This window comes from Faecalicatena sp. Marseille-Q4148, from assembly GCA_018228665.1.
Taxonomy (GTDB): domain Bacteria; phylum Bacillota; class Clostridia; order Lachnospirales; family Lachnospiraceae; genus UBA9414.
In genome coordinates this window covers 3,042,971-3,222,640 of the sequence record CP073692.1, presented here as the reverse complement: position 1 = coordinate 3,222,640, position 179,670 = coordinate 3,042,971, and the positions used below count along the sequence as shown (strand labels likewise).

General features: G+C 42.6%; 160 protein-coding genes, 3 tRNA genes, 3 rRNA genes, 1 other RNA gene, 1 pseudogene and 1 riboswitch (1 of these 169 running past the window's edge). Of the genes and pseudogenes, 12 read left to right on the top strand and 156 right to left on the bottom strand.

From position 1 onward, the window contains the following. Positions 1-93 precede the first annotated feature (93 nt). From KFE17_15580 to KFE17_15415, 34 genes are all read right to left on the bottom strand, one after another. On the bottom strand, positions 94-2,259 hold the full coding sequence (locus KFE17_15580) for a DUF87 domain-containing protein (protein QUO32187.1): 2,166 nt from the start codon (positions 2,257-2,259) through the stop codon (positions 94-96). Next, a complete protein-coding gene (locus KFE17_15575) occupies positions 2,213-2,599 on the bottom strand; it encodes a PrgI family protein (protein ID QUO32186.1) in 387 nt (128 codons plus the stop codon). Before KFE17_15575 ends, KFE17_15580 begins: the two co-directional genes overlap by 47 nt. A 44-nt stretch (positions 2,600-2,643) precedes the next feature. Then, positions 2,644-3,297, bottom strand: a complete 654-nt coding sequence (locus tag KFE17_15570) for a hypothetical protein (GenBank protein ID QUO32185.1) — start codon at positions 3,295-3,297, stop codon at positions 2,644-2,646. A gap of 9 nt (positions 3,298-3,306) precedes the next feature. Continuing rightward, positions 3,307-3,759 (bottom strand): SpoVG family protein, encoded by a 453-nt coding sequence (locus tag KFE17_15565; GenBank protein QUO32184.1) that lies wholly within the window; start codon positions 3,757-3,759, stop codon positions 3,307-3,309. A 12-nt stretch (positions 3,760-3,771) separates the two neighbouring features. Further along, positions 3,772-4,311, bottom strand: coding sequence for a hypothetical protein (locus KFE17_15560; protein QUO32183.1), 540 nt, complete (start codon positions 4,309-4,311; stop codon positions 3,772-3,774). A 41-nt stretch (positions 4,312-4,352) separates the two neighbouring features. Then, positions 4,353-5,219: a hypothetical protein gene (locus KFE17_15555; protein ID QUO32182.1), complete on the bottom strand. Its 867-nt coding sequence runs from the start codon at positions 5,217-5,219 to the stop codon at positions 4,353-4,355. A gap of 41 nt (positions 5,220-5,260) precedes the next feature. Then, entirely contained in the window at positions 5,261-5,476 is a 216-nt protein-coding gene (locus KFE17_15550) for a Maff2 family protein (protein ID QUO33749.1), read from the bottom strand. A gap of 89 nt (positions 5,477-5,565) precedes the next feature. Continuing rightward, positions 5,566-7,389, bottom strand: coding sequence for a type IV secretory system conjugative DNA transfer family protein (locus KFE17_15545; protein QUO32181.1), 1,824 nt, complete (start codon positions 7,387-7,389; stop codon positions 5,566-5,568). Beyond that, positions 7,386-7,856, bottom strand: a complete 471-nt coding sequence (locus tag KFE17_15540) for a PcfB family protein (protein ID QUO32180.1) — start codon at positions 7,854-7,856, stop codon at positions 7,386-7,388. The genes KFE17_15545 and KFE17_15540 overlap by 4 nt, the downstream gene beginning before the upstream one ends. 91 nt (positions 7,857-7,947) lie before the next feature. Next, positions 7,948-8,997 carry a hypothetical protein gene (locus tag KFE17_15535; protein QUO32179.1) on the bottom strand — a complete coding sequence of 350 codons (1,050 nt, stop codon included), beginning with the start codon at positions 8,995-8,997 and terminating at the stop codon, positions 7,948-7,950. A gap of 14 nt (positions 8,998-9,011) precedes the next feature. Continuing rightward, the gene (locus tag KFE17_15530; protein QUO32178.1) at positions 9,012-9,725 is read right to left on the bottom strand and encodes an antirestriction protein ArdA; all 714 of its coding nucleotides are present in this window, start codon (positions 9,723-9,725) and stop codon (positions 9,012-9,014) included. Positions 9,726-9,729: 4 nt separating this feature from the next. Then, entirely contained in the window at positions 9,730-10,815 is a 1,086-nt protein-coding gene (locus tag KFE17_15525) for a DNA cytosine methyltransferase (GenBank protein ID QUO32177.1), read from the bottom strand. Next, positions 10,802-11,158 carry a hypothetical protein gene (locus KFE17_15520; GenBank protein ID QUO32176.1) on the bottom strand — a complete coding sequence of 119 codons (357 nt, stop codon included), beginning with the start codon at positions 11,156-11,158 and terminating at the stop codon, positions 10,802-10,804. Before KFE17_15520 ends, KFE17_15525 begins: the two co-directional genes overlap by 14 nt. A gap of 309 nt (positions 11,159-11,467) precedes the next feature. After that, complete coding sequence (locus tag KFE17_15515; GenBank protein QUO32175.1) at positions 11,468-12,847, bottom strand: ParB/RepB/Spo0J family partition protein; 1,380 nt, start codon at positions 12,845-12,847, stop codon at positions 11,468-11,470. A 227-nt stretch (positions 12,848-13,074) separates the two neighbouring features. Further along, positions 13,075-13,329 carry a hypothetical protein gene (locus KFE17_15510; protein QUO32174.1) on the bottom strand — a complete coding sequence of 85 codons (255 nt, stop codon included), beginning with the start codon at positions 13,327-13,329 and terminating at the stop codon, positions 13,075-13,077. 72 nt (positions 13,330-13,401) lie between these two features. Beyond that, on the bottom strand, positions 13,402-15,390 hold the full coding sequence (locus KFE17_15505; GenBank protein ID QUO32173.1) for an MATE family efflux transporter: 1,989 nt from the start codon (positions 15,388-15,390) through the stop codon (positions 13,402-13,404). Between the two features lie 44 nt (positions 15,391-15,434). Continuing rightward, positions 15,435-15,531, bottom strand: a riboswitch (purine riboswitch). A 61-nt stretch (positions 15,532-15,592) separates the two neighbouring features. Further along, positions 15,593-16,489 carry a HAMP domain-containing histidine kinase gene (locus tag KFE17_15500; protein ID QUO32172.1) on the bottom strand — a complete coding sequence of 299 codons (897 nt, stop codon included), beginning with the start codon at positions 16,487-16,489 and terminating at the stop codon, positions 15,593-15,595. 10 nt (positions 16,490-16,499) lie between these two features. Then, positions 16,500-17,324: an ABC transporter permease subunit gene (locus KFE17_15495; protein ID QUO32171.1), complete on the bottom strand. Its 825-nt coding sequence runs from the start codon at positions 17,322-17,324 to the stop codon at positions 16,500-16,502. Further along, positions 17,317-18,231, bottom strand: coding sequence for an ABC transporter ATP-binding protein (locus KFE17_15490; protein QUO32170.1), 915 nt, complete (start codon positions 18,229-18,231; stop codon positions 17,317-17,319). The genes KFE17_15495 and KFE17_15490 overlap by 8 nt, the downstream gene beginning before the upstream one ends. Positions 18,232-18,322: 91 nt before the next feature. Further along, entirely contained in the window at positions 18,323-18,988 is a 666-nt protein-coding gene (locus KFE17_15485) for a response regulator transcription factor (protein ID QUO32169.1), read from the bottom strand. A gap of 77 nt (positions 18,989-19,065) precedes the next feature. Then, positions 19,066-19,512, bottom strand: a complete 447-nt coding sequence (locus tag KFE17_15480) for a GNAT family N-acetyltransferase (GenBank protein QUO32168.1) — start codon at positions 19,510-19,512, stop codon at positions 19,066-19,068. A gap of 47 nt (positions 19,513-19,559) precedes the next feature. After that, positions 19,560-20,531: a phosphotransferase gene (locus tag KFE17_15475; GenBank protein ID QUO32167.1), complete on the bottom strand. Its 972-nt coding sequence runs from the start codon at positions 20,529-20,531 to the stop codon at positions 19,560-19,562. Between the two features lie 57 nt (positions 20,532-20,588). Beyond that, positions 20,589-21,104 carry a helix-turn-helix transcriptional regulator gene (locus KFE17_15470; GenBank protein ID QUO32166.1) on the bottom strand — a complete coding sequence of 172 codons (516 nt, stop codon included), beginning with the start codon at positions 21,102-21,104 and terminating at the stop codon, positions 20,589-20,591. Positions 21,105-21,298: 194 nt separating this feature from the next. Further along, entirely contained in the window at positions 21,299-21,625 is a 327-nt protein-coding gene (locus KFE17_15465) for a hypothetical protein (protein ID QUO32165.1), read from the bottom strand. A gap of 144 nt (positions 21,626-21,769) precedes the next feature. Further along, entirely contained in the window at positions 21,770-22,261 is a 492-nt protein-coding gene (locus KFE17_15460; protein QUO32164.1) for an HIT family protein, read from the bottom strand. Positions 22,262-22,316: 55 nt separating this feature from the next. Next, positions 22,317-22,925 (bottom strand): hypothetical protein, encoded by a 609-nt coding sequence (locus KFE17_15455; GenBank protein ID QUO32163.1) that lies wholly within the window; start codon positions 22,923-22,925, stop codon positions 22,317-22,319. A 91-nt stretch (positions 22,926-23,016) separates the two neighbouring features. Further along, positions 23,017-23,484: a DNA topology modulation protein FlaR gene (locus KFE17_15450; protein QUO32162.1), complete on the bottom strand. Its 468-nt coding sequence runs from the start codon at positions 23,482-23,484 to the stop codon at positions 23,017-23,019. A gap of 41 nt (positions 23,485-23,525) precedes the next feature. Continuing rightward, positions 23,526-24,263 (bottom strand): transcriptional regulator, encoded by a 738-nt coding sequence (locus KFE17_15445; protein QUO32161.1) that lies wholly within the window; start codon positions 24,261-24,263, stop codon positions 23,526-23,528. Between the two features lie 82 nt (positions 24,264-24,345). Next, on the bottom strand, positions 24,346-25,959 hold the full coding sequence (locus tag KFE17_15440) for a recombinase family protein (protein ID QUO32160.1): 1,614 nt from the start codon (positions 25,957-25,959) through the stop codon (positions 24,346-24,348). A gap of 111 nt (positions 25,960-26,070) precedes the next feature. Further along, positions 26,071-26,277 (bottom strand): tRNA wybutosine-synthesizing protein 3-like protein, encoded by a 207-nt coding sequence (locus tag KFE17_15435; GenBank protein QUO32159.1) that lies wholly within the window; start codon positions 26,275-26,277, stop codon positions 26,071-26,073. Positions 26,278-27,064: 787 nt separating this feature from the next. After that, positions 27,065-28,279 carry an XRE family transcriptional regulator gene (locus KFE17_15430; GenBank protein QUO32158.1) on the bottom strand — a complete coding sequence of 405 codons (1,215 nt, stop codon included), beginning with the start codon at positions 28,277-28,279 and terminating at the stop codon, positions 27,065-27,067. A 180-nt stretch (positions 28,280-28,459) separates the two neighbouring features. Beyond that, a complete protein-coding gene (locus KFE17_15425) occupies positions 28,460-28,879 on the bottom strand; it encodes a hypothetical protein (protein QUO32157.1) in 420 nt (139 codons plus the stop codon). Between the two features lie 42 nt (positions 28,880-28,921). Next, on the bottom strand, positions 28,922-29,119 hold the full coding sequence (locus tag KFE17_15420) for a hypothetical protein (GenBank protein QUO32156.1): 198 nt from the start codon (positions 29,117-29,119) through the stop codon (positions 28,922-28,924). Positions 29,120-29,397: 278 nt separating this feature from the next. Next, positions 29,398-29,835 (bottom strand): hypothetical protein, encoded by a 438-nt coding sequence (locus KFE17_15415; GenBank protein ID QUO33748.1) that lies wholly within the window; start codon positions 29,833-29,835, stop codon positions 29,398-29,400. A 626-nt stretch (positions 29,836-30,461) separates the two neighbouring features. Here KFE17_15415 and KFE17_15410 point away from each other — a divergent pair. Further along, on the top strand, positions 30,462-32,174 hold the full coding sequence (locus KFE17_15410; GenBank protein QUO32155.1) for an IS1634 family transposase: 1,713 nt from the start codon (positions 30,462-30,464) through the stop codon (positions 32,172-32,174). Positions 32,175-32,641: 467 nt separating this feature from the next. Here KFE17_15410 and KFE17_15405 read toward each other — a convergent pair whose 3' ends face one another. The 10 genes from KFE17_15405 to KFE17_15360 form a co-directional block, all read right to left on the bottom strand. Then, the gene (locus KFE17_15405) at positions 32,642-32,950 is read right to left on the bottom strand and encodes a hypothetical protein (protein ID QUO32154.1); all 309 of its coding nucleotides are present in this window, start codon (positions 32,948-32,950) and stop codon (positions 32,642-32,644) included. Between the two features lie 25 nt (positions 32,951-32,975). After that, the gene (locus KFE17_15400) at positions 32,976-33,227 is read right to left on the bottom strand and encodes a kinase to dihydroxyacetone kinase (GenBank protein QUO32153.1); all 252 of its coding nucleotides are present in this window, start codon (positions 33,225-33,227) and stop codon (positions 32,976-32,978) included. Between the two features lie 330 nt (positions 33,228-33,557). Beyond that, the gene (locus KFE17_15395) at positions 33,558-33,704 is read right to left on the bottom strand and encodes a helix-turn-helix domain-containing protein (protein QUO32152.1); all 147 of its coding nucleotides are present in this window, start codon (positions 33,702-33,704) and stop codon (positions 33,558-33,560) included. A gap of 176 nt (positions 33,705-33,880) precedes the next feature. Then, positions 33,881-34,405, bottom strand: a complete 525-nt coding sequence (locus KFE17_15390) for a hypothetical protein (protein ID QUO32151.1) — start codon at positions 34,403-34,405, stop codon at positions 33,881-33,883. Positions 34,406-34,585: 180 nt separating this feature from the next. Further along, positions 34,586-34,656, bottom strand: a tRNA-Trp gene (locus KFE17_15385). Positions 34,657-34,668: 12 nt separating this feature from the next. Continuing rightward, positions 34,669-34,742 (bottom strand) — tRNA-Asp (locus tag KFE17_15380). A 71-nt stretch (positions 34,743-34,813) separates the two neighbouring features. Further along, positions 34,814-37,699: ribosomal RNA gene (locus KFE17_15375) — 23S ribosomal RNA — on the bottom strand. Positions 37,700-37,901: 202 nt separating this feature from the next. Beyond that, positions 37,902-37,974: transfer RNA gene (locus KFE17_15370), tRNA-Ala, on the bottom strand. Between the two features lie 22 nt (positions 37,975-37,996). Beyond that, positions 37,997-38,114: ribosomal RNA gene (rrf, locus tag KFE17_15365) — 5S ribosomal RNA — on the bottom strand. A 58-nt stretch (positions 38,115-38,172) separates the two neighbouring features. Beyond that, positions 38,173-39,703, bottom strand: a 16S ribosomal RNA gene (locus KFE17_15360). Together the 16S, 23S and 5S rRNA genes with 3 tRNA genes alongside form the textbook arrangement of a ribosomal RNA operon. Positions 39,704-40,596: 893 nt before the next feature. Between KFE17_15360 and trpS the strand changes: the two genes are divergently transcribed. After that, positions 40,597-41,694 carry a tryptophan--tRNA ligase gene (trpS, locus tag KFE17_15355; protein QUO32150.1) on the top strand — a complete coding sequence of 366 codons (1,098 nt, stop codon included), beginning with the start codon at positions 40,597-40,599 and terminating at the stop codon, positions 41,692-41,694. An 87-nt stretch (positions 41,695-41,781) separates the two neighbouring features. On the opposite strand, the gene KFE17_15350 is transcribed toward trpS, so the two are convergent. The 46 genes from KFE17_15350 to dapF form a co-directional block, all read right to left on the bottom strand. Next, positions 41,782-43,755 carry an ABC transporter ATP-binding protein gene (locus KFE17_15350; GenBank protein ID QUO32149.1) on the bottom strand — a complete coding sequence of 658 codons (1,974 nt, stop codon included), beginning with the start codon at positions 43,753-43,755 and terminating at the stop codon, positions 41,782-41,784. Continuing rightward, positions 43,752-45,506, bottom strand: a complete 1,755-nt coding sequence (locus tag KFE17_15345) for an ABC transporter ATP-binding protein (protein ID QUO32148.1) — start codon at positions 45,504-45,506, stop codon at positions 43,752-43,754. The genes KFE17_15350 and KFE17_15345 overlap by 4 nt, the downstream gene beginning before the upstream one ends. Positions 45,507-45,715: 209 nt before the next feature. Further along, on the bottom strand, positions 45,716-46,516 hold the full coding sequence (locus KFE17_15340; GenBank protein QUO32147.1) for a C39 family peptidase: 801 nt from the start codon (positions 46,514-46,516) through the stop codon (positions 45,716-45,718). A gap of 53 nt (positions 46,517-46,569) precedes the next feature. Continuing rightward, positions 46,570-47,343 carry a hypothetical protein gene (locus KFE17_15335; GenBank protein QUO32146.1) on the bottom strand — a complete coding sequence of 258 codons (774 nt, stop codon included), beginning with the start codon at positions 47,341-47,343 and terminating at the stop codon, positions 46,570-46,572. A 15-nt stretch (positions 47,344-47,358) separates the two neighbouring features. Further along, positions 47,359-48,786, bottom strand: a complete 1,428-nt coding sequence (locus KFE17_15330) for a HAMP domain-containing histidine kinase (GenBank protein ID QUO32145.1) — start codon at positions 48,784-48,786, stop codon at positions 47,359-47,361. After that, the gene (locus tag KFE17_15325; GenBank protein ID QUO32144.1) at positions 48,783-49,442 is read right to left on the bottom strand and encodes a response regulator transcription factor; all 660 of its coding nucleotides are present in this window, start codon (positions 49,440-49,442) and stop codon (positions 48,783-48,785) included. Before KFE17_15325 ends, KFE17_15330 begins: the two co-directional genes overlap by 4 nt. 103 nt (positions 49,443-49,545) lie before the next feature. Further along, positions 49,546-50,904 carry a DNA repair protein RadA gene (gene radA, locus KFE17_15320; protein ID QUO32143.1) on the bottom strand — a complete coding sequence of 453 codons (1,359 nt, stop codon included), beginning with the start codon at positions 50,902-50,904 and terminating at the stop codon, positions 49,546-49,548. Positions 50,905-50,974: 70 nt separating this feature from the next. Continuing rightward, positions 50,975-51,388, bottom strand: a complete 414-nt coding sequence (locus KFE17_15315) for an endosialidase (protein ID QUO32142.1) — start codon at positions 51,386-51,388, stop codon at positions 50,975-50,977. A gap of 88 nt (positions 51,389-51,476) precedes the next feature. Then, the gene (locus tag KFE17_15310; GenBank protein ID QUO32141.1) at positions 51,477-53,912 is read right to left on the bottom strand and encodes an ATP-dependent Clp protease ATP-binding subunit; all 2,436 of its coding nucleotides are present in this window, start codon (positions 53,910-53,912) and stop codon (positions 51,477-51,479) included. 15 nt (positions 53,913-53,927) lie between these two features. Then, positions 53,928-54,296 carry a GntR family transcriptional regulator gene (locus tag KFE17_15305; GenBank protein ID QUO32140.1) on the bottom strand — a complete coding sequence of 123 codons (369 nt, stop codon included), beginning with the start codon at positions 54,294-54,296 and terminating at the stop codon, positions 53,928-53,930. Between the two features lie 167 nt (positions 54,297-54,463). Beyond that, complete coding sequence (gene purD, locus KFE17_15300; GenBank protein QUO32139.1) at positions 54,464-55,738, bottom strand: phosphoribosylamine--glycine ligase; 1,275 nt, start codon at positions 55,736-55,738, stop codon at positions 54,464-54,466. A 72-nt stretch (positions 55,739-55,810) separates the two neighbouring features. Continuing rightward, positions 55,811-56,434: a phosphoribosylglycinamide formyltransferase gene (locus KFE17_15295; GenBank protein QUO32138.1), complete on the bottom strand. Its 624-nt coding sequence runs from the start codon at positions 56,432-56,434 to the stop codon at positions 55,811-55,813. Further along, positions 56,428-57,453, bottom strand: a complete 1,026-nt coding sequence (locus KFE17_15290; GenBank protein QUO33747.1) for a phosphoribosylformylglycinamidine cyclo-ligase — start codon at positions 57,451-57,453, stop codon at positions 56,428-56,430. Before KFE17_15290 ends, KFE17_15295 begins: the two co-directional genes overlap by 7 nt. 19 nt (positions 57,454-57,472) lie before the next feature. Then, on the bottom strand, positions 57,473-57,973 hold the full coding sequence (purE, locus tag KFE17_15285) for a 5-(carboxyamino)imidazole ribonucleotide mutase (GenBank protein QUO32137.1): 501 nt from the start codon (positions 57,971-57,973) through the stop codon (positions 57,473-57,475). Between the two features lie 176 nt (positions 57,974-58,149). After that, positions 58,150-60,237 carry an aminopeptidase gene (locus KFE17_15280; protein ID QUO32136.1) on the bottom strand — a complete coding sequence of 696 codons (2,088 nt, stop codon included), beginning with the start codon at positions 60,235-60,237 and terminating at the stop codon, positions 58,150-58,152. After that, positions 60,238-60,597, bottom strand: coding sequence for a hypothetical protein (locus tag KFE17_15275; protein ID QUO32135.1), 360 nt, complete (start codon positions 60,595-60,597; stop codon positions 60,238-60,240). Then, positions 60,572-61,024, bottom strand: a complete 453-nt coding sequence (locus KFE17_15270; GenBank protein ID QUO33746.1) for a VanZ family protein — start codon at positions 61,022-61,024, stop codon at positions 60,572-60,574. Before KFE17_15270 ends, KFE17_15275 begins: the two co-directional genes overlap by 26 nt. A gap of 63 nt (positions 61,025-61,087) precedes the next feature. Continuing rightward, positions 61,088-61,252 (bottom strand): hypothetical protein, encoded by a 165-nt coding sequence (locus KFE17_15265; protein ID QUO32134.1) that lies wholly within the window; start codon positions 61,250-61,252, stop codon positions 61,088-61,090. After that, positions 61,252-61,932 carry an orotate phosphoribosyltransferase gene (gene pyrE, locus KFE17_15260; protein QUO32133.1) on the bottom strand — a complete coding sequence of 227 codons (681 nt, stop codon included), beginning with the start codon at positions 61,930-61,932 and terminating at the stop codon, positions 61,252-61,254. The genes KFE17_15265 and pyrE overlap by 1 nt, the downstream gene beginning before the upstream one ends. A 684-nt stretch (positions 61,933-62,616) precedes the next feature. Then, positions 62,617-63,072, bottom strand: coding sequence for a zf-HC2 domain-containing protein (locus tag KFE17_15255; protein ID QUO32132.1), 456 nt, complete (start codon positions 63,070-63,072; stop codon positions 62,617-62,619). After that, positions 63,065-63,541 (bottom strand): sigma-70 family RNA polymerase sigma factor, encoded by a 477-nt coding sequence (locus KFE17_15250; GenBank protein QUO32131.1) that lies wholly within the window; start codon positions 63,539-63,541, stop codon positions 63,065-63,067. Before KFE17_15250 ends, KFE17_15255 begins: the two co-directional genes overlap by 8 nt. 186 nt (positions 63,542-63,727) lie before the next feature. Beyond that, positions 63,728-64,357, bottom strand: coding sequence for a uridine kinase (locus KFE17_15245; protein ID QUO32130.1), 630 nt, complete (start codon positions 64,355-64,357; stop codon positions 63,728-63,730). Positions 64,358-64,390: 33 nt separating this feature from the next. Beyond that, complete coding sequence (locus KFE17_15240) at positions 64,391-64,963, bottom strand: ECF transporter S component (GenBank protein QUO32129.1); 573 nt, start codon at positions 64,961-64,963, stop codon at positions 64,391-64,393. A 129-nt stretch (positions 64,964-65,092) separates the two neighbouring features. Further along, the gene (locus KFE17_15235) at positions 65,093-66,916 is read right to left on the bottom strand and encodes an ABC transporter ATP-binding protein (protein QUO32128.1); all 1,824 of its coding nucleotides are present in this window, start codon (positions 66,914-66,916) and stop codon (positions 65,093-65,095) included. A gap of 2 nt (positions 66,917-66,918) precedes the next feature. Next, positions 66,919-68,535 (bottom strand): ABC transporter ATP-binding protein, encoded by a 1,617-nt coding sequence (locus tag KFE17_15230; protein ID QUO32127.1) that lies wholly within the window; start codon positions 68,533-68,535, stop codon positions 66,919-66,921. Positions 68,536-69,328: 793 nt separating this feature from the next. Next, complete coding sequence (locus KFE17_15225; GenBank protein QUO32126.1) at positions 69,329-71,140, bottom strand: helix-turn-helix transcriptional regulator; 1,812 nt, start codon at positions 71,138-71,140, stop codon at positions 69,329-69,331. Positions 71,141-71,145: 5 nt separating this feature from the next. Further along, positions 71,146-72,048 (bottom strand): dihydroorotate dehydrogenase, encoded by a 903-nt coding sequence (locus KFE17_15220; GenBank protein ID QUO32125.1) that lies wholly within the window; start codon positions 72,046-72,048, stop codon positions 71,146-71,148. After that, on the bottom strand, positions 72,048-72,830 hold the full coding sequence (locus tag KFE17_15215) for a dihydroorotate dehydrogenase electron transfer subunit (GenBank protein ID QUO32124.1): 783 nt from the start codon (positions 72,828-72,830) through the stop codon (positions 72,048-72,050). Before KFE17_15215 ends, KFE17_15220 begins: the two co-directional genes overlap by 1 nt. Before the next feature lie 89 nt (positions 72,831-72,919). Continuing rightward, positions 72,920-73,846, bottom strand: a complete 927-nt coding sequence (gene pyrF, locus KFE17_15210) for an orotidine-5'-phosphate decarboxylase (protein QUO32123.1) — start codon at positions 73,844-73,846, stop codon at positions 72,920-72,922. A 40-nt stretch (positions 73,847-73,886) separates the two neighbouring features. Further along, entirely contained in the window at positions 73,887-75,164 is a 1,278-nt protein-coding gene (locus KFE17_15205; GenBank protein QUO32122.1) for a dihydroorotase, read from the bottom strand. A gap of 175 nt (positions 75,165-75,339) precedes the next feature. After that, the gene (locus KFE17_15200; GenBank protein ID QUO32121.1) at positions 75,340-76,557 is read right to left on the bottom strand and encodes a S41 family peptidase; all 1,218 of its coding nucleotides are present in this window, start codon (positions 76,555-76,557) and stop codon (positions 75,340-75,342) included. A gap of 10 nt (positions 76,558-76,567) precedes the next feature. Then, a complete protein-coding gene (locus KFE17_15195) occupies positions 76,568-77,740 on the bottom strand; it encodes a peptidoglycan DD-metalloendopeptidase family protein (GenBank protein ID QUO32120.1) in 1,173 nt (390 codons plus the stop codon). Between the two features lie 14 nt (positions 77,741-77,754). Continuing rightward, on the bottom strand, positions 77,755-78,663 hold the full coding sequence (gene ftsX, locus KFE17_15190; GenBank protein ID QUO32119.1) for a permease-like cell division protein FtsX: 909 nt from the start codon (positions 78,661-78,663) through the stop codon (positions 77,755-77,757). Next, positions 78,653-79,339: a cell division ATP-binding protein FtsE gene (gene ftsE / locus KFE17_15185; protein ID QUO32118.1), complete on the bottom strand. Its 687-nt coding sequence runs from the start codon at positions 79,337-79,339 to the stop codon at positions 78,653-78,655. Before ftsE ends, ftsX begins: the two co-directional genes overlap by 11 nt. Positions 79,340-79,355: 16 nt before the next feature. Continuing rightward, the gene (locus KFE17_15180; protein QUO32117.1) at positions 79,356-80,444 is read right to left on the bottom strand and encodes a helix-turn-helix domain-containing protein; all 1,089 of its coding nucleotides are present in this window, start codon (positions 80,442-80,444) and stop codon (positions 79,356-79,358) included. 233 nt (positions 80,445-80,677) lie between these two features. Next, on the bottom strand, positions 80,678-81,358 hold the full coding sequence (locus tag KFE17_15175) for a WecB/TagA/CpsF family glycosyltransferase (GenBank protein QUO32116.1): 681 nt from the start codon (positions 81,356-81,358) through the stop codon (positions 80,678-80,680). Positions 81,359-81,434: 76 nt separating this feature from the next. Beyond that, complete coding sequence (locus tag KFE17_15170; GenBank protein QUO32115.1) at positions 81,435-81,620, bottom strand: small, acid-soluble spore protein, alpha/beta type; 186 nt, start codon at positions 81,618-81,620, stop codon at positions 81,435-81,437. Between the two features lie 107 nt (positions 81,621-81,727). After that, the gene (locus tag KFE17_15165; GenBank protein QUO32114.1) at positions 81,728-81,913 is read right to left on the bottom strand and encodes a PspC domain-containing protein; all 186 of its coding nucleotides are present in this window, start codon (positions 81,911-81,913) and stop codon (positions 81,728-81,730) included. Between the two features lie 51 nt (positions 81,914-81,964). Continuing rightward, positions 81,965-82,852 carry a DUF4097 family beta strand repeat protein gene (locus KFE17_15160; GenBank protein ID QUO32113.1) on the bottom strand — a complete coding sequence of 296 codons (888 nt, stop codon included), beginning with the start codon at positions 82,850-82,852 and terminating at the stop codon, positions 81,965-81,967. A gap of 3 nt (positions 82,853-82,855) precedes the next feature. Beyond that, positions 82,856-83,554: a DUF1700 domain-containing protein gene (locus KFE17_15155; GenBank protein ID QUO32112.1), complete on the bottom strand. Its 699-nt coding sequence runs from the start codon at positions 83,552-83,554 to the stop codon at positions 82,856-82,858. Further along, on the bottom strand, positions 83,551-83,874 hold the full coding sequence (locus KFE17_15150) for a PadR family transcriptional regulator (GenBank protein ID QUO32111.1): 324 nt from the start codon (positions 83,872-83,874) through the stop codon (positions 83,551-83,553). The genes KFE17_15155 and KFE17_15150 overlap by 4 nt, the downstream gene beginning before the upstream one ends. Positions 83,875-84,060: 186 nt before the next feature. Then, complete coding sequence (locus KFE17_15145; GenBank protein QUO32110.1) at positions 84,061-84,324, bottom strand: DUF1294 domain-containing protein; 264 nt, start codon at positions 84,322-84,324, stop codon at positions 84,061-84,063. Between the two features lie 3 nt (positions 84,325-84,327). Beyond that, positions 84,328-87,981, bottom strand: coding sequence for a helicase-exonuclease AddAB subunit AddA (gene addA, locus KFE17_15140; GenBank protein ID QUO32109.1), 3,654 nt, complete (start codon positions 87,979-87,981; stop codon positions 84,328-84,330). A 3-nt stretch (positions 87,982-87,984) separates the two neighbouring features. Next, positions 87,985-91,353, bottom strand: coding sequence for a helicase-exonuclease AddAB subunit AddB (addB, locus tag KFE17_15135; GenBank protein QUO32108.1), 3,369 nt, complete (start codon positions 91,351-91,353; stop codon positions 87,985-87,987). Between the two features lie 13 nt (positions 91,354-91,366). After that, entirely contained in the window at positions 91,367-92,026 is a 660-nt protein-coding gene (locus KFE17_15130; GenBank protein ID QUO33745.1) for a DUF1275 domain-containing protein, read from the bottom strand. A 182-nt stretch (positions 92,027-92,208) separates the two neighbouring features. Further along, complete coding sequence (dapF, locus tag KFE17_15125; GenBank protein QUO32107.1) at positions 92,209-93,066, bottom strand: diaminopimelate epimerase; 858 nt, start codon at positions 93,064-93,066, stop codon at positions 92,209-92,211. Positions 93,067-93,231: 165 nt separating this feature from the next. Here dapF and KFE17_15120 point away from each other — a divergent pair, with 165 nt between their 5' ends. Beyond that, complete coding sequence (locus tag KFE17_15120) at positions 93,232-94,068, top strand: helix-turn-helix domain-containing protein (GenBank protein QUO32106.1); 837 nt, start codon at positions 93,232-93,234, stop codon at positions 94,066-94,068. Position 94,069: 1 nt separating this feature from the next. Here the strand turns inward: KFE17_15120 and KFE17_15115 are convergent, their stop codons facing one another. The 11 genes from KFE17_15115 to KFE17_15065 all read right to left on the bottom strand — a co-directional run bounded on the left by KFE17_15115 (position 94,070) and on the right by KFE17_15065 (position 104,147). After that, complete coding sequence (locus KFE17_15115) at positions 94,070-94,642, bottom strand: methyltransferase domain-containing protein (GenBank protein QUO32105.1); 573 nt, start codon at positions 94,640-94,642, stop codon at positions 94,070-94,072. Further along, positions 94,639-95,871 (bottom strand): GTPase HflX, encoded by a 1,233-nt coding sequence (gene hflX, locus KFE17_15110; protein ID QUO33744.1) that lies wholly within the window; start codon positions 95,869-95,871, stop codon positions 94,639-94,641. The genes KFE17_15115 and hflX overlap by 4 nt, the downstream gene beginning before the upstream one ends. A gap of 31 nt (positions 95,872-95,902) precedes the next feature. Next, on the bottom strand, positions 95,903-96,445 hold the full coding sequence (locus KFE17_15105) for a tetratricopeptide repeat protein (protein ID QUO32104.1): 543 nt from the start codon (positions 96,443-96,445) through the stop codon (positions 95,903-95,905). Positions 96,446-96,502: 57 nt separating this feature from the next. After that, a complete protein-coding gene (locus KFE17_15100; GenBank protein QUO32103.1) occupies positions 96,503-97,177 on the bottom strand; it encodes a uracil-DNA glycosylase in 675 nt (224 codons plus the stop codon). 43 nt (positions 97,178-97,220) lie between these two features. Beyond that, a complete protein-coding gene (locus tag KFE17_15095) occupies positions 97,221-98,690 on the bottom strand; it encodes a HAMP domain-containing protein (GenBank protein QUO32102.1) in 1,470 nt (489 codons plus the stop codon). A 3-nt stretch (positions 98,691-98,693) separates the two neighbouring features. Continuing rightward, positions 98,694-99,368, bottom strand: coding sequence for a response regulator transcription factor (locus tag KFE17_15090; protein ID QUO32101.1), 675 nt, complete (start codon positions 99,366-99,368; stop codon positions 98,694-98,696). 469 nt (positions 99,369-99,837) lie between these two features. Next, positions 99,838-100,190: a transfer-messenger RNA gene (gene ssrA, locus KFE17_15085) on the bottom strand. A gap of 61 nt (positions 100,191-100,251) precedes the next feature. Continuing rightward, on the bottom strand, positions 100,252-100,722 hold the full coding sequence (smpB, locus tag KFE17_15080; GenBank protein ID QUO32100.1) for an SsrA-binding protein SmpB: 471 nt from the start codon (positions 100,720-100,722) through the stop codon (positions 100,252-100,254). After that, on the bottom strand, positions 100,685-102,847 hold the full coding sequence (gene rnr / locus KFE17_15075) for a ribonuclease R (GenBank protein ID QUO32099.1): 2,163 nt from the start codon (positions 102,845-102,847) through the stop codon (positions 100,685-100,687). The genes smpB and rnr overlap by 38 nt, the downstream gene beginning before the upstream one ends. A 137-nt stretch (positions 102,848-102,984) precedes the next feature. After that, entirely contained in the window at positions 102,985-103,227 is a 243-nt protein-coding gene (gene secG / locus KFE17_15070; protein QUO32098.1) for a preprotein translocase subunit SecG, read from the bottom strand. Positions 103,228-103,298: 71 nt separating this feature from the next. Beyond that, on the bottom strand, positions 103,299-104,147 hold the full coding sequence (locus KFE17_15065) for a YitT family protein (protein QUO32097.1): 849 nt from the start codon (positions 104,145-104,147) through the stop codon (positions 103,299-103,301). 227 nt (positions 104,148-104,374) lie between these two features. Here KFE17_15065 and KFE17_15060 point away from each other — a divergent pair, with 227 nt between their 5' ends. Then, positions 104,375-105,739 (top strand): MATE family efflux transporter, encoded by a 1,365-nt coding sequence (locus KFE17_15060; protein QUO32096.1) that lies wholly within the window; start codon positions 104,375-104,377, stop codon positions 105,737-105,739. Between the two features lie 87 nt (positions 105,740-105,826). After that, entirely contained in the window at positions 105,827-107,137 is a 1,311-nt protein-coding gene (gene eno / locus KFE17_15055; protein ID QUO32095.1) for a phosphopyruvate hydratase, read from the top strand. A gap of 79 nt (positions 107,138-107,216) precedes the next feature. Here eno and KFE17_15050 read toward each other — a convergent pair whose 3' ends face one another. From KFE17_15050 to KFE17_15020, 7 genes are all read right to left on the bottom strand, one after another. Next, positions 107,217-108,563: a phosphoglucosamine mutase gene (locus KFE17_15050; protein ID QUO32094.1), complete on the bottom strand. Its 1,347-nt coding sequence runs from the start codon at positions 108,561-108,563 to the stop codon at positions 107,217-107,219. A 116-nt stretch (positions 108,564-108,679) separates the two neighbouring features. Continuing rightward, a complete protein-coding gene (locus tag KFE17_15045) occupies positions 108,680-110,089 on the bottom strand; it encodes an FAD-dependent oxidoreductase (GenBank protein ID QUO32093.1) in 1,410 nt (469 codons plus the stop codon). A gap of 131 nt (positions 110,090-110,220) precedes the next feature. Next, complete coding sequence (locus KFE17_15040; GenBank protein QUO32092.1) at positions 110,221-110,640, bottom strand: hypothetical protein; 420 nt, start codon at positions 110,638-110,640, stop codon at positions 110,221-110,223. Positions 110,641-110,841: 201 nt separating this feature from the next. Next, positions 110,842-112,020, bottom strand: a complete 1,179-nt coding sequence (locus KFE17_15035; GenBank protein QUO32091.1) for a phosphoribosylaminoimidazolecarboxamide formyltransferase — start codon at positions 112,018-112,020, stop codon at positions 110,842-110,844. 32 nt (positions 112,021-112,052) lie between these two features. Beyond that, a complete protein-coding gene (locus KFE17_15030; protein QUO32090.1) occupies positions 112,053-112,766 on the bottom strand; it encodes an IMP cyclohydrolase in 714 nt (237 codons plus the stop codon). 282 nt (positions 112,767-113,048) lie between these two features. Next, positions 113,049-115,574: an FAD-dependent oxidoreductase gene (locus KFE17_15025; GenBank protein ID QUO32089.1), complete on the bottom strand. Its 2,526-nt coding sequence runs from the start codon at positions 115,572-115,574 to the stop codon at positions 113,049-113,051. A gap of 76 nt (positions 115,575-115,650) precedes the next feature. Beyond that, positions 115,651-116,289: an endonuclease III gene (locus tag KFE17_15020; GenBank protein ID QUO32088.1), complete on the bottom strand. Its 639-nt coding sequence runs from the start codon at positions 116,287-116,289 to the stop codon at positions 115,651-115,653. A gap of 188 nt (positions 116,290-116,477) precedes the next feature. Here KFE17_15020 and KFE17_15015 point away from each other — a divergent pair, with 188 nt between their 5' ends. Then, positions 116,478-117,278: a M55 family metallopeptidase gene (locus KFE17_15015; GenBank protein QUO32087.1), complete on the top strand. Its 801-nt coding sequence runs from the start codon at positions 116,478-116,480 to the stop codon at positions 117,276-117,278. A 188-nt stretch (positions 117,279-117,466) separates the two neighbouring features. Next, positions 117,467-120,691 carry a carbamoyl-phosphate synthase large subunit gene (gene carB / locus KFE17_15010; protein ID QUO32086.1) on the top strand — a complete coding sequence of 1,075 codons (3,225 nt, stop codon included), beginning with the start codon at positions 117,467-117,469 and terminating at the stop codon, positions 120,689-120,691. A 55-nt stretch (positions 120,692-120,746) separates the two neighbouring features. Here carB and KFE17_15005 read toward each other — a convergent pair whose 3' ends face one another. The 28 genes from KFE17_15005 to yedF all read right to left on the bottom strand — a co-directional run bounded on the left by KFE17_15005 (position 120,747) and on the right by yedF (position 152,422). Continuing rightward, positions 120,747-121,850 carry an alkaline phosphatase family protein gene (locus KFE17_15005; GenBank protein QUO32085.1) on the bottom strand — a complete coding sequence of 368 codons (1,104 nt, stop codon included), beginning with the start codon at positions 121,848-121,850 and terminating at the stop codon, positions 120,747-120,749. Positions 121,851-122,038: 188 nt separating this feature from the next. Further along, positions 122,039-124,237, bottom strand: a complete 2,199-nt coding sequence (gene feoB, locus KFE17_15000; protein ID QUO32084.1) for a ferrous iron transport protein B — start codon at positions 124,235-124,237, stop codon at positions 122,039-122,041. Between the two features lie 98 nt (positions 124,238-124,335). After that, a complete protein-coding gene (locus tag KFE17_14995) occupies positions 124,336-124,557 on the bottom strand; it encodes a ferrous iron transport protein A (protein QUO32083.1) in 222 nt (73 codons plus the stop codon). Between the two features lie 14 nt (positions 124,558-124,571). After that, positions 124,572-124,793: a ferrous iron transport protein A gene (locus KFE17_14990; protein QUO32082.1), complete on the bottom strand. Its 222-nt coding sequence runs from the start codon at positions 124,791-124,793 to the stop codon at positions 124,572-124,574. A 328-nt stretch (positions 124,794-125,121) separates the two neighbouring features. Further along, on the bottom strand, positions 125,122-125,502 hold the full coding sequence (locus KFE17_14985; protein QUO32081.1) for a desulfoferrodoxin: 381 nt from the start codon (positions 125,500-125,502) through the stop codon (positions 125,122-125,124). A gap of 82 nt (positions 125,503-125,584) precedes the next feature. Further along, positions 125,585-126,346, bottom strand: a complete 762-nt coding sequence (locus tag KFE17_14980; protein QUO32080.1) for a MerR family transcriptional regulator — start codon at positions 126,344-126,346, stop codon at positions 125,585-125,587. 60 nt (positions 126,347-126,406) lie between these two features. Further along, on the bottom strand, positions 126,407-126,856 hold the full coding sequence (locus tag KFE17_14975; protein ID QUO32079.1) for a polyketide cyclase: 450 nt from the start codon (positions 126,854-126,856) through the stop codon (positions 126,407-126,409). A gap of 24 nt (positions 126,857-126,880) precedes the next feature. Continuing rightward, the gene (locus tag KFE17_14970; GenBank protein ID QUO32078.1) at positions 126,881-128,770 is read right to left on the bottom strand and encodes a beta-lactamase family protein; all 1,890 of its coding nucleotides are present in this window, start codon (positions 128,768-128,770) and stop codon (positions 126,881-126,883) included. 172 nt (positions 128,771-128,942) lie between these two features. Next, a complete protein-coding gene (locus tag KFE17_14965) occupies positions 128,943-129,752 on the bottom strand; it encodes a prolipoprotein diacylglyceryl transferase (GenBank protein ID QUO32077.1) in 810 nt (269 codons plus the stop codon). A gap of 183 nt (positions 129,753-129,935) precedes the next feature. Beyond that, positions 129,936-131,093, bottom strand: a complete 1,158-nt coding sequence (locus KFE17_14960) for an amidohydrolase family protein (protein QUO32076.1) — start codon at positions 131,091-131,093, stop codon at positions 129,936-129,938. A gap of 72 nt (positions 131,094-131,165) precedes the next feature. Then, positions 131,166-132,131, bottom strand: coding sequence for a 2-keto-3-deoxygluconate permease (locus tag KFE17_14955; protein ID QUO32075.1), 966 nt, complete (start codon positions 132,129-132,131; stop codon positions 131,166-131,168). A 323-nt stretch (positions 132,132-132,454) separates the two neighbouring features. Beyond that, on the bottom strand, positions 132,455-133,762 hold the full coding sequence (gene rpoN, locus KFE17_14950; protein ID QUO32074.1) for an RNA polymerase factor sigma-54: 1,308 nt from the start codon (positions 133,760-133,762) through the stop codon (positions 132,455-132,457). Between the two features lie 18 nt (positions 133,763-133,780). Beyond that, the gene (locus KFE17_14945; protein ID QUO32073.1) at positions 133,781-134,365 is read right to left on the bottom strand and encodes a class II aldolase/adducin family protein; all 585 of its coding nucleotides are present in this window, start codon (positions 134,363-134,365) and stop codon (positions 133,781-133,783) included. A 1-nt stretch (position 134,366) separates the two neighbouring features. Further along, positions 134,367-135,650 carry a four-carbon acid sugar kinase family protein gene (locus KFE17_14940; protein QUO32072.1) on the bottom strand — a complete coding sequence of 428 codons (1,284 nt, stop codon included), beginning with the start codon at positions 135,648-135,650 and terminating at the stop codon, positions 134,367-134,369. Between the two features lie 72 nt (positions 135,651-135,722). Continuing rightward, positions 135,723-137,651, bottom strand: coding sequence for a sigma 54-interacting transcriptional regulator (locus KFE17_14935; protein ID QUO32071.1), 1,929 nt, complete (start codon positions 137,649-137,651; stop codon positions 135,723-135,725). A gap of 191 nt (positions 137,652-137,842) precedes the next feature. Beyond that, positions 137,843-139,213, bottom strand: coding sequence for a homoserine dehydrogenase (locus tag KFE17_14930; GenBank protein QUO32070.1), 1,371 nt, complete (start codon positions 139,211-139,213; stop codon positions 137,843-137,845). Between the two features lie 643 nt (positions 139,214-139,856). After that, a complete protein-coding gene (locus tag KFE17_14925; GenBank protein ID QUO32069.1) occupies positions 139,857-140,753 on the bottom strand; it encodes a nucleotidyl transferase AbiEii/AbiGii toxin family protein in 897 nt (298 codons plus the stop codon). Further along, the gene (locus KFE17_14920; GenBank protein QUO32068.1) at positions 140,746-141,351 is read right to left on the bottom strand and encodes a type IV toxin-antitoxin system AbiEi family antitoxin domain-containing protein; all 606 of its coding nucleotides are present in this window, start codon (positions 141,349-141,351) and stop codon (positions 140,746-140,748) included. Before KFE17_14920 ends, KFE17_14925 begins: the two co-directional genes overlap by 8 nt. A 377-nt stretch (positions 141,352-141,728) precedes the next feature. Continuing rightward, positions 141,729-143,267 carry an asparagine synthase (glutamine-hydrolyzing) gene (gene asnB / locus KFE17_14915; GenBank protein QUO32067.1) on the bottom strand — a complete coding sequence of 513 codons (1,539 nt, stop codon included), beginning with the start codon at positions 143,265-143,267 and terminating at the stop codon, positions 141,729-141,731. Positions 143,268-143,436: 169 nt separating this feature from the next. After that, positions 143,437-143,673 carry a DUF3343 domain-containing protein gene (locus KFE17_14910; protein ID QUO32066.1) on the bottom strand — a complete coding sequence of 79 codons (237 nt, stop codon included), beginning with the start codon at positions 143,671-143,673 and terminating at the stop codon, positions 143,437-143,439. A 2-nt stretch (positions 143,674-143,675) separates the two neighbouring features. Then, the gene (locus tag KFE17_14905; GenBank protein QUO32065.1) at positions 143,676-143,879 is read right to left on the bottom strand and encodes a sulfurtransferase TusA family protein; all 204 of its coding nucleotides are present in this window, start codon (positions 143,877-143,879) and stop codon (positions 143,676-143,678) included. A gap of 98 nt (positions 143,880-143,977) precedes the next feature. After that, the gene (locus tag KFE17_14900) at positions 143,978-145,072 is read right to left on the bottom strand and encodes a YedE-related selenium metabolism membrane protein (protein ID QUO32064.1); all 1,095 of its coding nucleotides are present in this window, start codon (positions 145,070-145,072) and stop codon (positions 143,978-143,980) included. A gap of 15 nt (positions 145,073-145,087) precedes the next feature. Continuing rightward, complete coding sequence (locus KFE17_14895; GenBank protein QUO32063.1) at positions 145,088-146,227, bottom strand: aminotransferase class V-fold PLP-dependent enzyme; 1,140 nt, start codon at positions 146,225-146,227, stop codon at positions 145,088-145,090. Positions 146,228-146,370: 143 nt separating this feature from the next. Further along, complete coding sequence (locus tag KFE17_14890; GenBank protein ID QUO32062.1) at positions 146,371-147,279, bottom strand: LysR family transcriptional regulator; 909 nt, start codon at positions 147,277-147,279, stop codon at positions 146,371-146,373. Then, positions 147,279-149,195, bottom strand: coding sequence for a selenocysteine-specific translation elongation factor (gene selB, locus KFE17_14885; GenBank protein ID QUO32061.1), 1,917 nt, complete (start codon positions 149,193-149,195; stop codon positions 147,279-147,281). Before selB ends, KFE17_14890 begins: the two co-directional genes overlap by 1 nt. Positions 149,196-149,239: 44 nt before the next feature. Continuing rightward, positions 149,240-150,646: an L-seryl-tRNA(Sec) selenium transferase gene (selA, locus tag KFE17_14880; GenBank protein QUO32060.1), complete on the bottom strand. Its 1,407-nt coding sequence runs from the start codon at positions 150,644-150,646 to the stop codon at positions 149,240-149,242. Positions 150,647-150,670: 24 nt separating this feature from the next. Next, positions 150,671-151,717: a selenide, water dikinase SelD gene (gene selD / locus KFE17_14875; protein QUO32059.1), complete on the bottom strand. Its 1,047-nt coding sequence runs from the start codon at positions 151,715-151,717 to the stop codon at positions 150,671-150,673. Between the two features lie 99 nt (positions 151,718-151,816). Beyond that, the gene (yedF, locus tag KFE17_14870; protein QUO32058.1) at positions 151,817-152,422 is read right to left on the bottom strand and encodes a sulfurtransferase-like selenium metabolism protein YedF; all 606 of its coding nucleotides are present in this window, start codon (positions 152,420-152,422) and stop codon (positions 151,817-151,819) included. 410 nt (positions 152,423-152,832) lie between these two features. On the opposite strand from yedF, the gene KFE17_14865 reads away from it, so the two are divergent. Further along, a complete protein-coding gene (locus KFE17_14865) occupies positions 152,833-153,693 on the top strand; it encodes a class I SAM-dependent methyltransferase (protein ID QUO32057.1) in 861 nt (286 codons plus the stop codon). Positions 153,694-153,809: 116 nt separating this feature from the next. Here the strand turns inward: KFE17_14865 and KFE17_14860 are convergent, their stop codons facing one another. From KFE17_14860 to KFE17_14820, 9 genes are all read right to left on the bottom strand, one after another. Further along, positions 153,810-154,832, bottom strand: a complete 1,023-nt coding sequence (locus KFE17_14860) for an asparaginase (protein ID QUO32056.1) — start codon at positions 154,830-154,832, stop codon at positions 153,810-153,812. Continuing rightward, complete coding sequence (locus KFE17_14855) at positions 154,829-156,835, bottom strand: S9 family peptidase (GenBank protein QUO32055.1); 2,007 nt, start codon at positions 156,833-156,835, stop codon at positions 154,829-154,831. Before KFE17_14855 ends, KFE17_14860 begins: the two co-directional genes overlap by 4 nt. Before the next feature lie 191 nt (positions 156,836-157,026). Next, positions 157,027-158,640, bottom strand: coding sequence for a phosphoenolpyruvate--protein phosphotransferase (gene ptsP, locus KFE17_14850; GenBank protein ID QUO32054.1), 1,614 nt, complete (start codon positions 158,638-158,640; stop codon positions 157,027-157,029). Between the two features lie 27 nt (positions 158,641-158,667). Continuing rightward, positions 158,668-158,925, bottom strand: coding sequence for an HPr family phosphocarrier protein (locus tag KFE17_14845; protein ID QUO32053.1), 258 nt, complete (start codon positions 158,923-158,925; stop codon positions 158,668-158,670). Positions 158,926-158,937: 12 nt separating this feature from the next. Next, complete coding sequence (locus KFE17_14840; GenBank protein ID QUO32052.1) at positions 158,938-159,681, bottom strand: DeoR/GlpR transcriptional regulator; 744 nt, start codon at positions 159,679-159,681, stop codon at positions 158,938-158,940. 90 nt (positions 159,682-159,771) lie between these two features. Further along, positions 159,772-161,685, bottom strand: a complete 1,914-nt coding sequence (locus KFE17_14835; GenBank protein QUO32051.1) for a fructose-specific PTS transporter subunit EIIC — start codon at positions 161,683-161,685, stop codon at positions 159,772-159,774. A gap of 23 nt (positions 161,686-161,708) precedes the next feature. Next, the gene (gene pfkB / locus KFE17_14830; GenBank protein QUO32050.1) at positions 161,709-162,617 is read right to left on the bottom strand and encodes a 1-phosphofructokinase; all 909 of its coding nucleotides are present in this window, start codon (positions 162,615-162,617) and stop codon (positions 161,709-161,711) included. A 293-nt stretch (positions 162,618-162,910) separates the two neighbouring features. Then, positions 162,911-163,447 (bottom strand): bifunctional (p)ppGpp synthetase/guanosine-3',5'-bis(diphosphate) 3'-pyrophosphohydrolase, encoded by a 537-nt coding sequence (locus KFE17_14825; protein ID QUO32049.1) that lies wholly within the window; start codon positions 163,445-163,447, stop codon positions 162,911-162,913. Positions 163,448-163,460: 13 nt separating this feature from the next. Next, positions 163,461-164,312 (bottom strand): YitT family protein, encoded by an 852-nt coding sequence (locus KFE17_14820; GenBank protein ID QUO32048.1) that lies wholly within the window; start codon positions 164,310-164,312, stop codon positions 163,461-163,463. Between the two features lie 138 nt (positions 164,313-164,450). Between KFE17_14820 and KFE17_14815 the strand changes: the two genes are divergently transcribed. After that, positions 164,451-165,182: an SDR family NAD(P)-dependent oxidoreductase gene (locus KFE17_14815; GenBank protein QUO32047.1), complete on the top strand. Its 732-nt coding sequence runs from the start codon at positions 164,451-164,453 to the stop codon at positions 165,180-165,182. A gap of 138 nt (positions 165,183-165,320) precedes the next feature. After that, positions 165,321-165,551, top strand: coding sequence for an HPr family phosphocarrier protein (locus KFE17_14810; GenBank protein ID QUO32046.1), 231 nt, complete (start codon positions 165,321-165,323; stop codon positions 165,549-165,551). A 100-nt stretch (positions 165,552-165,651) separates the two neighbouring features. On the opposite strand, the pseudogene xth reads toward KFE17_14810, so the two are convergent. The 5 genes and pseudogenes from xth to KFE17_14785 form a co-directional block, all read right to left on the bottom strand. After that, a pseudogene (gene xth / locus KFE17_14805) lies at positions 165,652-166,404 on the bottom strand (exodeoxyribonuclease III). A 9-nt stretch (positions 166,405-166,413) separates the two neighbouring features. Next, on the bottom strand, positions 166,414-166,863 hold the full coding sequence (gene nrdR / locus KFE17_14800) for a transcriptional regulator NrdR (GenBank protein ID QUO32045.1): 450 nt from the start codon (positions 166,861-166,863) through the stop codon (positions 166,414-166,416). A gap of 120 nt (positions 166,864-166,983) precedes the next feature. Further along, positions 166,984-167,247 carry a YlmC/YmxH family sporulation protein gene (locus KFE17_14795; protein QUO32044.1) on the bottom strand — a complete coding sequence of 88 codons (264 nt, stop codon included), beginning with the start codon at positions 167,245-167,247 and terminating at the stop codon, positions 166,984-166,986. 79 nt (positions 167,248-167,326) lie between these two features. Next, positions 167,327-168,535: an ABC transporter permease gene (locus KFE17_14790; protein ID QUO32043.1), complete on the bottom strand. Its 1,209-nt coding sequence runs from the start codon at positions 168,533-168,535 to the stop codon at positions 167,327-167,329. A 2-nt stretch (positions 168,536-168,537) separates the two neighbouring features. Further along, positions 168,538-169,311, bottom strand: a complete 774-nt coding sequence (locus KFE17_14785) for an ABC transporter ATP-binding protein (protein ID QUO32042.1) — start codon at positions 169,309-169,311, stop codon at positions 168,538-168,540. Between the two features lie 199 nt (positions 169,312-169,510). Here KFE17_14785 and KFE17_14780 point away from each other — a divergent pair, with 199 nt between their 5' ends. Further along, the gene (locus KFE17_14780; protein ID QUO32041.1) at positions 169,511-169,903 is read left to right on the top strand and encodes a DUF3783 domain-containing protein; all 393 of its coding nucleotides are present in this window, start codon (positions 169,511-169,513) and stop codon (positions 169,901-169,903) included. 124 nt (positions 169,904-170,027) lie between these two features. On the opposite strand, the gene KFE17_14775 is transcribed toward KFE17_14780, so the two are convergent. Then, positions 170,028-171,761, bottom strand: coding sequence for an ABC transporter ATP-binding protein (locus KFE17_14775; protein ID QUO32040.1), 1,734 nt, complete (start codon positions 171,759-171,761; stop codon positions 170,028-170,030). Beyond that, positions 171,754-173,547, bottom strand: coding sequence for an ABC transporter ATP-binding protein (locus KFE17_14770; GenBank protein QUO33743.1), 1,794 nt, complete (start codon positions 173,545-173,547; stop codon positions 171,754-171,756). The genes KFE17_14775 and KFE17_14770 overlap by 8 nt, the downstream gene beginning before the upstream one ends. A 148-nt stretch (positions 173,548-173,695) precedes the next feature. Here KFE17_14770 and KFE17_14765 point away from each other — a divergent pair, with 148 nt between their 5' ends. Then, positions 173,696-174,250, top strand: coding sequence for a prolyl-tRNA synthetase associated domain-containing protein (locus tag KFE17_14765; GenBank protein QUO32039.1), 555 nt, complete (start codon positions 173,696-173,698; stop codon positions 174,248-174,250). A 97-nt stretch (positions 174,251-174,347) separates the two neighbouring features. On the opposite strand, the gene KFE17_14760 is transcribed toward KFE17_14765, so the two are convergent. The 4 genes from KFE17_14760 to KFE17_14745 form a co-directional block, all read right to left on the bottom strand. Next, positions 174,348-175,556, bottom strand: a complete 1,209-nt coding sequence (locus KFE17_14760; protein ID QUO32038.1) for a metallophosphoesterase — start codon at positions 175,554-175,556, stop codon at positions 174,348-174,350. Further along, positions 175,553-176,191, bottom strand: a complete 639-nt coding sequence (locus KFE17_14755; protein ID QUO32037.1) for a nicotinate-nucleotide adenylyltransferase — start codon at positions 176,189-176,191, stop codon at positions 175,553-175,555. Before KFE17_14755 ends, KFE17_14760 begins: the two co-directional genes overlap by 4 nt. Positions 176,192-176,296: 105 nt before the next feature. Beyond that, the gene (locus KFE17_14750; GenBank protein ID QUO32036.1) at positions 176,297-178,924 is read right to left on the bottom strand and encodes a hypothetical protein; all 2,628 of its coding nucleotides are present in this window, start codon (positions 178,922-178,924) and stop codon (positions 176,297-176,299) included. Further along, positions 178,917-179,670, bottom strand: the 3' portion of a protein-coding gene (locus KFE17_14745) for an MMPL family transporter (protein ID QUO33742.1). Its footprint extends 1,358 nt past the window's final position; the window shows 754 of its 2,112 coding nt (coding positions 1,359-2,112); its start codon lies beyond the right edge, outside the window; it ends in the stop codon at positions 178,917-178,919. Before KFE17_14745 ends, KFE17_14750 begins: the two co-directional genes overlap by 8 nt.

Below are 179,670 nucleotides of genomic sequence, written 5' to 3'. Positions count from 1 at the left end.
TTACTTACCTCGTAAGAAGGTAAGTCCGACGATTTTAGCATCGCATGGCCATAAGTCCATGAAGTTTTACCCTCATAGAGCGATGTTTGTGCGTCAACGTGTCGCACCAAAGATGTTCTCGATCTCCGGGCTTGCCAGAAAATCCTTTACGTTCTGCGTTAAAGCACTCGGAACGCACCCTTTTTTTCGCAGCATTTTCCAGATCGCCACACAATAGCTTGCCGTCAGACGGTCACGGAGCAGCACATGAAATTCGTCGAAGTAACACCATGTGGCGATACCGCGGAGGAAATTCATGGACACCTGCGAGTTTACCAAGTCCTGCATAATGAGCATGGCAATCGTTCGAAGCCCGGCCCCCAGCTTTTTTAAGTCAAGGCATACCAGACGGCGGTTTAAGTCCACGTTGGTTTCATGGTTGAACACGTTAAGGGAGCCCGACACATAAATTTCAAGAGCCGTAGCCAGCCGCACCGCCTCGCCCTCCGGCTGGGAACAGAGCAGGTCATACAGGGTTTGGAGGGTCGGCATTTTGCTTGTTTCCGGGTCCTGCAAGTGTTCCCGGTACATCTGGCGTACACAGCGGTCAATGACGGTACGCTCCACCGGCTGCAAGCCGTCCTTACCGCCGACGATCAGCTCCATCAGCGACAGGATAAAGTCGGCTTTCAGCGCCATCGGGTTTTCCTCGTCGAAGCTCAAATCAATGTCCATCGGATTGATGTGGTGGGGGCTGTCCGGGGCAATCTCGATGACCTGTCCGCCCAGCCGCTTGATAAGGGGCGAGTATTCGCCCATCGGGTCCACCACAATGATCCGGTCACGGGTGGCAAGGAACACGTTCACAAGCTCCCGCTTTGCGGCAAAGGATTTGCCGGAGCCCGGCACGCCGAGGAACAGGCCGTTGGGGTTTTTGAGCTTTTTCCGGTTTGCCATGATGACGTTATGGGAAAGTGCGTTGAGCCCGTAATAGACGGCTTCGCCATCCATGCGGAGCTCCTGCGTCATAAAGGGAACGAAAATGGCCGTGGAGCTGGTCGTCATGCCGCGCTTGATCTCAATGCCGTTATGGCCCAGCGGAAGGCTGGAAAGAAAACCGTCCTCCTGCTGGAAGTCCAGCCGCTTCAAGGTGCAGTTGTATTTCTGGACGATACCCGACACCGTGAACAGGTCATTGTCCAGCTCCCGGCGGGTCGGGGCCATGTTTACCACAAGGAAGGTCAGCAGGAACATCCTTTCATTCCGGCTCTGTAAATCTTCCAGAAGGGTCTTTGCGTCGTTGCTGTATGTTACGAGGTCGGGTGGAAGTATGTCCATGTCGTACCCTGACCGGGCAGCCTTCTTTTGTTCCTCCACCTTCATCTTGTCAATGTCGGAGACTTTGGCCTTGATGGATTTTACGGCGGCGGCCTGATCGACGGTCTGGATATGGAGGGTGATGGTCATTTCCGCATCCATTTCCAAAAGCTCCGCCAGCAGCTTGTCCGAGAGCTCCGAGGCCAAAATCTGCAAGTAGGAGGCAGCGCCCCAAGTCGTCCCCACCCGGAACAGACGGCTGAAACGGAAGTCGAAGCTGTCCGGGGCGATAAAGTCTTTGGTGGAAAGCCCGGTTTTGGGGATCATATCCCATGAAAACCGGAAGGGGGAGCCGCTGCCGGGGTGGAGCTGCCCGTGAAGGAGCTCCAGCCGTTCCAGCCCCGAAAGGGAGCGGCACTTGACGCCCAGCTTTTTGAAGTTCCCGCAAATGTCCGCCTCTACACGTTCCAGCCTTGCCCTGGCGGTGGGAAGGTCGTCCACATTCACGCCGAAGGTCAGGAGCTTTGTGCGGACAATGCCGTTGTTGCTTTTGGCGATCTGGTTTTCCAGCATTTCCACATACTCACACCGGACGCTGTTGTAATCATCGTCCTGCATGGGGATGTTCACGCTGTACCGGCTGCCCGGGCGGCTCCGGTGGTTGAGGAAGGAAAGCTGGAACGGAAGGCTGCTGTCAAAGTAGTTGAGGCAGGCGCTCCACCCGTCAAAGATGGCCGCCTGATCTTCGGACTGTGCGAGCTGGTAGTTGATGTCCTCGTATTCAATGGTTTTGGTGTAATAGCGGTCCGCTACCCGGCACACCCCGTCCCGGTACATTTCCCGGTAAGGGAGGGTCTGCTGGGCGGTGGTGGGAATGTTCTTTCCTTTCGTGAACAGGCCGGTAAGGCCCTGTTTTTCAGGCTTTCTGCCTGCGGGCTTTCCGGCCCTTCTGCTGTTTCGCAATCGGCTGCGCCTCCTTTCTGGCGCTAAGCAGCGCATAGAAGTTTTCGGTTTTGTAAGGCCGCACACGGGGATAGAGGAACCGGGTGCGGATGATGTTTTTCAGCACTTTTTCCAATGGCAGGCCGTCCCGCTCATACATAGCCAGAAAGAAGAACGGGAGCATGAGGCCGATCATCAGGAACATGGCGGCACTGTTCCCGATACTGCCACGGGAAAACAGGTAAGCCGGGAGGCCCACCGCCGCCGCACCGGAAAAACAAACAAGCTGGCGCTTCGTCAGATTGAAGGCCAGCTTTGTCTTGATTTTGGAAAGGTCTTTTGGTACTGGCACATAGGCCATTTAAGTACACCTCCTTAATTGCTTCGGGCCAGCATGGCCCGAGGTTATCTTGCGGCCTCTTTGGCCGGGGCTGTGCTGTGGGCAGCTTCGACGGCTTCTCGTCCGCTCTGCCTTGCCCGCCAGTATTCGGGGTTATACTGCCGGATGGACTGATTGAGTTTTTCTTCAAACTGTCCTTTGTCCTTAATGCGGTCAGGGATGTTCCACAGTTTTTTGTCCAGCAGCTCCCGGAGCACCACACTTTCCTGTGCGTCCTCCTCATAGCAGATATAGCCCTTATCCTTGAAGCCGCACTTTTTCGCCGCTGGGGAGAGGACGGCGGCTACCTCATTTGCCACCATCGTTCCGCCGTGGCTGGCGGTAGATACCAGAAACACCCCCGGACAGAGGGTTTCACAGCTCTGCACCTCGCCCCACGGGGAGCTTTTCGGCGCATGGAACATTCCGCCCGTCCGGCTCCGGTCCGCCTGCATGAGCGCCGCCTTTTCCAAGATGGCGCGAAGTTCCGGGGAAAAGTAGGCGTATTCCCGCAGGACACGGGCGGCGTCCCCGCCGCAGGCGTTCATCAACAGAGTATAGGCGTCGCTGTCCGCTTTGGTACAGCGGCCCAGCAGTTTTCCGTCGTAATAGCAGGCCGCGTCATAGCCCATCCGTTTGCGTGGCATGGTTCCCGCCTCCTTTCTGCGTCGGGCCAGCATGGCCCGAGGTCAACGCTCTGCGCTGCGGCTGGGCTTTTCCTTCGGAGGCCGTTCTGCCTTTGCCTGTTCGGCAGCCGCTTTTCCGGCTTTGAGCTGGTCGCTGATGGACGCACGCCCCACAGAGCCACGCTCCGCCATCTGTTCCAGCTTTGCCTCATAGGCTTGCAGAACAGCGGTGTTGAGCTGTTCCCGGAACTCCTTTGTGACAGGGTAGGCCATATCCCGGTAGCCGCCTTTGCCGTCTGGCTGGCTGGGCATCCCAAGAAAGAGACCCTTGCTGCCCTGTACAATTTTCAGATTTTCCACCACAAAGCAGTCATTGAATTTCACGCTGGCAAAGCCCATGAGGTTTTTCACAGGTTCGATGACCCGCACGCTTACATCCAGCTTTATAGGGGCGGCTGGTGTTCCGCCCGCAGTTTTTTCCTGCATGGATTTCTCCTTTCCGCTTCGGGTCAGCATGACCCGAAGCTGTTACAAGTTTACAGTGCTTTCAACTTCGTTTCCCCACACGTCCCATCCGGGCTTTTTTTCTCTGGCGAACAATTCCACTCGTGGTATATCGCCCATCAGTTCTACAATTTTCCGTCTGGCCTCGTCCGGCTTTTTACTGTGGCGCTCTATCGGGGAAACAATAAGCTGATGAACACCGGCAGACTTACGCTTCGGATGTCCTTTTACTGCTAAAAGACAAATTTCTGCATTGCCTCTGGTCCAATACCCCAGACCGTAAAACCATGAGTAGGAGCGCCGGTTCCTCTTTATCCATACAAAAGCCACAGAACGATAAGAAAAGCCCCATGCTTTAATGACCTTTAAGGCTTCCGGCAGTTGTGGGAATGTTGCCCACAGAAACAAAACGCTGTCTTTTGCAGCCAAGTCGGCCACTGGAAGGGAACAGATTTCTTCAATACTCATAGTGGGATAATGAAGCTCTGCTGATCCCTGCCTGTTTTTCTGCTCATACCGCCACGGTGGATCTGCATAGATTATCGAAAATTTTTCTTTCGGCATGATCCTCCTTTCCGCTTCGGGCCATCATGGCCCGAAGTCTCTTAATGGCAGCCGAAGATGGATTTTGCAAGACTGCCTGTTTTGAATAAGGTAAAACACAGCAGCACCGTATATCCCACGCAGCCCCAGATCGCCCCGATGGGGTCGCCGTCGGTGGCGATACTCTGAATCAGCACCGCATAGATGGCGACACAGACTAAGATCAACAGACCTTGAAAGCCCACCGCAAAGAGGGAGCGGAAATAGTTCTGCCCCATGTGTCCGGTTTCCCTGTTGGGGACTGTGGCAAACGGGATAGGTGCTAAACTTGTGAGTAAATAAATTTCAATCATACGGCCATATACGATGACGAAGATCACGATGTTTAAGGCAATCATGGTAAGCTGGATCAGGAAGGATTGTAGCCAGAGCCCGAACAGAGGGCCTAACTCCATCGCCTCAAGCTCTGTCCGCAGACTGTCCAGCACATCCGGCGTGATCTCTGTCCCGTTCTGGATAATGCCCGCTGACTGCTGTATCACATGCTGGCTCACATCAAAGACCGCCAGCACGATATTAAAGGTGTTCGTCAGGATCATCACAGCCACAAAGGTTTTGAACACCCACTTAAAAAACATCCATGTGTCAACTTCATGGAGGTTGTTGCGTTCTATGAGCATCTGTATCAGCTCATAGGTCATTACAAAAGTGAGGATGACCCCGGCGATTGGCAGAATGGCAGTTTCGGAGATCTGTCGTATCATGGAAAAGACCCCGGCGTTCCAGTCCGCCGGGGTCGTGCCTACCTGTGTGGCGATCTCGCCAACGCTCTGATTGACGTTATCGAAAAGGCCATCCAGATTTCCCATGATACCATCGACGAGCAGACCTTTCAGCCATTCAACGATTGCGTCGATGATAAAGTCCATACATCAGCTCCTTTTCTGGAAAAAGGGACAACGGGTGACACTTAGCTGAACAGACCGGACAGCAGAGGGATAAGCTGAAGGCCGATCAGAACGACACCGCCGCCTGCCATGAGCTGCTTAATGCCCTGTGATTTTGCCGCAGGGTTGTCCGACCCGTAACCTTCCAGAAGGTTGATGACGCCCCATACCGCCAGACCGGCGCCAAGAGCCATGACCAGAATTTTGAGAATGTCGATTGCCTGATTGAAAAATTCCATATACGTTCCTCCATTTTGTTTGTTTGATGGTTTTGGGCACAAAAAAAGCCGCCCACATCGGCGGCGCTTCGGGCCAACATGGCCCGAAGTTACACAAACTCGTCGCTGTCCAGATCATCGAAGTTCAACAGGTCAGCTTCTTCGTCCGTGTCGGAGCTTTCCACTTCGTACACCGTGTATTCGTCCTCTGGCTTTAGTCTCAATGGCCGGTGGCGGAACAGGCTTTCCAAGCGGAAGGCGTTTTTCTTTTTATCAAATTCGGCTGTGTACTTGTAATTCGGGTGCTTTTTCAAGTCATACTTCGGAGACAGGAAGGGCGGGAGTCCCCTAAGCTGCAAGATACATTTATCCCCGGGCATGGTGGTGATCTCGCTGGTGGTCATCAGCTCCCGGCCAAGCCGCTGCATATTCTGGCTGTAACTTTCAGACTGTCCACGGCTTCGGCCCTCGGTCTGCATAGAGATGGTGGCCTTGCCCAGCCAGTTTTCCGAAATATCCTTTAGGGTGGAAGCCTCCCGGCCTCCGAGGAATACGATACTGTCCATGTTGCCCATGATGGTTTCGGAATGGTCTTTGTACAATGCCTTGCACTGGCTCATAGCCTGATAAAAGAGCGTCAGGCTGATCTCACGGGAGCGGATGACGGCCACGATCTTTTCCAGCCCCGGCACCTGTCCGGTGTTGGCAGCCTCGTCCCACAGCACCCGCACATGGTAGGGCAGACGCCCGCCATAGGTGTTGTCAGCCCGTTCACACAGAAGGTTGAACATCTGCGAAAAAGCAAGGGCAACCAAAAAGTTGTAGGTGGTGTCCGTGTCGCTGATAAGGAAGAACAGCGCCGATTTTTCATCCCCCAGCTTATCAAGCTCCAGCTCGTCATAGGACATGATCTCCCGGAGTTGGGGAATATCAAAGGGAGCCAGTCTTGCACCGCAGGAAATCAAAATGCTTTTGGCTGTCTTGCCGCTGGCCAGCTTGTATTTCTTATACTGCCTCACGGCGAAGTGCTGGGGGCTGCGGCGTTCCAGCCCGTCAAACATATAGTCCACCGCATTTTTGAAGGTTTCGTCATCCTCCCGGACTTCCATGCTGTTTATCATTTCCACCAGCGTATTCATGTTGCGTTCTTCCTCCGGCCCCTCAAAGACGATGTAGGCCACAAGGGCGCAGTACAAGAGGGTTTCGGCTTTGGTCCAGAACTCGTCGCCCTCCTTGCCGTCGCCTTTGGTGTTGGCGATCAGAGCGGTAACGAATTTCAAAACATCGCTTTCCGTCTTGATATAGGCCAGCGGATTATAGTGCATGGATTTTGAAAAGTCGATACTGTTGAACACCCGCACCCTGTATTTCTCCCGTTGCAGAAACCGCCCGCACTGGTCGAGGGTGCCGCCCTTCGGGTCTACCACCACATACGAGGAATGGGCTTGAAGGAGCTGCGGAGTCAGCCAGAACCTTGTCTTGCCCGAACCGGACGAGCCGATGACGCAGGCGTTTAGGTTCCGGGCATTGGCGGGTATCTTCGGACGGGTGTTCATGGTAAGGAACTCCGTCCCGGTCAGAATGACATTGTTCTGAAATTTAGGGTCAACAAACGGCTTTATATCCTCCTTTGTTCCAAAGCGGGCGGTGCCGTACTCCGCATCCCGCCGGAATTTTTTCGCCTGCCTGATCTTTGACTGTATCAGCAGATACATCCCAGCCGCACCGGCAAGGCCCACCAGCAGGTCAATACCTCCCAGCCCCGGCCAGTAGGTTTCAAAGGCTTTGGGGAAGGTGTCGAGCATCCCCATGAGCTTTGTCCCGAAGTCTGTGCCGGGGGCGATCCGGTAGGCCGTCCCGATTTTGGAGAAGAACCAGAACACAAAGAGGTACGGCAGGTTTGGGAGCACATATTTTCTGATCTTGTCACTCAACGTCCGTCCTTCACCGCCTCTCTGGTCCGCTGCTTTTCCTTTGCCTGTGTCCTGATCTGCTCCGTGAATTTCCGAAGCTGGCCGAGGATGGAAGCCTTGTCCTGCTCTTTATTCAGCACCTTTGCACTGTACTTCTGGAAGGCCGCTGTGATGGCGTCCGCCTGATTGGCTTTGAAGAACAGCAGGTAATGACCGGGGCTTACTTTATGGAAAGCGTAGTCCACATGGAACTCCTTCGCGATCCGGTCAAAATCCTTTGGAGCTCCCACATAGGGCATGGCGCTTTTGCCGCCATAGTGGTTCATCAGCTTTTTTACGCTCTGGCGTCCCTGCGGGGTCAGCGCCTTCCGGTGGTGCTTTTGCACCGCCCGCGCCACCTTTCCAAGAGCGGCAGCCAGCACTTTTCCCGTGAGCTTCGTTGTCCTGATCGAAAGGGCAACCGTTTTTTGGTTTACTTCTTCCTGCATAAAACCTCCTTTCCGTCGGGGTTCCCGCTATCCGGGAGGCCCCCGTACAATCTCGGGGAACAGAAAACCTCGGGCCAATGTGGCCCGAGGCTTACCGCTCGGCATCCCTGCCGGACGGAGCTTTCTTTTCCGGCTCCGTCTGGACTTTTTTGCCCTGTTCCCGCATGGTCTGCAAGATAGAAGGCTTCTTTTGAAGCTGGGAGGGCTTTTCGCCGGACAGCGGCTTGATACATTCCAAACGGTCAGCCGCCCGGATGGCGTTGTCCGTGAGCTGCCTCTGCCATGCGCCCACGCTGGGAGCCCAGCGAAAGCCGCTGCTTTTCAGCTCGGCCCGGGTGTCAGCGTCAGGCTTTCCATCAAAGAACACCTGCAAGCGGTTGTCCTCCCGGTTCATTTCCACACGGCCCCCGTCGAACTCCCAGCCGGAAAATTTCTGCTGTGCCTGTTTGGAAAGCTGTTCGATACGGGCCCTTACCCGGCGGATTTCCGCATTGTTGTTGGTAAGCTGGTAGCTTTCAAAGGGCCTCGGGTCGCTCCGCCAGCTTGACGCCATGCTTGCTTTCAGCTTTTCAATCTGGTCCGGCGCCAGCAGCGCACAGCCATCCAGCTTGCCATGCTTGCGGTAATAGGCGTTGACTTCCTTCATAATGAGCTGGGAGCGTTCCAGCCCGTCCAGCTTCTTCTGGAGCTTTTCAATGGCTGCCGGGTCATCGGCGCTGATCCCGCCCATGCCGGTACTGCGTATCTTATCCAGCAGTCCTTGAATATGCCGCCATTCCTCCATGTTGCTGTCCCGCGCCCGGTTCTGTTTTTCCTTCTTTCCCACCGGGAAATTGGAAGGCCCGGCGATCAGCACAGAGGGAACCCTCGCGTCAATGGCAAAGCCCTGGTTCATGTTTTCGGCCAGCTTGCGGGCGTAGGTGTCTAACAGATGGTCGATCTTCTCATGGTACATGGGGTCCACCCGGGATTTCTGCTTTTCCGCTATGGCGGCGGCCTTGTCCACCATTGCCCGGTATTCCGCCGTTGCGCTCCCTTCCTTGTAGTCGGAAAAGCTGTTCATTTCTTTTGCCCGGCGGGCGGCTCCTTCATTGATAGGGTAATAGTTGATGGTATGCACCTCCTTTATGCTTCGGGCCATGCTGGCCCGAAGTCTTACCGTTCTTCATGGGAAGGTCCCGCCTTGTCCTTTTTCGGAGCGGGTGGGGCTTCTTGAAACCGTTTGAGTGTAGCGAGAATGGAGTGGACAGGCTCGGCCTTTTCAGGATAGGCAAATATCCGGTGTTCCGGCGGAATGTCCTGCGGCCCGTGGTAATACTCCTTGAAGCCCTCCGGGACTGCCGACACATACCCACCGGGAGCGAATACGCCGCCCTCGTTGATACGCACATCCCGCCCGTATGCCTCATAATCGAAGTAGTTCTGAATGTGCTCCGGTATGTCGATAGTCCCAAGCTCGTCGGCGTAAAGACGGCCCAGCCCTTCATCATCGGAAATATCCGGGTAAAAGCGGTAAAGGTCAAGGTTCTGCGTCAGGTTTATCAAATCCTTCACGCTCCTTGTGTGGTTTCCCAAGACAAGAGCGGCTTCAAAGGTTTCCAGTCCGCCCTTATCCCGTACTTCCAGCAGGGCGTGGCCCAGCTCGTTCAGCTCGTCGATGTTCTCACATTCGTAGAGATAATCGTAGAGCCCCAGCACATCACTGTCAAAGCTGGTAAAGAACACTTCGCTGTACCGTTTCCCGTCTATCCCGATTTTGGCAAGGGCGGCCTGCAACTCCTGTGTCGTCATGGGGAAATGTACCGTTGTCCCTACCTCGATCCCCATTAAGGGGTATAGGGCTGTATTGGTTATATAGGCTTCAAACATGGGCTCATTCCTCCTTTCCGGCCCGGTCAGCCAGCACCTCATAGATCCCGGCCATAATGTAATCGGCGCAAGGGAGGGCAATCGCATTTCCCAGCGCCTTGTAGCGTTGCAGAGGCCGGATCTCCACGCCGTCCGCCCCGTACTTTGTCCAGCCCTCTGGCAGCCCCATCAGCCGTTCGCTTTCCGTTTCCGTCAGAAAACGGATACAGCCGCCCTCCGGGTCGCCCTCATACCAGAAGGCAAAGGGCGTTACATCACTGGCTAAAAGAGTGGGAAAAGGGTCAGTTGGTAATCCGAAGCTGTTTCGGAAGGCCGTTTCTTCCTGCCTTTTTGCCGCTCCCCGCATACGGAAACACTGAAAGGGGTGGATGACTGGTATCTGCCGCCCTGTTTCAAAAGAAGCTGTTCGATCTCCTTCGGCGGCGGCCCGCCCGCCCTCTCCGCAAGGCGGAGGAAGTGGGAGCATTGGACGGGGCTTAAATAGTATGTCTGCGGCACGTCTGCCTCCAAAATCCGCCACGACGAAAATCCGCTGCCTTCGTGCCAGCCTTCGGGAGCCTGCCCAATACTGGGCGTCCATGAGCCGCCAGCACACATCAGGCGTTCCCCCTCGCACCATTCCGGCGTTTCCCCATCTTCCCGAAGGAGGCATTGGAACTTCGGTGTCCGAGAAGGCGGATAGGACGGCTCTAAAGTCCATCCGGTCATTTGTAGAAAACGCTCCCATGACGTTTTCCCAAACAGCGATAGCTGGATATAGGTTATCAGTAGCATCCCTCATTTCCTGTATGATACGAAACGCCTGATAGAACAGGCTTGATTTTGCCCCGGCAAGGCCGGAGCGGTTGCCAATCAGAGAAAGGTTCTGACAGGGGGAACCGAAGGTAATTATATGGACAGGTGGGATTTTCCCGCCGTCCACCTTCGTAATATCCCCCAAATGCACCATGTCGGGAAAGTGCCTTTTGGTTATGGAGATGGGCGCTTTTTCAATCTCGCTGGCCCATACCGGACGGATACCACACCGGGAAGCAGCCAGAGGGAACACGCCGATCCCGTCGAAAAGGCTTCCCAGCTTAATGTCCGGCATGGCCCGGGGTGCCGTGTCCCTTCACGGCAAGCACCCCTTCCAGTGTGGTCGCCGCAATGCCCAGCCGCCCGGCAACCGCAATATCATTTTTTACATCCTCGTCCACAGCGCTGCCGCAGACGATCAGGGTGTGGGAGCGCCGCAGCATATCCCGGCGCATATCAATCCCGGCCTTATGTTCCTCGGGAACGCTGTCATTCAAAAACAGCGGCAGGTACAAGAGCGGGCAGATCGGGGAAAAGCCCGCCTCATAAGCAAGGCGGCAGTAGTGGGCCGCCAGCTCCATATCAACATCCGGCTCGCCGCTCCATGCGGCGGTCAGGTACGCTAAAGGTCGTTTCATTGGTTGAGCCTCCATTTCTGTTTTGGTTTAGGGAAAAGCAAGGTATCGCCCAACCCCTCCGCCCCTTCCCCCGGGAAGGGGAACGGCTCTGGAGAATTTATATCCCCGTCGCTTGACCGGGAAAAAGCATAACCGGGAGAAATCCGTCAAGGGTGCCTCTGGCACCGCCTACGGCGGCGCTGCCCTTGACTGATTTTCCCGGCTATGCTACGGAATAACTGGCGACGGGGAATAATTTATATCTCCAGAGCTTCGGGGCGCGGGGCAGAGCCCCGCAATCCTCGGGCCATGCTGACCCGAAGTTTGGGCTTACTTTTCCTGTTCGTTTTTCTTCTCCGGCTTTTCGTGTTCCTTCTGCTGTCCCTTCCAGTCGTCCAGCAGCTTGATGATCTGATCCTTCATTTCCCTCGGCGTAGTTTCCTTGCCGAAATACTTGCTCAGTTCCGCACCTGTCAAAATCACTTTGTCTACCTCCTTTTTGTCCTCCATCATAATGCCGTCAATCACATCCCCGTTGAGCAGCTTCTTTTCGTCCAGCTCCCGCATACGCTTTGCCTGTGCCTGTGAAGGCGAGGACTGCTGGCTGTCAATGGCGACGGCGATATAGTTCTGGTTCTTCTTGCCGATATAGGAAAGCTCCACCGCCGTAGTAAAGCCCAGCTTTTTTTCATCCATCAGCTTCATCAGGTCGGGAACCAGCTCATTGAGCCGGATATACCGCTGCACCTGCTTGACCGCCATCTTATTGCGCTCGGCTACAATTTCGTTGGAGCGTTTTCCTGCGTCCTTCGGGTCAATCTGGCCCGAAGTGCGGGAGCCCTGATGCTTGATGGCCTCAAGCTGCATTTTCAAGGCTTTGGCCCGCTCACTGGGGAGGATTTCTTCACGCTGGTTGAGATTGTCCTCGACCATCTGCGTGATGGCTTCATCGTCCGTCAGGTTTCGGACGATACAGGGCATATCCGCATATCCGGCAAGCTCGCTGGCTTTCTGGCGGTGGTGGCCGGACACGATCTCATAGCCGCCATCCTCACGGGGACGGACGATAGCGGGCTGGGTCACGCCCTTGTCCTTGACGCTGGACACCATAGCCCGCATTTCTTCATCGTCCCGGACTTCAAAGGGATGGTTCTTGAAGGCGTGGAGCTCGTTCAGCTTGATATAGACGATCTGCTCCTTGCCCCGGCGTGGTGCATCCTTCGGCTTCTCGGGTTCCTTCGGAGCGGAAGCGGCCTGTACCGTTGGAGTTCCTTTTTTCTCCGGTTCCTTTTTGACCGCCTTTTCCGGTTTCTGTGCGGGGGCTTTAGGCTTTGGGGCTGCGGCCTTGTCCTTATCTGCTTTCGGGGGACGGCCCCGGCGCTTCGGCTGTTCCGGCTCTTTGGGTTTTTCCTCCGCTTTTTTCGGAGCCTCCGGCTGCTTTTCCGGTTTCTCCGCTTTTGCTGGGTCAGGCTTTTCCCCGCCGGGAGCTGCCGCCCGTGCCTCGGCTTTCTTTTCCTTCATAATTTCAGCGAAGTTATAGACAGAAACCTGTGGGTTCTTTACCTCTGGTTCCGTCTTTTTTTCCGGCTCCGGGGAAACGGAAACCTTCTCCGGCTCTTTTGGGGGAGTGGGCGGTGTTTCCTTGCCCGGCCCGCTATCCGTTACCGGCTGTTCCGGCGTTTTTGTGGTTTTATCATCTGCCATAAGCATTTACCTCCTGTTTTTTGGCATGAAAAAAGGGGCTCAACTTTTCAGTCAAGCCCCCGTGGGAAATTCCTCCTTTCTCCGCCATGATACAAAAATACCGCCCGTAGTCTCGTTTGGGCGGTACTTTGTGTAAGATTGGCAGTCCATTATTAAGTTTTTTATTATGTTCCCTTTGTACACCGTTGCAAAACTAATCCTAATACAAATCCAAGCCCGGCAAGTATCAGATATCAGACTGCATGAATCAGTGCAGATTCATTATAATAAAGAAACACTGTCGGCAAAAAAATCCCTGCTGTGGCAAATGGATACAAATATTTCAATTTTCCTGCAAACATTCCCATCGCAACCCCAAGCAGCAATGTCCCTGCCATAATGAGAAACACCATTCCCAATGCATCTGTTGGCCCTGCCGTTAAGGGAAATAAATAAAATAAACAGATTTGCAGCCCAAAAATCAACAGCTCTTTCCAGTTTTTTCTCATCCCATTTTCCCTCCAATCATTTTTTCATGTCTCTTTTGTTTCAATATATCACTTTGCGATAATATCCTTCAACTATTTTCTATGTTTCATATAATCTAAAATAATATCTATAACTGCTTCTTTTCCGATACTTGCATCTATACATAGATTGTAGTTGCCAAAATTCTTCCATTCATAACCGGAAACATTTTGATAATAAGCCGCACGCGCTTTATCTGAGCGGCGCATATGCTGATATGCCTTTTCCTTTGTATCACCATACATATCCTGAATATTTTGCATTCGATATTCTTCCGGTGCATAAAGAAAAACTTTTAAGACATTTTCATAATTCCATAGTACATGATTTGCTGCTCTTCCCACAATCACACAAGAACCTTCATCAGCTATTTTGCGTAAGATTTTTTCTTGGGCAATGATACTTTGCTGCCCTACATTCGTACTAAGATATAGATTATAAAGCAATTTATCTTCCTGCTCATAATCGCTTAATAAGAATTCTTCCGCTAATCCGCTATCTTTTGCTGCGATAGCGGTTAATTCCTTACAATAAAACGGAATCGCAAGTTTCTCAGCTAAAAGTTCCCCAATCTGTTTTCCACAAGTTCCGTGTTGTCTGGCAATCGTAATGATCGTTCCCGGATGTGTTGAAACGATAGCTGCCGGTTCCTTTCTACTTTCCGGTGTTTCTTTTAAACTTCTTAAAAATTTAATTGTTAAGATGGTAATAACCGTACCTGCGACCAAATCTGAAAGCGGTGACGCAAAAAGTATACCATAAATGCCATTGCCCGGCGTTCTCTCCTCAAAGAACATACAAAGACCGATTGTAAAAATGACAAAACATATCATATCACGAAGAACAGAAGCAACCATCGCTTGTACCGGTTTTCCAATTGCCTGGAAAAAGATTGAAGAAATCTTTATAAAAGCTGTAACAAAGCTGAAACTCAAAAAGATTTTGAAACTAATGACAGCAAATTCCATATAGAGTTCATTTTGTTTCCCGAATATTCCAATAATAATTTGCGGACACGCAATAAATATGATCGTAGCCAAAATTCCAACTGTCAAAGAAGACAACAGAATATACTTATAACATTCTTTTACACGATCCATTTTCTTGGCGCCATAATTATATCCTAAAATCGGCTGTCCTCCTAAGGCAATTCCACAAGCGATATTCCCTACGATTGTATAGATTTTTGTCTGGATGCTAAATACAGAAATCGGAATATCACTTCCAAATTTAGACAGTGCTCCATATTTGAATAACATCATATTGCAAAGCAATGTCATAACAACCATTGAAATTTGTACTATGAACGTAGATCCACCTAAAATAATTAAGTTTTTAAGTACCGGATAATCGATGCGGAAACTGCTTTTCTTCAATTTGAAACTTTTTGGTCTGCGGAAATAGGCAACACAAATCACAAAAGAGACAACTTGTCCTATTACCGTTGCAATCGCAGCCCCCTGAATTCCCCAATCTAACACAAAGATAAAAACAGGATCTAAAATAATATTAATAACCGCGCCTAGAAGCAATGCCACCATAGCATATGTCGGACTTCCATCCGCTCGTATCATACTGTTCATGACATTAAACATTAAATAAGCCGGAAAAAAGCAGACAACAATTCTAAAATAATCACAAGCAAGCTGTAATGTAGCATCTGATGCGCCAAATAAAGCCATAAGCGGCTCACAAAAAATCAAACATACCGCACATAGCACTATACTGATTATCGCCGTTGACACAATACCGGTACCAACACATTTATGTGCGCTTTCGCTATCTTTTCGCCCGGCACAAATACTTAAAAAAGCTGCCGCACCATCACCTATGCACCATGCAAATGCATTCGCAATACAAATAATAGGAAAAGAAACACCTGTTGCTGCATTTCCTAAATATCCAAGACTACTGTTCCCAATAAATATCTGGTCTACGATATTGTAGAGTGCACCGATTAAAAGTCCCATCACACAAGGGACCGAAAACTTTAACAATAGTTTTTTTATTGGCTGTTCCCCAAGCTGTTTTGTTTCTTCCATAAAAACCTCCTTCAGAATAATAAAAAACCGCAAATAATTTACTAAGACCTGTTCTCAAGTCTTATAGTAAACTATTTACGGTAGTTTGTAGAAACGTCCACCCAATTGTGAACTTATATAAGAGACGAAATCCGTAACATAATACCACATATCATTTAAAATATCAATAAAATAATATAGTTTCTTAGCAAACGGTAATGAATTATATGGCCTCCGGTAACCGGATACAAATCCTTAACTTTCCATTCTCGTATTGAGCAGATATTGTTCCGTTCATCTGTTCAATTAAGATTCTTGAAATAGATAATCCAAGTCCTGTTGATTTTCTTGCATTTTCAACTGTATAAAAACGGTCAAACAGTCTTTCGACATCTATCTCATTTAAATCAGACGCAGTATTGGAAAAACTAATTTCCCCCGCATCGGTCAAAGAGATATTCAAATCTCCATCGCTATACTTAATTACATTATTGAGAAGGTTTGAGAAGATACGGGATAACGCAGCTCGATTCACCTTACGGATTACCTTATGCTCTGTTATAGAAATGCTCGGCGTTATCTTTCGCTCCTGCAAAGCTGCATAAAAACCTAATATACTTTCTTCCAATACACCATTTACAGCAACAAACTCCACACGGTTATCAGATTGTGAAGATGTAATAACCGAATAGCTGAAAAGTTCTTCTGTCAACTGCTTTAATACTTCAGTACGGTTTCTAATGATCTCTATATACCGCTCTGCTGTTTCGCTTTTTTCTACCTGGTCAAGCAAGTCCAGATAACTGCTGATTGCCGTAAGCGGCGTGCGCAAATCGTGAGAAATATTAGTAACCGCACTTTTCAATTCCAAATCCCCCCGCTGAAAACGGTGGCGTTCCTTGCGCAGTTTACGCAGCTCACTGTTTAATCGTTGCGCAAGTCTGCACATAGTTTTATCTTGATAGGAAATATCGATCAGCGTATTCGTTTCCGTCATTAGTCGCTCAGCAAATTGCACTTCTATTTCTCGTGCAGTCTTTTGTATGAGAAACAATTTAATAGCCAAAGCAAAAATAATAATTAACAAAATGACGATAACGACTAGCAACCAAACTTCCATAATATGCTCCTTATCTTAGTTCTTTCTTTTGGAAGAAAAACACTCCTGCCCCTGTTGTTAAAATGCTGATTCCCAATGAATAGACCGGTAATACCGATAGATTTTCAGCCTCTAACGAAGTACACTGTACTACTTGACCGCCGGGAAGAAGATCGTAAAAGAATTGAACCGTTTTACGCTCTCCCTCATCAAGGAATTTAGCATTAGGAAGTTCCTGGTATTCCAGTCCATTCTCCGTCATGGCCATAGCCATATTTGTTTCCGGTTCACTCAACATTTTATTTAATTGTGCCCCAATTATTAAAAACAGAAACGCTAATAAAATACAGATAATCGCTGTAACTGCTTTGTTATGATTTAGCATCGAAATTAAAGTGAAAATCGATGTAAATACAATTGCAAGCATAAATACGGTTATTACAAATAGCAAAACCATTTTCGTATTCATTTCAAAAAAACCAAACAGCGGTATTCCGATAGAAAGATGCGGAATGAAAAACATCGCACACATAACTATACTTACTGCCGAACAAGTAATAAGATTTGCCAAATAAATTGAAACTCTTTTCTGCCCAACGATCACTTTATTTCGGATTGTTCCGTCACTATATTCTGTGCCAATGAACAAACTGCAAAACACAGCCATTACAATACTGATAAAAAGAGCGCAGACAAAAAAGCCGTTATCAATATGATTAATTATCTGTGTCTGGCGCATATCTATATATTTCATTATCGGGAAACTTATCCCTGCCGCCAACATAAAAATCATACCTATCCAAAAAAATCTATCTTTTTTCAAGCGGATAGCGTTTGCCGATAATAATTTACTCATTCTCTTTCCCTCCCACTAAACCAACATAATAACTTTCCAAACTTTCATCTCGTTCCTGCATAGAAATCACTTCGCAGTTTTCTTTTGACAAAGCCATAGTCAGTTTGGAAACATTGATTTTTGCAAATACATCAGCTGCATGATCGGAGATCATATTATAATCAATCTTCATTTCATCCAAAACACGGACAAGCGCTTTTACATTGGTTACCTCAAGGCGGACACACTTACGACAGGACGCTTCTAATTCTTCCGCACTGATTTCCTTAACCATTCTTCCATTGTCAAGAAATCCATAATGTGTCGCAAGGCGAGACAGCTCATCAAGAATATGACTTGAAATCAATACCGTAATTTGATGTTCACGGTTCAATTTTAAAATTAACTCGCGCATCTCTATGATTCCTTGTGGATCAAGACCATTCACCGGCTCATCTAACACCAGGAAATCAGGATCGCCTGCCAGAGCAATCGCAATCCCCAATCTCTGCCGCATACCAAGTGAAAAATTTTTAGCCTTTTTATTTCCTGTATTTTCAAGACCTACTAATTTCAACAGTTTCGGAATGCTGTCATAAGAAGGAATTCCAAGAATCCGATACTGTTCCTTCAGATTCTCTGCTGCTGTTAAATCTAAATAAATAGAGGGGGTTTCAACCACAGCCCCCATTCTTCTGCGAGATTTTAAAATATCCTTTTCTGAGTTTTTTATACCATATAAAGAATACTCTCCGGATGTAGGATTTTGCAGCCCACAGATCAAACGAATGAAAGTTGTCTTTCCGGCACCGTTTTTCCCCACCAAACCATAGATTGCTCCTTTCGGAACATTCATCGTAAGTCCATTCAATGCTTTAAAATGCTTGTAGCTTTTACATAAAGCATTGGTTTTAAGAACATACTCCATATAAGTTTTACCTCCTTGTATTTGATGATGCCATTTTATCGCAAAATGGTTCAGAAAACGGTTAAGAAAACAGTTCAGAAATAGTAAAGATTTATTCTGTTTTCATTTTAAATCCAATCCCCCAAACTGCTTCCACATACTCTTTTCCACTTACCTCACGAAGCTTTTTGCGGAGATTACTTATATGTGTTTTTAGTGAGCTTTCCGTACAATCCGGTGTATCTTCGCTGATACGATCAAGAAGCTGTGATTTGGAAATGACTTGTGTCGGATTTTGCATTAGAAGTTTCAAAATAGCATACTCTGTTCTTGTCAGTTTTATTTCCGCATTTTTTATCTTTACTATGTGCGTATCAATATCGAGTTCGATTTCTTCAAAAGTCAAAATCCCCGCCTTGCCAAGCGTCTCAAACGTACGAAGATGTACGGCAATACGAGCCAGTAATTCTTTTGTATGAAAAGGCTTTGTGACATAATCAACTGCTCCTCCGAGCAAAAGATCAACCTTATGTTCCACATCAACCTTTGCGCTCATAACAATTACAGGAATCCCTTTCATATGTGTTAAAACTTCCTCACCGCTTAACCCCGGCAGCATTAAATCAAGAAGTACAAGATCCGGCTTTGTTTGTGAAAACAAAAGTACCGCCTCCGTCCCGGAATACGCACGAATAACACCATACCCTTCGTTGGTAAGTGTTTCCTCAAGTACATTTCCGATATGTAAATCATCATCAATAATCAATATAATTGCCATCTCTCTGTCACTCTCTTCTACACTAACTCATCAGTTTCTCTATAATCCCTACAGCAACTTCTGATCCCTGAACATTATCATTCCTTTATCATAACATAATTTGTAAGAAAAATTCCCTGTCTCTCTACCTGTTGTTCCTTTGCAACTTGATAGCCTCTCTTTTCAAAAAAAGGCCTTGCTGTAATAGATGCATGTGTTGTTATACTTCCCTCAACTGCCTGTTCCAATTGGTCGCAGATAGCTGCAGCAATTCCTTTCCCTTGATAGTCTGCATGAACGTAAAGCCGATCAAGGTAGCCCGTTTCATCTATATCGCCAAATCCTACAATGATATCGTCTTCAATAGCAACAATACTATAATGCTCCTGCAGTGATAAGTTCCATTTTTCTAAATCCATCTGTTTTGTTGCCCAGACATTTAACTGTTCTTCTGTATAATCCTTTGCATTAACAGTATGTACTGTATGATAAAACAGCTCTGTCAATGTTTTACAATCTGATGGTTGATATTTTCTAATTTCCATTCTTACAACTTCTCCAATATTCTGCCATTCCTCTCGATGACTGAAATTCATATAATGCAATGCTCAAGTATAAGCTTCTTCATTTCAAAATAGTAAATAATCTGCTGAATTGTTTCTTCAACTTGTTCTATTCCAATTTCTTTTTCATCATCTCCGCAGTCAATGCCTAAAACACGCTTAATATTATATTCCAACCATTCCAATCTGCCGTTATTACAATCATATAATGTTTCCCAGTCTGTAGGCAATTCTCCACCCGCATTTTTGTATCCTTGTAAAAAAGTCTGAAACATTCGAAAATCAATTCTACAATCCTCATATCCTGACCAACATAATGCCAGTTCAAACAATTCCATAAATGGGTTATTGTAAGATAAACATTCCAAATCAATAATGCGATAATCATTCCCATTCCAGAGAACATTTTTACAATCCATATCGTTATGGCAGATAGATACAACTTTAGGCAGTTTCTTCCTTGCCAGATTACCTTTATTTTGACTTTCTTTAATTACTGGAAGAGCATCTTTCAATATCGCATACAGTCTCACATCGGCTTTTTGCATTTCAGCGATATAGAACGCCCAATCAATAGACATTTCAGAAAATTTTTCGTTCATAAACTTCTTATCTATACTATGGATTTTAGCAAGTACCTTTCCTATTTCTCTGCAATGATATTCTGTTATCTCATTATTTTTTAAAGGCTTTCCATAAAAATAATCAAAAATGTAGAAGTATTCCCCATCTATTTCCTGCAATTTCTTTCCACCAAAAGATAGTGCCGGGAGAATAGGGATATATTGCTGCTCTAATAAAAATTCTATCTGTTCGGCTTTTGCGAAATTTGCCATCGCTGTTTTTCTTTGCATGACATATGGATTCAGCAATTTAAGGGCATAAGTGCCTTGCTGTGTGTCAATCTTATACATTTTGTGCATAAAACCGCCATTTAAACGTGTGGGTTCATCTTTCAATTCCCAATTATACTTTTTTGCTATCTTGATAAATATTGACATTGAAATCCCTCCAAATTCATATGTTTCTATCTCTCAATTAACACCGTAAACTACAGATTAGCGCATTCTATATGTGAGTACAATGCCAATTACAGAGCCAATAAAAACGAAAGGTGCTAATTTTACAAACAAAAACTCAACACCATGCAATAGCGTACCTGCAATTGCTAATTCTGGATTATTAAAATTCCAAGTCAAATATTCACTATTCATAACTGCGAAAGCAATAAATACTACTGTAATAATTGCACACACTAATATAAGCAGGTAGCGAATTGTCCGAATTCTCATCTCACTTCTTTTAGCAAGTTGAAGATTGATAACCTCAAGTTTTTCAGAAATATTCTTTAAATTTCCTTCGTTCAAACATTCTTTCTGTACAGTTTCTCCGAGCAACATACTTACAGACGTATCCAGTTCTTCTGCTAATGAGACGAGCATACTTGAGTCAGGAACCGATAATCCTTTTTCCCATTTCGATACGGTTTGTCTTACCACATTTAGCTTTATAGCCAACTCTTCTTGTGAAAGTCCTTTTGATTTTCGTAGATTTTTAATGTTTTCGCTTAACATAACCTGCGCCTCCTTTGTTTTGATACGACTATTAAATATCAAAACAGCTGTTGCCACAAGCAACGCAAATTAACATCTGTCATTACTTCACTAAATATATAACTAATTTCTGATTTCGCTGTTTTAACAAGTAATCTATCTTCATAGATACGGCCTGCAAATCTTCTTTCCAATCCCTCACAAAGATTGGAATATTATTCTATACGAACGTTCACTAAACTCATTGTAAGACCTTCGCCTGTTTCAACATTATACCATTTTCCTTTTTCAAGTTTAATGGTTTCGCTTGCTCCAGAAGTAATATACGGAATAGCATAATTTACCCCGGTTTTTGCATCAATAAAAATCACTTCTGTATCTCTCGGACTATTTACTTTTACAATTCCTGTAATTGATTGTATTTGTTCATTACCAGAGAGCGTAAATGTATGTGCTTTTACATATTCTCTATAACTAATTCCTGCAACAAAAATCACAAAAACAACCAGAATTCCAATAATAATCTTTGTTCTCTTTCTCATAACGACCTCTTTTCCCCAATGAATCTAAAATTACCACTGTCCATCTTCAAATATGTTTTCTACAATAGCCGTCATACCCGCTGCCGCAAATTCTTCTGCAAACATTACATAGCCCTTTCTCTTCCAAATTCAAGTTGAAAAAGTTTACTTGTTTTTTAATACATATTCATTTATTAATGACTTAGCTTTATTAAACTTTATTTCATCAAAAATATAATCATGTCTTTCTTTTACAAAATTTCTGCTTCCTCGTTTTTCATAACTATAACGAGGGATCAACTGAATATGATAGTGATTATTAGGACCATCGCACATGGTACACATATAAACTCTTTCACATTGATAAACTTCTTTAAGAATTATCATAAACTGTTTTGAAAACCTGATTATCTTTTCATTTATATAATCTGGTGCTTCACTCATATCGTGATAATGATCAATAGTTGAAATGCACATATGCCCATCTGCTCTTGGATTTCCCACAAAAAAACATTCTATTTCATGATCTTCATAAATTAATTTGTCAGAATTATTTCCAAAAACTGCTCCGTTATGTTTTCTATTAAAACAAGTAGGACATATTCCTAAATCAGTTAATTCGCCGGCCGATAGCTTCATTAATTCTTTTTCGTCCATATAGATTACCTCACTGAAAACTTCTTAATTTATATCCAATATTATACACATTCTTTCATAATACTTCATCGTTTTCTTTTTGAAGTTCACATCCATATACAAAGATATCTCCTATAAGCAGGATAACTGCGCCGGCAAACAATAACGTCAGATTAATTGGATTATTAATCCAAAACTTATGATAACAAATCAAAGAAATACCGCTCTGAAATAGTAATTTCTGAAGCAAGCCAAAATATACAATTATCCAACCAACTTCTTTTATCTTTTGACATATTTCATCACTGAAAGGTGACGATGTCATTTTCTGTAAAATCTGTGCGACTTTCCACAAAACTAAGAATGATGGAATCTTCTTAAAGAATAATGTGATTGCTGCAATACTGGCTCCAAAGACTTTGGCACTTACTTCCAGATTGTCATTTATCGGTAAAGATTGTGAGGACAACTGAAAATAACCTATAAATGCCTGAATTTTTACTGCACCTTCCGTCTGCGTAACAAAAATCTGTTCCGGAGAAGTCCACAAAAAAGTGCAAAAATTTATTAGTAAGACAACACTTTGAAAAGTCAATATTACAGCGAAAACCGCCAAAAAATACTTACAAATCTTCATGTTACGCACCATCACATTGTTACCTCTTTTTATCTTATTTACAGACATTTTTCTTCCCCCTTTTTCATCTTTCTATAGTATTTGCATATTTTTTGATATCGGAAAAATAATTTTAAAGGAGAATAATTTCGCAGAATTTTTATTTTTCTTTATATATGCATTTCTCCCTGTACGGTTCAAGCATCTTCCAAATCTGAACCATGTCTTCTTTCTGATATTGTTCTGTCCAGCGAAGCAAACCAAAAAGTGATTTCAGTGTTTCTTTTTTTCCTCTCTCCAAGCCAAGTTTTCTTTTACAAAAACGTTTGATGATCCGAAATTTTGTAACATAAAGCGGCACATTCAAAACATAAATTACATCTGCCGCCGCAAATGCCTCACCAACCCATTTATAATAGACACCTTCAATAATCCATTCTGGTTCCTTTAAAATTTCTTTGAGCAGTTCTCCCCGCTCTTCTTTAGATCGCTTCACTCCATAAATGTCCGCATCATTATCCCATTGCAGATCATCTAAATCATAATGTCTGATTCCATATTTTTTTGACAGATTCTCTGCGAGATAAGTCTTTCCGCTTCCACTCCCACCAATAATATGTATTTTCATATATCTGTTACCTCTTGCTTCCCTTTTCATAAACTCTATTATCACTTATGAAATTCAACCGAGAAATAATATATATAATCATTTTCAAAAAAATATAAATCACCTGATGAAATATCTTGGATAGGAATTGCATTCGTTCCATCTTTACCATAAAAAAGTGCAATCAATGGTTGTTCCTTTCCGTACTGTATATCTTGTTTTTCTTCCCTCTGAACTGCTGAGTATTCAATCAAGCTCCTTGCTTCTACATCCTGAAGAACAGGAAGTTCCGTTATGAATTTTGCTTTTTCATCCTTCTCAATAAAACGAACCACTGCCTTTTCAAAATAAGGCGCAACTACAATTATACCCTCTTTTGGAGAACCAAATTTTTCATAATCTATCGTTCCTATTTTGCTTTTTGAAATCTTTTTTCCCACCTGATATTCCGTGATATAAAATGTAAGCGATTTAAATTTATCTGTCATTTTGTACCGAAATGAAAAAACTTCATCTGCTCCATATATTCTTTCTGCTGTTTGCATTTCTATATTTTTTCTCGATATCGACGCTGCTTCAATATAATTTTGCGGCAAACGCACCTTCCAGTAAAAAACCACTCCCAAAGTTCCACTTAGTAAAATTATAAGAAATACTAAAAACCAAATGATATTTCGTAAACTTTTTTGTTTTTTCTTACTATCCTTTGCGATTTGAAGCAAATTAATTTCTGCTTTTTCCTCAATTTGTTCTTTTCTTAAATCTTCACCGGCTAAAAACTCATTAATGCTAATCCCCAAAATATTACATAATTCTATATAAGTAGAAACATCCGGAAGACAAATTCCGCTTTCCCTTAGTTAAAGATATAAACCCTCATTATCAGTCTACTTTTCCAATAAATCGGTAGTATATCTCTATTTCCTGTATTCTCTCGTTATCCTCATTCGTTGTTGCTTCGTGAATAAGGATTTTTTCTATCATTGCATTTAATAACGGTGCTGTCAGTTCCTTTGGTACGGAATACTCCTTGATTAACTCAATCCACTTTTCAGCACCTATCATATCCTGTTCCATTTTACTTAATTCTTCTCTTAGGTTGGTTATCTGCTGTTCTAATTCTATCTGTTCCTTTTGATATTTCCCCGACAGCATAATGAAGTTTCGTTCTGTTATCTTCTCACAGGCTCTATCTTCATACATTTTCGCAAATAAACGGTCAATCTCATTTTGTCGGTTCTCGGCTTTCTTCAAGGCACTTGCCTTTTTCTTCTTTTCCCGTATTCGCTCTGCATTGCCGACTTTCTGTATCTTGTTCAATACCTTTTCTTCGTCCTGCTGTACTGCCTTAGCCCAATACTGCAATCGCTCCAATACAACTTGATACAGCACATCATAGCGGATATAGTGCATAGAACAGTAACCTTTGCCAAACTGTCCGTAGAAACTGCAAGAATAATAACTGTAAGGCGTCTTATTTGCTTTATTTGTTGCAAATCTCATAGACCAGCCACAATCCGCACACTTGACAAGCCCTGCAAATATCGGCGTTGCCTTTTTCTTTGTCTGTCTACGCCTTGATTTTATCTGTTCCTGCACACGATAGAACATTTCCTTGTCAATAATCGGTTCGTGCGTGTTTTCTACTCGAAACCATTCGCTTTCGGGCTTTCGTACTTTCTTCTTGCTTTTGAAAGAAACGGTTGATTGTCGATTATGAACGCTGTTTCCTATATAGACTTCACTTTTTAATATTGCCTTGACATGAGCGATCGTCCACTCATAACGCTTGCTTTCGGGCTTTCCCTCAAAGATATGTGCAAAAGTACCGTATCTTGTAAAATTTAACCAAGACGCTGTCGGGACTTTTTCTTCTCGCAGTATTTTTGTGATTTTTGCACTACCGTAACCTTGATAGGCTAGAGAGAAGATTTTTTCAACAATCCATTTTGTTTCCTCATCAACCAACAGTTTTCCTTTAATGTCGGGGTGCTTCTTATATCCTAATGGAGCATAAGCCCCATAATGAGCACCCTCTGCAAATTTTGTCTTAAACGCTGATTTCACTTTACGGCTCGTATCTCTTGCCACCCATTCGTTAATGATGTTCTTAAATGGTGCAATCTCACTTTCGCCTTTTTCGCTGTCTACACCGTCGTCAATCGCTATGTAACGGACATTATGGCTGGGAAAATACAATTCTGTATATTGTCCTGTCATAATATAGTTTCTGCCAAGTCGGGAAAGGTCTTTTGTTACAACACAGTTGATTTTTCCTGCCTCTATATCCTCGATCATTCTTTGGAAACTCGGTCTGTCAAAATTTGTTCCCGACCAGCCGTCATCAATATACTCATCAATCACATTCAAATGATGTTCTTTTGCATATAGACGCAACATACTTCTTTGTGTGGTAATGCTGGAACTTTCGCCTTGTAATTCATCATCTCGGCTTAACCTAAGATAAAGTGCAGTATTGTAAATCTGTTGTTTCATTGTCAGTTATCCTCCTCTATAACTAACCCGTGTTTACAATACCTGCTTGCAAGTAAAGTATAACACGGGTACTTTTTGCCATTCAATCTATTTCTTACAACTGCACCGATTTTATGCGATTGTCCGCTTTGCTTTTTCCAGCATAACATCAGTCAGAAGTTCTTCCATTGTCTTTCCTTTTTCGGAAAAATGCTCTTTTACAACAATCTTTGTCTTTCCTCTGTTTCCAATGCCACACTTGTTATTTTTCTTTTGAATTGTTTTTACAGTATTATCAATAACAACCCCCTTTCTGTAAAATCTTTCTAAGCAATTCAACGGCTTTTGTCATAGCCCACAGGACTTCCACCTCTGCATTATCCAATGTAGCCGTACCCATTGCGTGCGACGCTCTTAACGCTCAAGCTGTGGCTGTACGGGAGTATCATTATCAGACAGAACAGGTCATAGCGATAAAAGAGGACAAGTCTTTTACAAGAACACAAATAGATTTTCGCTCGCTTTTGCAGGGGAAAGGTCATGGCGTATCTGTTTCAACGGCTCGCTGTCTGTCTAAGGTATTGAATTGCTTTATTCAGTTGTCAAAGAACACGAAAGAAGAAAATCGTCTTTCCTATATATCGCGTTGGAAAAGAGCAAAAGCGTAACCAATACTCAAAACTTTTTTCTTTTTCTGTACCATATAGGGAAAGAAAGTGTCATTCTGCTAAGTTGATGATGAAAAAATTTCTTTTCACACCCTAACTACCCATACAATACCGTTTCTGCCAACTGTGGAATGAAAGATTTTCTTTGCTCCATATAGGGAACGGCAACTACCAAATGTTAAGTTGAGAATGAAAAGATTTTCTTCTTTTCGCATAACACTGTCCACTAATCATGAATTTCCGTCATGTTTCTCAAAAAAAGTTTAGATTTTCTCAACTTCCACTCCATATAGGGAATAAACACCTTGTTTTGTTGCAGATTTCTAAAATCTTCTTTCACTTCATATAGGGACAGCAACCCTCGGTTTAATGAGTAGTTTTGAAAAAAAGTTAGATTTCCTTTTCTCACACCATATCTGTACGCTAGTTGATGTTTTGTTGCAGATTTTTCAAAGAAATTAAAAAATACCGTCATTCTCTTTCGGAACAGCGGTATCTATACGTTCTTCTATGGTTGATTTTTCTAACTGTAATAAGTGTTTATGCTTGTCTTTAAGTTCTGCCTGCTCAATCATATCTTTTAGTATCGTTGTATGATTTTCTCTGTCTAATGCTTGTACCATCTTTATCGTTGGTGCAACTTGTCTTTGTAACCAATGCAATGCCTTTTGTAATGTGTAAGGTTCTGGCTTTGTGGTTAAGCGTATCGGCTCTCTGTTATCCCCTACAAACCACGCCCAATCATCATTCATTTTCCATTGATTTTTCGGTTTATCGTCCTCTCTATCTACAAAACGGACATAATGATTGATGATAGAAAAAGCGGTACGTTCAGCATCTCGATAGGTCAGTAAATCTACAACTGCATAATAGGCTCGTTCATTCTTCATGCGTATTTCAAAACGGTTCTTTATCTCTGTATCTTCAATTTCTGTGCCATTCTTAGCATACTGTTCATAATTCTTCTGATAGGCACACATATATAATTCGCTACTTGTTGAACCAAGATATAAGGTTTCGCCTGTATTCTTTGGTGTATCACTACCACATTTCTCTGTACCGCTGTAATCTTTCTGCATACGGAAGTAAGAGACACATTCGCCAGCTTTATATTTTGCCTTTAGCTTTGGAATATCCAATATTCCTGCTTTATCATTGATTGCCAAGTCAAGCCGTTTCATCTTACCGCCTGCCGTCATACAATCAAGCATGAAGTCATACCATGAGCGTTCCTGTGCCAATAGATAACTTTCCATTTGACGACACCCTCTGCCTTTCAGTTCTAACAAAACACCTAAATGCTCCTGCATAGAACACATGATATTGATATCTCCTAAAACATATTTGCTTTCATATCCATACTTTCCAAAATCTTCATAAAGCATATAATCAGCTTTCAGTTGTAATACATCACGAATAATCTTTAATGCGTCCGTAGTAGGAAAGCGGACACGAAAATAATCAATCAGCAAAAACAATGGTTCTTGCGGATTGAAACGCTCAATCTGTTTTTCTATGATTTCCTTTAACTCATCATTCAATGGCTGTTTGCCTTTTTCAATACGGTTATAATACTCACGACTGATACCACAAGCAATCGCAAGTCTAGTTTGTATTACACCGTATTTTTCACGTTTTTTCCTTAATTCTTCAATAAAGTTTTTATCATTCATTCTTTAGTTCCTCCAATTAAAAAGGCAACTACCGTATCTTGATAATTGCCTGTCAATAAAAATCTGTATAGAAAAAACAGTCAATCCTAAGACCAACTGCTTGTATTAAGTAAACGTTATAACTATCTATTTTTAATAAATTGTCTTATAGAATACCTCAACTTCCAAATAACTGTTTAATCAATACTTTTCTAGAAGTATGCCATATTTCGTATAAGGCAAATATTTAACTTTTAAATAATCGCCTTTATTTACTTCATAAGAATAAGAAAATTCCACATATATTTCTTGTTTGTTTTTGGGATTTATTATTGTAACACATCTAATATTTCCTTTTCCATTCGCGTTATCTCTAGCATATCCTGAAACAACATTGAAATCGTTTTTGAGATAATGTGGCATATCTAAAATAGTAGGAATGAACATTTTGAGAAGTACTATAATTAAAATAATTCCTATACCAATTTTTAGGAAAAAATCTTCTTTACCACTCAAAGTTTTTGATATTTTTTTCTTTTTAACAACAAAATACAGAAAAGTAAATACCATACAAATTACAATCAAAATAGTACTTATCATTTGAAAAAGTAATGTTTTCATTCTCATCCCCCTATTGTCAAATTTATTAAAAAATAAGCCCTTTTATATAAATGCCTTTAGTCCAATTAAAATAAGTACAATAGCAATTACTGGAACAGGTATTATGCAAATAAGAAATAAATTCAATTTTTTCTTTGCTTCGTCTGTATTTTCTTGTTTCGTTTTTTTGATTTTTTGCAAAACAATAAATGGAAAAGAAAGAAAAATAAGACTACCTATTAAAATCATTGCAATATCCATTTATATAATCCTCCTAAATAAGTTTATATGTATTTTCGTGTGAAATAACCTCTTTTTATATCACACCTTGTAAAATACGATTTTACCTTGTAAATACAGCGTTTTGTAGTTGTTAGTGTATATTGTCTCTTGTTTTTTGTGCCCCCCTTGTTAGATAACGGGGGCTTTTATACAGGCTCGCAAGCTCGCCTGCTGACAAATCGTTTCACGCCCTTGACAGCAAAGCTGTCATGGCTCTATGGCTAAAGCCAGCCACCGTGCCTGAAACGATTGTCTATTTAGCGAGACTTTCTTTTCATTTTAACTGAAAAGTCGTAACTCCATACTGGGATATGCAATCGGTTCATCTGTGATATAAACAATGAAAATTCCATATTATCATCAAATGTAAATATCCTTTTCTCTCCTACATAAACACGAAATGCACCGCTCTTTTTATATACACCCTTTGTTATATCCTTGAAATTGTATTTTCTTACACGCCCAAAAGTAGAGCGATAGGTAATTTCCATATCGTTTACTTCAATTTTCCATAGTCCTATATTTAAAGTTGCTAATAGCATTGCCGTTGAAAATATTAAAAGCAAAATAATAACCCATAAATCTTCATGTATATAAATTGCATATATAAATACCCCGATGCTACATACACTAAAAATAGAAAAAAGCCAACATAGATATTTCTCTGACTGTATAAGATAATATTTTGATACCAAATTGTTTTCTGTTTTTTTGTTAGAATTCTTTTTATAAGCAATATATCCTAAAACTCCAATTACTGAGGCTATCGAAAGAATAGAACCACTCAGCCTAATAAATGTAGCTCTCGATTGAGTATCTGCCATAAAAAGAACGAACAGTAAATATCCCAACACAAAAACACATACATAAATTAACTTAATTAACAGTTTGCACTTTTCTGAAAAAACGGTAGATTTCTTCTTGGACTTAGTAAATCGATAAAAATATGAGATGAGTTCACATAATATAGGTATTCCTATGATGAAAAGATAACTTCCAAAAATGTCATAAATATTTAAAAGTAAGTTCATTGAATTTCCACCTTTACTAAATTTCTTATATTATACCATTCATCAAAAAACACGTCATTACTTTTCTGCTATCTGTCAGAATATTTTTTATCCCATAACTTATCAAGAGTGTAAACATTGATACCCGTCTTTGGGAGTTAGCACTATAATATTTGGGAGTTTATTCCGTTTTGGAACAGCCACAGTCAGCATAAATGCTGGCTTTTTTTGTTTTTTAAAAACTTGACAAAAAACTTTTTTGATAATTGAATATATAGTGCTATAGTGTTATAATATAAGAGGGTGATTTTATGGCGTATTTTTTAAAGAAAACAAAAAACAAAAAAGGGATTTATCTTCAAATCTATGAAAGCTATTACGATCCGGAGCGTAAAGGTGGCGCACATCGTTCTTATAAACCGATTGGCTATGTCCACGAACTTCAGGCAAACGGCATTGAAGATCCGATTGCTGTTTTCGGTGAAGAGGTACAAAAACTCAATCAGGAATATAAAAAGAAAAAACAGACTGAAAAAGAACGGAAGATATCAGAAGAATCTCCGGAAAAACTCCTTGGCTACTTCCCTTTAAAGAATCTCAACGATTCTCTGGGATGTAAAAAATATATTGATCTTATGCAGACAGCAACACATTTCCGATTCAATATTTTTGATATGATGTCAGATCTTATTTATGCAAGAGTGGTGCATCCCTGTTCAAAGCTGAAAACGTATTGGGAGGTGATTCCCAAACTGTTTGGAACACATGCTTTCTCCCTCGACCAGATTTATTCCGGCCTTGAATACATTGGTTCTGAATACGAAAAGGTGATTGAGATTTTCAACCATCAAGTAGCTTTGAAATATCCATTTGATACTTCTCACTCCTATTTCGACTGCACGAACTTCTATTTCGAGATTGATAAAGAGGATCATTTCAGATTAAAAGGTCCTTCAAAAGAAAATAAAAAGGAACCGATTGTTGGTATGGGACTTCTTCTTGATGCAAACCAGATCCCAATCGGCATGAAGATGTATCCGGGAAATGAAAGCGAAAAACCTGTAATACGGGAAATCATAGATGAATTAAAGCAGCGAAGCCACATATCCGGCAGGACGATCCAAGTGGCAGATAAAGGACTGAACTGCTTCAACAACATCCTTCATGCCCTGAAAGCAGGAGACGGATATATTTTCTCAAAATCTGTAAAAACGCTTCCCGAAACAGAAAAAACATGGGTACTTCTTGAAAATGATTATGTAGATGTTAAAACTAAAAAAGGCGAAGTCCTTTACCGTATCAAAGAGTGTGTGGATGATTTTTCTTATTCCTATACGGATAACGCCGGACACCGGAAAACGCTGAAGCTTACAGAAAAGCGTATTGTGACATTTAACCCGAAGCTTGCCGAAAAACAAAAATATGAAATTAACCGACAGGTAGAAAAAGCAAAAAATCTCAGGGCATGTGAAGCAAAGAAATCGGAATACGGAGACAGTTCCAAGTATGTTACCTTTATTTCTACTGATAAGAAAGGGACAAAAACGGCTGGAAAAGTCAAGGTCGAGATAAATGAAAAGGCAATAGAAAACGCAAAGAAACTGGCAGGATATAACATGATTATAACTTCTGAAATCCATATGAGCGCTTCTGAAATCTACGCTTCATACCACAACCTCTGGCGGATCGAGGAATCCTTCCGTATCATGAAATCTCAGCTTGATGCCAGACCAGCTTATATGCAGAAACAAGAAACCATCACAGGGCACTTCCTCATCTGTTATCTTGCCGTGTTATTAACAAGGCTTTTACAGATACATGTATTAAAAGACGAATATGGAACGGAAGAGATTTTTGATTTTATACATGATTTTAGAGTTGCCAAAATCTCTGACCGAAAATATATAAACCTAGCCAGAAGTTCCTCTTTCATTAAGGAGTTATCCTCCAAGACAGGATTGCCTCTTACCTCTTATTTCCTTGGAAACGAAGACATAAATAAAATGCTAAGCCATAGGTTTTAATCCGTGGCTTAGCACTACTTTTTTAACTTAACTCCGAAAGACAGGTATTATACCATTCATCAAAAAACACGTCATTACTTTTCTGCTATCTGTCAGAATATTTTTTATCCCATAACTTATCAAGAGTGTAAACATTGATACGCAACAGGCTCTTGACAATTCATGTTCTAAAAAATGATTGATAGTCAAGCAAAAAAAGAATAATTATGCTGTATCACACCAGCAAAAAAGACATCTCATATCCTGTATGAAATGCCAATTTTGTTTTTCTTTATGCTGTTTTCTTTGTCGTATCAAGGTTCTTTCATTCGTAGTAAATTAGTGGTAAATTTCTTTTATATTTTCATTCATATTGCTTAAAACCCCTGTGTTTATGGAAAGAATTAGTTTTTTACTCTTTTCTAAACAAAAAGCAGGAGATCTTTTCAGATTTCCTGCTCAGTAGAGTTATGAAGATGTTATTGTTGTTATTTAATTTCAATGTTCGTCATAGTTACTAACCCAAGACGAACTAAAATAGTTTGTACGATACGACACCAAAAAATACCTAGAATCAGGAGTAAAGCATATAAAATAATTGACGATTGTAAATATTGTCTGCCAAATTGAATAAGAATAATCAGCGGAGACATTATTATTACAAAGAATATAATGCTTGTAATTATTTTTTTTATGTTTTTTGTACCTGCTAAATCAAATTCAGCTCCACAAGAACATTCGTTAGGTATTCCACCTTTTATTTCAGTACCACAGTTCATGCAATATAGTTTTTTCATTCTAATCACCTCTACAACCTGGAATTTAGCCTTTTAAACCTTTCGCTTGCCTGTCCATATCCTCAATAACAATGTCGTAAATTTCTCCAAGCTGTGAACAGTATTCTAATACTTTCCATGGTTCGTTTGTATGAAAATGAATTTTTATAAGTTCTTCATCTCCAACTGCTAACAAACAATCTCCGTTAAAATTGTTTGTGAAATATTCGCTAATTTTATCTTCGTCAAGATTTTCGCCTTCTATTAAAAGTTGAGTATCATATTTAAATTCTAACATCTTATTATCCTCCAAATTCCGATTTATATATTTCTCTGTATTTACATTATACCATTTTCCACTACCTGCTACAATATTTCAAAATCTTAAGATTACTATTTTTTCTGCTTTTGAAAAGCTACTTAACCGTCCATAATTTGTAAAGGGTACTAAGCATTGCTTACGCAACAAGCCCTTGACAAATCATATCCCGATAAGTTTAGAGTAATCAAGCAGAAATGAAATAATATGTTGTTTCAAGCCAACGAAAAAGAGATACCAGCACATTTATGCAGTATCTCTAACTAGCATTATTCTTTTATTCGCAAGCAGGTAAACACAGATTATTCCTTAATATCCTTTTGTTTGGGAAACTCCACATTCCCATTTTGAAACAGACTTATCACTCATTCCCAACTTTTCAGCTAACTCTTTTTGTGTCAATCCTAATGCTTTTCTTTTTCCTGCAATATATTTTCCAATTTTTATCAAATCCATACGCGCCCTCCCTTCTGTTACTTTAATAATAACCTAACGCATCCTATTTTCACACCCCTCCAGAGTAGAATTTGTATTTTTTACTATGACCTATCCACCCGCTAATTTCTTTTCAATTTGAGAAATTTTTTCATAACTAAAAAAGATAACCAACCTCTGTTGATTACCTTCTCTTGTTAATCCGCAATTATCATAAGCCTAGACAGTTTTCCCTCATTTGGATTATCCATATGGTAATCATACGAAGCTAAATACTGTTGTTCTCCTACTACAACCATATTGCGAAACAGATCTAGCGCTTCCAATACTATAACGCACTTTTTATCTCCGTCAGCATTAGTAACTGTAATCGTGCCATTGCGATCATCGACACTTTGTATTGTTACTACCATCATAGCAGACCGTTCTTGTTTTTGAGTGTAAAAATATCTTGCTTGAAACACAAGCAAAACAACCAGGAGCAAGGCAAACCATTTATCTTCTCTAGTAGTCTTTTTCTGAAGTATTTGTTTGATTAAAATAATCAACCAAATAAGTGTTGCAAAAAGGCAGATAAACGGAATAAACGAAGAAATCTCATGAACACCATAACTTATGAGGGAGTAGATGCCATAAAACGAAAGCTCCTCTTGGATGCTGAAAAATCCCCATAATAAAAGACCTACTGCTATTCCAATTATTCTTTTTGTTATTTTCCTCATACTTAACACCACCTACTTCTTCTTAGCTTCAAATGTCCTGCATCGGTTGACATTTCAGATTCTACATTATACCCCAAAATCCATATTTTCGTATTTAATTGTATCATATTTCATATGTTCTGTCGTGTGTTCTATTAAATTTTAAGCACAAAAAAACCGCCGACTACTCGACGGTTTTAACAGGGGATGAGAGAATCGAACTCCCGCTAAGAGTTTTGGAGACTCCTGTCATACCATTTGACCAATCCCCTATATGAAATTAGCGACCCGGATGGGACTCGAACCCACGACCTCCGCCGTGACAGGGCGGCGCTCTAACCAACTGAGCCACCGGGCCAGGTCTTATGTACCTTCAAAACCACATACAAGAAATCTCATCCTTCGTTCACTTTCCTATCCTTACCTCACTTGGTTATGCCCTCGACCGATTAGTAACAGTCAGCTACATGTGTTACCACACTTCCACCTCTGTCCTATCTACCTCGTCGTCTTCAAGGGGTCTTACAACTTTCGTTGGGATATCTCATCTTGAGGGGGGCTTCACGCTTAGATGCCTTCAGCGTTTATCCCGTCCCGGCTTGGCTACTCTGCTATGCATTTGGTAATACAACAGATACACCAGCGGCCAGTCCACCCCGGTCCTCTCGTACTAAGGGCAGCTCCTCTCAAATATCCTACGCCCACGCCGGATAGGGACCGAACTGTCTCACGACGTTCTGAACCCAGCTCGCGTACCGCTTTAATGGGCGAACAGCCCAACCCTTGGGACCTACTTCAGCCCCAGGATGCGATGAGCCGACATCGAGGTGCCAAACCACTCCGTCGATGTGAACTCTTGGGAGTGATAAGCCTGTTATCCCCAGGGTAGCTTTTATCCGTTGAGCGATGGCAATCCCACTTTATACCACCGGATCACTAAGTCCTACTTTCGTACCTGCTCCACCCGTCGGTGTCACAGTCAAGCTCCCTTCTGCCTTTGCACTCTTCGAATGGTTTCCAACCATTCTGAGGGAACCTTTGAGCGCCTCCGATACCCTTTCGGGGGCGACCGCCCCAGTCAAACTCCCCACCTGACATTGTCCCCCAGCCGGGTCACGGCTGCTGGTTAGAAATCCAGTACTGCAAGGGTGGTATCCCAACAGCGACTCCATGGCAACTGGCGTTACCATTTCTCCGTCTCCCACCTATCCTGTACATGCAATACCGAATCCCAGTATCAAGCTGGAGTAAAGCTCCATGGGGTCTTTCCGTCCTGGCGCAGGTAACCAGCATCTTCACTGGTATTTCAATTTCACCGGGTGCATTGTTGAGACAGTGCCCAAATCATTACGCCTTTCGTGCGGGTCGGAACTTACCCGACAAGGAATTTCGCTACCTTAGGACCGTTATAGTTACGGCCGCCGTTTACTGGGGCTTAAGTTCAAAGCTTCGCTTGCGCTAACCTCTCCCCTTAACCTTCCAGCACCGGGCAGGCGTCAGCCCATATACTTCACCTTTCGGTTTCGCATAGACCTGTGTTTTTGCTAAACAGTTGCTTGGGCCAATTCTCTGCGGCCACTTTTACATGGCACTCCTTCTCCCGAAGTTACGGAGTCATTTTGCCGAGTTCCTTAACAATGCTTCTCCCGTCGGCCTTAGGATTCTCTCCTCATCCACCTGTGTCGGTTTACGGTACGGGTACAGTACAAACAATAGCGGCTTTTCTTGACGCATGGCTCACATACTTCGTTACTTATAGTTCACTCCGCATCACGTCTTCGGCTTATCACACGGATTTTCCTATGTGACACCTACCCCGCTTGCGCCGGTCTTTCCATTCCCGGCTTATGCTCTCCACACGTGTCCCCACAGTTCTGTCATACTGCAGTACAGGAATTTCAACCTGTTGTCCATCGACTACGGCTTTCGCCCTCGCCTTAGGTCCCGACTTACCCAGAGCAGATCAGCTTTACTCTGGAAACCTTAGATATTCGGCCTGGAGGATTCCCACCTCCATCTCGCTACTCATTCCGGCATTCTCTCTTCTTAACGCTCCACAGCTCCTTCCGGTACTGCTTCGCCGCCCTAAGAATGCTCCTCTACCAATCCATTACTGGATTCCTGAGCTTCGGTAGTGTGTTTCAGCCCCGGACATTTTCGGCGCAGGACCTCTCGACCAGTGAGCTATTACGCACTCTTTTAATGTATGGCTGCTTCTAAGCCAACATCCTGGTTGTCTTTGAAATCCCACATCCTTTTCCACTTAACACACATTTTGGGACCTTAGCTGCAGGTCTGGGCTCTTTCCCTTTCGACTACCCAACTTATCTCGTGTAGTCTGACTCCCGATAAGCATCACTACGGCATTCGGAGTTTGATATTCTTCGGTAAGCTTTGACGCCCCCTAGGAAATTCAGTGCTCTACCTCCGTGTGACTCTATCGAGGCTAGCCCTAAAGCTATTTCGAGGAGAACCAGCTATCTCCGGGTTCGATTGGAATTTCTCCCCTATCCACACCTCATCCCCACCCTTTTCAACGGATGTGGGTTCGGTCCTCCATTGCCTTTTACGGCAACTTCAACCTGGACATGGATAGATCACCCGGTTTCGGGTCTACTCCGGCTGACTTGGCGCCCTATTAAGACTTGGTTTCCCTTCGGCTCCGGACCTAAAGTCCTTAACCTCGCCAGCCGACGTAACTCGCCGGACCGTTCTACAAAAAGTACGCGGTTCCACTTTATAATGGTTCCACAGCTTGTAAACACAGGGTTTCAGGTTCTCTTTCACTCCCCTCCCGGGGTCCTTTTCACCTTTCCTTCACAGTACTATGCGCTATCGGTCACTAAGTAGTATTTAGCCTTACGGGGTGGTCCCCGCTCCTTCCCACAAGGTTTCTCGTGTCTCGTGGTACTCTGGATCCCGCTCGCTCTCTTCTATTTTCAGGTACGGGGCTTTCACCCTCTCTGGCTGGCTTTCCCAAAACCATTCTCCTAATATACGAGTCACTTGTTGCGGTCCTAACCCCCGGATGCACGCATCCGGGTTTGGGCTCTTTCCATTTCGCTCGCCGCTACTTTGGAAATCGATGTTTCTTTCTCTTCCTCCGGCTACTTAGATGTTTCAGTTCACCGGGTTCCCCTCCATACGTTATGGATTGGCGTATGGATACTTGAGGGCTTCTCAAGTAGGTTTCCCCATTCGGATATCTCCGGATCGTTGGATATTTGCTCCTCCCCGAAGCTTTTCGCAGCTTATCACGTCCTTCATCGGCTCTTAGTGCCAAGGCATCCACCCTGCGCTCTTTCTAGCATAACCAACTTGCCTTCGTCCACGGGAATGGACGTTAGCTACACATGCATAGCGTTGCATGCGTTGGTAATTAGGTTTGATTCATTTGAATCAGTGTTTCGAATAATTATTATTTAATAACAATTACCTCGGATGTCTTGATATTTTCATCAATTTATTTCTTATATGCGGTTTTCAAGGTACATTCTATGTGTGTCTTCCGACACAGTGGAGATAACGAGATTCGAACTCGTGACCTCCTGCTTGCAAGGCAGGCGCTCTCCCAACTGAGCTATACCCCCATAGAGTGTTTATTCTTTTATGATCTGGCGGCCACCTACTCTCCCACACCGTCTCCAGTGCAGTACCATCGGCCGCTTAGGTCTTAACCATCGTGTTCGGGATGGGAACAGGTGTCTCCCCTAAGCGCATCGCCACCAGAAGCATTGAGTACTTAATAACTCAACAATAGACAACAGCTCTTACTTCTTCTTCCTTAGAAAGGAGGTGATCCAGCCGCACCTTCCGATACGGCTACCTTGTTACGACTTCACCCCAGTTATCCGTCCCGCCTTCGGCAGCTCCTCCCCTAAGGTTAGGTCACTGACTTCGGGCGTTACTGACTCCCATGGTGTGACGGGCGGTGTGTACAAGACCCGGGAACGTATTCACCGCGACATGCTGATTCGCGATTACTAGCGATTCCAGCTTCATGTAGTCGAGTTGCAGACTACAATCCGAACTGAGACGTTATTTCTGAGATTTGCTCCAGGTCACCCTTTCGCTTCCCTTTGTTTACGCCATTGTAGCACGTGTGTAGCCCTGCTCATAAGGGGCATGATGATTTGACGTCATCCCCACCTTCCTCCAGGTTATCCCTGGCAGTCTCTCCAGAGTGCCCGGCCTTACCGCTGGCTACTGAAGATAGGGGTTGCGCTCGTTGCGGGACTTAACCCAACATCTCACGACACGAGCTGACGACAACCATGCACCACCTGTCTCCTCTGTCCCGAAGGAAAGGCAACATTACTTGCCGGTCAGAGGGATGTCAAGAGCAGGTAAGGTTCTTCGCGTTGCTTCGAATTAAACCACATGCTCCACCGCTTGTGCGGGTCCCCGTCAATTCCTTTGAGTTTCATTCTTGCGAACGTACTCCCCAGGTGGACTACTTATTGCGTTAGCTGCGGCACCGAACAGCTTTGCTGCCCGACACCTAGTAGTCATCGTTTACGGCGTGGACTACCAGGGTATCTAATCCTGTTTGCTCCCCACGCTTTCGAGCCTCAACGTCAGTTACCGTCCAGTAAGCCGCCTTCGCCACTGGTGTTCCTCCTAATATCTACGCATTTCACCGCTACACTAGGAATTCCGCTTACCTCTCCGGCACTCTAGAAGCACAGTTTCCAATGCAGTCCCGTGGTTGAGCCTCGGGTTTTCACATCAGACTTGCACTTCCGTCTACGCTCCCTTTACACCCAGTAAATCCGGATAACGCTTGCCCCCTACGTATTACCGCGGCTGCTGGCACGTAGTTAGCCGGGGCTTCTTACTCAGGTACCGTCATTTTCTTCCCTGCTGATAGAAGTTTACATACCGAAATACTTCATCCTTCACGCGGCGTCGCTGCATCAGGGTTTCCCCCATTGTGCAATATTCCCCACTGCTGCCTCCCGTAGGAGTTTGGGCCGTGTCTCAGTCCCAATGTGGCCGGTCGCCCTCTCAGGTCGGCTACTGATCGTTGGCTTGGTAGGCCGTTACCCCACCAACTACCTAATCAGACGCGGGTCCATCTCATACCACCGGAGTTTTTCACACCGTACCATGCGGTACTGTGCGCTTATGCGGTATTAGCAGTCATTTCTAACTGTTATCCCCCTGTATGAGGCAGGTTACCCACGCGTTACTCACCCGTCCGCCGCTCAGTCGCAATCACTTCAATCCGAAGAAATCCGTAATAGCGCTTCGCTCGACTTGCATGTGTTAAGCACGCCGCCAGCGTTCATCCTGAGCCAGGATCAAACTCTCGTTAAAAGTGTTTGTTCTTGGCGAATCAACTGCTAGCTAATTCATCCATAATTACTGTTTTTAGGTCGTTAGACTTTTGTGTCCAACTCGTTCTGAAATCTCTTTAAAGAAATTTTCAGGGTTGTTGTCTATTGTTTAGTTTTCAAGGTTCTCTGTCATTTGACAGCTCATCTAGTTTATCATAACTGATTTGCTTTGTCAAGAACTTTTTTATTTTATTTTTTCAAGTCCTTGTTGTCTTTGCGACAGCTCATTTATAATATCACATTGCTGTTTTCATGTCAACATCTTTTTTAATATTTTTTCAATTCGCTATTTGAACTGGATATTTATAAATATTTGTCAGATCCTGTCATGTCTACAGTGATTCTATTCTAGCATGTTACCTTTGCCATGTCAATCTCATTTTTTTCAAATATTTTCCAAAGATTTTGCATCATTTTTTTCTGAAACTCTGTCAAATGCACTGCGGAAATATTCCCTAAGCAAATCATAATTCTTGACACCCTTCTCCCCCGGTGTTACAGTATAGAAAAATCAATAACCAAACCGTTGAAGCGGAGATAACGGCAATGATGCCTTTACAGAGAGCCTGTGATGCTGAGATGCAGGTAAGAAACAAGTTGTCAAATGGACCGCTGAGGGTGCAGTCAAATGTGTTTTCTCACAGAGTATTCTGCAACGTGCTGGCATACGTTAGTTGCCGGGGATATGTTAGTATCCTGCTAAGCGTATGGGCATACCATAAATCAAGGTGGCACCGCGGATAAATTGTCTTATTCGTCCTTGACAGAATTATCGTTCTGTCCGGGGCGTTTTTTATTTTCTGTTTTATGATTTTTCATGATTGACTTCTCTTTGGCAGAACAAAACAGTTATTATGTGAAAGGAGCTTTCAAATGAACAAAATTATTTTAACGGGAGACAGACCAACCGGCAGACTGCATCTTGGACATTATGTCAGTACACTAAAACGACGGGTAACACTGCAAAATTCAGGTCAATATGATAAAGTCCTGATTATGATTGCAGATGCACAGGCACTCACAGACAATTTCGACAATCCGGAAAAGATCCGACAGAGCATCATCGAGGTAGCTCTTGATTATCTGTCGGTAGGACTTGATCCGTCCATTTCAACTCTGCTGATCCAGTCGCAGATTCCTGAACTTACAGAACTTACTTTCTATTATATGAATCTGGTGAATACAGCAAGACTCTACAGAAACCCCACCGTCAAAGCAGAGATGCAGTCAAAACACTTTGAAGCAAATCTTCCGGCAGGCTTTCTCTGTTATCCAATCAGCCAGGCTGCAGATATTACCGCATTTAAAGCAACAACAGTTCCTGTCGGCGAAGATCAGCTTCCGATGATTGAACAGACACGGGAAATCGTCCGAAAATTCAATTCTATCTACAAGGATATTTTAGTGGAACCGGAAGCATTACTTCCGCAAAAGAAAGTCTGTCGGCGGCTGCCGGGGACAGATGGAACGGCAAAAATGAGTAAATCTCTCGGAAACTGTATTTATCTGGCGGATACGCCTGATGAAATCCGGAAAAAAGTTATGGGAATGTTTACCGATCCCCTTCATATCCAGGTTTCAGATCCGGGACATATCGAAGGAAATACTGTATTTACCTATCTTGACGCCTTTTGCGAAGACCGCCATTTCGCACAATATTTACCGGATTATGCCTGTCTGGACGAATTAAAGGCACACTATCAGAGAGGTGGACTCGGGGATGTAAAATTAAAAAAATTTCTCAATGAGATTCTTCAGGAAGAACTGGAGCCTGTCCGCAAAAGACGGGCAATATACGAAAAGGACATTTCTGCCGTTTATGAAATACTAAAAGAAGGAAGTGAGCAGGCGCGCGCCATTGCAGCAGAGACACTTGATGAAGTGAAAGATGCAATGAAGATCAATTATTTTGCCGATGCAGCTCTGATTGAATCACACCGACACAAATACGAGGACGAAACTCCGGCATAAAAAAATCGACGGCAGGGATAACATAATCATATGCTTTCCCTGCCGCCTTATCTGCATTGGCACACTGTCCTTTATATACTTTTTATACTACACAATCTGAAGATCATACAGATTTTTATACATACCGCCCTTTTTCAACAACTCCTGATGTGTTCCCGATTCCTGGATCTGTCCTTTATGCATAACAATAATCTGATCTGCGTGCTGTATCGTTGACAAACGATGTGCAACCATAATTGTTGTACGGCCATTCATCAGTCTGGAAAGTGCATCTGTAATCAAACTCTCTGTTTCCGTATCAATATTCGCTGTCGCTTCATCCAGTACAAGGATTTTCGGATCATAGGCAAGCGTTCTCGCAAAAGACAAAAGCTGCCGCTGTCCGGCTGAAAAGGTACTTCCCCGCTCCGTTACCGGTTCATCATAACCGCCCGGAAGTTTTTCGATAAAGGAATCGGCATTTACTGTTCTGGCTGCCGCTTTTACTTCTTCCAACGATATCTTGTCATTGTTCAGCGTAATATTTCCCTTAATATCTCCGGTAAAAATAAATACATCCTGCTGCACCTGTCCGATAGCTCCTCTCAGCACATCTGTGTCAATCTCCCGAATGTCAACGCCGTCCAGAAGAATCTGTCCTTTCTGAATATCAAAATACCTTCCGATCAGATTAAGGATTGATGTCTTTCCGGCGCCTGTCGCCCCGACAAATGCCGTTTTTTGTCCAGGCTCGATCACGAAGCTTACATCTTTTAGGATATAATCATCCTTCTCATATGCAAACCACACATGACGAAACTCAATCTTTCCCTTGATATCGATTGGTTTTGGCTGTGGCGGATTCACAATCTCCGGCTTTTCATCGAGAATTGCAAAAATCTTCTCCGCAGAAGCAAGGGCAGACTGAAGCGTACCAAACTGCTCTGCCAGCTCCTGTATCGGTTCAAAGAAGGAACTGATATAGGTAATGAAAATAAATAATGTACCAAGTGACAGTGTTCCGTCAAGCACTGACCTGCTTCCGGTTCCAATCACGATTACCATTGCCGCGATTGATACAAGATAGATCGATGGCCGAAATACAGCAAATGTCATCGTCTCACGCCAGTTTGCCCGGTACAGCTCATACGATTTCTTTTCAAACTTCCGATATCGTTCTTCTTCCCTCGCGAAAATCTGGATCAGCTTCATACCGGAAATATGCTCTGACAGAAATGTATTCAGTTCTGTAATTTTATTTCTTGTAATCTGGTATGCCTTTCTTGACAAAAATCGGAATACAAACGTAAGCACCGTAACAAGCGGTAAAAGCAGAAATGAGATTCCCGCCATCCGCACATCAATCGAAAGCATGACAACGGCATAGCCGATAATCTTCACAATATTTTTAAACAGCTTCACAAGGATCGTCGAAAACAGCTCGTTGATTGCTTCGGTATCGTTTGAAACACGCGTGACAAGTTTTCCGACCGGAGTTGTATTAAAGAAATTCAGCGACAAACTATGAATATGAGCGAATACTTCTTCTCTCATCTTGTAAATAATATTCTGTCCCATTTTCTGGAGCATCCATGTATCTACCGCATTTAATACAAACCCAAGCGCCAGCATCAGAAGATAAACGCCTGCCGCAAGAAGAATCCCATGAAAATCACTTTGCCTAAGTTCTGTCAGCTCATCGTGCAAAAGGAGCGGTGCGCCTGCATCCACATATGTCTTCAGCACGCTATTTTCTCCTTCTTTTAACTCGCGGCATTCATCTGCATTGATTTCTTCTGCCATATAGTATTTGTCGTGATATAGAAAAATCTGATAATACTTCCCGTCACTTTTCGGTTTTCCATTATATCGTTCCAGATAGATACCGTGATAAGACACCGCATCTTCATCTGTCTTTTCGGCCTCTATATACGGATGATAATATCCATTAATATAATCATCAATTGCATCGCCAATAATAATCGGACGGTACAATTCCACAACAATAATTCCAAGAACAAGGATTGTCGCGATCATCATGACCCATTTATGCGGTTTCAGATAAGATAATAAACGTTTCATGAGATCTCACCTCCCTTTGCTGCCTCAAGCTGCTGCTTTTCAAACATATCATGATAAATCCCCTTCCGCGCCATCAGCTCAGCATGGTTTCCGATTTCTTTCGCTTCCCCGTCTTCCAGCACCATAATAATATCCGCGTTCTGGATTGTCGAAATGCGGTGTGCGATCAGAATGGTTGTCTTACCTGCACGGTTTTTTCTGAGATTTGTTAAAATATGTTCTTCTGTTTTCGTATCAACTGCTGACAGCGCATCATCCAAAATTAAGATTGGCGCATCTTTCATAAGGGCACGCGCAATTGAGCTTCGCTGTTTTTGTCCGCCGGATAGTGTTACACCGCGCTCTCCGACAATCGTTTCATATCCATCCGGAAATGCAACAATATTTTCGTGAATGCAGGCAGATTCCGTTGCCCGCACGATTGCATCCATATCTTCCTCTTCTGCTCCAAATGCAATGTTGGATTTCAGCGTATCTGAAAACAGAAAATTATCCTGAGGCACATACGCAATATTTTCCCGAAGCGTTTTTAAAGAAATAGCATTAATATCTTTCCCATCGATCAAAATCATACCCGGCTTCGTATTGTAGAGGTGCAGAAGCAGATTCACAAGTGTTGACTTTCCATTTCCGGTACGCCCGATGACCGCAAGCGTTGTTCCGGCAGGTACATCAAGAGAAATATGCCTGAGTGTCGGCTCGCTATGTCCGCGGTGGATGAATGTCAGATCACAAAATCTGATATCGCCTTTTATTTTCTCAATATCTTCCGCGTCCTCACGGTCAAAGATCTCCGGCTTTTCTTCCAGGACTTCCTGGATACGCTTAATGGACGCTGCTCCCTGTGAGAACATGTTAATTGCATCTCCGCAGGCAAGCATCGGCCAGACAAGCATATTAATATACTGGTTAAATGCAACAAAGCGTCCGAGCGTAATATCTCCGGCAAGCGCCAGATAACCACCGTATAAAAGTGCAGCCAGTGTTGACAGGCCAATGATAACATCAAGAAGCGGCATGATTACTGACTGAAGACGCACTACATCAAGATTGCGCTCCATTGTATTTTTATTTTCTTTTGCAAATGCGTACCGCTGTGCTTTTTCCTGCACGAACGCCTTGACAACTCTGACTCCGGAAAAGCTTTCCTGCACAAAATCCGTCAAATCCGACACTGCTTCCTGGCGCTTGCGAAAACGCCTGTGCATCACTTTTCCGTAATAGATTTCCCCGACACAGATAAGAAACATGGGAATGATTGCAATGAGTGTCAGCTTTACATCGACATAAAGCATCATCTGACAAATAACCATGATCGTCATTACAACTGCATCAAACACACAGATAACCGCCGGCCCGATGGACATACGCACCGCGTTCAGATCACTTGTAAAACGTGTCATCAGATCTCCTGTTTTATGCTCGTTGTAATACTCTACGCTCATCTCTTCCAGATGCCGGAACATTTCATTTCGCAGTTCCCGTTCAATCGCTCTTGCCGATCCGAAGAGAAAATAGCGCCACAAAAATCTGCCGACTGCCAGTGTCAGTCCGAGCAAAAACAGCGTCAGCAAACATGACTTTACACCATCCCACCCCATTGTCCTTGCAGTCAGGCCGTCTGTGATCGTACCGGTCATTTTCGGAATGAACAGATTCGCAAAATCTACGACAAATAACGTAATAATTCCGACGATGTACTGAATGCGGAATTTCTTCACATACTGCATAATAAATTGAAACGAATTCATTTTCACCCTCCTCATTCTATTTTGTTTTCACTATTTTAATTATATAATTTCCATCTTCAAATAGCAATTAGAACATCGTACAAATTAGAATCCGGTACAAAAAATATGTGTCCGGAAAAGTCTCCTGTGCATAGAAAAATTTCCGGAGATTTTTTCATCCCCGGAAATATTTTATAACAGATATTCTTATGGTTTTCCTGCACAGCGATTTATTTTTCTTTCAGAATAAGCGCGTACTCCCCTACCTGCCTGTAATGCCGGAAGAACGATTCCCGCGGATATCTGACAACCCCCTCCTGCGGGTCGCACACTGTCACTTCGTCTTCGTCATAATCGACAAGGACAAGCACATGTTCATTCGACGGCCACTCGAAATAATCCTCCGTATAGACACCGTCTCGAATAAGATACCAGCCTCTTCTGTGCTCAATTTCTAAGTTTTTGCTGGAAGACCAAATACAGACCGGAATGCCCGTATCTACAAGCTCCAGAAGCTCTTCTTCTGATTTGTGATAGAGCGGCACTGCGTTATGCCTTGCGCCTTCTCTGTCAATCACCTGCTGCATCGCTTCTGCCAACACATTCGGAAATGCTCCATAACTCGAAACCTCTTCCGGATCACCGACAAACACCTCATCCGGATGTCCTCCATAGAGCCGCCCGTCTCGCTCTGTAAGCGGCAGACGTTTCATGGCTCCAGCCACATCCATCTTATCCGCCTCATACCCATATGCCTTAAGAAGCATTGTTCCCGCAGTTGCCTCACACCCTGTCGGGAGCTCCGGGTTCTGCAAGATGCATGTCACTGCACGCTTCTTTTTCACTTTCATTTTCTCCCCTTCTGAAAGTGCATTAAATAAGATTTCTTCTTTGGAATCACCTTCCTGATACCGCATATTGTCGTTTCGCATTGCAGCTCCTACTATTATAAAAAATACTCCCATAAAGGCACAGAAAACATTTCTTACTAGTTGTTTTCTGCGTTCCCGTTTTTCCTTCCGCCGTTTCATATCTATCACCTCTGTTTCTGATAGAATCATCATAGCGGAAGTCTGTTTCCAACTTACCTCATACTTGTATCATCTTTGCAAACTGTACTAATCTCGATCATTTTTTCCCCACGGTATAAATAATAAGATATTTGCATATCTTTTCCATAATCACATATAATGCCCTTTCCATCCAGTTCTGTTTCCTCCACTGCACCTGAAAGATTTTTTCTCTCCTTCTCTGCTGGACGCATACCGATGTATTCTCCCCACGCATCCTTCATTTTTTCAAACGAGAGTTCCATACTGTTGTCTTGTATAATTTCTGCATACAATTCCATGATCTTCCCGCTTTCTTTTTCAAGACTGAGCGAGAGATATCCATAATCTGTTCCTGATACCGCAATCTGATATACAGTCACCCAGTTTGCCTGTTTATCAGTAAAGGTCTCGATCTCATACCATTTTTCTCCACGGGGAAGTTCTATTTGATATTCCTTTGGTAAAATCCCAAGCTCTGTCAATGTCTGAAGCTCCTGCTCTGCCGCAATACAGATTTCCTCGATTCCTTCCACAGAAATTCCGTCGTCTTCCTGCCAAATATCCGAATCTGAAATAACCGGGATACTATGCTTTTCATTCTGATAGGTAATCGTACTTCCTTTGGCGTACAACGCGATTTTCTCCGGAAAACTGAGCGTATTTTCTTCTTCCTTCCTATCTTCTTTTATAACAATATTGTTCAGAATCCTCTCATTTTGGATTTTCGATGCAAGAAACGGTGAGAAAATACATCCGACAATAACAAGCACCGCGCCCCCTGCCGCTAGCATATATTTTCCTTTCATTTTTTCCCACCTGCCTCATCGTACTTCCGGAAACTGTATTATAACTTTCGTTCCGATGCCTTCTTTGCTGCTGATTTTCATCTTCGCATGATGCAGCTCCACAATCCGCCTGCTGATTGCAAGGCCAAGTCCCACGCTTCCGCTGCCATCATTTTTTCTCGACTTATCGCCCATATAAAAACTCTCCGTTACCCGTGGAAGATCCTCTTTCGCAATCCCCTTTCCATTATCTATGACAGCAATCTCAATGATATGCTCTTTTTCTTCTGCTGTTATCCGTATTTTTCCTTCCCTCTCAAACGCTTTTATACTGTTATCAATCAGATTTAGAATCACAGATTTCAAAAGTTCCGGATCGGCACGCAGCATAAGATCATCCTGCGCATTTACTGACAAACAGACATCATGCTTTTCACATACTGGCGCCATCTCACCTGCAATCTCTTCCAGAAATCCCGGAACCCATATATTTTTCTTCCGAATCTCTGCTTTTTCAAGCACAGTAATATCCATCATTTTCTTTGCCAGTGACTCCAGACGTTTTCCCTGCCGGAAAATGTAATCACCATACTGCATCCTTGTCTCCTCCGGCATCTTTCTTGTCCGGAGCATTTCTGCATAGCCAATGATCGAAGTGAGCGGTGTCTTAAGTTCATGAGCGAAGCTCCCCGTAAACTGTTCCTGCCGTACGGCCGCCATCCTTAATTCTTCCATACTGCTGTTAATCCGTTCACCCATCTTGTTAAACTGCTCTGCCAGATGCCCTAATTCATCCTGCCCTGTGACCTGGATCCGCTCTGCGAAATTCCCTCTCGCAAATTCATTAACCCCCGCAGTAAGCCGTTGGATTGGACGCACAATCCACGCTGTCAGAACTACTGCTGCCAAAATCGTTACAGCAAAAAGGGCAAACATACAACGCATATAAATCTCATACATATCATCTTTCTGTTGAAATATCCCTGTAATATCTCTGACAAGCTCAATCTGCACCCCGCGCTCTGCAATTTCCTGAAAGCTCACAAAATGAAGCGCATAGCTTTCTCCGGCTCGAAGGATTATGTATCCCTCTCTCCCTTTATCAATCTTCTCAATCAGTTCCCGGACTCCCCTGTCAACGGTAGTCTCATCTTCTTCGGCCTCTTCCAGCAGTTCTCCGGCCTCGCTGTACAGATTCACCTGCACTGTCTTTTTATTATCCGCAAGGCGTACCGTTGAACTTCCTTCCAACAGCTCTTCATCCGAGACAACACCATCTTTTTCAAGCATGAGCACAGAAACATTCAGTGATTTCCCGAATGCTTTGCTCTGCATATCAGCTTCCTCGATTTCCCGTGCAAGCTCCGACTTAAAAAAACTGTAGATTAAAATGTGGCCGCTGACGCAAAAAACAACTGTCGTTACCGCCATCACGCTGAAAAATATTTTCCAAAACAGTTTCATTCCTTCTCCTCCAAACGGTATCCGATCTTATATACCGCAGTGATCTGCTCCTCCAACCCGAGTTTTTTGCGGATGCGCTGAACATGAAGGTCAACTGTACGGCTATTTCCCGTATATTCTTCCTGCCAGACTTCTTCATAGATCCGGTCACGGTAAAGCGCAATATTCTTATTCCGCAAAAACAATACAAGCAGTTCATATTCTTTTGCAGTCAGGCTCACCGGTTCGCTGTTTCTCGTCACGCGATGTGAACGAAGATCCACTTTGACCGCCCCGCACGCCAGTATCTCTTCCGCCTTGTGATACCTGCGCAGCACCGTCTCCACCCTGGCAAGAAGCTCTGCCAGTTCAAACGGCTTTGTAATATAGTCTTCCGCTCCCATGCGAAGCCCCTTTACTTTATCTGCCACTTCACCCTTTGCGGTCAGAAATATAACCGGAATCTCCATCGGCCTGACAAATTCCAACAGCTCATATCCATTGGCACCCGGAAGCATAATATCGAGCAGTACAAGATCAAACCGCTTCCGGATCAGAATGTCTGCCGCTTCATCTCCGTCCGCAGCACATGTACATTCATAACCGGCTTCTTTTAAACTGATCCGCAAAAGCTCACGGATTGGCGCTTCGTCTTCTACGATTAGTATTGATATCATCGTTTTTCTCCCTCATCCGTTTTCCATGAAATTATCTTTATGGCAAATGATTTTACATATAAATTCACTTTAGATTATAGAGCATTTTTGTATCTGATTTGTATCAAATGTACTGTACCGCCTCATTTATTGTCTTTACGCCGATGATCTCGATGCCTTTGATTGCCTGAACTGTTTTCAGTGACACTGCCGGCATAATGCATCTTGTAAATCCAAGTTTCTTCGCTTCATTTACTCTTTGTTCCGGCATACTGACCGCACGCACTTCGCCGCTTAACCCTACTTCGCCAAATACAATTGTCTCATCACTAATCACACGATTGCGATAACTTGAGACAAGCGCAAGAACAATTCCAAGATCAATCGCCGGCTCTGTCATCTTAATGCCTCCTGCGATATTGACATAAGCATCATAATCTGCAAGCCCCATACCAAGACGCTTCTCGAGAACTGCCATCAGAAGATTTACCCGGTTGTAATCTGTTCCCGCTGCTGTTCTCCGCGGCATTCCAAAACCGCTGCGGCTCACAAGTGCCTGGATTTCAATAAGGATCGGTCTTGTTCCTTCCAATGAACATGCCACAACCGATCCGGAAGCATTTTCCGGCTTTCCGTTTAACATAAATTCCGAAGGATTTGCCACTTCCACAAGTCCTGTCTGCTGCATCTCAAATACTCCGATTTCATTTGTAGAACCAAAACGATTCTTGACTCCTCGCAAGATCCGGTAAGATGCATGTCTGTCTCCCTCAAAGTAAAGCACCGTGTCAACCATATGCTCTAAAACACGCGGGCCCGCCACGGTTCCTTCTTTCGTCACATGCCCTACAATAAAGATAACAATGCCAAGACCTTTCGCCAGCTGCATCAACACATTTGTCGATTCCCTCACTTGTGAAACGCTTCCCGGAGCTGATCCAACTTCTTCATTGTACATCGTCTGTATGGAATCGATGACAACGATCTGCGGACGATTGGATTCAATCACACTCCTAATCGTGTCAAGATTTGTTTCGCAGAGAAGTGAGAGCGTCTCTGAAAATTCTCCAATCCTGTCAGCCCTCAGCTTAATCTGCCGAAGCGATTCTTCTCCTGAAATATAAAGAACACTGCGCTTTTGACCGGACAAATTCCTGCACACCTGCAGCAGCAATGTAGATTTTCCGATTCCCGGATCCCCTCCCACTAAAATCAGTGACCCCGGCACGATTCCGCCTCCAAGTACCCGGTCTAATTCGTGAATATCTGTATGGATCCGGTCTTCTTTCTCCACCGAAACATCACGAAGCGTCACAATCTTTGCTGATTTTGCTGCCCGCACTGTGGAAACTGTTTTATTTCCTTCCATCGGTTCTTCTACAAACGTATTCCACTCTTTGCATGCCGGACACTGACCGGACCATTTTGCAGATTCATACCCACAGTTCTGACAGAAAAATACACTTTTCTTTCCTTTCGCCATATATTCCTCCAAATTCAAAATAAGGCTGCAGAAATCTGCAGCCTCTTTCTTACCCTGTTCCGTTCTTTCACTAATCTCTTACAATCTTTACACAAACCGCCTTTGTCTCAGACAATTCTGCACTGACACTCAGCTTTCCACTCAGGTTTGTTGTCATCTTACCGACATTCACATCGTCCATATATACTGTATATTCCTGTTCCGGTTCAAGTTCCAGTGTAAACTGTGCATCCTTCGGACCGGAAACCTGAAATACGATTGTGTTCTCTGTTACTTTCAGGTTTTCTACCGCTGTACCCGGAACGGATTCATATACAAACATACCGTTCTTTTCAAGCTTTGTAATTTCCTGAAATGTCTTGACTTTATATAAATCTCCCTGATATTCAAAACCATCCAGTTTTGTCTTGGAGTCTAATGTATAATCTCCAAAGCTAAGTCCTCCATCAGCTTCTACTCTTAATAGTTCTTTGACTGCAGCCATTTTACTTCCTCCTATTGTACGTTAGCGCTTTTGCGCCTGTCATACTGCTTTTTTATATCGTTATTATATAATAAAATATTCTGTTTTGCTAGTTTTTTATGTTCTTTGGAATAAATTTTATCTCGCCTTTTGCAACTGTCACATCCACATCCATTCCGGATTGAATATGCTGGTCAAGAATTTCCTCCGCCATCTTATCTTCCAGATACGTCTGTACTGCACGGCGAAGCGGTCTTGCACCAAACTTCCGGTCAGTTCCTTTCTCAACAATATACTGTTTCACACTATCGCGAATATGAAGCTCAACCTGAAGATATTCTTTTGCACGCTTCGCAAATTCACGGCACATCAGACCGGTAATCTTCTTCATATGCTCTTTATTCAATGCATGGAATACAATAATCTCATCAATCCTGTTCAAAAATTCCGGGCGGAATAGCTGTTTTACTTCTTCCATGACATTGGATTTCATTTTCTTATAATCAGCCGCCTCATCTTCATTTACAATAAAACCAAGTTTTTTCGGTTCAATGATAGACTTTGCTCCTGCGTTCGATGTCATAATAATGACTGTATTCCTAAAATCTACCTTTCTTCCCTGTGAATCCGTAATATGTCCGTCATCCAATACCTGAAGCAGAATGTTAAATACATCCGGATGCGCTTTTTCAATCTCATCAAACAAGATTACCGAATATGGATTGCGCCGCACTTTCTCGCTCAGCTGACCGCCGTCTTCATGTCCGACATACCCCGGCGGAGATCCGATCATCTTAGATACACTGTGTTTCTCCATATACTCAGACATATCAATTCGGATCATTGCTTCTTCATCGCCAAACAGCGCTTCTGCCAATGCCTTTGAAAGTTCTGTTTTGCCGACACCTGTCGGTCCGAGAAACAGGAACGAACCAATCGGTCTTTTTGGATCTTTCAGTCCAACGCGGCCTCTTCTTACCGCCTTTGCCACAGCCGTTACTGCTTCTTCCTGCCCCACAACACGCTTATGGAGTGTCTGCTCTAATTTTCTTAACTTTGTACTCTCGGATTCTTTTAATTTTGACAGCGGAATTTTCGTCCATGCGGATACAACCGAAGCAATGTCATTCTCTGTGACACTCAACTGCTTTCTTCTATTCCCCTGACCGGCACGCTTTTTCATCTGTTCCAGTTTTTTTAGCATCTCTTCCTGCTCATGGTGAATAGATGATGCCCGCTCAAGATCTCCATTTTTAATACAGCTTTCTTTTTCCGCTGCAAGGATCTGAAGCGCTTCTTCCATCTTTCCGATATTTTCCGGAACTTTGAAGCCTCCCAAACTCACTTTAGAGCAGGCCTCATCAATAATATCAATTGCTTTATCCGGAAGATTCCGGTCATTGATATAACGTGCAGAAAGCTGTACTGCCGCCTGAAGTGCTTCTTCTGTGACACTGACATGATGATGCATTTCATACTTGGATACAATCCCTTTCAGAATCTTCATACATTCTTCCTGAGACGGTTCTTCCACCATTACCGGCTGAAAACGCCGTTCCAAAGCCGCATCTTTCTCAATATATTTTCGATACTCCGCAATCGTTGTCGCTCCGATCAACTGCAGATCGCCGCGGGCCAGAGACGGCTTCAGAATATTTGACGCATCCATAGCGCCTTCGGCACCGCCCGCTCCGATGATTGTGTGTACTTCATCCAAAAACAGGATAACATTTCCCGCATATTTTACTTCTCTGAGCAGACGCTTCATCCGTTCTTCAAATTCCCCACGGTATTTCGAACCGGCGATCAACGCAGACAGATCCAACGTCATGATTCGCTTCTGCTTCATTCCATCCGGGACAAGTCCCTCCGCGATCCGCTGAGCCAGACCTTCGATCACTGCTGTTTTCCCAACCCCCGGCTCTCCGATCAGACATGGATTATTCTTCGTTCTCCGACTCAGAATCTGCATCAGACGTTCAATCTCTTCCTCCCGTCCAATGACCGGATCTAACTTCCCGTCTGCTGCCTCCGCCGTCAAATCTGTACTATACTGTGTAAGAACGCCATCTGCCCCCGGATCATTCTTCTCTTCCAGATAGGTTCTCGGATCTTCTCCAATTGCCGTCAATACATCTTGAAGCACTTTCTTTAGACTAATCCCTAGCGTAGTCAGAATTCTGGATGCCACACAATCCACATCCAGAACAAGCGCAAGAAGCATATGCTCTGTTCCTGCTTTCTCAGACTGAAGTTTCTGTGCTTCCATCTTACTTTCTTCCAAAATACATTCTAACCGCGGACTGATCCCCGGTTTATTTGTCTCATCTTTATAATCTCCCACAGTTGTTACAAGCTGATCGATTATCTTATGGATATCTTCTTCCTTAACCTTATTTGCTGCAAGCACCTGTCCCGCCACACCTGTAATCACATGGCTTAATCCCAACAGCAAATGTTCCGTTCCTATATATGGATGGCCTGACTGTCTGGCCTGTTTTCTGGCCTCTTTCAACACCTCTTCTGCCTGTCTTGTAAACTCCATCGATTCCCTCCTGCTCTACTTATATTCGTCAAATATCTCATCTACCAGCTCATGCACTTCTTCTCTGCTGATATTTTTACATCTTGCTTTTGCAAGAATTACTTTTAGTTTTCCCCTCATATCTTCAATCGCTTCCAGCTTATCGACATCTACCGCGATCACAGCTCCCCGTCTCCGGTCAAGCTGAATGAATCCTTCCTGCTTTAATACCGTATATGCTTTATTTACGGTATGCATATTAATGCCGATATGATCCGCCAACTGACGGACGGACGGAAGCGCTTCTCCCTCCTGTAATGCGGATGTTGCGATCCCCATAATGATCTGATTGCGAAGCTGAATATAAATCGCCTCATCACTGTTAAAATCAATCTCGATGAACATTTGTTTCACCCCTTCTTTTGTATACGGAAACCTTACCGGGATCTTCCCTTTTTCATGTGTGACATCGAAAAATGTTTCTCACAAAACACAACGCACAGTGTTATATTTATATTATAACACTGTGCGCTTATTTACAAGGATTAAATTTTCTTTTCCTTCACAGAAACTTATGCCTCATCAATGGCTTTACCGATATCATGACGCATATATTTATTTGCAAAATTTACCCATTCTGTTGCCCGGTACGCATTTGCACGCGCTTCCTTCAGATCTGCACCTTTCGCAGTCACTCCAAGCACACGTCCGCCATTGGTAACCAGCTCACCCTTTTCATTAAATTTTGTTCCGGCATGGAAACAATAATATCCTTCGTGCTTTTGAAATTCGTCCAGACCTGTAATCGGAAGTCCCTTCTCATAAGCAAGAGGATATCCGTCAGAAGCAAGCACAACACAGACTGCTGCATTTTCTTCAAATTCCAGATGAATCTGATCCAGCGTTCCATCTACACAGGCTTCCATCACTTCAATAATGTCTGTCTTCATACGCGGAAGCACAACCTGAGTCTCCGGATCTCCAAAACGTGCATTATATTCCAGTACCTTTGGCCCCTCTTCTGTAAGCATCAGTCCAAAGAAGATAATTCCCTTGAATTCACGTCCTTCTTCACGCATTGCATCTACCGTTGCCTGGAAAATGTGTGCCTGACAGAACGCTTCCACTTCTTTTGTATAGAACGGACTCGGTGAAAATGTTCCCATACCGCCGGTATTTAATCCGGTGTCTCCGTCTCCTGCACGTTTATGATCCTGCGCGCTTGTCATCGTACGGATTGTTTTTCCATCTACAAACGAAAGTACGGAAACTTCTCTTCCTGTCATAAACTCTTCCACAACCATCGTATTTCCGGCAGTACCGAATTTCTTATCCTGCATGATTTCTTTCACGCCTTCTTTTGCCTCTTCCAGAGTCTGGCAGATCAGAACCCCTTTTCCGAGCGCAAGACCATCTGCTTTCAGAACAATCGGCATTTTTGCTGTTTCCAGATATGCAAGCGCTGCATCTGCATCTGTAAACGTCTCATAATCTGCCGTCGGAATATGATACTTCTTCATCAAATCTTTTGAAAATCCCTTTGAACCTTCTAAAATCGCAGCATTTTTGCGCGGTCCGAATACCCGCAGCCCTTCTGCTTCAAATACATCAACAATTCCGCCTACAAGTGGATCGTCCATTCCTACAATTGTAAAATCTACCTCATGCTCTTTCGCAAATGCAGCCAGTTTTTCAAATTCCATTGCGCCAATATTTACACATTCTGCAAACTCTGCAATGCCTGCATTTCCCGGTGCGCAATAAATCTTCTCTACTTTCGGACTTTTGGCAACACTCCACGCAATCGCATGTTCTCTTCCGCCGCTTCCTACAATTAATACTTTCATGTTTATTTCCTCCTTATAAGCACAACAGGGAAGACTCACGTCCTCTCATCGGCGTGCGCCTCCCCGCTTTATTTATGAAATCTTTACTTTATGATCTTCAATCGTGATTCTCCCATTGGCAATCAGGTTAATCGCTTCCGGAAGGATCTTCCATTCTGCTTCTTCCATCACTCGTCTCTGCAATGTCTCCGGCGTATCATCTTCTGCCACCATAACCGGCTTCTGAAGAATGATCGGGCCCGTATCTGTTCCTTCATCTACAAAGTGAACGGTAGCTCCCGTCACTTTCACGCCACGCGCCAATGCGCCTTCATGTACTTTCAATCCGTAAAAACCGGTTCCACAAAATGACGGAATCAATGATGGATGAATATTGATAATACGGTTTCTGTATTTTTGGATCATCCGCTCCGGGATTACAACAAGAAAGCCTGCCAGCACGATCAGATCCGGATGAAGTTCATCTATTTTCTGAAGAAATGCTTCGTTAAAGGCATCTCTTGTCTCATAACTTTTCGGAGAGATACATTCATTGTAAATCCCCTTTTGTTCTGCGCGTGTCAAGGCATATGCATTTTTATTATTGCTGATTACACCCACGATTTCTGTATTCGTAATCACCTGCTGATCTACCGCATCCAGAATTGCCTGAAGATTCGTTCCGCCTCCTGATACAAGCACAAGTGTTCTTAACATAAAGTAACTCCTTTTTCTCCTGCTTCAATACGTCCTACCACATATGGAGCGTCTCCGGCTGCCTTAATTGCTTCCATTGTCTTGTCCACGTCGGCAGCATCTACAGCAAGTACCATTCCAAGTCCCATGTTAAATGTATTGTACATCATCTGTTCTGCAATCTCGCCTTTCTCAGCAAGAAGTCCAAAGATTGGCGGTACCGGATAGCTGTTCTTCTCAATGACTGCATGTGTTCCCTCAATCAACATTCTCGGAATATTTTCATAGAAACCGCCCCCTGTAATATGGCTGCAGGCCTTCACTGTCACACCGGCTTCTTTAATGCTCTTTAATGCTTTTACATAAATTCTCGTCGGAGCAAGAAGCGCCTCTCCAAGTGTACATCCAAGACAATCATATGGTGTATCAAGAGATTCTTTTGTCATCTCAAATACTTTTCTTACAAGAGAAAATCCGTTGCTATGTACGCCGGAAGATGCCATACCGATCAGAACATCTCCTGCTTTCAGATGCTCGCCTGTGATCATATCTTTTTTATCACACACGCCAACTGCAAAACCGGCAAGGTCATAATCGTCTTCCGGCATCAGTCCCGGATGCTCTGCTGTCTCACCGCCGATCAGCGCTGCTTCTGACTGAAGACATCCTTCTGCCACACCGCTTACGATTGCTGCGATCTTTTCCGGATAGTTCTTTCCACATGCAATATAATCAAGGAAGAATAACGGCTCTCCTCCTGCACATGCGATATCATTAACGCACATTGCAACTGCATCGATTCCAATTGTATCGTGCTTATCCATAATCATAGCAAGTTTTACTTTTGTACCACATCCGTCTGTTCCGGAAAGAAGTACAGGCTCTTCCATTTCTTTAATCTTTGCCAGAGAAAATGCACCGGAAAATCCTCCCAGTCCACCAAGTACCTCCGGACGCATTGTTTTCTTTACATGCTCCTTCATCAGTTCAACAGATTTATATCCTGCTTCAATATCTACGCCTGACTGTTTATAATCCATACCCATGCCTTTTCTCCTCCTAATAAGCCTCGTAACCTACTTCATCAAGACGTGCGGCTTTTGCCTGCACTGCTTCTTTCATTTCTACCGTATATGCTTTCAGCTTCTCTAACAGTTCTGCATCAGATACTGCAAGAATCTTTGCTGCAATAAGTGCTGCATTCATTCCGCCGTCAATTGCAACTGTCGCAACCGGTACTCCAGGCGGCATCTGCATAATAGAGAACACCGCATCCATACCGTCTAATTTGCTTCCAGAAAGAGGTACTCCGACAACCGGCATCGGGAAAAGCGCTGCACACATTCCCGGAAGATGCGCTGCCATTCCGGCTCCTGCAATGATTACTTTGATTCCTCTGTCCTCTGCTCCCTTTGCCCACTCAAAAAACACATCCGGCTCACGGTGCGCAGAAATGATTGTCATCTCATAATCAATTCCGAATTTTTCCAGCATCTTTGCTGCCTTGCTCATTACTTTCAGGTCAGAATCACTGCCCATCACAATTCCTACTTTTGCCATCTTGTCCATCCTTTCTCTCACTGAATCTCGTATTTGAATTTCGTGTTTGAATCTAATGCTATTGTACTAAATGCGTCAATTGCCTGTCAATCCTCCCGAAGCTTTGCACCTATGGCTTTTTCTAATAATCATATATAATATATGCTTATAAATATTTTTATTTTATTTTGTTTTACTTATAAATATAATTCTTCCAGTTCTTTCAGCGGTTTATTCAATTCTTCTGTGCCAGGGAGAACAAAGCGCCCGTCCTGAATAATCATAATCTTCTCTCCATTTGCCTTTACTGCACTGATTTCCGCCAATTCCTTATATGGAATCGTAATATCTGTATGGCACTGGAAATATGCTTTTGACACATCTTCTCTTCGCTGGATCGAAATAGAATTATCCTTCGCAATAATTTCTTTTCCGTCTGGATTATATACTTTTAAGTCCTCACTCCAGGAATAGCAGGTATCGCCTACTGCAAAATGCGGGCCTGTTTTCTCTGCAATGAGAATTGTATATTTATCGGCAATACCGTATTTTTCCGCTGCCGCATAGGCTGTCGTATTCGTTCCGATAGCAAATTCACCAATCGGAAGCGTCTCATGGCGATAAAGAATATTTTCAAATATGTACTGCTTATTATCTTCTTCTGTATCAAAATTGCTGCATGTATAGTCTGTAATACAGCCATCCTGGAAGTGAATTTCCAGATTGCGGTATGCCATCTGATGAAGATATACTTCACTGACAAAAAGTGTTCCCTCGGTTCCTTCCAATACCGGAGATGTAAACACCTCTCCTGCCGGAATATTTACATCTGCTGAACAGTTTTCAAACTTTGTCTCCTTCTGAGGATCCTGAAGCGGGTGCAGTTTCACCCTCAAATTCGTCTTATTGTTTCCTTTTCCACAGATTTGTGCGTACTCTCCCTGATCAAGGGCATCAATAATATGCTGCTGGATTCTCTCATATACTTCCGGATCAAGCGTATTGATCTTTACAACCTCATCAAAAATTTCCGGGAATTTTTCTCCGATCTCCGGACATGGATAAGAAATGATCGTAAAACATCTCTCATCACCTTTTGTATACTGCTGGAACATCTGACTGCGTTTCCCTGCGAACAGATTTACAAGTTCTTCCTGCTTCTTTGTCAGGTTAACTGCCGCATCATTTTTCTCCGGCGAAAATCCTTCCTGACCAAACAGTTCAATCAATGCCGGACCTGCAAACTGCCCTGCAGTCTCACGGATCTTCTCAAAAGCATTCTTTTCTACATCAAGTTTTCTCTCAGCAAACTTCTTATCAAATATCAGTCCGATATCATTTCTGTGATCGAATTCATACTGTGGATTCGGCACAGCCCCGTAAAAACCGCTCCGCATTGCAGATCTTCCTGCCAAAATGCTTACGCCGGAACGAAAAACTGATACCTCAATATCCATCTTTCTAAAATTCTCAATGATTTTGCGAGCTGCCCGCTCAAACCCTACCCGGAATTCTAAATCTACCACATGTTTTTTGGAAATATCCTTTCCTCCAACCCGGAATCCTCTTGCCAGTCCATTTGTACAGTTATCTGCAATTTTAACAATCGTTTCTTCCGGAAGACGATTCATAAATTCCGCCATCTGCAGTTCCGTATCTGTAATATATTCTCCATACTGATATAAATAACGAAGATCTGTCAGATCACTGTCTGTTACCACATCTCTCAGACAGCCATACTCCGGTACAAACCGACTTGTAATCGCATCTGCTGAAAACACATCGCAATAATCACTTGCAAACCAGTAAAAGATCTCTCTGATCTGTTCATACTCCGGTTCTTCTGTCTCCTCGAAACAATTATAAATTTCCACAAACAGTTCATTTAATACGGTAAGATACAGCAGGCGATCTTCAAATACATACGCAATTTCCGCCCGCAGCTCTGTGTACACTGCACTTAATAACTGACCAAATGTATCTCCAAGCATCTCCACAGCATATGCCGGATTTGCATAACTGCTGTTATACTGTTCCGGCAGGATATCTTCATACAATCTTTGGTTTTCTCTTTGAAGTTCCTCTATTGTCAGTTGTTCGCCATGCGACAGACGATTTCTTACCTCTTCAATCATGAGAAGAAATGCAGCCGTTTTTTGAAAATACGTTCGATACGGCTCTTTCGTTGTCTCTTCCTTCCCAATCTGCCTTAACCGCTCGATCGAGAGTTCATAGCGCTCTTTTGCTTCCAGATTTTCTTCTATTTTCCATTCTTTTTCACGCATTTATAATAACCCCCTGAAAAATATTCCGGTCAGCCCTGCAATAAATATCATATGGCAGACAACTCCGATTCTGCATGTTACATGATTTCTGTCCGGCTCTTTAAACCCTCGTAAAGCCATAAAAAATCCAATCCATGAAAAGATCATAGCGCTCATTCCAAGCCCGCCAATATAGGCAGCCGTCTTTCCTCTACTCAAATATGCCAATAACAGCATTCCTGCAATCACAAGAAAAATTACAACTGCCAAGCCGCAGGACCAGACTCCTTTTCGCGCCTCTTTTAATTTAGATTGTCCGTATTTGCGGGCTCCCTTCTTTCTCCGCTCTTTGATTCTATCTTTTTCTCTTTCTGTTTTCATTCGCAATCCATCGTCTCCTTACTCCATTACAGATTAGAAAGAGGAGGTATCCTACGATACCTCCGATTGTATTCAGCAGCATGTCATCTACATCCAGACTGCCAACCTTCGTAATCAACTGAAAAATCTCTACTCCAAAGCTTAGTCCAAAACTGTAAAACAGTGTTCCCAGCAGACTTCGATAACGGCTTGCCATCGGAAGAAAAAATCCAAATGGAACAAAAATCAGCACATTACCAAACAGATTTGTCATAAATGCAAACATTCCAAGCTGTTCCCGATAGTTCCAGAACCTTCTAATCTCTCTAAACAATTCCAGATTACATCTGTACTCCTGTGTTCCGCTGACATCACGTCCATACCAGTCTGAAAACAGAAGAAAATAGATCAAAAAGATAATATAACAAATAAATAATACTTTTCCCATCACACGCAGGAGTTTCTTATTTCTACTATTCAATCTTCATAACCCCTATTTATAATCCCTGTTTTAAAATGTCAGTTCTGATTTTCTTCTTAACAGATTCGCTCCGCTTACAATGGAAATAATTCCTGCCGTGATTCCTGTCACAATCATGATAATTCCAATCACAATATTACCGGCTCCTGCACGACTCATTGTCTTATATGCTCTTTCCACTTGCATCTCCTCCATTATTTTGCTCCATACTGTTCATAGTATGCGTCAATCGCTGCCTTTAATGTATCATCAATAAGAACTTTTCCATTTACTTCCTGATTATAAAGACACTCTGTTACTTCTGCCATATCCACAATTGCCGCTGTCGGGAAACCATATAAGTCTTTGATCTCATCTAAAGCGCACTTCTCGCCGCCTTTTCCAACTTCCATACGGTTCAGAGATACCATAAGTCCAACAATCTCAACGTCTGCTGCTCCTTTTACTTTCGGAACAGTCTCTTCCATTGATTTTCCGGAAGTCGTTACATCCTCGATCATAATGACGCGATCTCCGTCTTTTAATTTGCTTCCCAGGAAACTTCCTTTGTCTGCGCCGTGATCTTTCTCTTCTTTGCGGTCAGAACAGTAGCGCACTTCTTTTCCGTACAGTTCGCTGTAAGCAATTGCTGTCACAACTGCCAGTGGAATCCCTTTGTATGCAGGTCCGAATAATACGTCAAAATCATCTCCATATGTATTATGGATTGCCTTCGCATAGTATTCTCCCAATCTCTTAAGCTGAGAACCTGTTACATAACCTCCTGCATTCATAAAGAATGGTGATTTTCTTCCGCTCTTTAATGTAAACTCTCCAAATTTTAAAACTTCACTTTCCACCATAAAGTCAATAAATTCTTTCTTGTATGTTTCCATTTCTTCTAAAACCTCCGTATTTACAGGCTTTTCTCGCCCTTATTTTCTATTTTTATCCCCTACTACACCATTTTTACACCATTTCACACTCAACTACACCTTTTCTCGAACTTTTCCATTTCCAAGAACAGCGTGTCCTCTGTTACGTGGCAATACAAGTCCATTGTCATTTGTAATGTGCCATGTCACAAAATTTCTGCAATGTTTTGGGGTTCATGCCACATTCGATTGCTCTTGCAGCAAACGTATGCCAAAGTGTATGTAATGTAAAGGGGGCAAAATCTATACCTGACATGTTAGACTATTAATTCTTTCCCGTTAAGTGATTTACCCATCACTGCCTCCTTTCCCAGCAAAATCGAGAAAAGAACTATTAAATCTTCTCAATTTTATCATATATTTCCTGTTATTTCAATTAAGGAACTTCCTTTACCTATTCTTTTGTTAATGTAATCTGCATACTCACCGGCTGATGATTGCTTTTACTTTACTTAAAACATAACGCCTAGTAACAGACAAAAGGACTTGCAAGGTTTTTGACCTTTCAAGTCCTCTGCTCTGTCATGGTTCTATTGACTGTATTCATTCCGTCAAGGACCGCCCTACGGCATATCGGTTCCGCCTTATTTCCTGATCTCACTAAACGTCAATGAACCGAAAGTCCGCAAATTCTTTTAAACCATTTTATGATACATTCTTTCTAATTATTTTCCTGATAAGTAATATAAGAAAAAAATAAATCACACACACTGCAATCCCTGTAACACAACTCCATGCCACCAATACATACCAAAGATTTTTTAACCTTTCGATTTGATAAATGGCTATCTCTCCACGCTCAAGGACGGCAAATCCTAATCTCGCAATCGGATAACATGCTCCTAGAATAAAAGCAATAACCGCTCCCAAAACAGTCAACATTTTTTGATAAAACCTCACTTTTTTTAATGGATCAGTTTTTAGTTCAGCAGTCGTAGTTGAAACATCTATTGGCATTTTCATCGCTACCATCTTTTTTTTACATTCTTCACATTCACTTAAATGTTTATCAATATCTTTTTTCGTTTGTTCTGATAATATATCGTCTTGATATAGCGGTAATAAATCTGAAATAATATAACATGGAATTTCTTTATTCATCTTTTAACATCTCCTTTACAATTTTTTGTTTTCCTCTAAAAAAAGTGACTCTTGTCCAATTTTCTGTTTTACCAATTATCTCTCCTATGTCATAAAAAGATAAATTGCTGATCAACCTTAAATACATCACTTCACGCATAGGTTCATTCATGTCATGTATCAACTGTAATATTTCTTTTTGCTCCCATTGAATATTTATTCCCTTTTTATCCTCTATTTCCAGAATGTCCTCCCTCAAGGATAAAGTTTCTTGATGTTTTCTTAAATATTTCAGCCAAACATTTTTAGCGATTCCACATAACCAAGTCAAAATGGAACTGTTTTCCTTAAATCTGTCAATACATTGAACAGCTTGAAAAAAAGTCTCTTGTGTAAGTTCTTCTGCAAGATCTTCATTATTTGTCTTGCTCAACAAAAACAAAAATACTTTTCTTGAATACATCTCATATATTTCTTCAATAGCCTGCACCTTTGACCTCTGACCTCCCTTCCATTTGTTAGTACCGATTTTTTCTATTTTGTTACAATCATATTTATTAAAATAATCATGGGGCGATGTTGTATAATCGCCCCATGTATAATTTATCCATTTCTCTATTCAATTTTGTTTCAAATGTCCCTTTAGCCAAACTGCACCATTTTATTTCAATGATTTCTAAATCTGCTCCGCTTCTCCACAAATATCGCACGCTTCCCGCACATGGAGTTCTGTAAAATATCTCTCCTCCAGAGGAATCCATCTTGTCCGAAAGTGTTCCGCCCCTTCTTCGCCATTTCGAATACGTATTCTCCGCATTTGCTCCTCCGGTCCAACATCCATAAAGATCTTCAGATCATAGAACGCTCTCAATAACGGATGACAGGAATAGGCACCCTCTACAATGGTAATTCTTCCGGGTTCTATAAGTATCGGGGCTTTCAATCCTTGAATCCGACAGTCAAATGGGCGAAACGTACACGCTCTTCCCTCTGCAATCGGAAGAAGCACTTCTTCCAACATCCTTTCCCGATCCACATTGCCGCCCGGCTCCGAAAGTCGCTCCCGTGTACGCTGTTCAGGGCGAAGAAAGAAATCATCCATATGTATCACATTAACATGATCTACGTTCAGAGCAGACACGCATTTTTCTGCCAGTTTTCCTGCCAAAGTTGTCTTTCCTGACGCACACCGGCCGTCAATGGCAACAAGAATCTTATCCTTCCCCGACTCCTTCATAACTTTTTCAATTTCATCCAGAAGCATTTCTTCCGCTATCATACTTCTTCCTACTCTTTCCAGACTCATACACGTTTCCTTCATCTCGTATCTTTCGTTGTCCTATCTCGCCGCTTTTGCCGTCTCTTTTTCCTTATGTGTACTTCCGAAACGGACAAGCCCTGTTCTGTTCAATGCAATCATCACTGCCGGAATAATCAATAACTGTGCAATGATTCCGGGAACTGCATTGATAAATGCACCTGCCATGAACATCTGCCATGTAAATCCTGCTCCTGTTACACCGAGAAGCACTATTTGCACAACTCCCCAGACAACTCTTCCTGCCAGCATTGCAGCAATGAGCGAACGGTAAAGCGCGACAATACATTTCCATTTAGAATGTTCATACAGCCATCCGGACACAAATCCATATGTCATTAATTCAAATGCCATTGCTGTCGCTGTCGGAAACAACGGCGGCATTCCAAGTGTCATGGAACGCAAAATCGGAAGAACAAGTCCAACTGCCGCACCATACTGCCATCCGCAGATTAAGCCACAGAGCAGTACCGGAATGTGCATTGGAAGCAGCATATTGCCAATTCTCGGAATCTGTCCTGTGAAAAACGGAAGGATCATTCCGATGGCAAGAAACATCGCCGCTAACGTCATATTTTTAATTTTCTTATTCATTCTGTTCCCTCCTCCATTCTTATAAAAACTAAAAACAACATAGCATCATTTTTCTTGTTTGTCAAACAAAAAATGTGCGCCGGTCTAAACCGTAACGCACATTCCATTTTTAATACTTTTCTTCATAAACTAATTGTGATAATACTGTGCCTGCGCTTTCCATAATTCAGAATATAGGCGACCATTTTGCAGCAACTGTTCATGAGTTCCCCTTTCCGCAATCGTACCGGAGTCAAACACGATAATATCATCACAGAAACGGCAGCTACTCATTCGATGAGTAATAAAAACACTCATTTTATCCTCTGCCAGTGTGTCAAAATTTTGATAAATTTCATATTCACTAATTGGGTCAAGCGCCGCTGTCGGTTCATCTAAGATCATAATCATGGCATCCTGGTACAGCGCTCTTACGATTGCCAGTTTCTGTTTCTCTCCCCCACTGAAATTCACCCCATCTTCACTTTCTGCAAACATCGGCGTCTCTAGCTTTTCCGGAAGCTCATTTACAATCCGCTCCACACCTATTTCTCTGAGACATTTCCATACTTTTTGCTCGTCATATTCCTGAGCCACTGCAATATTCTGTCCGATTGAAAATGCAAACATAGCAAAATCCTGAAAAACCACTCCGAATAATTTCAGATATTCTTGATAATCGTACTCTCTTATATCAATTCCATTTAATGTAATATAACCTTCTGTCGGCTCATAAAGCCCACAGAGCAATTTTATAAATGTCGTCTTTCCGGCTCCATTTCTTCCTACAATTGCAGTTCGACTGTCGGCGCTGAGTTTGCAGTCAATCCCCTTAAGAATCTCTGTTTCATTTCCCGGATAGCGGAAGCTCACGTGATGAAATTCAAATTCATAGTCTTTCACATTTTGTTTCGGAACACTTAGCTTTCCTTCCCGGCGCTCTTCTTTCATCTCCATAAATTCAACCAATCCGCGCATCATTTCACATTTCCGTTCAATTTCTCCATTGATCCAGATCAACATCGTCACATCCGTCATAAATCTAGTCGTCGCTCCTGCATATTTGCTGAAAGAACCGATAGTGATTGCATTGCCCGCTATTTTTATCAAGATCAGCGCATATGAATACACTGTAAATAGCATGCCGATTCCCTGTCCCGCCAACTCCTGTTTCCTTCGGACAGTTCTCATCCGCTTATACAAATCTGAAGAGGTTTCCAGAAATCTGCTGAAATTCTTCTCAATCATATCGTTCATTTGATAGATATGACACACTTTATTTGCCTCCGGATTCCCATATATATTATCCATATAATAAGATAATCCTTGTTCTGCGTCCCCGTGCTCGGAATAGATCTGACTCTGGCGTTCACTCAGCCGTTGATTGGAAACCGTTGTTAGTTTCACGATGCTCCAGAACATCATTCCGAAACTTATAACCGAAAACCAAACGCCTGCGCTACCCATTTTCCCCTTCAAAAAACACATGTGCACAACCATTCCAACGGCAGTTACTATTGAAAGCGCCGAAACAATCAGTTGCTGATACAAATACAAGACTTGTTCTACGCCTCCATACATGTCAATCGTCCGCTCAGCCAGATAAATTTTTCGGATCACTTCGGGATTTTCAAAGGATTCAAACCGCATCGAAAGTGCCTTTTTTCGCATCAATATTTTTAAATCTGTGTAGAGCATCTGATATTTTACAGACATACTTTTTGTAAGCTGGTTCTGAACTAATCCAAAGAACAACTCAGACAAAATTAATATCCCCGAATGTAGTACTGCCGATCTCCACTCCTGTCGCAGCAGATCGTCTATGATTCTCGCTGAGTAAAATAATCCAAAGTAAAAAGAAAATATTTCTAACAAAGAGGAACCTGTCGATATCAAAATTGCCTGATGATCTAGGTGGTGTAATACTTTCAGGAGGTAAAAACCTGTTTTATGGAACTTATACTTTTCAAACATATCTACCCCTCCTCATAATACTTCGCCTGAATTTCATACATTTCTGCGTACTTTCCATGCTGTTCCATCAGTTCTTGATATGTTCCAAGTTCTGCAATTCTTCCCTGCTCCAAAAATACGATCCGATCACAAAATCTAGTGGAGCTTAAACGATGGGAAATGTAAATCCCCGTTTTCCCTTCCGTGAGAAGATGATATTGCCGATACAATTCATTTTCCGCAATCGGGTCAAGTGCCGCTGTCGGTTCGTCTAAGATCATAACCGAAGATTCTTTATATAGCGTCCTGGCAAGCAGCAACTTCTGAAGTTCTCCTCCAGACAACTCTATCCCCTGGGGATCCAATACCTTTGTCAGCTTCGTTCTTTCTTTTTCCGGTAAATTACTGATCCGTTCTCCAAGCCCCGCAAGTTCCAACTTCTCTTTCAGTTTTTCCCTGTTCTGCTCTGCTTCTGGAAGCCCCGTCACATTCTCAGCGATTGTTGCTGCAAACACAAAGATTTCCTGAAACGCAACTGAAAATTCCTGCAAATAGCTTTTCTGATCAAAACACCTGATATCGGTTCCATCCAATAAAATTCTGCCTCCGGTAGGCTTATATAGCCCCAATAGCAATTTCACAATCGTAGTTTTTCCTGCACCATTGATACCAACCAGCGCCAGTTTCTCACCACTTTGAATTGTTAAATCTAAATCATGGATACAATCCTTTTCAGCTCCCGGGTATCGAAAACATACGCGCTCCATTGTCAACGTATGCGAGGACAGCGCATTTGGTACTAGTTCACCTCCTGTGCATTTCTCTTCTCCATATTGCAAGAAAACATAGAAATAAGTTACCAACGTATGATTTCTTATCAATTCTTTCATGTTATCAAATAAATGAAGGATCCATCCGTTAAATCCTGCCACAATTCCCAGATTCAATATAAATTGTTCTATCGTCATTGTGCCACGATGCATAAAATAAATAAATGCTCCATACACAATCACATCTCTCACAAATGCAAGAAGCTTCTCTAAATGATTAAAGATCAGATAGTAAGATGCACTTTTTTTCTGAAGTTTACATATTTTTGTCCGCAAAGAATTAAATTCCTCCGTAAACCATTCCTGCATCCGGTAAATCCGTATATCTTTTGCGCCTTTTTGTTCCAAAGACGCATGATACATCGACTGAAGTCTGGTATATTCCGCGCTCAACTGATCTTGCACAAAAAAATCTTTTTTGCTGGTCAACATGCTTGCGAAAATAATTGTCACTGTAAAAACAATTAAGATCAACACAAAAAAGTAATTTGTATTTCCAATCAAAGCTGCGTATGTAATAAGTCCCAAAAGATTGACACACACTTCCACAAATTGTTTCAGGAACATTTCAATTCCATTTTCATTTCCTTCGTAAACGGCTCGCCTTGCCTTTTCGAACTGTTTCTGCCCCTCCTGACTTTCACACAGATCATAAGGAAGCTCCAACGCTTTCTTTATAAGTCTCTTCCCTTGTTGATTTCGGAACAAAAACAACATTTGCTCATACAAATGCAGCGCATAAGTATCTATCATTTGCAATAGAAGTATGACAATTAGGAACCCCAAAAGCTTTCCGATCTCTACTTCCACTTGCCTGCCCCTCATCACCCCAACGACATAGCTCGGAAAAACCGCAAAAAGCAGAGGCACTAACACACCGAGCACAATATGCAAAAAAGCATATCCAAAAAAGCCCTTGAAGCCGTCTTTCCTCAATAGTGAAAAAGAAAATTTAAGATTTGTAATAAAACTGTTTTTTTGCATATGATACTCCCGATACTCCAATATTTTTATTAATAATAAACATAATTATCTGAAAAATTTATTTTAAAATCTTTTATCAATTTTCTCATAATACTATAACCTCATTCAGACATATTCTTAATATTATCTCTAATTAGTAATAAAATACATACATGGCATAAAACTCATACCATGTATGTATTTTACTACTATCGTCCTGCCCCACATGAATGTGATTGATTCATACATCCTGTTTGCGGTGGCCCAATTATTGAACTACAAAGCTCAACTTTTTCCATAGAAATTCCATCCTTTCGTTACTTATTCTATAAAAGTTTGTCGACAAATCTTACAGCGTCTTCATCATATCACTCATTGGTGCAAAAAAACATGACGTTTTATGAAAATTTAATTCCCATAAAACGTCATGTTTTTTATGTTCCCATTCTGGTAACATGTGCGTAACAAAAATGAAAGAAGGTATTTAGTATGAAAAAATATATAAAAAAAACAGTTTACTTATTTGGACTACTTTTGACTTTGGCATTTACTAATAGTCTGTCTGTTATTACATTATATGAATCTTCCAGTTATCAGTCTATACCTCCACAAACTGATCCGGGCGATTCTTGGGGCAAAACTAACTAAACTCAACGATTTCAAGAAGTCCTTTCTCTTTCAAATACTCTCTATTGCAATTATAACGATATGTGTTTTTCATAAGTTTGAGAATATCTAATGCTTGACGAAATCGTTCTATACATTTTTTATTATGTTGCTTTTCCAATATACACGCTTCTATCGAAAGTATTCTGCCAATTCGTTTACCCATTCCTATACTTAGTGCTTTCTCAGCCCATATGAGACATTTATGAAACGGTTCTTTAGAAAAGCCATGTTCTTCCATTGCTCCCGAATAATTTCCGTTCATAAGTTCCCAAATTCTAAAATTAAATATTGAATGAACTTTTCTGCTCTCACATTTCTCTAGCAATACTTTCCAAATTTCAAAGGCTTTATCTACTTCCCCTTTTTTTTCATAACTACACGCAAGAAGATTCAAAATGATATTTTCTGTTTCTGTTAAATTGTGCTCAAAAATATTCTTCTGATCTTCTAGTGTCAATGCTAGCAAATGATTTAACTGTAAAATATACTCATCTTCATTAATTTTTTGAAGATGCACTAAATACATTAAATTTTCTACTCCAACATACTGTTGATTCCGTTTCTGACTCATATCAAGTTGCGCTTCTAATTTCCTTAAAAGTTCATTAGCCTTTTCATAATCTTGTTGTTGATCATACGCCGTTATCTGTTTTTCCAACTCCAACACACTATATTGCTCTGCCACAACCATCATAGATATACGTTTTCTTTCCCGATGCATTTTTTCAAGCATAGCTTCCAGCTTTCTGGTGTTCGGTCTACGTTTTCCTCCCTCGATCCGTGATAATGTCTCCGGCTCACAGATTCCGTCCGCAAGCTCCGCCTGTGAAATCTTTCTCGCAGTCCTTTCGTGACGGATCAGCTCATAGTCCAATTCAAAATATCGGTTCCAGTTATGAAATAGTCTGTAGTTCTCCAAATGAATATCTGCCTCTTTCTCTAATGCGAGAAGCGAACGACTTTGACTTTCCAGTTCTTTTGTTTTCTGTATATCCTCTCTTCCTCTCTTCAAAAATTCTGCATAGGTATCCAAAATCTCCGTCATATACAATACCCTTCCGGTATTACACAACACCTCTAACGCTGTTTTTAACCAGTAACAGCATTTATCATAATTTTCTGCTGTCTTCTTTTTTTCTACCAACAGCAAAACCGCATACGGATATACCTTCGCCAGTTCCTCTTCCTCGAATGTATGGCGATTCAAATAGCAAAATACCTCTTCCAATTCTTTTTCTTTTCTCGCACCAGCACTTTTCTGACTTACTTCCCACCGAAACAATAAAAGTTTTAATTCCTCCGCACTTAATGCGCTCCCATCTGTTAGACAATTTTCTGGATCCATCGTCTGTACAATCGCCTCTTCGATCCACTTCAAAACTTCTTCCACCGCATCTTTCTCCTGACTTTTCAGCCACAAAATCTGCGCCCACATCTGACAAATGTATTGCCGGTGAATTGGCTGCTCTGCCTGCTTCTTTCGTTCATACTCTGCAAGCACCTTTTCGGCTTTCTCAAAATCTCGATGACAAATCGCCCTCTGTACAAAATACTGCAGCTCATACAGTTCATAGACATCCAGCGACATTACATATTCCAGACGATCTGTTGATTTTCCCAACCGCTCAAATAAGCGATCTAGTTCAAAATATCCCGGCTCTGTCTGCTCCGCCTCCACTCGGGCATAAGCAGACAATGAGTAAATCCCTTTGCAAAGTTGGCTTTGCGTAAATTCTGTTTCTTTTCTGAGCTTCTCAAGCAACTCACCAATTCCTTTTCCCATGATTTTTAGTCAACGATCCCAACCATGTCTTTCACGTGCTCAAAACCATTTTTCTTCATGTACGCCTCAATTCCATCAACAACTTCCATCGTCACTGCCGGATTATGGAAATTCGCTGTTCCGACAGACACTGCGCTTGCCCCTGCCAGCAAGAATTCAATTGCATCCTCAGCACACGCAATACCGCCCATGCCGATGATCGGAATATTAACCGCCTTCGCTGTCTGGTACACCATCCGCACAGCAATCGGTTTGACTGCCGGACCTGACACTCCGCCTGTTTTATTTGCCAGAGCAAATGTTTTGCGGTTGATATCAATCTTCATACCGGTCAATGTATTAATGAGTGAAAGAGCATCTGCGCCTCCTGCTTCTGCCGCCTTCGCAATCTCTGTAATATCCGTTACATTTGGTGTCAGCTTCATGATGACCGGCTGCTTTGCCAGCTTTTTGATCTCTCTCGTCAGTTGTTCCACATGTTTTGCATCCTGACCAAATGCAAGAAAACCGGCATTCACGTTCGGGCAGGAAATGTTAATTTCCATCATATCGATTGGTTCGTCTGCAAGGCGCTCTACCACCGCCAGATATTCTTCCGGCGCATGCCCGCATACATTCACAATGATTTTTGTATCATACTGTTTCAAAAACGGTATGTCTCTTTCACAGAATACATCGATTCCAGGATTCTGAAGTCCGATGGCATTCATCATTCCGCCATACACCTCAGCTACCCGCGGCGTCGGATTGCCCGGCCACGGAACATTTGCCACACCTTTTGTTGTTACTGCACCAAGACGGTTTAAGTCTACGAAATCACAGAATTCCGCTCCGGAACCAAAGGTTCCTGATGCAACGGTTACCGGATTCTTCCACTCCACACCGGCAATATTTACTCTCATATCCATTATAATTCCACCTCCGTAGACAGAAATACCGGACCATCCTTACAAATACGCTTATTATGTACATTGCTGTGGTGATCCTTTTCTTTTGACTTGCAAACACAGCCAAGACATGCGCCGATTCCGCATGCCATACGTTCTTCCAGTGAGATATAGCACTCGATATCATTTTCCTCTGCATATGCCTTTAACGCCTTTAACATCGGTGTTGGCCCACATGCATAAATAATATCCGCGGTAAGCGCCTGCTCACGAATGGCATCCATAACATTTCCCTTTGTACCGACACTGCCGTCTTCTGTAGAAATGTACACACTTCCGTTCTGCTCAAATTCTTCCCGAAGGAATGTCTGAGCATCGCGATATCCAACAATGATCTGTTTCTCACAATTTAACTCTTTCGCAAGCTCCAGAATTGGGGGAACACCGATTCCACCGCCGATCAAAAACGCTTTCTTTCCTTCCGCTGCTTCCAACGGAAAGCCATTTCCCAAAGGTCCGATAACCGGAAGTGTATCTCCTGCTTTCATCTTGGAAAACTGCTCTGTTCCTGTATTCTCTCCTGTCACACGATATACAACCCGAAGCATCTCCTGCTCTTTATCAATCTCACAGATGCTGATCGGACGAGGGAGCAGCTTGCTTCCATCATTTGTATACATAGAAATAAACTGTCCCGCCTTTGCTGTACGGGCTGCCTTTGTCTTCAGCCACATGCTGAAAATCCCCTCTGCAAGCTGCTCCTGAGCCACAACCTGCACTTGCTCTCTTTCTCTTTCTGCCATATTTCTCTTCTCCTGTCGTTTTTCTTCTGATTCTCGATAAGCCGCCGTACTTCCCCCGGCGGCTCATCTAAGCTTTCCTTCATCACTAATTAACGATTATTTAACGCTTCGCTGATATCAGCAACCATAGCCTCAACAGCTGCTCTTGACGCATCTCCAAAGTTCTCCGGTCCGAATTTTGCATATGCTTCCTGCTTGTAAGCAGCAATGATTCCTCTGGAAGAATTCACGATTGCTCCAAGTCCGTCTTCATTAAAGAAGTGTACCAGATCTTTTCCTTTACCGCCTTGTGCGCCATAACCAGGCACAAGGATGTATGTCTTTGGCATTACCTTTCTCAAGATCTTACCCTGTTCCGGATAAGTCGCTCCCACTACTGCTCCAACATAACTGTATTCATCACCCATTGCCTGCTCGCCCCATGCAGCTACCTGCTCTCCGACAAGCTCATACAGTGGTTTTCCATCAACAAGTCTGTCCTGGAATTCTCCGCTTGACGGGTTAGATGTCTTCACAAGAACAAAGATACCTTTCTTTTCTTCCTGACATACTTTCACAAACGGATTTACACCGTCAGATCCAAGATATGGATTCACTGTTGCGAAATCTTCATCAAACGGCACATAACTCTTGCTTCCAACCTGTACACGTCCAAGATGTCCGACTGCATATGCAGCAGAGGTAGATCCGATATCTCCTCTCTTAATGTCTCCAATGACAACAAGTCCTTTTTCTTTACAGTAATCTACTGTTTTCTTAAACGCCATCAGTCCAGGAATTCCAAATTGTTCATACATCGCAATCTGTGGTTTTACTGCCGGGATCAGATCATATGTCTTATCAACGATTTCTTTATTGAACTGCCAGATTGCCTCTGCCGCTCCTTCTAATGTCTCACCAAATTCTGCAAATGCTTTCTTCTGAACATGCTCCGGTACATAATTCAGCATCGGATCCAGTCCTACTACGATCGGCGCATTTGTCTTCTTAATGTTTGCAACTAATTTGTTAATCATGGTTATTCTCCTCCTGGTAAATAAATATATTTGCTTTGATTTACTTCTTATAAACGAGTTTTCCGTCCACAAATGTATGTGTCACTTCGCCTTTTACTTTCCAACCGTCAAATGGTGTGTTCTTTCCTTTAGACAGAAACGTATTCTTATCAACTGTATATTCTGCTTTCGGATCGAAGATCACAAGGTCAGCAGTCTTTCCTTCTGCCACAGCGCCTTTGTCTGACAGTCCGAGTACCTGAGCCGGATTCCAGCTCATCTTCTCAGCCATCTGCATCGGTGTCATAAGCCCTGTCTCAACAAGCTCTGTATAAGTAAGACATGCTGATGTCTCAAGACCTACGATTCCGAAAAACGCATTCTTCATAGAGCAATTTTTCTCTTCTTCGGAATGTGGTGCATGATCGGTTGCGATCACATCCATAATATTCTCTGAAAGTCCTCTGCGCAGCGCCTCTTTATCTGCCTGTCCGCGCAGCGGCGGATTCATCTTATAGTTACCGTCATCTTCTTTAATATCGTCTGATGTCATAGCAAAATGATGCGGGCAAACTTCTGCTGTTACCGGAAGATTCTCTTCTTTTGCATATTTTACCAGCTTCACGCTGTCTTCCGTAGAGCAATGGCAAAGGTGAAGGCGCACCCCTGTCTCTTTTGCAAGAAGGATATCTCTGGCAACAATCACATCTTCGACGGCATTCGTGATGCCCGGAAGTCCAAGCTCTCTTGCCTTCTCATCAGCATTCATCACACCGCCTTCTACCATCGTAATATCTTCGCAATGTGCAAAAATCGAAATCCCACACTCTGCCGCAATCTTCATTGCTTTCCGGTAAAGAGAAGCATTCATCACGGACTTACCGTCTTCACTGATCGCATGACATCCTGCCTCTGCCATTCCTTTAATATCAGCAAGCGCTTCTCCTTTTTGTCCCACTGTGATCGCCCCGAGCTGAATCACATGCACCGGACACTCTTCTTTTGCCCTGCGGTGAACATCTTCTACTTTCTCTTTCGTATCAATGACCGGCTTTGTATTCGGCATGGCGCAGATCGTTGTCACGCCCCCTCTTGCCGCTGCACTTCCCCCTGTTGCAAGCGTCTCCTTATATTCCAGTCCAGGATCTCTTAAATGTACATGCAGATCGATAAATCCAGGCATAACATAACTGCCGGCGGCATCAATGATCTCATCTGCTTCTGTCTCGATCTTCTCGCCTACAGCTTTGATCTTATCATCTTCCACCAGCACATCATACCGACCATCTCTCTTTGTCAAAGGATCTAATACATGACCGTTTTGAATTAAAATTTTCATTTTCTCAATCCTTTCTCGTTTATTTCCCTCCGAACCATCTGAAAATGATCCGGAAATAATTTTATCCATATATTTTTATTTTAACATATGCCATAATGTAAGAAAAGCAAAAGATTCATGTCTCCACAAATCTTTTGCTTTTTTATATTGTCTTTCTGCGATTCGTTCACATCAGCTACTGCTGTACCTGACTGCGAAGAAGCTCCAACGCTTTTTCCATCTGATTATCCGCTTCCGGATTTGTCTCATCATAGACATATTCGACTTCCACATCCGGAACGATTCCGGTTCCGTCAATATTTCTTCCTTTCGGAGTAAAATATTCCGCAATCGTAAGCTTCACCATTGTACCGTCCGTCATTGGAAACAGCTGCTGTACAACTCCTTTTCCATAAGTTGTTGTACCGACAAGCTGGCCGATTCCATAATCCTGTACTGCTCCGGCAAAAATTTCGGATGCACTGGCGCTGGCGCCATTGATCAGCACTGCAAGCGGTTTTTCCCACGGTGTTTTTCCATCACATTTATACTCTGTGCGCTCTCCATCCCGCTCCTCTGTATAAACGATCAGCCCTTCCGGAAGAATTTCTCTTAACATATCACAGACGGTAGAAAGATTTCCTCCCGGATTTCCACGAAGATCAATGAGCATAGATGCCATTCCCTGACTTTCCAGAGCTGCTTTTGCTTCCCGGAACTGTTCCAGTGTAACTTCATCAAATTCAGACACCCGAATATATCCGATCTGGCCTTCTTTCATCTCATAACTGACCGTCTGCGTCTGCAGCTTTCTGCGCACGGCAGTAATCTCAATCTCTTGACGATCTGCTCCCCGCAGCAGCGTCATTTTGACCTCGGTGCCTTCTTCTCCTTTTACCCGCGTAACCACTTCACTTAGATCGACACCCGTCACTTCTTCTCCTTCTACTTTGTACAAAATATCTTCATTTTTCATTCCCGCTTCTGCAGCTGGTGAGTTTTCATAGACATTGGCAATCGTAATTACTCCTGTCTCTCGATTCTGCGACATAAGGGCTCCGATTCCGCTGTACTCCCCCGAAGTAGATTCCATCATTTCTTTTGTCTCCTCGGTGGTATAATATGCAGAATACGGATCATTCAGTGCCGCAATATATCCCTGATAGATTCCTTCCGTAAGCGCTTCTTCATCTACCTCTTCTTCATGGAGATAGACTTCATCGATCAAACCTTTTAGTTCTTCCAGCTTCTTCTCTGTATACTGTCCTACAACCTGACCAGAGCCGCTTTTCTTCATACTTCCAAGATCTATATGATTTATCACGATCACACCTGCTCCTATGGCAGCTGTGATTACTAACATAGCAAGGGCGCCTGTCAGCGCCCCTTTTAAAAATCCCTTTTTATTATCCATTATCCACACCTTATGATAAATAATTGAACGGATCTACCGGTTTTCCATTCAGTTCTACCTGGAAATGCAGGTGTACTCCTGCGGAGTTCCCTGTGTTTCCTGTAAGACCTAACTGCTGTCCTTTCGATACATACTGCCCGGTTGATACACTAAGAGCTGAATGATGCATATACTTTGTTACAAGACCTCCGGAATGTTGAATAACAACCCAGTTACCGGCGCTGTTGCTCCAGCCGGCCATCAGAACTCTTCCATCTGCTGCTGCATAAGTCGGAACTGCTGCTCCACCTGTTCCGAAGTCAACTCCCTTATGGAACGAATTGTCAAAATCACGATAGCCAAACCCACTTGTCAGATATCCTGACGGACATGGATGTGCAAATGTTCCATTACCGGAAATTACATTGTCTCCCGGCGGTACATAAGAACCGCCGCCTGAATTATTTCCACTGGAACTGTTTCCGCCTGACGGTTTCTGCTGCTGTTGCTGTGCAAGCTCTGCCTGCTTTCTCGCCTCTTCTTCCGCCTTTGCTTTCTCAATCAGCGCCTGAAGCTCAGAAGCCTTTGCTCCAATTGCGGATTCCAGATTCGCAATTTCGATTCCTTTGCTGTCAAGGAGTGTCTGTACCTGTGTCTGCTGTTCTCCAAGCTGAGCCTGAAGCGCGCCAAGCTCTTCATATTCTGCTTTCAGCGCTGCTTCCTTTTCCTGTACTTCTGTCACGATCTTCTGAAATTCCACAAGCATATTTCTGTCATATTCTGTAATCTTGGAAATATACTCTGCCTTATTCAAAAGCTCTGCCATGCTGTCCGATGTAAAGAGAATTTCCAGAAGCTCGCCGCCTCCGTTCTCATACATAAAACGGATCCGCTTCTTCATACTCTCATATTGATTGTTTTCATCAATTTTTGCATTAATCAGATCATTCTCTGCCTGTTCGATCTCAACTGCCTTCTGATCTACTTTCGCATTGGTTTCCTGCATTTGTGCGATAATGCTGTTCAACTGCTCTGAAAGCGCATTCTTCTCTTGTTCTGCTGCCTGCTTTTGCTGTTCTAACTGCTCTTTTTCTTTCTGAGCCGCATCAATCTGTGTATCTGTCGCGCCTGCCTGCAGCACACTTCCCATACTGAGGAGTCCTGCCAATAACAGTGCGGCTGTTTTTCTGTATCGTTTTTTCATCTGTATCTCCTATCCTATACTTTCAAGTGCTTTCTGATTGTAAAGGTACTTCCGACTAAACCGATTCCCATTCCCAGGATCAGCCCGATCGGCAGCAGATATGTATATACATAGTTTACCGGAAGGAAATCCAGAATATGATTCAAAATAGAGAATTTTTCCAAAATATACTGAATTGCTTTGTTATACATAAAATATAGCAAAATCAGTGGAATCAAAGCTCCGATCAATCCGATGATCATACCTTCAATGATGAACGGCGCCCGTACAAAGAAGTCTTTTGCACCGATGTATTTCATAATGGCAATCTCTTCTCTTCTGACAGTAATACCCATTGCAACCGTATTACTAATCAGGAAAATAGAAACAGCCAGAAGAATACCGATGATTGCCGCTGAAACATAGATGATCAGCTTATTTACTTTCTCCAGCGTCTTTGCCACCACATCTGAACGGTTTACTTTCTTAACACCATCCAGACTTTCTGCATATTCGACAATCTCTGTTTGATTTTCTACTTTCTCCATGTAAACTTCGTAGTTATCTGCTCCGGCAAGCGGGTTGTCTTCTTTGAATCCTTCCGCCAGATCTGCATTCTCACCGAAATACTCATCGCGGAATTCTTCCCATGCCTCATCTGCAGATACAAATTTTACTTCGGCAACACCTTCATGATCACGCAGTTTTTCACCAATATCGGAAATCTGATCCTGCGTCACGCCATCTTCAAAAAATACTGTGATCGCCACACCTTCCTCAGCAGCCATAACAATGCTATGGAAGTTCAGGACAATGGAAAAGAAAAGTCCAAACACGAAAATACATGCAGCCATCGTTGCTACGGATGCAAGGGAGAACAGCTTATTACGGCTGATGTTCTTGATTCCCTGCTTCATAGAATATCCTACTGTACTAATCCTCATTATTATACCCACCTTTTCTTTCGTCGCTCACAATAACACCTTTCTTCATTGTGATTACTCGTTTTTTCATTTCGTTAACGATCTCCTGATTGTGGGTTACAACCAGAACCGTAGTTCCTCTCTCATTCGCTTCCTCCAACAGCTTCATGATTTCCCATGAGTTTGTCGGATCCAGGTTACCTGTCGGCTCATCTGCCAGAAGAATCAGCGGCTCATTCACGACTGCACGCGCAATGGCAACTCTCTGCTGTTCACCACCGGAAAGTTCCTTCGGGTAGGCTTTATACTTCTGTGCAAGCCCTACAAGCGACAGCGCCGCCGGTACTTTCTTCTTGATTACTCTTGTCGGTGTTTCTGTTACGCGGAGTGCAAAAGCAATATTATCGTAAATATTTCTATCTTTTAAAAGCCGGAAATCCTGGAACACTACTCCAAGCGTTCTTCTGTACTTCGGAATATGACGATGTTTCAGACGGCCGAGATTCTGACCGTTTACAACAATCGTTCCCGATGTCGGATCCAGCTCTTTCATAATCAGCTTGATCAATGTTGACTTTCCGGAACCGCTGTCACCTACGATAAACACGAACTCGCCGGCTTCAATCTTCAGGCTGATACCGTTCAGGGCTGCGATTCCCTTCGAGTATTCTTTCGTTACTTCCTTTAATTCTATCATATGCTCCTCCTAATTACTAATACTCCAGTGACTCCATATACTTCATATACTTCACTACCATGAGCGCAATCTTAAATGTGATCGCATCCTCAAACACGCGAAGATCCAGTCCTGTGCTCTTCTGAAGCTTATCAAGGCGATACACAAGCGTATTTCTATGAATATACAGCTGTCTGGATGTTTCTGACACGTTGAGACTGTTCTCGAAGAACTTATTAATCGTAACCAACGTCTCCTCATCAAAATCATCCGGAGATTTCCCCTCAAAAATCTCGCGTATGAACATCTTACAGAGCGGAATTGGAAGCTGGTAAATTAATCTGCCGATTCCAAGCGCACTGTATGCAATAACATCTCTGTCATTAAAGAAAATCTTTCCAACGTCAAGAGCAAGCTTCGCTTCTTTGTATGATTTGGACACTTCTTTAATGTCATTGACAATGGTACCATATGCAATATGGATGCCTTCTTCCCCTTCTGACTTTAACAATTCCAGGATGTTCTCCGCAATCTCATCCATCTCCTTGTATCCGTCATCCGGTCCGATCTCCTTCACAACAATAATATTTTTCTCATCTACCGCTGTGATAAAATCTTTTGACTTTCCTCCAAGAAGCGTGCGCACATTCTCAAGTGTGCTGCCGTCTTTTTCACGGGAAGTCTCAATAATAAAGATAACACGTCTGACTTCTGTGTCAATATGTAATTTTTTAGCACGGTTGTAAATATCAACCAGAAGCAGGTTATCAAGCAGAAGATTCTTAATGAAGTTATCCTTATCGAAACGCTCTTTGTAGGCCACAAGGAGATTCTGAATCTGGAAAACTGCAATCTTCCCTATCATATATACATCATCACTGCCCCCGTTGGCAAGTAAAATATATTCTAGCTGATTCTCATCAAAGATTTTGAAGAACTGCCGGCCCTGTATTACCTGACTGTCTGCCGGAGATTCCACAAAGGACAGCACTGCACTCTCAAAATTATCTGTCTCCGTAAAAGTACTTGCGAATACTTTCCCATCGACATCCATTACACACAGATCAATTCTTGTAATTGCTTTCAATCCTTCGATTGTATTTTGAAGTATTTGGTTTGATATCATTCCTCTTCCTCTCCTTCTCCGAATCCATGCTTTTTCAGCATCGGCATTTTTCACAATTATTTTGTTATTCTACTCGTAATATGTCTCTATGCATCTTACTATTTTAATGCAAAACCACAAAAAAAGAAAGAGGAAAATGCATATTTTTAGGCATTTCCTCAGACTCTTTACAAATATGTTACATTTTGTTCATAGACATTGTTCACAATAACCATATTCGGAGACGCTTTCTCCTACTGATCTCTGCGACGATTTTCCCGCTCGATCTCTTTCTTTAAAATAAACTTTCGGACAAATCCGTAAACGGATTTCTTAAATCCGGTTTCTGTCTCCTGAAGTCTCAGCTGCTTTCCGACTCTCAGCCACACTCTCGCATTGACAATAATCCTGTTGCGCGCTATGAAAGCTTCTCTCCCTGCCAGATCAAGTTCTGACAAGATACAGTCGATTTCAAGACCATTGATCTCATTTACGATCATATCATCCGACTCTGCATGCTCCGGTACGACCGCTCCTCCCATAATCTTTGCCTTTGGGTAGCGTTCGTGCAGTATTTCTTCAAAAGAATCTAATTCTTCCTGTGAATCTGCCATCAGCCAGATTCGCTTCCGATTCTTCTCAAGATAGCGAAGGAACATCTTCAGAAACACATCCTCCGCAGCTTCCTGAAGCCGTTTTGACTCCTGAATCCCGGCTGCTTCAAGGATTGCCTTATCCCCAATCAGAATCATATCTGCTTCTTCGGTATTCTGTTTTACCCCCTCGACAACACTGCTCTTTACAAGCACATCTGTCGTCAGCATCTCAATTACGTTGATCGCTTCTGTCTGAAGATACTCAATCGCCCGGCGCATCGCTTCCTTTGCGGAATAATCATCGACCTGAACGCCAAGCACATTCATCTTTCTGTCCATGTCTCTCACCTTTTCTTCCTAGCCGTACGATTATAGCAAAAACCATCTTCTTTTTCAAGCTATTATCAGAAAATTCTTATTTCTTTGCATCCCGCTTCTTTCCGGCAATGATTCCGCCAATCCGTCCGGTTTCTTTCGATGACAGTGACTTCCAGCCTTCCTCCAGTACTTTGTCCAACAGTCCGAGTTCCTCTGCGATTTCGTATTTCATCCGTTCTTCCGGTTCTATCTGTTCCAGATCAATCTGTTTTGTCTCAGCCATTTCTCTGCGTCCTCCTTTTCAGTTTTTCATTCTGCGCTGTGCAAAATGTATTTCTGTCAGGAGTATCGCCGGAAATTCTTACTTTATACAGTCGTCCGGAAAATTTGTTATGGACGGTCCGGAACAATCACTGCCGCCACAAAATAAGCAACGATTCCTGTTCCGGTACATCCGAACAAAACAAATGCCAGGCGGATCAGTGTCGGATCTACTCCAAAAAATTCACCGATCCCACCACAGACACCGCATATCATTTTATTTTCTCTTGATCTGAATAATCTTTTCTCTGACATAATCATCTCTCCTTTTTTCTGTCGCTATCGAATTTTTGTTTATATCTGCTCTTATGACGGCTCCTGGAACGAGATTTCTACCTCTCCAACACCGCCGGTCATCTCAATCGTATATGGAGCGCCGTTATCTTCATTGACAGAGCGATCCAATGTTCCATAAGTTGTTCCGGCGATATGCATACCGCCGATCCCTGTTGCAATATCATAATTATAATCTGTCTTTTTTCCTTCCAGTGTCATGGTTACATTTCCCACGCCACATTCAATATTAATATCTCCCTGAAGCTTTCCGTTCAGATCCACATTTCCGGCTCCACAGCGTACTTCCGTGTCATCAATGCCAATATCTGTCAATACCGTATTTCCCGCTCCGAGATTCAGTTCCATCTCCATTGACGTAATCCCTCGTACCGTAAGTTCCCCTGCTCCCGCCGTAATATTGATTTCTTCCAATGCTAATGTCTCCGGCACATAAAGTATATAGCTTCCCGCTTCTTTATCATTTAACCCATTTTCTTTCCACACTTTATTGCTTGTTTTAAATTCCAGCGTACCGTCATTGACGCTGCACCTTGTGCGAAGTGCTTCATTGACTGCTTTGCCTTCCAGGACAATTTCATTCCCGTCATAAGAAATGATTTCCATCGTTCCGGCTGACAATTCAACAGACAGATCTTCCACATGATAATATGTCTTTTCAAAATCCCCGCTTAAAATCTGTGCGTTCTTCCATTTTGCCGAATGCTCCCAGTCATCATCCCAATCCGTCAGCTCCGGCGTATGTTTGCTCTCACGCACTACAACGCCCACTCCGTCTGCAAGTTCATCTGAAACACTTTGCCATGTCACCCCAAGCATCAGAGCCGCAATACATAAAATAACTCCTGCACCTGCCGTACATCCACAGACAATGGCAAATATTTTCCAACCTTTTTTCATTTGTTACACCGCCTTTCTGTGAAATGGTCTGCGGCAAAGCGCCACAACTCCCCGAAACAGTGTCCGTAAGCAGATCCAGCTGAATTTTCCGAGAAGCACCGTTGCTACGACGCCTACTGCACCTATAATAAGACCAATTCCCATCAGTAAAAGTCCAACCGGTACATTCGGAATGAGCTTTATCGCTCCTACAACAACAAAGCAACCGCCGCAAAAAGCCGCTGCCGCACTGAGTATTACAACACTGACCAGAGCTGCCGCAATACTTGCTAAAATTCCAAGCAGAAGAAGCAGCATCCCAATTCCAAGCGGCAATGCAATTGGAAGACCGATAAAAATAATTGCCAGGATCAAAAGAATCTTTCCGATTGGATGCTCTTTCTTCTGCACATATTCCGGATGATATCCAGTGTCTGCTCCCGCAGTCTTTCTGCTTCCCGGCATCTCTTTTTCCTCAAATCTCGTGTCCGTATAACCGGTCTCACGATATTCTTGATGTTCTTCATTATTACTGCCTAAACCTGCTTTGATCGTCTCAGCTACTTTCCCCGGATCTCCAAGCTCTTCCATCACTTTTCCTTCATTCTCTGCTCCTGCATCTGCAAAATAATCACTATAGTACTGCAATGCTTCGGCACGCTCTTCTGCTGAAATATCAGAAAGCAGCATTTCCAGTTCTTTCATAAAACGGTCCCGATTCATGCAGTCACACCCCCTTCAAACATTTTAGTAATCTTTTCTGAATATTTCTTCCATTCTTCCCGGTATAAGTTCAACTGTACCATGCCTTTTTCAGTTACTTTATAATATCTTCTGTTTCTTCCATCAAACTGCATATCATATACTTCAAGGCATTCATCTTTCTGAAGTCTTCTCAGCACCGGATAAAGAGTAGACTCTGACACTTCCAGCGTCTTTCGGACATCCTGTGTAATCCGATATCCATAGGTACCGTTCTCTTCCTTTGACACAGCAGCCAGCACAATTGCATCCAGAAGTGCTGCTCCAGTATTAAATACCATCGTCTCACTCCTCTCTAACTCTTCCAATATTGTTTTGTTTTCTATATTATATATCGTATAATATAGTGAGTCAATATAATATTATTGAAGATTTATCTACAAAAATTATGAAGATTTTCTTAAGAAACTTTTCCATGTACAACAAAAACCGGAAGGACATCCCCTCCGGTCTCGTTTCCATTTTTCTTAAAAATAAAACCACATCAGCAGGACTGCCTGAACAACAAGGATCAGCGGCACTCCGTAAGTAAATTTTTTGTGTTTTGTTTTGTGGCGGAATCCTTTCATTCCGAGCCATGCGCCTGCCGAACCGCCAATGACAGCAATACCTATCAGCGCTGCCTCCGAAATTCTCCACGCTCCTTTTTGGGCCCGTCTTTTATCTGCTCCATAAAGTAAAAATGCAATGACATTTACCGCGCAGAGATAATATGTTACAACATCACTCATCTTTTATACCTCGATTTCTGTCTGTAGTGTGAAAGAGTAAATGATTTTCCTTTTTACCTTTTTCCCAAGAAGCTGCTCAAGCGCCTGGGCATAATACTCCAATTGCCGCCGGTATCTCTCCTGCAGCTCTTCTTTCCTCTTTACACGATCGGTCTTATAATCGATTACCGCAAGACTTCCGTCAGGTTCTTCCAGATAAGCATCAATAATTCCCTGAACAAGACACCATTCGCCCGCATCTTCAATCCCGATCACAAAAGGCTGTTCCCGAAACAGCTTTCCCCGTCTTGCTGCTTCTTTCATATCGACAGCAAGTCTGCTTTCAAAAAACTTCATCAGGTCAGAACAGCTCACAGTTTTTGCCTCCGCTGCTTCCAGTTTTCCTTCTCTGACCAGAGCTGCTATTGCATCTTTTAGCTTCTCTTCATTGTACTCTTCCCGGAAATCAATCCTCTCCAACACCCTGTGATAAGCAGTTCCTCTGGAAGCTCCCGTCAATTCCTCTTCCGCTCTTCGAAAAGCCGGTATTAGTTTCGTTTCTTTTGCAGGTGCAAACACCACTTCGCTTTCTTCAGCAAGTTCCTTTTCCATTCCTGTTTTCTTTAACTCAGACACAGTAAACTTCATTTTCCTTGTCCGGTCTTTCGAAAATGGATACACAAATGAAAACTGCTCCTGAAGATGCTCTTTCATTTCCGGATGAAATACCTCTTTTTCAACAGCACCTTCTTTTAAAACCTGATGCAGAAGCTGATCTGCACAGAACTCCTCTTCTGCTTTTTCTGCCAATTGAGCGGCATAAATTACTTCTACACGGATCGGCACGTCCTGATGATACATGGAATTCATAAATGGTACCGGAAGTCCTGCTTCGGATAATGCTATGTCGAAAGCCTTGTTTCGGATAAGCGCCGGAATAATCCAGTCCAGATACGTTCTTGCGCGGCTGACTGACGCGAAACTTAATTCTGTTTCTTCCCTCGCTCCTACTGCTCCAAAGCTTTTCAATTTTTCCTCTACACCATTTACTGCTCCGGTAATGATCAGCTTCTCTTTTGCTCTTGTCAAAGCCACATAGAGCACCCGCTCTTCTTCTGCCAGATTTTCAAGCGCTGTCTCCTTTTGAATTACTTTCTTCAGCAGCGTCGGCGCTTTTGTCCGCATTTCAAGATCGATACAGTCTGTCCCAATTCCCAGAGACGGATGCACTACAAACTGCTCACGGATATCCTGCGTATTAAACTGTTTCCCCATTCCGGATACAAACACGATCGGAAATTCCAATCCCTTGCTTTTATGGATACTCATAAGGCGTACGGTATCCGTCTGCTCATCCGCAATATTTGCTTCTCCATAGTCCACGTCATATTTCTTTAGCTGGCGGATATAGCGCACAAAATGAAACAGTCCCTTATAACTTGTCTTTTCAAATGCCAGCGCCTTCTCAAGAAGCATATCCAGATTGGCCTGGCGCTGTCTTCCTCCCGGCATAGCTCCCACATAGTCCCGGTATCCCGTCTCATGCAAAAGTTTCCACATGAGATCATAGATGGAAGTATACGAAAGAATTTCCCGGTAACTTTCGTACTGCTTCTGAAATGCTCTAAGTTTCTGCTGTAAAGCGCTGTCTTTCTCTTCTGCCTCTTTCATAAAGGTAACAACCGCCCGGAAAAACGGTGCTGACGCCCCTTCTTCCTCCGTCTTCATTTCTCTTACCCGGATTCTCGCAAGCTCCTCTGCCGTAACATTTCCAAAAGGAGACAACAACACTGAGGTCAGCGGAAGATCCTGCCGAAAATTATCCAACAGTTCCAGATAATCCAACACCGTACTGACTTCCCATGTTTCAAAATATCCTTCCTTTGTCCCGGCAAATGTCGGAATCCCTTCCTGGTTCAGAATCCTTGAAAATTCTTCTGTCCATCCTTTCAGACTTCTTGTAAGAATTACAATATCTCCATAACCGGCAGGACGATATGTTCCTGTTCTTTTATCCAGTACCGGATGTACGCCCACCAGTTCTTTAATTCTTCTGGCAATCCCGTGAGCCTCCAGCTCCCGGACCGTCTCTTCTTCCACACCTTCTTGTACAGAGGTATCAATTAATAGCAGCTCTGCCTCATTTCCCGGTATATTTTCATAAGAGGCGCCCGGATACAGCGCCGCCCGCTCATCGTAAGCGATACCGCCGAACCCCTCTGTCATAATCTGTCTAAAAATGAAATTCGTACTTTCCAATACTTCCCGCCGGCTCCGGAAGTTTCGCGTCAGATCAATGCGCTGACATTGTCCCTCTCCTGCTCCATATGTGTGGTATTTCTCCATGAAGAGCTCCGGTCTCGCCAGACGGAATCGGTAGATGCTCTGCTTCACATCCCCGACCATAAATATATTGTAAATTCCCTGCTCCTTGCGGGACACGCTTGTCAAAAGCGCCTCCTGAATCAGATTACTATCCTGATATTCATCGATCATAATCTCTTCAAACCGTTCCTGATAGGAGCGTGCTGCCTGAGACGGACAGCGTTTTCCGTCTTTTTGTTCCGTAAGGATCTCAAGGGCAAAGTGTTCCATATCCCCGAAGTCAATCATATTTCTCTTCGCTTTTTCCTTCTGCATCGCTTCATGGAAATCTGCAGTCAGCTCCACGAAGGTTTCCATCATCGGCGCACACTGTCTCATATGTTCCTCTATCTCTTGAAGCGGTTCATAGAAATACTGCTCTTTCAGATCTTTTTGGAGCGTTTTTACATCTTCTCGTACCTGCTTTACAAGTTCCCGTTTGTCCGGATCAATCTCATCACTTCTCTTTGCCGAAAGCTTTGCCCATTTCCATTCTGCTAAAATTTCATAAATGGTTTCGTAGCTCTTTGCCCCGGCAAGCTGTCGGATCAACGCTTCATCCTGCGCAAGCGCCTCCAGATAAAATACCGGTCCGTCCGGTTCTTCACAAAGTTCTATCGCATATTCTGTCAATTCCAGCATATCTTTCGCATACTGTATGGTCTGCTCCTGCACAAAATGGAAAAACGGCTGTTCCTCAATCCCATCTTCTATTTTGTAATGCGCCGCACAGGAATACAGCCATTCGCATGGATTCGGATAGCTTCTGGAAAAATCATATATTTTTAAAAGCAGTTCTGTCAGTTTATGGTCGTCTCTTCCCGGAGCCGTATATTCTGTCAGCTCCAAAAAAGCTTTTTTTCCTTCTTCGTATTTTTGTTCCAGAAGCTCCGCCGCCACATCCTGTTTCAGCAGCTTCATCTCTCCTTCTTCCGCGATACGAAATCCCGGATCTAACCCAATGGTATGAAAATTCTCCCGGATGACCGACAGGCAAAAGCTGTGAATCGTTGTCACCTGCGCATGATGGACAAGCGTTGCCTGCCGCTGCAAATGTACGTCATCCGGATGCTCTTCCAACGCTTTCTCAATGGCGTCACGGATTCTTTCTTTCATTTCTGCCGCCGCTGCTTCTGTATAGGTAACAACGAGAAGACGATCCACGTCTAACGGAGGCTCTTCTTTCGTCAGCCGCTCAATGATCCGTTCTACAAGCACTGCTGTCTTACCGGAACCTGCCGCTGCAGATACAAGGATATTCTTTCCACGCACGTCAATAACTTCTCTCTGTTCTTCTGTCCACTGTACTCCCATTATCTACTCCTCCTGCATACGTTCCAATACTTCTTTGGCAGACAGCTGCGGAAGTCTCCGATAAAGATACCCCGGAAATCCCGGTTCAAATCTGCAAATATTCTGAAACTGACAATAATCACACGCCGTCCTACTGCCAAATTCATACGGAGCTGCATCAATTTCTCCGGCTGCGATCTGACGACGCAGCAAAGCAATTTTCTTCTTCGTATATTTTCTGATAGAAGCAAATCCTTCCTCTGACACAGCCTTAGAATTCCATGTCAACATCCCGTCCTTCTTCCGCCCTGCCGGGATTACCGCTGAAGACGTTCCGGGCTTCATCTCTTCATCTATCAGACGCAGCACTGCATCATCGGAATTCACAATCCCGTCCAGCCGGAGTTCTTTCAAAATTGCTTCTTCCAACCGCTCCATGTCTTCTTCTCTGCTCACAATTGGATCTTTGATCTTATAGTAGAAAATTCCTGCCGGAACAACATGCTGATCCGGGTGTCTCTTCTCTTCCACGGTCATTGCCGCATCCATATACACAACAAGCTGCATCTGCAGTCCGTGATAGAGCGCTGCCAGATCAAATGACTGCGTTCCGGTCTTATAGTCAATAATTTTCACATAAATTTTGTCATCCTGCTCACAAGTATCTACCCGGTCAATCTTACCGCCGTAAAAATTCACTTCATATCCTGACGGTCGGAATGCACCTCGTTCCATCTGTTTTGTCAATGCCCAGATTGTTCTTGCCATCATTTGTTTCAGCCTTGTAATCAAATATTCATTCCTTGCACTACTGTAAAGAATTGTATTTCCATAATCTGTAATGGTCTCATCTACACTGGCTTCCAATAGTTCATCCCGCTCTTTTTCTTCCAGCATCGTCCATAACTTTCCTGTTTTCTGGACTTTCTTTGAAAAAAGCTCCAGAGCGCTGTGAAGCAGGTTTCCCCAGTCAAGAGGACGAAACTCAAATTCCTGACGTTCCTTCAGACGAAGTCCATACGTCAGATAATGAGAAAACGCACAGGCACAAAAGCGCTCCAGTCTTGTTACACTTGTGTGAGCCAGATTGCCGTATAATTCTTCTGCCGTTTCTTCTTCCAGATGAAGATATGGTTTATGATATTGATTTGCTTCAAGAAGACTTTCTGCTTTTTCTCTCCACGTTTCTTCCCGCAAATACCAGCAGAGCAGTTCTTCCCACATTCGGAATCCTTCTTCGGAAAATCCGCCTTCATTCAAACTCTGCAGACCTTTGACAAGATAAGAAATCCCGCTTTTGGGAATCATCTCCTGCTCTGAAAGCTTTCTCTTTCCTTCATCTTCTAAAGAAAGCTCCGGAAATATCCTGCAAAGCTCCTGGACAAGATAAGCCGGGCGCAAAGCTTTTCCCTCTCTGCTTTGACGGCTGTAAGACAGAATCAGAAGCTTGGATGGTTTTGTCAGATTCTGATATAAATAAAATTTCTGAACAAACGCTTTCTCCTTCGCTCCCGGTGCCAGAGCCACATTTCCTTTTGTCAGCACCTCTCTGTCGTACTCTGAGATCAGACCGTTGCGCTCCAGTTTTCCCGGAAGATTCACATCATTCACTCCAAGAAACAGAAGCGCTTTAATATCTTTCAGCCTTGTACGCTCTGCATCTCCTGCCACCACCTGATCTGGACTCGGCGGGATTACTCCGACTTTTGCCTCCGCAAATCCCGCATCCAAAAGTTCACAATATTCATCCAGCGATACCATTTCCCCGCCAAGCAGTTCCACAAATTTCTCAAACAGTTCCATCACAATCCGATAAATCTGAGCATACTCCTTCGCAAGGACCAGTTCGCCCTGTTCCTGAAATTTTTTCTCATACTGCTGCATTTTCATCTGCATCTCTTCCTGCTCAAGAAAATCCCAGAGTGCTTCTGTAATATCCCGCACGGTTTTCTGCTTCTTTCGCAGCACAAATAAAAACGGCTCCAGCTTCTCTACCAAAACAACTCTCCAATGATTCAGCCGCTCCAGATCCTCCACTGTTGTTTCTTTTGCCCGACGAAACCACGGACTCTGCCAATGGTCATATCCGTTTATCCCCAATGCCATGACATAGTTTTCCAATTCATCCACAACTTCCGGCGTGAAATCCACATCATCCCCGCTGACAAGTCCGGTGCGCAAAAATCTGAACACACTTTCCTGCGTAAACTGCTTCTGCTGCATCCCCAAAAGACTTCGGATATATTCTACAAAAGAGTTCAGCAGCACACTCCGTTTGTGGTCAAGAAACAGCGGAATCTCATAATGGGCAAACACCTTCTCAAGGGAATCCGCATACACATCCGGATCAGCTGTGATCACTGCTATCTCCCGGTAACGCATTCCCTTTGTCCGGATAAGATTCTCGATCGTCTGAGCTGCAAACTCACATTCTGACATCACATTCCGACAGACATGGAGATGGATCTCTTCCGGTTTTCCCTCATATCCTTTTCTCCGGTGACGAAAAATATTTTCCTCAAGAAATGCCAGCGAAGGGGCGTCCCGAAATCGATATTTCGAAGGATGCTCAAGCCTGATCTGCGGCAGTACTTCTGTCCGGTGCTGCTTCGCTTCGTTTAAAACTGCCGAAACCATTTGCTTGCTGATAGAAAACATCTGATACGGATGCACATACCGATAAGCATCTTCCCCTGCTCCGAGTGTGACTGTCACAATTACCTTTTCACATAACTCAAACATTTTTCCAAGCAGACGCGTCTGGATTGGCGTAAACCCGGTAAATCCGTCAAGAACAACGACGCTCCCCCGCATCTTCTCTGAATCCGGGAGCGCCTGGCAAAGTACATCCAAAAGCTCTTCTCCGGTAATGTATTTTTCAGAAAGAAACTCCCGAAAAGCTTCATAGACTGTCTGGATATCCTTTAATTTATAAGAAAGATAACTCTCCTCTCCCGCTTGCGCAAGCATTTCTTCCAACGCTTCCGAATCGATATCATACTGAGTAAATTCCGAAATGACGGACTTCATCTCACTGATATAGCCTGTCCTCTTTAAATTACCTCCGAGCACTCTGAGTTTTGGTTCGCACATCCCCGCAATTCTTCGAAGGATCAGATTCTTCCCTTCATCATCCAGCACCTGCTTGCGATTGCCGCCCGTTTCCTCCAGAATCCGGTATGCCAATCGGTTAAAACTGAGTACATCTATATTCATAATCCCCTTTGCCGGATGCATCATCACAAGATCTTTCTGAGTCTGCATTGTAAACTGCTCCGGAACAATTACATAATACTGTTTTTCGGGAGCTTCTATTGATTCCCGGATCAGATCTTCGTATACCCGGTACGTCTTTCCGGCGCCGGAATTTCCAATTACAAGCTGTAGTGCCATATTCTCTCCCCTTTCACTGCCGGCATCCTTCTTCCGACCGCACAAACATCATTAGAAATGCCAGAAAAAGCATTCCGCAGGCAAATAATACTGCCTTTTGCGCGAACTGTTTCGTAAGCCACATGCCTGCCATAGCTCCTATGATAAATATTAAAATAATTCCATAATACTGCAGACTCTTTTCAAGTTCCTTCACCTCTCCTGTCCGGCCAAACCGATAGAGTCTTTCTGTTCCGCTGCGCAGGTTTCCTGTACACATTGTCGTAGCAAACGCATTTCCATTCACTTTTCGAAAACTTTCCACCTGCATTGCACAAATAAATGAAACTGCCACATTTGCTATCATATCGAATTTTCCCTGGGGAAGCACTGCAACAAACAGCAGTACAAGCATCTCCAGAATCAACACAAGCTGCCTCCAATGCATTTTTCTATTGTACATACATTTTCCCCGAATACTTTCTGCCAAAAAGATCCCAAGTACAAAAGCAATGATCGGAACGAGATAATAGAGCACCCGACTCCATTGGCCGGAAGCCATATTCAAACCGAGCAGCACAATATTTCCTGTCTGGGCGTTGGCAAAAACACCGCCCCTTGATATATAGGTATAAGCATCCAGAAATCCCCCGGTCAATGCCAACAGTGTTCCCATCAGAAACGTCTCGGACATCTGGCGTGTTTTGTTTTTTTCCTGCTTCATTTCTTCTCACCCGTTTTCCTTTTCTGTTCCGAAACATCATATCACAATTCTTCCTGCCATGTAAACAAAAGACTGTACGTCACGGCTTACCGAAGCATGTCAGCCTCGGAATACGGAACATACAGTCTTATCTGTTTCTTTTTTATTTCTTTCTACACAGCCCGGAGCAGTTCTGTAAATTCGCTGCTTAATGTAATTCTGCCCACATAGAACACATCTCCTGTCATAAACACTTCCCAGTCCTTCTGAATTTCTACCTGAAGCTGTCCGCCCGGCATATGGACTGTCATCTTCGGATTCGTCATGCCAAGCTTATATGCAGCTCCTGCTGCTGCACAGGCCCCTGTACCGGAAGCAACTGTGTACCCGGCGCCCCTCTCAAAAATCTCGATCTGGATATTCTCTTTGTCAAGCACCTTCAGCAGCTGTGTATTAATGCGATCCGGAAAACACCTTGCTATCTCAGAATAATTTCCGATTTTACATACAAGCGGTTTTGATATCTCCCGCATCGGAATCACGCAATGTGGATTTCCAATATTCACACAAGTCGTTGGATACAGCGTTCTTCCAAATACCATATCTTCATTGATCACTTCCCGGCGCTCTCCCGTAACCGGAATCTCATCACTCCAGAAAGAGAGTTTTCCCATGGATACCTTCAGACGGCTTCCATCTTCATTCAGATAACTGACTTCCACATCTCTTCCTTCTGTGTGAAGTTTCACATGCTTTTTCTGCACATATCCTGCATCTTTTAAATACTTTGCAAAAATACGGACACCATTTCCGCTCTGCGCTGCTGTACTTCCATCTGGATTCCAGATCTTTACTCCGATTCCTTCTTCTGTCATGATCGGTCCTTCCAACACGCCGTCTGATCCCATTCCGAAGTTTTTATCGCAAAGCAGCTTTACATTCTTTTCTGTCAATTTCAATTCATTTTTATTTGGATCGAATACAAAATAATCGTTTCCCAGTCCATGATATTTTTCGATAATAATTTCCATCGCTCCAACCTCCATTTTCCGATGTCTCGCAATACTTATAAAAAGTATATCACGCATTATTTCTCATAGATACAGAAATAATGCTTTCTACATTGTAAATTGTGCTATATAATATCATTATAGAACTTTTTCACTTCCAAAACAACTTATTGCAGGAGGAATCTTATGCCAGTATATGACAGACAAGGATATTTGAACAGCCGCTTTCAGCTTTTTCATATTCTTGATACCGATCAGAAAACATTTGAATTTCATTACCATGACTTTCATAAAATCCTTATCTTTCTTCAGGGAGACGTAAGCTATATTGTGGAAGGCAAATCCTACAATCTGAAATCATACGACATTGTGCTTGTAAATCGCAATGAGATTCATAAGCCGGTCATCCACAGCAAAAGTCCTTATGAGCGGATCATTGCCTATGTGGAACCTGCATTTCTTGAAAGTCTCACTCTCTCCTGTTGTTTTCAGAAAGCCAAAGAGGTGCATTCCAGCGTTGTCCGTATTCCATCTCCGGAAAAAAGTTCCCTGTTCAAAAGTATCAAACGTCTGGAACAATCCTTTTCAGACAGCGGCTATGCATCCGATTTTTACCAGGAACTGCTTTTTTTAGAATTTCTTGTCCATTTAAACCGTGCCTCTCTGTCCGATTACCTGACCTTCATTGATACTGTCCACTATCACCCAAAGGTACTGGGAATTATGCAGTATATCAGTGAACACCTGACAGAAGAACTTCGTATTGATGAGATTGCAAATCGTTTTTTCATGAGCCGCTATCACATGATGCGTACCTTTAAGGCAGAGACCGGCTACACGATCGGCAATTATATTACCGAGAAACGGCTTCTCTATGCCAAAGAACTTCTGATGAGAGAGATTCCTATCACGCAGATTTGTTTTGACTGTGGATTTCAGGATTATTCCACATTTTCCAGAGCATACAAAAAGGTTTTCCACGAATCACCGCGGGAAACCCTTTCTCATCTGCAAAATACATAAATTATTTCTTCACGATCATGACCGGAATCGGCGGATTGTTTGGACGGTTATAGTAGGAGCTAAGAATTACAAGATAATTCTTCGGATCAAGATTTTTCAAATATGCAAGCAAAGCATCCCGCTCTGCAAATCCACTATCGCCTCCGCTATAAATACAAAGACTCATCATCCCCTCTTTTTTTAAAAGAGAAAGCCCTTTCTCAATGGCGCAGATACTTGTCTGCGGCTTTGTAGAAAGCTCATGGGAACCTCCCGGAAGATAACCGAAATTAAAAACAATACAGGAAATCTTTCCATACAGTTGTTTCTCTATATAGCGGTCCATTTCTTCATGTCCCGCCAAAAATAACTCCGCCCTCTCCGATAATCCGGCATCTTCAAGGCGCTTTTTCGCTGCACGAAGCGCCTGTTCCTGAATGTCAAATCCATATACCTTCCCGGCTGCTCCTACAAGGCTGCACAGAAGCTCTGTATCATTTCCATTGCCAACAGTCGCATCAATACAAACATCGCCCTCTCTGACCTGATTTTGTATCCAGTGATGACACCACTGTGTAATCTGATAATTTTTCATCGCGATTTCCCCGCCTCAATTTTCTGATACAACTCCACCGGAACAAACGCCTGAATATAGATCCCGTCTTCCCGGTATTCTTCTTTAATCAATTCTCCATATTTTCGTATCAACTGGATCTGTCCTGCTTCCTCGTAAGTATAAAGCTTTTCGATGGCCATTTTCTGCTCCCGCAGCAGCTCTTCTATAACCGCTTTCAACTCTTCCAGACCTTTGCCTGTCTTTGCTGAAATTCCAACCGTTCTATCTGCTTTAAAATCTCTCAGAATTTCATCTCCACTCAGACGATCCTGCTTATTAAATGCAGTAATGATCGGTTTTTCTGTCACTCCAAGTTCCTTTAAGATCTCATAGACGATATACATCTGTTCATCCATCTCCGGATTGGAAGCATCTACCACATGCAAAATCATATCGGCATATTTTGCCTCCTCCAGTGTACTTTTAAATGCTTCAATCAAATGGTGCGGCAGTTTCCGGATAAATCCAACCGTATCTGTCAGAAGCACTTCCTGTTTTCCGGAAAGCAAAAGCCCTCTTGTCGTCGGATCAAGGGTTGCAAACAATTTGTCCTCGCTTAATACCTCTGCTCCTGTCAGCGTGTTTAAAAGTGTGGATTTGCCCGCATTCGTGTATCCGACAATGGCAATCACCGGAATCCGGTTCTTCTTCCGATGTTCCCGCGCTACTTCCCGATGCCGCTTCACTTCCTTTAATTCCCGGTTAAGCTGGGCAATCCTTCCTTTGATCAGACGCCGATCCATTTCAAGCTTCTTCTCTCCGGGACCTCTCGTTCCGATCCCGCCTCCAAGTCTGGACATCGCTGTTCCTAAACCGGTCAGCCTTGACTGTCTGTATTTCAGCTGCGCCAGCTCCACCTGTATCTTTCCTTCACTTGTCGTTGCTCTGGCTGCAAAAATATCCAGAATCACAAGTGTCCGATCCATAATCTTCACATCCAGCTCATCCCGCAGGTTGCCAAGCTGTGCCGGAGACAGCTCATCATCACAGACAATTCCGGAAGCCTCTGTCTCCCAGAGCAGTTCTTTAATTTCCTCAAGTTTTCCTTTTCCTACATATGTCCCCGGATGAATCAATTCCCTCTTCTGGATCACAACTCCAACCGCACTGGCTCCTGCAGTCTTTACCAGCTCTTCCAGCTCTTTTAAAGAACGCTCTGTGTCATCGCCGTCTTGCTCCTGCACACCTACCAGTATTACTTTTTCCATTTCCTGTTTTAATTCTATCAATCTCTGTCTCCTATCTCGTTCTCAGAAATTCTGCTTCTTTTTGTGCCTGCTCATCTTCCGGATAAGCAGCAATATACTCTTCCATCCGCGCTTTTGCATTCGCCCAGTCCCGTTTCTCCTCATAAATACAAATGACGTTAAATTCCATTTCCTGACGAAGCTCGCTTCCCTCCGGCTCACAGCGGATTCCTGTCATAAAATCCTGCAGTGCCCCATCCAGATCCTGTTCCTTCCAATCGCAGATCGCAAGAAAGTTGTAAAGTGTTCCCGTCTTATCCACTCCATTTAACAGCGCATCGGTAAATGCCTCTTCTGCCTGCTGATAATTCTCCTGCTCCCAGTAAGCAATCCCAATCCCTCGATACGCTTCCCCCACATCTTTTTGTTTATCAATAGATGCTTCAAATGACGCAATCGCCTCACTGTATTTTTCTTCCTTCAAATATGCAAGACCTTCTTCCAACGGTGTTTCAAAATATTCCTGAATCTTTGCACAGCCGCTTTGCATACAAAGCGCTCCAAGCAAAATTCCTATTGTCAATCTCCTTTTCAACTAATTTCCTCCCGATTTTCCCAAGCTGCCTTTCTCATTTGCCTATTCTTATTCCATTTACACCGGATCAATCTGCCAGTCAATCGGCGTTACACCGTGCTCCTCCAGAAAACGATTCGTCTGACTAAATGGTCTGCTTCCAAAAAATCCCCGGTATGCTGACAGCGGACTTGGGTGCGGCGCTTCCAGAATCAAATGTTTTGGATTATTCAGCATACTTTTCTTCATCTGTGCCGGTCTTCCCCACAAAATAAACACAATCGGACGCTCCTGTTCATTCAACGCCCTGATCGCCGCATCGGTAAACTCTTCCCAGCCAAGTCCCCGATGTGAGTTAGCCTGATGTGCCCGCACCGTCAACACTGTGTTCAGCATCAGTACACCCTGCTCTGCCCATTTTACAAGGTAACCGTGATTCGGAATCGTACATCCAAGATCATCGTGGAGTTCCTGATAAATATTCACAAGTGACGGCGGAATGTCCACCTCCGGCTTTACCGAAAAGCAAAGCCCATGCGCCTGTCCGTCTCCGTGATACGGATCCTGTCCAAGAATCACCACCTTCACATCCTTAAGCGGCGTCAAATGAAATGCGTTAAAAATATCATTGGCCGGCGGAAAAATCTGCCGAGTCTGATATTCATGCAAAATCGTCTCATATAATTTTTTATAATAAGGCTTCTTAAATTCCGCCCCGAGCGGAACAAGCCAGTCATTCGTAATTGCTCCCATAACTCATACTCCTATCGGCTGCTGTTTGAACTGCTGCATGGATTTATTTTACATCAAGTTCAAACCAGAATTCAACACCATTGTCATAGTTTCTCACACCATATGGCTGCTGCATAGATTCCATAATCGCCTTTACAATGGAAAGTCCGATTCCATTCCCGCCGTACTCTCTTGTCCTGGCTTTATCTACTTTATAGAACTTCTCCCAGATATGTTCCACATCCGCTTCCGGAATCGGTGTTCCTGTGTTAAATACACTGACTCTGACGCTTTCCTTTTGCTCTACCTTTACTTCAACTACATGTTCTCCATCCAGATGGTTCAGCGCATTGCTGACATAATTTCGTACAACCTGCTCTATCTGGAACTCATCTGCCCAAACATATACCGGCCCCTGATGTACAAAGCTTATTTTGGCTTCCTTTTGCTCTGCCATAATCCGCATGCTTTCCAGTACGCCCTCGATCAGTTCAATAATATCAAATCTGGCAAACTGTACATCCTGACTCCCAAACTCCAACTGATTCAACGTCAGAAGGTTCTTCACCATCCGGTTCATTTTCCCTGCTTCATCCATGATCACATCACAATAGAATTCACGGCTTTCCGGATCATCGCTGATTCCTTCCTTCAATCCTTCCGCATAACCCTGAATAAGAGCGATCGGCGTCTTCAGTTCATGGGAGACATTTCCAAGAAATTCTGTACGCATCGTCTCAATCTTTTCTTTTTTCTCAATGTCCTTCTGCAGTTCATAATTTGCCTTTTTCAATTCGGAGATTGTCCGCTCCAGATTCTCAGACATCTTATTAAAATTATCTCCAAGTACGGCAATTTCATCCTCGCCGCCCCTTGTATATTTCACATCAAAATCCAGATCTGCCATCTTTCTGGAAAGCTGCGCCAGTTCCAGGATCGGCTCTGTAATCCTTCTGGAAAAATACCATATCACTACAAGACAAAGCAGAATGATCCCTGTTCCTACATAAGTCAAAAACTTTCCTGTGATCAGAATGCTCTCCCGGATACTCTCAATCGGTGTCCGGAACAAATACGTATATCCATTGTCAAGATATCCCCACATTTCAATATATTCTGACTCTGTTCCAACGCCTTTCGCCTTATGGATCTCATAGTCTTCCCCTCTTTTCAGAATAACTGAATTCGGATTCTGATGCAGAATATTCATCATAAGCTGTGTCTGCATGACTTTCTTCCCAATTTCCGTTGTCTCTGTTGTCACAATACTGCTCCAGGCAGAATTACAGACAAGAACAGAAATGTTTCCCCGCTCAATCGTAGAACCGATTTCCGCTTCAATCGTTTCCGCAGTCATTTCATCATTTTTCACAACTCTGTTAAATCCCTCATATACGCGGATAAGGTCCTGCTCTTTGTTCGTAATATAGTATCGCTCCAGAAATGTCGTGTTCATAAATGCCAAAAGCAAAAGCGCAAGCGCGACAATTCCTACAAACAGAAGCATCATCTGATGATTAATTGATTTTTTCATGGATTACACCTCAAATTTATATCCCATGCCCCAGATTGTCTTAATATATTCTCCCTTATCCCCAAGCTTGCTCCGAAGCTTTTTCACATGGGTATCGATCGTCCGCGCATCCCCAAAATAGTCATAATTCCAGACATGATTCAGGATCTTCTCCCGGGAAAGCGCAATCCCCTGATTCTCTACAAAATACGATAACAATTCAAACTCTTTAAAGCTAAGGTCAATTTCCTTCTCTCCGATCTTTACCGTGTGTGCTGCTTTATCAATCAAAATGCCGCCTGCATCTACCACTTCATCATTTGTCAGCGCATTTGTTCTTCTTAAAATTGCTGAAACTCTTGCCACAAGAATCTTTGGACTGAATGGTTTGGAAATGTACTCATCTACTCCAAGTTCAAATCCCTGCAGTTCATCCCGCTCATCCGCTCTTGCCGTCAGCATAATGATCGGAAGCTTTGACTCCCGCCGGATCTCACGACATACCTGCCAGCCGTCCATCTTCGGCATCATTACATCCAGGATCATCAGCGCAATATCCTGATTCTCATAAAATACATCCATTGCTTCCATTCCGTCTCCTGCTTCAAGCACTTCATAGCCTTCCCGTTCCAGAAAATCTTTTACAAGCTTTCTCATTCGGCTCTCGTCATCGACTACCAAAATCTTTAATTTCTCCATTACATTCACCTCTATCATTTCTTTCCGCACCAAAATGGTAATTCATTCATAATCGCTATTATTTTACCATAGATTTATGTTAGATGTGTGAAAAAATCATTTCAGGCCTTCCTTATATTTTCTTCAGAATTTTATAAGATTTTTTAGAAAAGCTTTACAATGCCGACATAAATTACTCATAAATTTCTATTATACTAACAGTATCAAATCAATGAAGACGGCAGTTGTATTGATTCCGTTCATACAGCTGCCGGACTTCGACTAACTCAGCCAACTGACTTTAAGTTTACATAGATTTTTCTTCATTCCTTTACAAAACCCCCGGAAGGCAGGTCACAATGACAACCTTTCGGGGGATTTTGTATTCTAAAATCTATTGCCGTTTCCAGACATTTCAACTATACAAAAAAAGCGCTGTATCGACAGCACTTTTTTCTTGCCCAAAATCCCGGATGTCCCAGAATCTTATCAATGGACCTGAGGGGAATCGAACCCCTGTCCGAAAGCTCTTCCATTGCAGCTTCTTCCAATCACAGTCGCTATACTTTCATTCCCTCCATAAACCGCCCAGCGACAGGCTGTTCACTTCAGTAGCTTCATAAAATCTTCTGCCGCCGCAAAGCTTTGGCAGCAGAGTGCCCCACCTGGATGAAGCCGGTAACTTAAGCGGTGAGTGACTTAAGGCCGACTGCTGCCGCAATTAGGCAGCGTACGCTAAATTATCTTCTGCGTTTAATTTTAAAGTTTGCGGATGACAACGCAGTTCCGCACTGCGGATGGCTACTCCAACTTCTAAACCCCCGTCGAAACCAGTACAAGCCCTGGTACGCAGAGTACATACATATATAGTATATCCGATTCCAATTAAAATAACAAGTAAATTTTAACCAAAATTACGCACTTTGAATTCTCGTTCTGCTTCTCGCTTCTGGTCTTTCTTCGCAATATCATCCCGCTTATCATAAAGTTTCTTACCGCGTGCAAGACCGATCTCCACTTTTACAAGACTTCCCTTTAAATATACTTTCAGCGGAATCACGGCAATTCCTTTCTCCTTCATTTTGCCAAGCATTTTCAGAATCTCATTTTTATGAAGGAGCAGTTTTCTCGTCCGCAGCGGATCTTTATTGAAAATATTTCCCTTCTCATAAGGACTGATATGCATACCGTAGATAAACATTTCCCCATTCTCAATCCGAATGAAAGCTTCTTTAATGCTGCACTGCCCCATGCGGAGTGATTTCACTTCCGTACCGTGGAGCGCGATTCCTGCTTCATATGTGTCCAAAATAAAATAATCGTGATACGCCTTTTTATTATTTGCGATCAGCTTCGTCCCCTGTCCTTTTGCCATGCTGTTCCTCCACTATTTTAAAATCAATTGTTCTTGCAAGATCATCCGTTCCAAGTACCTGAACCTTCACAGTCTCTCCAAGACGATATGCCTTTTTCAGATGCTCTCCAACCATCTCGTAGGTGTCTTCCCGGTAATCGTAATGATCATCTGTCATATTGACTACATGCACAAGACCTTCCACTGTATTGTCAAGTTCCACATACAGCCCCCATTTTGTGACACCTGAAATAACGCCTTCAAAGACTTCTCCCACATGCTGTTTCATATATTCAACTTTTTTCAGCTTTACAGTCTCTCGCTCTGCCTCGTCAGCTCTTCGCTCAAGCTCGCTGCATTTTTGTGTCACTTCCGGCAGAATACTTTCATAATGCTCCTGTCTTTTTGTATCCATCCGTCCCCGCAGCGTTTCTTTGATAATCCGATGGATCTGAAGATCCGGATACCTTCTGATCGGAGATGTAAAATGACAGTAATAGGACGCTGCCAATCCGAAATGTCCTGTATTTTCCGGCGTATATCTTGCCCGCTTCATTGAACGAAGCGCCAGCCGGCTAATCAGATCTTCTTCCGGTGTTCCCTCTGCCTTTGCAAGCAGTTTCTGAATTTCTTTTGGGTGAACCTCTTTATTAGAAATATGCAGAGAGTGTCCGAAATTATTAACAAATGTAGCAAACTTCTTAATCTTATCTTCATCCGGCACATCGTGGGTACGATAAACAAAAGGAATTTCCTGCCAGAAGAAATCTTCTGCCACCGTCTCATTGGCAATCAGCATAAAGTCTTCGATAATCTTTGTCGCCACATTTCTGTCATAAGGCCGCAATTCCAACGGAACTCCATTTTCATCTAAAATCATTTTCGTTTCCGGAAAATCAAAATCAATGGAACCTCTCTTCTTTCGCTTTGCTCTCAGAATCGAAGCCAAATCACGCATCCTTTCAAACATCGGAATCAGTTCCCGGTATCGTTCACATTCTGCCTCATCCTGCTCTTCCAGTATCTTCTTAACACTTGTGTAAGACATACGTTCATCTACCCGTATCACTGTCTCCGCGATCTTATGATCCGTTACATTTCCTTTCCGGTCAATCCACATAATACAGCTCAGAGCCAATCGGTCTTCTCCTGCATTGAGAGAGCAGATGCCATTGGACAGTATGTGCGGCAGCATCGGAATCACCCGGTCTGCCAGATACACACTTGTTCCGCGTTTCAGCGCTTCCCAGTCAAGCGCACTGTTCTCCTGCACATAATTTGTCACATCTGCAATATGAACGCCAAGACGATATCTGTCTCCGTCTTCCTCAATCGAAATTGCATCGTCCAGATCTTTGGCATCTTCGCCGTCGATCGTAACCATCTGCCACTGCCGAAGATCCATCCTGCCCGCCATATCCTGCGTGCTGACAGGAGATGAAACACGCTCTGCCTGGTTCAGCACCTTTTCCGGAAATTCTGTTGGCAGATCGTAGGTTCTGATAATCGACATAATATCCACTCCCGGATCATTGACATGTCCCAAAATCTCCACGATCTTTCCTTCCGGTTTCTTATCTTTTGAACCGTAAGATGTAATCTCTGCCACAACCTTATGCCCTGTCACCGCGCCCTTAGACCGCTCCAGCGGAATAAAAATGTCTTTCTGGAACTTCTGATTATCCGGAAGTACAAAACCAAAATTCTTGCTGCGCTGGAAATACCCCACAACTTTCGTTACTCCGCGCTCCAGTATCTTCACGATCTTTCCTTCTTTGCGCTTTCCATCCGGCTTTTTTATAATGACAACCTCCACACGGTCTCCGTCAAAAGCGCCTCCCAGGTCATCTTCTCCGATGAAAATATCTTCTTCCTCATTTTCGATCGTCACAAATCCGAATCCTCTTGCATTGGCCTGAAAATACCCGATCAGCTTATTCGCCTCTCCTTTCATATACTTTCCGGTCTGCGTCACATGGATCTTTCCTTCGGTCTCCAGACTTTCCAGCACCTCTTTCAGATCTCCCCTTGCCTCTTTCGGAACCTGCAGGAGCATGGCAATCTCCTTAAACTTCATCGGCACATAAAACTCATCACAAATAAAATCGTAAATCAGCTTTTTACGTTTTTCAAATGTATTTTTCATACTTCACTTCCTTTCTCCGTGTACCTTTGCATCTCATTTTCAAAATGATACCGCAAAAGTATTCTAATACAATATACAAAGAAACACCCTATTCCTAAAAATAGAGTGTTCCATCATCAATCTGTTTCCATTCTCAATTATGCAAATACTTTCAAGTTCAATACTGCTGCAAGAACTAAAAATAAAATTGCCAAAAACTTTGTAGACTTTACAAGTGCGCCTTCCATAGAGCGTCCTTTGTTCTGTCCCCAGTATGTGTCTGCTCCTCCGGCAATTGTTCCAAGACCTGCTGACTTGCCTTCCTGCAGTAACACGATGATTGTCAATGCGATACAGTCTATTACAAATAAAATAGTTAATACAATTTTCAAAATTTCCATATTCTATACACCTCCTACGGTAAAACCACCAATATATGATACCATAGTTTTTCTCCACTGGCAAGACTTAATTATACACTGTGGAACCCTTTTCCAATGATCTGACTCGTATTGGAAATGAGAATAAATGCATGCGGCTCCTGAATCTTAATATAGTTTCTAAGCTTCACCGCTTCCATACGATTCATAACAGTAAAAATAATGTATTTATTATCTCCGGAAAATGCTCCCTTTGCCTCACAGACTGTCGCACTTCGATTAATCTCATGCGTAATATAATCACAGATTGGCTGCGGATTGTCACAGACAACAGTAAAATACTTGTGAAGATTTAAACTCTCGATAAAACTGTCTACCATAAACGAACGGATAGACAGACCGAGCAGCGAATACAGTCCCGTCTTCACATCAAATACGAAAAAGGCCGCCAGCGTTACAACTACATCCGAGATCATAAGCGCCTGACCAATATCTACACTGGTATACTTCTTTAAGATCATAGCAACAATATCTGTTCCTCCGCTTGTCGCACCTACATTAAATAAAAGCGCACTCGCCAAAGCCGGCACCGCTACTGCAAACAGTAATTCCATCATTGGCTGATCTGTCAACGGTGCGTCCATCGGAATGTAGCGTTCCAGCGCATCCAATGCAAATGACAGCAGCACACTGCAGTACGTTGTCATAATTCCAAGCTCTTTACCAAGAAAAATAAATCCGAGTAACAATAGCACCATATTGGCAATAAATGTAAAGTTAGATGCACTCATTATCCCGGTTTTTGCAACCACTACCGAAAGACCTGTAATTCCTCCAAATGTAAAATTATTCGGAAATTTGAAAAAATAGACCCCCACAGCCATCAGCAGCGTTCCAAATGTCAAAATCCAAAAAATCTTGACTTTTCTTCGAAGTTCCATGTTTACTCTTCTCCTGTAACTATATAGATTTTTTCCGCAGATATTCCATCTGCAAATTCCTTTAAATTGTACTCCTTATACACTTATAAGTCAATGAATTACAAACATGTATAATTGTATGCAATCTTAATCTTTTTCTTCAAATTACTTCTAATCTTCTTGTAAATATATTTGAAACGAAGTAGAATATAGCATAGTGTTTACAAAAAGGAAGAGAGGATATACTCATGAAAAAAGTTGATTTATTAAACGGACCGATTACTGCTTCTCTCGCCCGACTTGCATTTCCGATTATGGGCACCTCTTTTATACAGATGGCGTACAATCTAACTGATATGGTCTGGATTGGAGGCATCGGAAGCGGTGCAGTTGCCGCAGTTGGCGCTGCCGGTATGTTTACATGGCTTTTTAACGGCACAATTACTGTGCCAAAGATTGGCGGGCAGATTAAAGTCGCTCATGCGCTTGGAGCCGGAGAAACAGAACATGCAGTTCAATATGCCAAAGGGGATCTGCAGATTGGCATTTTCTTTAGTATTCTATTTGGAATCATCAGTGTCTTATTTGCCGGACCGCTCATCAGTTTTTACAAATTAAATGATCCTGCGGTAATTGCAGACGCAAAAGCCTATCTTATGATTACCGGCGGACTTGTTATCTTTAATTTCCTAAATCAGATCTTTACCGGACTGATGACTGCTCTCGGAAGCAGCATTGTTACCTTTCGCTCCACAACGGTCGGACTGGTGATCAATATCATCCTTGATCCCCTGCTGATCTACGGAGTCGGACCGCTCCCGAAGCTTGGAGTTGCCGGAGCTGCGATCGCAACTGTCTTCGCGCAGATCATCGTATTTTTTATGTACATAAGAGCGCTCTCCTCGGAGTCTTTGCTCTTCTCAAATATGCATCTGCTCAAACCGGCATCAATGTCCCATATCATCGAGATGGTCAAGCTCGGTCTTCCGGTAGGTCTTCAGAGCATGCTCTTTTCTATGATTTCCATGACCATCGCCCGTATCGTGGCAGATTATGGAGCAGCCGCCGTAGCTGTACAGAAAGTTGGAGCACAGATTGAAAGCATTGCCTGGATGACTGCAGAAGGATTCGGCTCTGCTGTCAATTCCTTTATTGCGCAAAATCACGGTGCCGGCAAAAAGGAGCGTATCCGCAAAGGCTATTTTACCGCTATGACAATCATGCTTCTTTGGGGAACCTTCACAAGCGTTGTGCTTTTTGTCTTCCCGGAACAGCTTATGCATATCTTCATTCATGAAGCAGATGTTGTGCCGCTTGGAGTAGATTATCTGAAAATCCTTGCCGTTTCCGAAGTATTTGCATGTCTTGAAATGACTGCTGCCGGAGCTTTCCAGGGACTTGGAAAATCTATCTTCTCCTCGCTTATCATTATTATTTTTACTGCGCTTCGAATTCCTATGGCATTAGCGCTTTCCGCTACTGCGCTTGGATTAAACGGCGTCTGGTGGAGTATTTCAATTTCCAGCATTATCCGCGGACTTCTTCTCCCTGCTGCCTTTGGCTATGTTCTTCATCGCTACATGAAATCTGCAGCAGATAATAAATTTATTTAAAACTATAACTGGATTTTTGTGACAGCTCTTTGCTGCAATAAAATTGAATCACATGGTACATACTAATTCCGAAAAGGAGGAATCAGTATGTACCATTTTTTACCGATAAAAGATATTTTTGCCCGGGAAATTCTTGACTCCCGCGGCAATCCTACAATTGAAGTAGATGTGCTGGCCGGAAATGATATCATCGGACGCGCATCCGTTCCGTCCGGCGCCTCTACAGGACAATTTGAAGCAGTTGAACTGCGGGACGGTGAAAATCGTTACCGCGGTCTTGGCGTACTCCGTGCCGTTGATCACGTCAATTGCGATATTGCAGACGCTCTGGTTGGTATGAATGTTTTCGACCAGAGAAAGATTGACGCGCTTCTTCTTCGCCGGGATGGAACCGACAATAAAAGTAATCTGGGTGCCAATGCCATGCTTGGTGTCTCTCTTGCCTGTGCAAGAGCTGCCTCTCAGGCAATGAAACTTCCGCTTTACCGTTATCTTGGCGGAATCAACGCCCATCGGCTTCCTGTTCCGATGATGAATATTTTAAACGGCGGGCGTCATGCAGATAACAATATTGATTTTCAGGAATTCATGATCATGCCGACAAAAGCATGTTCCTTTCGCGAATCTCTTCGCATCGGCTCTGAAATTTACCATACGCTGCGCAATCTCTTAAAAGAACAAAATCTTTCTACCGCTGTCGGAGACGAGGGGGGATTTGCTCCGGAACTGTCCAATGCCAGAGCAGTTCTCTCCGTCATAACGGAAGCGATTCAGCGTGCCGGCTATCAGCCAAAAGAAGAAATCGTAATTGCACTTGATGCAGCAGCCAGTGAACTTTATGACACTTCCTTTCACAAATATGTATTTGAAGGGGAAGGACGTGCAAACAATACTAAGATACTCCGTTCTTCTGAAGAAATGATTGAATATTATGAAGAACTGATAACGGAATTCCCTATTGCTTCTATTGAAGATCCTCTGGATGAAGAGGACTGGGACGGGTGGGAACTGCTCACGACACGGCTTGGAAATGATGTGCAGCTTGTCGGTGATGATCTCTTTGTTACCAACCGCAAACGACTGGAACTTGGAATCGGCCGCGGCGCAGCCAACGCAGTTCTAATTAAGGTCAACCAAATCGGAACACTGACAGAGGCAGTTGATGCCATTGAAACTGCCCGTTCCCACGGCTACAAAGCAGTTATTTCTCACCGCTCCGGTGAAACAGAAGATACGTTCATTTCCGATCTTTCCGTCGCATTTAATACCGGACAGATAAAAACCGGCGCTCCATGCCGTTCTGAACGCACTGCCAAATATAATCGCCTTCTTCGCATTGAAGAGGACCTTGACTCTGCTGCAGTATATGATGATCCGTTTTTCTGGAAATATGAATAGATAAAATCCGGCAGCTGCTTATTGCCAGCTGCCGGATACTCTAAAACTTCCTCTCGTTCTGCAAAGAGTCATCTGGAATTTATTCTGTTACAAGACCTTCTTCTTTCATAACATCAATAACCTGGTGTACATATTTCTCACAAAGTTCATCCGTTCCTGCCTCAACCATAACACGCAGCAGCGGTTCTGTTCCGCTCTCTCTTACAAGAATACGTCCTTCCTGTCCAAGGGCTTCTTCCACATCCTCAATTGCTTTTACAACAGCCGGATGTGTCTTTGCTGCCGTCTTATCGGACACACGCACATTTTTCAGCAGCTGCGGATAAATCTTCACCTCTTCTGTCAGCTTTCCAAGACTCTGTTTCTTCTCAAGAACTGCCTCCATGATCATCAGTGAAGTAAGGATTCCGTCTCCTGTTGTTGCATGTTTGCTGAAAATGATATGTCCGGACTGCTCTCCGCCGAGTGAGTAGTTGTTCTGAGACATATTCTCATACACATATTTGTCTCCTACCTTTGTCTTCTCATAATCAATTCCTGCCTTATCAAATGCTTTATACAGACCGAGGTTAGACATAACTGTTGTCACTACCGTATCGTGGTTCAGCCTTCCCTGTTCTTTCAGATATTTACCGCATACATAAAGAATCAGATCGCCATCCACAACATTTCCATTCTCGTCCACCGCAATACAGCGATCTGCGTCTCCGTCAAATGCAAATCCGATATCCAAGTTTTTTTCTTTCACAAATGCCTGAAGCTGTTCAATATGGGTAGATCCGCAATTCGTATTGATATTGATCCCGTCCGGCTCATTACTGATGACATAAGTTTTCGCTCCCAGAGCATCATAAACACTCTTTGCAATGGCTGATGCACTTCCATTTGCACAATCAAGTCCAACACGTTTTCCCTTAAACGATCTTGTCGCCAAAGAAATCAGCTGCCCGATATAGCGATTACGGCCTGCGGAATAATCTACCGTTCTTCCGATCTCTCCCCGCACAGCAAGCGGAAGTTCTTCTGTCTCCCCATCTAAATAGGCTTCAATCTTCTTTTCAATCTCTGCTTCAATCTTCTGTCCCTGACCATTAATCAGCTTAATTCCATTATCATAATATGGGTTATGGCTTGCAGAAATCATGATGCCGCAGTCAAAGTCTTCTGTTCGTGTTACATAAGATACGCTCGGTGTTGTCGTTACATGAAGAAGATATGCATCCGCTCCGGAAGCTGTCAGTCCTGATGCCAATGCATATTCAAACATGTAACTGCTTCTTCGTGTATCTTTTCCTATTACGATCTGTGCCTTATGATCCTGTCCGAAATACCATCCAAGATACCGTCCAATCTTAAATGCATGCTCCACTGTCAGTACTTTGTTGGCTTCCCCGCGAAATCCGTCTGTTCCAAAATATTTCCCCATAATGCTGTCCTCCAGTATGTTCTATTTGAATTATTGTCCGTTTTTTTTGCACAATTATCTTTTTCTATTATATGCTTTTTGACGCAAAAATCAACCTCAAAAAACAATTTTGGTAATTATTTGTCCAAAATCTGCATCACCGCTCTTGCCACTGCAATCCCATTTGCCGATGCCTGCATCAGTCCGCGCGTTACCGATGCCCCGTCTCCGATTGCCCGAAGCCCCGGAAGACTCGTCTGAAAACAATCATCCACAAGTACCTTATTCGAATAGAACTTTACTTCCACCCCATAGAGAAGTGTCTCGTCACTTGCAATTCCCGGCGTTACTTTATCAAGCGCACGAAGCATTTCATCAATGGCCACCATGATCCGATGCGGAAATACAAGAGACAAGTCACCCGGAACTGCATCTTTGAGTGTCGGAACGATATTGTTTCGTAAAAGTCGTTCCTCCGTCGTTCTTCTTCCACGCTTAAAATCTCCATAGCGCTGAAGAAGAATCTTCCCTCCGGACAGCATATTTCCAAGCTGTGCAATGTGCTTTCCATATTCGATCGGTGAACGGAACGGTTTCGTAAAATTCTTTGAAACAAGCAGGGCAAAATTCGTATTATTCGTCTTAAGGTCGCTGGACTTATACGCATGTCCATTGACAACAGCCAAATGGTCATCATAATACTCTGTCGCCACTTCGCCCGATGGATTCGTACAAAATACTCTTACCTTATCATCAAATGTCGGCGTATAATATACAAGTTTTGCCTCGTAAAGCTTCTCGTTGAGTTCTTTCATAATCTCGTCGCGCACTTCTACGCGCACCCCTACATCAACAGTTCCATTCTCAGTCTCAATCCCGAGCTTCCTGCATGTGTTGGAAAACCATTCTGATCCTTCTCGTCCGACACCTGCCACGACTTCCGGTGCATAAAAACTATCTCCATGATCTGTTCGTACACCAATGACACGCCCCTCTTCTGTCAAAAGTTCCTCCACCATTGTCAGAAAGCGAATCTCAACTCCTTTTTCTTCCAAATGATGCTGGAGTTTTGTATAAATCTTGTATCCTTCCTCTGTTCCAAGATGACGGATCGGACACTCGATCAGCTTCAAATTCGCCTGGATCGCCTTTGTCCGCAGCCGTTCGATCGCCGCTGCATCATCAATGCCATATATCTTTTTATCTGCTCCAAATTTCAGATAGATTTTATCTGCCTCCCTCAGAAGCTCCTCCGTGTACTCATAGCCGAGAATCTCCGGTAAGTTTCCTCCAACATCCGGAGAAAGCGATAATTTCCCATCTGAAAATGCTCCTGCCCCTGCAAATCCTGTTGTAATGGAACAGGGATTACATCCCACACATACCTTTGTTTTTCGCTTCGGACAGTTTCTCTTTTCAATTGACCGTCCTTTTTCAATCATCAGAATACGAAGGTTCGGTTTCTTCTCCATAAGTTCATAAGCGCAAAAAATTCCGGATGGACCTGCCCCTATTATAATTACGTCATAGTTCTGTTTTTCTGTCATAGGTCATACCCCCTCTTCCATAACTTCAATGCATATTACTCTTTTCATTATATCACTTCACACATGAAAAAGTTTCTCTTCTTTTGTAAAATCTTCTTTAAAATATTATCCTGTACAATAATTCTTATGCATTATATTTTGTATTTTCCCGGAAACTTCAGCTCCTCTGCCAGCTTATTTGTCTCTACAATAAAAATCGGATTCGTAAGTTCATAATCACTGACCTTGACACGAAACCACTGATCCGGTTTCGTAAAAATCCCTGTCACTTCATATTTTATCTCTGTTATAAGAAGCCCGTACGCCGCAATCATTCGGTAACGGTTTGTCTGCTGCCCTGTCCTCCAGCTGCGAAATTCCTGCTGCAATACTTCCGCCGCCGCAATGGCTCGTCGAGAAGCATAGCCGCTTACAAGGTTCATCAATTTATCAAAATCGTCTTCCAAAAGGCTCCCCTCCTGAGAAGTCAAAAGCCGGTCCAGAAAATTCAAAAGCGCCTGCGGAAGCGGCATCAGAAACTGTGTATATGATTCTTTTTTCTGTCTGTTCACTATCATTTCCCCCTTCTTTCACTACACAAGTCCATACGCTTCTCATTGTATCATTGCTCCTTCTTTTCCTTCCACCTTCACTGTTCGCTTTCTTTCGACAGGATTTTGCAGCATTCCTTAGTTCTCTCCACGCAAAAAGCCCCGGATCAGCAGTATATGACGCTTCACGATACTGCCTCCCCGGGGCCATTCTTCTTAATATTAATGATGGAATAAACGGATTCCCGTAAATGCCATTGCCATCTGATATTTATTACATGTCTCAATTACATTGTCATCACGGACAGATCCGCCCGGCTGCGCAATGTACTTCACACCGCTCTTATGCGCCCGCTCGATATTATCGCCAAACGGGAAAAATGCGTCAGAACCAAGTGCAACGTCCTGCATCTTATCAAGCCATGCGCGCTTCTCTTCTCTTGTAAATACTTCCGGTTTTACTTTGAAAATATTTTCCCATGCGCCATCTGCCAGTACATCCATATAATCTTCACCGATGTAAAGATCAATTGCGTTATCACGGTCTGCACGTCCAATCTTGTCTACAAACTGAAGACCTAACACCTGTGGGCTCTGACGAAGCCACCAGTTATCTGCTTTTGTTCCTGCAAGGCGTGTACAATGAATACGGGACTGCTGTCCGGCGCCAATACCGATTGCCTGTCCGTCTTTTGCATAGCATACAGAGTTTGACTGTGTATATTTTAATGTAATCATAGCGATCGCAAGATCGATCTTTGCCTGCTCTGTTAATTCTTTATTTTCTGTAACAACATTTGCGAATAATTCTTCATCAATTTTCAGTTCATTTCTTCCCTGTTCAAATGTAATACCGAACACATCTTTATGTTCGATCGGAGCCGGTACATAGTCCGGATCGATCTGGATAATATTGTAATTGCCTTTCTTCTTTGCTTTTAAGATTTCAAGCGCCTCCGGCTCATATCCCGGCGCAATCACACCATCAGAAACTTCACGCTTAATAATCTTTGCTGTAGAAACATCACACACATCAGAAAGTGAAATAAAATCTCCGAAAGAAGACATTCTGTCAGCGCCTCTTGCTCTCGCATAAGCACATGCAAGCGGAGAAAGTTCTCCAAGATCATCTACCCAGTAAATTTTAGCTAATGTCTCACTCAGCGGCAGACCAACTGCAGCTCCTGCCGGAGATACATGCTTGAAAGAAGTTGCAGCCGGAAGTCCTGTTGCTTTCTTCAACTCTTTCACAAGCTGCCAGCCATTAAATGCATCCATAAAGTTAATATATCCCGGTCTTCCGTTTAATACCTGAATCGGAAGTTCACGTCCGTCAGACATAAAAATCTTTGACGGCTTCTGATTTGGGTTACATCCATATTTTAATTCTAATTCTTTCATGATTTCAGACTCCTTTGTGATTCTCTATTGATCTATTTATTTTTATTTACGATTCTTGTCTCGTAAGTTCCTGTTTCAATATCAATATAGCGCACAAATAAAGACACCTTATTATCTTCATTGAGGCTGTTCCATAATGTCTCTGTAAATCCATCGATTTCATCCGGAACTGCGATCAGCTTCGGTTCTCCCTCAAAGCTTGGAAGCGGATTTCCGTCACATTTGTATGTGTGGATAAAATGTCCCTCTCCTGCCTTCGGATTCTCATAAGCAAATGTATAGCGGTTGCATCCATCCGGACATCCGTTATTGCTCTTTAAAATTGACATTGCATAGTTATATTTTCCATTCTCAATATGCATAATCCCTGAAATACGAGGTGTATAGTTCGGGGCATCCGGTTCAAATTCTCTTGTACGCAAAGACTGTTCAAATGTAAGCTGTTTGTCCATTCCTTCATAAATCGTATCCGTCTGATCTCCATTCGTCACGATTGTCTTATTACCAAGTACTCTGACCGGTGCATAAATGATCAGACTTGGATCTGTCAGTTTTGATTCATCAAATGCCTGTGTGCGGATTCCTGCACCTTCTTCTACAAAAACACGATTTCTGCTGTTTTCACTTCTTCCCATAATAAAATATGCTGTCACTGCCTTCTTGCCGTCAGCACTTTTACCAATGATGATTCCTCTTCCCGGATAGGAATTTCCCTGTAATTCTTTTTCAATTGAAAGCATTTCCATGAGTGTTTCTCCTTTGACATCTCTTTTCTCATACATTAACAGTAACAAATCGTCTGAATTCCCCGACCGTCTCTCCTACAAAATAAAAAACGCCTGGGACGCAAACTATTTGCAGCCCAGACGGTCGGCATCTTTCCCTTATACTTCCTGTGGTCAATTCCACTTCCGTCAGTCATATAAGTAAGTTTAGTGTAGCATCGGACGGGAAAAATGTCAACCTGCCTGAACACAAATTTCTTTTTTAATCAGATTTCATCAAAATTTGATTTTTAGAGGACTTTTTTATAAGACTTCTTTATAAGAAGCTCTCTTCTCCAACGCCTCTGTGAGTTCTGCCATACGGCTCATATCTCCGATCAGAATGACACCGCAAAGACGATTATTCAAGAAATACAGCTTCTGATAATGTTTCTTGCCCATATCTTTCAATTCCACTGTCTTATAGATCAGGTTCGGATTCTTTCCGTTATCTCCTGCTGCAAACAACGCTGTCTTCATGCCGTGGAAGCTAAGTCCGGAAGATACTTCCTGATAAACCAGTTCATCTCCTGCCGCATTGGCGCCTGCGATTCTTCCCTGTTCACTTGCCTCCGGCCAGATTGCATAATTGATTCCTTCAAATTCTGCACAGTCTCCACACGCATAAATGTCTGCAGCGCTTGTCTCCATCCGCTCATTTACTACAACAGCTTTTTCTGTCTTCACGCCTGATTTCTCTATCACAGCTGTATTTGCTCTTACGCCTGCAGAAATAATCACAAGTTCTGCCGGGAACTCTCTTCCATCAGCAAGAAGTACAGAAGATACCTGATCCTCTCCTGTAAATTCCACCACCTGTACACCTGTGTGAATATCTATTCCCTGCTCTTTCGCAATCTTTTTCAGAAGTTCTGCTGCCGGTTCATCCAGCTGCCTTCCCATAAGCATCGGAGCTGCTTCCAATACTGTTACGTCACATTTGGATTTCTTCAATTCCCAGGCAGCCTCAAGTCCTAGCACACCGCCACCGATCACAACGACATGCTTCACAGACGGAAGCATTGTTTCAATCTCTTTTACCTCTTTCAGACCGCGAATGGCAACAACCCCTTTCTTCCCGGCTCCATTGATCGGCGGAATAAAGCATCTTGCGCCTGCGGCATAGATTAACTTTGTATAAAGGAACTGACTTCCATCCTCCAGGATTACGGTATGTGTCTCCGGCTGAATTTCTGTCACTTCTTTGCCAAGTACGAGCTGAATATGATTTTCTTCGTACCAGGATGCATCCTGCACTGCAATCTGCTCTTCATCCAACTCTGCCATAATGGATTTTGTCAGCATCGGACGATGATAAGTACGGTACGGTTCTTCTGAAATCATCACAACAGCCCCTGTCTTGTCCCGTTCCCGGATTGCCGCAGCCGCCTGTAATCCCGCAATTCCATTTCCGAGAATCACATAGCAGTTCTTCGTATCATTGCGGAATGTATTTTCTTCCACTTCTACTGAAACAAAATTCTCCTTGCCAACGCCGCATACCGGACATACTTCGATAGATGAATCAAAAATTTCTCCGCAGACAAGACATTTTACAAGTGTCCTTGTACCTGATTTCTTTCTTGGATTTTCTTTTTTCTGAAGCAGGCATCCGAAATTATATCCATAATCAAAGGCATCCATAAGGTTCTCTTCGCCTGGTTTAAATTTCACCCGGAACCCTTCTGTCACATTCATTCGAAGCTGTTTCAACCGTTCTACGATATGAGGAACTCCTTCTCCGCTCCAACCGTAGCTTCCAAACGCGCTCGCCAGTTTACCGCCATGGGTTCCTGCAAAGATAGATGTTGTCAGATCCCAGATTGGTTTCAGCGCCTCTCCGACAATCGTCGGTGTCCCAAACAAAATACCGTCTGCAAATCCAAGCTCTTCCAACACTTTCGCCTGATCTGCCTCTACCATATCATAACTTCTTACATCAATCTCTCCACTGGCTTTGATTCCCTCTGCAATTTTCTCTGCCAGCATTTTTGTGTAACCATATGCACTTACATACGGGATAATAACTGTTTTCTTCGGATTCGGATTTACAACGGTACACCATTCCTCATAAATATCAAGCAGCTCCGGAATATGACTGTCAAGTACCGGTCCATGTCCGGTACAGATCATGGTTACGTCTAATTCGCGCACCCGTGCAAGCGCTTTTAACATAAATGGTTTAAATGGTCCGATGATGCAGTCAAAGTAATATTTTGTTGCGCGCATATACCCTTCTTCATCTGTTACTTTACTTCTCAGCACATCATGGAAGCCGTAGTGAGAACCAAAGGAATCACAAGTAACAAGAATCTGCTCTTCTTCTATATAAGTATACATTGTGTCCGGCCAGTGAAGATTCGGTACACACAGAAACTTCAATGTCTTGTCCCCAATCTTTAATTCCTGGTTGTCTTTGACAATAATGGATGTAAATTCTCCATTCACAATTTCTTTTAAGAAATTAATCGCACATCCGGTTCCGATGATTTTCAATCCCGGATTGATTTCCAAAAGACGCTCTACACTTCCGGCGTGATCCGGTTCTGTATGATTGACAACAATATAATCAATCTGATCGATCTCTGTAATCTCTTTTAATTTCTCCAGATATTCATCAAAGAATTTTGCTTTTGCCGTCTCAAATAAAATTGTTTTATCACCGGCTTTTAATACATATGAATTGTAGGAAGTACCAAATTCCGTATACATAATAATATCAAATACCCGCAGTGTATCGTCTACAATTCCTGTCCAGTAAAAATTTTTTCTTAATTCTAAGCTTCTCATGCGATTCCTCCTATTCGCTGCATCTTATAATGCTGTTTATTATGAGTAGTGTAACCACTCTTGTCAATATAAACTCTTATTGCACGCCATTCTTCTCACAGATATCTTTCAGACAGCATTTATCGCAATAAGGTTTCGTCCGCGCTGTACAGACTGCCCTTCCATGATATACAAGCCGATGACAAAAATCACTTCCTTCTTCCGGAGGAACAATCTTCCAAAGCGCCATCTCTACTTTCTTTGGCTCTTTTATCTGATCCACCAGTCCGATACGGTTTACAAGTCTTATACAGTGTGTATCTGTCACAATAGCCGGCTTGTGGAACACATCTCCCATAATCAGATTGGCGCTCTTTCTTCCCACACCCGGAAGCTTCATCAGATCATCAAACTGATCCGGGATCTTTCCCCCGAAATCATCTCGCAGCATCCTCATGCATGCGCTGATATCCCGTGCCTTACTCTTTCCGAGTCCACACGGTTTCACAATTGCTTCAATCTCTTCCGGCGATGCATCCGCCAATGCCTCAATGGACGGATATTGGGCAAACAGCTTTTCTACAATAATATTTACCCGTTCGTCTGTGCACTGGGCAGCAAGCCTTACACTGACAAGCAGCTTCCATGCCTCATCATAATCAAGCGTACAGTCTGCATCCGGATATTCTTCTGCCAAACGCCGGATCACTTCTAATGTTTTCTCCTGTAATGTCATATATTTCTCCTGTTGTTTCCTTAATATAAATAGAATCTTCAAATACACGATCCTATACATTGATGGTATACTGTTTTTCTTTGAAAAGCAAGCCTGTTCTTCTATCAAATTCATTCATTTTCCCGCCACAGTTTGTATGCTTCATGGTATAATAGGAATAAATGAACTGAAAGGAGTTTTACTCAATTATGAAAGTATTTATCAGTGCTGATATCGAAGGAACCGCATTTACTATGAACTGGCCGGCTACCAACATCGGCGGCCATGATTACGAAAGAAGCCGCCAGGAAATGACCGAAGAAGTTCTTGCCGCAGCAGAAGGCGCCCACGCTGCCGGAGCTGACCTTGTCGTCATCAAAGACGCCCACGCTTCTGCTACCAATATTTATGCAGAACAGATGCCGGAGTATGTACAACTGATCCGCGGCTGGAGCCGGGAACCACGAAAGATGATCGAAGGACTGGATGAGACTTTTGACGCAGCATTTTTTATAGGTTACCACAGCGCTGCCGGACTGGACGGCAATGTACTGAGCCACACAATTAACGGCTCTGTCATTCACTCTATCCGCGTAAACGGCACACCTGCTTCAGAATTTATGATCTATAGTATGCTTGCTTCCTATTACGGCGTTCCAAGTGTACTCCTGACCGGTGATAAAGCGCTCTGTGAATTTGGCAAAGAATTTTGCCCGGATCTGACAACGGTTGCCGTCAAGGAAGATGTTGGGGGCCGCTCTCAGTCACTGAGTCCAGCCCTTGTGAAGCGCCGCATCCGCGAAGCAGCTACTCAGGCGCTTCAAGGAAATCTGAAACAATGTCTGATCGATCTCCCGGAATATTTTGAGGTTGAAGTCACCTACAAAGACCACAATATTGCCTATTCCAGAAGTTTCTATCCGGGCGCTTCTCTGATCAACCCGACTACCGTAGGTTTTGCATCGGATGACTGGTATGAAGTGAACCGTTTTCTTCTGTTTGTAATCTAACAGTCTCAAACGCATTTTGACTAAAAAGATGCTTTTTAGTCTTTTAGCTGCATTTTTTTGGTCAAAATGCACAAATATGAATTTTACTCTTTCCTTTTTGGCTTTTTTCGCTATAATGTATGATAGCGAGAAAAAAGTCAACTTACAGAAACTTGATTTTTTTATGAAAATATAAGGAGGATTCACGTATGTCACAGAGAACAGACATTCACAAAGTACTTATCATTGGCTCCGGTCCAATCATTATCGGACAGGCCTGCGAATTTGATTATTCCGGAACACAGGCATGTAAAGCCCTTCGTAAACTGGGGTATGAAATCGTATTAGTAAACTCCAACCCTGCAACTATTATGACAGACCCTGAAACAGCAGACGTTACTTATATTGAACCATTAAATGTAGAGCGTCTCGAACAGATTATTGCTAAAGAACGTCCGGATGCCCTGCTCCCAAATCTTGGAGGACAGTCTGGGCTTAATCTTTGTTCAGAACTTGCTGCAGCAGGTGTTTTAGATAAATATAATGTACAGGTAATCGGTGTTCAGGTAGACGCTATTGAGCGTGGAGAAGACCGTATCGAATTTAAAAAAGCAATGGACAAGCTTGGTGTAGAAATGGCACGAAGCGAAGTTGCCTATTCTGTAGAAGAGGCTTTAAAGATTGCTGATGAACTTGGTTATCCGGTTGTTCTTCGTCCTGCATATACAATGGGCGGCGCCGGCGGCGGACTTGTATATAATAAGGAAGAGTTAAAAACAGTCTGTGCCAGAGGTCTTCAGGCCAGCCTTGTCGGACAGGTTCTTGTAGAGGAATCCATTCTCGGATGGGAAGAACTTGAACTTGAAGTTGTTCGTGACAAAGACAATAATATCATTACTGTCTGCTTTATCGAAAATATCGACCCTCTTGGTGTTCACACAGGGGATTCTTTTTGTTCTGCACCAATGCTTACTATTTCAGAAGAGGTTCAGAAACGTCTTCAGGAAAAATCTTATAAAATCGTTGAGTCTGTTCAGGTCATTGGCGGTACAAATGTTCAGTGGGCACATGATCCAAAGACAGACCGTGATATCGTAATCGAAATCAACCCTCGTACATCCCGTTCTTCTGCTCTTGCATCAAAAGCGACCGGATTCCCAATCGCACTTGTATCCGCTATGCTTGCAACAGGTCTGACTTTAAAAGACATTCCTTGCGGAAAATACGGCACACTTGATAAATATGTTCCGGACGGAGACTATGTTGTAATCAAGTTCGCACGTTGGGCATTCGAAAAATTCAAAGGCGTTGAAGACAAACTTGGTACTCAGATGAGAGCTGTCGGTGAAGTTATGAGTATTGGTAAAACATATAAAGAAGCATTCCAGAAAGCAATCCGCAGTCTTGAAACAGGTCGCTACGGTCTTGGAAATGCAAAAGATTTCCGTCAAAAGACAAAAGAACAGCTTCTGAAAATGCTCATTACACCATCAAGTGAACGTCACTTCATCATGTATGAGGCGCTTCGCAAAGGTGCAACTGTAGAAGAGCTTCACGAAATCACAAAAGTAAAAGCTTACTTCATTGAGCAGATGAAAGAACTGGTAGAAGAAGAAACTGCATTAGAAGCACACAAAGGCAGCCTGCCGTCTGACGAAATGCTCGTTGCTGCTAAGAAAGACGGTTTCTCAGACAAATATTTAAGCCAGGTACTGGAGATTCCGGAAGAAGAAATCCGCAATCACCGTATTGAAATCGGCGTAGAAGAAGCATGGGAAGGCGTACATGTAAGCGGTACAGAAGACAGCGCATACTACTACTCTACTTACAATGCAGAAGATAAAAATCCTGTCAAGACAGATAAACCAAAAATCATGATTCTTGGCGGCGGACCAAACCGTATCGGACAGGGTATCGAATTTGACTACTGCTGCGTACACGCTTCTATGGCGCTCAAGAAACTCGGTTTTGAAACAATTATCGTAAACTGCAACCCGGAAACCGTTTCCACAGATTACGATACTTCTGATAAATTGTATTTCGAGCCACTGACATTGGAAGATGTATTAAGTATTTACAAGAAAGAAAAACCTCTCGGTGTAATCGCTCAGTTCGGTGGACAGACACCATTAAACCTTGCTGCAGAGCTTGAGAAAAATGGCGTAAAGATTCTTGGAACTTCTCCATCTGTCATTGACCTTGCTGAAGACCGTGACCTCTTCCGTGAAATGATGGAAAAACTGGAAATCCCGATGCCGGAGTCAGGAATGGCTACTACAGTAGAAGAAGCCCTTGAAATCGCTTCTAAGATTGGATATCCGGTTATGGTTCGTCCTTCCTACGTTCTTGGTGGACGCGGAATGGAAGTCGTATACGACGATGACGCTATGGTAAACTACATGAAAGCTGCTGTTGGTGTGACACCGGATCGTCCGATCCTGATTGACCGTTTCTTAAATCACGCATTAGAGTGTGAAGCAGATGCCATCAGCGATGGAACTCACGCATTTGTTCCTGCGGTTATGGAACACATTGAGCTTGCCGGTGTACATTCCGGAGACTCTGCATGTATTATTCCATCTGCACATATTTCTGAAGAAAATGTAAAAACAATTAAAGAATATACAAAGAAAATTGCTGAAGAGATGCATGTCAAAGGACTTATGAACATGCAGTACGCAATTGAGAACGGAAAGGTATATGTACTTGAAGCAAATCCTCGTGCGTCCCGTACAGTACCGCTTGTTTCCAAAGTATGCAACATCCGCATGGTTCCGATCGCAACAGATATCATTACTTCTGAACTGACAGGCCGTCCATCACCGGTACCGGCTCTGAAAGAACAGGTGATTCCATACTACGGTGTGAAAGAAGCGGTCTTCCCATTCAACATGTTCCAGGAAGTAGATCCGGTACTTGGACCGGAAATGCGCTCTACCGGTGAAGTATTAGGATTATCTCCTTCTTACGGTGAAGCATTCTACAAAGCACAGGAAGCAACACAGTCCAAGCTGCCGCTTGGCGGAACTGTTCTGATTTCTGTAAACCGCAAAGATAAAGCAGAAGTTGTGGAAGTTGCAAAGAAATTTGCAGATAACGGTTTCAAGATCGTAGCAACAGAAGGTACTTGCGAACTGATCCGCTCTGCCGGAATTGAAGCAGAGCGAGTTCTGAAGTTAACAGAAGGACGTCCGAACATCCTTGACTTGATTACAAATAACAAAATTCAGCTGATCATCAACTCTCCTGTCGGAAAAGACAGCGTCAACGATGACAGTTACCTGAGAAAAGCTGCAATCAAAGCAAAAGTTCCTTACATGACAACAATCGCTGCCGCGAAAGCAACTGCAAGCGGAATCCATCACGTACTGAAACACGGCGATGAAGATGTCAAATCTCTTCAGGAACTGCACAGCGAAATTCATGACAAATAAATCGCTTTAAAAAGAGAACCACAGCCAGGCAAGAAACTGCCCTGCTGTGGTTCATTTATTTTCTGTCAATGACAATAAGCGGAACATACATTTCATCTTCTGATAATCCTGCATGGACTCCAATAAAGAAATCTTTTTCCTCCGAAGAATTAAAAATTGTCACATCATCAATCCCTACTGCCAGATAATCTCCAATGGTGTCTGCAAATCGTTCATGCATCACATCCGGACCGAATAATCTGCTTTTAATCACTTCTTCTTTTGTATACAAATAAAACTTTTCTCCAAAGCACTTTCGGAATTCTGCTTCAAATTGTTCCTCCATTCCTTCTTTTACATAGCACGCCAGCGACCGAGGCTCAATAGAAGGCATCCGCTCAAGACACTCCATAATAGCAGGGTATTCTGTCAGAGATTCATTCCTTGTATCCAAAAGTCCATGATCTGCTGTCACAAAAATTAATGTGTCTTTCAACTCTTCTGAAAGTTTCTCCAACTCCCGGTTGATAAGAGTCACCCAGGCTTTCGCCGACTCAGAACCACAGCCGCACTCATGCATCGTATGATCCGGCTCCGGCCAGTAGGCATAGATATAATTTTGTTCCTCTTTACTGCATAAGTCACGCACTCCCTGAAGCAATTCGTCAAATGTATCTATAGGATAATCTCCAAAAGGCGATACGGTATATGCTTTTGCCGGAGAGGCTTTTCTGATCTTATCTCCTACTTTCTCGTATGACTGATATTTTCTTGAAACAAACTCTTCTGACGCAACTGTCCCATCTTCTTTCCGATTCGTAAAAACTGCTACATTATCTCCTACCTCCGGAAAATACAGCGTCCATCCAAGCCAATTATGCTCTGCCGGAGCAATTCCGCTGTCAAATGTAGTTGTTGCAGCCACCGTTGTCGGTGGAAATACAGAAGTAATCCTATTTTTCATATGCTGCCGCAAAAAACTGTCTTTTTCCAAATGCTGTTCCAAAATACTGCTTCCCATACCATCCATAACCATCAATACGATATGGCGATAGGAACCTTTCAAAAACTCCTCTGCCTCGGAAAGGGGTTTATAGTGATACTCCGCTCCATAATACTTTAAAATCGAATTCATCAAATTCAAAATACTATGTTCATAATCCGGTACTACAATTTTCATATTTCCGCTCTCCTTCCTGTCAAAAACTATACTGACCTTTCTCTCCATAAAATGTTGTTCCTATTATAGCACTTTCTAATTTCCTTTCCAACAATAACCAGATAAGATTTTCTTCACTCTAAAAAAGCAAAAAAGAAATGATATTCCATCATTCCTTCTTTGCTTTCACATGTTGTATCAGATAAAAGTTATTTTGCCCCTGCCGTTCTGCTGACTGCAATACTCAATTGCCTGCTGTCATGGTATGGTCTTATTAAGAGATAGATAAATCCAATCACCAGAATCGTTGCTGCGATCATCCCTGCTCCGAAAGCTCCTCCTGCTGCAAACGTGCCGATCTGATATACACAAAGAGATACTGCATAAGCCAACAATGTCTGATATCCAATGGCAAACCAGAACCATTTTGCATTGTTCATCTCTCTTTTAATTGCTCCCATTGCTGCAAAGCACGGTGCACAAAGCAGATTAAACACAAGGAAAGAATATGCTGCTGCCGCTGTCATACTTCCTGCAAGCTGTCCCCAGATTTCTATTCCATTCTCTGCATTTACTTCTGCAAATCCAAAAAGAACACCAAATGTTCCCACAACATTTTCTTTTGCAATCAGTCCTGTCACAGCCGCAACTGCCATCTTCCAGTCTCCCCATCCAAGCGGCGCAAAAAGAGGCGCGATCACGCTTCCAATCATTGCCAGAATACTGTGGTTCAACTGTTCTGCTTCTAACATACGGAAGCTTCCATCAATCCAGCCAAAACTCATCAGGAACCAGAGCGCAATCGTTGATAGCAGAATGATCGTTCCTGCTTTCTTAATAAAAGAAGAGCCTCGTTCCCACATGCTGCGTGCCACATTTCCCACTGTCGGCATATGGTATGCCGGAAGTTCCATAACAAACGGCGCCGGTTCCCCTGCAAACATTTTTGTTTTTTTCAATATAATTCCAGAACAAACAACTGCAGCAATTCCAACAAAATATGCACTCGGCGCAACCCACCATGCACCGCCGAACAGCGCACCGGCAATCAATGCAATAATCGGCAGCTTTGCCCCGCACGGAATGAATGTCGTTGTCATAATCGTCATTTTCCGGTCGCAATCATTTTCAATTGTTCTGGAAGCCATGATTCCGGGTACGCCGCAGCCACTTCCGATCAGCATTGGAATAAATGATTTCCCGGAAAGTCCGAATTTACGGAAGATTCTGTCCATAATAAATGCCACTCGCGCCATATAGCCGCACGCTTCCAGAAATCCAAGAAAAGCAAACAGTACAAGCATCTGCGGAACAAATCCAAGCACAGCTCCGACACCTGCAACAATTCCGTCAAGAATCAGACTTTGCAGCCAGCCGGCACATCCAATTGCTGTCAACCCTGATGCAACAAGTGCCGGAATTCCAGGAATAAATATAGAATCGATTCCAAATAAATGCCATCCTTCTCCAAACACTCCGTCATTCGCCCAATCCGTTGCCCACGTTCCAACGGTAGATACCGATATATAATACACAAGCGTCATAACAATAGCAAAAATCGGCAATGCTAACCACCTGTTCGTAACGATTTGATCAATCTTATCAGATGTCGTCAACTTCTGATCACGATTTTTCCGGCAGCATGATCCGATTACAGAAGAGATGAATAGATAACGTTCGTTTGTAATAATACTTTCTGTATCATCCTCCATCCTTTTTTCAATCTGATCTATTTCCTCCGAAACATCCGGTAAGGCAGATCCTAATTGCGTTTGAATCTTATCATCCTGTTCCAGCAATTTAATCGCAAAGAACCTCTCCTGTTCCTCCGGAACACTTCCTCGGATCTTACCTTCTATCGCGTCTAAAACTTGCTCTACTTCTGTACAAAACTTGTGTACCGGCGGCTTTTTATAATGATTTCCTGCCGCAGCTACTGCTTTTTCTGCCGCTTTGCGTATTCCGGTTCCTTTTAAAGCAGAAATCTCTATGACTTCACAGCCAAGTTCTTTTCCTAATTTTGCAGTATCAATCTGATCTCCGTTTTTTTCCACAAGATCCATCATATTAACCGCCATCACAACCGGAATTCCAAGTTCCATTAGCTGAGTGGATAAATACAGATTCCGTTCAATATTTGTCCCATCTACAATGTTTAAAATAGCATCCGGACGTTCTGAAATCAGATAATTTCTTGCCACAACCTCTTCCAATGTATAGGGTGAAAGGGAATAAATTCCCGGAAGATCCATAATCACTACCTCTTTATGCCCCTTTAATTTTCCCTCTTTTTTCTCAACTGTTACTCCCGGCCAGTTTCCGACAAACTGATTTGAACCTGTTAATGCATTAAATAACGTTGTTTTCCCGGAATTCGGATTCCCCGCTAACGCAATCTTTATAGCCATTTCTCTCGCTTCCTTTCCTTCTTATTTCTTGTTTATATTTCCTGGTTATTTTCATTTCACCTTGTTAGTTTTAACTAACCTTTATTTAAAAAAATATGCTATTCTACTATGATCATCTCTGCGTCTATTTTTCTAATCGACAGCTCATAGCCACGCACGGTAACTTCCACCGGATCTCCAAGCGGAGCTACTTTTCTCACAAAAATGTCCACACCTTTTGTGATTCCCATGTCCATGATCCGTCTTCTCGTCGGTCCCTCTCCGGTTAGTTTCAGAACCTTCGCATTTTTGCCGCAAGGTATCTCCCGCAATGTTTTCATAACAGATATCCTCCTTATCTCATCTCAACCATAATTTTGTTCGCCATATCCTTACCGATTGCCACTCTTGACTGTTTCACATTGACAATTAGGTTCCCGCTTGTTTCCGATATCACTTCCACATTTCCGCCAATCACAAATCCAAGATTTTCGAGAAACCGTTTTGTCTCTTCCTTCCCGCCAATCCTGCGGATCACATTTGCTTCGCCCGGTTTTACCATTGATAAAGGCATCATATTTCATCTTCTTTCTTTATAATCTTTTCTTTATTTCTTTAGTTAGTATATACTAATTGTAGTTAGTTGTCAATAATCAATTTATTTTTTTGCATTATCCGTCTTGGAATAAACAAAAAAACTTTGGATCACTAGAACGGCAATATAGCCATTACGGTAATCCAAAGCTTTCTCGATTCCTTATAATCTTTTCTCATGCTATAAGTGAATTTTACCAAATCGAAGATATAATGTCCATTTTACTTTATGTATTTTTCATTAAAAAGACACACAGCGCCTTCGATAAAAGTGCCGTGTGTCTTTTCTTTTTCTGTTTTTAATTGTCCCGCTATACTTCTTTCTTCCAAAGCCCATGAAGATTACAATATTCATAAGCTGCGATCAGCTTTTCATGCTCTGTCAGAATAAATTCTGCATGTGGTTTTCCGCCCGGACGCAAATTTTTCACCTGCATTCCTGTCTCTGTCTCAATTGCGATCCACTCAATATAATGTTCCTCTATCATCGGATGCTCTACTTCGCCGACCATTACAGTAACATGTGTGCCATCCACATGGATGACCGGAACATGTTTTTCCTGTGCGGCATCTACGGCGCCCGCCTGTAATTCCTTCAATTCTACTTTACTGCACTGCTGAAAATCCTTTGCACATCCCATTGTATGCAAAATACTTCCACAAGATTCGCATTTATAAAATTTTGCTGCCATTTCTGAAATTCCTCCATTTCTTTTCTGTCCGCGGTACTTTCTATAGTATGCCACTGGCACTGTAAACTATGCAAGTCTAAGTCTATTTTCCAATCCAAAATTTTACAGATTCTTCCAAAAGTTTTGCACAACCTTCTACTTTACGGTCATAATAAGCTGTAAATCGTTCATCTGCAAGATACATCTCGACAAGCGCCTTATGAGCCTCTTCACTATATTGTTTCCATGTCTGTCCAAGCCATTCTTTGTGAAGCATCACAATTCTTCTTGCCTCGTCACTTTCCGGAGAAATCTTAGCTTTCACGCCCTCTTCCAGACGCGTCCGCACTTCTTCTCCCAAATTCTGAAAACGTTCCCAATCCGCTTCCGTCATATTCATTATTTTTTTCACGGATGCATCTACTTCTTCGCAACCATATTTTTCTCTTGCTTCTTCACCGTATTGTTCTTCATATTCATTTACAACGCGTTTTTTAAAAACTTCAAATTTCTCTTTAAGACTCATCTGCTGTTCTCCTTTCATCGCCGAAATTGTTCCTTTTACCGCACGGATCAGCTCATATATATGATCTCTCTCCGCTTCCAGTTCCCGAAGGTGCTTCTGAAGTGCCTGCATAATATCAAAGTCTTTCTCATAAATAATCTTCCGAATCTGCTTTAAATCCATCCCTCGATCTTTATAGAATAATATCTGCCAAAGCAGCTCTACTTCCCGTTCACCATAATAACGATAACCTGCTTCGCTGATCTCGCTTGGCTTTAACAAATCGATCTGATCATAATAGCGCAGTGTGCGTGCACTCACACCGGCAATCTTCGAAATCTCTCTGATGCTATACTTCATCTTCTTTCCCTCCTCCGGACAATTTAAGCTTACCAGTTGACGCAGCGTCAAAGTCAAGCATTATTTTTCCGGAAAATAGGTCATTTGAACTGTACCTTTCTCCTCTTCCTTCAATGCTTCCAGTTCTTTTCGCAAATAAGCAATATATTTCTTCTGTTTATTTTTCAAATAAAGCTTCATAAACGGGCGCATGAAAATATTTCTTGCTTTTACACGCTCAATCAATTCCAGCACTGTAATCCCATTCTGGTAAGAAAACACTCCCTTCCAGTGTCCTGTAAGGTTTTTGTTCTCCATATCCAATTCGTACAGGCTCAGCGGCTCAAATTTCGTAGTGGAAAATTTGGTCGCAATTCCATTTTTCCTGTATTCGATAAAATGCCCTTTCGTTCGAAGCTCTCTGATCTTTTTCACATCGCTTCGCCATGTATAATCCGTCAATGATGTTACGGTATCCCATACCGTCTCAATATCACATGCAAACTCTGCCCGGGTCTTAGAAATTGCCATCCCCTCTTCCTCCCTGTGTTACCGCTAAATAAAGTTGATATATCCCTCTTTTACTTCTTTAAATTCTTTGCTTGTCTGGCTGTCATAAACCGCGCTCATCTCTTTATTCAGGACGATCAAACGTCTTCCCTGCGGAACATCCGGGAGGGATTTCAATTCTTCTGTCAGACGATACACACTGTTGTGCTCTCCTCCGTACAGCTCTGAATCAAAATTTTCTCCATGGTATTCCGGCACAGCTACTTCATCTATATAATAGTAGCTAGCCACATGACAGAATTCCACATTCTCTTTCATCTCAAAATATGGATCTAAAAGATCCCGGCTTCCATTCGATGGTGTCTGCAGAAATCCCGTTGCAGTCATTTCATCCATTGGCACAACAGAAGCTTCGAAATCTGTATAAATATCCCCGTCCGGTATCGAACTGAAAGAAAAAACAAGTACGCCTTCCACATTCGGAAGTTTTGAAATGGTAAATCCATTCATCATTTCATGGCTGACCATATCCTGTTCTGACAGACTGATCGCAATATATTTTTTCCCAATCCGCTGTTTCCATGTTTCAGAAAGCTCTTTATGATCTCTCGCCCGCATTGCAGTCGGTGATACTCTTCCATGATAAGTAGAGAAGAAATATTGATCCTCACCATATTCTCTGAAGAAATACTTCTCGCCATTCTCACCAACAAAGCTGCTGCCGTCAAATTTCAGATCTTTATACGCTGCAATGTGATTTCCTTTTGTATCATCATTTGTTATCGTCAGATGTGTTCCAAAAAAATGCGTATGATAAATACCGCCCGGCATCAAATATGTACCGTCAAATTTCTCCGTCAATTCCTTTGGAACCGGAGTATATTTACGGAAAATATTGATTCCTTTTTCTTCCAGCATAGCTGTTGCAAACATTTTAAAGATAGCATCATTCACATCCAGTTTGCAGTCATGTGTCTCACTGATTGCCAATACCGCCTGATATTTCGGCACAATATAAAGTCCGCTCGTAAACTGAAAACTGTTTCCGCCTTTTTTCTGAACATGCTCTCCAAGATCAAACTCCGGTTCATTCACTGCCACATTATCCCATCCAAGCCCATAACCGATACTTGCTGTATCATCTGGAAGGAAGGTTACACCTTGATGTTTTCTCATCTCTGCCTTGCTTTCTTCACTGATGATATCATTTTCTGTCAAGAAAAGATTACCAAACTTGCAAAGATCAATCATATTTGTCGTGAATCCGCCACATCCCTGCAAATAGAAATATTCTTCCGGTTTTCCGGATTCTTTTACAAGAGGATAATCACTGTTATGTGTTGTGGACGGTCTCGTGGAATGAGCTCCGATTGGTTCTGTAATATACTGCTTACAGAATTCACCAAATGGCATACCTGCTACTTCTGCCACGACCATTTCTGCCAAAGTAAATCCGTCATTGCAATATACAGAATAATATCCCGGATCTGCTTTTAGATGACATTTAGCAAGATAATCATATACCTCCTGATAATATTCCTCGTTGTCTGCCGCCCCTACATGCGTTGCAGAAAAATGTTTCCACTGTGTTCCCGGAAGTCCGCTTGCATGATTCAGACAGTGACGCACTGTAATTTTCTTATAGCGCTCATCTAACATTGTAAATTTCGGAAGATACTCGCATACCGGTGTGTCTAAATCCACCTTTCCCTGTTCTACCAGTTTCATAACCGCTGTTGTACAAAACATTTTTGAAATAGAACAAACATTAAACGTATGCTCTGTCGTAACAGGCTTCTTTTCCTCTGTTCCGTCATTTCCGATCGCATCTGCTGCCCAGATCTTTCCATCTACCATAATTGCATAAGAAACTGCAGTATAATCTTTCGCAAGATTTAACCGCAGAATTTCTGATAACCGTTCTTTTAATTCCATGTCCCCGTCTCCTTTTAGCCAAAATTTTGTAAGTTTTTCATAAAAATACACTAACACTGTCCTAAAATTCTGTCAAGTACTGCAGAGTTTTCTTTTGTATTTCTATAATTTTCTCTTTCATTTTTATTCAAAAAAGGTCGGGAACTCCCGACCTTTTCCTACGATACTTCTATTATTCTTCTGATACGTCTTTAGCTGTATCTTCTATTTCTTCTGACAGTTCTGTATTCATTTCTTTGCTGCGGTTTCCCCATATCACAAGCGCTATACCAGCTGCACAAATGAAAATGGAAATAAATTGTGAAGTAGAAAGAACTCCGACACTTCCCCGGATCAGATCGCCTCTGAAAAATTCAAGAACAAATCTTCCAATGCTGTAAAAGATTAAATAGCATCCCGATACAATCTTATCCTTTTTTACTTTTTTCGCAATCATACAGAGTACAATACAATGCAGGAAGTCTAATATACTTGAATAAATCTGTGTCGGAATCAGCGCCACATGATTCGGTGCAAAATCTGAATTCTGAAATGTAATTGAGAATTTACAGGATGTTTCCATCCCATAACAACATCCGGCCAACAGACATCCGATCCTTCCAAATCCCTGCGCCAAAGCAACTGCCGGCATAACAAGATCAAAATACTTCCAGAAATTCTGTTTCTTAATGCGGCACGCCACATAGCCTGCCAAAATTCCGCCTATGATTCCGCCATATACGACAAAACCTTCCGCTTCATCCAGAATCACTTTCGGATTTGCAATGATTTCATCGATCATCGTCATATAAAAAAGTAATTTCGCACCAAGCATTCCAAATACAACTGATGTGAGAAATAATGTAAACACAAAATCCGTATTCATCTGACGTTTCTTCGCCCGGTATTCCGTCATCAGATATGCTGCAATAAAACCAATTCCGATCATAAGGCCATATCCATGCACTGTAAAATTGCCAATTGTTAATAAATCATTTTTCATAAAGCCCAACTTTCCTGTTCTGTTATATTGTAATAGCAGAACTTTGCTCTTCTATAGCTCTTGCTGCCATTATTATCTGGTACACAATCCTTCTGCAAAGCTCTGCTACTATTTTATAACGTAATGACCGGAATATCAATAAGAGAAATCAAAATCTCTTTATCCACAAATCCCATTATGAATTTATATAATCTTACAGCCGTCCTGATAAACTGCTTTTACACGTTTTAATGCAGTAATATCTTCTATAGGATTTCCATCTACTACAATTATATCTGCTGCCAATCCTTTCTTCAGTGCTCCTGTCTTGTTCTGTACTCCACAAAGTTTTGCCGCATTTACAGTGATTCCTGCAAGAACATCATGATTAGATGCCCCAAGTTCTGTAATATATTTTGCCTCTTGAGCAAGTCCCTGATGAATACCATCTGTTCCAATACCAAATTTCAATCCGCCTTCAATCGCTCCCCTGAGGCATTCACAGATAATTTCTTTTTCGCGAAGACTTCCTTCACGATCTTGCGGCGAAAATTTGAAAAGTAATTCATCATTCAAGGCGTAACTAGGAGTATATACTACCCATCGATCTGCCTCTTGCACTCTTTCCACTTGTTGTTTCGTAATATAATACACATGTTCCAGACAATCTATTCCTGCATCTAAGCAATCATCCAGTCCCTGTCCGCCTGAACAATGACAAGCAGTAGTGATACCTACACTTTTTGCTTCCTGTACAACTGCTCTTAATTCTTCCGGACTCATAAAATGATATATAAATGGTGTTGCATTAATAACCTTTGTCATAAATACTTTTAAAAAATCAACCCCATGCGCAATATTTTCCCGCGCCTGTCTGCGAAACTGTTCAGGACCATCAAACGGCATACCGACATACCCATGACCATGTGAAGCACGCATACCGATTCCACTTACAACAAGCTTAGGTCCTGTTAAACGCCCTTCTTTTTGTGCTTTTTTACAAGTTACATCTACATAAAACCGATCTCCAAGACATCTTGCAGTTGTAACACCAGATACAAGATCATCTTTCATTGTTTTAATCGCTCTAAGTGTCTGTTCACATTCACAATCATTCATTTTTACAAGATGGTTCTCCAGTCTTGTATCCAAAGCCAGGTGATTATGACAATCTATCATTCCCGGCATAATTGTTTTTTCTCCGTAATCAATGATTTCTGATTTCAATTCTTCTGATATTTGTGATACATTCTCATAAATTTCTGTAATTTTGCCATCTTCTATTTTTACTGCGGCATGCTCTTTTACAGCAAGTTCGGAACCTGCAATAACATATTTGGCTTTTAAAATTTTTGTTTCCACAAATATACCTCCTTAATCATTCTTATCCACACTTGTTTAATAGAAATTCAAAGTATTCTGAAAATCCCTTTGTTACTTTTGCGCTTTCTCTGCCTTCTCGTCAATCTTTTTAACAACTTTTCTGCTGACATATCCTGTTAGAAGCGGTGTTAAAATAGCTGTGATAACAACTGAAGCCGCAATTTGTGCTGTAGCTGATTCTACATACGGTTCTAGATTTGGATCTGCCATTGCAACAGATGCCGGGGTTGCAACCGCATTTCCTCCTACCGTTCCAATTGCCATTCCCATAGGATCTGGTTTTCTTCGGATAGCACTGTAGATAAAATATGTAAGAACTCCTGTTGATAATACAGTAATAAGTCCGAGCAAAATTCCAGGTACGCCTGCTTTTGCAATTGTAATTAAACTCATATTTGCTCCAAACACAAAACCATTTACTGGAAGGATCATGTTTAATCCTTTTGCCAATAAATCTCGGAAATCCGCATCAAGATTACCAAGTATCATACCAATAATCAAAGGAATAATCGCTGCAATGATATCTTTCACCGGAATAGATGCTAATCCTGTTGTTCCAAGTGCGATCATTGTTAAAAAAGGCCCATCATTCAGAGATAATACAGCAATGGCTCCCATATCTGTGTCATCTCCAAATTCTTTTGCAAGTGCCGTATAAATCGCACCATTTGAATTTGTCACTGCTGAAATGACTGCAAACGGTGTCAGTCCCAGAATACCTGCCGGTCCAAAAGCCATATTTAATAAGTATCCAATAATAACACCAATAGCAAGTTTTAGAATTGTCAACACTGCTCCTTTGTATAAAGGTTTTCCTACCTGGCGGACATTGATCGTCGCACCGCTGCAGAAAATAAACAATGCCACTAATGTAGACTGCCCACTCTTAAATAACGCAGTTGTAAAACCTCCTATTTCCAAACATTGTGGAATAAACGTATTTACAAGACATCCTATTAAAAGAGGTATTACCATCATTCCACCTGGAAATTTTTTCATCGTTGCACATATTTTCATATTTCTTCCGTCCTTTCAAATTAACTTTCTTTGCCGCAGCTGCACAGCATGTCTATTTATCTAATATAGTAAGCAATCCGCATGCCATTTTTCGTCATAACTAATAAATTCTAAATTATTTTCCTTCATATTTCATACATTTTTCCTATTTTATCCAAAATAATCTCTAATCATAATCCAAAATTCCAATATAACTGCTACACTCTTTCTCAAATACAAAATATTCCCAAAATGTTGCACTATTTTACATCTATTGCAATATTCAATGTTGCAACAACTGTTTCTAATGCTAAAATACGAAAAAAGAACTGTTGTAATATAAATTACAACAATCCTTTCATCATCTTTCGTTCGTAGCTTCCTTTAATTCCAATCTCATCTCTGTATTTCGCAACACCTCTTCGAGAAATACATATTCCTTCTTCCTCAAGCATTTCTTTTAATTTCTGATCACTATAAGGTTTTAAAGGATTTTCTTCTCGAATCCACACCTGAATGAGCTGTTTGACTCCTTGGGCGTTAATCGCTTTCCCCTCCATACCTACTGAGATTTCTTTTGAAAACAATTCTTTCAGCAAAATAGTTCCGCTCGGATACTGAACATATTTCCCTTTAATAGCACGCGATACCGTGGACGGATGTACGGACATCTTTTCTGCCACATCACTCATTGTCATCGGCCTCAATTGACCGCTTCCTTCAAGATATTCTTGCTGTCGTTCTATAATACACTCCATCAACTGCTTAATTGTTTTTCGGCGCTGCTCAATATTATTCAAGATATATTTCACTCGTTTTGCCTTTTCTTCAAAATATCCTCGCAGTTCAATATCTTTTGTCTCTGACATTAGTTTCAGATAATAGTCACTAATCTGATATTCTCCAATCCAATTGTCATTTAATTCAATGCTCCAGTTATCTTCTTTCTTCAGTATAATATCCGGTACAATGTATTCTGTTTTCCTGCCGCCGAATCCAACTGCCGGGCGAGGATTGAGTGTTTGAATCAAAAGCGCATGTTTTCTCACTTGCGCTGTCGAGATATGAAGCAGCCGTGAAATACGTCCAATGTTTCCTTCTGCAATATCTTCCAAATGATATTTGATCAGCTTCTCCAATATATCATCTTCTATTTGAAGTTTCTTTGTCTGACAAAGAAGACATTCTTCCAGTGTTTCAGAAAATATTCCTATTGGTTCTAGTTCTTTCAATTCTGCAAGACAGTCTCTCACTATTTCTTCCGAAGTATTACATTGCCTTGCTGCTTCTTCAATTGGCATCGTAAAATATCCAGTATCTTCTACACACTCAATCAGATAGTTTTTTACTTCCAGATTTACCTGCTCTTCCTTTTTAACTATTAACTGATTTTTCAAATAGCTCCTCAGATCTTCTAATTCTTCTATCTGGTGATTCCATTTTTCCTGTTCATCTGAAGGTTCTATTGCCCCTGTCTTCGAAAGTGGATTCTCGGGTGTACTGTTTTGTTCTAACATCGGATTTTCCAAATATTCTGACTGCAAAAAAGCTGAAAGCTCTATATTATCCATCGCCAATATATTGAGAGACTGCAACTGCTGATGTGAAAGCATCTGTTTTTGTTTCTGCAGTAACTGATAGCGTATTTCCATTCTGTGCCCGCCTTTCTATCATTTCGCTCTCCGATTTATTTCTAAGGCAATCCGACAGCTTTCCTCTAACTCTTCCAATCCGTAAAAAGCATCCATGAGAGATGTTCCTGCAACAACCGGACCATGCTGTGCAAGAATAAACGCATCACTTTTTGCAACCGCCTGTCTAAACCTTTCAAACAGTTCTTCGCTTCCCGGCTTTGCATATGGTATAAGCCCAATCTTTCCTACCTTCATTTTAAGATAAGGTGTATACTCTGGCACAATATCTGTCATATCCGCCTGATTTAAGAAACTATACATCGTTGCATAATAGCTGTGAACATGAATGACCGCTTGAATATTTCCCAGTTTCTCATAGTACATTTTATGTAAAGGCAGTTCTTTACTTGGTTTTCTTCCTTCTATTCTTGTTCCATCAAGGGATACTTTCGAAAAACTGTCCGGCGTAAGGCGTCCAAAACAAGTTCCACTTCCTGTAATATAAAGATTTCCTTCATGCAAAAAACTCATATTCGCAGAAGAACCTGTCGCTTTGCCCCGATCAAACAGTGCTTTGCCAATCCAGATGGCATCCTCTATCTTTTGTTCTAATGTATCCATGTTATTCGTCACCTTTCGTCATCCGCAACGCCTTTGTAAAAAAATCACGCTCCCCAAAGTTTCCAGATTTTAATACAAGCCTCACATTCTCCTCTGCTATCGGTATCATAACCGGAACCCCCGGTGCAACAGAAGGACCTATACGAAATGCACCAAATCCAAGTGCTTTTGTAACTGCCCCTGAAGTTTCCCCGCCTGCCACAACAAAACGTCGATATCCTGCTTTCATTAATTCCACCGCAACACTACTGATTGTCTCTTCAATTAATGACGCAATTTTTTCTTTTCCTAATTTCTGTATTTCTTTCACATTCTCTGCACGATCAGACGAATAAATTAATACCTCTTCTTCTGGATGCTGTAAAATAAACTGCAAAATATCTTCCTCTGTCTGTTCTTCTGTAAGAAGTTCTTTTGGTCGAATTTGATATGTTAAATGCCCTTTTTCTTGATAATCAGCTACCTGTCCTTGCGTTGCAATTGAACAACTGCCTGCAAACACCACTCCCGGATAACTCTGTTCTGCTCCTGCCTTCAATGGCTGCCCTGTATTTTTTTTCTTACCGTCCAGCATTCTAACGGCTAACGGCTCAAGTATCCCTGACCCCCCTGTCAGAAAACAAAGATCACCAAACAAGCGTACAATTTCTTTTCCATCTTCATCACATACATAATCTGGAATAACATAAAAATGTTCTTCTGACTTTTCATTTCCACTGAGCCATTCCGTCAAATCATTTGCTTTCATTTGAAGCTGCTCACGAAACAGCTCCACTGCTTTATAACGGCTCTGAGTTTCCATTAGATTTTTCACCCGACTATCCAGCATAGGTGTAAGCGGATGGTTTCTCATATGGCTCTCTGCAAGCGGAACTCCATTAACAAATAATATTCCTTTCTCTACTTTTCTTCCATTTATCGGAAGTGCCGGACATAAAATCGTATATTTCTGTTCCAGATATTCCATAACCGCATCTGATACCGGACCTATATTTCCTTCTTTTGTGGAATCAAATGTAGAACAATATTTAAAATAAAATTTTGTTGCTCCATGATGCTCCAACCACTGAATTGCCTCTAATACATCTTTTACTGCCTGCTCTTTTTCCTGTGTACGCGATTTTAATGCAATTACAATTGCATCGGTTTCATCTGGAATGATAATCTGCTCCGGTATCTCATTCAATAAAATAGCATACATTCCTGCCTTTTCTAAAAAGCTGGCTGCATCTGAGGCACCTGTAAAATCGTCTGCAACACACCCCAACAACACTTTTTTCTGCATCGATGTAACCTCCTGTTTCTTCTTAATTATCTTTAGATACTTTATTTATAAGCAAATTTTATGCCAACTTTTTTAATCAAGATGATACGATTTCATTTTTCTCCATAATGTAGAACGATCCATACCAAGTATTAGCGCCGCCTCCCCTTTCTTCCCTTTTGTATACCGCAGCGCTTCTATAATTCTGTCCCGCTCAGAACAAGCTTCCATATATACTGGTTGAAATACTTTTTCCGGCATTTCCTTCTTATCTGGAACTTCTAAAGAGAACGCATTCTCCGGATAGAGCGCTGTGTTCATCATTTGACCGCTGATGAGCTTTTCTTCACAGATAACCGATAACCGTTCTGTAATATTGCGAAGTTCGCGAATGTTTCCTTCAAACTGATGTTGTATCAGAGTATTTTCCGCCTCTTGTGTGCATCCTTCTATATCCTTCCCAAAGCGATTATTATATTTTTTGAGAAAATAATAAAACAATGGCAAAATGTCTTCTTTTCTTTCTCTAAGAGGAGGAATACAAATTTTTAATACATCTAACCGATACAGCAAATCTTGTCGGAATTCTTTCTCCTGCACCATTTTCCTCAAATTCTTATTCGTTGCTGCAATAATCCGTGCATCCACATCAATTACCTTGTCATCTCCGATTCTTCTTACCTGTCTCTCCTGCAGTACACGCAAAAGCTTCCCTTGAAAATTAATCGGCAATTCAGAAATCTCATCTAAAAACAATGTTCCTCGATGTGCCTGCTCAAATAGCCCTACCTTCCCGCCTCTTTTACTTCCAGTAAACGCTCCATCCACATATCCAAACAGTTCACTTTCTAATAAATTTTCCGGAAATGCCGCACAGTTCACTGCAACAAATGGACCATTTCTTCTTTCACTTGCGTTATGGATGCTCTGCGCCATCAGTTCTTTTCCTGTTCCTGTCTCTCCGACAATCAAAATATTCGATGAAACATTCGCGTATTTCTGTGCGATTTGAATCGTATGCTCCATTAACATACTTTCGCGAATTACATCAGAAAATGTATAGCTTGCCACCAATCCCTTTTCAGATAATTTTTTCCGAATCTGAGATTCTCTCTGTTGGATATTTTTTACACTCTGACACGAAATCACGACACCTGTTGTATGATCACTGACAATGACCGGAGTGTAGTCAACTGATAACCGAATGTTTTGTATCTCCTGTACTTCATTAAAAATCGTTTGTCCTGTTCGCATTACTTCTCTATACCGATCCGCAAAAAACGGATACACCATCTGAAGTTCTTTGCCATGTACATATTCCGAATCCGTATAAAGCATTTGAAGTATTTTTTTATTTGCCAGTTCTATTACACCATCACTATTAATATAAATAAGCCCTTCCTTTGAAGTTTGTGTAATCGTTTCATAAATTTTCCTTCTCTCCCGTTCTTTCAAAATCGTTTCCTTCATCCGAACGGTTTCTCGAAAACTTTGTATGATCGCTTCTTCTCCAGTTTCAATTGTTACAACAGAAAGTCCTAGCCCCTCTGCAGCTGCAACAGCCGAATATCCTCCTACAATGATTTGATATCCATCACATTTTGCCTGATATACAGCATCTCCGATCTGCTCAAATGTGGTAACTTCTTTGACGGATACTTGCTGCCCTGTAAGACGACTCAATACATGTTCATCATGGTTATGTGTAGCAGACACAATTACAAGCGTTTTCTGCGAACCATATTTCCGTTGTGCCGTCATTAAGGCTCTCATAACATCATAACCTGTGATCGGAATTTCTAACACTGGTATATCATTTGCTCTTTTCTTCAAAAATGCTGCGCTGTATCCTCTTCCGATAATAAAATCATAGGTTTCTTCCCAAGGCATCAAATGTATTTCATCTACACGAATTACTCGAATATCGACTTGCATTTCTTCTTTTATAAAATAAGTCTCATATACCCTTCTTACAGTCTCTTCAAGTTCCGGATAAGGCACTACAAGTAATACTTTAAACATGATATCCTCCTTCACAACAGCCTATTCATATAGTTACAGTTTATAATATCAATTTTATTTTGTAAAACGAATTTCCTGTTCTTCCAGAAATTCCATAATATTTCTAACATTCGCGAAATAAAAGCAACACTTACAGGGAAGCACCCATATGGATGCCTCCCTGTAAGTTTTCATTATCTCCATCACTTTTATTACCGAAGTTCTAATCCCTGTTTATAATACTGATATGTTTCCAGACTTGAAAGATCCACATCATTCTGTGTTACCATCTCCCCGGCTTTTACATCACGCAGCAGTTCTGCACCATTCAGAAGATAGAACGGTGCTGCTTCCTTTGCATCCACACATTCCAGAAGTTCTGGAACAAGTCCCTTTATGGAATGATGATGACCTTCCACTTTCAACACTGTTCCTTTTGAAAGATCACGCTGTGCAACTCCTGCCATAACAGATACTTGACGACACTCCGGGTGAGTCCCGATTTTCATAAAATCTCCAAGCAAAATGGAAACCGGCGTTTCTAATCCCATGTAGTGATATGGATAATAAATACATGCATATTTTCCATTTCTGCTCATCACATGCCCTTTACTCTTTAAAATTTCCCACATTCCCTCATTTTCGCATTTGATAATAATAAATTCTCCTCCACAAAAACTTGCCTCATCTTCCTCACGAAGATTATAAAATACATCGACAACACCTGTCTTTTTCAAAATTCCTCCATCTTCTTCCGGAATAAAAATATTAGCTAATTCACTCGTTTTGGCAATCGGATAGTCAAGAAATGGTGACGCTGGAGCAAATCCTGTCACATTTGACACAAGATTCATTTCACAGAGATCCGCCGAAATGACTTCTGTATAATGTTCCAACAATCTGCGACGTTCTTTTAATGTTTCCACGCCATTATAACGCCAACAATTTTGCATATCAGGCATATGTTCTCTTACTCCACTTCCATCTGTGTATGTAAGATCTCCTGTTTCACGATTCCATACAAAATCATACTCGCTAGATTTTCCTACTGCTATAATTTCCAATCCGAGAATTTTTCCCCATGAATACAAATCAAGAAGATTTCTTGGCTGATCTCCATTTACAAGTGTATAGACTGCATTGTTTTCTGCTGCTGCCTGATTCAACATTGGACCACATACACTGTCCGTTTCTTTTGAAACCATATAGACATTGATTCCTCGTTTTAACGCAGAAAATGCTGCGTCAGCACTTACCTTTGTATTTCCAGTACATTCCACAAGTGCTGTAATACCACATTCCATCACAAGTTCATAGTCACTAACGATCAAAATGTCTGTTTCTTTTGCTGTATTAATTGCTTCTTTATCTTGGCAAAATATGATTCGTTCTTCTTCGTATCCAATTTCTTTCAATACACCTCGGCATTCTTCCGGATGTCTGGAACAAATCACTCTCAGTTCCAATAGTGACACTTTTGGAATCTGTGCCAGTAGCGTATAGCCATACCCTCGTGTCGCACCAATAATTCCTACTTTTGATTTTTTCCCAGATCTGTCCTGTAACAAGTTTGTATAATCCATCTAACATCTCTCCTTCGTTTTTTCTGAATCCCAGCAGTATTGTAAATCTCTCCATTTTTTTACATTCCTCTGCCAAGTCTTTCTTTATACATAAATAATTAGCAATCTCTGTGCCAACTTATAATTCATTTTCTACAGTCTCAGGCAATCTCAAAGCGCAGAAATTGCAACACTTTTGTTGCATCACATAGTGTTGCATCACTTTTTATGTGATATCTACGCAAAGAGTTTATAAGAATTCTACAAATGGAAGTATTTTACTAAAAACAAAAAAGATATCGCAAATACTAACGCCACATAAGGAATTAATTTGAAAGAAAATACATCAAAACACAACTTTGCAGGCATTACAAAAGCAGGAAAGGGTTGTCGCTTTAACGATTAATAAATCGTGAAGCGGCAACCCCTTCATTAGTTATTTTTTATTTGCCAAAAAGTAAAATACATTTGAACAACCAATTCTAGTAACACAAACGATATATGTACGATACTAAAGATACAAATAGCCGTAATGTATTTTTATATTGAAATCGGTAAAAGATTCTGCATTAGAGAAATCATACTTGGGTAAAACATCAACATAGATGATTTTGCAGCACTAAGTATGCGTTGCAGTTCTTTTACACCTCAAAAGTCCCTCCTATTATATCCAATCGTAATCAGTGGCAGACCAGTGTTCATTAAGCTCTTTACCCTCAACTGCCGCCGTAAATGGTTTGGTCAAGAAAGCGCAGATTGTTTTCAGCACGGTGCTGTAATCATCCGTTTTCGTATCTATCTTACGGATAAATGCCTTCCACTTTTTCTGCATAGCGCTATCACTATCAAAAGTCATAACCTGTTCAAACTGTGCCACCGTAAAATTGTGTTCTCTGTTTGCAAAGGTTTTCCTAAGAGCTTCAGACAGTATCTTGCCGTCAAAATCAAATTTATTAGCAAGATAATAAATATCGTAATAGTCTTTCATCCGGCTGGAAAACTCCATCAGGCTGAGGATTGCGTCAATTTTTTCAGCAACAGTCGTTTCAATGGAATAAGTATTAATTGTCGGTGCAACAAAATCATCAAGCTGAGTAGGGATTTTTCTTTTTTCCTGCTTTGGCACAATGATATCACCAACACCAAAATCAATACAAAAAGGTGTGCGAGTATTTTTAATATGAGCGACCATTGAAACTCCTATACCGGCATATTTCTTCGCAACAGCAATAGGTGCAATATCTTTTATCTCAAAGGTCACAAAAGCATTACCTGTTTGAACTGCAATAATTTCCTCAAGTATACTCTTTAACTGTTCCGGTGTATTGGGTATTTTTCGAAGCAAAAAATCTACATCAACTGTTACTCGGCTATCAAAGTCAGTAAGCGAATAGAGGAACAGGCCTCCTTTTAACACGAGGTTCTCAGCATACTTGGATCTTCCCAAACGCCGCAAAAATTCCTCTTGGCAAAAGAGCTGTAAACAGAGTTGATAACTTCTTCCACTTTCAGCAGCTTTATTCTTAAGTCGCGCCAACACGGACGCAGCTATATCAGCCATTAAGCAGCACCTCCATTACATTCATAACCTTTGTATAAAGCTTCATTTCCTTTGCATATTTAGACAAATTTGCAAGCTTCTTTTTTTCGTCAGCAGCATAGGCATTGACAGCCTTATTAAAAATTTCGTTGTCAAGTTTTGTGCGGTACTTAAAGCAATCGCATATTGTTCGCTCACGGTCATACACAGGTAATATTACACCATTAAAATTGCTTGTGGACTTACCTATGTCTAAAAATTCCTTTTGAATATAATAAGCCTTCATCGTAAATTCTTCAATGTTCTTTACAGCACGGGACGCTGTTCTCGGCACAGCAATCGACCATTTGCGGGGAGAAAAATCACTATATCCATAGTGAAACAAAGCAGACTCCACACAAATAATTCCCTGCGGAAGAAGTTCCCGTATAAGCTGTTCTTCTGTGATATTTTTACTTTGGGGAAGCTGATAAAATCCTCTGCGAATTCTTTCAATGATTCCTTCTTTACAAAAAACTGCTACCTCGTATTTATTTATCCCATTAGCAGCAAAATCTGAAGTTTTTGCAATGCCGCCGTTATTTTCAATTACCGTTTTTAAAATTTCTTTTTTACTCAAACAGACACCAACTTTCCGCACACTAGAAATAAATAATATACACAATTATTATATCATATAGTTTCGAAAAGAAAAACAACTATATGTAGACATTATTTTAAAATTGTACGCTAAAAGTAATTAGAATATCAATTAAGTTCCATTTAAAATTAAATAGTCTTTCCCATCCTCCGAAAAAATATTGTAACAGTTCAGTCTTGTCAGAGACAAAAGGGAAAAATGGAAGAAATACGGGCAAATCGGCAGGAATTCCGTTTCATAGCATTAGGACAAAAAAATACGGTGTAACCCATTTTACTAAGTTACACCGTACTTACCCAAAAAAACTTTCTTAGTGGGTGTTGCCAAATACGATTTCCTTTTATTTACATTACATTTTAACGTTTTACAAAGTATTCCTCATACCACACAAGGAATGTATAAATTGTCCACACTTTTCTCCAGTTATCCGAATTTCCGCCAACATAATCATCAAAGATCGCATTGATCTCATCAAGATTGAAGAATTTTGCCGCCATCTCGCTGTGGAATTTCTCGCGCACATCCTGATTGTAGCGGTCATCTGCCATCCAGATTCTGATTGGTACGATAAAGCCAAGCTTCTTGCGGAATGCGATTTCCTCCGGAAGCACTTTTCTTGCGGCAGTGCGGAGTGCAACTTTATTCTGTTCTTCGTTGACTTTATATCTTGACGGCATTCTTGATGCGATATCAAAGATTCGAAGATCTGTGAGCGGCATCCTGATTTCGAGCCCTGCTGCCTCACTCATCTTATCCACATTCAGATAAATATCTCCCTCCAGCCAGATCTGAATATCTACATCTGACATTTTCGTAAGAGGATCCAGTCCTTCTGTTTCTTCATAAATACCTGCCGCAAGTTCAATCGGAAGAACATCCGGATCGTATTTCTTCAGAATCTTTTTCTTCTCTTCTTCTTTCATGATGTTTGTATTGCCAACATAGAACGTCTTTAAATTCTCCCCATAGCGTTCTGCATTGCGGTACATATTATAACCACCGAAAAATTCATCCGCACCTTCTCCTGAGTAACACAGCTTTGTATGTTTTGCTGTTGCCTGACATCCAAGCGCAAATACGATTGCCGATGCATCTCCAAGCGGCTGCTCCATATTATACATTACATACGGTACAATTGCAAAATACTGCTCCGGTGTAATCACTGAGCGCTCAATGTTCTTTCCAAGCAGTTTTGCCGTCTCTACTGCAAGTACAGATTCATCAAACCGCTCTTCTTCATATCCGCATGTATCCGCGGTTTCGGCATCGGACATTGCAAGGACATAAGAAGAATCTACACCGCCTGACAGAAATGATTCTGCTGTCTCATCTTCTGTCTTGACTTCAGCCATTACCTCTTTCACTGTATCGTGGATCTCATCTGCCCATTCTTCCAGTGTCTTACTCTCATCCGGATGAAATTCCGGTTTCCAGTAACGCTCAACTGTCAATCTTCCTTCCTGCCATACAAGATAACGTCCCGGCAGCAGTTTCTTCAGTCCTCTGAAAAATGTATTCTCTCCAGCAACATATGTCAGACTCAAATACAACTGCAGCATTTCTTCATTTAATTCTTTCACAAATCCCGGCTGTTCAATAATACTGCGAATCATCGTTCCGTAAAGCAGCTTTCCATCTGCCGTTTCGTAATAATAGAACGGCTTTGTTCCAAACTGATCTCTTACACAGAACAGCTTCTTTTCTCTGTCGTCCCATAAGGCAAACGCAAACATTCCATACAGGTGCTTTGCCATCTCATAGCCCCATGTCTCATACGCTCTGATTAAAATCTGTTCCTCTTTCTTCTCCCTGGAAAGTGTACTGTCAATTTCCAGCTCTGTACATAATGCTTTCCAGTTACGGATATGTCCTCTGTATTCCTGAACCTTTATCATATGTATATCACTCCTGTAATTATTTATCTTATTTTTTATCTTACTATGAATCCTATTGTCTTATTATAGTCCAAATGTTTCGGAATCACAATAAAAAATCTATACAGGATTGATAAAACATTGGACATTACAAAGAGCTACCACATAAGTGATAGCTCTTTACCTCTTCTTACACCATACATTCGTGCATGTCTTCTTCTTCAATTCCAACATTTTTCATCATATCCTGAATTGTTTCACGATCTGTAAGATCTGCACACCAGGACAGTCCGCACCCTGCGGAAATACTTCTCGGAACCGGAATCAGTCTTCCCGGAACATCGTGTTCTTTACATGCTTTTTCCATCGCCATTGCGTCTGCCGTTGTATGGAATGTTACAACCAGTTTTAATTCTTTCTTTCTCATAACTACTCAATTACAATTTCGAATTCAGAACCGATCTCTCTTACGGTTGTTTTCTTGCCGTGATCTTTGGCATATTTTTCAACATTTGTTTTCTGGTGCGCTTCACTTACCAGAACTTTTACCGGACCTTTTGTGCTATTCAGCGCTTCTGCTGTCAGCATTAACGGTTCCGGACAAGAAAGACCTCTTGCATCTACTTCCTTCATAATATTTTACCTGCCTTTCCAGAATACCATAATTCCTATTACTCTTCAAGCATCATTCAAAAGCTATCTTCTTACTTTCAATATACTGCTCCCCGGATTTATTTTGCCGCTTTACGTTTGTTACCTGCCGCAATAATAAAGCAAACTACAATACAAATAATAACAGCTGCTTTTCCGTAGATAGATGGACCTCCTGCTACTGCCGGTGCATCTGCTGTTGCTGCAGAAGCTGCTGCGGAAGCAAGTCCCAGATTATGTGCCAGTGCTGCTCCTATAAAAAGTCCAAGTACTGTTATTCCTGCATCAGAAGAACCCTGTCCTGCCAGTACTAACTGACGAAGCGGACATCCCCCTGCGAGAACAGCGGCGAAACCAACTGCATACATACCGAGAATGTTCCATAAATGCTGAGAATGTGCGATCGGCTGACCGGCAAATCCAAGATGGAATCCGCCTGTTGCGATATTAAATACAAGCATTACCACAAATAATCCGGCAATCACTGAAATTAAATCGAAACTCTTCATTAAAATAATATCACGGATACTTCCCGCAAAACACATTCTTGACTTCTGAGCAAGCACACCGAAAATAATTCCGCCGATCAATGATGCGATGATCGGAGCATGCATACTTCCCGGGCCTTTTTCGCTGACTGCAAATAAAGTTGTTCCAACACTGACTGCAAGAATTCCAAGCACGATGACTGGAAGTACCGCGCCGCTCATTGCATTCGTTTCGTATGCTCTTCCGAGGCTAAAGCCTTTCTTCAAGAAGAATGCTCCTGTCGCAACACCGCCGACAAATCCGATCAGAGCAACCCAAGCATTCAAATCTCCGGCTGACATACGGATTACCATACGGAGCGGACAACCTAAGAATACTAACGAACCGATCATAATGATCATACCAAGCACAAAACGTGTCATCGGTGAAGAACCACCTGATGAACGATATTCTTTCGTTGCAACAGAAATTGCAAATGCTCCAAGCACAATACCGATTGTCTCCGGTCTTGCATACTGTACAACTGCTGCACTGTGCATCTTCATTGCACCTGCAGTATCACGAATGAAACAAGCAATACAAAATGCCATGTTTCCAGGATTGCCAAGCACTGCCAGTACCGCCGCTACAATACCGCAAAGAATGCCGGCAAACGCCAGTTTTTTCTTTGAATCAGATAAATTCATTGTAATTTCCTCCTCTTACTCCTCTTCTGCCAATTCTCTGATGGCTGCAATTGCAGCATCAATTTCTTCTTCCGTATTAAAATGCGAGAAGCTGAATCTGACTGCTCCCTGATCTACTGTTCCAAGAGCTTTGTGCATAAGCGGTGCGCAATGCGCTCCCGGTCTTGTAGAAATACCATATGTCATAAGGAGCTCATCGCTCACTTCAGAAGAATCATAATCAGCAATATTCAGAGTAACGATCGGACAGCGATCCTCTGTTTCAAAATCACCGTATATTTTTACACCTGGAATATCCTTTACCCCATTGTAAAACTTCCACATATAATGCTGTTCTGTCTCACGGATATGCTCCATGCCGGTATCCATAATATATTTCACACCTGCGCCTAATCCGGCAATTCCGTGTCCGTTCAATGTCCCTGCCTCAAGTGCAGTCGGCATCTCTGCAGGATGGTGCGTATTATATGTATCTACACCGCTTCCACCGCTTTTGAGCGGACGCAGTTCAATTCCTTCCCGAACATAGATTCCGCCTGTTCCCTGAGGTCCCAGAAGTCCTTTATGTCCTGTAAAGCAAAGAATATCGATGTGCATCTTCTGTACATCAATCTCAAATACTCCTGCAGTCTGTGATGCATCTACAATAAAGCGGATGCCATGATCTTCCGCAATCTTTCCGACTCTCTCAAGATCGACTCTGTTACCTGTCAGATTCGATCCATTGGTACAGACAATCACTTTTGTCTCCGGACGGATTGCCTTCTCAAAATCTTCGTAACAGATGCGTCCTCTTTTATCACTCTCGATCACAGTTAATTCCACGCCCTGCTCTTGCATCTCATACAATGGCCGCAATACAGAATTGTGCTCCAGCGCTGTTGTAATAGCATGGTCGCCCGGATTGAGACTTCCTTTAATTGCAATATTCAAACTCTCTGTCGAATTGCATGTAAATGCGATTCTTTTTGCATTCTCCGCATGGAAAAGCTGTGCCAGCCTGTCCCTCGTATCATAAATAATTCTGGCTGCACTCAGCGATGCTTCATTGGCACCGCGGCCTGCATTTCCAAGACTGTTCATTGCCTGCACAACTGCATCTATCACGGCCTGCGGCTTATGCATCGTCGTTGCTGCATTATCTAAGTAAATCATGTTCATCCCTCGTATATCATTAATTTTCTATAACTTCTTCCATTCAAGTATAGCCTCTTTCCATAGCTTAGTCTAATAGAAAAGAACAATAAAGAAATGCGCCTTATAGATAAAAACTATAAAACGCATTTCTTTCTCATCGCCTATTTTTTCTTTGTATAGATTTCTTTTACAATCTTGATAAACCGTTCCGCTGAATGAGTTAAATGAAAGTTTCTGTTGTATACAACATTCAGATCCCTTCCTCCATCTTTTGACGGAATCGGAAAACTCAATAATTTTCCTGAATTTGTTTCTTCTTCCGCAGCAAGACGGGAAATAATGGAAATCGCAATCCCATTCTGTACAGATTTTTTAATTGTTTCCTGATTTCCAATACTTGCCACAATATTTAATCTATCCAGTTCAATTCCAAGCTGCCTTAACTGTTTAGCCGCCTCTTTTCTCGTTCCGGAACCCTCTTCTCTTAAAATCAACGCTTCATTTTGCAGCCACCTGAAATCCTGCTCTTCTTCCTGAATTTTGCGGTATTTCTCCGTATTTGGAGTAATGACTACAAGTTCATCTCGATAAAACGGAATATATTTACAATGTTTCTTCTCAAGCACCGTACCGGTAAAGCCGATATCAACACTCCGCTTAATAATCTGCTCTACTACCTGACTGCTGTCTGTCTCAATAATCCGAAATTGCTCTTCCGGATACTTTTCCACAAATCTGGCCAGAATCTTCGGAAGAAGATACTGCGCCGGAATGGTCGATGCTGCAATTGTAATTTCCTGCTTCTCTTCCTGTTGGTCTGCACAGAACGTTTCTTCTATTTTGTGTTCCAGATCAATAATCTGTTTTGCATAATTGTATAATGTTTTTCCGTCTTCGGAAAGGCTTACTTCCTTTGTATTTCTCACAAACAGCCTCGCATCCAGCTCTTTCTCCAGAGAAGAAATATGCGCGCTGACAGTCGGCTGTGTCAGGTACAATTGCTTTGCGGCCTTTGAAAAGCTTCCGCTTTGCGCCACCTGCACAAACGCCTCTAACTGCTTCAAATTCATTAGTATGCCACCCTCTCACTTTCTCCACCGGTTTTCTTCGTTACTTTAATGCTGTCCATATATTCTAAAAGCGGTTTTGCACTTTTGCGGCTCGTACCAAACATATCCCGCACTTCTGCAATTGTAATCACACCGCCGTTTTCCTTCAGACGCTCAATGATCTTTTCTTTTGCGTTTTCCACAAATGACGAAAGCGTATACATATCCTCCGCCAGTTTCACTACTTCCTGACGCTCTACCATTCCCATGATAATGTCATCGGCAGTGCCCCTGTCGATTCCTTTGAAATCAATTTCAGAAAATTTTGCAAAATCATATGCTGCCTGTTGGAATGTATCGCAAATAATTTTCTCTGCTTTCTGATACGTTGCATCCTTTTGAATCTCAAAAGTTGGCAGGCTCAAGAACTCCTGATGACGTCTGACAGTCTCCTGCTCCGCCAACATATCGATATAAAGATCAAATACATTCTGTTTAATCTTTTTGAAGAATGTCATATGGATCTCTGCTTTTTTCATTCCAGGACGATACGGATATTTCTTATGATATTCTGCAAGTGTTCCGAGAATCTTTTCTGTTCCCGCTACTTCATCTGACCGGTGCCATACATAAATATCTTTCTTCATCGCAAATGTATAGACCGTTCCCTCTGCTTTTAATTCCTCAACATCTTCCGTCACTTCTTCAATGGAAAGTGCTGTCAGTTTTGCCAGCTCCTGGAGCGTTACCATCGTATCTCCATGCTGCTTCGCATGAAGCGCAATAACATCTGCTGAAGAACCTGATTCTTTCTGCTTTAATTCTTCAATTGCGTCTTCCTGGAAACGTTTTTTCTTCTCCGGATTTGGCTCCAGTATCATACCGCCTCCGATTGTTTCCATCGGTGAATAAAAGCGTACCACGAATTTATCCCCTCGTCTGACAGCAATTTCTTCTTCCAGACGAAGCTGCACATAACCGCTCTCTCCAGGTCCTAACTCCTCCTGATCGAGCAAAATCGCACGACAGAGAATCTCACTCGTTCCTGTAAACAGATGCAGACGGCTGTGATTTGTCAGAATTCTCATAGAAGACGGCAGCACATTCATTTTTACATCCAGCATCATTGTATTTTTCATACTGTTTGGCGGTGCAAGCACACATCCACGTTTTAATTCTGATTTCTTTACATTTGACAAATTAATGGCAACTCTCTGTCCTGCATAACATTTATCTACATCCTGTCCATGTACCTGGATACTGCGGATCTTACACTCTTTTCCAATCGGATACATCATCAGCGATGTATCTTTCGCAATCGTTCCGGAAAGCAATGTTCCTGTAATAATTGTTCCAAATCCGGATATGGAAAATGCCCGGTCAATCGGAAGCCGTGGAATCGTCTGTGTATCTTTTTCTGTCACATCATCTGCGGTCAGCTCTTCAATCGTGCTGATCAGTTCCGGGATTCCCTGACCTGTCGCAGCTGAAATCTTCACAACCGGAGCATGTTCAAGAAATGTTCCTTCCAATTCTTCTTTAATCTCTTCTTCTACAAGTTCAAGCCATTCTTCATCTACAAGATCGCATTTATTAATTACAAGAATGCTTTTCTCAATTCCAAGCAGTCCGAGAATATCCATATGCTCTCTTGTCTGCGGCATAATTCCTTCATCCGCTGCTACAACAAGCATAACAAGATCCATCCCAACAACACCGGCTACCATGTTATTAATAAAACGCTCATGACCCGGCACATCAATGATTCCGACTCTGTCCCCGCATGGAAGATCAAAATAAGTAAATCCAAGATCAATCGTAATTCCTCTTCGTTGTTCTTCTTCCCACCGGTCTGTATTGCGCCCGGTCAGCGCTTTAATCAGCGTTGTCTTTCCATGATCAATATGACCTGCTGTTCCGATAATAATATGCTTCATCTGATTTATCGTTCCTCTCATCTGTAATAGACGCTGATCTGCCGCTATCGGTTGCAGATTCCCGTCTCTTTAAACTGCTGTACAATTGTTTTGCATGCTTTCGCATCAAGCGTTCTTGCATCCAAAAGAATTTTATCATTTAAGGTACGCCCGATCACCGGAACTTCAAGACAGCGCATACGCTCTTCCAGTTCTTCTGTTGTGATCGCATTTGCTTTAATTGTTACCGCCATACTCGGAATCCGTTCTAGCGGAAGGGATCCGCCTCCAATCTGTGACTCACAGTGTTCCGTCTCAATCACAGCGTCAATTCCTGCATTCTGCAGCATCCGTTTCAATCCGCGTGCCCGTTTCGCCACATCTTCAAATGACTCTGTCATCATTCGAAGTACCGGAATATTTTTAATTGCTTTCTCTTCAGAGAGATATTCCTGAAGAACAACTTCCAGTGTAGCTGCCGTAAACTTATCGATTCGAAGCGCTCTTGTTAGCTGGTTCTTCTTCATCTGATCAATGTATTTCTTCTTTCCTACAATAATTCCTGCCTGCGGTCCGCCAAGAAGCTTATCCCCACTAAAGCAAACAATATCCGCCCCATTCTTCAGAGAATCCTGTACTGTCGGCTCATATGTCAAACCATATTTACTCAGATCCACAAGCACTCCGCTTCCAATATCTTCAATTAACGGAAGATCATGGGCTTTCGCAATTTCGGACATCTCTGCAATTGATACGTTCTCTGTAAAACCAACGATCCGATAGTTACTTGTATGCACTTTCAGAAGAGCTTTTGTTTCTTCCGTAATTGCATTTTCATAATCGGAATAATGTGTTTTATTCGTAGTACCGACTTCCACAAGTGTCGCACCGCTTTGTTCCATTACATCCGGAACCCGGAATTTTCCACCAATTTCCACGAGTTCTCCACGGGAAACAACTACTTCTCCGCCTTTTCCCAATGTACTTAAAATCAGCAGCACCGAAGACGCATTATTATTCACAGCCATAGCTGCTTCCGCTCCTGTCAGCTTACAGAGCAGCTTCTCAAAGTGAGAATAGCGCTCTCCTCTTTTGCCTTCTTCCAGACTGTATTCCAGATTGGAATATCCTGTAGCAATCTCAAACACATGTTTCATGTGTTTTTCTCCGATTGGCGCACGTCCAAGATTGGTATGCAGAATCGTCCCTGTAGCATTTACTACACTGCGCATATTCGGTCGATGCATTCTGGCAACATTTTCTGCTATCCGCTCCCGCAATACAGATAATCTGTGATTTGCTTCGTCTTCTGACTCACATTTACCAATAAATGCCCGCAGGCTGTCAAGCTCCTGACGAATAGCTTCAATTACCGTATCATAACTGTAACGTTCAATCAGTTCCTGTATCTTTTCTTCTTCTAATAACACATCCACTTTAGGGATATTGCGGTATAATAAGTTTTTGTTCATTCCCTTCTCCAACTCTTTCTTTTCTTATACTAAACGAATATTCTTTCCGTTTGTCTCTTCTTCTAGTACCTGTCCTATGATAGATACTTTTGTATCCATATGCTTTTTCTCAAAATCTTCCATCACTGCATCTGCCTCTTCTTTTGGAACACTTAACAGCAATCCTCCCGATGTCTGCGGATCGTAAAGCAGATCAATATAATGCTCTTCCACTGTTCCAACATCAATATGAGAGCCTGCATGTTTACGGTTTTTATAAGCTCCCTCCGGCACAAGTCCCATCTTCGCATAAGAAATCGCATCTTCAAAATAAGCGATATCTTTGACATGGAGTTCAAATGTTACATGACTTGGTACCGCCATCTCCGCACAGTGTCCGAGAAGTCCGAATCCTGTAATATCTGTACATGCATTCACATGATATTTATCCACAACTTCTTTTGCTTTTCTATTCAGGGAAGACATGACAATCTCAGCTTCCCGGATTGCACGGTCAGAAGCCATCTCAGCTTTGATCGCTGTGTTCACAACTCCGTTTCCGATCTGCTTTGTCAGAATTAACACATCTCCCGGCCGGCAGCCGTAATTCTTGAAGATTTTTTTCGGATGAACAAAACCGGATACACAAAGACCGTATTTCGGTTCATCATCCTGAATCGTATGTCCGCCTACAAGCACAGCGCCTGCTTCTTTTACTTTGTCGGCGCCTCCTTTTAAAATATCTCCCAGAATAGAAGGGTCAAGACAATTCGGAAAGCCGACAATATTCAAAGCCACCTTCGGAACTCCTCCCATGGCATAGACATCACTTAAGGAATTGGCTGCTGCAATCTGTCCGAACATATATGGATCATCCACAATTGGAGTAAAGAAGTCAACCGTCTGAATCATCGCGATATCATCTGTTACTTTATAGATTGCCGCATCATCCGAAGTTTCAATTCCAACAAGAAGATTTTCATCTTCAAATTTAGGCAGCTTACCCAGAACCTGGGCAAGGGTTTCAGGACCTACTTTCGCAGCTCATCCTGCTGTTTTTGTCATATGTGTTAATTTTACATCGCGAATCATAACTCTCTCTCCTTCACAAATTCTTTTTCGCAAAACAGCGCCGGAATACAACGGTAAACCGACGCTGACGTTCACTTCTATAAAATCTAGCGAATTCTCTTATGGCTGAATGATCTTGTCTGCTCCGGCCATCTTCTCTACAATTGAATACATATTCGTCACAGATCCAACCTGAAGTTTGTCTGTCATTCCATAATAATTCAAACATGTACCGCATGTCAGAATCTCTACGCCCTGTGCCTCTAAATGCTTCAAGTCTTCCAGAGAATCAGAACCTTCTGCAGTCAATGTTGCGCCTCCATTGTAAAACAGCATTGTCTTAGGAAGCTTATCAAGCTGTGTTACTGCAAAGATAAATCCTTTGATCAGTACTTTACCAAGCTCATCATTACCGCTTCCCATTCTGTCAGAAGAAATCACAACAACCGTATTTTCTCTTCTGTCCGGTGTACATACAGCTTCTTCCTCGCCCTCAACTGCCGGAGCGCCTTCCATCTCAATTGTTACTTTGAATTCTTTCTCTGCAACTTTTTCTGATGTCACTTTTCCGCCGCTTGCTGTAGCCATCTTCGTTACATTCTGTACTGCTATTTCATTATCAACCAATACTTCAATTGTCTCAGGTCCTGTCAGCGCCTGCATTGCTTTTTTTGTTTTAATTACCGGAATCGGACAGTTATCTCCGATCGCATTTACTGTAATCATAAATTACCCACCTTTCATTCGTAAAAAGCTTTTACACTTATAGACATATTCTATCATTGTTTGGGTATTAGGTAAACAAGTCCGGTTATAGGTTTTTATAATATATATATATGATTTATCTATAACTGCATATTTTTAAGTGTAGCAGGATATTATGGGAAAATCAAGTTTTTTCTCCCCTCACGACCATAATCACAGCGGTTTTTGTATCCCATTGATGTTTCCCTTCCAGATAAAGCTGCACACGTTTCTCATATCTTTGACATTCATTCCATTTCTCTTTTTGTTTCTCAAGAAGCAATTTCAAGGGATTTCTGCACGAGGAATTGTTTTTTTCTGCAAAAATTGCTATAATGAAACGATTAAAGAAATGAATTTACAAGATGTTTTACAGAAAGGAATTATAAATTATGTGGATAGCAGACGGATGGAAGGACTACGAAGTGATTGATTCTTCCAAAGGTGAAAAATTAGAACGCTGGGGCGATTATATTCTCGTCCGCCCAGATCCGCAAGTCATCTGGGATACTCCAAAGACAGACCGCCGTTGGAAGCACATGAACGGCCATTATCACCGCAGTCAGAAAGGCGGCGGCGAATGGGAATTCTTTGATCTTCCTCAGCAGTGGCAGATTCACTATAAAGAACTGACATTTAACCTGAAACCATTCAGTTTTAAACATACCGGACTATTCCCGGAACAGGCGACAAACTGGGACTGGTTCTCTGAAAAGATCCGAAACGCCGGACGTCCTGTTAAAGTACTTAATCTTTTCGCCTATACCGGCGGCGCAACTTTAGCCGCAGCAAAGGCCGGCGCTCATGTAACACATGTGGATGCCTCAAAAGGTATGGTTGGATGGGCAAAAGAAAATGCCGCCTCTTCCGGTTTGTCTGACGCTCCAATCCGATGGCTTGTAGATGACTGTGTGAAGTTTGTAGAGCGTGAGATCCGCCGCGGCAATCATTATGACGCTATCATCATGGATCCGCCTTCTTACGGCCGCGGTCCAAAAGGTGAAATCTGGAAGATTGAGGATGCAATTCATCCTCTCGTAAAGCTTTGCACAAAGATTCTTTCCGATGAGCCTTTATTCTTTCTAATTAACTCTTACACAACAGGACTTGCTCCGGCTGTCCTGACTTATATGCTTGCAACCGAATTAAAAAGATTTCATGGCACTGTTACCTCTCAGGAGATCGGACTTCCGGTTTCTTCTAACGGCCTCGTTCTCCCTTGCGGTGCCAGTGGACGTTGGGAAGCAAAATAAATAAAAAAAGAAAGAACTGACAGCTCGTACAATACCTGTTTCTGTCAGTTCTTTTTCTTATTCTTATTTATATGTACTTTTACCTGAAGCAGAGTTTTTGTCCGCTTCCATACGATTTACGAAAATTTCTTCCGAATACTTGGAAACAAAATATCCTGATTCACAGTCTGATAAAATGCTTCCTGTACCTGACGATAGCTCAGCCCCGGAATTCCCATCAGCCACATCATTTTCGTAATTACTGCCTCCAGCGTCATGTCATAAGCTTCGATCAGATCAAAATCTTTCTTTACCTTCTGTCCAACCTCATACACTTCCATGTTACTTCCTTCATTCGCAACCTGGGTGGCCATCACAACATATTTCCCTTTTTGCTGCCATTCTTTCATCTGATGATAGAATTCTTCCATAATTGTTGCCGGAATGCCGCCCACTCCAAAGCTTTCAATTACGATACAATCATAATTTGCAAATAGGTAGGAAAGAATCTCCGGTTTACTTCCCGGAATCATCTTCATGACACAAATGCTGTCTTTCATATCATAGTAAAATTCTACCCGTTTTTTATACGGTACTGACGGAATATACCGAATAACTCTGTGATCCTGTATGACTGCCGGATACGGAAAATTAATACTGGAAAATGCATTATAGCTCTTCGCTCTCTCTTTCTTCGCTCTTGTTCCAACAATAACTTTACCGTCAAATACAATCGTCACATCCTGAGAATCATCATCTGAGGCATAGATAAAACTGTCAAGCAAATTCGTCTTAGCATCTGTCACGTCCATATTCATAGGTTTTTGTGCGCCGGTAATGACAATCGGCTTTGCAGAATTCTGAATCATGTACGAAAGAGCTGCCGCAGTGTAAGCCAGCGTATCCGTTCCATGACAAATTACAAATCCGTCATAGCTATAGTAATTCTCTTCAATGGTTTTTGTCATCAATTTCCAATGTTCCGGTGTGATATTCGTGCTGTCCACATTACAGATTTGAACAGTACTGACTTCACAGACAGATTCTACTTCCGGAATATAAGAAATGAGATCTTCCGGCGTCAGTCCCGGAGCAAGTCCCTGATCTGTCTGTCTGGAAGCAATCGTTCCTCCGGTTCCAATCATCAAAATTTTCTTCATCTTTCGTTCTCCCTGTATGCAATATATTCATCTACAAAAAGCTGCATCTCTGCCGTTGTTCTCCAGAATACCTCGCCGGCTCCTCTGTCATGACTTCCATCCTTTAGAACTCTCAGCAGAATTGGTGCATCGCTCTGATTCAATTCCTGAAGGCGCGCTGCAAATTTCTTTCCGTGATACGGCGGTACATTATTATCGCATTCTCCTGTCTGAAGATAAATCCACGGATATGCAATCTGTTTTACATTATGATACGGAGAATAACTCAACAGATATTTAAACATTTCTTCACTTTCCCGCGGATTTCCGTATTCCGTAATGTACATCGGCCCTCTGTCATCTTCTGCAAATTGAAGCATGTCCGTGTGCGGAACAGAACCGATCACACATCCGAACAGATCCGGACGCATCGTTACAAGCGCTGATACCATTAACCCGCCATTGGACGCACCGGTAACAATCACTTCTCCCTTTCTCGTCCATCCCTCTTCAATCATCTGTTCTGCAATTCCGATCATATCATAATAACAGTTTTTCTTTAAAAGTCCCATGCCTTCTTCGTGCCATTGGCTTCCGAATTCATTTCCTCCCCGAATCGATGCCAGGATATAAATTCCCTTATCCTCTGCCCATTCTGCCACTCTAAGACCGGTACAAGGCATTTCATAAGCCGGCACTTCCGAGAAATTATACCCACCATAAGCATACATCCAGACAGCTTTACACTCCTCTGGTTTTAAATCTTTTCTTCTCACGACAAAGTAAGGAATCTCTCTTCCGTCTTTGACTGATTTTGCATAGCGCTGCTCTGTAATCACGTCCGGATGAGACACATCTGAACTCTTCAGAACAGTCTTCATCGTCTTTCCGTCAAATTCTAACAATACAGGAGGCATAACAAAAGACTGGTATTGAAAATATTTCTTTCCACCGGCGCTTCCACACACCGTTAATGTTCCGATTTCTTCCGGAAGTTTTACTTCTCTTTCCTGTACAGCCTGCTCTTCTTCCTGCAGACAGATAAGTCTCGCACACGCCGCTTTCAGGCTCATCAGATACACGCTGTCCTCAAGCATAAATCCTGAATCCAGAACTTCTTCTCCTTCTTCTCTCAATACTCTGGCATCTTGTAAAGACTTTCCCTGTGCAATGGCGATCAGTTTTCCAAAAGGAGCATCTTCCTTCATAATAAAGTAGTGTTCTCCTGCTTTTGTATCAATATAGCGCATTTCTGCCGCATGATCTCCATTAATACTCCTCACTTCTTTTGTCATTTCATCATAACTGAAATATCTGGAATGGGAGTAATCACTCCAGTATTCAAACAAAATTGTATGTTCATCTGATGCCACATGCACATCGCCAAGTACAGAATATTCCCTGTCTTCAAATACACATTCGGTTACTCCTGTATCTGCATGATAAGCGCACATTCTGGAATAACTTTCCTGTGTCTTTGCATCAGAAACCGTTTCAGAATAGTAGAGTACCAAATCGGATGCAGACCACGCATAATTAAATGTTCCCTTGATCGTTTCAACAATCTCTCGCTTCTCACAGTCAATGATCAACACTGACGGTCTGGCAGCTTCATCTTTTAACCCATAAAGCGCCAAATACTTCTGCTCTTTCGGACATGCCGTCGCTGAATATGGTGTATATTCCGGAAGTGTTCCTCTCTCTGCAATGATTTCTTCTGCCTGCATATCCTGACTTAACTTCACTACAACAGGATATCCATCTTCCCGCTTTGCAGCAAGAAATCCATCTCTCCACTTAGAAATTGCACTGTACAGCGGACGTCGTTTTCCCTTTTTCAAAGCCTGAATCTTTGCTTCCAGCTTTTCTTTCTCAAACCATTCATCGGTACAGGCATTTTCTGCTTTTACCCAGGCCAGCACTTCCGGATCATGGTTATCTGTCAGCCAACGATACGGATCTTCTACCTTGTGTCCAAAATATTCTGTCTGAAAATCCTTCTTCTCACACGCAGGATAGTTCATAACAATCCACCTTTCCTTCTGTATATTCGTCTAACACACTATACTAAGCATAACATATTCCTTACTATATTTCACTCTGGAAATCATAAAAATATTTCATTCGGAAACAAAAGAATCCGGCAGAGCTCTTTCATTCTCTGTCGGATTCTAAATTCTCATGTAACAAATCTTTTCACTGCAGTCCGCTATTCTTATTCCATCTCCCGGATAATTTTACGGATTGGAAGTACAAAAGTAGGAGAAACAGAAAGTTCATCTACTCCCATCTCAACAAAAGTCTCTGTTAACGACATATCTGCGCCAAGTTCTCCACAGATTCCTGCCCAGATTCCTTCTTTATGCGCATTTTCCACAACCATGCGGATCATGCGGAGCACTGCCTCATGGTGCGCATCATAGATATTGTCAAGTTTAGCATTCTGACGGTCAATCGCAAGCGTATACTGTGTCAAGTCATTCGTACCGATACTGAAGAAATCAACTTCTTTTGCAAGAAGATCACTGATCATAACAGCCGCCGGTGTTTCAATCATAATTCCCTGCTCAACTTCGCCAAATGGGATATTTTCCTGTGTCAGCTCCTGCTTCACTTCTTCTACAATTGCTTTAATCTGATGCACTTCATTAACAGAAATAATCATTGGATACATAATTGCAATCGTTCCATAAGCGCTTGCACGGAACAGCGCCCGCAGCTGTGTCTTGAAAATCTCCGGACGGTCAAGACAGATCCGGATCGCACGATATCCCATTGCCGGATTCTCTTCGTGATCCATATTAAAGTAATCTACCTGCTTGTCTGCACCGATATCCAATGTACGGATAATTACTTTCTTACCTGCCATATTCTGTGCAACTGTTTTATAGATTTGGAACTGCTCTTCTTCTGTCGGATACTGATCCTTCTCCAGATAGATAAACTCACTGCGGAACAATCCAATACCTCCGGCATCATTCTGAAGTACACTTGCCACATCAGAAAGGCTTCCGATATTCGCATAAAGATTGATCTTTCTTCCGCTCTTTGTAGCAGTTTCCTTCCCTTTCAGCTCTTTCAGCATCGCCTTCTTCTCTGCTTCTTCTGCCTGAATTGTACGGTATTTCTCTAATGTTTCTTCATCAGGATCAACAATGAGTACCCCATTCTTTCCATCTACAATTCCAAGGGCACCATTCATCTGCACATCATAATCCACATTGATCAGCGCTGGAATATTCATTGTTCTCGCAAGAATTGCTGTATGGGAATTGGAAGAACCAAATCTTGTCACAAATGCCAGCACCTTGCTCTTATCCATCTGAACAGTTTCGCTTGGAGCCAGATCCTCTGCCACAACAATTACCGGCTCGTCTGCATCCATCAAATCCTCACCGTGTCCTGCCAGTACCCGGACCAGACGTTCTGAAATATCTTTGATGTCTGCCGCACGCGCCTGCATATAGTCATCATCCATTGCTGCAAACATTGCTGAAAAGTTATCGCCTGTAGATGCAACGGCATATTCTGCATTTACCTGCTGCGTCTCAATAATATTGTGGATTGAATCCAGATAGTCTTCATCATCAAGCATCATCTGATGCACTTCAAAGATTGCCGCACCGGATTCTCCCACTTCCTGAAGCGCTTTCTCATACAGCTTTTGTAATTCTTCTGTCGCTGTCTGCTTAGCTTCCTCCACTCTCCGGATCTCAGCCTCTATCTCTTCCACATGATATCTTTTTACGCTCTGGTCTGCCTTCAGCAGTATTGATATCTTTCCGATCGCAATACCGGAAAATACTGTTTTTCCTTCCAATCTATTCATTACGCAACCGCCTTTCACCGCCATTTTTTATAAGTTTTCTTCTAAAAATGTCTTTACGCTGTCGGCATCTGCTGCTTCATTATCACCTGTTACAACTACTTCGATTTCATTTCCGCATTTTACACCAAGTCCCATAACTGCAAGAAGCTTCTTAGCGGAAACTTTCTTTCCATTAAATTCAATCTCTACTGCGCTTGAAAGAGATCCTACATGTTTCACAAGCATTCCTGCCGGTCTAGCATGAATTCCTTCGTCGTCTTTTACTGTAAATTTAAATGATACCATCCTTTTTTCCTCCTACACATGAATCATATGTTTATATTTTTTGTATTCCTGCGGTACGTCTCCGGCAACGATCATCCCGGCATCTTCAAATGCCCCGAAAGTGACACAGGATACCTTCCCAATCTTACTGCTGTCGCTTAAAACATAGCGTTTTTCTGTCTGTTCCATAGAGCATTGCTTGATCTGCGCTTCCCGCGCGTCCGGAGTTGTAAATCCATGGCGGGAATCAATCCCATTGGTTCCCCAGAATCCTTTTGTAAAATGATATTTCTGCAGATTCTGTATCGCCATCTCTCCGATCAAAGCTTCCGTAACTGCCTTAAACTCGCCGCCCGGAAGATATACTGTATATCCTTTCTGAACGAGCTTTCTCGCATGCATCACACCATTTGTCATGAAGACTGCCCGTTTTTCTTTCAGGAAGTCAATTAGATAGCCTGTTGTCGTTCCTGCATCAAGATATACAAAATCATTCGGTTGGATCAGTGACGCCGCATATCTGGCCACTTCTATTTTCTCTTCTCTGTGAAGTTCCTCCCGAAGTATTACGTCAGAATCTTTCACAACTGCATTCATTTCAAGCGCAATGGCTCCTCCATGAACTTTTGTAAGCATCCCACGCTTATCAAGGGCATTGAGATCCCTTCTCAGAGTAGATTCCGATGCCCCTGTATACTCCATTAATTTCTGAACAGTCATACTGCCATATTCCCGCACCAGCCGTACTATTTCTTCCATACGTTCTTCTGCAAGCATAATTTCCTCCTTGCTCCGTCTGATGTATTCCGACAGGATTTTACTGCATATCTCTATTATGCCTGCAAAATGTGTTTCTGTCAAAACAATTTAATTCATTTTTACTTCTTTTTTCAAAAGACCAAGAAGAACTGCACCAATTACCGTTCCAACTGCAAGGGCAGCCAAATACATTAGTGCATTTCCCACAACCGGGAATACGAAGATTCCACCATGAGGCGCCATCAATGTACATCCAAACAACATGGACAATGCTCCTGCCACTCCTGAACCGACAACACAAGCCGGAAGGACATGAAGCGGATCAGATGCTGCAAATGGAATCGCGCCTTCTGTAATAAAGGAAAGTCCCATAATAAAGTTCGTCGGACCTGATTTTCTTTCTTCAACCGTAAATTTATTTTTGAATAATAATGTAGCAAGTGCGATCGCACACGGCGGAACCATACCTCCGATCATAACTGCTGCCATAATGTTATAGTTACCTGATGCAATCGATGCTGTTCCAAATACATATGCCGCTTTATTAAATGGACCTCCCATATCGACTGCCATCATACCTGCCAGAATGAAGCCAAGCAGAACAACACTTGTACCGCTCATAGCTGACAATCCATTTGTTAAAGCGATATTCACAATTCCTACAACCGGCTCGATAATAAATGTCATAATCAAACCGATAAACAGTGTTCCGCAAAGTGGATACAAAAGTACCGGCTTCAAACCTTCCAGACTGTCAGGAAGCTTTGAAAATACTTTCTTTAATAACTGTACAAGATATCCCGCGATAAATCCGGCTGCAAGTGCGCCAAGAAATCCTGATTTTCCGTTTGCCGCAATAGCTCCACCCACAAAACCAATTGCAAGTCCCGGTCTGTCTGCAATACTCTCGGCAATGAAACCTGCCAAAATCGGAAGCATGAATCCAAAAGCAAGTCCGCCGATCTGTTTAAAGAATGCTGCTGTCGGTGTGATTGTTCCAAATAATGATTTATCTTCCAGTGCCGCAATGTCTACACTGAATCCATCAATCAAAAATGCAATTGCGATCAGAATACCGCCGCCTACTACAAATGGAAGCATATGGGAAACGCCATTCATTAAATGCTTATAGATTTGATGTCCGGTGCTTTCTTTTTCCACTGGCATATCTTTCTGCTTCTCTCCCTTGCTTTGATAAATCGGTGCATCTCCGGCAACAATTTTCCGGAGCAATTCTTCCGGCTTACTGATTCCCGCTGAAACCTGGCATTCGATCACGCGCTTTCCGTGGAAACGTTCCATCGGAACCTTTGTATCTGCTGCAACAATGACACCGTCTGCCTCCTGAATTTCCTTTTCCGTAAGCACATTTTTAGCGCCGCCGGAACCTCTTGTTTCCACTTTAATCTGATACCCCAGTTCTTTCGCCGTCTTTTCAAGACTTTCCGCCGCCATATACGTATGGGCAATTCCTGTCGGGCACGCTGTTACTGCAACAATTTTTTTCTGTGCCGTCATCTTTGGCTCTTCCACCGATTTCAGGATTTCTTTTTCCTCCGCATCTTTTTCCTTCTCTGCTGTTTCAATGATCTGAAGGAATTCTTCTTTCGATGCTGCTGCTTTCAGCGCTGCCGTAAACACTTCATTCATCAAAAGAACAGAAAGTTTACTCAATACTTCCAGATGCACATTATCTTTTGTATTCGGCGCCGCAATCAGAAAGATTAAATCCACAGGTTCTCCGTCCAAAGCATCGTATTCTACCCCGTCTTTCACAACCATAGCTGCAAGTCCCGGTGCCGTAACTGCTGCAGATTTTCCATGCGGAATTGCAATTCCTTCTCCAACTCCGGTTGTTCCTTCTTCCTCTCTTGCAAATACTGCACTGCGATACGTCTCTTTCTCCGACAGATTTCCTCTTTTTTCCATCAGATCTACCATCTGATTTAAAACATCTGTTTTATTTTGAGCAGTTCCATTTAATTCAATACTGTCTGCTGATAATAAATCTGTAATTCTCATATGTTTCCTCCTTCTTTCTAACTTTAAAAGCACAATGCATTTTTCAATGCTTCTACTTCTTCCAGTGTTGCCAGATTTTCTGAAAAGGCGCTGGCGCTGCCGCTGGCAATTCCCATCTTAAATGCTTCCTTATAATTACCGGTCTGCAGATATCCCGCAAGAAATCCGGCCACCATCGAATCTCCGGCTCCTACAGAATTCACAACCACGCCTTTCGGCGCTTCGCTCTCATAAACCTCCCCTGTTTCAGAAACAAGCACTGCGCCATCTCCTGCCATTGAAATCAAGACATTCCGCGCCCCCATCTCCTGAAGTTTTTTCGCATGCCGGATGATTTCTTCCCGGTTTTGAAAGGTAGTCTGAAAAATTTCTGCCAATTCATGGTGATTCGGTTTTATAAGAAATGGATGATATTTCAAAACATTGACAAGCAGATCTTTCGTAGCATCCACAACGATTTGAATTCCTTTTCCTTCCAACTTCGCCAGAATATCACCGTAGATTGTATCCGGCATCGTATTGGGAATGCTGCCTGCCAGCACGAGTACATCTCCTTCTGAAAGGTGTTCTAATTTCTCAAAGAGCTTAGCGACTGCATTTTCATCAATCACCGGACCTTGACCATTGATCTCGCTCTCTTCTTCTGAGCGAATCTTCATATTGATTCTGGACCACCCATTTTTCAATTCAATAAACGCTTCTCCAACTCCCTGCTCTTTTACCCGGCGTCTGATTTCTTCTCCGGTAAAACCGGAAATGAATCCAAGCGCTGTATTATCCATTCCGAGGTGCTTCAAAACGATAGAAACGTTAATCCCTTTTCCTCCCGGTAAAATCATCTCGGAAGACGTCCGATTCACTTCTCCGGTTTTCAACACATCTACTGTAACAATGTAGTCAAGCGATGGATTAAATGTTACTGTATAGATCATGGTTTTCCTCCTTTTGATTTTTTTGATTGTTTTTAGTTGTTTTTGATTGATTTAATTATATTCCCGTTTTTAGTCATAGTCAATCACTTTCGGTCATTTTCAGTCACAATATTTTCAATTGATTTTTGTGCAAAATCACAATATCCGCTTTAGCAAATATCATTTTTCCATAATTGAAAACATGTGCCGCCAGGCATACATTCAAAAAAGCTGTCCTTCCATTCTATATCATGGAAATGACAGCTTTCTTTTGTTTTTTACTTTATAACTGATTCTTGTCAGTATTTTCTAAACTATTCAAAATTTTTATGAACAAGATGACAGTATTCTTCATATACCGGAAGTCCTTCGAATTCTTCCCGCAAAACATCCCGGATTCCTTTATAATACCATCCGATGATTTTCTTATCTTTCATCCGAAACCGCTCCCACAACTTCTCGCCGCACTCCGGATAATCTCTGTCAATATCCCGCATATTCGACAGCTTATCTGCCAGTGCGATCATTTTATGCTCTCTTGTGGCTGATTGTAACTGACGGATTGTGGCGCTTTTACGCTCCATCCAGGTTTTTGACTTATCTTCGCTTTCCTGAAGCACAAGCTCTGTTACCCGGTCTCCGAATTCTTTTCGCAAAACTTCCTCCGTCACTTCTTCACAATCTTCAATCGTATCGTGAAGAATTGCTGCACTGATAATCTCCTCGTCATCTGTCATTACCGATACAATCCTGCCTACTTCCAACGGATGTACAATGTACGGACGTGTCGTCCCCTTGCGAACTTGTCCTTCATGCACCCTTGTCGCAAACGCAATTGCCCTGTCTATCATCGTTTCTATCCCCTTATTTTTTCGTTCTGTTCCATTCACCAATGACTTCACTTACCATGGAAACTGTCACAAACGCTTTCGGATCTGCCTCGTGAATATATTTCAGCAATTCTCCGTACTCAGGTCTTGTCAAAATTGTGATCAGTTCTACCTTATCTTGATTGTCATAACCTCCCTTTGCCGGATACAAGGTTACTCCTCTTCTCATCTCCTGCACAATGTACTGCTGTATCTTCTTATATTCTGACGAAAGAATACAGACTCGTTTCTTCACATGGAACCCATCAATATAATGATCCAGCACGATTCCATTGAAGTATGTCGCAAGAATACTGATCACAAGTGTCTTCGTATCATACACAAGGATCGAAGAAAACGCCGTTACCATTCCGGCAATTGTCATCGCCTTTCCAAGCTCTATATGAAAATATTTATTCAGAAACTTGGCAATGATATCGAGACCTCCGGAAGAAGCGTTGGCATTAAACAGCATGGCAAGACCAATGCTGACGATGAGCACATAACAAATTGTGTTAATAATAATCTCATCTGTCAGAGGCTTCGGATCCGGGAACAAAATTTCAAACACTTTCAGGAAAACCGGAAGCATGATCGATGTATAGATCGTCTTTGCTCCAAATTCTTTCCCGATAAAAATAAATCCCAGAATCAAAAGCAGCATGTTCAATACCAATGTCATTGTCGAAATCGACAGCGGAATAAAATTCGAAAGCACCAGTACAAGACCTGACAAACTTCCTACAACAAGCTGGCACGGTATCATAAAAAAGTATACTGCTCCCGCTACAATCATGATACCAAGCGTAATAAATAAATATTCTTTCATATTTATCTTTGATTTCATAACAGCTTTTCTCCTTTTAGTTTTATTCATTTTACTCCGTTTATTGTAACATTTTTTCTCCTGTCCCACAATGAAAATCAACCGAAATCCGCTGAAATATGATACAATCAATTCAGATTATATGTTAGGAGAATGATTATGCATCAAAAAACAGTTTTTATCAGCGGCGCCTCTGAAGGAATCGGACGTGCGGCTGCTCTTATCTTTGCCGAAAACGGCTATCATACATTTTTAAACGCCCGGTCAGAAGATCGCCTGCTCTCACTTCAGGAAGAGATTACTTCCAATTTTCATACTGGCTGCAGCATCTTTCCGGGAGATATCAGCAATCCGGAAACCGTTCGCAATATCTTCACTCAAATAGAAAATACTCATCTTGGGCTGGATGTTCTTGTGAACAATGCCGGAATCGCATGGATTGGACTATTAAGCGATATGACCGACGAAGAATGGAATCACGTTCTTAATACAAATCTTTCTTCTGTATTTTATTGCTGCCGCAGCGCCATTCCTATGATGCTCCGCCGAAAATCGGGCAAGATTATTAATATTTCCTCTATGTGGGGAACTTCCGGCGCTTCCTGTGAAGCAGCCTATTCTGCATCTAAATCAGGTGTCAATGGTCTTACAAAAGCGCTTGCAAAAGAACTTGCCCCAAGCAATATTCAAGTAAACGCCATTGCCTGCGGCGTAATTGACACAAAAATGAATAGCCAATTATCAGAAGAAGAACGCGAAAGCCTTTCAGAAGAAATCCCGGCAGGATATTTCGCTTCTCCACGGGACGCAGCAAAGTTTATCTTCCACACCGCTTCTGCCCCTTCCTACATGACAGGTCAGATCATCGGATTTGACGGCGGATTTCTTTAAATTGTTAGAATATTCTATCTTTTTTACACTTTATTAACATTTTCACTATTGACTTTTGCTTTATTCTGCTTATAATTAGACATAACTATTTCCTATTTGGATATTGTTATAAATTTTTTTGAAGGAGGGTTCATTTCCATGCATTCTTACAAAGTACATTTTAATAATGCAGAGCAAGTATTTGATTTTGTAACAAAAATTCGTAAATTTGATTTCGACATGGATTTAAAAGCAGGATGCCGAATTGTAGATGCCAAGTCCATTGTCAGCGCTGCAGCGATCAGCGATGCTTCTGAACTTACACTTCAGATTCACGCAGATGATTGCTCGGAAGTTCTGGACTGTATTAGTCCATACCTTGCAGCATAATATATGTAGTTTTTCTACTCTCCCCCTATTTTATTAGGTAAACCAAAAGCCGGCAGAGCAATCTGTCGGCTTTTGGTCATTTATTTTTCAAAGTATTTACTTAATCAATTTCCAACTGGATCGGGCAATGATCCGATCCGTAAATCTCTGTCAGAATTTTCGCACCGCGCAGTCGCTCTTTTAGTTCCTCGGAAACACAGAAATAGTCGATACGCCAACCGACATTCTTCTCTCTTGCCTGAAAGCGATAAGACCACCAGGAATAGGCTCCTTCAAGCTCCGGATAGAAATAACGAAATGTATCAATAAAACCTGCATCCATGACATTCTGGAATTTCCCACGCTCTTCATCGGTAAACCCTGCATTCTTATGATTTGTTTTTGGATTCTTCAAGTCAATCTCTCTGTGAGCCACATTCAGATCGCCACAGAAAACAACCGGTTTTTTCTCCTTCAGATCTTTTAGTTAAGAAAGAAATGCATCTTCCCATGCCATCCGATACTCCAATCTTGTGAGTTCCCGCTGTGCGTTCGGCGTATACACTGTCACAAAATAATATTCTTCAAACTCCAGCGTGATCACACGTCCTTCCTGATCGTGTTCCGGCACACCGATACCATAGCTGACGGACAGAGGCTTTATTTTCGTAAAAATTGCTGTTCCGGAATAGCCTTTGCGTTCAGCATAATTCCAATACTGATAGTATCCCGGCAGTTCCAGAACGAGCTGTCCTTCCTGCATCTTGCTTTCCTGAATGCAGAAAATATCTGCATCCGCATTTTTAAAAAACTCCTCAAATCCCTTTTGTACACAAGCTCTGATTCCATTTACATTCCATGAAATAAACTTCATTTTGTTCTCCTATTTCAGTATTTTTTTTAATTCTGCCATAAATGTATTCACATCTTTAAATTCCCGATATACTGATGCAAACCGCACATATGCCACTGGATCCAAATCTTTTAGTTTATCCATAACAATCTCGCCGATCTCGCTGCTTTGAATCTCTTTCTCTTCACGGCTGAAAATCTCTGTTTCGATAGCATCAATCGTTTTCTGGATTTCAGAAGCTGATACCGGACGTTTGTAACAGGCGCGCAGAATCCCTCCCTCAATCTTTGAGCGATCATATTGTTCCCTATTATTATCCTTCTTAATAATAATCAGTGGAATGGTCTCCACTTTCTCATAAGTTGTAAACCGTTTTCCACATGCATCGCAAGAACGGCGTCTTCTGATGGAGCTTCCGTCTTCTGCCGGCCGTGAATCAATTACTCTTGTATCCTGATTACCACAATATGGACACTTCATATGCTCTTCCTCTCTTTGTAATAACGATATTGAAACTAATTACAGTATATCTTCCCACTCTGCGTTTGTAAACGAAATTCTTACTTTTCCTTGCATTTTATCGATATTTTCTAATGATTTTCAGCATTCTTTGCAGCGTCTCAAAAAATTTTCCTCGCAAATTTCCACGAGAATAATATCCGGTCCTACTTTTTTTATGCATTCAAACGGAATCACATACTCCGAATCACATCCAAACAATCCACAAACTTTGCAGGGCCCCGGAACGATAATTGCCTGCACACATCCCTGGCACAGATCGAGAATAATATCCGCTACACATCCAAGCCTGCGGCAATTACAAAGATTTACTACTTCTTTTTCTCTCAATTCACAAAAACGCATCCGTGCACCTGCTTTCATCTTCTTATTACTAACAGTATGCACCGGATGCGTATTATGCTACTTTTTCAATATAAATTATCTATGGAGCCATGATCGTCTCCCGATCAAATGCTTTAACGATCACTCCTGTCAGAACTGCACCGCAAATCAATGTTGTTGTCAGTGTCAGCACATACTGCAATGCAGTCACTTCATGGGACAAAATATTTTTCAGTACAATCGCACTATTATAAAGCGGAATACAGAACGCTCCTGTTGATGGCTCCTGATTCGTAAACATTGACATCAATCCGATAACAAGAACAAGGATATATGCCGGCATCACATAAGTATTCGCCTCTTTTGTGGATTTGGCAAATACGGAGAATAATACGATCAGTGTGGCATACAAAAATGCGAGTGCAATCAATATCCCCGCCAACATGGCTCCCTGTCCAAATGTAATCGAAAGTTTCAATCCCTCTGTCCCCATACCGGAGAGTGACCCTGACATCAGAGGCATAGAGATTACCATAACAGCAACGTAAATCAGAGAAGAAATTCCAGAAATAATCATAAGGGCAAATACTTTGCCAAGCACGATGGAACTTCTCTTAACCGGCGATACAAGAAGGCTTGCCATCGTTCCTCTTTCCTTTTCTCCCGCAATCATATCTGTTCCGATTCCCATAGCTCCTGCAAACAGCAAAATCGTAATAAAATATGGGAGCATCATACCGAGTTCTTTTCCGTTTGCTTTCTTTTCATCCTGAACAATCATATCCGGATTATCCGTATTTACCGTAAAGATCATAAGCTGTTCTAAGTCTCCGACTCGTCCTGCCAGCAATGTCTGACGATAAGACTCCAAAACAGTTCCTGTTACTTCCCGGAATGCACTCATGGAATATTCTTCTGACGGATTGTAGTATACTTTAATCTGAGGAATCTCATCTCCTTTTTGATAGGAAGCAATACTTTCCTCAAAATTTTCCGGGAACTGCAGCCAGAGGTCTGCCTGTCCGGATGTCAATTCATCCTTTACCACAGTTTCCGATTCCATCGCGCGCAGATCATATGTATATCCGCCTGTCTCCAAAAACTTCTGAAAACTTTCCGGAAATCGCTCCGCATAAATAACCGGAATATGATTGTCAATATCTGCCATCATATTTTTCTGGAGATTTCCGATCAGCATCATAAGTCCTACCATCAAAAGCGCCGGAAGAAGAAATACAGAAAATAGCATTTTCTTATCTTTTACAACTCTTGCAATCTCTTTTCTAAAAATCTCACGAATTCCTTTCATAGCTATTCTTCCCCCTTGATTCCTTTATAGATTTCAAAAAAGGCATCTTCCAAATCCCCGGTTCCGGTCTGCATCAGCAATTCTTCTACCGTTCCTTCTGCCGCTTTTCTTCCATCGATGATCATGCCGATCCGGTCGCACAGTTTCTCTGCCTCAGACATGATGTGTGTAGAAATAATTACAAGCTTGCCTTCTTCTTTTAATTTCTTCAGATAATCTGTCACGCTTCTTGCTGTAACAATATCGAGTCCATTTGTCGGTTCATCAAAAATAACAATCTCCGGATCATGGACAAGACTGACCGCAATGGCTGCTTTTTGTTTCATACCGGTTGACAGTTCTTTGATCTGCTTATGCGCAAACTCTTTAATTCCAAAATAGGAAAATAACTCTTCTTTTCGCTTTTTCAGCTGCTTCTCCGGAACTTCATGAAGACGTCCAAAAAAGTCAAACATATAATCTGTGGAAAACTGTGGATCAAGCTTAATATCACTTGTAAGAAATCCAATCTGTCTGCGCACTTCTTCGCTTTCCTTCTGTACTTCGTGTCCTCCGACATAGATCTCTCCCTCTGTCGGCTTAATGATCGTAGCAATACAGCGAAGCGTTGTTGTCTTCCCTGCACCATTTGGTCCGAGCAGACCATAGATCTCTCCCGGTTTTGCTGTCAGTTCCAGGTGATCCACCGCCACTTTTTTCGGATTCTTCGTATGCAGTTCCTGCATCTGGCGCTTATTCAGCTTATATACTTTTGTTAAATTACGAATCTCAATCATATATCTTTCCTCCCGATCCAGATAACCTGTAATTGTATTTCTGTATTATTTGTTTAATACAATAATATTATTTGCTTCTTTTGTCAATATATTTATGGATTTTTTCAAAAAATCTTCCGCGTTGACAGAAAAACTGCTCCATGCAATAATACATGTATCTGAATCGAAATTTTTGCGCAAGAAAGGAAACCATATTACTATGATAAAAGAAACTGTATTACTATTTAATTTTCAAGACCGCACTCAGCTTCGCAAGCTGGAAATGCTGCTGCTGCCGATGAAGATCCGTCTGAAAAAAGTAGCAAAAGAAGACTATTTAAAACCACTTGGCAGCTTCGTAAACAGCCCTGATGTCACTTTCTCTGATACATGTTATGACGGAGAAGAACTGCCTGCACCAATGATTGTCTTTGTGAATCTTCCCGGCAGACGTCTCGATACGATACTTGCTGGAATGCGCCGAAATAAAATCGGACCAATTCCTCACAAGGCAATCCTCACACAGACAAATCAGCATTGGAATGTTTTACAGTGTTTCAAAGAAATTGACGCCGAACACAAAGCTATGACAGAATCATCCTCTCTCTCTTAAACAAAAAGGAAGTCTGACACATCTCTCTCCGATGTGCCGGGCTTCCTCTTTTGTCGCAATTTTGTTCTGCCAGACATCAAATATCTATCAGCTTTCTGCCGTCATCTCTGCCTTACGGAACAGTTTAAAACTGACTTTCATACAATTTTTTATAAAATCCATTTTTTTGAAGTAATTCTTCGTGACTTCCCTGCTCAATAATATTTCCCTCTTTCATCACAAGGATTGTATCAGCTTCTTTAATTGTCGAAAGCCGGTGCGCTACAATAAAACTTGTGCGCCCCTTCATCATTCGTTGAAAAGCTTCCTGAATCTTAATCTCTGTGCGCGTGTCGATCGAAGAAGTTGCCTCATCAAGAATCAGCATCGGCGGCAAATTCAACATCACTCTTGCAATACAAAGCAGCTGTTTCTGCCCCTGAGAAAGATTGCCTCCTTCCTCCGTAATCTTCGTATCGTATCCATTCTGCATACGCTTGATAAAACTGTGGGCATGAGCTGCCTTCGCTGCCGCAACAATCTGTTCTCTTGAAGCCTCCGGATATCCATAGGCAATATTTTCTGCAATCGTTCCCGTCTTCAGCCATGTTTCCTGAAGTACCATGCCATACTGGGCTCTCATACTATCCTTTTGTATATCGGCAATGTTATGGCCGCTTAACAGAATCTTCCCTGCATCAATCTCATAAAACCGCATCAACAGATTGATCAGCGTTGTTTTACCGCATCCTGTAGGACCAACAATCGCAATTTTCTGTCCCGGCTTCACATCAAGGTTAAGCTCTTGAAGCAGAGGCACTTCCGGCTGATAAGAGAAGGATACGTCTTTCAGTTTTAAGCTTCCATCAACTTCTTTTAGCGCAGCTGCCCCAGGTGCATCCGGCTCTTCTGCCGGTTCTTCCATAAAGTCAAACACTCGTTTCGCACAGGCAATGGCATTTTGCAGTTCTGTTACTACGCTGGAAATTTCATTAAATGGTTTTGTATACTGATTGGCATATGTCAAAAAACATGAAAGCTGTCCGACAGTAATAGCGCCACCCATAGCCATAACTGCCCCCACAATTCCCACTCCTGTATATACAAGTCCATTTACAAACCTTGTACTTGGATTCGTAATGGATGAGAAAAAGGTTGCTTTCAAACTGCAGCTTTGAAGTCTGACATTAATTTCATCAAACCGCTCCGTCGCTCGTCTGCCATATCCAAATGCCTGTACGACTTTCTGGTTTCCTACCATTTCATCCACAAGCGCTGTCATTTCCGCCCTTGTCTCAGATTGTTTTTGGAACATCGTATAGGTTCGTTTTGCAATGAAACTTGCTACAAATAAGGACAGTGGTGTAATCAAAATGACTACAAGAGATATCTGCACATTAATGGCCAGCATAAAACCAAGTGTCCCAAAGATTGTGACAAGACCTGTAAAAAGCTGTGTGAACCCCATCAAGAGTCCGTCAGAAAACTGCTCCACATCCGTAATGATCCGGCTGATCGTCTCACCGTACTGATGTGAATCCACATATTTTAGCGGAAGCACCTGAAGTCTCGCAAAAGCCTCTGTTCTTACATCTTTTACCACACAGTAAGTAATTCTGTTATTGCACAGATTCATAAGCCACTGAGCCGCTCCGGTCATACAAATAATTACCGCAAGCTTTTTCAAAATAGGAAAAATCGCTGCAAAATCAACCTTTCCCTCTGCCAAAATATAGTCTACAGCATCTCCTACCAGAATCGGAGCATATAGCGTCGTTCCGACAGTTATCACCGCAAATACCAGTGAACAAACTACAAACAAGCGATAAGGACGGATTCGTTTTAATATCTTTTTTATTGTCTCTTCCTGTTTACGCATGATGCTCCACCTCCTCTTTCGAAAGCTGAGAATAACAGATTTCCTGATACACCTGACAGGATGCCAGAAGTTCTTGATGTGTTCCCTTTCCTGCGATTCTTCCGTCATCCATAACAAGAATCTGATCTGCCTGCATAATAGAGGCTGCCCGCTGTGATACAATAAACACCGTCATTCCTTCGGTATCCTCTGCGATTGCCCTGCGAAGTTTCGCATCTGTAGCAAAATCAAGTGCAGATGCACTGTCATCCAGAATCAAAATCTTCGGTCGTCTCACAAGCGCCCTCGCAATCGTCAGACGCTGTCTCTGTCCACCGGACAGATTCTTTCCGCCTTCACTGACCACGGTGTCCAATCCGTCTTTTTTCCCTTCAATAATTTCTCTGCCCTGGGCAGTTGTCAGCGCCTGCATCATCTCTTCTTCCGAAGCGTTTTCCTTTCCCATACGCAGATTGTCCCGAATTGTGCCATGAAACAGAACAGCCTTTTGCGGAACAACTCCAATCCGTTTCCGCAAAGTTTCCAGAGAACTTTCTTTTACCGGCATTCCATTTACTTTTACCCATCCGGCTGTCGCATCATAGAATCTCGGAATCAGATTCACAAGCGTAGACTTACCGGATCCTGTACCGCCAATGATTCCGATTACTTCCCCTTTCTTTGCAGAAAACGTAATATCACTGAGCGCCTCCTCCTTTGCTCCTGCATAGGTAAAGTTTACATGATTCATTTCCACTGCCGGCGCCTCCTGTGTTTCGTTTCCGCATGTATCTTCCGCTTCACGCCCAGACGAATTTGCCTCCTTGCTTTCTGTCCGACCAGCTCCAATGCCGGAGCAGATACTCGGCTTTAACGCAAACACTTCGTTGACACGTCCTGCCGATGCCAGCGCTTTTGTAAAAGACACGATGAGATTCGCCAATGCTACAAGCGCAATCAGAATCTGTGTCATGTAATTGACAAGGGCAATCACTTCTCCCTGAGTAATACTTCCTCCAAACACTCTTTTGCCACCAACCCAGACAATTGCAATTGTTGCCGCATTTACAATAATGTAAGTCATCGGATTCAGCGCTGCCGAAATCTTACCAACAAGCATCTGCATTCGCATGAGCATATCACTTTCTTCCTCAAACTGCTTCTGCTCTTCCTTCTGCGTGCGAAATGCCCGAATCACGCGGATACCGGCCAGATTTTCTCTTGTTGTCAGAAGTACCTGATCCAATCCTTTTTGTACGTTTCGATAAAGCGGGATTGTTATCAGCATAATGCCATAAATAACAACTGCCAGAAGCGGCACTGCTACGACAAATACGAGCGCAGCCTGAAAATCAATCGTAAACGCCATCACCATAGCTCCCACTACAATAAACGGGGAGCGAAGGAGCAGCCGCAGCACCAGATTTACTCCTGACTGTACCTGATTGATATCACTTGTCATGCGTGTTACAAGAGTAGAACTTCCAGCCTGATCAATCTCTGTATAAGAAAGGGCTTCAATATGCGCAAACAGATCATGCCTGAGCTCTGTTCCAAATCCAATGGCTGCCTTTGCTGCAAAATACTGTGCAGTCAGCGAGCAAGTAAGCCCAAGCACACCAAGAAATACAAGAACGCCTCCCATTTTTAATATATATCCCATGTCCTGATTCTTAATCCCCACATCAATAATATCTGCCATGACAAGGGGAACGATTAATTCAAAACATGCCTCAAGCAGCTTAAACAGCGGCCCGATAATACTCTCTTTTTTATACCTTTTTAAATACGGTAATAATCGAAACATATGCTCTCTTCTTCCTTTCTCTGCTGCCGATTTAACCGGCGGCAGTTTCTTGTACATTATACGTCCTGAATTGACTTTACACAAGCGATTATGCTATACTTTTCCCAAATTACTATACGAAATCATACTTGAATAAAGGAGGATATTTATGTATATCGATAAGACATTATACACAACTGCCCCATCTGCTGAAGGACGTCTTGAAAAAGAAATGCGGGTATATGAACTGTTAGATCAACTTCAGATTTCATATACCAGAATTGACCACGAACACGCAGATACGATTGAGGACTGCGCTGCCATTGAAACATTACTTGGCACACAGATCTGCAAGAATCTCTTTCTCCGCAACCGCCAGGCAACCAATTTTTATCTGCTCTTAATGCCGGGAGACAAACGTTTTCTTACAAAAGAGCTCTCCAAGCAGCTTGGTATTTCCCGCCTCTCTTTTGCAGAGCCGGAATATATGGAGCAGTATCTTAACACAACGCCCGGTTCTGCAAGCATTCTCGGTCTTATGAATGATCCGGAACACCATGTACAGTTAGTCATTGATGAAGATCTTCTGAAACAGGATGTGATTGGCTGCCATCCTTGCATCAACACAAGCAGCCTCAATCTTAAAACAGTCGATATTTTAGAGAAATTCTTACCACATACCGGCCATTCTTACGCAGTTGTAACACTGACCGGCGAGGCATAACATTTACCTGCAATTAAGGCAGATACCAATGCGTCCGCATCTGTGTATCTGCCTTTTTATCTGCTTTTTATCTTCTTAATTAAAATTATTTTCTCCATTAAGGCTGCCTGTTCTCTGGCTGAAAGTTTACATCAATCATAACGATCTCACTGTCTGTTCCAACTCTCATATTCGGTCCGAATAATCCGATTCCGGATGTAACAATATTATGCATCCCGTCTTTATTCAGATAACCGTATGGATTCTCCCACAGAAACGGCATGATAAGATTTCCCGGAAACATCTGCCCATTATGTGTATGACCGCAGAGATCCATATCAATTCCCGCATCTGCCAGTTCCTGAAGATCACTCGGCTCATGATCAATTACAATAAGCGGTTTAGAAAGGTCCAATCCTTCGATTAATTCTTTAGGAGTTTTTCTCTGTTCTATCCCCCTGCCAGGCACTTTCGCGTCAGGTCTTCCGCAAAGATAAAACGCATCATCAATACAAACTGCTTCGTCCCTCAACAGTATAATTCCTGCCTCTTCCAGAAATTTATCCATTCGTTCATCACTCATTTTCTTCTGATCGCTGTCAAATGTAAATCCTGCCAGAATCTTCTCTTGAATATCATGGTTACCATAGCAGGCATATACTCCATATGTGCTTTCGATACTCCGGAAAATTTGAATCAATTCTTCCGGATCATCCAGCGCTTCGTATTCATTGTCAAAAATATCTCCTGCAATACATACAAGATCCGGCTGCTGCGCGTTGATCTTCTTTGCCATCTCGCGCATCTGCCATGTGCCAATGCTGTATCCAAGATGAATGTCTGCTACAAGAGCAATCTTCAGTTCTTCTCTTCCGGCACACCTTTTTTCTACAGTTACCTCATAGGGAGTAGTCCGGATATGGCGCACATGAAGTACCCCATACACGGAAACCGATGCGATCAGAATCACGCAGCATGTTCCTGTAATCACAAAGGTTCTGCGGGAACGAAGTTTTTCTTGTGGAATCCAGCGTATTCGTTTCAGGAAAAAACGTCCCAAATCTACGATAACAATCACAAGAATCATGTAAAGAGAAACACCAAGCCAGTAATTCCCAAAACATTTGAAAAATCTCTGCGCCATAGAAGGTTTCAGGAAAAATCCAATTCCAAGAGACAACGCAGAAAATGTATATACGATTCCGATGAAAATTCTGATCCACTTTTTCTTAAAATGCCTGCTGCAGGCGCTCATATAGCGGATTCCCCACCGAAATACATACAGATTGACGAGTACATACAACGGAAACAGATATACTGCTATCATACGTTCGCTTCTTCCTCTTTTTCTTGCAGTGTGTTCTCCCGGCGCTCTTTCTCCTGCTGTTCTTTTTCTTCAAGCATCTCTTCTTCTGCCAGACACTTGATTCTTTCATCCAGGCCATGTGTCACAACATATTCATAAGTTGTCCGGGGTACAAGGTGACTCCACGGAAGGTTACAAACAATCTTACTTCTGACCTCCGTTGCCGTAGTTCCCTTCTCCTCTTCCGGACGATTCCAGAGAACTTCTACTTTCACTCCGAGATCTTCCAATATCTTCTTCTTTTCCTCTCCCCACTTATCACAGATACTCATGAAAAATGTGGCATCTTTCGGCGCATACTGTAAAATATATTCCGGACGGTTAATCGGGAACGGAATAATATCAAATTCCTCTCTCTTCACACCAAAATCAAGCAGCGCTGCCTGAATCATCTCCATTCGCTCATAATATGTGAGTGGGTTTGCCGTTTTTTTAGAACGTTTTTTATCATTTTCACTTTCTTTAATGTAAGAATCATCCGGATTGCTGATTCCCACATATAATTTCTTACATCTCATTTTCGCCGCAAGCAGATATTCCATATGCTTTAAATGCAGTATCTGAAAACGGCCATGAATTACTCCAACATCTACCATTGTTCTTATCCCCTTTTTGTCTTTCCTATTTATCATAAAACAAAAAAACCGGTTTGGCAACCATGCCAAACCAGTTTTCCCAATGCTTTTTCCTATAGTATTGCTCTACTTATTTACCTCTACAGTTTCCGTTTCAAAAATAAATTTCACTTCACCGGACATATCTTCCGAAATTCCGCTAAACGATTCATAGTTTTCTGAAAGATCTGCCAGACTCTTCAAGCGATCGAATACATTTTCCAGATCTCCGGTAAGCACATCAGAAATCTTCTCGATTCCTTCTTCGTTAAATTCTTTCATACCGTCTGCCAGTTTATCTGCTCCTTCTGACAGTTCATCTATTCCGGAAAGGAGCTTAGATGTACCGGATTTCAATGTATCAGTGCCGGCTGCAAGCTGAGAAGTTCCGGCTGCAAGAGCAGAAGCTCCTGTCAAAAGTGTTGGTGTTCCTTCTTTTAACTTATTCGCCCCAACAATCAAATCCTTTCCTGACATTTTCAGAAGACTGCTTCCGCTTAACAGCTGGCTGTCATTAGCCTGAAGTGTCTGGAAGCCGCCAAGAAGCTGATTGACACCTTCTTCTGTCTTAGATGCCAGCAAAACAGAATTGTCCGTCAATGTGTCCACTGCCTCTGCTGCATTTCCTGCACCTGCTTTCAATGCATTTGCTCCCTCTGACAGCTGTTTTAATCCATCTACTAACTGTTTTGCCGGATCTCCGGCATTGTCAAGCATTTCTGACATGGCATCCATTTTTGCTGCCGCCGCATCCATCTGTGCAGCTCCTTCTGTCAATCCTTTTATCAGTTCACTGTCTGCTCCGAGTTTTTTCGCCCCTTCCGTCAGCGCTGTTCCACCGGCTTCAAGCTTTGCTGCACCGGCTGTAAGAGATGCAGATGCTCCCTGTAACGCCTGCGCCACCTGGCCTCCCTCTGCAAACGGATTTGCGACAGATACTTCCGGAAGATCTACCGATACACTTCCCACTTCCACTGTGCCCGCAGAAGCGCTTACTTCATTTCGCACTGTTGCTGCTGCCGCTTCTGCTACAGCTTCGTCTGTACCTGCAGCAAGAAGCTGACTTTTTACTTGTTCCGCTGCTTTTTCTGCACATGCATTTACTTCATCTGTCTGCGCCTGCAGCTTTGCATTTGCTTCCTGCTCTGTTTTTTCCAGCGCTGCATCTACCTGATTCTGTGTATCTGCCTCTGCTGCCTGAAGTTTTGCATTCACTTCTGCCACAGACTGATTTACCGCTCCGGAAGCCGTTGTCAGTACCTTACTAAGTTCTGTCAGCTGCTTGCCTGATGTACTCATTCCTGCTCCGGCCTCCTGCATCGCTTTCGCCCCATTCCCAATTCCGGAAGCAGCCTGACTAATTGCTTCCTTCGCAGAAGTTAATCCATTTCCAAGTAATTTTATCTGTTTCGATAATGTTTTCAGATTTTCAGCGCTCATCATTGGTGCAAGCTGCTTTGTTTCTTCATAAATCTTCTCCGCACCAACCGCAAGCTTTTCAGCACCGGCCTCTAGTCCTTCTTCTCCAAATGCTCCATTTTGGAATGCGGTGATTCCTTCTGATAGTTTCCGTACGTTTTCCGAAAGAACCGGAAGGCTCTTAGACGCTCCATGCTGAATTGTTCCAACGCCTTCGACATATGCTGTGATTCCATCAGACAGTGTGGAAGCGCCCTCTGTATAGGCTGCTACTCCTTCCACCAGCTGTCCGGTTCCCGATGTATATGTCTCTAACCCTCCGTACAATGTTCTGGCGCCTGCATTTACCTGACTGACTCCTGAGACCAGTGTATCGATTCCCGAGGCAAATTCAGATGATTTTTCTTTTAACGTCCGTACTCCGTCTGCCAGCGTAGAACTGCCGTCTACAAGTTTAAGTGATGCATCTGTCAATTCGTTTACTTTATCCGTCAGTTCATCCAGATTGTCTGCATCACTGAATCCAAGCTCTGCAAAGGCATCTGCACTTCCTACAGTAAAAATCGAACCCATTTCAAATTCTGTCACATCTGCCGTAATCGTTAAGCTCTCCGGAATTTCAAGTGTATCCTCCTCTGTCAGATCAAGGCTTTCCGTCAGTCCCGGAAGTGCTGCTCCCGCAACAATCTGTCTGCTTGCATCGGAAATGACTTTCCCGTGATCAATCTCAATATTTTTGAAATGCTCTGTCGGGAAAATGCCTCCTGTCAGCATTAAAAACGGTACGCACATTTCTGTCTGTGTTCCATTTACATCTACCACCTGACGCGTCCGGTTTGTATAAGTAATCTTCATCTCCATATGGCCGCTCTTACCTGCCATCTCTTCCGGTGTCATTTCTCTTCCGTCTAATGTATAAGTAATCTTCATCGTTACCGGAAGTTCCTTTGTACTTTCTCCCTGATAATAAATATCTTCTCCTGCTGCATCCCATACAAGTGCTTCTCCATTTTGTGCAAAGGTTTCTTCTCCTTTCACATTCTGGATATTGGAAAGAGAAGACTGATCTTCGATTTTTTCCTTCGCCGCTTCATTTTTCAGCCAGTCAGAGACTGTAATTTTCTCTACACTTCCGTCTGCTCCTGTATTCACATAAACGGATTCATCTTTATATTGTCTCTTTACATTCGTTTCATCCTGATCTGCAGCCATTACGCACATACCGCAGCCTGATACAGAGACTGATGCTGCTGCGATCATAGCCATACGTTTTTTCCAATTCTGATTTCTATTCATAACAAGTTTCCTTCCTTTCCGTCTGCTGTTTCTTCTCTTTTTTTGGTAAAAAACCGATAGAAGTTCTAACGATTACCGGATCAAATACCATAAACATTGCCGGTAATACAAAAATTACAACAATCGTACTGATAACTGCACCTCTGGAAAGCAGAGTACAGATCGAACCGATCATATCCACCTGTGAATACAGGCTGACACCATAAGTTGCTGCAAAGAAACTGATACCACTGATCATAATAGACTTCATTGAAGTTTTATGTGCAATGCTGATCGCATCCATCTTACTTCTGCCGCGATATCTTTCTTTCTGGTAACGGCTTGTCATCAGAATCGCATAGTCTACCGTAGCTCCCAGCTGAATCGTTCCAATTACGATACTTGCCACAAATGGAAGTTCCGTACCGGTATAGAACGGAATTGCCATATTCACAAAAATCGCAAACTCAATAACTGCTACAAGAATGACCGGCAGTGAAATGGATTTAAACACAAACATAATAATCAGGAAGATTGCCGCAATCGAAATCATATTCACGTTTCTCAAATCGATATCTGTCACATCAGCAAGGTCTTTTGTCAGAGGAGCCTCTCCAATCACCATAGAACCTCTGCTGTAAGATTTCACGATTTTATCAATAGCATCAATCTGCTTATTAACTTCATCTGTCGCCGTCTTGTATTCGGAACAGATGAACTCCATTTCGTACTCATCACTTTGCATCAGCTCTTTTATGTCAGACGGA

Excerpts from the sequence above, each read along its gene's own strand:
- KFE17_15515 (QUO32175.1), bottom strand. The coding sequence starts at position 12,847 with ATGCTTATGGCAGATGATAAAACCACAAAAACGCCGGAACAGCCGGTA.
- KFE17_14980 (QUO32080.1), bottom strand. The coding sequence starts at position 126,346 with ATGAAGTATAGCATCAGAGAGATTTCGAAGATTGCCGGTGTGAGTGCA.
- KFE17_15045 (QUO32093.1), bottom strand. The coding sequence starts at position 110,089 with ATGACAGAAAAACAGAACTATGACGTAATTATAATAGGGGCAGGTCCA.
- KFE17_15025 (QUO32089.1), bottom strand. The coding sequence starts at position 115,574 with ATGAGAAGCTTAGAATTAAGAAAAAATTTTTACTGGACAGGAATTGTA.
- KFE17_15395 (QUO32152.1), bottom strand. The coding sequence starts at position 33,704 with ATGGATTTGATAAAAATTGGAAAATATATTGCAGGAAAAAGAAAAGCA.
- KFE17_15330 (QUO32145.1), bottom strand. The coding sequence starts at position 48,786 with ATGAAACTGTTTTGGAAAATATTTTTCAGCGTGATGGCGGTAACGACA.
- KFE17_14785 (QUO32042.1), bottom strand. The coding sequence starts at position 169,311 with ATGATTGAGATTCGTAATTTAACAAAAGTATATAAGCTGAATAAGCGC.
- KFE17_15420 (QUO32156.1), bottom strand. The coding sequence starts at position 29,119 with ATGGATATTGCAATGATTTTAATAGGTAGTCTTATTTTTCTTTCTTTT.
- KFE17_15430 (QUO32158.1), bottom strand. The coding sequence starts at position 28,279 with ATGAATGATAAAAACTTTATTGAAGAATTAAGGAAAAAACGTGAAAAA.
- rpoN (QUO32074.1), bottom strand. The coding sequence starts at position 133,762 with ATGGAAATACGCTATCAGTTACTGCAGAAACAAAAACAGATGCTTTCA.
- KFE17_15240 (QUO32129.1), bottom strand. The coding sequence starts at position 64,963 with ATGAATAAGAAAATTAAAAATATGACGTTAGCGGCGATGTTTCTTGCC.
- KFE17_15115 (QUO32105.1), bottom strand. The coding sequence starts at position 94,642 with ATGAAAAATTATCAGATTACACAGTGGTGTCATCACTGGATACAAAAT.
- KFE17_15160 (QUO32113.1), bottom strand. The coding sequence starts at position 82,852 with ATGAAAAAAGGTTGGAAAATATTTGCCATTGTCTGTGGATGTACGGCA.
- KFE17_15540 (QUO32180.1), bottom strand. The coding sequence starts at position 7,856 with ATGCAGGAAGAAGTAAACCAAAAAACGGTTGCCCTTTCGATCAGGACA.
- KFE17_15145 (QUO32110.1), bottom strand. The coding sequence starts at position 84,324 with ATGAGTGATGTTGTAACATATTATCTCTGCGCGGTAAATGTCATTGCA.
- KFE17_15325 (QUO32144.1), bottom strand. The coding sequence starts at position 49,442 with ATGATATCAATACTAATCGTAGAAGACGAAGCGCCAATCCGTGAGCTT.
- selA (QUO32060.1), bottom strand. The coding sequence starts at position 150,646 with ATGAACAAAAACTTATTATACCGCAATATCCCTAAAGTGGATGTGTTA.
- KFE17_15570 (QUO32185.1), bottom strand. The coding sequence starts at position 3,297 with ATGCTGGCCCGACGCAGAAAGGAGGCGGGAACCATGCCACGCAAACGG.
- KFE17_14755 (QUO32037.1), bottom strand. The coding sequence starts at position 176,191 with ATGGTAGATGTTGGAGTAATTCATGGCCGTTTTCAGATACTGCATTTA.
- KFE17_14795 (QUO32044.1), bottom strand. The coding sequence starts at position 167,247 with ATGCGTTTTTGTGAATTGAGAGAAAAAGAAGTAGTAAATCTTTGTAAT.
- KFE17_15480 (QUO32168.1), bottom strand. The coding sequence starts at position 19,512 with ATGGAAATTAGAAAATATCAACCATCAGATTGTAAAACATTGACAGAG.
- KFE17_14855 (QUO32055.1), bottom strand. The coding sequence starts at position 156,835 with ATGAACTATCCTGCGTGTGAGAAGAAGGATTTTCAGACAGAATATTTT.
- KFE17_14900 (QUO32064.1), bottom strand. The coding sequence starts at position 145,072 with ATGAATTTATCTGATTCAAAGAAAAAACTGGCGTTTGCCGGCATTCTT.
- KFE17_14975 (QUO32079.1), bottom strand. The coding sequence starts at position 126,856 with ATGGCAATTTCTAAGACCCGGGCAGAGTTTGCATGTGATATTGAGACG.
- KFE17_14930 (QUO32070.1), bottom strand. The coding sequence starts at position 139,213 with ATGGATTATACAAACTTGTTACAGGACAGATCTGGGAAAAAATCAAAA.
- KFE17_15235 (QUO32128.1), bottom strand. The coding sequence starts at position 66,916 with ATGTTTGAAAAGTATAAGTTCCATAAAACAGGTTTTTACCTCCTGAAA.
- KFE17_14790 (QUO32043.1), bottom strand. The coding sequence starts at position 168,535 with ATGAAAGGAATTCGTGAGATTTTTAGAAAAGAGATTGCAAGAGTTGTA.
- KFE17_15450 (QUO32162.1), bottom strand. The coding sequence starts at position 23,484 with ATGAAAATACATATTATTGGTGGGAGTGGAAGCGGAAAGACTTATCTC.
- KFE17_15020 (QUO32088.1), bottom strand. The coding sequence starts at position 116,289 with ATGACATTACAGGAGAAAACATTAGAAGTGATCCGGCGTTTGGCAGAA.
- KFE17_15520 (QUO32176.1), bottom strand. The coding sequence starts at position 11,158 with ATGAAACGACCTTTAGCGTACCTGACCGCCGCATGGAGCGGCGAGCCG.
- KFE17_15495 (QUO32171.1), bottom strand. The coding sequence starts at position 17,324 with ATGAGTAAATTATTATCGGCAAACGCTATCCGCTTGAAAAAAGATAGA.
- KFE17_14765 (QUO32039.1), top strand. The coding sequence starts at position 173,696 with ATGTATATCGATAAGACATTATACACAACTGCCCCATCTGCTGAAGGA.
- KFE17_15265 (QUO32134.1), bottom strand. The coding sequence starts at position 61,252 with ATGGAGGAGATGCAAGTGGAAAGAGCATATAAGACAATGAGTCGTGCA.
- KFE17_15575 (QUO32186.1), bottom strand. The coding sequence starts at position 2,599 with ATGGCCTATGTGCCAGTACCAAAAGACCTTTCCAAAATCAAGACAAAG.
- KFE17_15440 (QUO32160.1), bottom strand. The coding sequence starts at position 25,959 with ATGAAACAACAGATTTACAATACTGCACTTTATCTTAGGTTAAGCCGA.
- KFE17_14780 (QUO32041.1), top strand. The coding sequence starts at position 169,511 with ATGATAAAAGAAACTGTATTACTATTTAATTTTCAAGACCGCACTCAG.
- KFE17_14845 (QUO32053.1), bottom strand. The coding sequence starts at position 158,925 with ATGGTATCATTTAAATTTACAGTAAAAGACGACGAAGGAATTCATGCT.
- KFE17_15510 (QUO32174.1), bottom strand. The coding sequence starts at position 13,329 with ATGAGAAAAAACTGGAAAGAGCTGTTGATTTTTGGGCTGCAAATCTGT.
- KFE17_15275 (QUO32135.1), bottom strand. The coding sequence starts at position 60,597 with ATGAAAACAGAAAGAGAAAAAGATAGAATCAAAGAGCGGAGAAAGAAG.
- selB (QUO32061.1), bottom strand. The coding sequence starts at position 149,195 with ATGAAGCATATTATTATCGGAACAGCAGGTCATATTGATCATGGAAAG.
- KFE17_15030 (QUO32090.1), bottom strand. The coding sequence starts at position 112,766 with ATGGAAATGCTTTCAATTGAAAAAGAATTACAGGGAAATTCCTATCCG.
- KFE17_15565 (QUO32184.1), bottom strand. The coding sequence starts at position 3,759 with ATGCTGACCCGAAGCGGAAAGGAGAAATCCATGCAGGAAAAAACTGCG.
- KFE17_14810 (QUO32046.1), top strand. The coding sequence starts at position 165,321 with ATGCATTCTTACAAAGTACATTTTAATAATGCAGAGCAAGTATTTGAT.
- KFE17_15345 (QUO32148.1), bottom strand. The coding sequence starts at position 45,506 with ATGAATTCGTTTCAATTTATTATGCAGTATGTGAAGAAATTCCGCATT.
- KFE17_14895 (QUO32063.1), bottom strand. The coding sequence starts at position 146,227 with ATGATTTACTTAGATAATGCAGCAACGACGATGCATAAGCCGCAGGCC.
- ftsX (QUO32119.1), bottom strand. The coding sequence starts at position 78,663 with ATGAGGATTAGTACAGTAGGATATTCTATGAAGCAGGGAATCAAGAAC.
- KFE17_15400 (QUO32153.1), bottom strand. The coding sequence starts at position 33,227 with ATGTTAGAATTTAAATATGATACTCAACTTTTAATAGAAGGCGAAAAT.
- KFE17_15215 (QUO32124.1), bottom strand. The coding sequence starts at position 72,830 with ATGGCAGAAAGAGAAAGAGAGCAAGTGCAGGTTGTGGCTCAGGAGCAG.
- KFE17_14775 (QUO32040.1), bottom strand. The coding sequence starts at position 171,761 with ATGCGTAAACAGGAAGAGACAATAAAAAAGATATTAAAACGAATCCGT.
- KFE17_15225 (QUO32126.1), bottom strand. The coding sequence starts at position 71,140 with ATGGGAAAAGGAATTGGTGAGTTGCTTGAGAAGCTCAGAAAAGAAACA.
- KFE17_14760 (QUO32038.1), bottom strand. The coding sequence starts at position 175,556 with ATGATAGCAGTATATCTGTTTCCGTTGTATGTACTCGTCAATCTGTAT.
- purE (QUO32137.1), bottom strand. The coding sequence starts at position 57,973 with ATGGCAAAAGTAGGAATTGTGATGGGCAGTGATTCTGACCTGAAAGTA.
- KFE17_15550 (QUO33749.1), bottom strand. The coding sequence starts at position 5,476 with ATGGAATTTTTCAATCAGGCAATCGACATTCTCAAAATTCTGGTCATG.
- KFE17_14925 (QUO32069.1), bottom strand. The coding sequence starts at position 140,753 with ATGGCTGATATAGCTGCGTCCGTGTTGGCGCGACTTAAGAATAAAGCT.
- addB (QUO32108.1), bottom strand. The coding sequence starts at position 91,353 with ATGGCACTACAGCTTGTAATTGGAAATTCCGGCGCCGGAAAGACGTAC.
- KFE17_14940 (QUO32072.1), bottom strand. The coding sequence starts at position 135,650 with ATGCAGAAAAAAGTGTTGTTGGGGTGTGTTGCAGACGATTTTACAGGT.
- KFE17_15335 (QUO32146.1), bottom strand. The coding sequence starts at position 47,343 with ATGAAAGGAAAATATATGCTAGCGGCAGGGGGCGCGGTGCTTGTTATT.
- carB (QUO32086.1), top strand. The coding sequence starts at position 117,467 with ATGTCACAGAGAACAGACATTCACAAAGTACTTATCATTGGCTCCGGT.
- addA (QUO32109.1), bottom strand. The coding sequence starts at position 87,981 with ATGGGAGTACAGTGGACAGAAGAACAGAGAGAAGTTATTGACGTGCGT.
- KFE17_15170 (QUO32115.1), bottom strand. The coding sequence starts at position 81,620 with ATGGCTGAGACAAAACAGATTGATCTGGAACAGATAGAACCGGAAGAA.
- KFE17_14945 (QUO32073.1), bottom strand. The coding sequence starts at position 134,365 with ATGGATACATTAGAACAAAAGATAGAGGATGCCATCTGGATTGGCAAA.
- KFE17_15200 (QUO32121.1), bottom strand. The coding sequence starts at position 76,557 with ATGGATAATAAAAAGGGATTTTTAAAAGGGGCGCTGACAGGCGCCCTT.
- KFE17_15485 (QUO32169.1), bottom strand. The coding sequence starts at position 18,988 with ATGGCAATTATATTGATTATTGATGATGATTTACATATCGGAAATGTA.
- KFE17_15295 (QUO32138.1), bottom strand. The coding sequence starts at position 56,434 with ATGTTAAGAACACTTGTGCTTGTATCAGGAGGCGGAACGAATCTTCAG.
- KFE17_15470 (QUO32166.1), bottom strand. The coding sequence starts at position 21,104 with ATGTTAAGCGAAAACATTAAAAATCTACGAAAATCAAAAGGACTTTCA.
- KFE17_15130 (QUO33745.1), bottom strand. The coding sequence starts at position 92,026 with ATGTCCGAGACGTTTCTGATGGGAACACTGTTGGCATTGACCGGGGGA.
- KFE17_14970 (QUO32078.1), bottom strand. The coding sequence starts at position 128,770 with ATGGAATTAAAAGAACGGTTATCAGAAATTCTGCGGTTAAATCTTGCG.
- KFE17_15340 (QUO32147.1), bottom strand. The coding sequence starts at position 46,516 with ATGAAACGGCGGAAGGAAAAACGGGAACGCAGAAAACAACTAGTAAGA.
- KFE17_15150 (QUO32111.1), bottom strand. The coding sequence starts at position 83,874 with ATGGTATTTAATACTGGAGCAGCACTTCTGGATGCAATTGTGCTGGCT.
- radA (QUO32143.1), bottom strand. The coding sequence starts at position 50,904 with ATGGCGAAAGGAAAGAAAAGTGTATTTTTCTGTCAGAACTGTGGGTAT.
- ftsE (QUO32118.1), bottom strand. The coding sequence starts at position 79,339 with ATGATAGAATTAAAGGAAGTAACGAAAGAATACTCGAAGGGAATCGCA.
- KFE17_14860 (QUO32056.1), bottom strand. The coding sequence starts at position 154,832 with ATGAAGAAAATTTTGATGATTGGAACCGGAGGAACGATTGCTTCCAGA.
- pfkB (QUO32050.1), bottom strand. The coding sequence starts at position 162,617 with ATGATCTATACAGTAACATTTAATCCATCGCTTGACTACATTGTTACA.
- KFE17_14890 (QUO32062.1), bottom strand. The coding sequence starts at position 147,279 with ATGAATTTGAAGCAGTTAGAGGCGTTTGTGCAGGTGGCGCAAAGCGGA.
- KFE17_15205 (QUO32122.1), bottom strand. The coding sequence starts at position 75,164 with ATGAAAATTTTAATTCAAAACGGTCATGTATTAGATCCTTTGACAAAG.
- KFE17_15500 (QUO32172.1), bottom strand. The coding sequence starts at position 16,489 with ATGGAAGTTTGGTTGCTAGTCGTTATCGTCATTTTGTTAATTATTATT.
- KFE17_15245 (QUO32130.1), bottom strand. The coding sequence starts at position 64,357 with ATGAGTCTGGAAAGAGTAGGAAGAAGTATGATAGCGGAAGAAATGCTT.
- KFE17_15405 (QUO32154.1), bottom strand. The coding sequence starts at position 32,950 with ATGAAAAAACTATATTGCATGAACTGTGGTACTGAAATAAAAGGTGGA.
- KFE17_15305 (QUO32140.1), bottom strand. The coding sequence starts at position 54,296 with ATGTTCATCGAGATTGATTTTAACAGTGATGAGGCGATTTATATTCAG.
- KFE17_15455 (QUO32163.1), bottom strand. The coding sequence starts at position 22,925 with ATGTCTGTAAATAAGATAAAAAGAGGTAACAATGTGATGGTGCGTAAC.
- KFE17_15315 (QUO32142.1), bottom strand. The coding sequence starts at position 51,388 with ATGGCTGCAGTCAAAGAACTATTAAGAGTAGAAGCTGATGGAGGACTT.
- rnr (QUO32099.1), bottom strand. The coding sequence starts at position 102,847 with ATGAAAAATACATTTGAAAAACGTAAAAAGCTGATTTACGATTTTATT.
- KFE17_15060 (QUO32096.1), top strand. The coding sequence starts at position 104,375 with ATGAAAAAAGTTGATTTATTAAACGGACCGATTACTGCTTCTCTCGCC.
- dapF (QUO32107.1), bottom strand. The coding sequence starts at position 93,066 with ATGGAAATTATTATCGAAAAATATCATGGACTGGGAAACGATTATTTT.
- KFE17_14995 (QUO32083.1), bottom strand. The coding sequence starts at position 124,557 with ATGAAAACATTGCGGGAGATACCTTGCGGCAAAAATGCGAAGGTTCTG.
- KFE17_15535 (QUO32179.1), bottom strand. The coding sequence starts at position 8,997 with ATGGCCCGAAGCATAAAGGAGGTGCATACCATCAACTATTACCCTATC.
- KFE17_14910 (QUO32066.1), bottom strand. The coding sequence starts at position 143,673 with ATGAGAAAGAAAGAATTAAAACTGGTTGTAACATTCCATACAACGGCA.
- KFE17_15290 (QUO33747.1), bottom strand. The coding sequence starts at position 57,453 with ATGGATTATAAACAGTCAGGCGTAGATATTGAAGCAGGATATAAATCT.
- KFE17_15525 (QUO32177.1), bottom strand. The coding sequence starts at position 10,815 with ATGCCGGACATTAAGCTGGGAAGCCTTTTCGACGGGATCGGCGTGTTC.
- KFE17_15005 (QUO32085.1), bottom strand. The coding sequence starts at position 121,850 with ATGAAAATTGTAGTACCGGATTATGAACATAGTATTTTGAATTTGATG.
- KFE17_15390 (QUO32151.1), bottom strand. The coding sequence starts at position 34,405 with ATGAGGAAAATAACAAAAAGAATAATTGGAATAGCAGTAGGTCTTTTA.
- KFE17_15560 (QUO32183.1), bottom strand. The coding sequence starts at position 4,311 with ATGCCGAAAGAAAAATTTTCGATAATCTATGCAGATCCACCGTGGCGG.
- KFE17_15310 (QUO32141.1), bottom strand. The coding sequence starts at position 53,912 with ATGGAGTTTACAAGACAGGCAGAAGAGGTGTTGAAAGAGGCCAGAAAA.
- KFE17_15270 (QUO33746.1), bottom strand. The coding sequence starts at position 61,024 with ATGGGAAAAGTATTATTTATTTGTTATATTATCTTTTTGATCTATTTT.
- KFE17_14835 (QUO32051.1), bottom strand. The coding sequence starts at position 161,685 with ATGAGAATTACAGATTTATTATCAGCAGACAGTATTGAATTAAATGGA.
- yedF (QUO32058.1), bottom strand. The coding sequence starts at position 152,422 with ATGATTACAGTAAATGCGATCGGAGATAACTGTCCGATTCCGGTAATT.
- KFE17_15555 (QUO32182.1), bottom strand. The coding sequence starts at position 5,219 with ATGGACTTTATCATCGACGCAATCGTTGAATGGCTGAAAGGTCTGCTC.
- KFE17_15195 (QUO32120.1), bottom strand. The coding sequence starts at position 77,740 with ATGAAAAAACGATACAGAAAAACAGCCGCACTGTTATTGGCAGGACTC.
- KFE17_14935 (QUO32071.1), bottom strand. The coding sequence starts at position 137,651 with ATGTTTAAAGTATTACTTGTAGTGCCTTATCCGGAACTTGAAGAGACT.
- hflX (QUO33744.1), bottom strand. The coding sequence starts at position 95,871 with ATGGAAAAAGTAATACTGGTAGGTGTGCAGGAGCAAGACGGCGATGAC.
- KFE17_15255 (QUO32132.1), bottom strand. The coding sequence starts at position 63,072 with ATGAATAAAGAAATTCCATGTTATATTATTTCAGATTTATTACCGCTA.
- KFE17_14990 (QUO32082.1), bottom strand. The coding sequence starts at position 124,793 with ATGATGCCTTTATCAATGGTAAAACCGGGCGAAGCAAATGTGATCCGC.
- KFE17_15035 (QUO32091.1), bottom strand. The coding sequence starts at position 112,020 with ATGAAAGAATTAGAATTAAAATATGGATGTAACCCAAATCAGAAGCCG.
- KFE17_15350 (QUO32149.1), bottom strand. The coding sequence starts at position 43,755 with ATGAAACGTTTATTATCTTATCTGAAACCGCATAAATGGGTCATGATG.
- KFE17_15530 (QUO32178.1), bottom strand. The coding sequence starts at position 9,725 with ATGTTTGAAGCCTATATAACCAATACAGCCCTATACCCCTTAATGGGG.
- KFE17_14770 (QUO33743.1), bottom strand. The coding sequence starts at position 173,547 with ATGTTTCGATTATTACCGTATTTAAAAAGGTATAAAAAAGAGAGTATT.
- KFE17_15475 (QUO32167.1), bottom strand. The coding sequence starts at position 20,531 with ATGTCAATATTTATCAAGATAGCAAAAAAGTATAATTGGGAATTGAAA.
- KFE17_15490 (QUO32170.1), bottom strand. The coding sequence starts at position 18,231 with ATGGAGTATGTTCTTAAAACCAATGCTTTATGTAAAAGCTACAAGCAT.
- trpS (QUO32150.1), top strand. The coding sequence starts at position 40,597 with ATGAACAAAATTATTTTAACGGGAGACAGACCAACCGGCAGACTGCAT.
- asnB (QUO32067.1), bottom strand. The coding sequence starts at position 143,267 with ATGATAAAGGTTCAGGAATACAGAGGACATATCCGTAACTGGAAAGCA.
- ptsP (QUO32054.1), bottom strand. The coding sequence starts at position 158,640 with ATGAATAGATTGGAAGGAAAAACAGTATTTTCCGGTATTGCGATCGGA.
- KFE17_14815 (QUO32047.1), top strand. The coding sequence starts at position 164,451 with ATGCATCAAAAAACAGTTTTTATCAGCGGCGCCTCTGAAGGAATCGGA.
- purD (QUO32139.1), bottom strand. The coding sequence starts at position 55,738 with ATGAAAGTATTAATTGTAGGAAGCGGCGGAAGAGAACATGCGATTGCG.
- KFE17_15095 (QUO32102.1), bottom strand. The coding sequence starts at position 98,690 with ATGAAAAAATCAATTAATCATCAGATGATGCTTCTGTTTGTAGGAATT.
- KFE17_14985 (QUO32081.1), bottom strand. The coding sequence starts at position 125,502 with ATGGCAGCAAAATTTTATAAATGCGAATCTTGTGGAAGTATTTTGCAT.
- KFE17_15015 (QUO32087.1), top strand. The coding sequence starts at position 116,478 with ATGAAAGTATTTATCAGTGCTGATATCGAAGGAACCGCATTTACTATG.
- KFE17_15180 (QUO32117.1), bottom strand. The coding sequence starts at position 80,444 with ATGATATCAAACCAAATACTTCAAAATACAATCGAAGGATTGAAAGCA.
- KFE17_15065 (QUO32097.1), bottom strand. The coding sequence starts at position 104,147 with ATGGAACTTCGAAGAAAAGTCAAGATTTTTTGGATTTTGACATTTGGA.
- KFE17_15090 (QUO32101.1), bottom strand. The coding sequence starts at position 99,368 with ATGGAGAAATTAAAGATTTTGGTAGTCGATGACGAGAGCCGAATGAGA.
- KFE17_14965 (QUO32077.1), bottom strand. The coding sequence starts at position 129,752 with ATGAAAAATGATTTATTAACAATTGGCAATTTTACAGTGCATGGATAT.
- KFE17_15465 (QUO32165.1), bottom strand. The coding sequence starts at position 21,625 with ATGAGAAAGAGAACAAAGATTATTATTGGAATTCTGGTTGTTTTTGTG.
- nrdR (QUO32045.1), bottom strand. The coding sequence starts at position 166,863 with ATGAAGTGTCCATATTGTGGTAATCAGGATACAAGAGTAATTGATTCA.
- KFE17_15100 (QUO32103.1), bottom strand. The coding sequence starts at position 97,177 with ATGGGAGCAATTACGAATGACTGGCTTGTTCCGCTCGGGGCGGAATTT.
- KFE17_15410 (QUO32155.1), top strand. The coding sequence starts at position 30,462 with ATGGCGTATTTTTTAAAGAAAACAAAAAACAAAAAAGGGATTTATCTT.
- KFE17_15280 (QUO32136.1), bottom strand. The coding sequence starts at position 60,237 with ATGCGTGAAAAAGAATGGAAAATAGAAGAAAATCTGGAAGCAAAAGAG.
- KFE17_15155 (QUO32112.1), bottom strand. The coding sequence starts at position 83,554 with ATGAATCGGGACCGTTTTATGAAAGAACTGGAAATGCTGCTTTCTGAT.
- KFE17_15505 (QUO32173.1), bottom strand. The coding sequence starts at position 15,390 with ATGGAAGAAACAAAACAGCTTGGGGAACAGCCAATAAAAAAACTATTG.
- KFE17_15165 (QUO32114.1), bottom strand. The coding sequence starts at position 81,913 with ATGTCAGAGAAAAGATTATTCAGATCAAGAGAAAATAAAATGATATGC.
- KFE17_15460 (QUO32164.1), bottom strand. The coding sequence starts at position 22,261 with ATGGACGAAAAAGAATTAATGAAGCTATCGGCCGGCGAATTAACTGAT.
- KFE17_14750 (QUO32036.1), bottom strand. The coding sequence starts at position 178,924 with ATGAATAGAAATCAGAATTGGAAAAAACGTATGGCTATGATCGCAGCA.
- KFE17_15175 (QUO32116.1), bottom strand. The coding sequence starts at position 81,358 with ATGGACAGAAAGATGAATGTGCTTGGCGTTCAGGTCGATGATTATTCC.
- eno (QUO32095.1), top strand. The coding sequence starts at position 105,827 with ATGTACCATTTTTTACCGATAAAAGATATTTTTGCCCGGGAAATTCTT.
- feoB (QUO32084.1), bottom strand. The coding sequence starts at position 124,237 with ATGGCTATAAAGATTGCGTTAGCGGGGAATCCGAATTCCGGGAAAACA.
- pyrF (QUO32123.1), bottom strand. The coding sequence starts at position 73,846 with ATGATTAACAAATTAGTTGCAAACATTAAGAAGACAAATGCGCCGATC.
- KFE17_15425 (QUO32157.1), bottom strand. The coding sequence starts at position 28,879 with ATGAAAACATTACTTTTTCAAATGATAAGTACTATTTTGATTGTAATT.
- smpB (QUO32100.1), bottom strand. The coding sequence starts at position 100,722 with ATGGCAAAAGGACAGGGGACGAAGCTGATCGCAAATAATAAAAAGGCG.
- KFE17_15050 (QUO32094.1), bottom strand. The coding sequence starts at position 108,563 with ATGGGGAAATATTTTGGAACAGACGGATTTCGCGGGGAAGCCAACAAA.
- KFE17_14820 (QUO32048.1), bottom strand. The coding sequence starts at position 164,312 with ATGAAATCAAAGATAAATATGAAAGAATATTTATTTATTACGCTTGGT.
- KFE17_14840 (QUO32052.1), bottom strand. The coding sequence starts at position 159,681 with ATGCTTGCAGAAGAACGTATGGAAGAAATAGTACGGCTGGTGCGGGAA.
- KFE17_15220 (QUO32125.1), bottom strand. The coding sequence starts at position 72,048 with ATGGATATGAGAGTAAATATTGCCGGTGTGGAGTGGAAGAATCCGGTA.
- KFE17_15120 (QUO32106.1), top strand. The coding sequence starts at position 93,232 with ATGCCAGTATATGACAGACAAGGATATTTGAACAGCCGCTTTCAGCTT.
- KFE17_14825 (QUO32049.1), bottom strand. The coding sequence starts at position 163,447 with ATGATAGACAGGGCAATTGCGTTTGCGACAAGGGTGCATGAAGGACAA.
- KFE17_14905 (QUO32065.1), bottom strand. The coding sequence starts at position 143,879 with ATGAAGGAAGTAGATGCAAGAGGTCTTTCTTGTCCGGAACCGTTAATG.
- KFE17_14955 (QUO32075.1), bottom strand. The coding sequence starts at position 132,131 with ATGAAAATATGTGCAACGATGAAAAAATTTCCAGGTGGAATGATGGTA.
- KFE17_14865 (QUO32057.1), top strand. The coding sequence starts at position 152,833 with ATGTGGATAGCAGACGGATGGAAGGACTACGAAGTGATTGATTCTTCC.
- pyrE (QUO32133.1), bottom strand. The coding sequence starts at position 61,932 with ATGGAAACATACAAGAAAGAATTTATTGACTTTATGGTGGAAAGTGAA.
- secG (QUO32098.1), bottom strand. The coding sequence starts at position 103,227 with ATGGAAATTTTGAAAATTGTATTAACTATTTTATTTGTAATAGACTGT.